This is a genomic window from Parabacteroides sp. An277, from assembly GCF_002159645.1.
Taxonomy (GTDB): Bacteria; Bacteroidota; Bacteroidia; order Bacteroidales; family Tannerellaceae; genus Parabacteroides.
In genome coordinates this window covers 1-207,266 of sequence record NZ_NFJB01000002.1, presented here as the reverse complement: position 1 = coordinate 207,266, position 207,266 = coordinate 1, and the positions used below count along the sequence as shown (strand labels likewise).

Genomic DNA, 207,266 nt, shown 5'->3' with positions numbered 1-207,266 from the left:
GAGTCTTGACAACACAATAGTTCACCTCTTTTTCTTGGTTAACCTTTATTGATATAAAGATAAACATTCTTCTTCATTTATTATTTTGCGCAAATCTAAAGGATGACACAGATTTTTATGGGGGTTACGCACTGTATGTAGGTCAGCACCTCGAAGAGGTCTAATGATGCTTAACCGAGGGTGGTACGAAGTGCCACCTTCGGCAAGAACGTTACCCTTCCTCTCGACCTTGACGAGGTCGAACAGGATGAACAATAGGCGGTTCGACCCCTTCGAGGTCGGTTAGTTCAGGGTATTCATACCGCAGGTGTCTCTGCCGAGACACGCAGGCGGTTAAGCATAGTTGGACGGCTTCACCGTCTGTGCAAAGAACAAAAGGGATAAAAACTCCACGCCTCCGCATCACCGTGTTTAAATAAATGCGTACATTTGCACGAATATAAACTGGTAAAATAGAGCAAGGATGAACGAGAAAGATAGATATATGGATCCGATGACCGAATTCGGTATCCAGCGCCTGTTTGGAACGGAGGCGAACAACGATTTGGCAATCGACTTGGTGAATAGCTTGTTGCGTGGCCAGGACGAAATACGCGAGATGCACCATTTGCCCACCGAGCGCGTCCGGGGCTTGTCGGCATACGACACATGGTGCCTCAACGCGAAAGGCGAACGGGTTATCGTACAGATACAACAAGCCTATCCGCATCCTGCCTTCAAAGACCGTACGCTCTATTACGGGGCCAAGGGGATTTCCGAACGTTGGCTTAACCAAGACGATGATTTTATCCAGGGAGTCTATCTGATCCATCTGTTAGATTTTACCACGGAAGACTTTGCAACAGACTCGTTCGTGCATGAAGTGGGTTTGGTAGACCAAAGCCTTCACACCTTATTTGATAACCGGCTGCGGTTCTATTTCGTAGAAGTACCGAAGTGTCACCAAGAGACCGGCGAGCTGAAGAGCCAAGCAGATAAGTGGATATATGCCCTCCGCCACCTGCCTGCGCTGGAAGCACGTCCGGAAGCGTTGCACGAACCCATCTTCGCCCGTCTGTTCGACGTGGCCGACCGGCAACGTTTCACTCCTGCCGAGCGCACGGCCTACGAAGCCAGCCTTTGGAAGAAAAAGAACGCATGAAACAACCTACGTTTTCCAATTCGATAGGGATATTCTGTGGCATAGCCATCCTGCTGCTTGCAGTCATGGCTATGCTTTTATTTCAAATAGAGGACCGTTATCAAATCGGCCTGCTGCTGATGGCCGGTGCCTTGTGTGTGGTAGGCTTACCCTCCCGTTGGCAAGCTATAGACGGTTGGCTTTGCCTGATAGCCCTCTATGAAGGCGTCTCGTGCAGCTGGGCAGCCTGTCCCTTGCCGGCGAGCCGGACCGCGTTTTATGCCCTCTATGGATTGATTTCTTATTTCTTGGTACGGAGGTTGTTGGACACAGGAGTGAAGTTACCTTGGAGTGCGAGTTACTTACCCATCGGAATCGCCCTGTTGCTTTCCCTCGGGAGTTTCTTTGTCTTTCGGAACTCCGTGTTGGGCGTAGGTTTTCCGGATACCTATTCGTTTCGTTTCCTGTTTCGGCCTTTGGGGTATATTACCAATGTATGGTCGGAAGTACTGTTGGTGCTGTTGGGATGGATTTGCCTGCTGCGTCGCCATGCGCTGCTTTTTCTCATCGGCGCTTTAGTAGCCATTTGGTTTTCGTTCTCGCGCGGCGCCTATATTGCCTTGGGTATTTATGGAATCATTGGAGTCCTTTGGTGGAAACCGAGAAGCGCGAAATGGAAACTCGGCCTCACGGTGATAGCGACTTTCCTCCTGACGTATGGACTTTGTCCTGCCGAAGTGCAGACCACCCTGCAAATGAACCGCACCGTTTCCCAACAACAGAGCACCGGGAGCCGCATCCACGCCACGCAAGCCGCCTGGGACGCCTTCTGTGAGCGTCCGCTCGTCGGGTATGGCAGCAACAACTTCACGTATGCTGTCGATGCGACCCTCAATCAAGACAGCACACGGCCTTATACTTCGTTTGCGCCGAATATCGTGGTACAACTTCTGGTGGAGAAGGGTCTGGTAGGGACTTTGCTCTATGCCGGTCTGGCGGTGAGCCTTATCGTTTGCATAGGGAGGCGGAGAAACGAAGCCGAGAGCCGCATCATCGCATGTACACTGTTAGCCGTAGGAATCAAAGACTTGACGCAAGCCACATGGCTCAGTACACCCTTTACACTTTGGATGAGTTATGTATTCTTCGCCTTCCTGCCTCGCGACGAAGAGAAGATGAGGACCGTCTCCTTGCCTTGGCTGCGCTATCTCCTTCCGGCGTGGGCGGGACTCTATCTCCTGGCTTGGAACATGCCTTCGTGGAAACAATACCTCGACCCGACGGCCCACCAACTCCGGCGAGCCCTTGAAGCGATGGAACAACCCGAGACGCGATCCGAAGCCGCCCGGCTCTTGACGGCTGTAGAGGCGCGTCATCCCGAAGATATTCAAATCCGCTATTTGCAGGCCCGTTTGCTGTTGTGGAACGGAGCGCCCGACTCGGCTGCAGCAGTATGGCAACCCTTGGCGGAGCGTTATCCCCGAAACTCCCTTTATACCTGGAGCCTGGCCGAGGCCTATTACCAGCAAGAGGCGAAAGAGAAGGCTCTCTCGTCGGCGGTGGAAGCCATCCGGTATACGCCTCGTCTGCTGACCAGCGAACGGGTGGCGCAATGGCAACAAAACGACACCGCTTTTTACCGGGCGTTGCGACACCGCCTGTATGCGTTGACTCCCGCTCCGGATGCGAGTCCGTCGGACTATGCACGTTATGGATATATAGCCCGGTGGTGCGGTCATCCGCAAGCCGAAACCTATTTGCGAACGGCGCTTCAGCGATTGCCCAACCTGGCTACACCGTGGCATTTGTTGGGCGACGACCGCAAATATCGCCTGCTTTTGTATGGTGCTTTCCAGCAGGATTTGTCGAAGGCGAAGCTGCCGGAAGAAGAACCTTTAAGCGATACCCGCCTCTTGGAGATGGCCTACGCCCCCAAATGCCAGCATTGGTATGGCTTGGATTGGACGGAAGGTAAAGAATAATTACCTTTGCAGTGAAAAATCCGGAGATAATGCGTGGAAACGGGCACGGCTCTGTTTTGCTTGCAAGCAAAAGCTTCGCGACACTGTCGGGAAAGATTATTTCACAAGCAAAAGCTTCCTGACATCGTCGGGAAGAATTATTTCGCGAGCAAAAGCTTCGCGACGCCGTCGGGAAGGATTATTTCACAAGCAAAAGCTTCGTGACATCGTCGGGAAGGATTATTTCGCGAGCAAAAGCTTCCTGACATCGTCGGTAAAGATTATTTCGCAAGCAAAAATCCCGCCGAAGCGGAAAAAGGCTTTTGTCTGCGAGCAAAAATAAACAAACAGGAAAGATGATTATTAATTCGGAGAATAAAAAGCATGGCCCTACGAAATGAAATAGGAAAAGAAGGCGAAGCAATAGCACGCGCTTATTTGGAGAAACGTGGATATCATATCCGGCACACCAATTGGCATTACCATCACTTCGAACTGGATATTGTGGCAGTGCAGGCGAACGAATTGGTCGTGGTAGAGGTGAAGACCCGCTCGGCGGATTTCTGGCTTGAACCGGAGATGGCCGTCAATCGGAAGAAAATCCAACGCCTTGTGACGGCGGCAGATGCGTATGTGCGCCTGTTCAATCTGGATGCGCCGGTTCGTTTCGATATTATTACATTGGTAAAGGATGCGGAAGGGTATCATATCCGCGAACACATAGAGGATGCATTTTATGCACCCGGATATTAAAATAGAAGGCATATGGAACATATCATTCATTTGAAGGAGACGCACTCGACGAACACCTATTTGCGGGATTATTTGCAAAAGGAGCGGTTGCCGGAAGGAAGCGTCGTATGGGCGGACTATCAAACGGCCGGGCGCGGACAAATCGGCCATGCGTGGGAATCGGAAGCGGGAAAGAACTTGACCTTTAGCGTAGTGCTGTACCCTACCTGTTTGCCCGCCCAGCGTCAATTCTTGATTTCCCAAGTGGCTTCGCTTAGTGTGAAGCAAACGTTGGATGCGTATGCGGAAGGAATAACTGTCAAGTGGCCGAACGATATTTATTGGCATGACCGGAAGATTTGCGGCATGTTGATTGAGAACGAGCTGATGGGAACCTTGCTGGATACGTCTATTATTGGAATCGGCATCAACGTTAACCAGGCCGCGTTCCGAAGCGATGCCCCCAACCCGGTTTCTTTGTTCCAGATAACAGGACACGAACAGGCACTTGATGCGTTGCTGGAGGAATTTTTGCGACATTTGTATGCCAATTACCTCATGTTGCTGCAAGAACGGGAGGCGGAAATCGAAGCGTTTTATCGTCAGTCGCTGTATCGGGGACAAGGGGTTTACCTGTATGCAGATGCCCATGGAGAATTCGAGGCAGAGATAGCCGGTATCGAACCGACGGGTCATTTGCTGTTGCGATTACCCCATGGGGAAATACGACGTTATGCGTTTAAGGAGGTGAAGGCCATTCTGTAAAGAGCAAGTGCGCCCCGTAAGGAAGCGCACCGCTTTTTAGGAAAGCAAAAAAATGGGAAAATCGCATGAAAGCCATTAATGGTTGTAGGCGGACTCACCGTGCTCGTAGATGTCGAGCCCCTCTTCTTCCACCCGTTTGTCGACCCGTAAACCTATGGTCGCGTCTACCAATTTGAATAGAAGGAAAGTAATCACGATACTGAAGAGAATCGATATCGCTGTGGCGAATAATTGTACTCCGAGTTGATGCCAATCCCCATACAAAGCTCCTTGCACGCCGCCAGACACGAAGCGGGTGGCAAACACACCGGTCAGGATCGAACCGACGATTCCTCCTACGCCATGCACGCCAAACGCATCCAGCGCATCGTCGTATTTGAACTTAGGTTTCACTACGGCGACCATGAAGAAACATACGATAGGCGTAATGATTCCGATGCTGAATGCTCCTATCAAATCGACGGTACCGGCTGCAGGTGTGATGGCGACTAATCCGGCTACGGCACCGGTACATGCGCCGATAGTTGTTGGTTTTTTATTGCAAATCCAATCCATTGCCATCCAAGTAATAGCTGCCATAGCCGTGGCTACATGTGTTACTAAGAACGCGTTGGCGGCTAATCCGTCGGCGGCAAGTCCGCTACCTGCATTGAATCCGAACCAACCAATCCATAAGAAAGAGGTGCCCATGAAGACAAGCGGTACGTTGTGGGGCGTAATTGGATGTCCTGCACGGTAATCTGATCGGTTACCCAATAGGATGGCCATCACCAATGCAGAAATACCGGCATTGATATGTACTACGGTTCCTCCGGCAAAATCAATCGCACCCATCTGTTGCAAAAAGCCTCCGCCCCATACCAAATGCGCCATGGGAAAATAGGCCAAAACAACCCATAATGAGATAAAAAGGATATAGCCTGAGAATTTGATGCGTTCGGCAAATGCGCCTAAAATCAAAGCTGGAGTGATGATAGCAAACATGCACTGGAACATCACGAAAAGCAATTCCGGAATGTTGCCTGTTGTGAGCGTATGGATGTCAATGCCTTGTAGGAATGCTTTCTGAAAACCTCCGATGAAAAAGGCACACGGATTGCCCGACTCCGCAAAACTGGTGTCGAATGCCCAACTATACCCGAACGCAATCCATAAAATGCTCACGATGCCTACGATAAAGAGCGTTTGCATCATAACACTTAGTACGTTCTTCCGCCGGACTAATCCGCCATAAAACAAGGCAATGCCGGGAATACTCATCAGCAAGACCAACAAAGAGGCCGTCAACAACCAAGCCGTATTGCCCGAATCCAATGTGCTCGGCTGGGTGATTTCTTGTGCAGATATGCAAGGGATAATCCCCCATAGCAACCCGAAGAGGAGGGCTTTTCTTATGCGCATGGAATTATTTTCGTTATATGTGCTCATATTTCTTTTGTTTTTTAGGTGAATGCTTATTGGGTTTCATTTTTCTTGTTCTGCGTTATAGAGGGCAATATCTCCCCGTTCGCCTGTACGGATTCGAATAGCATCTTCTACAGGTGTGATGAAAATGCGTCCATCTCCTATTTCTCCGGTATGTGCCGCCTTTAGGATAGCTTGGACGGTCTTTTCTACATTCTTGTCGCGAACAACGATAGAGAGGAGGATGCGTTCTATGGAACTGGTATCATAGACGATACCCCGGTAAATACGCCCTTCGCGCGTTTTCCCGATTCCACGTACGTCGTAATACGAAAACCATTCGATATCGGCCTCCAACAAGGCTTGTTTGACATCGTCAAATTTAGACCTTCGGATAATTGCTTCTATTTTCTTCATACGCTTACTTTATTTTGTTGTTACATAGGTTTATCTTATCATTTGTTTTTCGTTTGGTGCAAAGATATGACATATTGTATTTATATTCATCTGCAAAATGACTTTTTTCTTTTTATATCTGCATTGATATTTCAATTTGTTTTATTCTTATTTTGTTTAACGTCAAATTGAAATTGTAATTGCATAAAATCGAACAAAATGAAAGAGGTGTTTGAGGAAAGAAAGAGACGTAATTGTTTCCTTACTTTAGGCAAAAGATAAGTATCCTCTCTGTTTTCGTCTGTGTGGATGAAACGAGGAATGTCAATTTGTCAAAATGTCAAACAAACGGCTTGTAGCGCCTTTATTTCGAGGATTAGCGGGAAGTGCTGGTAAAAATGCCGGAATGAAGGCGTTTAGAAAGCTGGTTTGGAAGGGTAAGCAATTGTTTTCTATTGGTTTGTATCGGAAGAGAACCTTAAGGGATAGGTTTTGTTCTGGACGAAATGGCGTACGAAATCGCTGAAAAGAGCGACTTTTAGGTTCGGATTTCCCTCTCATTCTTTTCGTTTATGCCTATAAATGCTTCCGAAAGTAGTTATTTTCGCGTCGAAAAGTAACGAAAAACCTTTTCGATTATGCCTGGATTTCCCTCTCCGGAAGGTATAAATGGCATCGTTTTCGCTTAGGATGGGTGGAAAACAGAGCTGCTTTTGCGCTGTTTTCTGTTGTTTGGGCGAAAGGTATGTTAGGTAAAAGTGGAAATAGCTGGTTTTTTGCATGGAAAAGTAGATAAGATACGACAAATTGACATTTTATTTTCTACCTGTTGATAACTTTTTTTGCGTTTTTTCTGGCAGGAGAAAGGGTAAATATGTAATTTTACCCGCGAAATGAGCAGATGTTTACAAATCAAAGTAGTAAGTCGCATTTGTTAAAGTACTATTTTAACACGGAAAGGAAGAAAATGGAACTACAAGAGTACGCGTATCATGTGCCGGTTCTATTGCCCGAAAGTTTGGAGGGATTAGCTATTAGACCGCAAGGCATTTACGTGGATGTAACCTTCGGAGGAGGTGGACATTCGCGGGAAATCTTAAAACAATTGGGCGAAGGGGGGCATTTGTATGGCTTTGACCAAGATGCGGATGCAGAGCAGAATATCCCTGCGGACGCACGGTTTACGTTTGTGCGGAGTAACTTCCGTTATTTGTACAATTTCATGCGTTACTATGGCCGGGTCGGGCAGGTGGATGGTTTGTTGGCGGACTTAGGCGTTTCGTCTCACCATTTCGATGCGAAGGAACGGGGGTTCTCTTTCCGTTTCGAAGGAGCGTTGGATATGCGGATGAACACCCGTGCGGGGCAAACGGCGGCAGACATTCTGAATACCTACGGAGAAGAAGCGTTGGCGGATTTGTTTCGTCTGTATGGCGAAGTGAAGGTAGCACGCAAATTGGCGGCTATGATTGTGAAAGCGCGGGCAGAAAAGCCTTTTTCGGAGATTGCGGATTTATTGGATGTGTTGAAACCCTTCGTGGGAAAGGATAAGGAAAAGAAATTTCTGGCACAGGTCTTTCAAGCATTGCGCATCGAAGTGAACGACGAGATGCGGGCGTTGAAGGAGATGTTGCAATCCACGCTCCCTGTATTGAAACCGGGCGGACGTTTGGTTGTCATTACTTATCATTCGTTGGAAGATCGGTTGGTAAAGAATTTCTTGAAGGCGGGTAATTTCGAAGGCAAAGCAGAGCAGGACTTCTATGGGAATGTGCAATCGCCTTTCCGATTGGTAAATAGCAAAGTAATCGTTCCTTCCGACGAAGAAATCGAACGAAATCCCCGTTCGCGAAGTGCTAAATTACGGATTGCAGAACGAAAAGAATGAGGCAAAGCAATGGAAAAGAAGAAAAAACATTTCTCGTTTATTTATATATTGGGAGGTGGAATCCTGAATGGGGATTTCATCATGCGCCATACACGGATGATTGTGCTGATTGTCGTGTTAATCATTTTCTTTATTGGAAATCGGTATAGCTGCATGCAAAAGTTGAGCAGGATAGACCATTTGCAAAAGGAATTGCAAGATGTGCGTTTTGAAGCATTATCTATCTCTTCCGAACTGACAGGACATAGCCGGCAATCCCAAATCGAATCGCTGATAGAAGAACAAGGTATTGATTTGGAGGGGGCACAAACTCCTCCGTATGAATTGGAGAAATAAACGATGGCAGAAGAGGAAGCAAAAAAGAAAGAACAGAATCCGGACTTGGGAAAATGGATTCTGGTGCGCTATGCCATCATTGTCGTCTTCTTGTTGTGCTTGGCGGGTATGATTGTGTTCAAGGCTTGTAAGACGGCTTTTGTAGAAAAGGATAAATGGTTGGCATTGGCTAAGACGCAAGAACGTCCGGATCGTCGGATTTATCCCAGCCGGGGAAATATTTATTCGTATGATGGTAAGTTGATGGCGACCAGTGTACCTCGTTATTATACCTTTATGGACTTCAAAGCCGGCGGGTTTGATAAGAAAGTGTTCGACGCTAATTTGGATTCGCTCGCCATTTGCCTTTCACATGCATTTCAAGACCGGACGCCGGCAGGTTATAAAGCCCATCTGCGCAGAGGTTATGCCATAGGAAGCCGTTATTATCCGGTGGTTTCGAAGAAAATTTCTTATTATGAATTGAAGAATTTGAAGTCTTTCCCATTCTTCCGAATGAATAATTCGAACAAGACAGGATTGGTGGTCAAGGAGATGGTACAGCGTGAGAAGCCTTTCGGTTCGTTGGCGTCGCGTACGATAGGTGATACGTATGGTGAAATCGATACGTCGGGTGTGACAAAAGGTAAGAATGGACTGGAACTCCAGTATGATTCGCTTCTTCGGGGAAAGCCGGGCTGGAATGCCATTCGTCGTTTGAATGGACAATGGACGAATGTGACGGAAGAAGAGCCTATCGAAGGAATGGATGTCTATTCGACCATCGATATTGATATCCAGGACCTGACGGAGAAATCTCTCGTGGATATGCTAAAGAAAATTGATGCGGCTTCGGGTACGGCCGTTGTCATGGAGGTAGCGACGGGCGAAATAAAGGCCATTACGAATATGGGCCGTGTACGAGAAGGCGTATATGCCGAGACGATGAACCATGCCGTAGCCGATGAGACAGAACCGGGTTCTACTTTTAAGGTCGCTTCCATTATGGTGGCTTTAGAAGATGGGGTGTGTCAGCCAGGCGATACGGTGGACGTAGGTAATGGTATATATATGTATAAAGGCGCACGCATGACCGACCATAACATGCACCGGGGCGGTTATGGAAAGATTACGGTGGAGCAAGCCATTTGGTATTCTTCCAATATTGGCGTAGCGAAAACGATTTTAAAAGGATATGCGGACAACCCGACGAAGTTTGTGGAAGGCTTGTATCGCATTGGTATGAATGCTGATTTGAAGATCGATATTCCAGGTGCTGGGCGGGCTAAAATCCGTCGGCCTGACGACCCGAACCAGTATTGGTCGAAGACGACGTTGCCTTGGATGTCTTTCGGATATGAAACCCAAATCCCGCCGATATCGACCTTAGCTTTTTATAACGCGATTGCCAACGGAGGGAAAATGATGCGTCCCTATTTTGTCAAGGAAATTAAGCACCGAGGCAAAACGGTGCGTGCCTTCTCTCCCGAAGTATTGAAGCAATCCATTTGTTCGACCGAGACGTTGGCGAAGATTCAGCACATGTTGATAGGCGTGGTGGATAGCGGTACGGGAAAGGCGGTGCATTCTGATATCATCCCGATTGCAGGTAAGACGGGAACGGCGCAGATAGCTTCGGGCGGTGTTTATCGTCAGGCGGGGCATCAGGTAGCGTTCGCAGGGTATTTCCCAGCAAACGACCCGAAGTATAGCTGCATTGTGGTGATTCGCCAGCCACGCATTGGGTATCCTTCGGGTGGTACGATGTCGGGGGGTGTCGTGAAGGCGATTGCGGAGAAGATTTACGCCAGCCATATCCGTGTCAAAGTGGAGGATATGGAACGGGATTCGATGGCGGTATGGCTCCCGGCTACCAAGGCAGGCGAGAAGCAGGCTGTCGAGGAGGTATTGAACGAACTGGATGTGCAGTGGGCGGACAGCGCGTCGACCTATTGGGTACGTGCCGAGCGTGATTCGTCTCATATCCGTTTGCGCAATTTGAAAGTAATAGACGGATTGGTGCCGTCGGTCTATGGCATGGGGGCGAAAGATGCGGTTTACTTGTTGGAGAATGCGGGGCTGCAGGTGACGCTTTCGGGTGCCGGTCGGGTCACTTCCCAGAGTATTCCGCCGGGTCGTCGTGTAGTAAAAGGACAAACAATATGGATTACACTGAAATAAAATGATGAATTTGCAGGATTTGATTCAGATTTTGAGTACGGTTGAAGTCCAAGGAGATATCAATAGGGAAATCTCCGGTATTCAATCGGATTCGCGCCGCGTAGAGGCTGGCTATCTGTTTGTGGCCGTGCGCGGGACTGCCGTTGATGGTCATGCGTACATTCCGAATGCCATCGAGAAGGGGGCGGCGGCTATCGTATGCGAAGCGATGCCGGCGGAGGTGCGGCAGGATGTCGCGTATGTCGTCGTGAAGGACTCGGCGGAGGCGTTGGGCGAACTGCTTTCCGAATGGTATGGGAATCCTTCTCGCCGCTTGGTGTTGGTGGGCGTCACAGGTACGAATGGGAAAACGACTATCGCTACTTTATTATATACGATGTTTCGTCGTCTGGGGCATAAGGCGGGCTTAATCTCGACGGTTTGCAATTATATAGAGGATAAACCGATTCCGACCGAGCATACGACGCCGGACCCGCTGACGCTTCATGCGCTCATCGCCCAAATGGCAGAGGCGGGTTGTGAGTATGTTTTCATGGAGGTCAGCTCGCACGCCATCGACCAGAAACGCATCGCCGGGTTGGCGTTCGATGGGGGTATCTTCACGAACCTCACGCGCGACCATCTGGATTACCATAAAACGGTCGAGAATTACCTCCGTGCGAAAAAGAAGTTCTTCGACGACCTGCCCGCTTCGGCTTTTGCCCTGACGAATGTCGATGATAAGTCCGGACTGGTCATGCTTCAGAATACGAAGGCGCGGAAGGAAACCTATTCGCTCCGCACCGTGGCGGATTTCAAAGGGAAGATTTTGGAATCGCATTTCGACGGGACGGAATTGTTGATTAACAACCGCGAAGTCTCGGTGCAGTTCGTCGGACGGTTTAATGCATATAATCTCTTGGCTGTCTATGGCGCTGCCGTTACGTTGGGGCAAGACCCGGAGCAGGTGTTGGTGGTACTCAGTACGTTGCATTCCGTGGCCGGCCGTTTCGAGACGATTCGTTCGCCGAAAGGGTTTACCGCCATCGTGGATTATGCGCATACGCCGGACGCGCTGACGAACGTATTGAACGGTATCCACGAAGTGCTGGATGGCAACGGGCGTGTCTTGACGGTGGTCGGTTGCGGCGGAAACCGCGACAAGGGCAAACGCCCCATGATGGCGAAAGAGGCCGCCCGCTTGAGCGACCAGGTAATCCTGACTTCCGACAATCCCCGCTTCGAGGAGCCGGATGCAATTATCCAAGACATGGTGGCCGGGCTTTCGGCTGCCGACCTCGACCACACGCTTTGCATCACCGACCGTCGGCAAGCCATCAAAACGGCGCTGACGCTGGCGCAACGGGGCGATGTCGTCTTGGTAGCTGGAAAGGGACACGAAGATTACCAGGAGGTAAAAGGCGTGAAGCATCATTTCGACGACCGCGAAATCATCCGGGAATTGATCGGGGAAGGAAACGCCTGATGGTTTGCTTCGAAGGAATAACATACAAAGCGTCCGACAATGTCGGAAAGCTTCCCGGCCAAGCGGAGAAAGATTCCGACAATGTCGGAAAGCCTCCCGGCCAGTCGGAGAAGGATTCCGACAATGTCGGAAAGCCTCCCGGCCAGACGGAGAAGGATTCCGACAATGTCGGAAAGTCTCCCGGCCAAGCGGAGAAGGATTCCGACAATGTCGGAAAGTCTCCCGGCCAGTCGGAGAAGGATTCCGACATTGTCGGACGAATGGAAATAAAACAAATAAAGATGAATAAAAAGAAATGCTGTATTATTTATTTAACTATTTAGACCAACTGGACCTGCCGGGCGCGGGGATGTTCAAATACGTCTCGTTCCGCTCGGGGGTAGCGTTGATTTTGTCGCTGTTCATCTCGACGGCTATCGGGCGGCGCATCATCGACCGGTTGCAATACCTGCAAATCGGCGAGACAGTGCGCAACCTCGGTTTGGAGGGACAGATGAGCAAGAAAGGGACGCCGACGATGGGAGGTATCATCATTATCATTGCGATTTTGGTCCCGACGTTGCTCTGCGCCCGTCTCGACAATATCTACCTCCTTTTGATGCTCATTACGACCGTCTGGTTGGGCGCCTTGGGTTTTGCCGATGATTACATCAAGGTCTTTCGGAAAAACAAGGAGGGAATGCATGGGCGGTTCAAGATTGTCGGGCAGGTAGGGCTGGGGCTGATTGTCGGCCTGGTGCTGTTCCTGAGTCCGGACGTGGTGATAAAGGAGAACATGGAGGTACGCCGCGACAATGTGATTGAGACGGTGCAATTCCATGCCATCGAGAAGAAATCGACCAAGACCACCATACCGTTCGTCAAGAACAACAACTTCGATTATGCGAGCCTCGTCTCGTGGGCAGGTAAGTATAAGCAGGAGGCGGCATGGTGCGTGTTTGTGCTGATGGTGATATTTGTGGTGACGGCGGTCTCGAACGGGGCGAACCTGACGGACGGGCTGGACGGTCTGGCGGCAGGCTCGTCGGCGATTATCGGAGTCGCGCTGGGGATATTGGCCTATATGTCATCTCACTTCGAGTTTGCTTCGTTCCTGAACATCATGTTCATTCCCGGAGCCGAGGAGCTGGTGGTGTATGCGGCGGCGTTCATTGGGGCGACGGTCGGATTCTTGTGGTATAATGCCTATCCGGCACAAGTCTTCATGGGCGATACGGGGAGTTTGACGTTGGGCGGGATAATTGCGGTGTTTGCCATCATTATCCGCAAGGAGTTGCTGATACCGATTCTATGCGGCATCTTCCTGGTCGAGAACCTTTCGGTCATCATCCAGACATGCTATTTCAAATATACGAAGAAGAAATATGGCGTGGGGAAGCGCGTGTTCAAGATGGCTCCGCTTCACCACCATTTCCAGAAGCCGGGGAATGCAGGTATCGACGCGATTCTGCAAAAACCGCTGAACGTCGTGCCCGAATCAAAAATTGTGGTACGCTTTTGGCTGATAGGAATCATATTGGCCGTGATTACGATAGTTACGTTAAAGATGCGATAAACGAAAATGAGTAAAAGAATGGTTATCTTAGGAGCCGGCGAAAGCGGCACGGGTGCTGCTATCCTGGCCAAGAAAGAGGGATTCGACGTATTCGTCTCGGATTCTTCTGTGATTAAACCTAACTATAAGGCAATGTTGGATGCCCGTGGAATCCGTTGGGAAGAGGGGCATCATACGGAAGAGGCCATCCTGAATGCCGACGAGGTGGTGAAAAGCCCCGGCATCCCGGACAAAGCGCCTATCATCCGTAAACTGAAAGAGCAAGGGACGCCGATTATCTCGGAAATCGAATTCGCCGGACGTTATACCGACGCAACGATGATTTGCATAACCGGTAGCAACGGCAAGACGACCACCACCCTGCTGACGCATCACATCCTGACCGAGGCGGGCGTGGATGCCGGGTTGGCGGGAAACGTAGGGAACAGCCTCGCGCTCCAGGTGGCCGAGAGCCCGCATCCCGTTTATGTCATCGAGTTGAGCAGTTTCCAGCTGGATAATATGTACCAATTCAAGGCGGATATAGCCATTTTGCTGAATATTACGCCAGACCATCTGGACCGTTATAACTACGAGATGCAGAACTACGTGGATGCGAAATTCCGCATTCTCCAGAACCAGACGGCGCAAGACGCGTTTATCTTTTGGAACGATGACCCGATTATCGCGCGGGAAATCCGGAAAAGGAACCCGGCAGCGACTCTCTATCCTTTTGCCGAAACGCACGAAGCCGGCACAAAGGGCTATGTGGAAAATAATCAAATAATAGTAGAAACAACTAATGGGATTTTTAGCATGGAGGAAGAATTGTTGGCATTGACAGGCAAACATAATTTGTATAATTCGTTGGCAGCTACGATTACCGCCAAAATCATGGATTTGAAAAATGAAAAGATTCGGGAAGCGCTCCGGAGCTTCTCGGGTGTGGAACATCGGTTGGAAAAGGTAGCGCGCGTCCGGGGTGTGGATTACATCAACGACTCGAAGGCGACCAACGTGAATTCTTGTTGGTATGCCCTGCAATCGATGCGCACGCCAGTAGTACTTATCTTAGGAGGGACAGACAAAGGAAACGACTATTCGGAAATCGAAGAGTTGGTCAAAGAAAAGGTACATTCCCTCATCTTCTTAGGAGTTGACAATACGAAGCTGCATCAGTTCTTTGACGGGAAAGTAGCGGAGATTGAAGACGCCCGTTCCATGGAAGAGGCCGTCGCCAAGGCTTACCGCATGGCGCATAAGGGAGATACGGTGTTGCTCTCGCCTTGCTGTGCGAGCTTCGACCTATTCAAGTGTTACGAAGACCGCGGCGACCAGTTCAAAGCCTGCGTACGGAATCTTTAACGAAAGAAGGGGGAACAGAAGATGGGATTGGCAAGCCGTTTATTTAAGGGAGACCGCGTCATTTGGGGCGTGTTCATGTTTTTGTGTTTGGTCTCGATTGTGGAGGTGTTTAGCGCCTCCAGTACGTTGGCCTACAAGAGCGATAACTATTGGGACCCGATTTCGACCCATGCGACGTACCTGTTGATGGGTTTCATTTTTATCTTGCTGCTGCACAACGTCCCGTACAAGATGTTTGTGGCGGCAGGAATATTGGGCTTGCCGGTTTCGTTTGTTTTGTTGTTGCTGACGCCTTTCATCGGAATTGAAATCAATGGCGAGCCGCGCTGGATGAGTTTCTTCGGCGTGTTCAATTTCCAGCCCTCCGAAATCGCCAAGCTCTGTGCCGTTTGCTATATGGCTTTGATCCTGAGCTGGCGCGAGATGCTGACGGAAAAGCAGATGTTTTGGAGCATATTGATTGGCGTAGGGATCGTGTTTTTGCTTATTTTTTCGTTTAATGGCTCGACGGCTTTGCTGCTTTTCGGCGTGATGGTGATGATGATGTTCATCGGACAAATCGCCTTCAAACGGATTGCCCGCCTGCTGGGGGTTTGCATCGGTTCGGTCGCCCTCTTGTTCAGTTTGCTTTATTTTTCTCCACAAACGGTGGTCGAGCATCTGCCCGAACGCTTCGGCACGTGGAAGAACCGCATCGAACGCTTCGTGAACAAGAGCGACCGCCTCGACGTGTCGGATGGCAAGACGCTCAAGCTCGACGACGAGCATTATCAGGAAGACCTCGCCCGGATTGCCATCGCGCAGGGAGGTGTATATGGCAAACTCCCTGGCCACGGACAGCAACGCGACTTTCTTCCGCAGGCCTATTCCGATTTTATTTACGCCATTATTATTGAGGAGACGGGGCTCATTGGGGGCTTTTTCGTCCTGTTTTTGTATATCGTGCTAATGATTCGCGTGGCGATGATTGCCCGCAAGTGCGACCGTTTGTTCCCGAAATATTTGATATTGGGCTGTGGGCTGATGATTGTGACGCAGGCGTTGGTCAATATGGCTGTCGCTGTAGGGGTGTTCCCTGTCACGGGGCAACCGCTTCCGCTCATTAGCCGCGGAGGTACCTCTACCATTATCAGCTGTTTTTATATCGGAATTATTCTTAGTGTCAGTCGTTTTGGGGCGAATATCGGGAACGAGGCGGATGATTTCCCGGAAGAAGAGCAGCCCGAAGCTGAGACGGCCTTGGCGGGCGTTTCGCAGGAGGAGATTAACAACTGGGTGCCTGGTTTGGAGGCGAATTTACCGGAATCGCCGGCAAATCCCGCTAAGCCGCATGATTGAACGTCGGATTTTTGAAAAAGCGGGCTCTGCAAACTGCAGAATGCGATTTTTGAAAATTCTGGGGCTCTGCAAACTGCAGAATGCGATTTTTGAAAATTCTGGGGCTCTGCAAACTGCAGAACGTGATTTTTGAAAATTCTGGGGCTCTGCAAACTGCAGAACGTGATTTTTGAAAATTCTGAGGCTCTGCAAACTGCAGAACGTGATTTTTGAAAATTCTGGCATTTTGCAGCTTTTGAGAAGGATTGCTTTGGGAAAGCGTATAATTAGAAAATGAAAAGAATATAAAAATGAAAAAATACAAGGTAATTATCAGTGGAGGCGGGACGGGCGGCCACATATTTCCTGCCATTTCAATCGCCAATGCCCTAAAAGCGCGGATTCCGGAAGTGGACATCCTGTTCGTAGGGGCTAACGACCGTATGGAGATGGACAAGGTACCGGCGGCGGGCTATCCTATTGTAGGTTTGCCGGTCAAAGGGTTCGACCGGGCGCATCTATGGAAAAATGTACAGGTCGTAGGTTGCCTGCTTAAGAGCTTGCGATTGGCGAAGCGGACTGTGCGCGATTTTCATCCGGATATTGCCGTGGGCGTGGGTGGATATGCCAGTGGACCGACGCTTTGGATGGCCTCTTCACTGGGCATTCCGACATTGATACAGGAACAAAACTCCTATGCCGGCGTGACGAATAAATTGCTGGCTCGGCGGGCGGATTGTATCTGTGTGGCCTACGAAGGCATGGAGCGTTTCTTTCCGAAAGAAAAACTGGTGGTCACGGGCAATCCGGTGCGCAAAGACTTGGAATCGGCCATGGAAAAACGTGAGGAGGCCGCCCGTTTCTTTGGACTCGACCCGACGAAGCGAACGGTACTCGTGGTGGGCGGAAGTCTGGGGGCGCGGACGATAAATCAGAGCATACAGGACGGGTTGGACCAGTTCTTCCGTTCAGATGTGCAATTGATTTGGCAAACCGGACGTTATTACCATGAGGAGGCGACGCGCCACTTGAAGGCATATCGCGCCATGCCGGTGTGGTGCTCTGATTTTATTGCCCGGATGGATTATGCCTATGCTGCGGCCGATTTGGTTGTTTCGCGGGCCGGCGCCAGTTCGATATCCGAACTTTGTATGCTTCGGAAGCCGGTGATATTGGTCCCTTCGCCCAATGTGGCGGAAGACCATCAAACCAAGAACGCCCTGGCGTTGGTCGAGCAGGATGCGGCCGTGATGGTCTCCGACCGGGAAGCTCCGTCGCGTTTGGTGGATACAGCATTGGCGTTGGTACATCAAGACGACCGTCTGGCACTTCTTTCCAAACAGATAGGGAAAATGGCCCATCCGGATAGCGCGGAGCGCATCGTCGACGAGATTCTTCGGATTATTGACCCTTCGGAAGCATAAAAAGATTTTCAATTGGCAATTCATGTATCCTATTTCATAAATATTTTGTACTTTTGAACCGTTTGTTATGTTTCAAGGAAACAATGGAGATACAAAAGATAACATCGGTCTATTTTGTAGGCGCAGGAGGTATTGGAATGAGTGCGCTGATTCGCTATTTTCTGGCGAAAGGAAAGGCGGTGGCGGGTTATGACCGTACGCCCTCTGCATTGACGGAAGAATTAATCCGGGAAGGTGCCCGCATCCATTACGAAGAGGATGTCGCGCAGATTCCCGCTGATTGCCAGGATGCCGCGCATACGTTGGTGGTATATACGCCGGCGATTCCGGAGAACCATGCGGAATTGGGCTATTTCCGTGCGGGTGGTTTCGAAGTATTGAAACGTGCTGAGGTATTAGGGACGATTACACGCGGGGCACGCGGTTTGTGTGTGGCGGGGACGCATGGAAAGACGACCACGTCATCCATGGCGGCTCATCTGCTGAAGCAATCACACGTAGATTGCAATGCCTTCCTCGGCGGAATCCTTAAGAATTATGATAGTAATTTGATGCTTTCCTCGAAGAGCGATTTGACGGTTATAGAAGCCGACGAATACGACCGTTCTTTCCATCATTTACAACCGTACATGGCGGTGATTACAGCGGTGGATGCCGACCATCTGGATATCTATGGAACCGTCGAAGCTTATCGGGATAGTTTCGAACATTTTACCTCGCTGATTCGTCCGGATGGTTGTTTGATTATGAAAAAGGGATTACCTATTCATCCCCGTTTGCAAGCGGGCGTCAAACTATATACCTATTCGGCCACAGAAGAGGCTGATTTCTATGCGAAGCATATCCGCATTGGAAATGGAGATATTATTTTCGACTTTGTGGCGCCAGGCGTTTGCATTCCCGATGTGAAGCTGGGCGTGCCTGTCAAGGTGAATATTGAGAATGGCGTAGCAGCGATGGCGTTGGCTTGGCTCAATGGTGCGACGGATGAAGAAATCAAACGTGGGATGGAGACGTTTGCCGGTCCGGTTCGTCGTTTTGATTTCCATTTGAAGCGTGACGATATAGTTTTGATTGATGATTATGCGCATCATCCGGCTGAATTGAAAGCCAGCATCCTTTCGGTAAAGGATTTATATAAGGGAAAGAAGATAACAGGTATTTTCCAACCACATCTTTATACTCGCACACGCGATTTTGCGGCGGATTTTGCGGCCAGTCTTTCGTTGCTCGACGAACTGATTCTGTTGGATATTTATCCGGCGCGCGAAGAACCTATTCCGGGTGTAACTTCCCAGTTGATATTCGACCAGGTGACGATTCCTCACAAACAAATGGTACATCGGGAGGATTTGGTAGATAGGGTGCGCAGGGAGAAGGATTCGTTGGAGGTTATCTTGATGTTAGGAGCTGGAAATATCGACCGATTGGTTGAGCCTGTCAAAGAAATATGGGACGAGAAATAATTCGCATATTATCCATCGTAGTAGCCACGTTGCTTTCGTGTTATGTGGTAGTGGCTGGCATTTTCTTCCGGCATACGACTCGCGAGGCGGTTTGTCAAGGTTTGCAAATCGTAGTGCGTGATAGTTTGAACAAACATTTTGTAACCGAAGGGGATTTGGTGTATCTTTTGAAGAAAGCCAAAGTGTATCCGGTGAAGCAGCCCATGGATGAAATCAATACCGACAAGATAGAAGAAGTATTGCTCAAAAACAACATGATTGCGCAAATTGAAGTGTATAAAACACCTTCTTGTCTCATAAAGTTGGAGATTGAACAAAAAATGCCTATCTTGCGCGTGAATAGTCCAACGGGCAATTATTACATCGATAATGCGGGCAGTGTGATGCCTTTGAGTCGGCATTATGTGGCGCATGTATTGGTGGCCAGTGGGAATGTGGGAAAAGAGTTTGCCCAAAAAGATTTGTACGATTTTGCTTTGTTCTTGCAAGGTAATGACTTTTGGAATAATCAAATCGAACAAATATATGTAGATGCGGATGAGGAAGTTTCGTTGATTCCACGTGTGGGAAATCACCGGATTGTATTAGGGTCGATGGCGCATTACCGGGAAAAACTCGATAATTTGAAGCTCTTTTATGAGCAAGCAATCCCTAAAGTGGGCTGGGATAAATATAGTGTGATTAATTTGAAATATAGAAACCAGGTTGTTTGTACGAAAAGATAGGATACGATGATGACATATACGGACTTTATTGCAGTAATCGATTTGGGTACTTCCCATATCGTTGGAATGGTCGGGACGCGGAAAGAGAATAACGTCCTTTCCATTATGGGCTACGAGACAGAGAAATCGGAAGGATGCATCCGTCGGGGATGTATATATAATGTAGAAGAAACCGCCAATAAGATAAAACGGTTGGTGCGTAAGTTGGAAAACAAGCTGAACGGAAATCAGATTGGTAAACTCTATATGGGTGTGAGTTGTAAATCCATGCGGACAATAGATCACACGGTGTCGAAAGTATTGGGCATGGATGGTGAAGTAACAGAGGGGGTTCTTCGGCAATTAGACGAAGAATGCCGGAATTACCAATCGGCCATGGACGTGTTGGATATTTCTTCTCCTACCTATATTATAGATGGCAAAGAGGAAAAAGAGCCGTTGGGCATTGCTTGTTCGCGTATCGATGCACGTTATAAGTTGGTGATAGGGCAACCTTCCATCCGCATTTCTTTACAGAATGTGGTTGAACGGGTAAAGGTACAATTGGCAGGTATCATTGTTTCTCCTTTGGCTTTGGCCGATTTGATACTTTCACCTGAAGATAAGAAAGCGGCGATTGTAGTTGATTTTGGGGCTGGCGTAACATCGGTTTCTATTTTCCGGAACGGACGATTGTGGAATTTGTCGGTTGTTCCATTAGGTGCAGATTTGATTACGCGGGATATCATGTCGCTTAAAGTATCAGAAATGGAAGCGGAACGTTTGAAGCGAACTTATGGTCGTGCGTTGTCTTTGTCGCGGGATAAGAAGCAGGAGAAGATAGAAATCCGCAAGCTTGATGATTTTCGGATGCAAGAGATGTCGTTGTATGATTTGAATGAAATCGTAGAAGCTCGTTCGCGCGAGATTGTAGAGAATGCATTTGCCCGTTTGGCGGATGTGGGTATAACAAAGACTTCCGAATTTAAAACGTTTATTGCAGGGTGTGGTTCGAATTTAGGCGATCTGCGTGAAGCGGTCAAACAACGTTTTGGAACGGAGGTTTATTTCCCGCTTATCCGTAAAGGATTGATAGATAACGCGGCCGAAATGATTGCCAACAATCAGGAATATACGACAGCTACGGCACTGTTGTTGTGGGGGAAAGAAAATTGTGTCATGAAACCGAAAGTAGAACCAAAGCGTCCTACGCCTCCGACTCCGCCCGTAGAACCGGAAAAGCCGAAGGAAGAAGAAACGACAACAACAACGCAACAACCTGAACCGAATCCTCCGATTGGCAATGGCAAAAAGAAAAAAGGAAGTTTCTGGGGCGATTGGGGACGGAATTTGAGAGGTAAAGTAGATGATGCTGCAAAGGGTCTTTTCGATGGTGATTTCTAAATAAAGATGAAAGGGTAAAGTTATGGATGATAAATTATTAGATATTAATGTTTCGGCGAAGCCTGAAACGATTATCAAGGTAATAGGCGTTGGCGGAGGCGGTGGTAATGCTGTTTCCAATATGTATAAAGAAGGTATACACGATGTTTCGTTCGTATTGTGTAATACGGATATGCAAGCATTGAATGGTTCGGCGGTTCCGGCTAAATTGTTATTAGGACGGAATACGACACATGGTCGTGGTTCTGGAAATCGTCCTGAGAAAGGTCGTGAGGCAGCGGAAGAAAGTACGGAAGAAATCAGAGCTATGCTGAGCGACGGTACGCAAATGACTTTCATCACGGCCGGAATGGGCGGAGGAACCGGAACAGGTGCGGGACCTATTGTAGCGAAGATATCGAAGGAAATGGGTATCTTAACTGTGGGCATCGTGACAATTCCTTTCTTATTTGAAGGTCGTCCGAAAATCGTCAAGGCATTGAAAGGGGTGCGCGAAATGGCCAAGAATGTAGATGCCTTGTTGGTTATTAATAATGAACGATTACGTAAATTGTCGGCAGAAGAGCGTTTAAGTGTCCCAAAAGCCTATAAGAAAGCAGACGAAACATTAACCATTGCTGCCAAGAGTATCGCGGAAATCATTACCATCGAATTGGTACAGAATGTAGACTTTGCCGATGTGGATACAACGATGCGTAATAGCGGCGTGGCGTTAATGAGCATTGGGTATGGAGAAGGTGAGAAACGCTTGCAACATGCTATCGATAGGGCGTTGCACAATTCATTGCTGAATGATAATGATAATATCTTTAATGCCAAACGTCTGTTGTTTGTCATTTACTTTAGTGAAGAAGCCGAATTGGGCATGGACGAAATGCAAGACATCCACGACTTCATGGCGCGTTTCAAGACGGAATATGAAGTGAAATGGGGATTTGGTTATGACAATACGTTGGGTCAGCAGATAAAGATAACGATTTTGGCTACAGGCTTTGGTGTGGATGATATTTTGGCTGAAGAGCGAGGCATGGAAGCTGAAATGGATAAGAAAAACGCGGAAGAGGAAGAACGTAAGCGTAAACAACAAGAGGAGGAAGAAAACGAGTGGATTTTTCAGGCTTATGGTGAGGATATGGATATTCATCCACGAGCCGAAGTCACTATTCTTACGGCTGAACAATTGGACGATGACCAAATGATTGCGGTTCTGGAAGAAACTCCTACCTATCGTCGAGGACGCGTGGCGAATGGTGCTCAGTCTGCTAAAAACGTGTCGAAAGGAAAAGGTAATAATACGCCTTCTGATTTTGCAATTCAGTTTTAAATAACGAAATAACATCATGGATTTATTTGAAAAAGTCAGCGAAGACATTAAAAACGCAATGAAGGCGAAGGATAAAGTCGCCCTCGAAACTTTAAGAAACGTAAAGAAAGTATTTCTGGAAGCGAAGACAGCTCCGGGTGCAAATGATACATTGAGCGATGCCGATGCGTTGAAGCTTTTACAGAAATTGGTAAAGCAAGGCAAGGATTCGGCGGCTATTTATACAGAGCAAGGACGGGCCGATTTGGCGGAAGGTGAATTGGCTCAGGTGGCTGTGTTGGAGAAATATCTTCCCAAACAAATGACGGCTGAAGAATTGGAAGCCGAATTGAAAAAGATTATTGCCGAAGTGGGCGCTACAAGTGCAAAGGAAATGGGCAAAGTCATGGGCGTGGCTTCGAAGGCATTGGCTGGACGAGCTGAAGGTCGTGCCATTTCAGAAGCCGTAAAGCGTCTGTTGGCTTAAGTATCTGAACACAGAAGCCACGGAATCACGGGACAAATAAAAGCTCCTTGATTCCGTGGCTTTTTACTTTTCTCTCTATTCGGCTCTTAAGCGGCTCAATGTGGACAGTGTAATGCCTAAATAAGAAGCTATGTAACCTAAATTCACCCGTTGGCAAACTTCCGGAAATTGTTGTTTAAACGCCTCGTAGCGTTCTTTGCCCGGAAGTGTAAGCCGTTCTTTATGGCTTTGATGCAGGCGACGGTATTCATTTTGGTGGATAATCCTTCCCCAGTTGCACCATTCCAGGTCTGTTTCGAAAAGATGTCTCAAATTGGTTAGCGCGATTCGATAAGCTTCCACCTCTTCTAACGTTTCCACAAATTCTTCGCTTACTTTCCCGTAATACAACTCATCCATACTAAAGACAATACTTCCTTCCCAAGCAAACGAAGTAGTGATTTCCTGCCCGTCGACCAACCAGAAAGAGCGCGTCATTCCTTTCTCGATGAAGTAAGCATATTTGCAATAAATTCCCTCTTTGATAAGCAAATACCGTTTGGGAAAATCGCAACGCGACAAATGTTTCTTCAACATCTCTATAGCCCTGTCTGATATGGCACATATTGATTGCATCTTCGCCAGAATACGTTCCATATCTCTTATCTATTTTCGATTTGCAAAGTCGTCTAAATAAAGATAGATTAAGCGGATTTTATATAAAAGAGATTCGTGCCTTCAACAGTTTTATAAATTGCATATAGTATCATTTGGAAGGAAAACCATCCGTTTACTCTTACTCTGATTCTTTTTGTTTAATTTCATTTTCATTCTTGTTTCTGACAAGTGCAACAAAATTTACAGACGGCAGTATGATAGGATTAAAGCCTGACTGCAAAGTTAGATTGGATATATAAGAACGTACATAAGGGAACGCTATCGCCGGAGCGTTGATTTTAACAAAATCAGATTGCTTTAATTCTTCATCAACAACCTGGTCGACTTGGAAGAAAAACAGCATTTCCAGTGTGATCTTAAATTCTGCATCTCCAATATCTATAATAAAACCTATTCCGAACTCTGTATCATTATCTTCTGGAAAAGAATACCCTATAGACAAATTGAAAGAATTCTCTTTTGATACCCTTGACGGTTCATTATTTATTTCCAATGATAAATTTTTGACTTTCCAGCCCTTAAGTTGAATTTTCATATTATTATGAAGCTAATGGAATTGAACAAGATTTGTCACAAACAAATTCTTCTTTTTGAATATCAGATTTATTTCCCCAAAGATCCATTTGTACAACTTCAATTTCCAATTTAATATCAAGATTAGCGTAAGACATAGTGCCTTCCCAAAAAGCAGGCATCATGTCTTCTCTACATAAATACTTGCCATTATTGACAATAACCATATCATTATCCTTACTTTCAAAATGATATTTTTCAGTAAGGACAGAATACAATTCATCTGCCGATATTTCATCGAAATACCTGTCAATTCTTTCTTTATGCTCTTTATCCAATTTCATCGTCAATCCTCCCTGTACTTATAACACGTACATCCTTAATATTGTTTTTAGGGGAATACACAGAACAAATCGTACAATTAGGCGTTCTTCGTGATAAACGAAGCATTCGATCCTCTTTTCTTAATTTGATGTAAAAATTTCCTTTTACGACCTCAATATCGACTAATTTTTCACCTCTTGCAAAATTGATTAGATATCCGTCCAAAGGATCTACCTTTTTACCTATTGTAGCCAATTTGCTCGTATATTTTTCTTGGATATAATCCAGAACCTCAACCCCATCAGGCTCTGTCAAATCCAAATATTTATTCTCGTCTACTTCAATTACCCCATGTAGAACAGCATACTCATCGTAATCGTTCTTTTTCTCCTTATTGTTCCAAGCACTAATGATTGCCCATTTTCCTGCTTGTATTTCAGGTCTTTCGTTAATTCCTTTCACAAAAAAGTAGGTTCCGTCTCCGAGCCATTCTTTATCTCCTATTGAAGGAACGAAACCATTAGTCAATATACTATCTACACGTTTCATTTCAGTACCATGATACCCGTCAAGTTTGATATTCATGATTTAAATCTTCAGAATTCAAAGCAAAGTTACAAAATATCTAATATCTATGCCAAATGTTGAAGGAGAAAATCTCTATACGAATCTTTGAAAAACTTCCTTTCCCGCCTAAGAAAACTTCTTTTCCCTATTGTGATTTCTGTAAATATCGACGATATTTATATACGTATCGACGATATTTGTGTATCTTTAGGCTAAAGATAAAGAAATATCGTCGATGCGTGAAGAAATTGTCGTTAGGAAAGGAAGTTTTCATGCCGGATTAGGAAGTTTTTCTTCGGTTTGAAAAGAGAATTGCCGGGATGTGTGTCTATAGGCTCCCAGGAGGGTTTCATCCTCCAAACCTTGGGGTTTTGTCCTCAAATCTCCTGCTTTCGGATAAAAACCAAAAAGTTTTTGTCTAAAAGTCTTGCTATTTCATTTTTCCTCCTTACCTTTGCATCGATTCCGCAGCGGAGAGCGTTTCCGCCTTAGGGAATCAATGAAATATTGACAAGCATTTTACGAAGATTATTCCTAGTTAGAAATCTGGAAAATTTTTAAGCTTTACGGAATGATGGACAGTAAATGCTTGCGCTACATACGAAGCATATATAAGGTTTCCTATAATTTGTGCATATCAAAGTATATGTATCACTGCGGGGAGACTGAAAATATAATCGTATAAGCGCGGGCTGTTGTTCTATTATTGTAAAGCGGGCATTTCCAGAGCCTCTAACTAAATAATAGACAACGTAAGCCCGCGCTTTCTTTATGTCCGTAATCAAAGCCGGGAACGTTGTGCTAAACCTTCGTAAGATTTAATCAAGAGTTTATTAATCAAACATTTTGTATAATTAAAAATTTAAATCTTATGAACAAAAAAGTACTTACGCTTTGTGCGGCGATGCTTTTGACGGGGTCGCTGGCAACAATCGAAGCAGCTTCTAAACTTCCTGCGAATGTTCCTGGGATAGAGCTGACTGAGAACGGAGCCGTTATCACTATTAATGAAGATGTTGACTTAGGAAATGACTATTTATTAATCTCTACTCCTAATGTTAAAATCGTTGGTGAAAATGAGGCTACTTTAAAGGGACGTATTGTTATTAATGCAGAGAATGTAACTGTTGAAAACTTGAAAATTCTTTTGAAGAATGAAGCTTCAGAATTTTCTGCTTATAAGAATGCGATTACAGTTGTAGCTTCTTCTGTTACACTTCGTGGTAATGTAATTACTTGCGAAGCTTCAAAGAATGGGTATATGGCAAATGGTATTTCCATTTTCCCAACAGCAGAGACAACTAATTTTGTTGTAGATAGAAATACTTTCAATGGTTTTAAGGTGGTAGCTAAAACTGATGGTTCAACATCTGCTGCTCTTTTAGTATCTGAAGGGCTTAAAAAGTTTGATCTTGATGGTTCAGAAGATGGTATAGCTGCTGTTACCACAAAAGCATTGAAAGGATTTGACATCACTTCATTAGGAGTAAACACTTATAATGACTGTGGCGTTGATTACACTTATGCTTCTTTCGATAAGTCTTACAAACAAACTAATAAACAGATTCAGGTAGAACCTATTTACGATAATGGCAAACTTTTGAATGAGTCTGCAATTAAAGAAATGGTTACTAAGTCAGATAAGAACACAGTTGCTATCTTCAGAGGTACATCTGAAGAGTTCGTAAAGATTTTTGGTACTACTGTAAAAAATGCGAATGTAGCTATTCAATGTACAGAAGATAAGACTAATGTATTGTTTGGTACTGCAACAAATCCGGATAATGAATATGCTACTATTATCAACGGTGTAAAATTGTTGGATGAGAAAGTATTTAGTCTTCCTCTTGTTAAGAAAGTTGACGCTAATAAGGATAATTCTTATCTGTTGATTCAGAAGAGCGCTAGTGGCGATAATAATGTTATTTATTCAGACAAGGATGGTAATGTAACATATATAGAAGCCACTGCAGAAGTTTTGGAAGAAGCTGCTACAAATTCTAACTATTTGTGGGCTGCCTATGAAAATACTGACTTAGATGGTAATTATACCATTTATTTCAAGAATAAGGCAGGTGTAACTTTTTCAGCTACGGATAAGAAGACTGTAAATAATGTTTCTTATTTGAATGGTGTTCCATTAGCTATAAGTGGTGCAGATTTGTCGGGTACAGAAACTCGCTATTATGGCTTGTATCAAGTAGCTGACAAGTATTTCCAAGCTAACGATTTAATCGATCGTTACGGTGATTACTTTACCTTGGACATCACTTACAAGAACGACAAGGATAAAGATGTGGATGTAACAGGTGAGTTCGAAGGTCAGTTGTATCCGGTTACAGAAGTTACATACAGCAATGGTAAAGCTAAATATACGGATGCAAGCGATGAAATAAACTTCATGTTGGTAAATGAAAAGGGTAATATTATCGTAATCGATAAGAAGAATCCTCAGTACACAGCACCAAATGCACATGGTTATGTCTTTACTACTATCACTCCGAAGGAATGGGCTGAATGGCAGAATGCTTCTGCAACAGAAAAGGCTAAACATGATTATGTAACCGAATTCCAATTTGCTTACGATTATAACGATAAGATAACGACAGAAGCGGTTACTGGTATCGAAATCGGAGGCTATAAGGTTGGTCTTGAAAAGAAAGGTAGCGATATCATCTTGGTTGCCGATGTAGAAAGTAATTTGCTTACGACACCGGAAATCAGCTTCAAGTTGAATGCAGGTAACGGTATTACGGCAGATAAGTGGTTGACTACTCCTTCCTACTATAAAGTTGAATTTATCAATAAGGATAAGGAGCATTATAACTACGGCAAAGTATTAGGTTTGAATGAAAACGGTGCTGTTGCTTGGGTAGCTCCTGAAAACGTTGATTTGACTAAACCGGAAGGTCAGTTTGCTATTTCTTCAGACTACACGTTCACAAACCGTGAAAACGGAGCCTCTGCTCAGTGGATTTTGGATGGAGAAGTATATAAAGTAGCAGATAATGTATATGCAGTTGTTCATCCTGACTGGACGGAAGGTAACGATACATTGCGCATCACTCCGGTTACTACGTATAAGTCGAACGACGGTTTCAAACGCTTCACAGCTGCTGAACTGAATGCTAATACGTACACCATTGCAATGACGGAATTAAGCGGCGGATTGAACATCATCGAAAATCATAATGACAAACATCGTGTTGGTTTGGATGAAGAAAACGCTACGGAATGGCGTATCGAAATGCCGACCGTGAAGTTGGTAGATGCAACTGAAGACTTTACGCGCATGGCGGCTGATACGGTTAAGATTGAAACAGCTATTGAATATTATTCAACTGCCGAGAAGAAATGGGTAACAACAAGCCTTGATCCGGAAAGCGATTACTATGCACCAAATACGGAATTGCAAATCTGTACTTACGTTCTGAAGAATACCGATAATGGTGAATACCTGAACGGTAAAGATTATGACGAATCTGCTGGTAACGCATACTATGTATGTAACGATGACAAGAAGACAGGTACTCGTATCGCATTCAAGATAGAAGGCGATAGTACTGTAAACTTGGTTCCGGTCTATGCATATAATGACATCTATTATTATCATGAAGATTGGACTGTACCTACAGACGATAACGCAAAGTATGAAAGTGCTTATGACAGCTATGTTAAGAGCTTACGCCTGTCTAGCAATAAGATTATCGGTGCTACAACTACAGCAACAGGTGCATTGAAAGATACTTATCTGTATAGTGCTCCTTCTAACGATGTATTCACAATCAATGTAGCTGAAGCTCCTACTTACAAGAAGTTGGCTCAAGGCGACAAGATTATCCTTACGCTGAAGGAGAACTTGAAGGATGAAAATGTATTGTTCGAAGATGGCGAATTTGCAGGTATGGGCAACCGTTTGGCTCATACGGATATCAATCCGACACTGTATGTAGATACAGCTTATGTAAACCGTGTTGGTAACTTTGCTTATCAATATCTGTTGGGCGTAAGAATCAATCGCGTGGATACTACATACCAGTGCAATGTTCCGGCACATGGAACTCATCGTGCTGATACAACTTACGGCGACTTCTTGGTGAACATGGTAGATTCTGCTATGGCGAACAAAGATGTTCATAACAACAAGTACCAGTATAACGGTGAATACAAGTTGGCATTCGTACCAGGTTATCATACCAACGATACGTTGTTCTTCACGAACAAAGCTGGCGAAGTAGTTTCTAAGATGGAAGTAGGTAACGGTGATTTCAATATCGCTAAGTTTGCTTTCAAGATGATTGACGAAGAAGCTAACGAGTTCGTAGTTGAAACGGCTGCTGGTTATGCTAAGAAGTATAACTTAGTTATTGATAACAATAATCACTGGCATTGGACAGTTGCATCTGTTGAATCTAAACCGGGTTATTTACGTTGGGTAAACGACAACTTGGTTGTAACTGAAAACATCGACAACGCAGCCGTATTCACGATGGAAGACAGCGAGTTGAACGCTACTGCTAACGAAAGTATCACCGCTGAAGGTGCAGTTTCAGTAGTTGCTACCGACGGTGCTGTAGTTATCAAGGGTGCGGAAGGCAAGAACGTAGTTATCGCTACTATCTTGGGTAAGGTTGTCGCTAATGAAACTATCAACTCGGATAACGAGACGATCGCCGTTCCGGCAGGTATCGCAGTGGTATCGGTAGACGGCGAAAGCTTCAAGGTAGTCGTTAAATAATTGAACTAAAGTTCATAACATTATAAATTTAAGTTGTTAATAAATAGTTAATAAGCTGCACAGTGCCCCTCGCGAGAGTCGCCGCAGCCAAAGAAATACGTTAGTATTAATATTAGAAAATTCTATTCAAGGCGCTCCCTTCTGGGAAGACCGGGGCGCAAAACTCTTAAGAGCCTCTTTTCGGTTTCGGCCGAGAAGGGGCTTTTCCTTTGCCGCTCGGCAAGGGCATGGCTTGCGCCTCCTCAAAAGCAGCACTTGCGCCTTTGCAAGGGCATCGCTTGCCGAGGCGCAAGCGATACCCTTGCAAAGAGGGATGTCAATACGCCGTATTGGGCGAAGCGGTACTTTGAGCCATAATGAAAAGACAAAAATGAGTATGTGTCAAAATAAGAAATGGCACACAGATTTAATAGAAGACCACTGATTCATTTCATTATAAAGCAATAAAATAAAATCAGTGGTCTTCTATTAAATCTGTGTGCCATGTTTCCTTTCAGACACACCCTCATCGGATAAGATGAGGAGGCTTGAGTTATCCTTTGCGGAGGCTTCGCCAAGTCATGGAGCTGAGTGTGGCACCCAAGAAAGGAGCTACAATGAAGAGCCAAAGTTGTTCGAGAGCTACGCCACCTTCGAAGAGGGCCGGACCAATGCTTCGTGCCGGATTAACCGAAGTGCCTGTAATCGGGATGCAGACGATATGGATTAACACGAGGGTCAATCCGATGGCCAAACCTGCCAGATTACCTGCGCCTTTCTCTTCGTCGGTTGCTCCTAAGACCACCAAGACGAAGATGAACGTGAAAATCATTTCGGCCAGGAAGGCTTGTAGCATCATGCCGTCGGCAAAGCTATTCGAACCGGTCGACGTAGGTCCGCCATGCACACCTACCGTGACCATAATATATAAGATGGCCGACGCGATGACTGCCCCAATGACTTGGAACAGCATATACATGCCGGCATCTTTCCCGCTCATTCGTCCGGAGAGATAGACGCCCAGCGTAATGGCCGGATTGATATGGCATCCTGAAATGCCACCGATGGTGTATGCCATCGCCACTACGGAGAGGCCAAATGCCAACGCGACGCCCAACGTCCCGACTCCGGCTCCGACTGTATCGGCTGCATGGCCTGCGAATACCGCGCTACCGCAACCCATTAGGACAAGTACCATTGTCCCAATCATTTCTGCTATGTACTTTTTCATAGGCTTATTGCATTTAATTTATCATTGTAATTCGTTGTGTTTACCGTTATATTCAATCCGGAATATAATCTTCTTTGATAAAAGCATCGTAGACGCGCTTCGGATGGTCGTTGGTCGAGAACCCGATATCACCGAAAGTCTGTTGGCGGAAGTGCTTCAGCTTGAGGTTGTCCATGGCATATTCGCGCAAGGTCTTGGCGGTCGTATTGCCATACAAGGAGCTGGTTACTTCTTGGTCCAACAGGTTTTCTTTCGGTGTGATGGCGGGAAGCAACTTTTGCTCCAGCAATCCGCGGTATGCACCTGTGTATTCGCACCAATAAGAATGATCTTTCTGGAAGAGGCGATAGGTGTATTTCGACCATGCCGTTTGTATGCAGATGCCCTTGTCGGTAATCTCGGCCGTGGCCTCTTGCGGATAGGCGAAATCACGAATCGTTACAATTTTCTTGCCCTCTTCCGGACGTTCTTCTACTTCTGTAATCCAAAAATCGGAATGCAACAGCTGGTTTTCAATATCAGCCAAATTTTCTTTTATTTCAAATAGTATTTTCATGACATTTGCCCGTAGGACTTGTTATGAGGTTATTTTTATTTTATAAGCAGTCTCATTGAAGCAACAATCCAAAAGAGCAAAAGGTTCACACTTAAGTTTGCCAATGAAAGAAGAAAAATGGTAAGAAAGGTAAATAATCTTTTAAAGAGATACGTAATGCTTTCAGTGCTTTGGTAATATGGTATTCGACGGCTTTAGGGCTGAGACCTGTTTCGATGGCAATTTCTTTGACCGATTTGTTTTCATAGCGGCTCAGTTCGAAGATACGGCGTGTTTGCTGGGGTAGTTGAGCTAATGTTTGCCGCATGATTTGCCGGATTTCCGCTGAAAAGAGTTCAGACGGGTCGCATGATTCGAGCGAAGAGATACGAAGCTGAAGGTCTCGTACCGAGGTTTCGGATATTTGCTCCAACGTAGCTTCCTGTATCATTTCATGCCGGAGATGGTCGATTGCTTTATTTCGGAGAATAGTGACCAACAAAGCTTCCGTGTTTTGGGGCGTATCTTGGACGCGAATCAACTCCCAATATTTTAGAATTGCCTCCACGGCAATATCCTCTGCTACCAAATCGTTGTGTACGTATGATTTGGCAAATAAAAAGGAACGCCTATAGAATCGTTCGTAGATATGTTGAAACTCTTTTTCGTTCATGTTTGCAAAAATAGAAATATTTCCACTACCTTTGTTAAAAATAAATAGGAAAGATGAAACGTAAGATTGTATTATTCGTCATGAGTTGCCTTTTCTTCTCTTTTTCCCTACTTCATGCGGAAGAGAAAGGCGTAGTGGTAGGAGCCGAACGAATCGATGAATGGATGCGTTTGCTCGAGGGAAAGCAAGTGGGGTTGGTGGTTAATCAGACTTCCGTGTTGCATGGAGGTGAGGTTCATTTGCTGGATGCATTGGTGGAAAAAGGCATCCACGTAAAGCGTATACTCGCACCGGAACATGGTTTCCGCGGTCGGGTGGATGCGGGTGAAGTGGTGAAAGATAGCAAAGACCAGAAAACAGGCATCCCGATAGTTTCCATTTATGGGAAACAGAAGAAGCCGACGGCCAAGCAACTGGAAGGTATTGATGTGATTGTATTCGATATCCAAGATGTAGGGGCACGATTCTTTACTTATATTAGTACCATGCACTATGTGATGGAAGCGTGTGCCGAGCAAGGAAAAGAAATGATTGTGTTTGACCGTCCGAATCCCAATGACTTTGTGGATGGACCGATTCGCCAATCCGGTTTCCGTTCGTTTGTGGGTTTAGATCCGATTCCTCTTTTGCATGGTTTGACGATTGGCGAGCTGGCACAGATGATTAATGGAGAAGGTTGGTTGAAATCTGGAGTGAACTCTTGCCGTTTGACGGTGGTCAAACTTTTGAATTGGAAACATGGCGATTCTTATTGGCTTCCTATTAAGCCGTCACCCAATTTGCCGAACGACCAAGCAGTGCGTCTTTATCCTTCGCTTTGCTTCTTCGAGGCGACTCCTTTCAGTGTAGGGCGCGGGACATATCATCCTTTTCAGATGATTGGATATCCGGATCCGAAATTCGGAACTTATCAGTTTACGCCGGAATCCTTACCGGATTTCGATACCAATCCATTGCAAAAGGGAAAAACTTGTTATGGCGTAAATTTGCAAGAATATCCGTTTGAGGGCGGATTAACGCTTCGCTTCATTTTAGATTTTTACCACCAGTGTGGAAATCAAACAGATTTCTTCTTTTCTCGTCCGAAATGGTTTGATTTGTTGGCAGGAACTGACCAATTAAGAAAACAAATCATACAAGGACTTACTGAAGAGGAAATTCGTGCTTCGTGGCAAGACGATTTGATTCGTTATAAAGCTATGCGTCAAAAATATCTTTTGTATGAGGAATGAAGGTTTTAAACATAGAGACACGGAGCATTAATTGTTAATCAATAATTGCTCCGTGTCTTCGCGTTTAAGCTTCTTACGGCTTCACCAATACGAACAATACGTTGCCGGCTTCATCCACCAGGAGCATTTCGTTTTCTGAAGCACCGGCTTTGACAGCTCGAACGGCATCCATGGTTTGGAGTATTTTGGTCTCTAAATCCATGTCTGGGCACGCCATCATAGTTGTCATTCCTTGGGCAATTCGGATGGCAGAAGCGTCTTTGTCATCTAAAGTAACGGACGTGTTGAATATATTGCAACCCGCATTTCCGTGCAATTTGTTTTCGTTCATGTTGAATTCCATAAATGGAGTATTCTCTGCTACGACTTTTTCGCCTTTCACTTCCGTGATGTTCCACTTTCCTGCCAGTTGTTTGGCGTCTGTTTTAGAAACCGCACACGCGAACAACGTCCCGGCCAGAGCCGGAATCATAAATGCATACATTAAAAACTTTTTCATCTTCTTGTTCTTTTAAAATAGTATGTTTATCGTTTTTACAACAAATAAAAAGATAAAAGGTTGCCATCCGACAACCTTTTATCAACTTGTGAACTTAAATCTTAATGCTATTAAAGAAAAAACCACGTTGCAAATATAGGCATTTCTATTTGTCCCTTGCGTATGATTTCTGTGATTTATCTATTAATTTTCTCTAATCCTTATCTTTATAATGTGTAACGAAATAATTATAAACGATTTTCGATATATTGGCTATCAGTCGTGCGTTTGTTTTGTCTGACTCTTGCGAGTTCATAACGAATACGGCTATTGTATAATATTGTCCGTTCGGGAGAACTACAAACCCCATATCGTTGTCTGCTACTTTGATGCCATATTCATTCCGGTCCGAACTTCCTGTTTTGTGTCCTAAGAGTACGTCGTTGGGCAAACCAGCTTTTAGTTTGTCTTTTCCCGTGTTGGCATCTGCCATGGCACGTTCGAGAAAGAGTTTTTGACTTTTATCGAACATAGGATTCTGCAGAAAAGTTTCCAGAAGCAAGACGGCAGCCGAAGGTTTCGTCCAGTTCAACCACACGTTGTCTGTCGATTCGTGCATTTCCCGTTCTGTTTGCGTGATGGAAAAGTCTTCTATACCTAAACCGCGAACGTATTTGTCTGTGGTTTTCGGTCCTCCGATATGTTCAAAGAGAATATCGCAGGCATAGTTGTCGCTATCGATTAGGGAATATTTCAGCAGGTCTCCAATCGTGATGTAGAAGTTTCCTTTTCGGTTGGCATCGCGCATCGGACTATACATTTCGGTTTTCAAGTCCGATTGCTTGACCAATATTTCTGTGGCTAATGTCTTTTCTTTCCGATTAATATAATCTACCACCGAGAGTGCTTGGTGGAATTTAAAGGTACTCATCATAGGATAGCGGTACATGTCGTTCACGGTCACCAGTTCTGAGCCGTTAAATATCACCGCTACGCCTACTGTGGCTGCTTTGCCTTCAATCGCTTTTCTTAATTGCGTTCCTAAATCTTCCGCTTTGCCTATGGGAGGTAAGAACAGGAGCACAAGAAATAAACTCATCCAATACGTCTTTTTCATGCCTTCTTCTGATTTATGATTTACAATGATAATAAAAAAACTCCTGGCAAACTTGCCGTCCGCCAAGAGTTCGTCCTTTGTGCGGCTGAAGGGACTCGAACCCCCACGCCGTGAAGCATCAGATCCTAAGTCTGACGTGGCTACCAATTACACCACAGCCGCCTGAAATCGATGCAAAAGTACGTTATTCTTTTCAGATATGCAAGTGTTGGAACGGAAAAGTACGTATTAATACCACTGTTGTCCTTCCCGATAACTACTACTTTGATTGTATTTCAAATCTTTGAGCAGAGAAGAGCTTACAGCAATAGAAAAGGTGTAGGATTTATAAGGTCCTACAGGAATGAAGCTGGCAGACATCTGGAAACAATGGAGGTCTCGCGTGATGTTACATGTCAGGTAGGATATTTTATGTGTGTCAAAGTCGTATGTTGCATTGAAGTTGAAGCGCCAGTTTTTTGTTGGTTGGATGTTCCCATTGAAACTGAGCGCATGGGTGATACGGTAGTTGTACTCCATCTTATTCGGATTGAATGTACCATATCCTAAGCTCATACTATAATTGAAGGAAAGACTCCAAGGTATTTCTCCTTTCAGATAGCCATCCGCATCGTATTCGCCGGTCTCCTTCTTTTTCCCCAACAAACGTTCTCCTTTTTTCCCCTCTTCGTCTTGTGGTCCGGTCAGGTTATTGTTCTCCTCGGATGAGGCATCCGTATTCTCTTGTTGTCCTGATTCTTCATCTCCACCTCCAAACCATTTCCGGAATGTGTCGTTATTAAATGTATAAGAGAAGCTTGTACCGGTACTACGGAGGCGCGGAAACTTGCCGCTTCCCCAACGTAATTTATCGATTTGACGGGCGGTACGTGTTTCTTCGTCGTAGGTGTAGAGATAATTATCGAAGGTTCCATTCAGATTCAGTGTGTAATTCTTGGAGAGTTTCAAGCGTAATCCTATTGAGAGGTCGCTCCATTTGAAAGAATCGGCCGCCATGTTATAGGACTGAGAGAGCGAAAGCTTGTCAATCAAACTAATCTTCTTGAATCCAGTCGAGTCTTTATCAGACTTTACTTTCATTTCTAAATTGTTGTTCAACGAGAAATTGACCGATCCGGATTTTCCCCGAGAAGGAGGTGAAAAGAGCTGTCCGGAGAAAGGTGAATAGTAGGTCTCAACTTGTTCGCCACGGTCGTTCGTGTAGACATAGTTTTCCCAGAAGCCGAATTTTGAAGCTCCGAAGTCTGGACGGGCACTTAAACTAATTGATGGTTCGAAACGATGGCGAATCATCTCTATCTTCTTGCCACCAAAGAAGGGAAGCGGTTTGAAGAATCCGTACAAAGTGGTGGACGCCGAGATGGAAGCATCATATTCATACGTACGGTAGAAGCCATACGTGGTGTCGGTTGGTGCCATGCGTCCTAATTGGCGGTCGTATGCCTGTTCTATCTTGTGCGTGTACCAATTTTCGGTATAATTGAACGAAGGTGAGATGTTGAGGTATTTGAATGCCGTAAAAGTGGCACTTACCGGGATGCGATGTTGCATTCCGTTCGTCCAGTCCTTGATGAGGTTCGATTTGAAGAGGAGGTTCTCTTTGGTGCTAATGCTATTGCGGAAGTATCCGGTGTAGGACATGGATATTTTCTCATACCAACGCTCTTTTCCCACAGCCTGTTTGCGTTTGAAGGGGTATATACGGCTGAGCGTCACGGTCAAGTCTGGAAGTGTTACGGCGATGGACGAGTCTCGGGTCGTCTGGTTGATAGACATCGTACCGGAAATCGACAAGGGACTGTTGGGAAATCGTTTCGTGATGTTCACTGTCGAACCCTTGGTGTTGCTGGTCGATTCCGGATTATAGAGTCCGTTTAGCTGGTTGCGGTCGTAACTGCTGGTGGCAAAGTTGACGCTAGCCGAGAAAGAGAGGTAGGGATTTGCCTTCGAATCTTGCGTATGGGTCCAGTTTACTTTAAAGTCTTTCGAGACGCTGTAGTCGGGTAATCCTTTGTCGCCATATTTCGATACCAGATAGGAGACGAGGAAGTTTCCGGAATATTTGTATCGCTTCCGGTAACTGGATTTCGCCGAGAGTCCCCACGAGCCTTTGGTGTAGATTTCACCCGTTAAGGCCAGGTCGATGTAATCGTTGATGGCAAAGTAGTAACCTCCGTCGCGCAGGTAGAAGCCGCGGGCAGATTCATCGCCAAAGGTAGGCATCAAGATACCCGACGAATAGGTGTCTGAGAAAGGAAAGAAGCAAAAAGGTAATCCGAGCGGATAGATGGGCACGTCTTCAAATACCATATAGACTGGGCCGGTGACGATGTTTTTCTTCGGGCGCACCTTGGCTTTCGTCATTTGGATATAGAAGTGCGGATGCTCGTGGTCGTCGCACGTCGTATAGCGTCCGCCTACCATGTTGAGGGCATCTGTTTCGGTCTTTTTTGTCCGTCCGGCCGTCACGTAGCCTTCGCCTTGTTGGGTAATGACGTCGGTGATATATCCCTTCTTCGTCTTGAAGTTATAGCGCATGGTCTTCGACTCATATTGGTCTCCGCCATCGATGAAGAGCGGATAGCCGAATTCTTCGCCAATCGAATCCAGCCCAAACTTGGCAAACACGGTGCTGCTGTCCATGCTCATTTGGATTTCCTCGGCTTGGAGTTGGATTTGCTGGTACTTCACGTCGCCTTCGCCATAGAGGAAGGCCATGTTAGTGGAGGTCATCACAATCGAATCCGTCGCTTGGTAGGCCACGGGGGCTTCCAAAGCGCCTTTTCGCGTAGTGTCGGCGGCTAAGGTGTCGGTCGGCAAGGTATCCGGCGCAGCTATGGCAGGCGGTAGCGTCGTGTCGGTTACGGCTCCTGCGTCGGTATGCGTCGGCGGTGTCACCTCTTGGGCGCGCAACCACCAGCTTCCTATTACATAGACGAAAAGGGTTAATAGAATTCGATATTTCATTCACACAAAATTCTGCGCAAAGGCATTAACAAGGCGCAAAGGTATAACAAAATACGGAGCTCCACGCATTTATTCCCCTAAAAAGAGTTTATACCACGCATCAAATTGTGAAACGGTTTCTTCTCCATATTTCGAGAGGCTCTTGCGGATTTTCTCGGGTGTCTTTTCGCGTTCTAGGTGCGTCTTGCTGTAAAACTTGTCGGCAAAGCAGATGATTTGTTCTTCCCACGAGACGGGGCGCATGTCGCGGTGTGGAACGGGAAGCCCCTGTTCTTCAATCATCTTCAGCGACAGTCCCGTGCCGGTATGCCGTTCGCACACCAGCGCATGGCGCGGATAGCCTTCAGCCCGCATCAGTTCGGCACCCAGGTAGCCGTGACAGATGTAGGGCGCGTCGCCATGGCAATCGATATCGGGCGCGTCGCATCGGAAGATACCGATGTCGTGCAGCAGGGCCGCCTCTTCGATGAAGGTGAGGTCGAGGTTCAACTCCGGATGCCGACGGGCGATGGCTAATGCCTTGTCTGCCACGCTTCGGCTATGGGTCGTCAGGATGCGGTAAGCGTCCGAATCCTGCGCGTAATATTTCTGGATAATTGCAAATGGTTCCATTGTCTTTTCGATTTTTCGGGACAAATGTACGCTTTTTCGCGCGAACTTCCGCCTTTCCGGGATGGTAAAAAGCCCTATGTGTGCGAACATAGCCTTGGGGTGGGCCCGGATATGCATAATTCGTGTCCCATTCTCTGCCATTTGGAAAAAGATATGTACATTTGCATGCACTTTAAACTTACAAATAACATGGCAAACTTAATCAAATGTATCGGCCTCGCCGGGATATGCCTGGGCGCGGCCTTTTCCTTGGAGGCGCAGGTGACGGTGACGCAAGCGGGGCGACCGGTGGCCCGCATCGTCTTGGCCTCGGACGAGAAAGCGAACCGGGAAGCGGCGGAGTTGTTGCAAGACTTCGTCGGGCGTATCAGCGGCGCGGAACTTCCCATCATGGAGACAAAGCAAGTAAAAACGAACGACATCCTGATTGGTGAACCTACCGACCAAGCCGGTGAAGATGGGTTCCGCCTTCTGACCACGGATGGATGCTTGCATATCCAGACGGGTGGCGACAAGGGCGCAATCTATGGCGTGGTCGATTTGCTGGAGCAAGAGCTGGGTGTCTCTTGCTATACGGCTGATTATTTCCGTTTCGAACCGAACCCATCTATCACAATCCCTAAGTTGGACCGTTCCGAGACGCCCGCTTTCCGCTATCGGCAGACGCAGAGCTATAGCGCTTCAGATCCTATTTATAAAGCATGGTATCGTTTGGAAGAGCCGAGCGAGGAGTTCATCGGTAATCTGTGGGTACATACGTTCGACCGCATCCTGCCTGCAGCTCGTTTCGGGAAGGAGCATCCGGAGTATTATTCCTTTATTAACGGCGAACGGCGGCCGGGCAATCATAGCCAATGGTGCCTCACGAATCCGGATGTCTTCGATGCCGTGGTGCATCAGTTGGATTCTATCTTCAAAGCCAATCCCGGTTTGAAGATGATTTCCATCAGCCAGAACGACGGGAACAACACCTACTGTTCGTGCGAGGCGTGTCGGAAGGTGGACGAATACGAGGGTTCGCCGTCGGGCAATATCATTCGCTTCCTGAACAAACTGGCCGCGCATTATCCGGACAAGGAGTTCTCGACGCTGGCGTATCTTTATTCGATGCAACCGCCCAAGCATGTGAAGCCGCTCCCGAATGTGAACATCATGCTCTGCGACATCGATTGCAAGCGCGAAGTCCCGCTGACGGACAACGAGTCGGGCCGCTACTTCATGCAGGCGTTGGAGGGTTGGTCGCGCATCTCCAATAATATATATGTATGGGATTACGGTATCAACTTCGACAATATGGTAGCGCCTTTCCCCAATTTCCACATCATCCAAAAGAATATCCAGCTTTTCCACCAGCACCATGCCACGATGCACTTCTCGCAGATTGGCGGCGTGCGGGGCGGCGACTTCATGGAGATGCGCGCTTACCTCGTGAGCAAGCTGATGTGGAATCCGTATCAGGACATGGATTCGCTCATGAACCATTTCTTGGACGGCTACTACGGCGCGGCGGCTCCTTATATGCGGCAATACATCGATAGGCAGGAGGGCGCGCTCTTGGCCAGCCATCAGCCGCTGTGGATTTACGATTCGCCCATTTCGCATAAAGACGGCTTGCTCTGTCCCGCGTTGATGAAACGGTACAATGAGTTGTTCGACCGCGCGGAAGAGGTCGTGGCATCAGATAAGGACCGACTTGACCACGTCCGTCTGACGCGCTTGCCGCTTCAGTATGCAGAGTTGGAGATTGCCCGCACGCGAACTGACAACGATTTGGACGAGATTCGCACGAAGCTGGACCTTTTCCACGAACGGACGGCCCAATTCGGCGTGAAGACACTCAACGAACGCAACAATCCGCCCGAAGAGTATTATACTTTATATAAAGAGCGTTTCCTCCCGCAGGCGGAACCCAGCCTGGCGCTCGGCGCAAAGGTGGAATGGATTCTTCCACCCGCGAAAACGTACCAGCCGATAGCCGACCGTGCCCTGACGGACGGGCTTTATGGCGGCACGACCTACGTGGAGAGCTGGGTCGGTTGGGAAGGCAAAGATGCGGCCTTTATCCTCGACTTGGGCGAGGAGAAGGAATTCACCACCATCTCGGCCGACTTCCTCCACCAACTCGGTGCCTGGATTTTACTGCCGAAAGGGGGAACCTATTCCGTTTCGAGCGATAAGCAGACCTTCCGCCCCTTCGGTTCCTTCTCGTTCCCGGAAGACCGCGATGGGAAGGTGAAGTTCGTGAAAGGAACGGCCTCTTCCTCTACGCCTGTCAAGGCCCGCTATATTAAAGTCGAGATTGAAACGCTCGGCTTGTGTCCCTCGTGGCATTATGGCGTAGGTTATCCTGCTTGGTTCTTCCTCGACGAAGTGGAAGTGCATTGAAATAAGTTCTTTGGGCTCTTGTTTGGACGCCGGGATGCGGAATATGGAAATTCCGTGTCCCGGCGTTTGTTTTGGGGATAGCGGAAGAAAATAGGGGTTCCAATGGCGTTGCGGCTTCTCCGCGGGGATTGGGAGCTAGTAAAGTAAACATACATATTATTTTCCTATAGCTGGAGAATAAAAAAGAAATAGATTTATATTTATCCTATAGCTGGAGAAAATAGAATAAATAAATTTGATTTCTTCCAGTTATAGGATAAAGAAAAGTAAAATAATATTCATTACTCCAGCTACGGGAGGAATTCATGTAAAATAGCATAAGTTCCTCCCATAGCTGGAAAAAGCAAAGTAAAATGACTTTAATTTCTCTTGTATCTGGAGGTGATAAAATAAAATTACATGGATATTTCCAAGAACAGGAAGGGGTAGCTTAGGAGGAGGGGTGCAAATAGTATGCCGGGCAATCGTAGCACGTTCGAAAAAATATGCGTACCTTTGCCGGAAGAAAACAGAAGAAATTTGGTATGGAGAAAAAATTTAAGCGAACGTTAATCACGACGGCGTTGCCGTATGCGAACGGACCGGTACACATCGGCCACTTGGCGGGCGTCTATGTGCCTGCGGATATTTATGCGCGCTATTTGCGCCTGAAGGGGGAAGAGGTGATTATGATTGGCGGCTCCGACGAGCACGGTGTGCCTATCACCATCCGCGCGAAAAAGGAGGGCATTACGCCGCAAGACGTGGTGGACCGCTATCATAATATTATTAAGAAATCGTTCGAGGATTTTGGCATCTCGTTTGATATTTATTCGCGGACGACCTCGAAAATCCATTACGAAACCGCTTCCGAATTTTTCCGCACCCTTTACGACAAGGGTGAGTTTATCGAGAAAACCAGCGAACAATATTACGACGAAGAGGCGCAGCAGTTCCTGGCTGACCGGTACATCACCGGAACCTGCCCGCATTGCGGCAACGAACATGCGTATGGCGACCAATGCGAGGCGTGCGGGACGTCGCTCAGCCCGACCGACTTGATTAATCCGAAGTCGGCCATCAGCGGAAGCCAACCGGTCATGCGCCAGACGAAGCACTGGTACCTGCCGCTCGACAAGTGGGAACCTTTCCTCCGCGAATGGATTCTGGAGGGCCACAAGGAGTGGAAACCCAACGTGTACGGGCAGTGCAAGAGCTGGCTCGACATGGGCTTGCAACCTCGCGCCGTGAGCCGCGATTTGGACTGGGGTATCCCCGTGCCGGTAGAAGGTGCTGAGGGCAAAGTGTTGTATGTATGGTTCGACGCGCCCATCGGTTACATTTCGAACACGAAAGAATTGCTGCCAGACAGCTGGGAAAAATGGTGGAAAGACCCAGAAACGAAGATGATTCACTTCATCGGGAAAGACAATATCGTGTTCCACTGCATTGTGTTCCCTACGATGCTGAAAGCGGAAGGTACCTACAACCTGCCTGAGAACGTGCCGGCCAATGAGTTCCTGAACTTGGAGGGCGACAAGATTTCCACCTCGCGCAACTGGGCAGTCTGGTTGAATGAATACTTGGTGGATATGCCGGGCAAGCAGGATGTGCTCCGATACGTCCTGACCGCCAATGCCCCCGAGACGAAGGACAACGATTTCACCTGGAAAGATTTCCAAGCCCGCAACAATAACGAGTTGGTGGCTATCTTGGGTAATTTCGTGAACCGCGTGTTGGTGTTGACGGGTAAATACTTCGACGGGAAAGTACCGGCAGCCGGTGAACTGACGGATTACGACCGCCAAACGCTCGAAGACTTCAAGAACGTGAAAGCCGACGTGGAACGTTTGCTCGATACCTTCCATTTCCGCGATGCCCAGAAGGAGGCCATGAACCTCGCCCGCATCGGAAACAAATACTTGGCGGACACAGAGCCGTGGAAATTGGCCAAGACGGATATGAATCGGGTGGCGACGATCTTGCACATTGCCTTGCAAATTACGGCCAACTTGGCCATCGCCTTCGAGCCGTTCCTGCCCTTCAGCATGAAGAAGCTGAACACGATGCTGAACGTCGAGCCGTTGGGCTGGGATCGTTTGGGATCGACCGACCTGCTCGAAGCCGGACACGAGTTGGGCAAGGCGGAACTGCTCTTCGAGAAGATAGAAGACGACGTGATACAGGCGCAAATAGACAAATTGCTCGCGACGAAGAAGGCAAACGAAGAGGCGAACTACAAAGCCAAACCCATCCGCGAAAATATTGCCTTCGACGATTTCACGAAGTTGGATATCCGCGTAGGAACGGTGTTGGAATGCACCAAAGTACCGAAAGCCGACAAACTGTTGCAGTTCCGGATCGACGACGGACTGGAAAAACGCACCATTGTCTCCGGCATCGCCCAGCATTACAAACCGGAAGAGCTCGTGGGCAAACAAATTTGCTTCATCGCCAATTTGGCTCCGCGCAAGTTGAAAGGCATCGTGTCGGAAGGCATGATTCTCTCCGCCGAGGATTTCGATGGCAAGCTCTCTGTCATTATGCCCGAAAAGAGCGTGAAGCCGGGGAGCGAAGTGAAATAAATATAGCTTTTTAAAATGGAAAATGAACATATACAGATGGTCGACCTCCATCGCCAATACCTCCGGCTGAAACCGGAGGTGGATGCGGCGATGCAAGAGGTTATCGATACTTGTTCCTTTATCAATGGTCCGCAAGTGAAGGCGTTCGCGTCTCACTTAGCGGACTATTTGCAAGTACCACACGTGATTCCTTGTGGAAACGGGACGGATGCGTTGCAGATTGCGTTGATGGCGTTGAACTTGATGCCGGGCGATGAGGTGATCGTGCCATCGTTTACGTATGTGGCTGCCGCCGAGGTCGTCGCGTTGCTGGGTTTGATTCCGGTATGGGTCGATGTGGATGAACGGACGTTCAACCTCAATCCTTGGCAAATCGAATCGGCCATTTCGCCCAAGACGCGTGCTATCATCGTGGTGCATCTCTTTGGGCAGTGCGGCGACATGGAACGCATCATGCAGATTGCCGAACAGAATCATCTCTATGTGATTGAAGACAATGCCCAATCGCTGGGTGCGGAGGTAATATACCAAGACGGAAGCCGACGCAAAGCTGGGACTATCGGCCATATCGGCACCACCTCTTTCTTCCCGTCCAAGCCTTTGGCCTGCTACGGAGATGGCGGAGCGGTGATGACGTCCGACGACCGACTGGCCGAACGTGCCCGTATGATAGCCAACCATGGCCAGCAAACCAAGTATCACCATAAAATCATTGGTTGCAATTCTCGTTTGGATACGTTGCAGGCAGCGGTGCTGGAGGTCAAGTTGCCCCATATCGATGCATTTGCCGAAGCACGTCGGAAGGTAGCAGTTCGCTACGACGAAGCGCTGAGGGACGATGCCCGTTGGGCGATTCCTTTCCGGGCCGACTATTCGACGCATGTATTCCATCAATATACTTTGCAGATAGCGGGTGGCGAACGGGACGATTTGCAACAATACCTGAAAGAGCGGGGAATTCCTTCGATGGTCTATTATCCGGTGCCGATGCACAAACAGGACGCCTTCTATGGCTTGGCGCGCAACGGCTCTTCGCTTTACGTTTCCGAGCAATTGACACGCTCGGTCCTTTCCTTGCCGATTCATACCGAGATGACGGACAAGGAAATCGATTACGTCACCCAAACATTATTGGCTTATGGAAAATAAAGATAAAAAGATACGCTTTGCCGTCGTCGGGTGTGGCCATATCGGGAAACGGCATGCCGAGATGATTACGCGCGACGAAGGGGCGGAGCTGGTAGCCCTGTGCGATATCCGTCCGCGAGCGGAATTGGGTATCGAGGCATATCCCGCCCCCTTCTTCTCCGGCCTGGAGGAACTACTGGCAGCCGATTTGAAGATTGACGTCATTAATATATGCACGCCGAACGGGCTTCATGCGGAGATGGCGGTACGGGCGATTGAGACAGGACATCATGTGGTAATTGAGAAGCCCATGGCGCTTACCACACAGGATGCCGAGCGCGTGGTCTATGCCTGCCTGCGTTACCAACGGTTGGCTTTCTGCGTGATGCAAAACCGTTACTCGCCTCCTTCGGTCTGGATAAAGGAGATGGTCGAATCCGGACGCTTGGGGAAAATCTACATGGTGCAACTGAATTGCTATTGGAATCGCGACGAGCGTTACTACAAGCCGGGCGGATGGCATGGCGATGCACGGTTGGACGGCGGCACGCTCTTCACCCAGTTCTCCCATTTCATCGACATCATGTATTGGCTCTTCGGCGACATTTGCCACATCCAGGCCCGTTTTGCCGATTTCAACCACGCGGCGTTGACCGACTTTGAGGATTCCGGGCTCGTCACGTTCGATTTCGTGAATGGCGGCATGGGCTGCCTGAACTATTCCACCGCCGTGTGGGACAAGAACATGGAGAGCAGCCTCCTCGTCGTGGCGGAGAACGGCAGCGTGAAGATCGGCGGGCAATACATGAACGAGGTGGAATATTGCCACATCAAAGATTATGAGATGCCTGAACTCCCGCCCACGAATCCAGGCAACGACTACGGTCCCTACAAAGGCTCGGCGCAAAACCACAACTTCGTCATCCGCAACGTGGTGGAGGTGCTCAGCCAAAAGGCGGGCAAAAGCATCACTACGAACGTGCTGGAGGGGCTGAAGGTGGTCGACATCATCCAGCGCATCTATGCCTGCAAGGCTAAAAATGGGGAATGAGTAAGAAAAAAGCACTTACCCGGATACCCGGACGGTTTCATCGTAGGAAAAATGGTTCTGTCGGGGTGCCCGGATGGTTTCATCGTAGGGAAAATGATTCTGTCGGGGTGCCCGGACGGTTTCATCGTAGGAAAAATGGCGCTGTCGGGGTGCCCGGACGGTTTCATCGTAGGAAAAATGGCGCTGTCGGGGTACCCGGACGGTTTCATCATAGGAAAAATGATTTCGTCGGGGCACTCCGATAGCATTTAAAAGCAAATGGATGGTCTGTCCGTTTGGCAAAATTGGGGTTTTATCCTTATCTTTGTGCGGGTTTCGTCAGCTCCGCTTGGGACTGACGAGACGGTGTGTGCCTTGGGGTACCCTTTCTTTTGTATAATAACGTAATCATTTGCAGTAAAAAAGAACATGAAAATAGCGATAGTCGGGACGGGGTATGTTGGCTTGGTCAGCGGTACCTGTTTTGCCGAAATGGGAACGGAAGTATATTGCGTGGATGTCAACGCAAAGAAGATTGAGGATTTGAACAACGGCATTATGCCCATTTACGAGCCAGGCTTGGAGGAGATGGTGCTGCGCAACCAAAAAGCGGGACGTTTGCATTTCCTGACCGACCTCTCGGTCTGCCTGAACGACGTGGAGGTGGTGTTCAGTGCAGTTGGGACGCCGCCCGACGAGGACGGAAGCGCAGACCTGCATTACGTGCTGGAGGTGGCGCGGACGGTCGGGAAATACATGGACAAATACCTGACCATTGTGACGAAGAGCACCGTGCCGGTCGGGACGGCGCAGAAGGTCCGCCAAGCCATACAGGAAGAATTGGATAAACGCGGCTCAACGCTTACATTCGATGTGGCATCCAACCCGGAATTCCTAAAGGAGGGTGCAGCCATCAAGGATTTTATGAGTCCGGATCGCATTGTGGTGGGCGTCGAATCGGAACGTTCCAAAGAGTTGATGAGTCGTCTTTACCGCCCCTTCTTGTTGAATAATTTCCGGGTTATCTTCATGGATGTGCCCTCGGCCGAGATGACGAAATATGCCGCAAACGCGATGCTCGCCACGCGCATCAGCTTCATGAATGACATCGCCAACCTGTGCGAACGGGTGGGTGCCGATGTGAACATGGTGCGCAAAGGAATCGGGAGCGACGTCCGCATCGGCCATCGGTTCCTCTATCCGGGTTGCGGTTACGGCGGTTCTTGCTTCCCGAAAGATGTGAAAGCGTTGGTCAAGACGGCAGCAGACCATGGTTATCCGATGCGTATCTTGCAAGCCGTGGAAGAGGTGAACGAAGCGCAAAAATCCATCCTCTACCGGAAAACCTACGATTACTTCCAAGGAGATTTGAAAGGGAGACGGATAGCCATCTGGGGATTGGCATTCAAACCAGAAACTGACGATATGCGCGAGGCACCCTCGCTTGTCGTTATCCAGAAATTGCTCGACGCCGGATGCGAAGTATATGCTTACGACCCCGTAGCTATGCCTGAATCGAAACGACGTATCGGCGATGCCATCCATTATGCGAAGGATATATATGATGCGGTGATAGAGGCCGACGCCCTCCTGCTCTTTACGGAATGGAAAGAATTCCGGATGCCAAGCTGGGCCGCTATCAAGAAACTGATGAAGAATCCCTTGGTTATCGACGGACGAAATATCTACGAACCGAAGGAGATGGAAGAATACGGATTTGAATACCATTGTATTGGAAGGTAAATTCTCAGCATAGATAAAAAATGCCCGAAGAAACACTCAAGCAGAAAACCGCCCGTGGATTGTTTTGGGGATTCATCAACAACGGTTCGATGCAATTCCTGAACCTGCTGTTCGGTATCTTTTTGGGGCGTATATTAAGTCCGGAAGATTACGGGATGGTTGGTATGCTGACCATATTCTCGTTGATTGCCGGTTCGTTGCAAGAAAGTGGATTCATTGCGGCGTTAGCCAATAAAAAGGAGGTAAAACATGAGGAGTATAATGCGGTATTTTGGTTTTCTATTTCTATTAGTTTTTGCCTATATTGGATATTGTTTTTCTTAGCACCGTTGATAGCAGATTTCTATAACGAACCGAAATTGATACCATTAGCGCGCTATGCCTTTCTTGGCTTTTTCATTTCCAGTTTGGGAATCATACCGTCTGCTTACCTATTCCGTACTTTGCAGGTAAGGCAAAGGTCGATAGCTACGATTTTGGCATTAGGGCTTTCAGGAATTGTGGGTGTGACGTTGGCATTCAATGGTTTTTCCTATTGGAGTTTAGCGACACAGAGTTTAGTATACATCAGCATACTGACTCTTTGTGTGTGGAATGTATGTCCTTGGCGTCCCACGCTTCAGTGGAACTTCCGACCTATTCGCGAGATGTTAGGATTCAGTAGCAAATTATTATTAACCAATATTTTTACGCATATCAATAATAATTTGTTCTCTGTGATTTTGGGACGTTTTTATGGCGAAAAGGAAGTCGGACAATTTAACCAAGCAAATAACTGGAATTACCGGGGACATTCATTGATTTCCGGTATGGTAGGAGGTGTGGCGCAACCGTTGTTTGCACAAATAAACGATGAGCCGGAGCGTCAGGTACGTGCTTTTCGTAAAATGCTTCGTTTCACCGCTTTTATTTCTTTTCCAGCCATGTTGGGGTTGTCCTTGATTGCTCCTGAACTGATAACAATAGCCATTACCGATAAATGGCTGGAAAGCGCACATATCTTACAAATATTAGCCATTGGTGGTACTTTCATTCCTATTGCGGGATTATACACGAACTTGTTGATAAGTAAGGGTAAATCGAATGTCTATTTAGGAAATACTGTAGCACTTGGTATGTTGCAACTCATTCTCATGTTGTTGCTTCATCCGTATGGTATTTATACGATGTCTTGCGTATATGTTTGCGTGAACATGCTTTGGTTGTTTGTATGGCATTATTTCGTTTATAAAGAGATAAGGTTGAATTTATGGCATGTATTAAAAGACATTGTACCCTATGCTTGCATAGCCCTATTTGTTATCGGATTTACTTATTGGATTACATTAAAAATTGAAAATATATACCTATCCATAATCGTCAAAACATTATTAGCAGCCTCGCTCTACACGTTGATAACATGGTTATCGGGGTCTGCTACGTTCAAGGAGTGTTGGGGGTATTTGATAAAAAAGAAAAAATAGGATGGAGGTCGAAATAAAGAAAATATCAGTGGTGATGTGTACTTATAATGGTGCGCGTTTTATTCGTGAACAATTAGATTCGATATTAAATCAAACGTATCCGATTTATGAATTGATAGTACAAGATGATTGTTCGACGGATGAAACGGTGGAAATTGTGAAAGAGTATCAGGTAAGATTTCCTCAAGTTGATATCAAGATATATATCAATGAAAAAAATTTAGGCTTCAATCGTAATTTCTTAACAGCTATACAAAAGGCAAAAGGAGAATATATAGCTATTGCGGATCAGGATGATATATAGTATAAGTATAAGATAGAAAAGCAAATAGAAACTATTGGAAATAAGAATTTATGTTGTAGTGCATATTATGCAGGTGAGAACTATGCGGATTCTAATAAATATTTATTGACTCCATTGTTTAATTCTGAACGTTTGATATTTGTTAATACGATTCCAGGTCATACAATGTTGATTCGTCGTTCATTCTGCATGGAATTAAATAATTGGAGTGAATGTATTTATTATGATTGGTGGTTAGCTGTATTTGCATCCTTAAATAATAGCATCGTCAGGGTTGAATTTGCATTAAGTTGGCATAGGATACATGAAAAGTCTGCAATAAGAACGATGCGAGAGAAATATATCAGAAAAGAAGTTATAAAACCGACGTATCAACCTTACTTATGTGGAATAAGAAATTTGGCACAATTAAGAAAGAAAAAGGCTTGGACCATATTTTATTCGTCAATTGTACAAGCTAAATATGCAAATGATTTGGTTAGAAAAATTGCATCTCTTTTATTATGTTCTGATTATATATCTTTGTTAAGACTTTGTATCTTATGTTCGAAGAATAGTCATTTGATATATCCCAATTTGAGCAAGAGTAATAATCGTATCCGAGGTTTCTTTTATCCGTTCATTTTTAGTTATAATAATTGTAGCTTCAATCTGTAGTTGTTTTTATGTCTGATATAATTCTTTCCATCATAACTATTAATTTCAACGGTCTTTCTTACACAAAGAATTTTCTCAATTCTTTGTATCCATTCTTAACAAGCGAATGGGAAGTAATAGTTGTAGATAATGGTTCAAAAGAGGATGAAGCAATTCTACTGCAAAAAGAATATCCATGGATAAAAAGTATTCGTAGTGAAAAAAACTTAGGTTTTTCAGGAGGAAATAATTTAGGAGTGAAACAAGCAAAAGGAGAATACTTTCTATTCATCAATAATGATGTCCTTATAGAACAAGATTGTATATCCCTTCTACTAAATAAAATAATGAATGACCCTACTATTGCAGCAATATCACCTAAAATAAGGAACTTAGATGGTAGTTTGAATTATGCTGGTTGTGAACCGTTAGATCCTTATTTACATAAGATTCATTATCGGAACTCAGAGGTTGATTTCCATACAGTTGAGACACCTTTAATACATGGAGCTGCCGTTATGATTTCCAAACAAGCTCTAAAGTCAGTCAATGGTTGGCCTGAGGAGTATTTTTTATATTCGGAAGAAGTAGATTTATCTCTTCACCTTCAAAAGAAAGGTTTTCACCTTTTATACGAACCTCGTGTTGAATTGTTGCATATTGGTAGTTGTTCAACAGGAAAAAATTCCCCATTGGTTTGTTATTACAATGCAAGAAATCGTTTACTCTTATACAAAAGAAATTTAAAAGGGGAAAAACGTTTTTATGCGATTGCTTATCATTTATTATTTATTGTACCGCATAATATAATCAATTATTTAAGGCAGGGGAAATATGATATATTGAAAGCATATATATATGGGGTAATGGATTTTCTAATAGGACATTTTGGTTATAAACCTTTTCATTGATTCGATTTTTATTCATGCCTATAATCCTTTCCAATTATAACTATAAACGTTCCTATTTACGGCGTAATTTCCGGAAATGGCGGCGTGATTTTAGGAAAATGGATGGAGAAATATGACGATTGTTTTATTTTTGTAAGCATATGAAGTCATGACATATAATACACCGATTCTTTTTTTGGTTTTCAATCGTCCGGATACGACGCAGGTTGTATTTAACCGGATTCGGGAAGTACAACCTGCACGGTTGTATATTGCCGCCGATGCGCCTCGCGAAGGAAGAGATGATGAAAAGCTACGTTGCAAAGAGGTAAAAGAAATTGTCTCGAAAGTAGATTGGCCTTGTGAAGTAAGACATTTGTATCGAGATAAGAATTTGGGTTGTAAAATAGCGATTTCGTCGGCTATTTCATGGTTTTTTGAACAAGAGGAACAAGGGATAATTTTGGAAGACGATTGTTTACCGGATTTATCATTTTTCCCGTTTTGTGAGGAATTATTAGAACGATATAAAGATGACCAGCGAATTGGACATATTGGTGGAAATTGTTTTTTGCCCGGTATCGTAAAAAACGGATGGAGTTATGACTTTTGTAATATTACACATATTTGGGGATGGGCTACTTGGCGTCGTGTATGGAAAAACATGGATGTGAACTTTCCTTTTTGGGAAAAATATCCAGAGCGTAGGAAATCCCTTTTCTGTAATAAATGGGAAGAAATTTATTTCAATAGTTTTATTCCAGATGCGTTATATCATCGGCATGGTTTAAATCCATGGGGCGTATTTTATTATTATATGTTGCGAACACAACATCAGTTGTCCATTTATCCTTCGGTTAATTTAGTTACTAATATTGGATTGGGCGACCCCAATGCAACGCATACCACTAAAAATGCGCATAAATTGTTTGTTCCTTCCACACCTATCCATTTCCCTTTGAAACATCCGGAATATATTATGTGTAATCGGGAAATAGATAGAAAAGCGGTTCGGAATAATTTCTTTTCATATAAGAGATTAATGAGATATATTATAGAACAATTATAAATACGATATGAAAACCGTATCAGTAGTGATGTGCACTTATAATGGTGCAAAGTATTTACGTGAACAATTGGATTCAATTCTCAATCAGACATATCCAATTTATGAACTGATAGTGCAAGATGATTGTTCTACGGATGAGACGGTAGATATAGTAAAAGAATATTTTCTAAAATATGATTTTATAAAAATACATCAAAATACTCAACAAAAAGGCATAACCCAGAATTTCATATCTGCTATTCATTTAGCAAAAGGTGAATATATTGCTATTTCAGATCAAGATGATATCTGGGATTTAGAGAAAATAGAAAAACAAATAAAATGCATAGATAACAATCTTTTATGTTTTTCATTAAGCTCACCGTTCACCAATGAAAATATTCCACTAAATATAGACAGAAGAGTTCCAAACTATGGTTTGGAACGCCTAATTTTCTATCCGGTGATACCAGGACATGCCATGTTATTTAAAAAGGAATTAGTAAACTTGTTACCTGAAGAAAAGAACTGGTCTTATGATGCACAATTAGCAATTGCTGCAAATATATACGGAGGTAAATTATCTGTATGTAAGGAATTTATGACAAAACATAGGCGACATATAAAAGCTGCGTCTTATGTAAAACCAGATAATAACAGGCGAACAATAAATAACATTATCTCTTATATGTGGACTAGCATAATACAATATCGAAATAATTATCCGAATATGCAACGATATATGAATGCTGTTCATCAATATATGGAGAAATATCCCATTAGACCAGATAATTTGAAAACAGCATTACAATTATCTAAATTATTAGGAACAAATTCATTCTTTGCACAAGTAAAAGCCTCTCTACTTTGCATAAAACTTCGCAATAAAATATTTTATGCTTCAGAAAAATCTACATGTATTGCTATTATAAGAGCCGCTTTGTGGCCAATATTATGTTGTAAATACTATAAGAAATGAAAATCCTACTTCTAAACACTTCTGATAGAATCGGTGGAGCGGCCGTAGCTGCACATCGTTTGATGCAAGCTTTGCAAAAACAAGGTATACAAGCAGACATGTTGGTTCGTGATTTGGTAAGAGAAGAGGAACACGTTTATACCGTTAATCGTTCCGGATGGATGCGATGGTTGAATTGTTTCCGTTTTTATTGGGAACGATTTATCATATTTCTCTTCAATCATTTTAGCAGATCAGAATTGTTTCGAGTATCGATAGCAAACGTAGGTAATGATATTAGTAGGAATAAGTTAGTGCAAGACGCAGATATTATTCATTTGCATTGGATAAATCAAGGGTTTCTTTCTTTAAAGGATATTAAAGCATTAGTAGATTTAAGGAAACCCATTGTTTGGACAATGCATGACATGTGGCCTTGCACAGGGATTTGCCATCATGCTCGCGAATGTAATAAATATCAAGAACTTTGTGAATCTTGCTTTTATTTAAAGAGTCAATCTTTTGACTTATCAACAAATGTCTATCGCAAAAAGAAATTCATCTATCAAAATGCCAATATAACATTTGTTGGTTGTAGTGATTGGCTAAAACAGAAAGCTTTAGTCAGTGGGCTATTAAAAAGAAAACATGTACTAAATATTCCGAATGCAATAAACGCATCTGTCTTTTGTCAAAAAGAAAAAGTGGCTTGCCGAAAGGAATTAAATTTACCTTTAGATAAATATTTGATTCTGTTTGGTGCATTAAATGTAACAGATAGTCGAAAAGGGGTTGATTATCTCATTCGATCTTTATTTCTATTGAGGCGAAAAGATATAGAATTAGTAGTCTTCGGGCAGATAAAACAAGAAATAAAGAGTATGTTTCCCATTCCTATTCATTCGATGGGCTATTTATCCGATGAAGTAAAAATTTCTATACTATATAATGCCGTAGATTTGTTTGTAACCTCGTCCTTAGATGAAAATCTCCCCAACACCATCATGGAAGCAATGGCGTGCGGAACACCTTGTGTAGGTTTCCGTACAGGTGGTATTCCTGAGATGATAGATCACAAGCGTAACGGTTATGTTGCAGATTATAAAGATGCAGAAGATTTAGCTCGTGGCATTCGTTGGGTATTGGATTATCCGGATAAAGCTCGCTTATCGGAAGCCTGTGTGGAGAAAGTACAGCGAGAATATGCCGAAGAGGTGGTAGCTAAGCGCTATATAGATTTGTACAATGAATTAGTAAAATGAAATTCTCTATTATCACCATTACATACAATGCCGAGAAATGGTTAGAGCGGACTATTTTAAGCATTTTGAGTCAATCATATCCAAACATTGAATATATCATTATCGACGGAAGTTCAACAGACAGAACCGTAGATATGATTCGTGAGTATGCGCCAGGTATCGCTTTTTGGACGACGGAGCCAGACCATGGTTTGTATGATGCCATGAACAAAGGTTTGCGTCATGCGACGGGTGATTATGTTTGGTTCGTCAATGCTGGCGATACACTCCCGAGCGCAGATACAGTACAACGCGTAGCCCATAAGTTGAGTAAGTGTAAAACGCTTCCAGACGTAGTTTATGGCGAGACGGCTATTGTCGATGCGGATGGAAGAATGCTGGGTATGCGTCGTTTGAGAGCTCCGAAAAGATTAACATGGAAAAGCTTTCGGATGGGCATGTTGGTTTGTCATCAATCTTTCATTGCCAAACGTACGATTGCTCCGGAATATGATTTGCATTATCGTTTGAGTGCTGATTACGATTGGTGTATCCGTTGTCTGAAAATGGCGAAAATGACGTATAATACACATATGATTCTTTCTCATTTTTTGGAAGATGGAATGAGTACAACGCAACGCAAAGCGTCTTTGAAAGAAAGATATGCGATTATGTGCAAATATTATGGTAAATTTGCCACGACTTTGCTTCATGTCTGGTTTGCGGTTCGTTTTTATACGGCGAAATGGGTGGAAGGAAGGGTTTGATAAATCAAAGAAATAGATATATATGCAGGATTTATTGAAGAAATCGGTGAAACATATTGTAGCCATTCTGATATTGTTGGTGGCTACGATAGCGTATTTTGCACCGTCGGTGCTCGACGGGAAAGTGCTTCGGCAAGGTGATGATATCAAGGCTACCGGCATGGGGAACAGCCAAATGGAGCCATATGCGGAAACGGCAGCTCCGGGCGAGTTTAGTGCATGGTCGGATGCGATGTTTGGCGGAATGCCTTATGTGGCGGGGTATGGGAATCCGGCTCCGGATCTACCTCAATACAAAATGATAGAAAAAGTCTTCAAGTCGTTGAGTTACCGGGATGCGTCGATGATATTCGTCGGATTGGTATGCTTTTACCTTTTGATGTGCGTGATGGGTGCCAGTTGTTGGCTTGCCTTGGCTGGTGCATTTGCATTTGCATTAGCCTCTTACAATATTATTATTATTGAGGCGGGACATATCGTGAAGGGATACGTAATTGGCTATATGCCAGTCACGCTCGCGGGTATGGCGTTATTATTTAAACGAAAATATCTGTGGGGAGCGGTGTTATTCCTGTTAGGTGTCGCTTTGTCGATTAGTAATAATCATATCCAGATTACCTATTATCTGTTCCTTTTATGTCTTTTCATCTATTTGGGATATGTAGTCGACAAGGTTCGAAAGAAGGAACTTACGGAATTAGGGAAAGTTACGGGCATCCTATTGGTATGCGCCGTGCTCGCCATACTGCCTGGTGCGAAAGGATTATATAGCAGCTGGGAATTGGGGCAACATTCCATCCGTGGCGAATCCGAATTGACTCCGAAACCAAACGCCGAGGGTGTGGTTGAAAAGAAGTCGAGCGGTTTGGATCAGGATTATGCCTTCGCTTGGAGTTATGGCAAGGCGGAATTGCTGACTACCTTGATTCCGAATGCCTACGGTGGCGCGTCGGGCGGTATGTTAGGTTCTGATTCCGAATTCTACCACGAAGCCAAAATGGCGGGAATGAAAGTAGGTTCTGAAATCCAAGCTCCTACTTATTGGGGAGACAAGAGTTTTACATCCGGACCGGTTTATTTCGGTGCTTTGGTTTGCTTTCTGTTCATTTTAGGCATGTTTGTCATTCGGAATCCGATGAAGTGGTGGCTTTTCGCCGGGGCGGTGTTTATGACGTTGTTGGCGTTGGGTAGGAATCTGATGTGGTTCAACGATTTCATGTTCCATTACCTGCCAATGTACAACAAGTTCCGTACTGTCGAGATGGCGTTGGTCATCCCGAATATGGTCGCTCCCATCATTGGTATTTGGGGATTGAAAGAGATATTGAATCAGCAAGTAGATGAAAAGCGATTGAAGCGTGGGTTTATCGCTTCGTTGGCGATTACGGGTGGTTTATCTTTGATTATCTGGTTGATGCCGAGTCTGTTCTTGGATTTCCGTTCTACGTATGACGCACAATATCAATTACCAGAGAAGTTCTATAACGCTTTGCTTATCGACCGCGCGTCTTTGGCTTCGTCGGATGCCTTGCGTTCGCTGCTCTTTATCCTCTTGGGCGCGGCCTTAGTGGCGTGGTATGGGGTGGCTAAAAACAAGAAGCAAGTGGCTACGTGGGTCGGCATCGGCGTTACGTTCCTTATATTTATCGATTTATGGACAGTCGACAAGCGTTACTTGAACGAAAAGAATTTCGTCCCGAAGCAGGATATTCAAAATGTGTATACTGAAAGCGCGGCGGACAAGGAAATCTTGAAAGACAAGAGTTCGTATCGCGTGCTGAACCTGAACAATCCGTTCCTCGAAACGCAGACCTCCTATTACCATCACTCGATTGGAGGTTATCATGCCGCCAAGTTGCGCCGGTATCAAGACTTGATTGACCATCGCTTGCAGGAGGAAATCAATTCCATCATCGGCGTCTTCCAGCACGTGAAAAGCGCGGCGGATTTCTTGCCCGTCTTTGCGGCCTGTCCTTCGCTGAACATGCTGAATACGAAATACATCGTCTACAATCCTTCGCAACCTCCTTTGGTGAATCCTTACGCGAATGGGAACGCCTGGTTCGTCCGCGAAGTGCGCCAGGTGGAAAATCCGGATGCCGAGATTGAGGCGTTGAACGAGATAGACCCGAAGCAGACGGCGGTGGTAGACAAGCGTTTTGCTGCGCAACTGGAGGGCTTTGCGCCTCAACCGGACTCTACGGCGAGCATCCAATTGGATTCGTACCGCCCGAACAAGTTGGTTTACACGGCAAAGGCTTCGACCGAGCAGGTGGCGGTCTTCTCCGAAATCTATTACCAGCCGGGCTGGAAGGCTACGATTGACGGCAAACCCGCCGAGCATTTCCGCGCCGACTGGATTCTCCGTGCCATGCGCATCCCGGCGGGCGAGCATCAGGTGGTGTTCGAGTTCCGTCCGGAGGGTTATATCGTAGCAGCTAACGTCGAGGCATACAGCAGTTTCCTGATTTTGCTCCTGCTCCTCGGCGCGGTAGGTTATTCCATTTACAAAGCCGTGAAACGGCCCGAAGAGGCGAATGCCTGAGCGGCTGAGGACGGCCCGATGCGCCGCGACGTTTTGCAGAGTGCTCCGATTTCTCCGCGACGGCGTCGCGACGTTTACAGAGCACTCCGATTTCTCCGCGACGGCGTCGTGGCGTTTGCAGAGTGCTCCGATTTCTCCGCGACGACGTCGCGACGTTTACAGAGTACTCTGATTTCTTCGCGACGGCGTCGCGGCGTTTGCAGAGCACTCTTCTACCCAAACAAGGCAGTTTTAATCGAATAATAAATATGAGAACGAGCTTATTTCTAGTATTCATGATTCTAATTGGTGGAAACATGACATTGCACGCGGAGAATGAGAACCGCGTCATCCGGATTTCGACAGACGAAACCGATTTGATTTATTGTACGAACTCGAACGGGCGTTTGTATCAAGCCTATTTCGGAGAGAAACTCTTGCATGAGGCAGACATCACCGCCCTCTCGTCCGACGAAAAAGGGGGCGCGGATAGCGGTGCGGGGCAAAAGGGATGGGATATTTACCTCCCGGCCGGAAGCGGCGATTATTTCGAACCGGCGTTGGGCATCACGCATAGCGACGGCAACCGCAGCACGGTGCTGACCTTTGCCTCGGTAGATACGAAATCGCTGGACGGGAATGCGACCGAGACCATCATCCGCCTGCAAGACGGACAGTATCCGCTGGAGGTCGCGCTCCATTACGTGGCTTATAAAAAAGAGAATATCATCAAGACTTGGACTGAAATCAAGCATCAGGAGAAGAAACCTATCCACCTGACAGAATATGCCTCGTCGATTCTCTACTTGGAACATCCGGCTTATTACCTGACCGAGTTCAGCGGCGACTGGGCCAAGGAAATGCAAATGAGCACGCAACCGCTCCAACCCGGCAAGAAGGTGTTGGAGACGAAGTTAGGGACACGTGCCGCGATGTTTATGTATCCTTTCTTTGAATTGGGTTTAGGGCAACCGGCACATGAGCATCAGGGCGAAGTCCTGTTAGGCACGATTGGCTGGACGGGCAACTACCGCTTTACGTTCGAGGTGGACAATATGCACCACCTGCGCGTCATTTCAGGCATCAACCCCTATGCTTCCCGCTACGAACTTCCTGCAGGCGAAACTTTTGCCACGCCAGAGTTCATCTTTACCCGCAGCGACGAAGGGACCGGGAAAGCAAGCCGCCATTTCCATGCGTGGGCACGCCATTACCAACTGAAGGACGGGAAAGGCGACCGCATGACGCTCCTGAACAACTGGGAGAACACCGGTTTCCAATTCGACGAGCAGAAACTGAGCGGATTGATGCAAGAGGCCAAGCATCTGGGCGTGGATATGTTCCTGCTCGACGATGGTTGGTTCGGAAATAAATATCCCCGAAACAACGACCGCGCCGGATTGGGCGATTGGCAAGTGATGGAGAACAAGCTCCCCCACGGCATCCCGTTCTTGGTGAAGGAAGCGGAGAAAGCCGGCGTGAAGTTCGGTATCTGGATTGAACCGGAGATGGTGAACCCGAAGAGTGAGTTGGCTGAAAAGCATCCCGACTGGATTATTAAGCTCCCGAACCGCGAAACCTACTACTATCGCAACCAATTGGTGTTGGACCTCTCGAATCCGGAGGTACAGGATTTCGTGTTCGGTGTCGTAGATGGTTTATTGACCGACAATCCCGGCATCGCCTACTTCAAGTGGGATTGCAACAGCCCGATTACGAACGTCTATTCCCCCTACTTGAAAGACAAACAAGAGCAGCTCTACGTAGATTATGTGCGCGGATTATATAAGGTATTGGACCGCATCCAAGCGAAATACCCCCACATACCAATGATGCTCTGCTCCGGAGGCGGCGGCCGTTGCGATTACGAAGCCTTGAAATACTTCACCGAGTTCTGGGCGAGCGACAATACCGACCCCGTGGAGCGGCTCTACATCCAATGGGGCTTCTCGCAATTCTTCCCCTCGAAGGCGATGTGTGCGCACGTGACGAGTTGGAACCGTCGCACATCGGTGAAATTCCGCGTAGATGTCGCCATGATGTGTAAGTTAGGGTTCGACATCGGTCTGGATGGATTGTCTGCCGACGAGCGTACCTTCTGCCAAGAAGCCGTAACGACCTACAACCGCCTGAAGCCGGTTATCTTGGATGGAGACCTTTACCGTTTGGTATCTCCCTATGAGGGCGAACATACGGCCGTCATGCACGTAGATGAAGCCCAAAGTAAAGCACTCCTCTATACCTATAATATATATCCGCGTTTCGGAGAGGCACTTTATCCCATCCACTTCCAAGGATTGAATCCCAACAAACAATATAAGATAGAGGAAATAAACCTCATGCCCGGAACGAAGTCCGCATTCCAAGGAAACGGTCAAACCTATTCCGGAGACTACCTAATGAAAGTGGGGTTGCGCCTCTTTACCACCGAGACGACCTCCAGTCATTTATTTGAATTGACGGCTCTGTAATGGTTTTGTAATATATTTGTTGCTTGTTTGAAGCAGATATTACGTACCTTTGCCCCCGAAATATTTACATGCATTAATTATATGGAAACATTCTACTTGTTCTTAGTCCTATTTTTGGGCGTGTTGGCGATATTCGATCTCTCGGTAGGAGTGAGTAATGACGCCGTGAACTTTTTGAACGCTTCTATCGGTTCTAAGGCAGCTTCCTTTCGTGTCATCATGATTGTGGCAGCTGTAGGGATTTTGGTCGGGGCTTCTCTCTCGAACGGAATGATGGATATTGCCCGGCATGGCATCTATCAGCCTCAGTATTTTTACTTTTCGGAGATTATGTGCATCTTGGTGGCCGTTATGCTGACGGATGTCGTAATCTTGGATATTTTCAATTCGTTAGGAATGCCGACCTCTACCACGGTCTCGCTGGTATTTGAGTTGTTGGGCGGAACCGTGGCTTATTCGTTAATCAAGTTAGCCAATGATACGGAAGGTCTTCTTTCGTTAGGCAACCTGATGAATACCGATAAGGCACTGACTGTGATTCTGGCCATCTTCGTCTCTGTGGCGATTGCATTTGTCTTTGGAACCGTAGTGCAATATATTTCTCGTCTGCTATTTACATTCAATTACCGGAAAACAGCGAAATACTTTATCGGAGTATTTGGCGGATTGGCGGCTACGGCTATTATCTACTTCATGTTGATTAAAGGATTGAAGTCAAGCCCTTTCTTCGAGGGACCATTTGCTGATTTCATCTTTGCCCATACAGAGAAGGTCGTGCTTTGGTGTTTTGTCGGCTTGACGGTTCTGATGCAGATTTTACATTGGCTGAAAATAAACGTATTGAAAGTGGTGGTGCTGCTGGGTACGTTTGCTTTGGCGTTGGCTTTCGCCGGAAACGACTTGGTGAATTTTATTGGTGTGCCGCTTGCCGGTTATTCTGCCTACACCGATTTCATGGCACAAGGAGGAACCGTTACGCCGGATTCGTTCTTAATGACGTCCCTGCAAGGTTCAGCTCAAACGCCGTGGTATTTCCTTGTCGGAGCTGGCATTGTGATGGTAATCGCTTTGCTGACATCGAAGAAAGCGCACAATGTGGTGAAGACTTCGGTGGATTTGGCGCGTCAATCGGATGGGGATGAAAACTTTGGTACGTCTCCTGTAGCGCGTGTGTTGGTTCGCCTTTGTACGAATGCCGCTACGACGATTACGAACGTCATTCCGCTTCCGGTACAACGTTGGGTGGATAGCCGCTTCAATAATAAGGAGATTATATTGGCTGAAGGCGCCAGCTTCGACTTGGTGCGGGCTGCTGTCAATGTCGTTCTCTCCGGTTTGTTGATTGCCTTAGGTACATCTTATAAGCTTCCGTTGTCTACGACGTATGTGGCCTTCATGGTGGCCATGGGTTCTTCGCTTGCTGACCGGGCTTGGGGACGTGAAAGTGCTGTTTTCCGCATTACGGGCGTGCTTTCCGTCATTGGCGGATGGTTTATTACGGCAGGTGTGGCGTTTACGATTTGTTTCTTCGTGACCTTGATTATCTATTGGGGTGGTGCTCCAGCCATCGTGGCAATGGTAGCATTGGCTATTTATACGTTGATTCGTAGCCAAATTCTCTATAAGAAGAAAAAACATAAAGAGCAATTAAAGGCAGAAGTAAATAGCACGGTGGCTCAATTGCGTAAGGCTAAGAATCCGATAGAGGCATTGAACCTTTTCCGTCAGCATAGCCGCGAAGAGCTTCGCGATGACCTTTATTTTGCTGCCGAAACATTACAGGGTTCTGTCGAAGGCTTTATGAATGAAAATCTGAAAGAGCTTCGTCGCGTGATGGCGGCTTTGCGGGATCGGAAAACTCATCTGAAGCAGGTGAAACGTGTGGGTACATTGGGCGTCACGCAGCTCGACCGCGATATCGCCATCGAGAAGGGACTTTATTATTATCAAGGCAACGATTTTGCCAGTGAGATTGTATATAGCATTAACCGCTTGGCTGAACCGTGCAAACAACATATCGACAACAACTTCAGCCCGCTTGAAGCGGTGCAGAAGAGTGATTTCGGTGCTGTCGATGTACGGATTATCAATTACCTGAAGCGATGTGCAGATATGGTAGACCGTAATGATTATAATGAACTTCCCGAATTGGTGGAAGAATCTGTCCGCCTCAATAATTCGTTAACGCAACTCAAGAAAGAAGAGTTGAAACGTATTCAGGGAAAGACGGGCAGCACGAAAGTGAGCATGGTTTACCTCAATATGCTCCAAGAGGCATCGAATGTGGTGGTGTTTAGTTGCAACTTAATTAAGGTAAGTCGCAAGTTCCAAATGGAATAAGTCCGTTTGTAAACATAAAAAGGAATCAGGCATGGGCAGTTTGTCCATGCCTGATTTTTTTGTGTCTACGGCAAAAAAACAGATGTTCCGCGGGATAAACTTGGAAAATTACCGAGGAATTTTCTATCTTTATGCTAAAGATACATATCTGCAGGTTGAAGATATATATCTTTAGACTGAAGATACATATCTTTAGCGTAAAGATACACTTATTCCCGTAGTGAAATGATTTTTAGGTCAGGGTTTCGTGGGTTATTTCTCCTATTTTCGGTTTTATCCTCCAAAACCTGGGATTTCGTCCTCGAATCTCTCGCTTTCGGATAAAAACCTAAAAGTTTTTCGGTAAAATTCTTGCTATTTCATTTTTCCTCCTTACCTTTGCATCGATTCCGCAGCGGAGAGCGTTCCGCCTTAGGGAATCAGGTCAAAATATTGTAAGCATTTTACGAAGATTATTCCAAATTGAAAATCTGGTAAATTTTTAGTCTCACGGAATAATGGACAGTAAATGCTTGCGTGTAGTACAGATTATTTGTGAAGTTTCCTATATCATTTTATATGGTCTAAGGGAAATTAAGAATATAATCGTATAAAGCGCGGGCTTTGTTCTATTATTGCGAGACGGGCTTACCAGAGCCTTCAATTTAATAATAGTAACAAGCCCGCTTTTTTTATGCTTGTTCATAAACTTGTCGAGTTTGTGTCCTTCGTAAAATCAGAAGAACGAGATTTTTATTAACTATTTTATTTACAAACTTAAATTAAAGGTTTTATGAACAAGAAAGTACTTACTTTGTGCGCGGGCTTTTTGCTCGCAGGTTCATTTGCGGCAGAGGCAGGAGTCGTAAAGGTGGCTGTTCCTGTGAATGGTCACTCTTATGTAATTGCTGAACCGAGCTGGGGAACTACCGCAAAAATGTGGTTGGTATCTGATGGCGCAGATGTGGAAAGTCCAAGTTCTGCAGCTGTAAACAGTGCTACTATTGATAATAAAGCATTGTGGAAGTATGTGGAAAATGGAAATGGTTTTATCTTGCAACAAGGTGATTTCGCTATCGGAAACGAAGATGTTACAGGCGATCCGAGTATGCGTAGCCTTGAGAATGCTGTTGTATTTACTGTCGATGCGGCCGGTCATTTGGTATCAGGTAGCGAACAATTGAAGCTTACGTCTGGTGATGCTGCCGATTGGGCAACTGCAGGTACAGCTATTAACTTCTATGCTTACACTGAAGAGGCAGATGATAAGACAGGTGTTACATTGAAAGTTGGCAATCAATATTTAGTTGTGACTGATGCTGCAGGTACTGTAAAATTGGTAAACGAAGATGTTTATCAGGCTTATTTGAAAGTAGGTGAAAGCAAAAGAACTCTTTGGGATTTAGATGGTGGTAAATATAAATCTCAATATGATGGATTGGCAACTCCTGCTAACAATTACTTACAAATCACTGCAAGTAGTTCAAGTGTAGCTGCAAGTACAAATGCGTCATCTTTTGAATTAAATGAAACTGAAGGCCTCTTCGGTATCTGGAATTCAACAAGTGCGACTTTCTCTTACGTGAAAGTAAATGCAACTGGTGATGGCTTGATTTCTTCTACTACAGCAAGTGAAGATGACATTATGATTGAAACGGCTACTCCAGCAGTTTCTCCGAATCCGGCAAATCCTCAATTTGCAGGTCTTGATTTGGCGACATCTGTAGTAAGTGGCGAGTATTATTTGATTACAAGTAATGGCAATACAGCTAATGTATTGGTACAGGAAGATAATTCTAATCCTGCAACAATGAAGGCTTACGCTACCTTGTCAGATGAAGAGTTAGAAACAGCTTATTGGGCAGTTTCTGTATCTTATGATAGTACTCAGAAGATGTATAAATATTCATTTACGAACAAAGCTGGTGTAACATTAAAGGTCGGTGGTGTTTCTGAGTTCTACAGTGAAAATGCGTATGCAAGCGGTGTTACATTGGAGACTTTAGCAGCATCTAATAATATCTTGACATTATCTACAACTAGTGTTACTTTAGGTGGAACAAGTAATAATAATACTATTTTAGGCTTCTATAAAGTAGGTACAGCTGACTTCGCAGTTAAAGATCTCTGCAAGTACTATAATACTTACTTCGACCTGAACTTGATGGACAAGAAGGGTGGTACGAGCGACTTGAAGGGTGATTTGTTTGATGGCGGTTTGATTCCGATGGAAATCGGGTATGATGCAATAAGCCGTACTTATTATCTGACAGAAGCTAATGCAAATGCTACTACGTTCTTGTTGAAGCGTAAAGCTGATGACGCTTACATCGTATTGGATTGGGACGAACAGTGGTCTGATAGCGGTATCGATCATCATGTAACAGAAGGTGGTTATGTATTCGACAAATTGTCTGAAGATAACTTGTTAGCTTATATCAACGGAACGGCTATTAAGGCATTACAAGATCGTAACTTAGGTTTCGCCTTCGCGGTTGAATATGCAGGTTATGAACAAACAGCAAACAATAAGGCTGTGAAGTTCATCAAGGTAGTTGATTATGCTAAGTCTTATATACAATCTGGCATTGCTAGTGTACCGGCTGTTAGCGTTGACGACCGCGCTCGTGGTGAAGTTCAATACCCAGTTTACTTGACAACATTTGAAGCCGACGGTACAACTTATTTGACGGTAAATGCAGACAAGGATGATGTTATCCTCTACGCTGAATTGCAAGAAAAGACCTTAGTACACGGTAGCGACAAGAACAACAACCCGTTGAACTGGAAGTATGTGAACATCAAGTTCGTTAACCACGCTTCTGTGAAGTATACAACGGAAGATGGACGTGCTGCTACTTTGGATGGTAAAGTTTTAGGTATGGCTCGTGATAATGGTGCTAATACTTGGGAAGCTTATCCAGCTGAAGCTAACAAGTTCTTGGCAGACAAACCAGAAGGACAATGGGCTGTTTCAATGACAAACGCATCGGCTGCAACAAACAAGAATGGTGTTTCTTTGAGCGCAGATAAGAATGAAGATGTAGCATTCACGTTTACGAACCGTGAGAACCCGGCTGCTCAGTATACGGTAGCTCGTATGTATAACTTGGGTAACAATAAGTTTGCGGTAGAATATGATTACAGAGGTGCATTCAGTACAGCTTACAATGCTGGCGGTATCGGTCGCGACACTTTGGAAATCACTCCGGTGAACATCGAAAGCGAAGGTGCTCGTTTGATGGATGGTTACAAGAACTACACGGATGCTGAAATCCAAGATACAGAGTATCGTTTGATTATGAACTCTACAAGCAATGTAGATTACTATGTATCAGAGAACCATGCTGGCAAGCACTTGCTGGGCATCTCGACGAATGAAGCTGATGCCGTGAACTGGCGTTTGGTTCGCTTCGACCGCGAAGCTATCAAGGATGTAGATGGTTACGACAAGTATGCTACGGACTCTATCTATGTAGTAAATCATCCGCAGTATTTAGCTTCTGATGGTAAGTATTACGCTTACAACGATACATTGGCTATCGTAACGTATGCTTTGCAGAATACGGCTAACGGCGAATATTTGACTTACGAGGATTTGCAGTCGCAAGACATCCTTTCGATGATGTGCGATCCGGAAAGCGAAAACTTCGCAAATCATTATTATAATGAAGATACTGAAAAGGAAACTTGGAGTTATCTGAATGGTGAATACCGCTTTGTCATCAAAGAAAAGATGGACGGCTTGTTTAATATCTTAGGTGTAAATGGTGGCGATGCAGATCGTTACGGTTACTCTTTGAACTTGAACAACAAGCTCTACGGTGCTTCTACGAAGAATACGGTTGAAGTAGAAACAGCTTATACGCAAATCAACTCGAACGACTTGTTCCGTCTTGAGGCTGTGGATGCTCCGGTTTACCGCGAAGTAGCACAGGGCGATACGATTCGCTTGTTCCGCGAAGAGAACAATGCAGAAGTATTGTATGAAAACGGTCAGTTCTTGAACTTAGGTAATATCGACCAGTTGAAGGATGAAATGGCTCCGGCATTGTATGTAGATACGGCTTACATCAACCGTGGTACGAATACACGTTACCAATATCTGTTGGCTGTCAATGTTGACCGTGTAGAACCGGTTTATGACAATGCAGGTCACATGCTCGAACCGGATACGACTTATGGTCGCTTCTTGATTAACCATATCGACTCGGCTGTTTGGACGAACGAGAATGGTAATATCCACCAGAATAAGTTCATCAACGATGTAGAAGCTGACGAACCTTATGTGAAGGTAGGTTTCCACTGGGGTTATCGTACGAAAGACCAGTTGTTCTTGACGGATAAGTCTTACCAAAAGGTAGAAGAGGTTATCAACTTGAATAGCCGCGACTTCAATAAGGCTAAGTTCGCGTTCCGTTACACAACTCCGTCTGCAAACGATCCGGAAAGCGCATTCAAGATTCAGACTCGCTACATCAGCTACAATGATGCTATCGAAGGTCGTACGGAAGAGAACAACAACGGCTTCTTGCGCACAGTAAATGGTGTAGTAGTGGTAGTTCCGGGTTATGCAAAGGGCGAAGAGTTCAATCTTGCTGCTGAACATTCAACTCCGACCGCCAACGAATCCATTACCGCTGAAGGTGCAGTTAGCGTAACAACAACTGACGGTGCCGTTGTTATCAAGGGTGCTGAAGGCAAGAATGTAGTAATTGCTACAATCTTGGGTAAAGTCGTAGCTAACGAAACAGTTAACTCAGACAACGAAACAATCGCTGTACCGGCAGGCATCGCAGTGGTATCTGTGGATGGCGAAAGCTTCAAAGTTGTTGTAAAGTAAATGAGTAGAAATATTGTTCATAACAATAAATTTAGTTATTTATAAAGTAAATAGTAGCTGCACAGTGCCCCTCGCGAGAGTCGCTGCAGCGCATAAACGTTAGAAAAATTCTATTCAAACTACCGCCCTCGTCTGCGAAGACCGGGGCGTGAAACTGACAAGAGCCTCTTTCCATTTCGGTGGGAAGGGGCTCTTTTAGTTGCTGCTCGGCAAGGACATGGCTTGAGCCTCCTCAAAAGCATCGTTTGAGCCTCGGCAAGCGATGCCCTTGCAAGGGGATGTCAATACGAGGGTGTGTCGTAAGGGATATTCAGAAAAAGCGTGTGTTGCTGCAAATTTTTTCTCCTTTTGAAGCCCATTATATGAAATCTTATCGTATCTTTGCATCGGATTTAAGGAAAGATGCCGGAGTGGTCGATCGGGCCGCACTCGAAATGCGGTGAACGGGTAACTGTTCCCAGGGTTCGAATCCCTGTCTTTCCGCTGTTAGACCATAATACTTTAATTGGGGGGGCGGTTTTTTTAATCCGTTCCCCTTTTTTGTCTCAAGGAATAGACTTCATGAATCGTTTTCTACTTTTTTATACCTTGTTAGGGGGCACATTGGCCGGTATGACTGCCTGTTCCCAGGAACATGAGGATACGCTTGAAACGACAGACAACCGTACCATCTTGGTGTATATGGCGGCGCAAAACAGTTTGGATTGGGCTGCCGAAGACGACCTGGCCGAGATGCGTGAGGGGATGGAGTCGGTAGCAGCGGGGAATCATTTGTTGGTTTACTATGACGCTTATGAGGGTCTCCCTTCGATACTTCATTTTTATAAAGACCAGGCGGGGCATGTTTGCGAGGAGGTGATTTATGAATATGCCGAGCAGGATGCTTCGTCGGTGACGGTAGAACGGATGTCGGATGTGTTCGCACGTGCGTTCGAGGCTTGCCCGGCAGAGAGCTATGGGCTGGTGCTTTGGTCGCATGGCGATGGGTGGCTTCCGGCCTCATCCACGCGTTCGTTTGGGATGGATGGCGGCCTGTCGATGGATATCCCCGATTTGGAGGAGGCGGTCGCGTCGGTTGCGACTCACCTGGACTTCATTTACTTTGATGCCTGCTTCATGCAATCGGTCGAGGTGGCCTACCAGTTACGGGATTATGCCACCTATCTGGTAGGTTGCCCGCTTGAGACGCCTTCGCCGGGTTCTCCTTATGACGTCGTACTGTCGCCTCTTTTTGCGGAGGGCGAGGCGGATGTCGTCGGGATGGCGCGTACCTATTTCGAGACCTACGCAGACCTTTATAATGGCGGCGTCGGGGGAAGCAATAGTCATTGGACTTCCGGTGTCGCTATCTCGGTTGTGCAGACTGATGCTTTGGAGGCGCTTGCCTCGGAGACGCGCAATCTCTATGAACAATATGCCGAGCAGCTGGCTGAACTGGTGCCCGACGACCTCCAATCCGTGCAACGTTTTGATTACAACCGGCGTTACGAGGGTTCTTACCTCCACGCCTATTACGACTTGGGCGACTTCGTGCAGTACCTGGTTTCGGCAGATGAATACGCAGTTTGGAAGTCGTACTTGGATGACGCTGTGGTGTATGCCGAGTCTACGCCTACTTGCTATTCAGCTTATTATGGAGGGAATATCGACATCGATGCCTTCTCTGGCCTCTCCACCTACGTCCCGTTTCGTACCGATACGCGCTACGCCTCCTGGAATGCCTTTTATGAGACGTTGGACTGGTACCAGTCCGTCTACTAATAACCAGCCCGCAGACACGATGCTTGTCTGCTTGCAGACGCGCTACGCTTCCCTCATTTGCCTGCCGGATACGAAAACTCCCGACGGAGCACGTGGCTCTCGCCGGGAGAAAAATAAATAAATGGAAAGTCAGTATTTCGTTAAATCATGCCACCGCCTTCTTGTCCTCCGCCGTCATCGTCGCCCCGGATACCCCGGACTGCCTTCTTGACTGCGTTCTTGAGCGTACCGAATCGATAGGTAAGGCTGATGCGTACGTCTCTCGCCCGCATATAGTTGGTACTTAACATGTAGAAGGCGGGGTCTTCAGTCGTATTTTCCATCTTGATATCTTTCCAGAATGGATTGCGGGCCGTCAGCGAGACGGTCAGCTTCTTCTTAAGGAAGCTCTTGTTGATGGCAAAGTCGGTGAAGTACATCGGCGAACGGCTACCCTGGAGGGAGATGCGCGGGGAGAAATAACCACCGCGCAGGTCGAGGCGCCAGTCGTTCTTGAAGGTAAACTGGATGCCTGTAAACATGCGGCCGTTCCAGCCTTTATTCGCAATGTCGGTGTCCATGTTCTTCATGTAAGAGTAGTTCAGTCCCCCGTTGAAGATGAATCGTATAAGCTCTATCGGCGTGTAGCTTACATAGAGGGAGAGGCCCGCCTGGCGCGTGCTACCAATGTTGTCATACGTCGTTTCCGACACGTTGTTGTTCATAAGGACAATCTCCTCGATAGAGTTATTTTGGAAGCGGTAACTCAGATTCGCGTTCATGTTGAACTTGGTGTTGAAATAGCTGTAGTTCAAGTGTACGCGGTTACTTTTCTCTGGGTCGAGGTTCGGGTTACCATAGCTGATGTTCTCTGGGTCTGTCTCGTCTCGATACGGGTTCAAGTTCCAGATGCTGGGACGGCGGATACGCATGTTGTACCCGACGCGTATCTGCTGTGCCATGTCGAACTTATACGAAAGGGTGATGTTCGGGACCACGTTGAAATAGTGTGCCGTAAAGTCCATCTCCGGTGCATTCGCGAACTGAGCGTTCATCGAAGTCCCTTCTCCACGGACACCCGCCTTAATACCAAACTTATCGATATTGACTGTGTAGCCAAGGTAAGCGGAATAGGTGTGTTGGTCATGGCGGAAGTCATCGGTCGGTTCGACGTCGGCATACCACTCGTTCGTTACCGAGTCTCGATGTTGGCTAAGGGTCTCACTATCGCTCTTGCGGTAGACATACTTCAACCCTGTCTCGAGCGTGTGCCCTTTCCAGAGCGGAGTGGTGTAATCGAATTGGAGCGTATGTTCGTTTGATGCCGCGTCGTTGATATCCCACTGCGGGTAGAGGTCTTCTTGTGGATAATCGCCCAAGATGTCCGTCAAATCCGTATAGTTCTCGCTATTGTTGGGCGTATGGCTATAACGGTACGAGAGGGTTAGGAGTTCATCTTTCTTGTGAGTCGAGTGCTGGTAGTCGACGTTGAGGTCTGTTGATCCGAAGACCGAAGTCGCGCTACTGTTACGGTTGAAGCTATACATGCGCTGGTCGAGGTTTGCGCCGCCCATCATTTCCACGTCGTATTCCGTACGGTTCGTTCGTTCACCCCGGAAGAGGTTGACACCGACACTGAGGAGGTTGAGCGAGTCTATATCGTAACTTCCCTCAATGTAACCGAACTGAAAGGGACCTTTCCGTTTACTGCGGCCGTTCTGGGTCAGATAGGTCGGGTCGTTCGTCTCGGAAGCAAAGGTTTCGCGTTCCGAACGGGATTCGTTCCAGGGCGAATTCTCGTGGTTATACTTATAATTACCCGTGATGCCAAATTTACCTATCTTCGCCGAGACGTAAGCACCGGCACCCATGCGCCCTTGGATGCTGGCATCGGCATTGATAGAGGCTGTGTATCCTTCCAATACATTCTTCGTCGTGATGATGTTGATAATGCCCCCTACGCCTTCAGCGTCATACTTTGCACCGGGGTCGGTGATGACTTCAATGTCTTTGACGGAGTTGGCTGGCATACTTTTCAAAACATCCGCCGGGTTGTTGTTCATCATGTTGGAGGGTTTCCCGTTCACATAAATCTTGAAGTTGGTCGACCCCTGGAGTTGTATCTCATCGTTACCATCTACGGTGACCATCGGGACCTTTCGTAACATATCGAGCGTGTTGCTGGTTTGTGCCTCGGGGTCGTCGTCAAGGCTATAAGTCAGCTTATCCATCTCCACCTTCACGAGCTTCTTTTGGGCAGTGACAGTGACTTCATTCAGCACCTCCATATCACTCCGCATATAGACCGTACCCAGGTCGAGGGTACGTTGATTTTTGCCGATGGTAAAGGATTTCGTTGTGTTCTTCATCCCGATGGACTGAAGCGCCATGACATACTTACCAGGCTTGTCTAACTGCACCGTAAAATATCCGTCCAAATCGCAGGCCAAAAGTGCCACGGACTTCTGAGGAGAACTGGCCAAGGCAATGTTCAACGTGGCATACGGAACGGTCTCGTTACTTAGAGAATCAATTACTTGCCCCTTCACGGTAAAGCTACGGGAGCTACTAGTCTGTGCGCTCAAGGGTCCCCATAGAAAGAAGGCGCACAAAAAGGTCAATAAGTTACATTTCATGTTATTCACACGTTTAAGTCAAAAAGTTTGTATACTAAGTCTGCTGAAGCGCAAAAGTAATGGATTTGCCCCATTTGCCCCACTTAAAGAACGCTAAAAGATGTATCTTGGTGTTCTGGTGATACCTGTAGGGGCGAAACCATTGCCCTTATGACTTTCCCCTTTTCTTATCGTTTAAAGCGGATGGGAGGGAAATGGGTGGATTTGTGTTTTATTAACAAGATGTCATGCTTATCTGGCTTAAAAGACTTGCAACTTGAGACCGAACGAGAGGCTGAGATAATCTCGTGGACGGAGCGTGTGGTTGCCTATTTTATTAATAAGGTAGAGGTCGCACGTACTAAGCTCATAGAAAAAGGAGATAGATTTATGCCATCCTTTCCCTTCGGGGAGCTTGAACGTGATGCGTTCTCCGGCGAAGATATGAAAACGGAAGCGTGTAGAGAACCAATAATAACCTTCTGGATAACGGTCGGGTTGCCGTCCCCAAAACTCGCGGTCGAGCAGGATATTGACATATGCTCCGCACGCCAACGGCTCGAACGTGAAATGCCTGCCCAAAGGAATACGCCATGGATAATAGTTTTGCTTAGCTGTGAAAGTAAACTTGGCATTGTCGTCGGCATAAGCAGGGATAAAACCGAGGAGCACATCGGTCTCCCAATGTTTCCTGTAGTAATCCCAACCCAATCCGGCAGAGATCAATCCCATCGAACCGGCGAATTGGAGCTTCGTATAACGTGGGATAAACTTCTCCCATCGCTTCTTGTACTTTTCCAAGCGTTCTTGGTAGGGAGTAAGTTCTTGCCCCTCTGTCGGAAAGGCCAGGAGGCATAGGGCCAGAAGGCATTTAGAACGAAATGCTTTCATAGGTGTAACCATTGGGGGTGAGAGTGAATAAGAGGTAATTGCGTTGCCCCATGTTGGCACAGCCATAATAGAAGATGCCATCGCCAAAGAGGTCGCTTGCTTGTACCGAGTGATTGTGTGCGTGGAGACAAAAAAGGAGGCCGGGGAATTGGCGGATGTATTCATGGAACACTACCTTGACGTTGTTGTTGAACTGGTCGCTGCCGGGCGGCGCGTGCATAACGACGACGGTACGCGGGGCATCTTGCTTTTTTAGCTCGTCGAGGAGAAACTCAAAGTCCGGTACGGGATTCGAATAGTCGTATTCCAACGCATTCGTATTCAGGCAAACGAATTTGACATCGCCCGCCACAAACGCGAAGTTGTCATCGCCGAACAGGGCGTGGAAAACCGCATCGCCATTTCCCAATACGTCATGGTTCCCAATCAGGCCGACATACGGGAGCGTGAGTCCATCGAGGATGCGAACGGTCCACTCATACTCTGCCGTCGTGCCAAATTCCGTATAGTCTCCTCCGTGAATTAAGAAGTCGAGGCTGTCCCGTCGCGCATGGATGTGCCGCATGAAGTCCTCTGTTTCGTCGTAACTCCGTTGCGTGTCGCCAAAGAACGCGAAACGGAGCGTGTCTTTGTCTTTCGTGCTCGCTTCGATTTGGGTGATGTGCTGCGCGTTCAGTTGCTTTTCATCGGTAGAAAGTCGGCCGTCGTAGGGATGATAGTCGATTACTTCGCACGATACGAAGAGCGGCATACATAGCGCGATGCGTAGGATGGGATTTTTCATCAACGCCTTATTTGTTAAGAAAGTGAGGCAAAGATACCACCTTTCCCATAGATTCCCGTGCTCCGATTGGCTTGTATGATGGCCCATTCTGCGCCTCGGGCCTGCTTGGTTATGTTGAGCGTGGGGTATTTAAGAGGTAGTCGGTATTCGCCCCCTCTTCTTTATACATCCATTCGTTCCGCTTAATTAAAGCGGATGGATTCAGCTTAGTTAAGCGGAATGATTCCGCTTAGATAAGAGGAGTGTATCCGTTTATACTAAGTGGAACAACAAACCGTGGGCAATGGTTCCTTTAGAGGGTGATAAGGGAAGACAGACGTAACTAGGGTGTAGGTGGGATGGTGTGCACTGGGAGGTCACGCGACATAAGGATTTAAGGGGCAAGGGCAAGGAATCCGGTGAAAATATCTTGCGGGTTTGAAACGGATTCCGTATATTTGCTGCCGTACATCCATTTGCAGACATGAAACGAAAAAAACACTATATAATATATATGTATGAGAAATTAGTTGTGGGCGTGGTGGCTCTACTACTTATATGGAATTCGAATAGAGCTTATGGCCAGTCCGTTATTTCCACTTCTCAAGAGGATAGTTGGTTGGAAGATAGCTTGCTAACAGAGGATGCTGTTTACGAATACACCTTTACGGACTTTGACAAGGCGCGTCGTATCATGGCACGGTTGCGGAGCGAGCGGTTGCTTCCTGCGTTTGAGCTCGACAAGGTAGAAGGGGATCTTTATTTCAATACGGGTCATTATTACCAAGCGCTGATTTATTATCGGAATGCATTGGTGAACGACTCGGTACGCCTTGTGCCTGAACGCTATATGGACCAACTGCACCGGATGATTTCTTGCTACGATTGCCTCCACAACGACGAGCAGAAGGCGTATTATGTCCGCCTTTTACTCAAAGAGGCTGAAGCGGAGGGCAACCAGCCTATGCAGTCGGTCGCTCTTTTCAATATGGGTAAAATGATTTATTACCAAGGGCAAAAGGAGGATGGATATAAAATGATGCTCCAGGCTGTCAGCTTAATGGAACAGACCGATTACAAATACAAGTACGATAACTTGCGCTACAATTACAACACCTTGCTGGTATTTTACAATATGGATAATCGTCCACAGGAAGCACTGGAAATCTCGAACAGGTTGGAACGCATCCTCACGTCTCAAAAGGAGGGCGTGTCGGAGATGCAAGGTCTTGAAGCCCGTGAGGAGAAATCCCTTTGTGCCCATCGGGCTGTCATCTATAATGACTTAGGGCAGAAAGAGGAGGCGCGTAAGCAATACGAGCGTTTCCTTGAATTGCGTGAAAAGTATGGGCGCGATGATTATCTCATATGGCCTTACCTGTTCGCTATCAAGAAATACGATGAAATTATTCGCATGAATACGGAACGCGAGAAGCGGATGAAGTTGGAAGGAGATACCGTGAATTACCACATGACGACCATCAAGCAATCCCTCGGTAAAGCCTACCAGATGAAGGGCGATTACCGGCGCGCCGCTGCCTATTTTAAGCAGCTGGCCGTGCTTCGCGATAGTATCAAAGTACGCGAACAGCAGAGCGCCGCGCTCGAACTGGCTGCCATCTACGATAGCAACCAGAAAGATTTGCAACTCCATAAGCAAGAAGCAGAGATACAACGTCACTGGATATTTTTGATATTCCTGTTGAGCGTGAGCATATTGTTGGGCTTTTTCTTGTGGTGGACGGTGCGTTATAATCGTTTGGAAAGTTTTAAGAACCGGGCGATGGCGAATACCATCAACGATTTGCTGGTCTATAAAGAGGATTTGGAACAAAAGCGGAAAGAGAACTTCGCCCTGCGCGAAGAACTGGAAGCCTTGAGGCAGAACCAATCCATCCCGGAAGAGGTGTCTGAAGCAGAAAGTGCGAAGATTGCCGTCCCCGACGAAAAGGAAAACAAGTTGGATCGCCTTTTGTTCGACCGCTTGGTGCGTGCCATTACCGACCGCAAGCTTTTCCTCCAAGCTAATATCTCGCGCGAGGAGTTAATCAACCTGGTGCATATTCCGAAGAATAAATTCGCATCGTTGTTCCGCCAATATGCTGGGACGACTTTCTCTGTTTATATGAATAACTTACGCTTGATGCATGCCGCCGAGCTTTTAAAGAACCAACCCAATTACACCATTACCGCCGTAGCTGCTGAATGCGGCATGAAGGAAAGTACCTTCTACCGGTTGTTTGTGAATAAGTTCGGTATGACGCCGATGGATTATCGTTGCAAATGTAATACAGACGATAAGAAAGAGGAGTGATTCAAGCTTGGTAATATTCCGAGGACTCTTCTTTCCCCGTGCCCTCTATCCCTATAAATTAGGAAAGGAAACTTTTGTACCTTCCCTCCTAAATTCCCTCACACCCCAGGAAAAGTTTGAAACCTCCGAGGAAAGTTCTATCTTTAGGTTAAAGACACATATCTTTAGGTTGCAGATACGTATCTTTAGACTACAGATATATATCTTTAGCTTAAAGATAGAACTTTCTTCGGAGGCTTTGTATTTTTTGTTCGATATCTCGCCAAATTCTTCCGAATTTTCTCGTTTTATAGGGCTTGCTAAACGAGGAAATGGAGAAATATAAGTTGTGATTTATATAAAAAATGTTTATTGATTGGAAATAAATAGTTTATAGTAAAACCGAAGGATTGAAATGAATAAATGAGAGTCTAATTGAGATAACTCTAAGGAGCTTTTGGGAGAACTACGGAAAAAATTGTAGTCGAATAGCTCTATGCCTTTCCTACATTTGTGTTCAAAAAAGTTTGTTAAGGCTTAGCATGGTTCTTTTTTCAGACAGATTGAATATGTTTTATAATTTATAAATGTAGAAAATATGATGGTTATTGATCACAACAAGGTAGAAAAGGTGGATATGGGCAAAGGCGTCGTTCGCCAAGATTTTGCCGCAGGGAAAAACATGAATGTGTTGCATTGGAACATGGCCGATGGAAGCGAAGTGGGTATGCATACGCATCCGCAAGAGCAATTCGGTTACGTCATCAAAGGTGGTTTCCATTTGACGATAGGTGAACAGGTTTATGAACTGTCGGAAGGAGATGCCTATTTGGTACCCGCCAATATTCCGCATGCGTTTGTGGCTGTGGGCGAGACGGAGGCTATTGATGTGTTCGCTCCGGTAAAGACCGTTTTCCCGTGGGATAAGTAAGCATATCTAATGTGGCAGACAAATAGCATGATATATACTCGTAACTACACAGACGTATTGAAGGCCAGCCTGCTACGGCTGGCTCTGCCCGTTTTGCTTCTCTTTGCCGCCTGCGACAATGAAGATGATCTGATTGTTTTGCCCGAAGAACCGGCACAAGAAGAGCAAGTGCTGATTACCGACCAATCAAACGTGACGTTGGTCAACACCGGCGATGTGGTGGTGGGAGGTGAAGACTCTGACGACTATGCGTTTGCAATGACTTCTACGGTGATGACTGACGAGGGGCGTGTGCTCGAAACTACACTCAATTGTTGTGCCATGGCTGGTATTGCGTTTGATTATGAGGAAAATAAGACTGACTCTACTCGGGCACCTGAGGGTGTGACGCTGATCAACCGCGGCAATATCACCATCCATACCAAGGCTTTGGTGGAACGGTATAAAGACCAAATCCAGACGCCCGACGATACGCAACGTCCCTATACTTACTTCCGCATCTTGGCGATGTATGTAGGGAAGAATAGCACGGTAATTAACGAGGGTGCTATCAATGTATATTTTGATCACGACCCTGACATTACGAGTACCATTTATGTGATGGGATTGGTGGGTGGCGAAGGCTCCACGTTGATCAATAATGGCGAGATACATTTCTATGGAACCGGTTCTGTGGCTACTCGAATGCGAGGTATGGCTACTTTCGGCAGTAATATATCCGCTTTTAACAATAGCATCATGACGGCTGAGATAGATATGTGCGAAGACGCACGCATGATCACCACAGGCGGATCGAATAGTAATGTTATTAACGATGGAGAGATGCGCATGCGCCTGCCCGGCAAAGTACTTTGTATGACTCGTTATGGAGACAGCAATCTCATCAACAACAATCTGATAGATCTCACCTCGGTGGATATGCCCGAAGGCTACGAATCTATTGTGACGGATGAGGATCATATCATCTGTGGACTATATGAGCCTCTGCAAGCCTCGCGCACAGGCATGCCCTCGTTGTTGAATCGAGGTACCATCAATGTCCGTATAGAGGGCACGCAACGTTCCGAGCCCTTAATGCAAGGTTATGGTATGTTTTGCGACTTGATGGCGGCCGGGGGAGAAAAGCTAGAGGTCAATGTCGTGAACGACGGTACGATCAACATAAGTCAAAGCGGACCCATACATTTCAATATGGCTGAAGCCGGCTTTGTGGCTAGGCAAACGGCCGCAAAAGGAGCTTGTACCATCAAATTAGGACGTTGGTGTACTACCCTACGTGATTTTGCCACTACCCACGACCTCTTCTTGGCCAAGGGTATCAACATGAATTATAGCGGTGGCGAACTGCAATTAGTGTCAGCCGACGACTATGTACCCGGTACGGCCTACAGTGTGGCGCCTGAAGCTTTGGTCTATGATGCCGGTGGAGGTAACTTCCGCTATGAATATGTCGGTTATGATGCCTTGCGCATCACCTCGTCCGACGTTAGTTATGACGTGGCGTGGGACCGAACCAACCACACAGTATCTTTGAACAGCAAATAATCAAATCGATATGGATAGCAAGACAACATATGTAAATGAGCAGGTGTCGCACGAAGCCCTTGTGGTGGGACGTGGCGGATATGCCGTGAACTACGGACATCTCGACATCTCGCGTCCCGAAGGAATTAACTATTTCGAGTACAAGCACCAAAATATACCCAATCAACCCGGTGTAGTGGTGAAAAACATTGCCATTTGTGGCATGGCTGCTCTCGAAGATAATCCCGACCAACCCGGATCAAAGATGTTGGCCGACCATGCCACGCTCATTAACCGTGGTGTGATAGATATTCGCTTTAGCGAGATCTATGCTCTCTACAAGCAGAACAAGGACCGGAGCGATGACCCCACTAACTTCAATAACGACACGGTACGCTGTTATGCCATGGCTGCTGGGGCTGACTCGATGCTGATCAATGAGGGTACTATCAATGTCCATATGGACCAAGACATTGATGCCGAAGTGTCGCTCTACGGTTGTGCCATGTGGGCCAATGCCCGTTCGTTGATGATCAATCGCGGCATTATCCGCTTCCTGGGCAACGGTTCTTGGCAGAGTTATATCCGTGGAGTGGGTAGTATGGATAGTCACCTGCAAGTGATCAACGAAGGAGAAATCAGTGTAGACCTGAAACGAGCCTATCAGACCCGCATCTTGCACACTGCCGGACAATATGGCTCGCTGCTCAACGATGGTGTGATCAATGTCCGAACCGGTGGCCGCATCATGGTGTTGGGTTGCCTGGCCGGCACACGCATGACCAATAATGGAGAAATCAATATCACTTCGTTGGCTACCTACTTGGAGAACAAGGTGTCTTACCACTATCAATTCGATCCCTTGGCCACAGCTTTCTATGAGCATTTTTTGCCTAACGATCTGCCCACCTGCCCCGCATTGAACCGTGGTTGCATCAGGGTGCATCTTTTGGGGAGCGAGATTTCAGGCCCCAATGCGGTTGCATTCGGATTCTATTGTCACCAAGTGGGTGCTGCCCGAGGCGAGACACCTGTGCATGTGATGGAAAACGAAGGCAGCATCGAAGTGACTCAGGAAGGTCCTGTACACTACAACATCGCCGAGGTGGGTGTGAATATGCAGTCGGTGGGCGATGTACCCGTCATCGTCAAAATTGGGCGTTGGAAGACCAAAGCCCGCAATTTTGCCGAGACGCACGACCTCTTTGCCTGCCGTAGCGCCAAATTCGATTTGAGTGAAATGCAACTTAGCTTGGTAGGAGAAAACCTGCAGTCAATTGACCCCGCACAGTTGGTCTATCAGCTCGAAATCTCCCGTCAGGCTGGCGAAACCTGTATAATTAAAACACGAAACAATGAATAAACTCGACTACCAATTAATGAATCAGACAGATAAAAGTCTTCGCATCGGTGCCGGTGCTTACGGGGTGAACCGCGATCACATCATCATCGGACACCCGCAAGCTACTAACTTGGCTGACATCACCGAACAGGCCATTGCTGCTGGGCAAGTGCTGAACGGTCGTAACATTGCTTTATATGGCATGGCAGCTCTGACAGATGACCCCGCTAATGCTGGTCGTCACCATTTGGCACCCAATGCTACCCTCATCAACGAAGGTATCATCGAAATTCACCTTGCCGAGATGGAGAAGGCCTTTAAAGCACAGGTCAAGTCCTCTCCCAAAGATACGGAAGGTATTTACCGCTTCATCAAGTGTTTTGCCATGGCAGCCGGTAAGGATTCGTTGCTTATCAACGAAGGAATCATCTGCATCCACTTCGATCAGGATCCTGATTCAGATACGCCCATCTATGGCGAGACGCTCTTGGCCGGCGAAAACTCCACCCTCATCAATCGTGGTGAGATCCGACTCATCGGCAACGGTTCGTTCAACACGCAGGCTCGTGTCATAGCTGTGCCAGCTAACAATATGACTATTATCAACGAAGGTAACATCATGCTCGACATGGAACGTGCCTCTACTATTCGCATCTTGGCCACAACAGGTCTGGGCGGCAGCATCATCAATCAGGGTAACATCAGCGTGAAAAGCAGTGGCCGCATCATGACCATAGCCCGCTTTGCCGACACCCATTTGCTCAACGAAGGCGTGGTGGACATTGTGTCGCGGGCTCGTTATATAGAGAATAAGGTGTCTTTCCTCTATCAGTCTTTCCCGCTGGCTTGTGCTTTCTATGAACACTGTCTGCCCAACAGTGTCCCTATGCCGCCCATTGTGAACAATGGCACTGTGCGCGTTCATCTCGAGGGCAGCGATGCCTCCACGCCCCATGCCGTGGCTTTCGGCATCTATAGTGAGATGGTGGGCAAGGAAGAACAGACACATCGCATGGAGAATACCGGCTCGATTACGGTAACAAAGTCGGGACCATATGATTTTCTGGTAGCAGAAGTGGGGGTAAACGTTCAGTCGACTAAAGATTTTCCTTATCATGTAGAGATAGGCGAATGGCATACGGAAGCCCGTAACTTTATAGAAACGAAAGATTTGTTTGTTTGCAATAGTGGAATCTTTGATTTCGCACATACTCGCTTGACACTGATGGGAGTTAATGCTGCATTGGATGTAAAAGCTGAAAGCTTGGTTTATCAGCGTGGCGAGGCGATGCAACGTGGCGATACTTTCCAAGTTCTGAATGTAGATAAATTCAGGTTGTATTATAAAGAATGAAAATTGAAATGAAAACATGGAATACACATCTTTTTGTAGTACTGTTGATTGTTCTTATGTTTGTTAGTTGCTCGAACGATGAGAATCAACAGGAAGTTAAGCTTGCTTTTACGGTGGAAACCACTGTAGCAAGTACGGTGAATTATTATGCTGGACAGACTTTACAGATAGGAATTGCAGATAATGTGGAACCACTTGCCTCTGAAATAATAGAACAGGATGGAAGTGTTGTATTTCAGTTGGATAGGATTCTATGTGAGGGCGAATCTTTATGGTTCTGTGTGCCTGGTATAGTAAAGTTTTTCCATGTTTTGACATCATCAGAAGCGGGAGAGCAAAGATTGGTTTTGCCAGATAAAGATAAAGGCAGTACATTGCTGACAGAAGGTTCGGATACTCAAATAGGAGGAAAATATTATAAGAACGACTGGATAGTAGCTCTTTATATGGGAATAAATAAGGAAGGAGCCTCTGATGGTGTTCCTATTTATTGGGCAACAGGGAATCTGATTGCAACAAAGACCAATGCGGCAAATTCTGATTCTACAGAAGTCTCTTTTCATGTCGCTACTTTTGAAGAATCTTGTGAGGAAGCAAACTCAAGTACCATAAATTATGTAGGAATAGATGAAAGGTTGGTAGACAATTCGTCGGATGCATATATGGCGCTTGATCCGGGAGAACAATGGGACTTGTTTAGTTTTGGTGATGCTTCTGGCGTGATGCTCTATTTTAGAAACTTGAATGAATTTGTTGTTCAAGCTCATCAAATGGATGGATCCAATGTCCTTTATGATATCAGCGGCAATGAAAATTGTGATATAGCAACCGCTCAATTAGGTGGATTATGGAGGGTTCCGACATGCGGATATAGCGGATATAATGTTCAGAATGAATATGCCGCTTTTGAAGATGATAGTGAAGAATATTTGAATCTACAGCCGGACGCTACGGAATGGTATGATGAAGACGGTGAGAAATTAGGGTACAAATATGAATATGAGATTGAAATTGATGGGAAAGTTGTAACGATAAATACGCTTTATTGGCCAAGTACCGGTTATCGGCATAGTGCGACTTTTGTTTCGGGGCGAGGTTTGAGCGGTTGGTATTGGAGTGCTACGGCAGATCCTACTTGTACGTCTCCTTATGTTCCTAACGGAACTTATGAAGGGGAGGTTACAGAAAAAACAACTGCATTCAATTATGGTTTTTTACAAAATGAATTAAAATGGTTTCCACACCCTCGAACAAGTGCTCAGGCTATACGTCCTATTTGTGAATGAAAATCTAAGAATAATTTGAATAAAATAATAAGAGACAGGTTTTTACTCCTGTATGTTTAATTAAAAAACTATCAAAATTATGGCAAAGAAAGTTTTAATCATCGCAACAAACTACGGTTCATGGGGTGAGGAATTGCAAGCTCCGTGGGATGCATGTAAGAAAGCAGGTTTTGAAGTGACTTTGGCTACTCCGCAAGGAAAGAAGCCATTGCCTTTCGAAATTAGTGTAGATCCGGACTTCGTGGATGGTGTTCAAAATATCAAGACCAATCCGAAGGAAGTTTGCGACCGTTGCAAAGAATTGGTTAATGGTGAAGAATGGGCACATCCGTTGAAGTTCTCGGAAGTCAATATGGCAGATTACGATGCTATTGCTTTGACAGGTGGTCCGGGTGCAATGCTGGATATGTGCAATTGCTGGGAACTTCACAAACTGATTATGGATGCCTATAAGAGTGGTAAAATTGTAGCTGCGTTGTGCTACGCTGTTTCTACATTAGTATTTTTACGTGATCCTGAAAACGACTACAAGTCTATTATTTACGGTAAGAAGATTTGTGCTCATCCTCGCGCATGGGATTTCTATGGTCCAGGTATGGCTATGTCTTACGACCTCTATGGAGCAACGGAAGATAACAAAGGTACGAATGTAATCACTCCGGGATTTTTATGGCCAATCGAAGATTTGGTTCGTGACGCAGTAGGGCCTAATGGTGCTTGCATTGCACGTATTAATGCGAGCCGTGAAGATCCGCAAGTGTATTATGATCATCCGTTCATTACCGGTACGTCGGTAGAATCTTCTATCGCTTACGGTGATATGATCGTGAAAGTATTAAACTCTATTGACTAACAAAAAGTAAAATGAGCCAAAGTAGGGGAAAGATTTCCCGCTTTGGTTCATCCTTGAAAAATAGAAATACGATATGCCTGCAATTATTATTCACAGTATAGAAATGACTGACGAGCAGAAAAAACTGCTTGCGGACAAGTTTATTTCAGCCTTTTCGGAAGTTAGTAATGTGCCTAAGGATCGCATTTACTTGTTCTTTAATGGATATGAACTTAACGAGGCTGCTACGGGCGGGAAATTATTCTCGGAGAATCCTCCTAAAAGTGCCAAAGCAAAATTTAATGCTGAGGAATGGGAGAATAAATGAACAAACATCTGATTATCAGGAGAATTAAGTAGTCTTCTGTTTCAGAAATAAAAACGATGACGGTATAAGATATACGGCAACATAAGTAAAAATAAGATACAATGGATGTAAATCAAACGATAGTAAAAGCTCTGGAAGACATCGGTGTGAAGCATGTCTTCGGAGGAAGTGGGCAAGTCAATGCCTCAATGCTGCTGGCTCTGCGCGACTCAAAGAAGATAGAGACCATCATTATCCGTAATGAACAGGCGGCATCGTTCATGGCATGTGGCTATACGATGTTTAATCCGGGTAACTTGGGCGTATGTTTCGCAACGGGAGGTCCCGGTGCATTTAATTTGTTTTCGGGTATGGCAGTAGCGTTATCCGATTCACTTCCAGTACTGGCCATTACGGGATATACGTCGATGAATCAGCGTGGTAAAGGAGCGTTGAATGAATCAACAGGTCTGAGCCGTACACCCGACTCGCAGGTGATGTTTTCTGCGACTACCAAAAAATCGTATATTCTGGAGCGTCCTGAAGACACGTGCGATATATTAGAAGATGCTATTAATACGGCGTTCGAAGGACGTCCGGGACCGGTACATATTCATATTCCGAAAGATGTAACTACGGCAGAAGTGACTAATTTCCGTCCGATTAACATTCATGTGAAACCGGTTAAGGCAACAGATGATGCTTTACAAAAAGCAGCCGATGTATTGGCTGACGCTATTGCTAAAAACAAGAAAGTGTTGGCAATGATCGGGTATGGTTGTATCCGTAGTGAAGCAGCAGAGGAATTGTTACAATTAGTAGAACGGTATCAGATTCCATTTGTACAAACGATGGATGCCAAAGGATTGTTGCCCGAGAACCATTTGCTTTGCTTAGGTATGTATGGTACATCGGGCGATAAGGCAGCTAAGGACTATTTTGCCGAAGCCGAATTAGTGCTTGCCATGGGAAATTCGTTCGCTCAAAACGCAACATTTTCATTTCAACCGGATTTATATGTCAATAAACAATTGATTCATATTAATATTGATCCGGCTGAAATCAACAAAGTGTATAAGGCCGATGTAGCGGTAGTGAGTGACGTGAAAGGAGCACTTCAGGCAATTTTATCATTACTGGCGGCAAAGAATCTTCCGGCATTGCAGCTTGGAACTTTGCCGGGTGGGCATTATTACGAAGAATTGCCGCATGTAGATGCAAAACGGATATTTCCTGGAGACATTGTTCGTGTTTTATCGCAACACTTACCGGATGATGCCATTGTAATGGGAGATGCTGGTTCGCACATGTTGTGGTTAAGTTGTTATCTGCAACTGAACAAGAATCAACGCTATCAGAATCCGGGTAGTTTTGGTCCGATGGCAAGCCACACTAATGGTTGTTTGGGCGTGAAATGCGCTAATCCAAATAAAGTAGTGATTGCCGGTGTGGGCGATGGATGTTATCAAATGGCAGGTTTTGAATTGATGACCGCCGTACAATATAATATTCCTGTTATTTGGATTATATTCAATAACAGTGAATTCAATATCATCAAGAAGTTCCTGTTAAACATGTATGATGATGAAGCCTATATGCAGTTTGATAATCCAGATTTTGTAAAATATGCAGAAGCATGTGGCGCGAAAGGATATCGAGTAGAAAAACTAGATGAATTCTTGCCAGTTTTACAAGATGCTATTAAGTTGAATAAGCCATGTCTTATTGATGTTTGGGTAGATAGTGAGGTGTACCCTCCTTTTAGTCTGGGACGAGTATAATAATATTTATATAAATGTATAGGAAAGGATGGATAGGAATATTGCTGTTGCTTCTTGTCTTGCAAGTAAAGGCACAGAAGGTACAGTTTTCGTTGGGTAAGGATTCTACGTTCAATGCCGCGGAAGATTATGCTCGGACGAGCGAGGGATTTGATGTGGATATCAATCAGGTGAACGTCATTAATCTTGGTATGCAGATTGCGCAGGACGTGGCTGTCGCCAATGCCAATCGTGATGAAATACTTTCGGCTCTGCCCGCAAAATCTTATTATCGGCAGCGTGTAGACTTGATGCTCTCGTCCGCTTTGCCGGAACGTACCAATGTATATTCTACCGTTTCTTTCCTTAACGACAATTCCTCTAGTCCGTCGGCTATTGCAACCATTACAAATCTGGAGGTGGAACATTATTTTCGAAAGAACTTTAAAGTTCGTTTAGGACGTTTAGCTAACTCGGTTTCGGAATCGCAGTTTTTCGGGCGTATGGCTTTGGAAGAAAGTTCGGCTCATGTGTTCGGTAGGAAGCTATTCATTAACGATGCGTTGGAGTTTGACGGTAGCTTTAAGAAAAAAGGAGGACCATCTTTCTTTATCGGATTGAAGCCGCTATTCAAACCGTTTAATCTTAAAGCTGTTTATGCTGGTATCCATCAGCCGTTTAAGAATGGGATGCAGGCGCACCTTATCCTTTCGGTCAATCGTCAGTTCGAAGAAGATATGAAGGAATATATTCCGGCTTTTACGGGAAAAGATGCCTATTTCTCTTATGAAGTAGAAGCAGCCTATAAACGTTTAGGAGGAACTGTTTTTTTGAACATTGGAGGTAATGTGGGATATACGGGCATTCTACCTCATACATCAGGAAAGTTCGACTATATAGGTCAACTGCTTCCGGTGATTACCGACAAGGGCGAATCATTTAAAGAAACCTTTACTCCATCGTGTGGTTTCCGGATTTTCCCGGCCAAGATGCATCCATTTTGGAAATTCTTGCCGCAAGTTGGCGTAGAAACCGAAGTGCAGGGCGCATTGGCCAACCGCTTTACGGCGTTAAACATTTGTGCTTATTGTAAAATAAATATTACGCGCCGTATGGTGTTGACTTATTATTGCACGCCTCAGTTTGTATGGCAAAAATTCAATATTGAGCAACCGGATTATATAGGAGGCGTGGTAAATTATTTACGTTTGAGCGTGACAGTGGGAAAACCTGCCCGTATGTTCTTGTAGTTTGAGTATAGAGAAGGAAACAAAATATGGAAGAAAAAAGATATTCGAGAATGCTGATGCCGTCTATTTTGTCGGTATCGTTGCTTACTATCATGGCACCTACGGCTATTTCGCCTGCATTAGCTGCCATTCGGGAGGCTTTTCCGCAGATTTCAGCTACACAGGCTAAGCTCGTTCTGACTTTGCCTACACTCATTATGATGCCGTTGGGATTGTATTCAGCAAGGCTCACAGCACGGATAGACAAGAAGAAATTGTTACTCGTGGGCATGACATTGTTTTTGGTCTTCGGTGTGGCCGGCGGCTTTGTAAATGACTTTCGTTTGTTGTTGCTTATGCGAGTGTTGTTCGGTATTGGCTTGGGTATTATGACCCCGTTGTCTACGTCGTTGATATTCGATTTTGCTCCCGATCCTGGTCGGCGCAGCAAGTTATTGGGTATTCAAGGGGCATCTAACCAATTAGGTGGCTTAGTTTTTATGAGTCTGTCCGGTGTATTGGCGAACATCTCATGGCGATATTCTTTCCTGTGTTATGCTTTCGTCATTGTTTCGATTGTGCTGACAACCTTTTTTCTGCCTTCTATTCCTCCTTTACAACCGAAAGAGAGTGCAGCTGGAAGTGGAAAACAACGTCTTGACAAGAAATTGTTTATTCTGGCTTTTTTTGCCATGATGATATTTGCTTGCTATTTTGTCATCAATACCGATTTAGCCCTTTTTATGGATGTAGAAGGAATTGGGGATGCAGAGGAGTGTGGTTATGCACTTTCGCTCATGCGTATTCCGGCAATCTTAGCGGGCGTGATGTTAGCTTGGATTATGCGCAAACTGAAAGATTGGACCATGTCGTTTGCCTCCGTTATTATGGCGGCAGGCTATTTAATCATTGCTGCATCGCATAGCTATGGCATATTGATGGTTGGTTGTCTAATCGTTGGTTTGGGTGGTGGTTTTGCTTTGCCGCCTATTTCCTTATTTTTACCGCGCATCGTGACACCTCGCCAACGCACATTGGGTGTGGCTATTATCATGTCGGTAGCTCAGTTGGGGCAATTCATATCACCACTCTACACAGACTTGTTCGTGAATAGTGCTGACCCAGAATCCAGCCGGATGCGGTTCGTAGTATCAGCTATTACAACGATTGTCATCGGCTTGATGATATTGGCATTCGCCCGTACGCTTCCCAAGAAGCCAATAGCTGAGAATTAACAAATAAGAAAAGGATAAAATCTAATATGAATAAACAGATGAATACTTGGATAAAACTATTATCAGTAGCCTTCATTGCTTGTTGGTTTACCTCTTGCGACGATGATAACCCTGTCACTGGTGAAGATATACAAGAGGAAGAAGGCTATGCGTACGTTGATTTGGGCCTCCCTTCTGGTACGCTATGGGCTACGGAGGATGTTTCAGTAGATGGATCCACCTTCTTTGCATGGGGTGAGACAAAGCCGAAGTCAAGTTATACCTCGGTTACTTACGCCTATGCCGAAGGTTCCGACAAAACACTAACTAAATACTGCACAGCTGATACTTGTGGTGCAGATGGGTTTATTGACGGTTTGCTCTTCCTTCAACCTGAAGATGATGCCGCCCATGTAAATTGGGGTGGCGAATGGTGTGTACCTATCTGGGAGGAATGGCAAGAGCTCTATGATAACTGTACATGGGAAACCGTGCAAGCTGACGACGGAACGTTCACTTTTGTCGCTACCAGTAAGTTGAACGGCAATCAAATAACTTTCCCAGCAACGGGTGCTATGCAAGGCGAGAAAATGCTTTATGCTGGTAACGGTTCGTACTATTGGGCTTCTACACTTTTGACAAGTAACTGTATGTATGCTGCCGGTCTGTCGCTTTCGCCTCAGTCCATAAATCTGAAGGAAGGTAAACGTCCGATGGGGCATTGCATCCGTGCCGTAATACCAGGCGATCGCGTTTCTCTTCAAGCAATAGACTTGGGTCTTCCATCGGGTATTAAGTGGGCTGCAACCAACATCGGAGCTATCTCATCTGACGCCGCAGGACTCTTGTATGCCTGGGGGGAAAGCGTTCCCAAGCCTCGCTATGACTTCACCAACTATACGCACTGCGAAGGTTCTCCTAAGACGCTTACCAAATACTGTACAGATAGTGAGTTAGGCAACCAAGATAACCTAACGCGGTTAGAAGAAGCCGACGATGCCGCCGCCCAAGTTCTCGGTAATGGCTGGCGTATGCCTACTGCAGAGGAAATGGACGAGCTCATGACGCAATGCACATGGACTGTAGGCGAGATAGATGGGCAAAAGGTCTGGACTGTAACAGGTCCTAACGGGAATAGCATCACCTTGCCTCTCGTAGGGACTATGTGGGAAGAGACCTTAGAGTTTGATAATATGCGCGGCTTTTACTGGACTTCCGACCTCGATGAGGAAAGTTGCCAGTTCGGTCAGGGATTGTTCCTCAATCCGCAATCGTTCTCGTGGGGAAATGGTTTTCAGCGTGCCAGCGGAAGGAGTATACGTCCTGTGCATGAGTAATATAATGAATACAAGAAACGAAATACACGACAATGGCTGTAAAAATTTTAAGTGTTGACGATGAGTTGGACTTGGAAATCCTGTTCACTCAATATTTTCGTCGGAAAATTCGCAAAGGAGAATATGAATTCACTTTTGCCCATAATGGATTAGAAGCACTTCAATTAGTCCTCGAAAGAAAAGATTTTGATATCATATTGAGTGATATCAATATGCCGGAAATGGACGGATTGACATTGCTGACACGCGTGAACGAGATGCGGAATCCAGCTTTGAAATGTATCATGGTGTCTGCCTACGGAGACATGGATAATATACGTACGGCGATGAATAACGGTGCGTTTGATTTTGCTACGAAACCTATTGATATGGAAGATCTTTCGCGTACGATTGAGAAGGCCGTCGAGCAGATTAATTTCGTCCGCGAATCGCAAAACGAACATAACCAATTGGAGTCGCTTAAAAGCGATTTGGCGGTAGCAGGCGAGATTCAACAAGCGATTCTTCCGCGTCGTTTTCCTCCTTTCCCGGAGTTAGCGGACGTAGTAGATATTTATGCTTCGATGACACCTGCTAAGGATGTGGGTGGAGATTTCTATGATTTCTTCCAGATAGATGCCGAGCGGATTGGTTTTGTCATTGCAGATGTTTCGGGCAAAGGAGTACCTGCTTCTTTGTTTATGGCGGTAAGCCGGACGTTGATTCGCGCAACTGGCATCCGAGGGATTCCATCGCACGAATGCATCAATTATGTTAATAAGCTGTTGTGTAACGAAAGTCTTGATTCTATGTTCGTAACAGTCTTTTATGGCATTTATAATTGCAAGACGGGAGAAGTAGATTATACGAACGCAGGGCATAATCCTCCTTACCTTTTGCGGCATAACAATACGTTGGAAGCGTTACCTCTTTCGAAGAATTTCATTGTGGGTGTGTTCGACGACTTTGTATATACGAATTCCTCGCTTACGTTGGAGCCGGGAGATGCGCTTATCCTCTATACTGATGGGGTTACGGAAGCATTCAATGAAGAGCGGCAGATGTTTGCGGAAAGCGGCTTGGAGAAAACTCTGAAGAGCGTCCCGGGGGCGGGAAGTGAAGAGATTTCGGAAGCAATCTTGGAGGATTTGAGGGATTTTGTAGGTAATGAGCCGCAAAGTGATGATATCACCATGTTGGTATTTAAGCGGCTTAAATAAAAAGATTTATGGATATATGTTTTGGCCTTCGGAATACCTCTTCGGAAATATAGTTATATTCGATTTGAATTATAACGAGAATCCGTTTGGATTATAACGAAGATCTTTTGGGGTTACCACGGTATTTTGGGCAAAGCATATAAGGGAATTTAGACATGAATAATAATGATAAATAATTCGATTATGAACGACAATTTTAAGGTATTCAAACCCGCAGGGAAAATGCAGTTTGAATTTACAGATTTAATGGCGGGATATGTAAGTAATTTCGATGAAAAAGAAAGATGTTTTACATTGACTACGACGGATGGACGCGCGTTTTCGGTAGCTCTGACCGATACGACCTTTGCCCGTTTACTTCGTAATTTGGATGAACCCTATCAGGATGCAACGGGAAATATGTATTCTTTGTTGGCACAAGATGGGCGTATGGCTTTTGTGTTTGGTATTTTTTATCCGCAACAAAATGGGGAATATGCGTTTGAAGCTAAGCAGATTGATTTCCCGGAAAGGGAATTAGGTAAGTTCCGTTTCGAGGAATCCAATTGGTGGATTAACCAAGCTCGGAGCATTTGTAATTTCTTTGTGCGTGCGCAATTTGGGGATGGCGATATTGATTACGAGAAATATCGTACGTCGGTTAGCTTGAGCGGAAAACGGGAAGTGAACTCTTTCCGCCAAGAAACAGATACGATTTCGCGTATGATTTATGGTATGGCTTCTGCTTTCATGTTGACGGGCGAAGATATCTTCTTGGAAACAGCCGAAAAAGGTGTGGAATACTTGAAGAAACATATGCGTTTTTATGATGTAGACGAGAATGTGGTGTATTGGTATCATGGCATTGATATCGATGGAGATAAGGAAAAGAAAATCTTTACTTCTGAGTTTGGAGATGATTACGATGCCATCCCGATGTACGAACAGATTTACGCGTTGGCCGGTCCGATTCAAACCTATCGCGTGAATGGTGATCCTTCTATTTTGCGGGATGCGGAATTGACCATAGACCTCTTCGAACGTTTCTTCAAAGACAAGAAAGGTGAAGGTTATTATTCGCATATTGACCCGGTTTTGCTTAGCCCGGATAGTCCAAGCCTCGGCCCGAATCGGATGCGTAAGAATTGGAATTCGGTAGGAGACCATGCTCCGGCTTATTTGATTAACTTGTATTTGGCTACGGAAGAAAAGAAATACAAGGATTTCTTGGAATATACGGCCGATACCATTACGACACATTTCCCAGATTATGAGAATAGTCCGTTTGTGAATGAGCGTTTTATGGACGATTGGAGTCATGACCTGACATGGGGATGGCAACAAGACCGTGCCGTAGTAGGGCATAACTTGAAGATTGCATGGAACTTGATGCGTATCAATAGCATCTGCCCGAAGAAATCGTATGAGGAATTTGCCCAGCACATTGCAGAGGTCATGCCGAAAGTAGGAATGGATGTGCAACGGGGTGGATGGTATGATGTAATGGAACGTCGTTTGCATGGAAATCAGGAATATTATCGTTTCGCATGGCACGATCGTAAAGCTTGGTGGCAACAGGAACAAGCGATTTTGGCGTATGAAATCCTGTATGGTATTTATGGTAAAGAAGAGTATTTGAAGTATGCCCGCGAGTCGGCTGCGTTCTATAATACTTATTTCCTTGATCATGAAGACGGAGCTGTTTATTTCAATGTATTGGCTAATGGCTTGCCTTACTTGCTGGGTACGGAACGTAAGAAGGGAAGCCACTCAATGAGTGCTTACCATTCAGTAGAGTTAGCATATCTGGCCGCTACTTATACGAACTTGATGAATACGAAGAAGCCGCTTACTCTTTACTTTAAGCCGCAAGTAAATGGATTTAAGGATAACGTTTTGCGTGTTCAACCGGATATTTTGCCAATAGGAAGCGTGAAATTGGCGAATGTCTGGATAGATGATAAAGAATGGAAGAATTTCGATGCAGATAAGTTGACCATCCAGTTACCGGCGGTAGATTATCGTCCAAAAGTGAAAGTGGTAATTATTCCTAAAAACTAAATGAAGATGAATGCAGAAGTTCATAAAGTAGGTTCCGTCTTGGATGCTTCATCGAGCAAAGAAGAACAACAAGCTATTCTCTCTATCTTAGATCAGAATAAGAATGTGATCTTGGACTTATCTGAATGCACCTATGTTTCAAGTGCAGGTCTCCGTGTTATGCTATATACCTATAAAGTAGCGGCATCTAGTGGATTGAACTTGTATTTGGTAGGTGTGTCGAAAGAAGTGCGCGAAGTGATGAGTATTACGGGATTCGAACATTTCTTCAAATACTTTGATACGGTAGAAGCGTGTCAGAATCAAATATAAAGAAGTATGCAACGAGTTGATTTATTTCCGACACATGAGTATAAAGGGCTCAAGTTACGTACTGGACGGCCGTATCCTTTTGGAGCGACCGTCATGGGTAATGCGGTGAACTTTTCAGTTTATTCGCGCTATGCTACGGCTTGTACGTTAGTGCTTTTTCATAATCATGAGCCGGAACCGTTTGTGGAGATTCCTTTTCAAAAGGAATTTAAGATGGGAAATGTATTTTCCATGATGGTATTTGATCTTGATTTCGAAAATATTGAATATGGATATCGCATGGATGGACCTTGGAATCCTAAAGAGGGACATCGTTTCGATAAGACCAAGATATTGATGGATCCATACGCCAAGTTGATCGCTGGTCGAGATGCCTGGGGCGTTCAACCGGATTGGGATAATGTGTATCAATACCGGGCTCGTGTCGTATGTGATGATTTCGATTGGGAAGATGATTTACCATTGGAAACGCCTGTCAATGAATTGGTCATCTATGAAATGCACGTTCGTAATTTCACGTGTGGTGCTAATGCGAATGTAAAACATCCAGGAACCTTTGCAGGTATTGCCGAGAAGATCCCTTATTTGAAGGAACTGGGTGTGAATTGTGTGGAACTGATGCCTATCCATGAATTCGATGAGTTTGAGAATAGTAAACCTTCACCGGTTGACGGGCGCATGTTATATAATGTGTGGGGATATAGTAATGTTGGTTTTTTTGCTCCCAAAGCGGCTTATGCTTCGACGGGGCGTTTTGGCATGCAGGTCGACGAGTTGAAGAACCTCATTAAACAGCTTCATGCGAATGGGATTGAAGTTATACTGGATGTTGTATTTAATCATACGGCAGAGGGGAATGAAAAAGGTCCTTATATCTCTTATCGGGGTATTGATAATAAGACTTATTATATGCTGACACCGGATGGATATTATTTCAATTTCAGTGGTTGCGGAAATACGTTGAATTGCAATAACCCCAATGTGCGGGATATGATTGTAGAAAGCTTGCGTTATTGGGTAACCGATTATCACGTGGATGGATTCCGTTTCGATTTGGCGGCTATCTTGGGACGTGACCAGAATGGATGTCCGATGCCTAATCCGCCTTTGCTGGAGTCATTGGCTCATGACCCTATTTTGGGTAAAACAAAATTGATAGCTGAGGCATGGGACGCCGGAGGCTTGTATCAGGTAGGTGCATTTCCTTCATGGGGGCGCTGGGCGGAATGGAACGGGAAATACCGGGATAGCATCCGTAGGTTCCTGAAAGGTGATGAGCATGTATTGGGCGATGTGAAAGAACGTATCGCAGGTTCAGCCGACTTGTATGCCTCTCAAAACCGAGGCATTAAGGCAAGTGTGAACTTTATTACAGCCCATGACGGATTTACATTGATGGACCTTGTGTCATATAATGGCAAGCATAATGAAGCGAATGGCGAGGACAACCGGGATGGAGAAGACAATAACAATAGCTGGAATTGCGGCTGGGAAGGCGAATGTGAAGATGCGGGAATCAATTACCTGCGTCATAAACAGATAAAGAATGCAATATCCTTGTTGATGGTAAGCCAGGGTATTCCGATGATATTATCGGGTGACGAAATGGGGAATACCCAATATGGAAATAACAATGCTTATTGTCAGGATAATGAAATCGGATGGCTCGACTGGACGAATCTGCAGAAGAATGAGGACATTTATAATTACTTCCGTAAGATTATCCGCTTCCGTCAGGCTCATAAAGCATTGCGTTTCGAATATCATTTCGGGCATTGTGATTACCGTAATCTGGGATATCCCGATTTCTCATGGCACGGTGTAAAAGCATGGCGTCCTGATACCGGATATAACAATCTGACCGCAGCCTTTATGCTGAACGGGCGGTATGCGGAGACAGACGGGGTGCCTGATGATTTTATTTATGTAGCCATGAATATGCATTGGGACATGCATGGATTCGAACTTCCTCAGCTGCCTGAAGAGTTGGCATGGCATGTATTTGCCAATACGGAAATGGCTGCTCCGGACGATATTTGCGAACCGGGTGAGGAATGCTTGCTCGATAATCAGCATGAGATTCTGGTTGGTCCACGCTCTATCATGATATTGGTTGGAAAACGACCGAAGTAATAAAGGAATAATTGAATGATAAATAAATAGTATAAGTTATGGATAATCAATTTACAGTACAACAGGACGGTAATATGTTGAGCATCGTCCTGGGTGAACAACTCACCACCAACAATGCTCCGGCATTGATGGAAGAACTCAATCAGTATAAAGGAAAGGGTATCGAAAAGGTAGTTTTCGATGCGACAAAGCTGGCTTATATCGCAAGTAGCGGTATTCGTACCATTATTTTCGCGAAGCAGAAGCTGGGCGGGAATCCGGTCATCGAATTTGTGAATTGCGGAGCTGATATCCGTAGCGTGTTTGAGATGACAGGATTGCAGAACTATATTTCGTTCGTTAGCAAGTAGATTGTTATGAGACGGTTACGTTTTCAACCTATTGCAGGTCGAACGGAGGAAATCATCGATGCCATCCTCCAAACGGAGGAGGTGGCATCGTGTGGTAAAGCGCTTTATGCCGTCCATTTGGTATGTGAAGAGTGGGTCGTTAATGTCGTAAGCTATGCGTATCCGTCGGATGTCGAGGGGTATTTGGTAGTGGAAATAGAACGGACAGACATCGGCCTTACGATTCGCTTCCGGGATGGTGGCGTGGCGTTCAATCCGTTGGAGAAGGAGATGCCCGATGTCTCTCTTCCGTTGGAAGACCGTCCGATAGGCGGATTGGGTATCTTTTTGACACTTCAGATGATGGATGAGGTTTCGTATGAACGTATCCAGGATGAGAATGTTTTGACCATTAAAAAAAGAATCAATGCGGATGAAAAATAAAATAGGAATACTCATTGAGAGTGATTTTTACGAGAACGAGATATTTTACTATCAGTTCCGTTTCAAGGAGGCTGGGTATGAGGTACATTTCCTTTCCCGCTTGTGGGGAAACGAGAGCATCACCTTTAGTGGGCATGAATACCGGGCTCCTTTCTATTGTAATGAAAGTTTTGAATCGCTGAGCGATGAGGCGTTAGACGACTATGCTGCCGTGATTGTTCCGGCAGGTATGGTAGCTGATCGCCTCCGCTATACGGAAGACGTATCGAAACTTCCGCCTGCTTGTCTTTTCTTGCAGCGGGTTTTCGCGCGGAAGGATATCGTCAAGGGTGTGATTTGTCACGGTCTTTGGTTGCTTTCACCCGTGTCTGAGTTGGTAAAGGGGCGGCGGATGACCGTGCATAACAACCTCTTGGGCGATGCAAAGAACTATGGCGTGGACTACGTGGACGCCGATGTCGTGGTGGATGATGACCTGATTTCGGCGCGGACAGGCGGGCATTGTTATCTGCTGGCTTCCGAGATTCTCCGGGCAATAGACGGTAAGCAGGCGTAAGTGTGCGTGTCGATATATCCTATGGGGAGGGTCCTTGGAGCATATCAGGGGAAGGCATGTGTAAGAAGACGATAAGTTAGACCGGAAAGAACGAAACAGGAGGTTCATCGTGTGAAGATAGAAACGAAAGATTATATATGGGGAAGCGTGTGCGGCGTGCTGCTCTTGGCGTTGGGTTTTGCCTGGTATGAAAACGATACATTGTCTCGCGAATCGGAAGCAAGGCGGGTTGAGTTGGAAAGTTATCAGGAGAATGAAGGAAAATCATACGTGGTCGAACGCATCAGCCAGCAGATGGAAGACATTGCTTACCAGCAGAAGGATATTGCCGAGAAGCAACGCGAAGAGGCCGTGTTCCAGATGAGTGTGGCCGATAGCATGCGTCTTCGTGCCGAAGAAGAGCAGCGTAACGCGCAGGAGTTCGCCCGAAACATGGTAGAGGCCCGCAATATGGCGGAAGAACAACGCGAACGGGCTATTCAACAGCAGCGCAGGGCGGAGTATGCGCGTACCGTGGCGGATACGTTAAGTAACGTGGCTTTGGGGCGCGTGCTGGCTTCCCTTTCGGCGGTACAGTATCAGGCGGGCAACCGGGATGCGTCGGCTTTGTTGGCATATGCTTCGTGGTCTTTCACGACAGAGTACCGGGGAAATGTCTATTTACCGGTGATTTTCAATGCGCTTATCCTGAACAGCCGGAGCTTTCAGACGCAGAATGTCCACCGAGGAGGCGTGTCGCGTATCGTCTCTTGCCCGGATTCGGCGGGAGATTATGTCTCTGTAAGTCGGTATGGAGAGGTCAAACGTTGGCACGGCCTGCCGGGAGAGATACGCGATCAGCTCCTCTTTAGCGACTCGACCTGCAGCTTCCGGGATGTATATGTCGATACCAACCAAACGATTTATGCCCTGAGTTATGAGGGAAAGATGTGCCTATTTTCCCCCAATACCCCGGTGGAAACCCTCCTTTTGCCCGAGACAAGCGGATGGATGCGAGTGTGTCCTTTCGATGCGGAGCGTTTGCTTTTAGCATCCGAGCACCATCTTTATTTCTTTGATAAAGCCCAAAAGCAAATCGTCAGGACGATTCCTTTGCCTCAAAAGCTAACTGCATTGTCCGAAAAAGAGGGACAATGGTTTGCTTATGGGGAGGGAAGCACGTTGCATCGTGTCGGTCTGGACGGAGCATTAACGCCGTTAGAGCGTTGGAACAGCGAGACGGTCACCGCGTGTGCCTGGTCTCCGGAGCTGCAAAAGTTGGCAACAGGTACGGAAAATGGGAATATCTATCTGGTCGATTTGGCCGGAAATTCGATGCGGAAACTGACGGGACATCGCTCGAAAATCACCCAGTTGCTCTTTCATGGGCATCATCTTCTTTCGGGAAGTTACGATTGTACGGTAAACATGTGGGATGTGAATGCGACCAAACAGGAGCCTGTCCCGGTTCGGACATTGCCCTCTTGGGTCTATTGTCTGGCGCTCGGCCCCGACGAAACCCTTTGGATTGGCGACGAAAGTGGAGCCATATCGCATATCATGATTTCGCCGGACCGGATGGCGAAGCGCATCCAAAAGGGATTGAAACGGGACTTTACAGACGACGAGTGGAACTATTATATAGGTAATAACCTGCCTCGTCGGCTCATGAGACAATTAAATCAATAAAGAAATGAGACGGTTTTTAGGCATATTGATCGTATGCTTGCTGGGCATAGGGACGCTGAAAGGGGAAGGCGGATTGCCGTTTTTCACCAACTACCTGCCTGCTACCTACCAAGCGCACAATCGGAACTTCGATGTAGTAGGCGATGAAAAGGGCCGCATCTACGTGGCTAATTTCGAAGGTCTGCTCTATTATGACCAGGCGGACTGGCATATTCTCCATGCGCCCGGCATCTTCCGGATTACCCAACTCTACAAGGACCGGAACGGAAGAATATGGGTAGGTGGTTACAACCTGTTCGGGTTTCTCTCGTCGGACCGGCGTGGTTCTTTGGAATTGCAACTGATTTTTTCGGAGCGCAACAAGGGTTTTTTGGGCGAAGTGACCGATATCTACGAAGAAGAGGGACGGATTTGTGTGGAAACTTCCATCGGGGACATCACGCTCGAGGACGATTCCATGCAGGATTTCATCGTGCGAACCAGCCGGCAGCCCGCGCCTCTTTATTACCAAGGTCTGCCTGTAAACCAAAAATTAGCCCTGCCCGACGGCATCACCCTGCTGGCAACGGCCGGGAAAGGCCTGGTGGCTTTAGACCGGGAAGGCCGGGAACTGTATGTTTTGTCCGAACAGAATGGATTATGTAACAATAATGTAAACCAAATTTATGCGGATAGTTTGGGATACGTGTGGGGCGCAACGGACCAAGGTTTGTTCCTGGTGGATGTCCATTCCTCCTATACTCGCTTTGCCGAGACCGAGGGGTTGCTGGGCGAAGTGCAGTCTGTTTGCCACGTAGATGGACGCTTATTAGTGGGCACCTTGCAGGGGATTTATGAAAAAGTAGGGGCTAAATTTCAGCCGGTAGGGGATATTCATTACGCCTGTTGGCAACTGCAGCCAGACAAGGACGGGCAGGTGTATGCTGCTACGGCCGGAGGTTTATTCCGCATCCATGCGGGGAAGGTGGAACAACTCAGTTCGGCGCATACCCTTTCCTGCTTTATTAATCCGGACGGGAGCTGCTATGCCGGCGAGGTAGACGGTATATATTATATAGGTACGCGCGCGCGTACATTATGTAATAAGGTGGAGAAAGCCACCCATTTCTACCAGGATTCGGAAGGAACACTCCTGGTTCGGAACATCTACGGGCAGGTGTTTCGGCTGAGCGAGGACAAGAAAGAATACATTTTTGTAGTGCCTAAGAACGCGTCCGGCGCCGAGGCACGCTATAATAATACGCTGTATCAGCAGGGCGGACACCTGTATGTGCAGAGCCACGTCGGCCTGTTTGAGTGGGATGCCACCTCCCAATCGCTGGTAGAAAAGCCGGAAATGTCCGGGTGGCTGGCGGAGGCTTCCTATCCTCAGTTCGTCTATCCGGAGGGGGAACGCCTCTGGTTTACCAACAACGAAGGCAAGGCGTTGCGCGTTTACGACCCGGCTGCTTCGAGCGAAGGGCTTTCTCGCTGGAACGAACTCCTCTATCCGGTGCATCATTTACCGGTATTGGCGATGGACATCGAGGGCGAGAATATCTGGCTGGGGGGTAGTTTTGGTTTGCTACACAGCCGGTGGAACCAGCAGGAACCGGACTACCAGCGGACGAATCACACCTATATTCGCCGCATTATACTGGACCAAGATTCCATCCTTTGGGGCGGATTTAGTGGGGAAGACCGGCTGGAAACGGATTTACCCAGCAGCCGGTACGACTTCCAAAGCCACAGTCGCGATATCCGTATCAGCTTTTCTTCGGATGCGTTGTCCGCGCTGGGCGACGTGGAATACCGGTATCGTTTCCACAGCGGTGCGGCGTGGTCGGACTGGAGCACCACGACTTCGGCGCATTATGCCAATCCTCGTCCGGGCAGCTATACCTTCGAGGTGATGGCGCGAGACCGGTATGGCCGTGAGACGGCGCCTGTCTCTTTGGCGCTCTACGTGCACTATCCTTTCTTCCTGAAGTGGTATTGCGTCGTGGGATATGTGCTGCTTTTGGCGATATTTATCATGCTCATTATCCGGTTACGCATGCGTCGTTTGCTCCAGGAAAAGGTGCGTTTGGAGCAGATTGTGGCGCAGCGTACCTCCGAACTCCGCCAGCAGAAAGACAAAATCGAGGAGAAATCGAAGCAATTGGAGGTGGCTTTAGACGACCTGAGCAAGGCGCAATACGAACTAATCCGGCAGGAAAAGATGGCGACAGTGGGTACTTTGACGAAGGGACTCGTCGACCGCATCCTCAATCCTATGAACTATGTGAACAATTTCTCGCACTTAAGTCTGGGATTAATCAAGGACTTGGCCGAAAATCTGAAAGAGGACGAGGAACGCATGACGCCGGATATCTACGACGACTCAACCGATATCTTGGAAATGCTCCGCACGAATCTGCAAAAAATAGAGGCGCACGGCTTGAACACGACCCGCATCCTCAAGGCCATGGAGGAGATGCTGAAGGAATGGAAAGGGCAGGTTTCGGTGATGGACATCGCGGCGATTTGCCGGAAAAACATGGAAATGCTTCACACCTATTACGCGCAAGAGATTGCGGAATGCGGCATCCGGACGGAAGCGCCCGACCCGGATTTGGTCCAGATTGCCGAGGTAGACGCCGAGCAATTCAGTAAGACCATCATGAGCATACTGGCCAATAGCATCTACGCCCTGCAGAAGAAATGCCAGCGAGAGGACTATCAGCCGCTCATACGACTGACGGTTTCGCCCGACGAAACGCAGGAAAACGTAATCATCACCGTCTACGACAACGGGATTGGCATCGAGGAATCCATCATCGGGAAGGTGTTCGACCCCTTCTTCACCACCAAGACGACCTCCGAGGCCGTCGGTGTCGGGATGTACCTCAGCCGGGAAATTATCCTGAACCACGGCGGGGATATCACGGTAGCCTCCGAGAAAGATAAATATACACAATTTACTATAATTATCCCAATAAGTCAGAAAAAGCGTAATCGCGCCGAGGGGTCAAAAACAAGCCCGTTATCTCCCTAAAAAAAGACACCTGTGAATCCAAAAAAACACAGTCGTCTTTTTGAAAAAAGACAGTTGTCTTTTTGGAAAAACACAGTCGTCTTTTTTGAAAAAGACAGGCGTCTTTTTTGTTAAAGACAATAGCTTTTTTTAAGACACATGGGTGGGTATATTAAATATGCTGATTAATAATGAATTAAATAACAACTGAAAAATACAACGCATATGGATACGATAGAAGAACTAAAGGAGCAGATAGTCCGTTTGCAAGGACAGGTAAAGGAACAAGAGAAGATGGCAACGCTCGGATTACTCACCGCAGGGATTGTGCACGAGATACGGAATCCGTTAAATTTTGTCATTAACTTCAGTAAACTTTCGGGCGATTTGCTGCGCGAATTGAACGAAGATTTGGCTCCGTACGAGGCGGAGATTGGCGAAGAAGACTGGGAAGATATCCAAGATATACAAGGCAACCTGCAGGAAAACCTGCAGAAGATACGCGAACATGGCGACCGGGCCATCAGCATTATCCAGCATATCCTGCTCTATTCACGCGGGAAAGAGGACGAGTTCATACCGACGGACATCTGCCAGCTGGTGCATGAATATGTCTGGCTCTCCTACCATGCGATGCGGGCCAGCCTCCAGAATTTCAACATTTCCATTCAGGAACACTACGAAGAAGGACTGCCGCCTCAGCCCGTCGTGCCGCAAGACCTGAGCCGCGCCGTACTGAATGTCATGAACAATGCCTGCTATGCGGTATGGGAACGGGCGAAGCAGGTGGGCGTAGACTATCGTCCGACGGTCGAAATCCGCGTGTACCGGCAGGATAAAGAGCTCTGCATCTCCATCAAAGACAATGGTACCGGCATGACCGAAGAGGTGAAAAAGCGCCTGTTCGAGACCTTCTTCACCACCAAACCCACCGGACAAGGCACGGGATTGGGCATGTATATCACGCGAAACATCATCGAAGAGAAACACCATGGGCGCATCGAATTCGACTCGGAAGCCGGCTCCTTTACGATATTTACCCTCATAATCCCGATGAAAGCATGAGAACCTGGTTCGTATACCTACTCCTCCTCTTGCTCCCCTGTGCCGCTATCGGGCAAGAAAATAGCGACCTTCGGCAGCGATACCTGCAGGCCGAAGCGGAATATGGCATCGGACATTTCGACGCTTCGATAAGCTTATTGGAGGAACAGATAGGCAATTTCCGCGGCACACTCAAGGAGAGCGCGTACCGATTACTGGCCTTATGCTACCTGAATAAGGACAACATGCCGGAAGCCGAGCGCTATATTTCGCTCCTGTTGAAGGAGGACCCTTATTATAATGTGACGATTCACGACCCGCTCCGCTTCGCTGATATCGTAGAAAGATTCAAGAAAGGCGGGAACGCGACCATCACCACCGCCTCCCAACAGGCCGAGAGCATAGACGAAGCACCGGTGCCTGTGACGGTCATCACCGAACAGATGATACAGGATTCCGGCGCCAAAACATTGGCAGAACTACTGACATTGTACGTCCCCGGCATGAGCCTGATATCAGGAAGTGAGCTGAATGTAGCCCTGCATGGCGTCTATTCTTCCTCGCAAGAGAAGATATTGATCCTACTAGACGGGCATCGGCTGAACAGCCGCGCCACTAATTCGGAAGCGCCAGACTTCAGAACCAGCCTAAAGAAGGTGCAGCAGATAGAAGTTTTGCGCGGTCCGGCTTCGTCATTATACGGGAATGTGGCGCTGACTGCGGTTGTGAATATCATCACAAAGAAGGGGTTTCAGGTAGATGGTGCGCAGGTTTCGCTGGCAGGAGGGAACAATCAGACCTACCGGGCCGACTTCCTTTTGGGAAAAGGCAGCTTTGATTTTGACTTTATGGGCTGGGCTTCGGTCTATATTTCCCGCGGCGAGGAACGGTATCTGAACGCAGACGATGAAGGATTCTACGGGAAAGTATTACGCCCCGGAAGCATGTACATCGGAGGATACAACCACAAACCCGCCTACGACATCGGCTTTACCGCGCGATGGAAGGACATAAACGTGCTGTTTAACACGCAATATGCCAAGAAAATACCGTCGTATGTGACGGTGCGCTACCCGAGCCTTTATGATTATGACCGCTATCGGATAATTAATGGATCCAAACCCGGACATGCGCGACAGGCTACCCATGGAGAGGTAAACTACGAGAAGTCTGGCGAAAAATGGTCAGGAAAAGTCAGTGCCTTCATCGATATCGAAAGCTGTTCCTACTATGATGTAGCCGCCGACACGCTCTTGGCAGGAGACCGTTACCTGCCTGTTGGTCCCGGAGAAGTACTGGATAGTACGATAAAAGTGGGCATGGGCGAAAACGGAGTATACCAGGTCCAGGCATGGAACGACTATGTTTATGGCGGCTCAGCGCAGGCTATCTATCATTTCCAGACGGAGAAATGGAAAGGAAACCTGCTTTTTGGCACGCAAATAGAGAACTATACCATGAAGGACAATACCTTGATAATAGGCGACCACTACGACCGGATTATCATCACCTACTCGGATGCCAACCGCTCGCTCCTGTTAGGCAACGAACTGAATGCCTCTGTATTCACCCAATTAAAGGCGTCTCTTGGCAAAAAACTGATATTCAATGGCGGCCTTCGGTACGATTATAAACATCGATACAACGGTAAAAAGTTGAATGAATTCTCACCTCGTTTGTCATTCATCTACTATATTAACTCCAATTCCCACCTGAAGTTAGGCTATTCACACTCGTTTGTGGATGCGCCCTTCTTCTACCGCGCGACCACAATTGCCACTTATTCGGGAGGAAATAAGTTGGATGCCGAACAGATGAACGCTGTCCAGTTCAGCTTTGACCAGTCTTTTAAAGAAAAAGGACTGAAGTATGAAGTGAATTTCTATTACAATGCGCTGGAAGATATTGTCTGTTATGGCGTGCCTAATGACGCAGGCGATTTGTTATCCAACGCCGGTTCGTTGAAAGTATGTGGCCTGGAAGGTACCGTTTCCTACGAGAAAGCCAAGTGGTATGCAATGATGAACTTTTCCTATCAGCACTTGATTAATAGTACAAACTATACGGTAACAGGCTCGCATATCAACGCTGTTCCTGATTTTTTGATGAACTGTTTGTGCGCTTATCAGGTCCTGAAACGGAAAGAACATGAGCTGAAAGTAAGAGGAAACCTATCGTTCCAGACGAAACAATATGCGCCCTTGGTTTCCAATCAGATCTATTTAGGCGACCAAATAGTCTATGACCCGGAATACCAACTGGGCGCGCGGGCCATCGTGAATGCCGGTTTAGATTACCATTATAAACGAGCTACGGCCTCGGTGAGCATCTATAATTTATTCGATACAGACTATTATCAAGGAGGAAGTACGCTGGTACCCCAACCCCAACAAGGTCGGAATTTTATGTTTACGCTATCTTATTTATTTTAAAACCCAATTGAGAAGAAAGGAAAATAGTATGCTAAGTCAGCAAAAAATACCTCTAAATCCCATCCAACAAATGTACTGGATCGGAAATTTGTTGAAGTATCCTACAGCAGAATATAATGATACAAATTGTGCTTTTACGGTAAAAGGAAATATATCTATCCCTATATTTCGTGAAGCATGCCGTTTGATTTCTTTAGAGTATTTGCCTTTTTGTTCCACAATACAGGAGAAACAGGGTAATCCTTATTTTGTTCCCAATGCCAATAATTGCCTGAAACCTGAAGAGTTTACGGTAAGTAAGAAAAACGAAGTGGATGCACTGATTCTTGATTTAGCTGGACGAGCATTTGATTTACAAAAAGAAATTCCTTGCCGTTGTTATATTATCCATGCGGAAAACCAGTTATATCTCTACTTCGTGTTTCATCATATTATTATGGATGGTCATACTTTAACCTTATTTTTCAATCGTTTATCGATGATTTATAATCAGCTTTTGGATGAAAAATATGAGCTATTTGATCAAACCGAGATGTTGAATAGATTTAATCATCAGTTTGAGGAGAGGTATGGCCAATGTCAGAAGGAAGATGTAGAATATTGGAAGAAATATATGTCAAATATTCCTTTGGCAGTCCCTGTTCCACATGATGGAAAGGATGAAAAAGGTCCTCAGGATTATGTATACACTTTTTCTTTAGGAAGTGAAATGTTTAGAAAAGTGCAAGTTTTTTGCGAAGAGGAAAAAACCACTCCCTTTAGACTTTTTGCTTCTGTTTGGGCATTAACTTTATCTCGGACAATGCGAGTGGAAGAGTTGTTATTGGATCATACTTGGAATTTACGTACTAAAGCATATGCCTCGTTATATGGTATGTTAGTAAATGATCTCCCTATTCGGTTTGATTTTAGAAAAGACGAATTGACGATAGGTGACGTATTGGAATATGTTAATAAAAACAGACAGGAGGAAAAGAGACATCCTTATGCTTTTTATCCAGATATTTTGCGTAGCTTAAATGAAGGAAAACGGGAACGAGAGAAGGGAGTTAATGTGGCTATTAATTATCCACTTCCATTTTATACTTTGCCTTTACATTTTAGAGATTGTGAAACAAAGTTTTATAAGCATATTCATGTTCCGTTGGAAGCCGATTTGATATTAGGTATTGAGGATAATGAAAGCTTAACTTGTGAGCTCCGTTATCGTCCGCAAACGTCTTTGAATATTGTTTACATGTTGTCAAATGTGTTTACGGTGATTTTGAAGCAGGTTTTGGAGTCACCAGATATTAAATTGAAAGATATATCTTTGCTCTCGGTCTCCAAACAAAAAGAATTGATTGCAAAAGAGGAACGAGCATTACATCAAGCTGCTTTTCCACGAACCGTAGTCGAACGTTTCCAAGAAATAGTGCGGAACAATCCGGATAAAGAGGCTGTTGTGTTTGTAAATAGGCAAATCACTTATGCAGAATTGGATCGGTTAAGTGATGCCGTAGCGATTGCATTGAAGGAAAAAGGATATTATCAACATTGTATAGGATTATCGACTCCTAAGAATCTGGAAATGATTGTAGGTATCTGGGGTATTTTGAAGTCGGGTAATATTTATGTGCCGATTGACCCTGATTATCCTGTGGAACGGCTTGAGTTTATGCTACAAGATTGCGGGATTGCTCTGTTATTGACAACCTTGTCCACGCCGGTCTCGCGTTGTTCTGTTCCTATACTCCGAATAGAAGATTTAATGGGATCGGGGAGAAAAGGTGATTTGCCTGTTCTGTATCCTTCTGATATTGCTTATGTTATTTATACTTCTGGTACAACAGGCAGACCGAAAGGGATTCCAGTAAGTCATCTAGCTTTGAATCAAACGGCTCAGACAAATCTGGAAATGTTGAAACTGACAAATCAATCGCGGGTTTTACAATTTGCAAACATTTGTTTTGATGCTTCCATACCAGAAATATTTCCTGCATTTTTGGTAGGTGCGACTTTGGTTTTACCGCAAGAAGCCATGCGAAAGGATTGGTCGCTGTTGTTTCCTTTATTAGAAGAACAACGGATTACCTTCTTTAGCATTCCGCCAGCCTTACTTACGGTGCTTCCTCATGTTTCTTTACCCTTTCTTTCTACCATTATTATAGGTGGCGATTCGACTTCGCAAGAGGCTATTGACTATTGGAGCGAAGGGCGAAGATTCATTAATGCCTATGGACCCGCAGAAAATTGCGTAGATGCTACTTATGGATTACTTCATCCTGGAACGCACGTAAATGATATAGGAGAAACGATGCCTGGTGTAACTTGTTATGTAGTAGATAAGCAGATGCATTTAGTACCTAATTATATGGTAGGGGAATTGTATATTGGGGGAGTGAAGTTAACCAATGGCTATATCAATCGTCCTGATTTGAATGCGGAAAAGTTTGTGTTAAATCCTTTTGTGTCAGATGAAGATAAAGCAAAGGGATTAAACATGAGGCTTTATAAAAGTGGGGATTTAGTAATGCGTCGTGGAGATGGCCATTTGATCTTCATGGGGCGTACCGATCATCAAGTGAAGTTGAATGGGTATCGCATCGAATTAGGAGAGATAGAAACGAGGTTAATGGATTTTGGTTCAGAAATAAAAGATGCTGTTGCCTTGTTATATGAGTTCGATAATCGGAAAGAATTGATTGCTTACGTTTTGGTTGAAGATCCTGGTATATTTTCGGTGACCAAACTAATGGATTATTTGCAAACTCACTTGCCTAATTATATGATTCCGATGCAGATAATTCCATTGAAGTCTTTCCCTTATAATGCAAGTGGCAAGGTGGAGCGTAAATTATTGCCTGCTCCGGAATTGATGTCTACTACGAAAGGCTATGAGGCTCCTGTCTCGTTGACGGAAAAGCAGATTTCCAGGTTATGGGGGCAATTGTTGAATATCCATTTCATAGATAAGAATACTCCTTTTCAAGCACTGGGGGGCGATTCTATCGGCATCATTCAACTTGCCGTCAAACTCCATGAAACATTTGGCATAGCGGTTAAGGCTACGGATATTTATAAACATAATACCATTGGCAAGTTGGCTGCTTTTGTGGATGCGCATATGGATAACAGTGATAAGTTGATAGAGGAAAAGTTGGTTTCTATCGCTCGTCATGTCTTAGGTAAAGATTTGGATATCGAGAGCGACTTATTTGCTTTAGGGATGACAGACGAACAGTTGGTTCTGTTTGTCAATCGGGTGGCTACCGAACTGAATCTGTTTTTTACGACATTCGATGTAAAGGAATATCGAAACATCCGGACATTGCTCAATCGAATAGATCGTAATCTTTACTTTTGGACTGAAGGGCACTGCTCAGACAAGCCTGTCGTTGTGTTCATGTGTGGTTTTGTAGAATATTATCCTTACAATGAGCGTATCGCTACTTTTCTGGAAAAGGATTTCTCAGTTTTCATTATCGAATCATTTTATCAATATTTCACTGGGGGTAAAACGGTATCGCTCGAAAATCTGTTACAGGTTTACGAGGATTTGTTTACTGTTGCATTAAAAGGTCGGGAAATAGTTATGCTGACGGGGTATTGTAGCGGCGCGGAGATAGCCATTCTTTTCTCTCAGTATATGCGGAAGAAACATCCCGAATGGAATCCAATTCCGTTGCTTAATATGGAGGCTATTTACGACCGGCGTTTATATGCTAAATTGTATGCAGATGTAAAGGAAGAATCCGTCCAGCGGCGTATTGCCGTTTTTATGGATTTGTTTAAAGACTTCCCGCCATTGATTTACGACGGACCGATTGTGCACGTTATGGCAGGCGAACCGGCTCCTTTGATTATTCCTGAAGAAGGGGAATTCCGTACGCCGGAAGAGAAGGAGATTTATCTTCATGCTTTCCTGGCGAACCTTGAGGCTTGGCAAACGTATTATCCACAGGCTCCGTTTTATACGATGCCTTGTCATCATCTTAGTTTCCCGGAGGAACGCATCTTGCATAAATTAGGTGAAATCATTCATACGCATTGGAATTTATGATACATTCTGTTGATACATCGTTTACGTCGGCTGACGGCATTTCTTTCATTCTCTCCCGTACCTCCGTCCGCCGTTTCACGGAAGAAACGGTTGGGAACGACGACATCGAGTTGTTACTGCGGGCTGCCATGGCGGCTCCCAGTTCCATGAATCTTCAGCCGTGGCATTTCATCGTTGTCCGGGAGGAGGATTTGAAAGAGGAGTTGAGGCGTTGCTTGCCTTATGCCAAGATGCTTCAAGGGGGAAGTATCGGGGTGGTCGTTTGTGGCGATATCGCTTTGTATGAGCGGATAAATCGGTTGGATAAAGAAGACAACACGCTCTATTGGGTACAGGACTGTTCGGCTGCGTCAGAGAATCTCCTCCTGGCGGCTCATGCCATCGGGCTGGGGGCTGTTTGGACGGGCATTTATCCGTTGGAGAGCCGTATGGCGCAGTTGCGTCGTTTGTTGCATTTGCCTTCGCATATCCTGCCGCTCAATCTGATTGTCGTGGGGCATCCTTTTCACGTTTCTTCGCCGAAGGATAAATGGGATCCTCGCAAGGTGCATTACGAATGTTTTTAAGGTAAGGTATTTAACATTATTTGGGTTTTGGGATTCCTCGCTGCAGTCTGCGCGAAGCTTTCCCAAGTTGGGATTCCTTGCTGCAGTCTGCGCGAAGCTTTCCCAAGTTGGGATTCCTCGCTGCAGCCTGCGCGGAGCTTTCCCAAGTTGGGATTTCTTGCTGCAGTCTGCGCGGAGCTTTCCCAAATTGGGATTTCTTGCTGCAGCCTGCGCGGAGCTTTCCCAAATTGGGATTCCTTGCTGCAGCTTGCGCGGAGCTTTCCCGGTTTGGGAATCCTATTTTTGCCGGATTTCTATTACGCAATTGCCCGGCGCCTTTAGATTTTCGTCCAGCGTGACGGAGCCGATATGGTCTGCCGTGATGCGCCCGGAGATAGGGTTTTTGATGTTCGTAATGCTTCCGCGGATGTCGGCCGTGAGGGTCGAATACTCGAAGGCACGGTCGCAGGCCGGGTCGAAGGTGCAATTCTCCAGTACCAAATCTTTCGCATAGCACAAGGGTTGTTCGCCAGAGATATGGCAATTCACCAGCCGCAGGTTTTTCGAGTGCCATCCCAGGTACTCGCCGTTCAGTTCCGAGTCGTAGATAGTGACATTCTCTACTTCCCAAAAAGCGTCCTTCGTCGTAATTTTCGCGTGATGTATTTCCACATTCTTCACATATTGGAAAACATACTTGCTGTCGCTCTCCAGCCCGTCTACCTGGATATTTTGGCTAAACATAAAGGGATACGTACCGCCCCGCAGCCGCAGGTTTTTTATCCGTATGCCGTCACATCGCCAGAATATTTCGTCCGCATCGTTTATTTGTACATTATCGATGTCTATCTCTTGCATCTCGCGAAACATCTTCGGGGCGTCTATTACCGTATTTCGCATCGTTAAATGGTCTGAATACCAAAGGGCCGACCGTCCTCCTACGTCGAAATAGCAGCGGTCTATCACGAATCCATGCACATGCCAGAAGGGATAATTCCCCTCGAAGCGACAATCCGTAGCCACGATATTAGTACACTCTTTGATGGCCGATTCTCCAGCCCGTATGACGACATGGTCTAAGTGAAGGTCGTGTGAAGCAAACAGCGGCCGTTCTCCTCCAAATTCTTTGTCTTTTATCAGTTGCATAATCAAAGTATGTTAGGATGATTTATTTTTTCATGGTGCAAAAGTATCTCCTTTTCAATACATCTATTGTAGATAAATTACCGTTGAAGTAACCTCGATTACGGAAATCTCAGACCTCCGTTTTTTGCGCACGATAGGCTACGGGGGTCAACCCGGTGTGTTTCTTAAAATAACGGGCAAAGAACGATTGGTCGGGGAAGTCCAGCTCAAAAGCGATCTCTTGCATGGTCTTGTTTGTGGTGCGGAGTTGCATTTTTATCTCTTGGATACAACGGATGTCGATGAGTTCTTTCGGAGTATGTCCGGTGAGGTGTTGTATGACCGATGAAAGATAGCGTGTGGTAATGCAGAGCTGGTCGGCATAGAATTGGACTTCGCGCTGCGTACCACTATGTTGGAAGACGAAGGAAATGAATTTTTCTAATAGTTCCTCCTGCCGGCTTGTGTTGGCGGCATTACGATGGAGAAACAGCGCTTTGGTTTTGTCGTATATTTCCATCAGGAAGTTCTGCAAGAAGTTCTTGAATATAGGCAGGCGGAAAGTGTGTGTTCTTTCCATATAGATATCGTAGACGGCTTGCAGCAGGTGTCGATGGTTTTCGGCCTTGTCGGCGGTTAAGGGCGGAGAGAGCGGATATTGTTTGAGGAAAGCAAAAAACGAAGGGTCGAACCGTACGGTGATTTCATGCATGATGGCGGGCGTAAAGGTGATGTAAGAGACCCGAAAGTCCACGCTTACCTCCAGGCATTGGAAGAATTGGTTGGGCAACAGCTTCATCACCTGGCGAGGCTGCAGGTCGTATCTCTGGAAATCTACTTCCAACCGGGCGTTCCCTTGGCAGATGAAGAGGATGGTAAAGTTCTCCAGCTTCTGCAAGGCGAAGGATGGGGCGGATATGGGCACGTCGATGCCTGCCGCGAAAGACTCTTGGTCGGATAATTGGAATAGGTTCATATTTGTTTGCATTTAGTGATGGCAAAGATAAGGGTTACTTCCGATATTGACAAATACCTTTTACGAAAAGGCCGTTTCTCCTCGGTGGATTCCCGCTACCTTTGCCCCGGTTTAATAAATAGATATATAGATATGATAACAACAGACAATTGTAAAAAATGGTGGCAACTGATGGGGTTTGTCAGTTGCATGATGTGGTTGATGTCGTGTGGTAAGTCTACTGAATCACAAGTCTCTATGGGGAATTATGAGACCATGAAAGTGATTACATCCGATAAGGCATTGACTACGGCCTATTCGGCTACGATTCGTGGACGGCAGGATATCGATATTTATCCGCAAGTCTCTGGAACCATTCAGGAACTTTGTGTAGCAGAAGGTGAAAAAGTACAGAAAGGACAAACTTTGTTCATTATAGACCAAGTCCCTTACCAGGCTGCGTTGAATACGGCCGAAGCCAATGTGAAGTCGGCAAAGGCAAGCCTGGCAACCGCCAAACTGACCTACGAAAGCAACAAGGAACTGCGTGCGCAAAACGTGGTGTCGGATTATACGCTGCGTACCTCCGAGAACAGCTACCTCACCGCGCAAGCCGGGCTGGCTCAGGCCGAAGCGCAAGAGGTGAATGCGCGTAATAATCTTTCTTATACGGTCGTAAAGAGTCCAAGTGCGGGCGTGGTGGGTACGCTCCCTTATCGCGTCGGGGCGTTGGTGAGTGCCAGCATCCCGCAACCTCTGACTACGATTTCGGATAATTCCTCGATGTATGTGTACTTTTCGATGACCGAGAATCAGCTCCTATCCCTGGTGCGCCAATACGGGACGTTGGACAGCGCGCTCATGCAGATGCCCGACATCCAGTTGCAACTGAATGACCAGTCGCTCTATGAAGAGAAGGGGCGGATTGAGAGCATCAGTGGCGTCATCGACCGACAGACGGGGACGGTAAGCATCCGCGCCGTCTTTCCCAACCCTACTCGTCTTTTGCACAGCGGGGCTTCCGGGCATGTTATTCTACCCAGCACGTATGAGGATTGCATCGTCATCCCGCAAGAAGCGACCGTGAAGCAGCAAGACAAGGTGTTAGTATATAAGGTGGTAGATGGCAAGGCGGTGTCTACGTTGATTACGGTGGCCGATATAGATGATGGCCGTACTTATGTCGTGACCGGCGGATTGGCCGTGGGAGACGAGATTGTAGCCAAAGGTGCTGGTCTGGTGCGGGAGGGCCAACCGGTAAAGTGACGCTTGTCCGCTACCTCGTGGGATGCTTCCTATTCAACGTGAGATACGCGCGTATTCAATGTGGAATAAATAAATATTCAACGTGGAATAATTTTGTATTCAATGTTGAATACGATTCCTCTTACGACCTATCGGCCAAGTCTCGCACGATAAGATGTATCACCCTAAATAATGAATGATATGAAGGCTAATATATTTATTAAAAGACCGATGGCGGCTTTTGCCATCTCCATTCTGATTTTGATAGTCGGCATCATTTCGCTCCTCAGTTTGCCGGTGGAGCAATATCCGGACATTGCGCCGCCTACGGTGCAAGTATCTGCTACCTATACGGGTGCGGATGCGGATGCCGTCATGAACAGTGTCATCATGCCGCTGGAAGAGAGCATCAACGGCGTGGAGAACATGATGTATATCAGCTCTACGGCGACGAATACGGGTTCTGCCACCATTACCGTCTATTTTAATCAAGGCACCGATCCGGATATGGCGGCTGTCAATGTGCAGAACCGCGTCAGCATGGCGGAAGGATTATTGCCCTCTGAGGTGACCCAAATCGGCGTCACGACCATGAAGCGGCAGACCAGCTTCTTGCAAATCAACTCCTTGACCAGCCCGGACGGGCGGTACGACGAGAACTTCATTGCCAATTATCTGGACATTAATGTAATTCCTGAAATCAAACGTATTCAGGGGGTAGGCGATGTGCAGGAATTAGGCGATACGTATAGTATGCGTATCTGGCTTAACCCGGAACGGATGGCGCAGTATGGCTTGCAACCGTCGGATATTACGGCGGTATTGGCCGAACAGAACCTCGAAGCGCCGACCGGTTCGCTGGGTGAAAGTTCGCCCAACGTGTTTCAATATACGATGAAATATCACGGACGCCTGAAGGACATGACGGAGTTCAGTAACATGGTTGTACGTGCGAATGAAGATGGGTCCGTGCTTCGCCTGAAGGATATTGCTGAGGTGGAATTAGGCCGAGAGTCGTACGGTTTCCATGGCGAAGTAGACCAGAAGCCCGGTGTGACATTCATGGTCTTCCAAGTGGCGGGGAGTAACGCGACAGCGGTGAATGCCGCCATTACCGCCAAGCTGGAAGAAATGAGCGAAAACCTGCCCGAGGGATTGGAGTTTGTACAGATGATGAGCACGAACGACTTCCTGTTCGCCTCTATCCACAATGTGGTAGAGACCTTGGTGATTGCGGTTATCTTGGTGATTCTCGTGGTGTATTTCTTCCTGCACGACTTGAAGAGTACGGTGATACCTTCTATATCCATTATCGTGTCGTTGGTAGGTACGTTCTCTTGTTTGGTAGCCGCAGGATTTAGTTTGAATATCTTGACGTTGTTTGCCCTCGTGTTGGCTATCGGTATCGTGGTGGACGATGCGATTATCGTGGTGGAGGCCGTGCAGGCCAAATACGATATAGGTTATCAATCCCCCTATCAGGCCGCTAAAGATGGCATGGCGGATGTGTCGATGGCGGTTATCACTTGTTCGATTGTCTTTATGGCGGTGTTTATTCCGGTCTGCTTTATGGGCGGGACGTCGGGCGTATTTTACACGCAGTTCGGTATTACGATGGCGACGGCGGTAGGTATCTCGCTTATCTCGGCGATGACGTTGTGTCCGGCGTTATGCGCGATTATGATGAGGCCATCCGACGGGACAAAGAGCGAGAAAAGCTTCAACGGACGCGTACGTGCCGCCTACAATGCCTCTTTTAATGCGATATTAGGTAAATATAAGAAAGGCTTGATGTTCGTTTTCCATCACCGTTGGTTGGTTTGGGCCTCTTTGGCTATCGCTATTATCCTTTTGGTGGTACTCATGCGGACTACGAAAACAGGACTTGTACCGCAAGAGGATATGGGTACGATTATGGTGAATGTCGGTACTTCGCCGGGTAACACCTTGGTAGAAACGCAGAAGGTGGTGAAGCAAGTGAACCAGATTATTGAAGATACGCCGGAAGTAGACCATTTTAGTAGCGTAGCGGGTTATGGCTTGTTGTCCGGGCAAGGTACGTCTTATGGTACCATTATTATTAAATTGAAGGATTGGAAAGACCGTAAAGGGGATGAACACAACGCTGATGCTGTCATGGCACGTCTTAATGCCCGGTTCGCCCAAATCAAGGAGGCAAGTATCTTCTGTTTCCAACCTGCGATGATTCCGGGGTATGGTATGGGTAATAGTATTGAGTTGAATATGCAGGATAAAACGGGAGGTGATATGTCAACCTTTTATCAAAGTGTGATGCAGTTTGTCGGTGCGCTGAACCAGCGGCCGGAAGTAGCAATGGCTTACACCACGTATGCGATGAACTTCCCGCAGATAGCGGTTGAGGTCGATGCTGCCAAATGCAAGCGGGCCGGTGTTTCGCCTACCGATGTATTGAGTGCATTAGGGTCGTATTGCGGAGGTTCGTACGTGTCGAATTATAACCAGTTCGGTAAAGTGTACCGCGTGATGTTACAAGCTTCACCCGAATATCGTTTAGACCAACATGCCCTGGACAATATGTTTGTACGCAACGGCGAGGAGATGGCGCCTATCAGCCAATTCGTGACCTTGAAAGAGACGATGGGTGCAGAAATCGCCACCCGTTTCAACTTGTATAGTTCCATTACGGTCAACGTGAATCCGGCAGAAGGTTACTCATCTGGGCAAGCCCAACAAGCCATCCAAGAGGTAGCCGCACAGGTATTGCCATCCGGTTATGGTTATGAATATGGTGGCATGGCGCGTGAGGAGGCTTCGAGCGGCGGGGCACAAACGGTGTTTGTCTATGCCATCTGTATCGTATTGGTATTCTTGATTATGGTTTGCTTATATGAGAGTTTCCTGATTCCGCTGGCAGTCATCTTCTCTGTCCCGTTCGGCTTGATGGGGTCGTTCCTCTTTGCCCGTTTCTTCGGATTGGAGAACAACATCTACCTGCAAACAGGTATGATTATGTTGATCGGTTTGTTGGCCAAGACAGCCATCTTGATTACGGAATATGCTGTCGAGCGTCGACGTCGCGGAATGGGGATTGTGACATCCGCTTATACAGCAGCCCAAGCCCGCTTGCGTCCTATTCTGATGACCGTACTCTGTATGGTATTCGGTATGCTTCCTTTGATGTTCTCCAGCGGGGCAGGGGCTAATGGTAATGGTTCGTTGGCGACAGGTGTCATTGGCGGTATGGTTGTAGGGACGATTGCCTTGCTCTTTGTAACGCCTGTATTTTACATTATCTTCGAATATTTGCAAGAGAAGCTTCGTAAACCGATGTCGATTGAACCCAATCCGCAAGTGCAATTAGAAGCTCAACGCAATGACGAGGAAAAGAATGCACTTCAGCAAAATAAAAATTAAAGTATATACACAATGAAACGATATATTATAACAGCCGTTGCAACGGTTCTTTTGAGTAGTTGCGGCATCTATAATCGCTATACGTCCGTTACGGATGTTCCTGAGGATTTATATGGTAATCAGGTAGAGGTGACAGATACGATTCACAACTTAGGTAATATGGATTGGCGTAATCTTTTTACCGACCCTTATCTGCAATCGCTCATACAACAAGGGTTGGAACATAATACGGATTACCGTGCAGCTCAACTTCGAGTAAAGGAGGCGGAAGCCACACTCTTGTCTGCGAAATTGGCATTCCTTCCCTCTTTTGCCTTCTCCCCTCAGGGGGGTACGAGTAGCTTTGATGGAGCTAAGGCAACGTGGACTTATTCCGTACCGGTTACCGCCAGCTGGGAGTTGGATATCTTCGGTCGGATGCGCAATGCCAAGAAACAATCGCAAGCACTTTATGCACAAAGTGAAGACTATCGACAAGCCGTACGGACACAACTCATTGCCAGTATAGCGAATACATATTATACTTTATTGATGTTGGACGAACAATTGGCTTTATCCAAACAAACAGCCAAGAGTTGGGAAGAGACGGTTGTTTCGGCTCGTGCTCTCATGAATGCCGGACAATATGATGAGGCTGGCGTCTCGCAAATGGAGGCTACTTGTTATAGTGTGCAAGCTTCCGTGCTTGATTTGGAAGAACAAATCAACCAAGCGGAGAATAGTTTGGCGCTTCTTCTGGCTGAAACGCCTCGCCGGTATGAGCGAGGCAAACTCTCCGAGCAGGCGATGCCGGAGGATTTCTCCGTAGGTATTCCACTTCAGTTATTAGCCAATCGTCCGGATGTCCGCTCGGCCGAGCATGCGTTGGAGGCCGCTTTCTATGCCACAAACCAAGCACGTTCCAATTTTTATCCTTCAATTACGTTGAGCGGAAGTGCGGGTTGGACGAATGAAGCCGGTTCGATGATTGTCAATCCTGGAAAGTTCCTTGTTTCGGCTATCGGGGCGCTTACCCAACCTCTCTTTAATCGTGGGCAGAATATAGCTAATTTAAAGATTGCCAAAGCGCAACAGGAGGAAGCAGAACTTAGTTTCCAACAAGCGTTGCTGAATGCGGGAACAGAGGTGAATGATGCCCTCACGGCCTATCAAATCAGCCGGAATAAGGCGAACCTCTACGAGAAACAGGTGGAGGCATTACGTCGGGCCGAGCGAAGTACCTCGCTTCTCATGGAGCATGGTACCCATACTTATTTGGAAGTATTAACCGCCCGCCAGACGTTGCTCGGTGCAGAATTGGAGCAAGTAGCCAATCGTTTTGCCGAATTGCAAAGTCGTGTCAATCTTTACCAGGCTTTGGGCGGCGGAAGGGAAAGGTGACGTTGTAATTGTTATATAAGAGAGGGCCAGGCAGATTGGACAGTTTGTTATCATATTATCCCTACTTCTTCATATTTGACTAGAACCTAATCTTGCGTTGGCCGCTCTCTTTTTTCTTTTTTGTACCGAAGAAAACATTGGAAATTAACTTCCTTTTCTTCAAATATCGTCGATGTTTGTATAAATATCGACGATATTTGTATATCTTTAGGCTGAAGATACACAAATATCGGCGATACGTGAAAGAATGTTCGTTTACAATGAAATTTTTCTTCGGAGGAAAAGAGGTTTGCATAGGCGGTTTTTTTACATTCCTTGGCTTTCCAGGGTTTATCCACCGACTTTTCAACCGCTTTATCAACGTTCTTTTCCACCAAAAAGGAAATGTTTTCAAAAGGTTGTTGAAAAAAGAGGGAGGAATTGTGTTTTTGTTTCACCTATAATCCTTACCTTTGCCCCAACGAAATACAGGCGCCTATGAAAAGACTGTTTTATATATGTATGATGTGTGTGCTGGCAACCGTTTCAGCTTTCTCGCAAGTAGAATTCGGTGTGCGGGCAGGAGGTGCTTATTCTTCATTGGTGCAGAAGATTGAAAAAGATTATGAATCGGGTGGGCGCTTCGGATTTAGTGTAGCAGGGCTAATGGAAGTGCCTCTTTACAAAGGGTTGTCGCTTCGTCCGGAAATAGCTTTCGTCAACCAAGGTGGCGATTATTTTTCCTATCAGACGGAAGCGGGAATGAATGCCCACAACAAATATTCCTATTATTCCATACAAGTACCGGTGAACGTAGCTTATACGTTCTATTTGTCGGATATACGTCTATCTGTGTTCGTAGGACCGGCGTTCGATTTCTCTTTGTTTGGAAAGATGAAGACGGAAGAGACGAACGTGAGTACGGATATCGACTTCGGAAGTGAGAAAGAACCGAACCTTAGGACGTTTGATTTCGGTATCAGTGCGGGTATGAGCGTGGAATACAAACGCTTTTTCTTTACCATTCAGAACCTGACAGGTTTGTTGGATCGACGGACAGTGAAACGCGAAGGGGAATCTACCCTGTTCCAAAACAACGTTACCTTTTCGATCGGTTATTTCTTTCGCAAGAATTAAGGCGTGTAAGCATGTAGCCAATAGCCTAATCTGTAAATAGGGTATAGTTTCCCGTAATTTATATTATGGAGGGAATCGATTTATCGTTTACCTTTGTGTCGAAATACGGGTAAGCAATGGAGAAGATACTTGAACTGAATAGCGTACATACATACAACGAGCTCTATGGATTGGAGACGTTGCATCCGTTGGTAAGCGTGGTGAATCTGAACCAAGCGACGCGCGATGTGGATACGATTCGCCTGCGTTATGGGCTTTATGCCATCTTCCTCAAGTTGGAAAAGGCGTGCGACATTCAATATGGGCGACAGGCGTATGATTTTGAGGCGGGGACGATTGTCTGTTTTGCTCCTGGGCAAACCGCTACAACGACGCGAACTATGGGGCATCCTGCAACGAATGCTTATGGCATTCTTTTTCATCCGGATCTTTTGTTGGGAACGGAATTAGGGCGAAACATCAAACGGTACACGTTCTTTTCGTATAAAGTGAACGAAGCGTTACACCTTTCGGAGAAAGAACGGGAGACTTTCTTAGAATGCCTGGACATTGTCCGAGGTGAATTGGAGCATGGCGTAGATAAACATAGTAAAAAGCTTCTGACGATTCATATCGAACTCTTGCTGGGTTATTGCATGCGGTTCTATGAAAGGCAATTTGAAACACGCACGAAAGGAAATCATGATGTATTGACACGATTTGAAAGTCTCTTGGATAGTTATTTCGAGGAGGGTATCGCCGAGCGCGAAGGACTTCCTTCGGTTCGTTATATGGCAGATAAACTTTGTCTTTCTGCCAACTATTTTGGCGATATGTTTAAGAAAGAGACCGGGAAATCGCCTCAGGAGTATATCCAAGAAAAGGTAATCGAACGTGCGAAAGAGCGTATTGCGGATACAAACGAGACCATTAGCCAGATAGCTTACGAGTTGGGCTTTCAATATCCGCAACATTTCTGTCGCTTGTTTAAGAAGCGCATGGGATGTACGCCGAATGCCTATCGGATACAAATAGGATAAAGTTTCCCGGGCGGAAAAAGGAGGAAAGGGAAAATGGGAAATAAGCAGAAAACGTTGGACATTAAGACCGTATGTGAATGTAATCGGTGCTTGGGAAGCCAAACGCTTCATCCATTGGTGAGCTTGATTAATTTGGAAAGTCCGGAGGTGGAAGGCAATGCGGTGAGGTTTGAGTTTTATGCTATCTTGTTAATAGAGGATTGCCCGGATGGATGTGGTTGTTGCGGACGGAAGTATTACGACTTTTCGAATGCGACGATGGTATTCCTTCGTCCGGATGAAATCTTTCGGATGAGCGCAACCAATACGCTTCCTAACAAGGGGTGGTTGTTGGCATTTCATCCAGATTTATTGTATCGTACTACGCTAAAGAATCATATCCAAAACTATACGTTCTTTTCTTATCGAAAGGAAGAGGCATTACATCTTTCACAACGAGAGACCGGAACCATTACCTGTTGTCTGGAGAATATTGAGGAGGAATTGCATCATCCGATAGATGCTCATACGAGTACCATCCTTTCGCGCCATATTGAATTGATGCTTGATTATTGTACGCGTTTTTACGAAAGACAATTTATTACCCGTGAAGACCGAAACAAAACAGTACTGACCAAGATGGAACGTTTCCTCAATGAATATATTGCATCCGACAAATTACAAACAGGCGAGATGCCGACAATTGCCTGCATGGCACAGCAATTAAACCTTTCGTCTGCCTATTTTGCCGACCTTTTGAAATTCGAAACCGGACATACTTGGTATGAACATTTCCAGCTTAAAGTCTTGGAAGAAGCAAAACGTTTGTTGTTGAATCCTCAGAATAGCACGGCACAGGTGGCACATCGGCTCGGATTCTCGAACGTCCAACGTTTCAGCCTATTATTCAAGCGTATCACAGGTGTGGCTCCTAAAGACTATCGTTTTTCACAGAATTAATCTGCCCTTTTCGTATCCAACCAACCAAGAAATGTTATAACTTTGCGGGCGAACGACCACATATATTTATATGTAAAAGAAATGTAACCCGAAACACACAATGCCGTCATATCCAGGCGGTAATTTTGAGTGTTCAAAATAGAAAAACAAGTAAATGTATTTACGAAAACATTATCGCACCATTGTCCTGTCGGACATCCATTTGGGAACTTCGCATTCTAAAGTGAAGGAAGTGAGTAATTTTCTACGAGCTGTCAATTGCGACCGTCTGATTCTGAATGGAGACATTATTGATGGTTGGCATATGAAGCGTAACGGAACGCGAAAATGGCAATCGAACCATACGCAATTCTTTAAAATCCTTATGAAGATGATGGAGAAATGTGGAACGGAAGTAATCTATGTACGAGGAAACCACGACGATTTTCTGGATAACCTCGCACCTATTCGTTTTGCGAACATTCAAATCGTAAAAGATTATGTGCTCGAATCGAACGGGAAACGTTATTTCGTTACGCATGGCGATGTGTTTGACCGTGTCACTTCTCAAATGCGCTGGTTGGCTTATTTGGGTGATTTGGGGTATACTTTCTTGCTTTGGTTTAATAGTTGGTATAACCGTTATCGGGCTTGGCGCGGGAAGCCTTATTACTCGCTTTCGCAACGCATCAAGCAGAAAGTAAAGACGGCTGTTTCGTATATTTCAGATTTTGAACAGACGCTGTCTGAATTTGCGTCGGCTCGTAAATACGATGGTATCATTTGTGGGCACATTCATCATCCGGACAATACGTATTATGGTAAAATTCATTACCTTAATTCGGGCGATTGGGTAGAAACGCTTTCTGCCTTGGCCGAAGATGAAGAGGGGAATTGGAACGTTTTGTATTATACGGAAGTGGAAAGTGATAGCTTGCAAGCGTCTCAAACGCTTCCTAATGTATCGTCTGCCTCATGAAGTGTATTTTTATTGTACAAGGTGAAGGACGCGGGCATTTGACGCAATGCATCGCGTTGGAGAATATTTTGCGGAGCCATGGGCACGAAGTGGTAAAGGTATTAGTGGGGAAAAGCTTTTCGCGTCAGATTCCGGATTTCTTCCGGCGTAATATCCACGCGCCTATCGAACGCTTTGAAAGTCCGAACTTCTTGCCTACGCCGGCTAATAAACGAAATACGTTGACGCGCAGCGTAGCTTACAATATGTTCCGCATACCAGCTTATTTGCGTAGCATTCGTTTCCTGAAGAAAAGCATTACGGAAAGTGGGGCGGATGTGGTCATTAATTTCTACGAACTCCTGACGGGTATGGCCTATGCGCTTTATTCTATTAATACGCCGCAGATTTGTATCGGCCATCAATACCTGTTTCTACATAAAGATTTCCCGCTTCCGGAAAAGAACCGGTCGGAAATCCGGTTGCTCAACCTCTTTTCTCGCCTGACGTGCATCGGCGCTTGCCAGAAATTGGCGCTTTCGTTTAAGGCCATGGACGACGATACGGCCAGCAATATCCGTGTGGTGCCGCCGCTCTTGCGTAAAGAGGTCTTTGCCCTGCATCCGACAAAAGGAGACTACATCCACGGCTACATGCTCAATTCTGGTTTTGCCGAGAATGTAATGGCATGGCACAGACAGCGTCCCGACGTTCCGCTCTGTTTCTTTTGGGACCGGCGGGGCGAAAAGGAGGTAAAGCAGGTCGATGCGACGCTCAGTTTTCATCCGCTCGACGACAAGACGTTTCTCGAGAAGATGGCGGGATGTTTGGCGTATGCCAGCACCGCCGGTTTCGAATCTATTTGCGAAGCGATGTATTTGGGCAAGCCGATTCTCATGGTGCCGGCTCATATCGAACAGGATTGTAACGCTTTGGATGCCACGAGCAATGGCGCCGGCATCATTTCCGAGGATTTCAACCTGGATAAACTGTTGGCATTTGCCCGCACCTACGAACCGGATGCCCGCTTCCATGCGTGGGTCGACAGTGCGCCGCAAGCCATCTTGCATGCGCTTCGTCCGGATGTGCTCGAACGCTACGTTTCCAAGATGCGCGCCGCCGGGGAATTTTGAACCCTTTTCCATTCTTTGAACAGGTCTGCAAAGGGGTTTGCAAGGTTGCCGCAATTTGCAGGAGGTCTGCAAAGGGGATTGCAAGGTCGCTGCAATTTGCAGGAAGTCTGCAAAGGGGATTGTAAGGTCGCTGCAATTTGCAGGAGGTTTGCAAAGGGGATTGCAAGGTCGCTGCAATTTGCAGGAGGTTTGCAATCGGAATTGTAAAGTTGCCGCAACCTTGCGGAAGGTTTGCAAAGGGGATTGCAAGGTTGCTGCAGTTTGCAGGGGTTTGCAATCGGAATGGTAGGCTCATTTTCAGGCTGTAAAAGGGGCGGGGTTTCAGATTTCACACGAAATTCATATCTAAAAGGATAAAAGATTCAAAAATAATGTTTACCTTTAGCGAGGCTATTGAAAACAGTACATTTATCATGAAAATAAAGAACAATAAAACGTATTTACCCAGAGATATCAGCTGGATGTACTTTAACCGTCGTATTTTGCAAGAAGCATGCAAAGAAAACGTTCCGCTGCTGGAACGGATGAGTTTTTTGGGCATTTATTCCAACAATTTGGATGAATTTTTTCGGGTACGTGTAGCGTCGCAAAACCGTATTGCTGAGTGTGAAGACAAAGAGGCGCGGCAGAATCGCTTGGAAGCATTAGATATTTTGAAGGAAATTACCAAATTGAACTCTGAATATGCGAAGGATTTCGAACTGGCCGTACGTGAGATTACCCAGAAACTGAAAGAAAACAACATTTATTTGGTCAAAGAGGACGAACTGGACGAAGAACAGCTCCAATTTATCTATAATTTTTACCAACAGAACTTGAACGGGCGCGTGATACCGGTTTGGTATTCCGCTATTAAGCAGATGAATGTCGAGAACGACGAGAATATTTACTTGGCTGTCAAGATGCATCGCGAGGGGGCAGGCAAACGTCCGGCTTCGGAATATGCTTTTCTGGAATTGCCGGTATCCATTTGTGGACGTTTCGTACGCTTGCCGGATAAAGGAGAGAAGCGCTATTTGATGTATTTGGACGATGTCATCCGCTGTTGCCTTCCTTATATCTTTTGTGGACAGCATTATACGGATTTCGAAGCCTATTCGTTTAAGTTTACCCGCGATGCGGAAATGGAAATCGATAACGACCTGCGCAATGGCATGTTGCAAAAGATATCGAAAGGCGTGAAGAGTCGCAAACGGGGCGAACCGCTTCGAGTGCTCTACGACGCCATGATGCCGAAAGCACTCTTGAAGCAGGTCCTGAATGCGTTGTATCTGGATAAACTGGATACGGTGCTGGCAGGCGGACGTTATCATAACCACAAGGACTTTATGAAGTTTCCTGATTGCGGACGTTCGGATTTGAAATATCCGGCCTGGACGCCTATTTTGAAGAAAGAGCTTTCAGGGTCGGAAAGTATCTTGCAATTGATTCGGGAGAAAGACCGCTTTATCCATGTGCCTTACCATAGTTTCGATTCCTATATCCGCGTCTTGCAAGAAGCGGCTATCAGCAAAGAGGTGAAGAGCATTAAGACCACACTCTATCGCTTGGCGAAAGACTCGAAAGTGGTGAAGGCGCTTATTGGCGCGGCTCGCAACGGGAAGAAGGTGACGGTCGTTATCGAACTTCTGGCGCGTTTCGACGAAGCATCGAATATCAATTGGTCCAAGCGGATGCAAGATGCGGGTATTCATGTTATCTTTGGTGTCGAAGGATTGAAGGTGCATTCCAAGATTACACATATTGCGATGAAGAGTGGCGCGGATATTGCTTGTATCAGTACCGGGAACTTCCATGAAGGGAATGCCCGTACGTATACGGATTATATGTTGATGACGGCGTCGCGCCCTGTCGTGCGGGATGTGAATGCGGTGTTTGATTTTATCGAACGTCCCTATTCAATGACTCGTTTTAAGGAATTGTTGGTATCGCCCAACGAGATGAAGAACAAGTTCCTTCGTCTCATCAACGAGGAGATTAAGAACAAAGAAGCCGGGAAACCTGCCTATATCAGGATAAAAATCAATCATATTACCGATGTATATATGGTAAAGAAGCTCTACGAAGCGGCAGAACGGGGTGTGCCCGTCGATTTGCTGGTGCGTGGTAATTGTTCGCTTTATACGAAGTTGCCGGAATTGAATGGCAACTTGCGCATTACGGGTATTATTGACCGCTATCTGGAGCATTCGCGCATCTTTATCTTTGCCGCAGGAGGCGAAGAGAAGATTTTTATCGGTTCGGCAGATTGGATGCCTCGGAATTTGGACAATCGAATCGAGGTGGTGACGCCTGTTTACGACCCCGATGTCAAAGAGGACTTGAAGCGGGTGGTCGATTATGGTTTGCATGACACGTTGCAAGGTCGTATCGTGGACGGAAAGGGAACGAATGCTTTCCCGGAAGTCGCTGAGACAGGGTATTTCCGTTCGCAAGAAGCGCTCTACCAATATTATTTAGCGAAAGAAACAAACGTAGACAAACAAAATAACCATGAAGAGTAAAACTTATGCAGCTATAGACATCGGCTCGAATGCCGTTCGTCTGTTAATCAAGAAAGTGACGCGAATCGAAAGTACCGGAGAGGATAAATTCTCGAAGGTACTGTTGTTGCGTATTCCGTTGCGGTTGGGTTTTGATGTGTTCGAAAAGGGAGAGATTTCTCCGGTCAAAGAGGAGCGGATGCGCCGCCTCATGAAGGCGTATCGCCACCTGATGAAGATTTATGAAGTGGATTCGTTTCGGGCGTGTGCTACTTCGGCCATGCGTGATGCGAAGAATGGGAAGAGTATTATCAAGAAGATTGCCAAGAGTACGGGCATCCAGATTGAAATCATCGACGGCCAAGAAGAGGCACAGATGATTTATAACAATCACATTGAGTGTATGGAAGACCGGAATGGGAATTATATGTACGTCGATGTGGGCGGTGGTAGTACGGAAGTTAATCTGTTGGTAAATGGGGAGTTGGTTTACTCTCGTTCATTTAATATCGGAACGGTTCGTATCTTAACGGACGGCGTGACGGAAGCGGCTTGGCAACAAATGCGCGACGAGATTGCAGCGCATACGAAAGATTATCCTGTTATCAATATTATCGGTTCGGGTGGAAACATCAATAAATTGTATAAATTGATAGATAAGAAGGATAAACGCCGCAAGCGGATTCCTATTTCTTCCTTGCAAAGCATTTATGATAAGCTCAAAATACTTACGCCGGAGGCTCGTATGGATGCATTCAACCTGAAACCGGACCGTGCCGACGTGATTGTCCCTGCTTCCGAAATATTCCTTTGCATTGCGGAGGTCATTCATGCAGAATATATTTATGTCCCAGAGATAGGACTTTCCGATGGTATCATCGACGATCTTTTTGCTGCCGACCAAAAAGCGGAGCGCGAGGTATGATAAATTCCTAAAAGATTGGGCGGTATGTCATAATGAATGTATGGCACACTGAACACTGATTTAATAGATAACCACAGGTTTATTTAGTTATAAATCAATAAAAAAAGAATCTGCGGTCATCTGTTAAATCAGTGTTATCAGTGTGCCATTTTCTATTTAGGACACACGCCTCTAATCGCTCGCGATTCTCGTTATAAATGAAAAGGATTCTCGTTATAAACGAAAACGATTATAGGCATAAATGAATCTTGATATAAAGAGGTTCTATTTTTTTGTCGTTAAGTTCAAGTTTATCCTCCAAACCTTAGGGTTTCGTCCTCAAAAGTCTTGGTTTCGGATAAAAACCTAAAAGTTTTTGCTCAAATCTCTTGCTATTTCATTTTTCCTCCTTACCTTTGCATCGATTCCGCAGCGGAGAGCGTTTCCGCCTTTGGGAATCATTGAAATATTGACAAGTATTTACGGAGATTATTCCTGCTTTGAAAATCTGACAAATTTTTAAGAACAATTGGAATAGTGGACAGTAAATGCTTGCGCTTTCAACCGATTATTAAATGGAAGGTTTCCTATATTCGTGCATATCATAGTATATGTATCAGTGCAGGGAAACTGAATATATAATCGTATAAGCGCGGGCTGTTGTTCTATTATTAATTGTTCGGGTTTTGTCAGAGCCTCAAAGCAAATAATAGAAACGCCCGCGCTTTTTTTGTGTCCGGACCTTAAGAAGCTACGGCGTGCTCTATGACTCTCCACTATATTATTAATCTTTTAATTACAATTTAAAATGAACAAAAAAGTACTTACGCTTTGCACGGCGATGTTGCTTAGTGGTTCGTCATTGGTTTATGCCAGCGACTATGTCAACAAATGGACATGGGATTGGCAAACAGAACTGTCTGAATTTACCAGCGGCAAACCTGTAACATTGTCTGAAGATGGCTTGACAATGACCGTTAATGGTGATGTTGAGTATTCAGACCAAAGAAATTTCCTTTTGATTGATAAGGCTAATTTCGTATTGGATGGAAATCAACATATCTGGAAGGGTCGTATCGTTATTACTGGTGAAAATGTAACCATTAAAAATTTCAAGAACATTGATTACAAAAATGTAATGGTTTATGGAAATGCTGGTGAAGATGGAACAGTAATCGAAAACAAGAGTGCTATTACAGTATTTGCAGGAAGTGTTAACATTGAAAATAACACAATTACAGTAAGTAGTACTTCTGCAGATGACAATCATGTAGCAAATGGTATTACAATTTATCCTACATCTGCTGCTCCTAAGTATAACATCACTGATAATAAGATTTTAAATGCAAACGAGATTGCTGCTGGTGATGAAACATGGCCTGCATCTCCTGCATTTGGTATTGAAATTATTGGTAATATTTCTGGAGGAACGGATAATGGATACACTTATTTCGAAAGTGAAAGTGGTAAGTCATTTGTTACAATTACAGATTTCTCAGGAATTAACCTTGAAGGCACAACTGTAGAAAATTCTGCTACTGATTACGCTTATATTGAAGCTTCTGGAAAGATCCCGTCTGAAACTAAGGATGGTGATGTTTATAAAGTTGTTAAGATAGAACCTAACGATAGCAATGCTGAAGCTATTAAAAAAGCATTAACAAATGCTGCTGATAATGCGACTATCGAGTTTGACGGCACAAGCGAGCAATTGGTAGCTATCTTAGGTGATACGGATGTAAAAGCAAATGTAGCTGTTCAGTGTGCCGGTGATGAAACAAATGTGCTGTTTGGTACACCTGATAAGATAGAGAATGGTTGGCCTTCTCAGACACAAGGGATGGCAGATGCAGTATGGGGAGACTATGTTGGTATGAAAGGCGACGGAACAACAGATAAGGTTGTCTTGATTATCGATGGTTATGCCGTTAAAGCTACTCAGGACGAAAATGGTAATGTAACTTATAGTTTGGATGAGTATTTGCCAAGTAGCACAGATGAAGATAATTTACCGTCTCAGTATCACTACACATTGACTCCATACGAATATGCTCCGGGCAAGTATGTATTGCGTGTGAAAGATTCCTATGATAACTGGTTAAAGGTCGGTAATGAGTTTGTTACAGTTAATAATGTAGGTGTAACAAAAGATTCTAAAGGTGGATGGTTATTCAATAACAAAGCACTTGGAAATAACAACGTAGTATTCCCGACAGAATTGGAATTGATGTCAGGCAAAGATTATGTTGTTGAAGAAGGCAATGAATTGACGACATCTTCTGACATAACTAAAGCTCAGAAATTCGGAACAGCCAAGATCAGCCAAGCATTTATGTATGCTGAAGATTTGTTGAATCGCTTTGGTGAATACTTCACGTTAGGTGTTACTTATACAACTAAAGATGAGTATGGAAATGATGTTGAAGTAGATTTGACAAGCATCTTCAAAGGCGAGTTGACGCCGGTACAATGGGATGAGACTGGTTATTATGCAGGAAAAGCTTGGTATCGTAAAGCTTATGATAACGAAAACAAGTTCATGTTGATCAATGAAAACAACATGATTCTTGCCTTGAATACGAATCCTAAAACAGGTTGGTCCTCTGGAACAGATGTTCATGCATACAAATTGGAATTAATCACTCCAAAGCAATATGCAGAAGATACAAAGGGTTACTACAGAACAACATTTACTATTGAGTACAAAGCGGGTGATAATGCTGCGACTACAAAAGATATCACAAACGTATATGTACAGGATAATGGTCGTTTGATTCCGATTGGTTGCTATTTGGATGGTCAAACACCTGTATTAGCTGGTAAGGGTTCTGCTTCTATACAGGAAGTTGAGTTTACTTTGAACGCTTCTGCTGTAGTAGATGCTTCTAAGTGGTTGACTACTCCGTCTTATTACATGGTTGAAGTAGCTAATAAGAATACCAAATCAAGCCTTTATGGCAAGGTATTAGGTTTGAACGAAAGTGGCAATGTCACTTATGTAGCTCCGACGAAGACGAACATCAACTTGCCAGAAGGTCAGTTCGCTATCACTTACGATGCAGCAACCGGTAATTATACATTGACGAATCGTGAGAACAACCACAAGACTTATACGTTGAGAGGCTCCGATTTGTATAATACAGGTACAACTAACGTATTTGCTTATCGTGGCAGCAATTCAATGGATACGTTGAAGATTACTCCGGTAACGCTGTACACTTCTGCTGATGGTTTCCGTCGTATCTCTCCTGTGGATTTGAATGCAAATACTTATGAGATTGCATTGAACACAATTGCAGGTCCGCTCTATGTAATCGAAAACCATAACGACAAGCATCGCATTGGTTTGGATGCAGAAGAGGCTACGGCTTGGCGTATTGAACAGCCAACGGTTAAAGTAAATGACATCACAGGCGACTTCGACCATTATGCAGCTGATACGGTTTCTGTTTACACGCCGATTAACTACTATGTAGCTGGTACAGGTTGGGTAAATACACAAAACACGAATCCGAAGGGTAAATATTACGCTCCGAATACAGAGTTGTTGATTCCGACCTACATCTTGAAGAATACGGCTACGGATGAATACTTCAATGGCAAGAATGGTTCAGAAGAAGCAGGTAACGAATACTATGTATGCAATGAGGACGAAAAGACGGCTACACGCTTAGCTTTGAAATTGGCAGGTGATAGTACAGTTGTTTTAGTTCCGGTCTATAACGATAGTTATGCAGCTACTTATAAGGAAGGTGATTATACTTACACTATGGGTAGAGACTGGATTGCTGGTGCAGAAGTTTCTGAATCTGTTTATGATACTTATGCTTCTGCAAGCAATATGCATCTGTCTTCTAATAAGGTTATCGGCGGTACAACAGACATCGACGGTAAGGGTGTATTGAAAGACGTAGCTCTCTATTCAGCTACCTCAAACGACCTCTTCGTCATCGAAGAAACAGGTGCTCGTACTTACAAGCTCTTGAACCAGGATGACAAGATTGCGATCTCGTTGATGGAAAACAACGACGAAGTGATCTACGAAGATGGCGCGTTTGCAAACATCGACAATGCGCAGGCTTACGATATTAACCCGACATTGTATGTGGATACGGCTTACATCAACCGTCCGGGCAACTATCGTTACGAATACCTGTTGTCAGTTCGTCCGCTCCGCGTAGATAGCATTGAATCTTGCAACAATCCGAACCACGAACATCCGCGTACGACCTTCACAGAGGGCGACTTCTTGGTAGTAATGCGTGATTCGATGGATGTTGAAGACGACAAGAATGTACATAACAACAAGTATGCTTACAATGGTCAACCGAAATTGGCATTCGTTTCAGGTATCCACCAGAATGATACATTGTATTATACGAATGCTGCCGGTGAAATCATCGACAAGGAAGAAGTGGGCAACGCTAAGTACAGCTTCGCTAAGTTCGCCTTCAAGATGATCAACGAAGCCAACAACGAGTTCGTAATTGAAACAGCTTACGGCTATACTCCGGTTAAATGGGTGAACGGCGAACCAGTAGAATACGAAGTATCTAAGGGTTATCTCCGTTGGGACAACAGCTTCTTGGTTGTAACTCCGAACCTCGATGACGCTGAACACTTCACGATGGAAGCAAGCGAACTCAACGCTACTTCTAATGAAGAAATCTCTGCTGAGAACAGCGCAGTAAGCGTAACAGCTACCGACGGCGCCGTAACTATCAAGGGTGCGGAAGGCAAGAACGTAGTCATCGCTACTATCCTCGGTAAAGTCGTAGCTAACGAAGTTATCAATAGCGACAATGAGACGATTGCAGTTCCGGCTGGTATCGCAGTGGTATCGGTAGACGGCGAAAGCTTCAAAGTCGTAGTGAAATAAATGAAGAAGAATATTGTTCATAACATTTAAATTTTAGTTATTAATAAATAGTTAATAAGCTGCATCAGCCCCTCGCGAGAGTCGCCGCAGCGCATAAACGTTAGTATTAATATTAGTAGAAAATTCTATTCAAAGCGCTTCCCTCTGTGAAGATCGAAGCGTAAAACTTTTAAGAGCCTCTTTCCATTTCGGTGGGAAGGGGTTTTTTTATGGGAATATCTATATTAAAATAATCTAAATATAGGTACTATGTATTGCAAGATACAAAGGCTTTGCCTATTTTTGTGCCGTAATAAGGAAAAGAGCTATGAATGCAGAGAATGTAAAATCGCAGATGCGGAAGGGGACGCTTGAATACTGCATCCTTCTTCTATTGAAAAAAGAGCCGGCTTATACCTCGGATATTATCCAGAAGCTGCAGGAAGCTCGCTTAATTGTGGTGGAAGGGACGCTCTACCCGCTCTTGACGCGCTTGAAAAATAGCGGGTTGCTGAGTTATCGCTGGGTAGAATCTACGCAAGGCCCGCCTCGGAAGTATTATCAACTGACTGAGCAAGGCGAGTCTTTCTTGCAGGAGCTGGAGGCTTCATGGCAACAGCTGACGGATACAATTAATCATATCAAAAACAGTTAAAAACGAAAAAGCATGAAAAAGACACTGACTATCAATCTGGGTGGTTCGGTTTTCAATATCGATGAAGACGCGTACCAATTACTCGACAAATATTTGAATAATCTGCGGATACACTTCCGTAAAGAGGAGGGGTCAGACGAGATTATGAACGATTTTGAGTTGCGTATCTCGGAGCTGTTTAGCGAACGGATGCGCCTCGGCTACCAGGTGATTTCGATTGAACAGGTCGAAGAGGTGATTGCCCGTATGGGGAAGCCGGAAGAGCTCTTCGACGACGAGAAGCAGGAGGAAGATGCGGTAACTGAACCTTCTGTCGAAAAAACTACTTATCGCAAACGCCTGATGCGCGACCCGGATAATAAGATTATCGGCGGTGTAGCAGGGGGCTTGGCGGCCTATATGGGATGGGACGCGACGGCTATCCGTATCCTCTTTTTCCTTCTCATCTTTTTGCATGGCGTCATGATTCCTATTTATCTCTTGCTCTGGATTATCATGCCGATAGCACGTACGGCTACAGAGAAACTCGAGATGCGGGGCGAGAGTGTCACAATCGAAAACATCGGAAAGACCGTCACGGGCGGGTTCGAGAAGGTAGAGCACAATGCCCGCGAGTTTATCCAATCTGACAAGCCGCGTAATTTGTTCCAGAAGCTGGCCGATGCGTTAGTGCAAATCATTGGTTTTGTGCTGAAGTTCCTCGTGGTGCTGGTGGGAGTCATTTCGCTTCCGGTACTGGTTTTGGTGCTCTTTGTGCTGATGGCGTTGGTCTTCGCGCTGTTGGTGGGCGGTTCGAGTCTTCTCTATCAAATTTCTCCCTTCGGTTGGGACTTTTATGCAGGGGCTCCTTGGGGCTTGGTCATCATGGGTTGCATTAGTTTTATCCTCTTCTTGGGGATTCCGGTCTTCTATATTGGTTATGCGATTTGCCAGTCGTTCTTTCATGTCAAACCGTTGAATGCATCGGCTAAGTGGACGTTGGTTATCCTTTGGTGCCTCTCTATCATCTTAACCGGCATTTATTTCTATCAGACAGGGCTGAGCGGCTGGAACTCATTGCCTTGGCATTGGCAGGGACATGGCGTTCGTTTTACAATCTAATAATAGAATAATACAATGAAGATGAAAAAGATAGCATATTGGTTCATAGGATGCCTGGTCGGATTGACGGCTTGCCAATGGAATGTCCGGCAGGTGGAAGGAAACGGGACAATTATTCAGAAAGAAATTCCGATAGCGGATTATAAGTATGTGTCGGCCACGGGGAATAACCTCGAAATCCAATATACGCGTTCGGACGAAGCACCGGCTCTCTCGGTCTCGTGCGACGAGAACATCTGGCCGTTGGTCGAGATTCGGGTCTCGAACGACACCTTGACCATCGAACCGAAACCGGGCGAAATCTTGATGAGTCCTACTCATTTTGTGGTGCAAACTTGTTCGAAGGAACTGGCTACAGTGAATCTGGCGGGTGATGTCGACTTTGCCGTACAAGACTCTTTGAAATCTAATCGCTTGACGGTGAACATGGCTGGTAAATGCCTGATATCCGCCCAAGCCCTGGATATCCATCACCTCGAATTGAACTTGGCCGGTAAATGCGAAACAGACCTGCATGGTAAAGCCGAAAACGTGGAGCTGAACCTCGCCGGGAAATGCGATTACGAAGCGCTAAGCCTCGAAACCGGTAGTCTGAAGTGCAATACAGCGGGCAGTTGTTCGCTCCAGGTGTTCGTGAACGACCGTATCGAGCTTCATCCCGTCGGCATTTGTAACCTCTCCTATAAAGGCAATCCGCAGATCGTTCAAGAAGGGGTGAACGTAGGGAATATCAAGCAGATTACCGAATAACCTACCCCCCTGCACAGAATCTCCTTCTTATCCTTATAAGTCTCGTCACCGTAATGTGGATAGGAGATGCAGGCACACAGCCATACGGTTGTCTTTTCCGCTTATACTAAGCGAATTCGTTCCGCTTAATTAAGATGATTGTCTCCGCTTAGCTAAGCGGAATTCTTCATCTTACTTTAAGCGGAGGAGGTAATCCTGTATACGTGAGGGCGATGAGTGTTAGTATGTGTAGGTGCCACTTCTATATAGGGTAGGCAGCACATCGTAATCAGGTATTTTTAAACATAGAAAGACACAAAGACACGGTTTTCATTTATGCTCCGTGGCTCTGTGTCTCTGTATTTTAACTATGTAAGGGATGTTATTCGAATGCAGCGCTAATCTTGGCCGCTATGTCGGCCAATTCCGCTTGCGTCATTTCGAGTTTCTTTCCCCCGAAATACATGTCTGATTCCTTCGTGATGGGCACCAAGTGGATATGGGCATGGGGCACTTCCAGTCCCATGACGGCCAGTCCGACGCGTTTGCACGTGATAGCTCTTTCTTGCGCGCGAGCCACCCGTTTGGCGAATGCCATCATGCGGCCCAGCTTTGCGTCGTCGATATCAAAGATATAATCGATTTCTTGCTTGGGAATCACCAATGTATGTCCTATGGCTACCGGATTGATATCCAGAAAAGCAAAGAACTCGTCGTTCTCGGCTACTTTGTGGCTGGGGATTTCACCGGCCACGATCCGACTGAATATACTTGCCATCGTTTCTTTCCTCCTTATTAAATCGAAATATCCATAATCTCGAAGTTCATCACGCCCGACGGGACTTTAATTTCGACCACGTCGCCCACTTTCTTGCCCAACAGGCCTTGTGCGATAGGCGTACTAATGGCAATTTTACCCTCTTTCAGGTTGGCTTCCGAGTCGGAAACCAGCGTATACGTCATCACGGCATTGTTCTTCGTGTTCTTGATTTTCACTTTATTCAAGATTTGCACTTCGTCTGTTTGCACGCGTGATTCGTCAATCAAGCGGGCGTTGGCAATCAGGCCCTTCAATTGAGCCAATTTAGCTTCCATGATGCCCTGTGCTTCTTTAGCTGCATCATATTCTGCATTTTCCGACAAGTCACCTTTATCTCGTGCCTCTGCGATTTGGGCAGAGATTTCGGGACGTTTCACATTCTCCAAGTAATCAATTTCGGCCAATATCTTATTGTAGCCGTCTTTGGTCATGTAACTAACAGGCATAATAATCCTCCTATTTTTTGTTTATTATTATTTCTTCGTGCAACAAAAAAAGAATCCCGGTCAATCGGCGTTGACCGGAACTCCTTGTATCTTTCTTTCGTAAAGACTTCGCAAATATAGGCGAAGTTTTGCAGCGGTGCAAGTTTTTCTACCTGCTTTATAACATGTTTTTGGCGGAAGGGTTTGGCATGGTTTATGTTAGAGCACCGTCTTTAAAGCCTCTTCCAGCCGTTGCGTGTTATCCTCACGCTTGGCCACATTCCCTTTTCGGTCCAATACAAACACGGCAGGCAGTTGTTTGACATTATATAAAGCCGCCACTTCGGAATAGGCCGTCTTGGGGTCGCGCACGCAAGTCCAAGGCAGGTTCGAAGCTGCATTTTTCCAGAAGTGTTCGTCTGCGTCGAGCGAAATCTGATAGATCTTCAATCCCTTGTCTGCATATTTCGAATAGAGGCGGTTCAACTCCATATTCAATGCAGGCGACCATTCGGCTTGGTAAGCCGTAAAGTTTACGATGACGGGCGAATCGAGGGCTATCTCCGAGAGCTTGACCTCCTTCCCATAGATGTTCGGCAGAGAGACTTCGAGGAAACTAATCTCTTGCGTCTTTAGGCGGGATAAATCCAGCTTTCGTTGCCCACGTATCACTTTGATGGATTGTAAAGCCAAGTTGTGCAATTGCTTCGAGCGTGGACTTTCGGGATATAAATGGTCGTAGCTTGTGGCCACCGCCCCATAGGCCCGCGAGTCGTTCTTGTCATATAAATCAAAGAAGAGTAATCCGTTTACCTGCTGGAATAGGGCGTAATAGGCAACTGTCGACATCGGTGCCCCATAAATGTATTTCAAAGCAACCTCCTTATAAGCGGCCGCTGCTTCGTGTACTCGGTTTGCATAAGCCGTATCCACCAGGTGTTTGCGTTCGTATTCCTTGCGGTATTTTTGAATCAGCTGATTCGCATCCAGTTGTGCCAACGTAATCTCTTTCATCGCCTTTGCATTTTCCGAACCCTCTATTTTATAGGAGGTGGCAAACGTGCCGGCATCTGCCCAAATCTGGATATGTTCTGTCGAATCAATAGCAAAGTTGATTAATTGGTTTTTCAACTTCAAGCGATAAAAATCCGGATAGGCAGGACGTTCTTGTTCGAATTCGAATTTCCCGGCGGCATTCAGTTTAACAGAATCCAGGATTTGGACTTCCGCAATCCCTACATTCTCTAAATAGAGGGTTTGTCCATCGGCTCCTGACACAACACCTTCGACCGTAAAACAGGTTTTATCCGCACATGAAGCCAGCAGCCATACTGCCAACCATACGCCTATATGCTTTGTGATAAGTTTCATTTGCGTTGTTTTTATACTTTTTTACGGTGCAAAAATACATTTTTTTAGAATACCTTCCTAATCTTTTATATGAAAATTCTAAACACTTTGTTTAATAAGTCGCGCTACGAGTAAAAAAGCGATGAAGCAGACGAATGCCATGCCGACATAGGGCAAGATGTGTGCGTCTGTGATTTCCCCAGATACCCATTCCTCTTCCTGGAGGCTTTTATCTGAAGATAACAATACCGTAATGGCATTATTGAAGAAATGTGCCGCGACCGGAATCCAAATATTCCGACTCCAGATGAGCAAATAACCGAAATAGGCGCCTAGCAACATGCGGGGAATGAACCCGTAGAATTGCAAATGGATGGCACTAAAAAGGAAAGCAGTTAGCCAAATGGCGGGGTGCGTTTGATGGGTCCATTGCGTAAAAATACGAAGGAGTGCACCTCGGAAAAGGAATTCTTCTGTCACCGCTGCGGTTAGGGCTATGACAATTAGATTCGAGAGCAACGGGCAAAATCCTCCACCAAAGAGGAATACCTCCGTGAGGTGTCTCATCGTCTCTTCTTGTGCTTTCATCCAAGCCTCGATGGGGGCAGCCCATTCTGGGAGGTTCATGTTTTCATTCCAAAGCATGGTGAGGTTGATTGTCGGAATCAGTAAGACCATGCTTAAAAATACCCACGCCAATAGGCGGAGCGAAGGCAACGGGCGGATGTGCAGATACGCCCGCCAATTCATCCCAGACAACCAAGCTGTGGCAAGTGCGGGGACGAGGAATGTCCCTACTGCGGAAGTGAATTGAATTAAGCGCATCGCGTCAGGATGTGCTTCCAGTACAAATGTACCCTTATATATAAAGGTATAAAGCAACATCACAGGTGTAGAAAGGAGCACACTTCCTATACATGCGGATAATAATAAGATAAATAGTTGCCATATAGGCGATTTGTAGGGACGAGCAAACGAATCCATATACCTTCTTTTTTAGAAACGGTTCAAAATTACGAAAAATAGGGCAAACCGGCAAAGAAAAAGGGCCGACCCCTGTAAACAGAAGCCAACCCTTTCGCGCTTTTTTATGTCCGTTTCTTTATTTGCTTGTCTTAACGGTTCCGTCCGTTTCCATTACCGTTGCGTCCACTTCTCGAAGGACGTTCTTCGTATCCTTCGGGTTTCGGCATCAATACACGGTGTGAAAGTTTGAACTTACCTGTCTTAGGATCGATATCCATTAGTTTCACTTTAATTGTATCACCCTCTTTCAGGCCGGCTTGTTCTACGGTTTCGAGGCGACGCCAATCGATTTCAGAAATATGGAGCAATCCATCGCGTCCCGGCATGAATTCCACAAATGCACCATAAGGCATGATGGATGAAATCTTTCCTTCATAGACTTCGCCTACTTCCGGTACAGCCACAATCGCCTTGATAGCACGTAATGCGGCATCGATGCTCTCCTTATTGACAGCTGAAATTTCTACTTTACCTACGCCGTCTACCTCTTCAATCGAGATAGTGGCACCTGTCTTTTCTTGAATTCCTTGGATAATCTTACCGCCTGGGCCGATAATGGCACCAATGTATTCTTTGCCTACCGTAAGCGTTTCGATGCGCGGTGCATGCGGTTTCAAGTCTGGACGAGCTTCCGGTTGAACTTCCAATATCTTGTTTAAGATGTACATGCGTCCTTCGCGAGCCTGCGCTAAAGCCTTCTCCAAAATATCGTATGAAAGTCCATCTACTTTGATATCCATTTGAGTGGCGGTGATACCATCTTTCGTACCAGTTACCTTGAAGTCCATATCTCCCAAGTGGTCTTCATCACCTAAGATATCCGACAAAATAGCGTAGTTCGTACCTTTATTTTCTGAAATCAAACCCATCGCAATACCTGATACTGGTTTCTTCATAGGAACACCCGCATCACGCAAAGCCAAGGTACCGGCACAAACTGTTGCCATCGAAGAAGAACCGTTTGATTCCAAGATATCTGACATCACGCGTACGACGTAAGGGTAATCTTCCGGAATCATCCGCTTCAACGCACGCCAAGCCAAATGGCCGTGCCCTACTTCGCGCCGTCCTACGCCACGTTGTGCTTTGGCTTCTCCTGTCGAGAAGGGGGGGAAGTTATAATGCAGCAAGAATCGTTCTTTGCCTTGCGTTAATACATCGTCGATAATTTTCTCGTCGTCTTTGGTGCCTAATGTCACTGTCGACAAGGATTGTGTTTCGCCACGTGTGAAAATCGCAGCACCGTGAGGACCTGGCAAGCAGTCTGTTTCAATCCAGATGGGGCGGATTTCTGTGGTCTTACGTCCATCGAGGCGTTTGCCTTCGTCCAAAATAGCGCGACGCATAGCCTCTTTTTCTACATCGTGGTAGTAACGGTCGATCATTTCCACTTTTTCGTCCGTTAACTCTTCTTCCGTGAATTGCGATTTGAATTCCTCTACAATGGCATCAAACGCATCGGCGCGCTGGTGTTTGTCGGAACCTGATGTCGCAATGGCGTATACCTTGTCATAGCATTTGTCATGCACATCCTTCCGGAGGTCTTCATCGTTTACTTCGTGGCAATATTCACGTTTCACGGTCGTACCGCATGCTTCCATTAATTCCATCTGGGCTTGGCATTGCACTTTGATAGCCTCGTGAGCTGCCTTGATGGCATCTAGCATTTCAGACTCCTGTACCTCGTTCATTTCGCCTTCCACCATCATGATGTTGTCCAGTGTAGCACCAACCATAATGTCGATATCGGCTTTCTCCAGTTGAGAGAATGTCGGGTTTATCACAAACTTTCCATCGATTCGTGCCACACGGACTTCTGAAATCGGGCCATTAAACGGAATATCTGAAACCGCTAATGCCGCCGAAGCAGCTAATCCTGCCAATGCGTCCGGCATATCTTCGCCATCCGCCGAGAACAATATAATGTTAACGTAAACTTCAGCGTGGTAATTATCTGGGAAAAGCGGACGTAACGCGCGGTCCACCAAACGGGCCGTCAAAATTTCATAATCAGAAGCTTTCCCTTCTCGTTTCGTGAAGCCGCCCGGGAAACGTCCAAAAGCAGAAAACTTCTCTTTGTATTCTACTTGGAGCGGCATAAAATCAACTCCGGGATTGGCATCTTTCGCGGCACAAACAGTAGCCAGCAGTACTGTATTGCCCATACGGACTGTTACAGCACCGTCAGCTTGCTTGGCCAATTTCCCGGTTTCGATGGTGATGGTACGTCCATCGCCCAACTCGATCGTCTTGTTAATTGGATTAAGCATAACCTTGTTTATATTTTTCTCATCTGTCAAAAATCGCCGCAAAGGTAATAAAAGTTTGAATGCTATCCCATTGAAATGGCATTAATTTTTTGTTTTTCTCTGTGGGAGGCTTTCCATGCTCCGTCGTTCATCGACGGAAGAATGTGAAAAAATACAAATTGCGTCGACGGTCGACGGAAGTAAGCGGGAAAATCCGTTTTCCGTCGATTGTCGACGCAAATGTCTCGAACGGGATTCTCCGTCGACCATCGACGAGGGGGCTCGTTTGTCATCGACGAGGGGGCTCGTCGACCTTGCACGAAGGAGCACGTCGACTGTTGACGAGGAGGCTCGCTTGTTGTCAACGCCGCGTCAGACGGGAAAAGCCCCTTCTCGGCCGAAACCGAAAAGAGGCTCTTCAGCGTTTTGCGCCCCGGTCTTCCCAGAAGGGAGCGCCTTGAATAGAATTTTTTCTAACGTTTATGCGCTGCGGCGACTCTCGCGAGGGGCACTGAGTAGCTTATTAACTATTTATTAACAACTTAAATTTATAATGTTATGAACTTTAGTTCAATGGATAATTGTCAATTCTCAATTGTCAATTATTTAACGACTACCTTGAAGCTTTCGCCGTCCACTGAAACGACTGCGATACCAGCCGGTACAGCGATCGTCTCGTTATCCGAGTTGATTGTCTCGTTAGCGACAACCTTACCCAAGATAGTAGCGATTACTACGTTCTTGCCTTCTGCACCCTTGATGATGACAGCACCGTCGGTAGCAACGACTGAAACTGCACCTTCAGCGGTGATGGATTCGTTAGCTGTAGCTTCAAGTTCGCTATCTTCCATGGTGAAACGTTCAGCTTCATCTAAGTTCTGAGTTACAACCAAGTGGCCATTATCCCACTTCAGATAACCCTTAGATACTTCATACTCTACAGGTTCGCCATTAATCCATTTAACGGCATCGTAACCATAAGCTGTTTCAACTACAAATTCATTCTCATCTTCGTTGATCATCTTGAAGGCGAACTTAGCGAAGTTGTAGTCAGCATTGCCTACTTCAGACTTAGCAATGATTTCACCGGCAGCATTGGTGTAATATAATGTATCGTTTTGGTGGATACCTGAAACGAATGCCAATTTCGGTTGACCATTGTAAGCATACTTGTTGTTATGTACATTCTTGTCGTCTTCAACATCCATTGAATCGCGCATTACCACTAAGAAATCACCTTCCGTGAATGCTGTACGCGGATGTTCGTGGTTCGGATTGTTGCAATCGTCGATGCTATCCGTGCGGAGCGGACGAACAGACAATAGATATTCATAACGATAGTTGCCCGGACGGTTTACATATGCCGTATCTACATACAATGTCGGATTGATGTCGTATGCCAAACGGTTGTCAATGCCAGCAAACAAGCTATCCTCGTAGATAACTTCATCATTATTTTCTACACGAGAGATAATAATCTTGTTATCTTGAGCCAATGTCTTGTAAGTAGGAGCTTCAGACGGTTCGATAAGGAACAAATCATTTGAAGTAGCTTCGAAACGAGTTACATCTTTCAATACACCCGTATTGGCCGTTGTTCCACCGATAATCTTCTGGTTAGACAAATACAAACCAGCTGCATAGCTTTCATAATAACTTTCAGAAACTGCATGAGCTTTATTTGCTACAACCCAATTACCGTTATTATCTGCATCTGCGCTCCAAGACCATGCCCAGTTATAAACTGGAATCAAGTTTAACGTACTATCACCGACTATCTTCAATGCCATACGCGTAGCACTTGTCTTAGACGGGCAGTAATAATAAGAATTTGCAGCTTCTTCGCTATCAGAATCACCAGATATATATTCATCCGTAGCTGTATTCTTGAAGATGTATGTCGGAATCTTCAATGTAGCTTTCGGGTTGTAATATTTACCCTTGTAATCCTCTTTCATATCCGTAGAAACTTCCTCCATAGAGCCATTGATGCTTACCCAGTAATGGATAGGAACATCTACCGTTACCGTATCCGGAACATAACGGAGCAAATCGCCTGTAACGTCTTCCAAACGTACAGTCGGCATTTCAATGCGCCAATCAGTAGCTTCTTCACGGTCAAGACCAATACGGTGCTTGTCGTCATGATTTTCTACGATGTACAAGTAAGATTGATCTACCAAGTTCATCGAAACGTTGTACGTATTTGCATTCAGATCAGCAGCCGTGAAGCGTTTGAAACCATCCGACGGATCGTAATCGTTAATCGGAGTAATCTTCAACGTATCCATCAAATCATAACGGTTGTCACGGTAAGCGAACAGATGCTTAGCCATATCTACTTCATACAACTTAGATGCTTCGAATGAATAAGTTTCCTTGTTCTCACGATTCTTAAACTCGAAGTAAGCTGGAATTGTTCCTGTTGCTGCCACATAACGGATAGCAAACTCACCTTCCGGTTTCGTGATATCTGTCTTAGTCGGAGCAACGAAGCCAATAGTACCATCTTCTTTCTGACCCAATACCTTACCATAATATTGAGCCTTCTTGTTAGCATTGGCAACTTCTACCTTATAGTAAGACGGAGTAGTCAACCAAGACTTGTAATCTACCAACGTAGTTCCAGCCAATGTAACCTTAACGGGAGCCAAGCCTGTATCGCCTTCGCCTGCCAAGTAAGCAACTTTCTTCGTATCTGTATAGCAACCTAATTGAATGCCATCTACAAAGATGTAATCAATGCTTGTTACTATCGAAGCATCCGTACCCGGAGTATATTGGAAGCTAAACATGGTCTTGTAGTAAGGTTCACGGCCTTCAGCTTGAGCTTCCTTCAAATCAGTTACATATTCTTTTGCAGAAATCAGTTCCAAAGGATAAGCATGGGTAACTGCACCAGAAGACCAAATCTTATCAGGGTCTGTATTCAATGCCAAGATTTCCTGATTTTCATTTATCAACATGAATTTAGTTTTGCCTCCGTTGGCTAAAGTATACCAAGTAGCTCCACTATTGTACTTGTCGTATTCAAATTGAACCGGAATCAACTCGCCTTCGAAGATAGATGTCAAGTCAGTTTCATATTCTTGGTCTCCATCCTTATCATAAGCGATTTCGATAGTGAATGACTTCGCATTACGTTGCAATAACGTAGCTACATTTACAAATGCTTCTTTGATGTCGCCCAAACCAAATTCGGTAGCTTGGCCTTTTACAGAAGTAGTAACTAATTCACCACCTTGCAAAGAAACATAATCATTACCAGCTCTTAAAATGACACCACCTGTCGTAGGCAAAGAGAAACTGCCGTCTTCATCCACAGATATACCTTCGATTGTCACATACTGAACGTTTCCATTTGTATCTTCAATCGCCAAATAACCATCTGTTTCGGCTTCGCTATTTTGCAAACGAACTTCATAGTTACTTGCCCCTGTTTTAACGGCAGCAACCTTCCAAACAGTCTCAACTGCATCGTTTTCATTGTAAGTAACAAGTGTTCCATCTGCAGAAATCACAGTACCATCTATTGTCACCAACGTAACTTTCTCGGCATCCGATTCTGCTGCATCATAAGTAGTAATATCAATAGGCAGCGGCGTATTGGATTCCAAGATCATTCCTGCACCCACCAATGTTTCTCCAATCAACAAGCCATTACCATTATAAGAAACTTGGTTATTGGCCGTTGCTGTTTCAGAAAGAGTTAATTTGCCATCTTCTGTTACAGCCAAGTATTGACCCGATTTCAAGTTCTTATAAGCACCATTTGCTTCAACTACCCAAACAAAACCATCTTCGTTGGCCGGTTTTTCGTCTACCAAAGTCAAACCACTGTTATCTGCAACAGCGGCTCTTGTAGTTTCACTTGCTAATCCGACATACTGGTTGTCAATCATCAACAAGAAAGTCTGTTCCATCTCGTCAATGTTGGCAATAGTTTCGCCTTCTGGAGCTTCTGCCAATTTTGCATATAAGGCAAATTGCGATTGATTACCATTCGCCTTATCAAAGCCCTTTACCAATGAATCTTCTGTACGAGTTAGATATTTGTTTGCTTGTGCACCACTAATACTACTTGAATTAACACGGATATTAAACAATGAATCAACAGGGGTACCAAAAGAAACTGATGCGCTTCCCACTGCTGTATAAGCTTGATTATTTGTCCAAACATAGACAGGACGTCCTTCGTGAGCAAGAGTCCAATAATATTGTCCGGACTTTGCAATAGACACTATATCTGCATCTGTTACTTCTTTTGATGTAGCTTTCCGGACAACCACATTATCCCATGTACCCGAAGCATCTTCAGTAAACGATACAATAGAGTCACCTGCAGCATTCATCAATACGTATTCACCTTCTACTAAATTGTCCTTAGTAGGGTCAACTTTTACGTACTGTGCATTTGCATACACACCTCCCGCGAGTAAGAAACCCGCGCACAATGTAAGTACTTTTTTGTTCATTTTAAATTGTAATTAAAAGATTAATAATATAGTGGAGAGCATAGACAACGCCGTAGCTTCTTAAGGTCCGGACACAAAAAAAGCGCGGGCGTTTCTATTATCGAACTTGAGGTATCTGCAAAAACCCGAGAAACAATAACAGAACAAAGCCCGCGCTTATACGATTATATTTTGATTTCCCTACAGCGATACCATACAATTATGGCTCATGCTTAGGAAATCTCATATTCATCTGTACTTAGCGCAAGCATTTACTGTCCATTATTCCGTTTCTCTAAAATTTTGCAGATTTTCAAGTTCAGAATAATCTCCGTAGTAAATACTTGTCAAAATTTCAATGTGATTCCCAAAGACGGAACGCTCTCCGCTGCGGAATCGATGCAAAGGTAAGGAGGAAAAATGAAATAGCAAGAGTTTTAGCGAAAAACTTTTTAGTTTTTATCCGAAACCAAGGGATTCGAGGACGAAAGTCTGGGGTTTGGAGGATGAAAGCAGAAATAGGAGAGGCAAAAATAAAAAAACGGAGGTATCAAGTTTTTGCTTGATACCTCTGCATACATATATTATAATAATATCTTATAACTGCTCTATCTCTTCCTCTGTAAGACCCGAGCAGATGGCTATTGTCTGAATAGGCAAGCCTTGTTGTTTCATTTGTTTAGCCACACGCCGTTTCTCTTCTTGGATACCTTTATCCACACCTATTTGAATACCTTCCTCGAAACCTTTCTTTTCGCCTTTTTCGACGGCAAAATCGTATATGTTCTTGCTATCTCGGTAGATTTTCAGGGCATACCTGTATTGGTCCAACTCTTCCGGCGTATAATTTGCCAACCGACCCGCCTGAAGAAGCTTCGTGAATTTCGAATCCTTCGTGAAAGGAAAGTATATTGCATTTACGTCCATGTACTCCATATTTTTAATTAAATATATCCATAACTCACTGTCGTCCACGCATTCCATGGCGGATTTGTTGAACTTCGGAAGTTCGATGAAGATGTCTCGCATCTTCGGGTTGTAGATTTCGCCGGAATCCAAATCCGTTATCCCTACGTCCGTCCGGTACTTGTCCATCGGCTTGTCTTTGTGCAAAACGAAATTCAACAAGTAGATGCTTATCACCGGCAAAATATCAAACTTCCATGCTTCGCCCTGCTCGCCTTGTTGCGCAATGCACATGCAATCGTAGAACAGCGCCCTGTCTTTAAAGTATTTCTGTTCCGCATATTGCATCTCGACAATGAAATGCGTCCCGTCTTCGTCCGTGCAATATACATCCACCAACACCTTCCGGTTCCGTGGACTGGACGGCAACCATTCCGGATTGCGGGGTTCCACCTTCTTCACGACACGTTCGCCGCGAAGCATATCATTCAAGAAAGCGCGCAACTGTTCCCTGTCTGAAAACGCCTTCTTAAAGCTGTAATCCAGCTTCATATCTACATATCCTGCCATAGCTAAGGATGCTTTTAAATGGTTCCGCCAATAGTAGCGTAGGGCAAAGATACGAACTTCTTTTCGGAATGCAAGCAGTTAGGAGCTTGTTTTTGAATACAAAGGCACGGAGAGATTCCTTTTTCTTTCCGTGCCTCCTTTTTTTGTGTTAGGGTTTCAATGCACTATCAGCAGGGACGTTGATACCATTCCAGGCTTTGAGGTTCGTCCATTCAACCGACGGGCTGTTCCAGAAAGCATCGTCGGGCGGCAGACCGAGTGCCAAGAAGCCCGTGGCACATAGATAGGCGCTTCCGGTGTTGATATAAGTCTCGGCCATATCAATTTGTGCGCCGGTAAAACCAACTCGGAGCCACCCCTCCGTATCGAAGTTCGCTTCCGATTGAAATTGCCGATAAATGACCGCTGTCAAAGCGCAACGGACTTGCGCCGGAACAAGTTGGGTCGGCAACTGGTGCAAGAGCGAAGCCTGTGCCAACGCATGGAAAACGCCGGTGCGGTAGACAATCGATCGGCCGACTACCGGGAAAGTTCCTTCCGGAGAGATGAAACGTTCCAACTGGGCCGCATAGCGCGTCAAGCGTTTCATCTGCTCGGGAAGGAAGTCGCGGCCTTCCATTCCGTGTTTTTGCAAGACAAGCAAGACGTCCGTCAGCATGGGGTGAATCACGAAACTATTATAATAATCTTGATGGAAAGCAGGACCGTCGCCATAGAGCGCATCGCCTTTGTACCAATCGTCACGGAAACGTCGGACGCCATATAGCAATCGTTCGGTATCGCATTCGCCGGTTAATTCCAAAAGTGTAGCTTCAATCATCGACGCAAACAGGAGCCAGTTGTTTTCCCAAGGTTTGATTTGCCGGCTACTCTTTAAGGCGGCTATCAGATTTGCCTGCGCTTCAGGACTTAAATTAGCCCACAATTGCGTTGGGGCACGTAGTAGTCCTTGCGCCAGGAAGGCGGCATCTACCAAAGGCTGGTATGGCTCTTGAAACTCTAAGAAGTCGGGCGATGCAGGGTCTACAGCATGGGTCAGTCCCTTTACGGCGAGGTCGATGTATTTTGCCCGAAGTTTTCCTTCCGGCGTATCGTCCGGACCCAATTCTAACCAAGGAGCTATGCCGCAAATCAACCGGCCGACTGCCTCCAAGTGGGAGAATTTCCGTCGACTTGAATCTTTGGATTCGTAAGGCATTTCCGCCTTTAAGGTTTGCTGGCTTAGGTTTGTCAGTACTGGGTCGGCAATCTTTACCAATTGTTCAACCCATATTTCCCGTTGCATTTCACCCGAGGCTTGGGCTATGGCTGGTTGGGCTTGTACCTTACTCACAAACCATAAACAGAGGCAAAGAAGCCATCCTTTTATTATCCATCTTTGCTTTCTCATATCTTACTCTTTTACCTCATGTTTCAAACGCATCAATGCTTCTACATAATAGTAGTCTGCATAACTGAGGGGCACGTCCACTTCGCTGTTGCCCGGTAGGTTTCCAGTACTATGCATCAGGATAAAGTCGCAATTTGTACCCGGTTCGGCCAAATAGGCAGGCGAGGAGAGCGAACGAATCTGTGCTTCCGCATAGTCAAGGCATTGCTTCCCGAACGCATCCGGGCATTGCTTGCTTAATTCAATCAGGGCAGAAGCCATAATTGCAGCGGCGGAAGCATCGCGCGGAACGTTCGGAATCTTCGGGTCGTCTAAATCCCAATACGGTACTTTGTCTTCCGGCATTCGCGGATGATTCATTAAATATGTGGCAATATGTTTAGCCTGTTCGAGATAGGTCGGTTTCTGAGCTTCGCGGAACATCATGGTATAGCCATACAAAGCCCAAGCCTGTCCGCGAGCCCAAGCTGATTCGTCGGCATAACCTTGGTGGGTTTGTTTGATGTGCGGCTTAGCGGTCAAGGTATCATACGAAACAACGTGATAGCAACTATAATCGGGGCGGAAATGATTCTCCATCGTCTTGTCGGCGTGAGAAATAGACATCTGCGTATAAGTACTATCGCCCGTCATCTTCCCCATTTCCATAAGGAATTCCAAATTCATCATATTGTCGATGATAACCGGATATTGCCATTTGTCTTTGCTGAAGTCCCATGAGCGAATCAACCCGACATTCGGATTGAAACGGGTAGCCAACGAACGGGCACCCTCTTCCATAACCTCTTTGTAATGTGGATTCTTTGTGAGGCGATACCCATTTCCAAAGCTGCAATTCAGCATAAAGCCCAAATCGTGGCTATAGGTAATCTTCTTGGCCGGTTCTACGCGGGCCGTGTATAGTTCGGCGTATTGCTTTAATTCCTCCGAAGGGTTGTTTTCATACAAATACCACAATACACCGGGGAAAAAACCGCTACACCACCAGGAGTAGTTGCTCGTCGTTAGCGTGTCATTTTTAATAGATGTCGGGAGTTGCCCCTCTTTCGATTCCAGCGTCTTGGCCATGAGGAGAGATTGTTCCGTAGCGCGGTTCAATCCACGTTCAATTACTTCTTGAATCGGCTCTTCTTTCGGCCCGTTTTGACAAGCAAATAAAGTTACTCCAGCCAACAAACAGGCGGCATAATACGATACTTTCTTCATGATATAAAACTATTATTTATCCGTTATTTAAATATTCTGTTCGATTTATAACTAATATCCCTTCCGATTATAACGAGAATCGTTTTTGTTTATCACTATAATCAAAACGGATGATACCTATGTTTTCCATACATTAATATATATAAGCATCAGAGGTCTTTCTTTCGGAGGATAAAGTCTTTTCCCAAATACTTTTCGCGCACGATGGCATTCTCGGCCAATTGTTCGGCTGTACCTTGGAAGAGTACTTTGCCTTCGAAAAGAAGATAGGCACGGTCACAAATACTAAGCGTTTCGTACACGTTGTGGTCCGTTATCAAAATGCCGATGTTCTTATGGCGAAGTCGGGCGACGATGGTTTGGATGTCTTGCACGGCAATCGGGTCGACACCGGCAAAGGGCTCATCCAGCATGATGAATTTCGGATTAATGGCTAAGCATCGAGCAATCTCTGCACGACGGCGCTCGCCACCAGAGAGCCTGTCTCCTAAGTTTTTCCGCACCTTTTGTAGTCCGAATTCCGTAATCAGGCTTTCCAGCTTCTCGTGTTGCTCGTCGGGTGTTGTGTCGGTCATCTCCAATACGGAACGGATATTATCTTCTACTGTCATTTTCCGGAAGATAGAAGCTTCTTGCGCCAAATAACCAATTCCGCAACGTGCCCGTTTATAGACCGGGAATTTAGTAATCTCCATCTCGTTAAGGAAAATCTTTCCCTCGTTGGGCGTCACCAATCCTACGGTCATGTAAAAGGTTGTCGTTTTGCCAGCTCCATTAGGTCCCAGCAAACCTACAATCTCGCCCTGCTTCACGTTAATAGAAACATGGTTTACCACCGTGCGGGCTCGATATTTCTTTACCAAGTCCTCCGTTCGAAGGACCATTTGTTGTTCTTCCGCCATAATCTTTATCTTTTGCGTGCAAAGAAACGAAATAATTTGCAAATACCATGTACTTCCGAGGCGGGAAGCTGCCTTAGGACGTTAAATAACTCAAAAAGCATCGTTATATCGCGAAATATTTGTTCTTTTGCAAGAAAATTAGGAGAAATGTGTCCGAAGCATTTCTCTTTTTTGTCTGATGCATCTAATTATAAGGATTAAATGGCTCGTACGAGGAGAATTAATACTGTTTCTTTTTTTCATTCCCGCCTTACTGCTGTAGTAAGTATAGCATTGGTATTGTTTCTATTAGGGCTTATATTCCTGATGGGGATGTTGGGCAACAAACTTTCGGTGTATGTGAAAGAGAATATGTCTTTCTCTATCGTATTGAAAGATAACGTGAAAGAGGTCGATATCCAACGGATGCAAAAGAAATTGGAAGCGCAACCCTATATTAAATCGACCGAATATATCTCGAAGGAGATGGCCGCCCGAGAGTTGGAAGAAGAATTGGGCGAGAATCCAGAAACCTTCTTAGGATTCAATCCTTTGCAAGCCTCTATCGAAGTCAAGCTTCGCTCGCAATATGCCAATCCGGATAGCTTGCGGCTCATCGAAGACCAAATCAAGCAATATACATCCGTTTCCGAACTGCTTTACCGCAAGGACATGCTTGAATTGGTACAACATAATATGCATAAAATCGGGTTCATCCTGTTAGGTTTGGCGGCGGTGTTGATGGCTATTTCGTTTGTGTTGATTAGCAATACCATCCGGTTGTTAATCTATTCCAAGCGTTTCCTTATCCATACGATGCAATTGGTAGGGGCTACGGCCGGGTTTATCCGTTGGCCATTTGTGCGTTATAACTTGATAAGCGGATTTATTGCTGCTATTTTGGCAATATGTATGCTGACAGGTGCGTTATATTATTTGCAATCAGAATTGGCGGGCTTTATACAATTATTGGATATTCCGACGTTGTTAATCGTATATGGTGTGGTGCTGGTATTGGGGCTTCTCATATCTGCTATAGCTACCATTTTGTCCGTCAATAAATATTTGCGGATGAGTTTTGATAGATTATATTACATATAAATAATAAAGTAAGGAGAAATGGCAAGAAAGGATTTTGCTTTTGGAAAAGAGAATTTTATCTTAGTATCGGCCTCCATTGTGTTGATTATTATCGGCTTTATGTTGATGAGCGGGGGTGGTTCGGGCGACAATACGTTTAATCCGGAAATATTCGACACGCGGCGTATTGTAGTAGCACCGGTTGTTGTTATGCTTGGATTTATCGGTGTGGCGATAGGAATAGTTAAGAATAGCAAAGAGAAACAGACGGAAGAATGAATATTCTTGAAGCGATTATCATAGCGATAGTAGAGGGACTGACTGAGTTTCTGCCCGTTTCTTCTACCGGGCACATGATTATTACTCAAAACTTGCTGGGCGTAGAAAGTACCGACTTTGTAAAGGCCTTTACCGTGATTATCCAGTTTGGCGCCATCCTGTCTGTCGTCTGCTTATATTGGAAGCGGTTCTTCCGCTTGAATAAGGGTAAAGTGACAGACCTGAAGAGTTTCTTATATAAATTTGATTTCTATTGGAAGCTTTTGGTCGCCTTCCTTCCAGCTGCAGTCATCGGTTTTTTGTTCAGTGATTTAATCGACTCGATGTTGGAGAATGTATGGGTAGTGGCCATTATGCTGGTAGTCGGAGGTATTTTCATGCTCTTTGTGGATAAGATATTCAATCATCCGGATGCATCTGATGAAATGACCGAAAAGAAGGCATTGACGATTGGATTCTTTCAATGCATAGCCATGATTCCGGGTGTTTCGCGTTCGATGGCGACTATCGTAGGCGGTATGGCACAGCGTTTGTCGCGGAAAGCAGCGGCCGAGTTTTCTTTCTTTTTGGCCGTCCCGACTATGTTTGCCGCTACGGCTTATAAGATGTTGAAGCTTTTCTTAGAACCGAACGGGGCAGAGATACTAAGCGAAAATATAGGTGTGTTGCTTGTGGGTAATGTAGTGGCCTTTATCGTGGCGTTGTTGGCGATAAAATTCTTTATAGGCTTTGTCACGAAATATGGATTCAAGGCTTTTGGATATTACCGCATCATTGTGGGGGGTGTTATTTTGGTGATGATGTTAATGGGATATAATTTGCAACTTGTCTGATGGATTTCTTAGCTGGAGAGGTTTTGTATTTTAATAAACCGTTAAAGTGGACTTCGTTTGATTTGGTGAACAAGTTCCGCTATAAGCTTTCGCGGAAATTGGGTGTCAAGAAAATAAAGGTTGGACATGCCGGCACGCTCGATCCGTTGGCTACCGGTGTGATGATTCTCTGTACGGGAAAGGCGACCAAGCGCATCGACGAATTCCAATACCAGACGAAAGAATACGTGGCGACGCTCAAGCTGGGCGAGACGACGCCGTCGTTCGATTTGGAAAAGGAGGTAGATGCAGTGTATCCGACGGAACACATCACGCGCGAGCTGGTAGAGGAAACGTTAAAACATTTCATAGGCAAGATTGAACAGGTGCCCCCTGTTTTTTCCGCTTGCAAGATTGAGGGCAAACGGGCGTACGAATTGGCACGGAAAGGGGAAGAGGTCCCGCTCAAAGCCAAGACGCTGGTGATCGATGAAATCGAACTGCTCGAATGTGCGCTTCCGGTGGTGAAGATTCGTGTCGTATGTAGTAAAGGAACTTATATCCGGGCGTTGGCGCGCGACATTGGCGAGGCGCTTCATTCTGGAGCCCATTTGATTGCGTTGGAACGGACGCGCATCGGCGATATTACCTTGGATTGCTGTTTGAATCCGGAAGAAATAGATGATTTTTTAAATGAAAAGATAGAAAAGACAAATACAATATGAAGCTCTCTCAATTTAAATTCAAATTGCCGGAAGAACTGATTGCGTTGTATCCGGCGAAAAACAGGGATGAATCCCGCTTGATGGTAGTGCATAAGAAAACGGGCGAAATCGAACACCGTATTTTTAAGGACATTCTCGATTATTTTGGAAACGGGGATGTGTTTATTTTCAACAATACGCGCGTTTTCCCCGCTCGTTTGTATGGAAATAAGGAGAAAACGGGGGCGCGTATCGAGGTGTTTCTCCTTCGCGAATTGAATCCGGATTTGCGCTTGTGGGATGTGCTGGTCGACCCGGCCCGCAAAATCCGCATCGGAAACAAGCTTTATTTCGGGGATGACGACTCGATGGTGGCAGAGGTAATCGATAATACCACGTCGCGCGGTCGCACGTTGCGTTTCTTGTATGATGGAGACCATGATAAATTTAAACGGGATTTGTATAATCTGGGCGAAACGCCGCTTCCGAAATACATCAATCGCCCGGTCGAACCGGACGACGAGGCGCGTTATCAGAATATCTTTGCGACGGAAGAGGGTGCCGTAGTGGCTCCTGCCGCCGGATTCCATTTCAGTCGCGAACTGATGAAACGCCTTGAAATCAAGGATTGCCGGTTTGCGTTCTTAACGATGCACAGCGGATTGGGTAATTTCCGCGAAATCGATGTCGAGGATTTAACGAAACATAAGATGGACTCGGAGCAGATGATTATCAACGCAGACGTGGTGGAGACTGTCAACCGGGGAAAGGACGAAGGCCATCAAATTTGCGTGGTCGGCACGTCGGTGATGCGGGCGGTCGAAACAGCCGTTTGCACGGACGGCCATCTGAAAGAGTATGAAGGCTGGACGAACAAGTTTATCTTCCCGCCCTACGAGTTTGGCGTGGCCAGCAGCATGGTGACGAATTTCCACATGCCGCTCTCTACGCTCCTGATGATGACCGCGGCGTTTGGCGGTTATGAACTCATCATGGAGGCATACGATGTGGCCGTCAAGGAGAAATATCATTTCGGCGCGTATGGCGACGCGATGTTAATTATCGATTGATGAAGGCTTACCTCGGGTTGGGTTCGAATCTCGGCAACCGGCGACGGAACCTCATCACCGCCGCTGCGTTGCTGGCCGAACGGGCGGGCGACGTGCTGGCCCTCTCTTCGTTTTACGAGACGGAACCGTGGGGGTTCGTGTCGGAAAACAGATTCTTGAATGCGGCGTTGGCGTTGGAAACATCGCTCTCGCCGTTTGATTTGTTGCGTCTTACGCAAACAATCGAGCGCGAGATGGGGCGAGCGGCAAAGAGCGCACAGGGGATTTACCACGACCGCCTCATCGACATCGACCTCCTCCTTTACGGCGACGAGGTCGTCCGTTCCGCCGAGTTGGAAATTCCGCATCCGCACTTGCACGAACGCCGTTTCGTCTTGGAGCCTTTGCGGGAGATTGCGCCCTTTCTCCGCCATCCGCTTTTAGGGAAAAATATAGAAGAATTGTTCCGAGATTTTACTAAATCTACGCAGGAGTAAAATCTCTGTTGTAGATTTTACTAAATAGAAGCGGAAGTAAAAGCCAGATGCTGGATTTTACTAAATCTGCGTGGAAGTAAAAGCCAGATGCGAGATTTTACTCAATAGAAGATAGCGTAAAATCTCGATGAAAATATTTACGCATTCTTAGCGTAAGTAAAATAGCAGGTAAAGCATAAACGAAAACAAAGAAAGGATAAAAAATGAACGAAATCGAACGCGCCATGACGGGCCATGGCCAAGTATTTAAAAAAGCAGCGGAAGAAAAAGACGGGAAGCCCCGCCTGAAGGATTTCCTGCGCGGGACGCACGGCTCCGGAGCCGCCAAGATGCGTGCCGGCTTCAAACTGAAAAAAGCCCTGCGCAACACAAAAAAGAAAAAATAATCGGCACAAAGCGTTGCCGATTTGTTTTTGATTCGTATCTTTGTCGCGAATTTGACGTGTGGATAGATTTGTATTGCTTGCAACCACTGGAAAAAATGCTAAAAAACATCTCTCTTTTCAAGCGTGCCGGCCGGCAAAACCGATTTTCCTAAAGCGTCTGTTTGTTTTATTAACCGGATTGGAAATGTCAATTTTCAATTCTCAATTTTCAATTTAAAAGCAATGAGTTATTTATTTACCTCCGAATCGGTGTCGGAAGGACACCCCGATAAAGTAGCCGACCAAATATCGGATGCTTTGCTGGACGAGTTTTTGGCATACGACAAAGACTCGAAAGTAGCTTGCGAAACCCTTGTTACGACCGGGCAGGTCGTCTTGGCGGGAGAAGTTAAATCAAAAGCGTATGTGGATGTGCAAGACGTGGCGCGGCGCGTCATCGAACACATCGGATACACCAAGAGCGAGTACCAATTCGAAGCCAAATCATGCGGCGTCTTCTCGGCCATCCACGAACAGAGTGGCGACATCAACCGAGGCGTCGAACGCGAGAACCCTTACGACCAAGGCGCGGGCGACCAAGGCATGATGTTCGGATATGCCACCAACGAGACAGCCAATTACATGCCTCTTGCCCTGGATTTGGCGCACAGCCTCCTCTGGGAACTGGCTACCATCCGCAAACAGAACTCCGTCCTGATGCCTTACCTGCGTCCGGACGCCAAGAGCCAAGTCACCATCGAATACGACGACAACGGGAAACCGCTGCATATCGATACCATCGTCATCTCGACGCAACACGACGAGTTCATCGAAGCCAAAGGCATCACGCAAGAGGAAGCCGACAACGCGATGCAGAAACGCATCGAGCAGGACGTGAAGACGCTCCTCGTACCGCGCGTCAAGGCGCAATATCCGGCAGAAGTGCAAGCCCTCTTCGACGAGCAGACGAAATATTACGTCAATCCGACGGGTAAATTCGTCATCGGCGGACCGCACGGAGATACGGGCTTGACCGGACGTAAAATCATCGTGGATACTTACGGCGGAAAAGGAGCGCACGGTGGAGGTGCCTTCTCAGGCAAAGACCCCTCGAAGGTGGACCGCTCGGCAGCCTACGCCGCTCGCCATATCGCGAAGAATCTCGTAGCAGCAGGCGTGGCAGATGAAATCCTCGTGCAGGTATCCTACGCGATTGGCGTGGCAAAACCGATGAACATCTACATCAATACCTTCGGCCGCTCGCATGTGAACCTGACCGATGGAGAAATCGCCGCACGCGTCGAGAAGCTCTTCGACATGCGTCCGAAAGCCATCGAGGAACGGCTGAAGCTCCGCAACCCGATCTACTTCGAGACCGCCTCCTACGGACACATGGGACGGAAGCCGCGCGTAGTCCAGAAGATTTTCAATTCGCGTTACAATCCGGCACCCGTAATCTGTGATGTGGAACTTTTTACTTGGGAAAAGTTGGATTACGTAGACAAAGTGAAAGAAGTTTTTGCTTTGTAATGACAAAATGGTTACCTTTGCCGCACATTTATTATAAAGAACGAAAACAAGCAAAAGAACGAATATGAGTTATCTGATTAAACCCGCTGGGTATAAGTCTCTGTTAAACTTATCCCAGACGGAATTAGGCATTAAGGCCATCAAGGACTTTTTTCAGCAGAACCTCTCGTCGGAACTGCGGTTGCGGCGTGTAACGGCTCCTTTGTTCGTGCTAAAGGGCATGGGTATCAACGATGATTTGAATGGCGTGGAACGGGCTGTGACGTTCCCGATTAAAGATTTGGGCGATGCGAAAGCGGAAATCGTGCATTCGTTGGCAAAATGGAAACGCCTGACGTTGGCAGATTATCAGATAGAAGAGGGGTATGGCATTTATACGGATATGAATGCCATCCGCTCGGATGAAGAGTTGGATAACCTTCACTCGCTGTATGTCGACCAGTGGGATTGGGAGCGGGCCATGAAACCGGAAGAGCGCACCATCGACTTCTTGAAAGAGATTGTGGAGCGTATCTATGCGGCGATGGTACGTACGGAGTACCTCGTATATGAAATGTTCCCTGCCATCAAACCCCAGCTTCCGCAAAAGATTTATTTCATCCATTCGGAAGAGCTCTTGCAACGTTATCCTAGTCTGACGCCGAAAGAACGCGAGGATGCTATTACCCGCGAATACGGGGCCGTGTTCATTATGGGTATTGGCGCGAAGCTGAGCAACGGAGAGAAACACGACGGGCGCGCTCCGGATTATGACGATTGGTCGACTCCGACTCCCGACGGGCATGTAGGCTTGAATGGAGACCTCTTGGTGTGGAACTCTGTGTTGGGGCATGCGCTTGAGCTCTCCTCGATGGGAATCCGCGTAGACCGTGAGGCGTTGCTTCGTCAGTTGGCGCTTACGGGTACGGAAGAGCGCAAAACGCTTTATTTCCACCAGCGTCTTTTGAACGACGAATTGCCTCAGAGTATCGGGGGTGGTATCGGACAGAGCCGTTTGTGTATGTTCTATCTCCGGAAAGCGCATATTGGCGAGATTCAATCCAGCATCTGGCCGGACGAGATGCGGAAAGAGGCGCGTGAAGCCGGTATTTATCTCATTTGAAAATAGCAAGCAATCTTATGGACGTAAAAATAGAATCCAGCTGGAAAAAGCAATTGGCCGACGAGTTTGAAAAGCCCTATTTCAAGGAGCTGACCGACTTTGTTCGGCAAGAGTACCGGACGAACACGGTTTATCCGCCGGGCGCTTATATCTTCAACGCTTTTGCCCATTGCCCGTTCGACCGCGTGAAGGTCGTTATCCTGGGACAAGACCCTTACCATGAGCCGGGCCAGGCGCACGGCCTCTGTTTTTCCGTCCAGGATGGAACTGCTTATCCTCCTTCGCTTCAGAATATATTCAAGGAATTGGAGGCGGATTTGGGCAAACCGGTTCCTCCGAGCGGTAACCTCCTTCGCTGGGCGGACCAGGGCGTATTGCTGTTGAATGCGACGCTCACCGTGCGTGCGCACCAGGCCGGTTCGCATCAAGGACGCGGGTGGGAGACGTTTACCGATGCAGTCATCCATCGCTTGGCTGAAGCGCGTCAGCACTTGGTGTACATTTTGTGGGGTTCGTATGCACAAAAGAAAGGGGCGTTTATCGACGGAAATTGCAACCTCGTGCTCCGTTCGGCGCATCCGTCGCCACTTTCTGCCTATCGCGGTTTCTTCGGAAGCAAACCTTTCAGCAAAACAAACGATTACCTGCTGGCTACGGGGCAGGAGCCGATTGATTGGTAACGAATGCCGCCAGAGGTAAATAACCGGTCAGGCTATTCCCAAAACACAACAAAGGCCAAAGGGGTACGATTTGTACCTGCTTTGGCCTTTGTCGTATAAAGCCTTGTTTAGAAAGGTAGGTCGTCGATGGGATTGGCCGGACCGAAATCGGGGGCTGCCGGGGCAGAAGGCATCACTTGCTCGGGCGTAATGCCTGCCGCAGAAGCAGGATTGGCCGATACGACAGCTCGTTCTACTTTCCATGCATTGATACTTGTAAACCAACGTCCTTGCCATTCGCGACTATCGATATCAAACGATACGGTCAACTCTTCGCCCGGCTGGATAGCAGCTTGGGCAATGCGGTCGGCACCAAAGATTTGGAAACATATCTTCTTCGGGTATTGGTCATGCGTTTCAAGTACATACTCTTGTTTTTTCCATGCGTTTCCGGCTTTGCTGACGCCCTCTTGTGCGGGAAGGACTGCGATAATTTTTCCTGTAATTTCCATGATTCTATCTATTATATGTTCATAAATTCAAAAGAATGGGCGAAGATACGGTTTTTTCGCCGAATCGTGTGCCTGTTTACCTCTCTTTTTTATGTGTTGGGAGTTGGATTGCGCGAATCGATTAGTTCGAATGCCTCTTTGAGTTGCAGCAATTCGGCTTTGATGTGTTTCAACCGATTCACGATTTCCACTTGGCGAATCACGCCCTCTTTGTTTTCACGAAGTTTTTTGCGGGCACCCGCCAAGGTTAATCCTTGTTCCTTGAGTAGATAATGCACGATGCGGACCGCCTCGATATCCTCCTCCTTATAAAAACGGGTTCCTTTTTCATTCTTGCGCGGATTGATGATGGGAAATTCCTTTTCCCAGTAGCGAAGGGTCGAATCGTTCAGGTTAAACATCTGGGAAACTTCCCGTATAGAATAATAAAGTTTTTTTTCGTCCATTGGTGTCCAATCTCCCTTTAATTCATTTAATCCATTACTTGGCCGTGGTTTTCGGCGATTTGAATCATGCGGTCGTACTCTTCGGGTGTGAGGTCCATGTAGTAGTATTTGGCCGGATTATCATATCGTCCGCGTACGATGACTTCATAATGCAGGTGCGGGCCGGTTGATTTGCCGGTATTACCCACTTCGCCGATGACTTGGCCGCGCGTGACGCGTTGTCCCACCCGGACTTTATATTTGCTCATGTGCCCATAGAGTGTCTGAAAGTCATACCCATGGTCGATGATGACGCAATTACCGTATCCCTGTTTCCAAGCAGAATAAATCACTTTTCCGTCGCCTGTCGCATAAATCTCCGTTCCTATTTTGGCCGAGAAATCCATGCCGCTATGGAAATGGGGGGTGCGGTAAACCGGGTCGATACGCATTCCGTAACCCGAGGCGGTCTGTTTCAGGTCTTTGTTGGAAATAGGCTGGATGGCCGGGATGCATTTCATCCGTTCTTCTTGATTTTTCCCCATTTCGATAAGTTCTTCCAGCGAATTGGATTGCACGTAAAGTTGTTTGCGGAGCATATCCATTTTACGGGTTGTCGAAACAACCAGCTCGGAGTTGGAAGCTTCCATTAATTGTTTGTAGCGGTTTGTCCCGCCAAAGCCCGATTTGCGAATGGATTCCGGAATCGACTCTGCTTGGAAGATGGCGCGATATAGGTTTTCATCCCGTTGTTGGATGTCGTCCAAGATTTCCATGGCGTTGTTCAACCGCAAATCGAGTACCTCATATTGCGTTTGAAGAAGGCGGTTCTCTTTTTGGAGGCGTGATTCGCGAGGTGAATCAATGACGTACATCATGACGAAAAAGGTGGCAATTCCGAACGCGATGCCTGTACTTAAATGACGTAATACCGAGAATATCCGGTCTTTAGCCGATGGATAGACCCGTTCGTAGTCGAGGGTGTTCGGATTGTACCGATAATATGTTTTTCTACTTTTAAAGAGTTTCATCGAATATTTTATTGCTTTGAATAGCTGCAAAAATAATAATTTGCTGTACTTTTGCAAATTGTTTTTCAGAATATTAACGAGAACTATAATAAGACAATGATGACAGCAAACGAAATTCGTGAATCTTTCAAAGCTTTTTTTGCTTCGAAAGGACACACTATCGTGCCTTCTGCACCTATGGTGATTAAAGGCGACCCGACGTTGATGTTTACCAATGCCGGTATGAACCAGTGGAAAGACGTGATTCTGGGAATTCGGGAACCGGAACCGCGCCGCCGTGCCGATTCGCAAAAATGCTTGCGTGTGAGCGGAAAACATAACGACTTGGAGGAAGTGGGACATGATACGTATCACCACACTATGTTTGAGATGCTTGGCAACTGGAGCTTTGGCGATTATTTCAAAGAGGGCGCCATTGATATGGCGTGGGAATATTTGGTGGATGTATTGCACCTCGACCCGGCGGATCTTTATGTGACGGTGTTCGAAGGCTCGAAGGAGGAGAATCTCGAACGGGACGACGAGGCTGCCGGTTATTGGGCAAAGCATGTTCCTGCCGACCATATTATCAATGGCAATAAGCATGATAACTTCTGGGAGATGGGCGATACGGGGCCTTGTGGTCCTTGTTCGGAAATCCATCTGGATTCGCGTACACCGGAAGAGAAGGCACAAGTGCCCGGACGTGAATTGGTCAATAAGGATAATCCGCAGGTGATTGAAATTTGGAACCTTGTCTTTATGCAATACAACCGTAAGGCGGATGGTTCGCTGGAGAAACTCTCGATGAACGTGATTGATACAGGTATGGGTTTCGAACGCTTGGTGCGGGCTTTGCAGGGGAAACATTCGAACTACGATACGGATATTTTCCAGCCCATTATCCGGGAGATTTCGCATCTGACGGGAAAAGAATATGGCCAAGAGGAGGATGTAGATGTTGCCATGCGCGTCGTAGCCGACCATTTGCGGGCCGTGTCGTTCTCGATTGCGGATGGGCAGTTGCCTTCGAATGCGAAGGCGGGGTATGTGATTCGCCGTATTTTGCGTCGTGCCGTTCGGTATGCGTATACGTTCTTGGGGCAGAAAGGGGCGTTCATGTATCGCTTGCTTCCGGTCTTGACGGAACAGATGGGGGCTGCTTATCCGGAATTGGTGGCGCAGAAGTCGCTTATCGAGCGTGTAATTAAGGAAGAAGAAGAGGCTTTCCTCCGTACGTTGGAAACGGGTATTCATCTTTTGGATAAGAAGATGGAAGAGACCAAGGCGGCGGGTAGCCAGACATTGAGCGGCTGCGATGCCTTTACGTTGTATGATACCTACGGTTTCCCGCTCGATTTGACCGAATTGATTCTGCGCGAACATGGCATGGAGGTCAATATCGATGAGTTCAACGTTGAGATGCAAAAACAAAAGGAACGGGCTCGTCATGCGGCTGCGGTCGAGACGGGTGATTGGGTGACGCTGAAAGAGGGCGAAACGGAGTTCGTGGGCTATGATGTCTTCGAATGTGATGCCGAAATCCTCCGTTATCGTCAAATCAAGCAAAAGAACAAGACGTTGTACCAGATTGTCCTCGACAAGACGCCGTTCTATGCCGAGATGGGTGGTCAGGTAGGCGATACGGGTTGGTTGTTGAATGGCGCGGAAAAGATAGCTGTGGTCGATACCAAACGCGAGAACAACTTGCCGATTCATTTCGTCGAGAAGTTGCCCAGCGATGTGACGGCGGTCTTTACGGCAAAGATAGATGAAAAGAAGCGTATCCAAACCGAATGCAACCACTCGGCTACGCACTTGCTCCACGAAGCGTTGCGCGAAGTCTTGGGTAAGCATGTGGAGCAGAAAGGTTCGTATGTGTCACCCGAAGCGTTGCGTTTCGACTTCTCCCATTTCCAAAAGGTCACGGACGAAGAACTTCGCCGCGTAGAGCGTTTGGTGGGCCAAAAGATACGTGCCGATTATAAGTTGGAAGAGCATCGCCACATGCCGATTGCCCAAGCCCGGGAGATGGGTGCCATGGCGTTGTTTGGCGAGAAGTATGGCGACGACGTGCGTGTCGTGAAGTATGGTACGTCCATCGAGTTGTGTGGTGGTACGCATATCCCGTCGACCGGCATGATTGGTTCTTTGCGTATCGTATCGGAGAGTTCGGTAGCGGCTGGCGTGCGTCGTATCGAGGCGGTGACGGCGGAAGGGGCTGAGGCATTCAATTACCGCCAGCAGGATGTCTTGCACGAGTTGAGCGCGATGTTCAACAATGTCCCGAACTTGACGCAAACTATCCGCAAGTCTATTGAAGAGAATGCGGGATTGAAGAAAGAGGTAGAAGGGTATATCAAAGAACGGCTCCAGCGCATGAAGCAGCATATCTTGGAGGGGGCTATCGAGCGTAATGGCGTGAAATACCTTATCCTCAAAGGTATCAACGGACGTATGGAGAATATCAAGGATATGGCTTTCCAACTCAAAGGTGAGCTTCCGGCTGATGAAAAGGTTTGTTTCGTAGCTGGTTTCCAAGAGGGCGAGAAGGCATCGCTCGTCGTCTTCCTGACCGAACCGCTCATTGCGGAGGGCCTGAACGCGGCGAAGCTGGTCCGCGAGGCAGCGAAACATATCCAAGGCGGCGGTGGCGGTCAACCGCATTTCGCAACAGCCGGAGGTAAGAATCCGGAAGGCATCCTGGCGGCTGTCGATGAAATCATCAAGCTGGTGGGAGAGAAGTAAAACGCTCGGAATAAATAGAGAAAACGCAGGGTCTCGCACAGAGGCTCTGCGTTTTTTAATTTTGGCCTGGATGGGAACGAATCGTGTAGTGGCCACGCGCAAAAAATACTAGCAGAAAAGGAGGTGTATCTAAATGCTATCTGAAAAGCTCCCCTGCTTTTAGGGGAGCTGGCTCGCGTAGCGAGACTGAGGGGTTAAACTCTCATAATAAGAAACAACCCCTCACCCCTACGGGGAGCTCCCCTAAGGGCGGGGAGCTTTTCAGTTACTTTTTGATCACATTTTCTTATTTATGATACATCCTCTCCCCGCAGGGGGTGAGGGGTTATTATTTATTGAGAGTGTATGAACCCCTCAGTCTCAGCTATCGCTTCGCCGGGGGTGTATCTAAATGCTATCTGAAAAGCTCCCCTGCTCGTAGGGGAGCTGGCTCGCGTAGCGAGACTGAGGGGTTAAACTCTCATAATAAGCAATAACCCCTCACCCCTACGGGGAGCTCCCCTAAGGGCAGGGGAACTTTTCAGTTACTTTCTGATCACATTTTCTTATTTATGATACACCCTCGTCTTTTCAGATAGCATTTCGGTACACCCCCTTTTCAAATAGCTTCAAATATGCTATACAATTCTCAAATTGTATTCTTGGATTGTGCAAATTCGCGTATGGACTCCAATATGCCTTCGGGATTATCAAAAACGACGCAATTTTCAAAATGTAACACATGTATGCCGTTCCTTTTTAAATACATAGAACGTGCTTCATCATACGATTCCATCTCTTCAGAAAAATGATATTCGCCATCCAATTCAATGGCCAACCGTAAAACGGGGCAATAAAAATCCAAAACAAACGGCCCGACTCCAAACTGCCGACGGAATTTAAAACCACCTACCTGTTTACCTTTCAACATTTGCCACAGCGTTACTTCCGCCGAGGTCATGTTCCTCCTTAGCTCTCTACGAAACAGTTTTTGTTCCGGCAAGTTAAATTTTTGTTCTTTTTCCATGCGTAAAGATATTGATTTATTAATACAAGGTGTATATCAAAAGAGAGTGTATCATAAATAAGAAAATGTGATTAGAAAGTAACTGAAAAGGGGATGTGTCGAAATGCTATCTGAAAGCTATCTGAAAAGCTCCCCTGCCCTTAGGGGAGCTGGCGAAGCGATAGCTGAGACTGAGGGGTTTATACACACAAAGAAAACAACCCCTCACCCCTGCGGGGAGCTCCCCTACGGGCAGGGGAGCTTTTCAGTTACTTTCTAATCACATTTTCTTATTTATGATACACTTTTTAGATAGCATTTCAGTACACCCCCCTTTTCAATGACTTCTTAATCCTATTTCCCTATTCCGGCACGCCCTATTGGGATGAGGGACCCTATGTATAGGTTCATACGTTTGCCTCTTCTCCTGTTTCCGGAGCAGGAGTTTCCTCCTTTTCGTTGGCCAAGCGGGTGCGGCGGGCTTTCACGATGGCCTTCGCGCGGTCGATATGGTCATTCACCGCTTCGATGAAGTCCACATATTCCGCTTCGCCTACATATACGACGGCGGCATTGATTACATTTGCCAAATTGCGGTATGCCTCTTCGGCTTTTCGGCGTACGGCTTTCGTTTGGCCTAACGTCTTAGCGCCGCGTGTTGCGGCCCGGTTGTGCAACGCCTCTTCGTATGCCTCCTCGGCATCATTCAGTTCATCAATCCAAGGACCCAAGTTGAACGTTTCGCGGATGATAGATTCCGAATACGAATTTACGTCATTCAACAGGTTATGTAACAAAGAGGTCTCTGCTTCTTGTCCGAGTGAGAGCGGACTGCCATAGCGTTCGAAGTCTTTCATCACCAACTGTGCATATTCCCGTATAGTCTCGTCGGGATGTTCGCACATCACTTCCGTAAAACGGAAGGCATTATACCATGCGCGGTCGCGCCTGTCGTCGCAGGCCGTTATCTCCGCGGTTGCGTCCTTGGTATCGGTCGGAGCCAATGCCCGGTCGTATTCCTCGAAAGATTCCGTGAATGCCGTACGGGGTACCGTGAGGGGCGATGTCCCCTCTTCTGGGTCGGCCGGTAATTTGGATAACTCCGTATGTACGAATTTCATGAATGCAAAAGATTCATCCTGACGCAAAGCTGTCAATTCTATGTTCTTCAATGAAATCATAAGAAATAAAGTTTAATAATTACGTTGTCAAAGATAGGCATTCTTCTTTGATTTTTCCTAAAAAAGAGGGGGAAAAGTGCCCCGACGGCTTCATTTTTCTCACGACGGAGCTTTCCGGGTGCCCCGACGGCTTCATTTTTCCCACGACGGAGTTTTCCGGGTGCCCCGACGGCTTCATTTTTCTCACGATGGAGCTTTCCGGGCTCCCCGACGGCTTTATTTTTCTCACGACGGAGCTTTCCGGGTGCCCCGACGATTCCATTTTTCTCACGATGGGACTGTCCGGGCACTCCGGATAGGATAGTTCATCAAAAAGTAATTGAAAGAGGGTGTCCATACATCCATTATGACACACCCTCTTTCAGATTGTATTTCGGAACACTTGTAGCTGCAGGCCTCGCTTCGCTTCGACCAACAGCTAAGCACAGCAGCCCTCTACGAGGACTTTTTTTATTTCTATAACGGGCCTCGAAGAGGTCCCATCTTCAGGTAGCCGTGGGTCGAAGCGGAGCGAGGCCTGCGGTGGTATCCAATTTCATTCCCTTCAAATAGCTTTATTTTTCTACTTGCAGGGATTTTGTAGCCAGCGAGTAGGTGACGGTGTAAATCGTACCGTCATTAATGCTTTCTTCTGTACCTTCTCCATAACTACCACTCGTCTCCACATCTTCGTTATCCTCATTCTTCGCACTTAACGTATAAGAGAGGGGTGTTGCCTTATCTGAAATATCAAAATATGCGGTTTCTCCTGTCCCAATATTACGAGTTGTGCTATTATAGGTAACAGAGAAGGAATAATCTGTAAAATAAGCGATGTTGGCTGTGAAGGTAACACCGAAGTTTATCATCGGGACTTGGATAGGTTGTTCTTGGTCTTGTTCTTGTTCTTCAATTGTTGTCGTTTTACCTTCCTCAATCACGACCTGTTTCGTGTGCTTATAATAATGTTGGGCGGCATCGGCTTTATCCTTATAAGCCTTGTTGTAGATTTCGAGCGTATACGTGCCCGGCGGACAAGAGATGGTTTCCGCATACTTGTATTCCTTTGTCGTTCCATCTTCTGGAGTCAGAGCTACAATCAAATCGTCCGTCTCGCCTGCCCGCGTGGAGATAAGTTGCACATCGCTGGCCTCGACCTCGACCGCCGAGAGGGATAAATAACCCAGTGCTTGCGCGCCCAGAGGAAGCTCTTCCTGTTGGCAGGCTGCCAACAGGAATAATGTTGCTATATATAATATTGTATGTTTCATATTTTCTTATTTGTCGTAGATTAATTGGATGTCGTCGATGGTTAGGATGCTGCCGATGTATGCTTGATCGTAAGTTTTTGCTGATAACGCCCCATTCTCTAATACATAGAATGTTTGTGTAATTTCACGATAGGGCATATTAGTTCCTTCGTTTATTGTTGATTTGAATATAACATAGATGTATTTACACTTTGCATAAGTCGTTTCGTCAGCATAATCCAATGATACAGATGCTTGTGTCCAATCACTCTTTGCTTCAGATGATGTTTTGTCATTTTGAATAATCACATTCTTATTCTCATCCAGTAATTCGATATGGACGCTCCATGTATCGGAATTATAAGGAACATATTTATAATAGAATGTTAATGCTGTGGGGCGGCTATTGAAAGAAGCATTCTTTTCTTCTGTGTAAGTATCTTTACTTCCGTCAGCATCATCTCCAATTGTTCCACTTGGTTTATTTACATATACATTGGCAGAACCTGTAAATAACTTACCTGCAACTTTATTATAATCTTGCTCTTTGTGTGTATGTACAATAAAATCTACTCTTGTATTAGCTCGTCCATTAGCTGTACTTCTTAATTCTGCTGCAAAGCCATTATGTCCAGTAACACATGAAACAGCATGAAATCCATTATAATTAGCAATAGATACATCGCTCGCTCCATTTTTATGTCTCGTTGTAAAATCGTTATTTGTATCCCAAAAAGAAGTTCCTTCGGAATTCCATGGATTAAATGAATATCTATCGCCTTTATAAGTTTCATAACTCCATTCCTCCATATCCGAATTAGGCAATTGAGCCGGAGTTTCCAATGCAATCTCTGTAGGCTCTGCATACACGCCCTCGCGATATACGGCGCGTACTTGCATCTTCGGCTCATCAGGCAGATTGGTCAATTCGGCCAAGCCGTTTGTACAATCTTTCCATTCCGCTCCATCTAAATATTGATAACCTGTTACTACTATCTTCGTAGGATTATCCGATTCTACTTCATATTCGCTTACCGTAAGTGACTTTGCCCAAATATCCTCTTCATTTGCCGTCACCATTATCTTTGGAGCCACCGTCTTAATCGTATAAACGGAAGGATTATCCTCTTCACTACTCCAACGGTTATTCGCCTTCACGCGCACCTTTATTTTATTTTCTGTAACAGAGCCTGAAGCGACTTGAAGGTTGGTTGTTAAGTTTGTAAAGTCAATGCTTCCTGTTGTGCTTTCCTCTAATTCAGGCAACACAATTCCGGCTTGCGTCAATGCACTCTTATCCTCATCTGAAATAGATGCTAAGTTATAAGTCTTATTATTCCAATCAGCATATTGTATATCGCCAAACTCAAACCCCAGCTCAATATCTTCAATCGCCATCGAACCTGAGAAGTTTAACTTAGCAGGTGTAGCATTATTGGATTCTGTATATTCTATAGAGGTCAAGCCTTCCTCATCATTAAAATATCCAATCTTTGGAGCGGGTAACCATTCGAGAGGGATGGTTTCGGAGATAGGTATTGTTTTTAATTCTGCTTTTGATACGTTTAACTCAACTGTTCCATTCTTTTTTGCTAACGAAAGTGTGAATATGAGCTGGTCGCCAGCACTAAACGTAGAAGGCACTTTATCTCCTGCAGTTTCTAAAAGGTTTACACCATCGGTTGTTTCATCACCTGCTTTACTTCGATAAATTGTCAATGTTTCCAACGAAGAACCGGCACGGAAATAAGCACTTTGTGCAAGGTTATTCCATTGTATCTGAATACCTCCAGACAATTTGATATCGATATAGGCATCCGGACACAACTTTTCAAACTCTGCCTCCGCTTCTTCGTCTGCAAAAGCAATAGATACAAGCGCATTGCCCACCGTACAATCAATAGTAATATTTGACTCTTTTCCGGCTGTTACATTTACACTTTTATCATTCTTGTTTTTATAATAAGGTGCATCAAATCCTACTTCACCAACTGCCTGTTCTGTGCCGCAAGTGGCCGTAATATCGTAAACCCCGGCAGCCAGCGGAATCACATCTTCCGTCCATTCGTGCGTCTGGTCGTAATTGTCGCCTTTGATTTGAAACTTAAACTTTTGCTTGAAGCCATCGAAGAGTTCGGAAGGCGTGCTGCGGGTTGTTACGTCCACACCCGCCGTTCCATCGGTCAGCGCGATGCGGATACCGCCTTGTTCCGTGCCTCTCAAGCTATCGTCTTGACAAGCTGCAAAAGCAAAACCCATCAAGAGCACATAAATAAATGTCTGTATCTTTTTCATTCGATTCTATTATTCTTATTCATAAACTAATTCCATTTCGTCGAGCCATAGCGTACTACCTTCACCCGCCAAATAATAATCACCATATTTACTTGACGAGCATACAATAATAATATATCGCGGCGTGCGGTAAGCCCGATAAACCAACGGAATCTCTATTTGTTGGTAACTGGTTACATTTTCTGCACTGATATACTCGCCGTAGGCAATAATATTCGCATCATTCTTGTCGAACAACTGACGATTATTGGCTTTCGTCCGGATTTCATACGGTTCCGATTTATCGGATAGTGCAATATAAATATGGCAAGAATCGGGACGCCCTACCAAAGATTCCAAGTTAGACGGAAGGCTGGTCAGCGAACCGACTGTTTGCATGGGCGCGGTGGTATATTTATAATACAGACGCAATGCCGTCGGGAAAGAACTAAAGGAACGTCCGAATTGCAATATACCATCCAAACCATCCCGTTCAAAATCGCCGGTAAATAAATTTCCTGCTGCCATTTTTACACCCAACGCACTTTGCGACTTTAATTCTGCCGCTTTTCCTGAATAACTGTCATCTGTTGGTGTAGTAACATTCGAGTTATAAATAGCAGTAGCTGAATTTCCGGTTCCCCAAAAAGTTTCCCCTTCCGCATTCGGAATATAATAAGTATTGCTAGTAAGAGTACCTTCGCTCCAGTTTTCAAGCGAACCATTTTCCAAGGCTACGGCAGCTACTGTCGTAAAAGATTGTTCTTCACTTGTTGTTCCATTCGCTGTAACACGATATTGATAAGTTTGTCCCGGAGTCAATCCGGAGAATGTTGCCGTATAACTTGTGCCGCTGACAACAATAGAAGAGGTAGACAACGTTTGCCATGAAGAGCTGCCTTGTTCCCGATACTCAATTACAGGAGTTTGCCCGCTCTGTATAGTACCGCTTAAGGTCGCAGTAGCAGACATTGGGAAAAGAGTAGTCTCGGTAGACACTTCTGTATCCGAGTGAAGAACATAAACAGTCCACCGCGTGTATTGATTCTCTGGTTCCCAATTCAAGCGTACATAGAATTCTTGTGGAGAAGTATAATCGCGTATATCACTTACACTTCCACCATTTACTGGAATTACTTCTCCATAATATCCTCCTAAATTCAATGTGGTAAATTGAATATTAGACAAATCTTTTGTTGGGTCAACATATACCACTGCACGACGATTAGTTACATCAATTGTATAGTCACGCAAACCGTCTATTTCAATATCTCGTTGAATTATTTGATTTACCGTTACTGTCCATTCATAATCTTGGTAGGTGCGTAAGGTGAATTTAACTGGATTAGTAAAGTCAATCCGTGTATTAGCTGTACGAGCTACACTATCCAACGAAGCAAACCCAGTATCCGGAAAACGGCTATAATCTGTACAAACGGCCGAATCTACCAGCAGTTCTGCATTATTGGATATTTGCAATTGCGTAATTCGCAAATTTGTTATGTCAACCGAATCATTCACATAAATCTGTACGCTCCGTGTTGAATTGTCTATGGATGCCGCAGCAAAACTCATACTTGATTCGCTCCGCTGCCCTTCGACTGTCATCCCCGTGATTGCCGATTCAACTATCGGATACGGGATGTCGTTCTCGATGGCGCAAGAGGCAAAAAAGCCTATGCCGCACAAACCTAACGCAATCCTTTTTATAAATTCTTTATGCTTCATCCTTTATTCTTCCTTTAAATGTAGAACGTCATGCCAATATTAATCGAAAACAGATTGATTTTGAAGTTTCCGGAAGTAGTTCGCATAGACCCCTCTTCCACTTGGTTTGTCTGTTGGTCTATCCATTTAAAATCAAATCCCATCACACCAACCGAAACTTCTACAGCGGACCAGTCTGTGATAAATGCCGTCAAACCTGGAGCTACGCCAATCTGAAATCCCTGCACAGTCTGGTAAGTCCCTGTATAATCCACACCTGAACGTGTTGAATTTTTACCTTGGCCATAACTATATGTCAAACGAGCTTCATTGAAAAGACCAAATATCTTACTACGGCCTATCGGAATATAAGTTCGAATAAATCCCGAAGCCTCATATTTATGTTCCAAATAATAGAGATCACGGAAAGAGAGCGTGATATCACCTAAATCAACATCCGCACTACCCAAATCCAAATAATCACGCGAATAAGTAAAACGTCCGCCCACTGCGATGTTATTGCGGATGAAATAACCGAAATAAGGACTAATACTAAAATCATATCCTTTCCCTTCAAGATCTTGCAAGATGAGGAAATTCAGATTGCTCTCATCGTGCTCCGAATAAGAGACCGTTCCGCCAAACATCCATGTGCCTTTCGGAATAAATACGGTTTCTTGTACCTCACGGTCGATCCGCTTGATAGCTCGTTTCCCACGTTGCGCTTCCGCGCTTCCGACTATTACTGCCAAAAGTAATAGGATTGTAATTAATTTCTTGCCCATTTATAATCCTTTGTTCTAACTATTTCCTTCTTTAGTTTTTAACCAAGCGTAGAGACGGCACGCTGGGTGACGTCTCTACTTTATGGAATACTTTAATTATATTATTCTTCTGTTTTTGGTTCTCCATCATATACTAACTCAAAATCGTCGATATACATCACACTACTTGTACTTCCAGTGAAGAAATCTCCATATTTACTTGCAGAAGCAACTACGATGATGTATTTCGGCTTACGAGTCAAATCGCGATATTCCAAGTCTATGGTAAACTCTTGCCACTGACCTGTACCTTTCGCCTCATCTTCACTAAGTTCTCCATATGCTATGATATGAGGGTTATTCTCAGAGAAATCAATTGTGTTTTTATACTTGAAACTTTCAGGCTGATCTGCACTCAATCTATTATCTATTTCAAACGCTGCTGCTGGATAACTTCCATCTGCTGCCAAACCTTCATTATCCACCAACGCAATATAAACAGAACATAAGTCCCCTCCAGCATCCTTCAATGTATTTGCTAAAGTAGCATCATTGTCTTCATCAATATTAGTACCTCGACTATATTTGTACCAACCTTTCAATTGAGTAGGACGTGAAGTGAACTCTTGTCCAAAACGAATACGTGCTCCCATAGGACTCGCAAATGTTTCGCAATAATTACCTGTATAAATATTACCCGCAGCAAACTTTCCCGCGCCCATAAATCCAACGAATTGAGATGCCAATTTTGCCGCCTTTCCATTAGATGTATGTACGTCAATTTCTTCTGGAGAAGTCGGATTATGTACGCCTACTAAAGAAGTCAAATAAGTGGATGTCCCGATATTTCCTGAATCCCAAAAAGACGTACCTAAACCCGCCTTGCTTGCCTCTTCCGCGAACCAAGTCTTGTCATAGTCCCCCGTTCCATATGACCAGTTATCAAAACCTCCATTATACAAAGCCGTCGCCTCTTCAGTCGTGAAGGTTTGCGCTGGAGTATTAGTTGTCTCATTGATGTAAAGACAATACTCGTAAGTTGTACCGGGAGTGAGCCCGGTTGGACGAGCGGTATAGGTTCCGTTGTCGTACGTCGTCTTGACTTCTGTCCAATCAGCAGCATCTTTGACGCGGTAGAGGAACTTGATAGCCTCAGGGTCGATTTCTATTACATTTGATGTTATATTGGACGCTTCTAAATCAGCGAAAGTTGCCCAAGCATTAGCAGGCTCTACATAAGCAGATACATCTACCGGTTCCATACACACATAGAAGGTATAAGAATAGGAGTTTGTTGTTGGATCGACGGTAACTGTAAACTCACCATTGCTTTCTTCAGACAACTTATAGTTCAAAATAAAGTGATCATTACTTTTAGGAGCTTTCAAATCATCTACTTCATCCAACGTATAAGTCGTATCCGCATTACTGACTGTAAGTGTTGCCATCAAATCGCCACAATCAGCAGGGAAATAACCAGAGCGCGTTTCATTAACTTTAAAAGTAATAGGCTTAGGCGTAACTTCACTATTTGCCGAACGAACACGTACACTGACGTTTCTATCAGCAAAAGCCTGCTTCAACTCCTCATCGAAATTAACAGTTACTTTTACGTTTGTTACCTTGCATACTACAGCTGCTTCTGAATCTTTTCCAGCAACAACATCTACTGTATCAGCTCCATAATAGCATGGCAAATCAAAACCCGACGCGCCATCATAATTTTGAGACTGAGCAGCAACAATATAACGTCCTGCTGGTAAAGAAATGGCTTCTCCTTCCCATTCAGTCCAATCATCTGTTTCCTTTACAACTTTGTTATTAGAGTCTATAATCTCGACACCCAAAATTGTCGGATCATACGTAGCCCTTGTCTCAGATGAACGCGTATTCCCTTCAGTGTTTTCTATAACTGATAAGCGAATGTAGCCAACATCTCTTAACGAAATTTCATCATTCACTTGACAACTAAAAAGAAACACTAAAACAAATAAAACCAATATTTCACTACATATTTTCATATAATATTCATTTAGAAGAAACTATATTAACGACTAAAGTCCCATTAGCCTTTTCATCATTATTGTCTGTTACAGTAAACGTAAATGTATGTTGCCCTATATAAATAGCTAACATTCTTCCTAAAGTTTTAGTTAATTTAAATGTATAATCTTTGTCATCCTCGCCAGGAGGCGGGAAAAGTGCAGCGAAATCATCCCCTTTTGACACCAAATCTATGCCAGAAACTAGCCCCATATCTCCAACAGTGTTCTTAAAATCTTCATTATCACTATCTATTTTCACTTCAAAGCTTTTTAACCCTGCTGGTGCTTTCATTTCGATTTCAACTTCTGGAAACTCATCAGTACCATTAAGTGTATACGTTATTGTTTTCGAATATACCTTATTACCTGACAAAGTCGGACCTTCAGTCATTTCTTCTCCACCGTTTTCGTTACCAGTATTCCCATTATCTTCTTCCTCTTCATTCTCATCACCCGTTTCCGGAGTCTCTTCCCCCGGAGTAGTGGGAACAGAGATTGTTTCTTTATCAGCAGCATCACCAAAGATACCATCTACTTCGATTTCAATGCCATTAATAACATTGTTATCGTTATCCGGATTTTCCGGTTCTTCTGGATCTGGGTCAGTTGGTTCTTCTGGATCAGGATCGGTTGGTTCTTCTGGATCATCAGGAGTCACTGGTTCATTCGGATTACTGGGACGCTCGTTGCTACCCGGCGTAAGTTTGATGTTCAGTGCATCATTTCCAATCCAATATTTTGAATCGCAATCTTCCGGCTTATATAGATTCCGATAGTCGCTAATTTGGTCCCCCTCTTTTGTAGTACCAGTTACAACCACTTTAATAACTTCTACGTTATCTGCAATCTTGACATAAATGGGATCAGGAGTTTCTCCATGCTCTTTAGTGAATACAATACTATTTCCATCACCACTCCCCGCAGTGATACTTACTGTCCATGATTGAAACGTTTTAAGAAAATCTTCCGAATATGTAAGTTGTATCAAGGTATTCTCCATCGTACAAGTTACAGATGCTTCCGTAGTTAGACCTTTGCGAATAGTAACATCTTTCTTGCCGCCATAGAAAGGAGAACTTCCTTGTGCCGGACAAGTTCCTTCTTCATGTGCATAAAGTGTATAGCTTCCGGCTGCTATTTCTTGTGGCTCCATGCCTTCCTCTTTGTAGGTAAAACTTTTCACCTCTGTGCCGTCACTATTTAACACTTGTATAATATATCCATCTGCTGAAATATCCGCTGTACCATCTGCAGCCGCACGTGTTTGCACTTCGTTCACAAGTGTATTGATACCTACTCCCAATGAAAGTAATCCTGTCTCTCCCGAATCTGTCGAGTTCCCGCCTAACAGTTCTTCTTTCATTTCACAAGAGGCAAGCCCTATCATGGCCATTATGCTGAAAAGGATTGTATTTCGTAATTTCATATCTTGTTCTTTTATTTGTTATCTATTTTGATTATTTCCAATCTGAAGGAATTTTTATTGGAATAGTTATATCGTTTGTTTTATCGGTGAATGAGATAGAAATCTTAAGCGAACCATCACCATCTTCTGTTGCGCCATCTTTGGGAGCTACCGTATATTCTTTGAAATCACCTGGGCTCAGTGTTACAGTCTGAGTATAAGTAAAATCTTCATTTGCATCTTTGGGTGTAAGTGAGAAAACAACTTTCACTTTTTCATTTTCATTAACCTTGAGATAAACCGTTTTATCGCCATCATCCTTAGTCCATACTTGTTCCCCGTCATTAAGTGCTTCCGTTTGGAAAGAGACTGTATATTTATCAAATGATTCATCCATTTTTTCATCGAAGGCCACTGTCACTTTAGCGTCAGTTGTGGAGCAAGATATTACTACATTTTGATCATTACTATTTATCGTTTGCTCAACGACTCCTTCTACATAAGGATTTTCTGTGTTAACGGCATTATCTTTACCATAGAATGCTTTGAAAGTATAAGTGCCATTTGGTAGTTCGATTTCATCTGGCAATTTACTGTATTCCCACTCGCAGGAATCACCTACTATTTTATCTCCTTGTAGAATCTGCACTGTATAATTGTTTACATCCTCGTAATCTTCGCTGGCCGCCCTCGTTGTTTGAAACCCGGCATCCGCTTGTACTGAGAGTGACACATAGCCTTTACCGGCCTCGCTGATTACGTCGTCCGCATCCGAGGAACAAGCCGAGATGAGGGTCGTTCCCATGAGGGCGTAGACGAGTGTTTTTAGTTTTTTAATCCGTCTCATAGATTATTCTTTTTTTATTACGATTGTTATTTTTTCGCCTGCAAAGATAGAAAATAACTACTTTATGTTCCAAGGTCCGATAATTGATAATAGTGTCCGATTTTTTAGATTCTGAAAAGATGTGATTTCCGGAAACCCTTATTTTATGCGGGTTTCGCAAAATAGGCATTAAAGGCTTGTGTCCGATTTTTTAGATTTTGGCTATTGTCCTTTCCTGAAATCAGGCTGTGAAAGGAGGAATTCACGGCGTGAAAAGTTAACGTGTAAGTTGTAAAATGAAATGAATAAAGGCATGCCGCGCGGTTCTTTCATTTAACCGGTAGGCAGGTGCGCCGTAATGGGTATGTAGCACGCTTTAGTCAGCGTTTCTGCGTGCCATTTCCTATTTCGGCACACCCTTGTCGTGGTACTCGGGGTTAATGTACGAACTTATTACTTCGCTTGGGAGCGTCTTGCACTTTCTTTTTACGAACCGTATAGATGTCGTCTTTGTTTTGCGGGCGAAGGTAATCATACCAGAAGAAATCCTTCAGCTCCTTTTGGTCGGGCTTGAGGTCGGGAATCGGCGTGAGCGTCCCTTGCGGATTCGGCCAAATCTTGAGGCGGTCCAGCTTGTTTTCCTTCAGCCAGATAGAAAGGTAACCGCTCTTGGTGGCATTCAGCCCGACCATGCTCCCGTCGTCTTCAAGCGGGTAGAAGATAGATTCGGCATTGCCCGAAACATCAATCTGACGAACACCCCTTCCTTCAAAGTAGGCTTTCAGGTCTGTCCCCTTCAGTTGATTGTAATAACCCGTATCGACCTGCTGGACAGCAAAAGCAAATTGTTGCACATGGGCATAGTCAATACCGCTATCTTTCATGAAAATCAGAATCGTATCGCCATAGAGCTGGTATTGCTCGTTCCAAAGGATAGGGTCGTTGTACATATATAATATAGAGTCGCGCGTGTTAAACTGCATCGAATCGCACACGCCTTGGATATCGGTACGGAAGAAGCGGACGCCGTAATAGGCCTTTATCTCGCGGTACGTCGAATCGACGGTTATCATTTGGAGTGTATCGGCATGGAGATAAAGCGTGTCTCCTTCAGAATATTCGAGGCAGCGCGCGCTATCGGTTGCAAAGGCAAAGCCTGTCTTTTCGTTGTAATAGCCGTAATTGCCGAGGAGCATTGTCTGTTGCAATGTATCGCGGAGGCACATATTCCCGAAGACTTCGCCGAAACCCCGCTCACGGTCGTAGGCAATGGAGTCTCCCGAAAGGATACGGTTACCCGATACGACTTCGGAACGGTCGAGCAACATCGAAGTATTGTTTGCCGTATCATACCAGCCGCGTGAGGAGTGGATGGTGCCACTGTCTGAGACAATGACAGACGGCCCGAGAATAGTGGAAATCTTCGATTCCGTGTTATAATGGAGCGTATCGGAATAGAGCGTGAAGTTCGGGTTCTCCAGTTTCACGCTGTCGTTGAAGATGGCCAGTTTGGTAGTAGGGGAATATTGCCCGTAAAAGGAAGAAAGCTGGTTGAGGGAATCGACAATCATGCCGCCCTCGAAGTAATAACCTATATCTGGGATGCGTTCGTAGTTCAAGCTATCGGTAAAGAGCGTGACCTGGCGGTTTTCCATCCGAACATTGTCGCGCAGGTAGGCTATTTGTGCGTTCCCGTCGTAGAAAAGATATTCGCCATAGACAAAGAGCGTGTCACCCTGTTCCATCCGGACGTTGCTGAAGGCTTCGAGCGAATTCGTCTGTTCGTAGAAATAGGCACTGTCGCAATACATGTATGAGCTGTCGTGACGGAAACAGACATCGCCCACAAGGATTTGCGCGTCGGCCTTCACCTCTTTATCAAACGAAAGCGTGTTGGCATGTTCCAGAAAGACTTTCGTCTTCCGGACGGCCGGCACGCTATCGGTCTCTTGTGCCGCTCCTGCGAGCGGCACGCACCATCCCAGTAAAAAGAGGAACAGGATTAGTCTCATGTTATTCTTTTACCCAACCCGGAAAACGGAAATCACAATTGCGCCATCCTTCGCTGATGCGGACATAGGTCGATTTCTGCTGTTTCCGAATCCAATCGTTCAGCAATTCGTCGCGTTTCTTGGCTTCGACAATCGATTTTAATGCTTGGTAGTCGTCTGCCAAGTTCGCTTTGTGCGCCTCAGTGCGGGCACGCAGTTTAACAATGGCGATCACCTCCTTTTGCGTCTTCGATACCATGTGGAACGGTTCCGAGATGTCGCCCACTTTCATGTTGTAGACAATTTTACCAATCTCGGACGGGAGCTCGTGCAGCTCGAAGCGTGGTGTACCGGAGTTCGTGCTGTTGTAGTCGCTGTTCACCATCAAACCTTTATTGTTTCGTGTATCTTTATCGTAGGAAAGGAACGATGCGGCCTCTTCAAACGAGAATTTACCAGCCACAATATCCGCGTGAATCGAATCCATGCGTGCCATCGCCGCGTTCAGTTCCGTTTCTGAAACTTCCGGTTTCAGCAAGATGTGACGGCAATTGATGCGGTCGCCTCGTTTCTCTATCAATTGGATGATGTGGAAGCCGTATTCTGTTTCCACAATCTGTGAGATATGCTTCGTGTCCTTCAGGTTGAAAGCTACGTTGGCAAATTCGGGCAGCAATTCGCTTTTGCTCATGAATCCCAACTCACCGCCTCGTGCTGCCGAACCTGGGTCTTCGGAATACATGCGGGCCAGCGTCGAGAACTCATATTTCCCAGCGTTGATGTCTTCCGTGAATTGGCGGAGCCGCGCCTTGATGGCGTCAGTCTCTTCGAACGGGATTTTCGGTTCGAGTGTAATGATTTGCACCTCGACCGTCAACGGAATGTTTGGCAAACTGTCTTCCGGCAATTCGTTGTAATATTTGCGCACTTCGGCCGGCGTCAGTTTGATTTCGCCTACCAATTTGCGTTGCATCTCCTGTACGATTTGTTGCTCGCGCACAATCTCGATGCGCTCCTCGCGGATTTGGGAAAGCTTCTTGTTGAAATACTCTTCTACTTTTTCCTTCGAACCGATTTGCCCGATAACCATATTAATCCATTGGTCGACGCTCTGTATCACTTGCGATTCCGGCACCTCGACACTGTCTATCTTCGCTTGGTTCAAATACAGCTTCTGAATCGCCATCTGCTCCGGAATGAAGCAATACGGATCGCCTTCCAGACGTTCACCGGCATTCAGCAAATAGAGACGCTGCGCCTCTACGTCGGAACGCAAAATCGCATCGTCGCCCACAACCCACACAATTTCATCAATCACATTATCCTGCGCTTTTGCCAGCCAACCTATACTGACCAGAAACAAAGCAAGTAAAACCTTTTTCATCCTATCTAATTAATCTTTATTTCCTTTTAATCTGCGTGCTTCGACCGTCTGTGAGCGCACAGACGCCGGGAAAAGCCTTTTCCTGGCAGACGTTCGAACGCGGTTGCAAATATATCATTAATTTCTGAAAACACCACGCATTCTTTTTCCTTATCTGCTTAAAATTCATTCGGGAATGAAAACTACGTCGCCCGCACGAAGGGCATCGTCGTACAATTCCTCCTCGAAATTTTTCAGGAAGGCCACTTTGCGCTGGTTGACCAACATTTCGAATACCTGCGGCTTGACGTACTCGTAAGGCGCGATTTCGCCCTTCGGAATGAACTCGTCAATGTTGAGCAGGTAGCAAAACGAGCTGTCAGCAGCTTCCAAATAGGTATGAGTGCGGAGGAAAGCCGCTTCGTCAGCAATGGTTTGCGGAATGTTGAGCATGATTTCGTCGAAATCGACCCACTTGTCGTAGAAGTATTCATATACGACGGCGTTCTGTACGCTGTACTTTTCAATCTTTTCGACCGCCTCCTCGTGTTTCGAACGATACCAGCGTTTTACGTCGGAAAGGTTCGGAGCACCAAGCGGAACTTTCAAGAACAACCCTTTGATAATACTATGGTCCAAAACGAATTCCTCGCGGTTCGCAGTATAAAATGCCTCCTTTTCCGTTTCTGAAATCTGCGCGGAGAGCCGTTCCTTCACCAATTGTTCCTGATACCGGTAGCGAACGAGTGAACGGCGGTATGAGTCGACTAAACGGTCGATTTCCGCCTTTGTTTCGTCGTCCATGTTTCGAAGCGCGACGTCGTAGACCAGCCCGTCCTTTATCCATTGCTTGATGTAACTTTCCGTCCAAATCAAGCTGTCGGTCGACGAGAGCCGCTTGGGTAACGCCTGCTGCAGCGCCTCGCGCGAAAGGCTGCGGTTGTGCATCTTCACGACCAGTCCTTGCGTATCCGATACGGACACAGGACGACTGCATCCACCTATCAACAAGACTCCGCACAGGAAAAGTCCGACCGCTTTCATCGCTGTATCCTCCCGATGTTATTTGACCGCTTTTTCCAGTGCCTTCCAATTCACCTTGACCGGATATTTCGCCCGCAGTTCTTGAATCCAAGCTTCTTCCAATGCTTTTTGCTCGGCCATCGGTTTGTTCCAGATTTTATCGTTGCTGATGTTGAACAGCAGGATGCCGTCGCGGTATTCGTTCAAAAGCAGCTCATATTCGGGATGTTTCTTAGGGAGATTTTTTCGTTCCATGTTCGTCAGGATTTCGCGCACGAACAAATCGTACACCTCCTGCATGAAATCGCCGGAATAGGTTTTGACCGAAAAGGGACAACGCACGATATAGGCCGCAAACTCGTTTTGCTTGAAATCAACCGTGTCGATGCGTGCCAATGTCTTGTTTAGCGGCTCAGCTTTTTCCCAAAATGCTTTGTCGGTCGGGAAATAATCGTCGCACAAGGCTTGCAGTTCGGCGTATGCTTCCGGGTAGAATGTATAGTGGTATTCTTGTTTCAGCCGGTCGTCGAAACCTTTATAAAGGGCAAAATTCCATTCGCCCTGTGCCATTTGGCGGTGCCAACGTTTCTGTACGTCGCTGAGTGCCGGTACGTCCAGTTTTTGAAGCAGTTTGACGATGTGGTAGCCGAACGGCGTCCGAAAAGGAGCCGAAACTTCGCCCGTGTCTTGCAACGCAAAAGCGACACGTTCGAAATCCTGTACCATTTCGCCCAAGCCGAAGACAGGCAACCGTCCGTCTTTTTGGGCCGAAGCTTTATCGGCCGAATATTGTCTTGCCAGCTTTCCGAAATCGGCTCCTTGCTGGATTTGTTGGTAAAGGGATTCAGCTAATTGATGTGTCTCCTCGTCTGAGCGAACAACCGAATCTTGTTTAAACGGGATGAGGATATGTGCCACCTCACGCCGTCCTGGATTGGGTATCCGGCGATGCAGCTTGACGATATGAAAACCTAACTTCGTGCGGAAAGGCATCGACAATGCTCCATCAGCCATACCATAGACTTTATCTTCGAAAGCTTTGACAGTCTTCATCGGACCAAATGCGCGGACATGTTCGTACCCTACATGCTTTGGGTCTTCTTTCATAAGTTCTTTCCCCACGCTTTCCAAATCTTCTCCCCTTTGAATCCGGTTATACACTTCGAGTGCCCGTTGATAAACGGCAACTGTATCTTTTGAAACCGTTTGTTCCGGAAGGAAGAAAAGAATATGGCTTAAATCCAATAATTCGCCCATGCGTGTATATTCTTGAGCGACTACAGCCTCTTCCGCTTCTTTGTCAGAAAGATAGCTGGAAAGAAGTTCGGCTTTGTATTTATCTAATTCATCCTTGAAAGCCTGCGTTTGGTCTAAGCCTTGGGCTTCCGCATCGGCGACCTTCAATTTGAAATTTCCAAAGAGTTGTACAAACGACTCCAGATTTTTCTTATCTGTCAAGTTCGTTTCTCCATTTTTCTCAGCGGAAAATAAAAACTCGGCTACAGATACTTTTTTATCTCCCACTATCATGGCGATAGAATCCGGTAAAGATTCTGCATGTCCGGCCCAAATTGCCAAAAGTAACGTGGATATCAAGAACTTTTTCATTCAAGTTTCTTTTAGTTGCTATTGTTCACAAAGAATAAAACGGATTGAATACGCAAATCGTATATCAATCCGTTAAATTAGCGTTTTTTATCAACTATACTTATTAATTCCCCATTTCGGAAAGGAATTTAATGCGAACCAAACGAATTTCTTCTTCGGTGTAATCGCCGCCCAGTTCCTCGATGGCTTCCTCCAAGTCGTCTGTCTCGGAGTCTTTGAAATACTCATAAATATCTTCGATATGGTCTTCGTCCATTACGTCGTTTAGGAAATAATCGATATTAATCCGCGTCCCCGAATACACGATAGCTTCGATTTCATCCAACAATTCTGGAAATTCAAGTCCTTTGGATACTGCAATATCATCTAATGCCACTTTCCGGTCGATACTTTGTACAATCCATACTTTCAATTTTGATTTGTTTGCTACCGTACGGACGCGCAAATCTTCCGGACGTTCGATTTCATTTTCTTCGACATGCCGCTTGATTAATTCGACAAATTCCTTTCCATAGCGTTTAGCTTTTCCAGACCCGACACCCGGAATGTTTTGTAATTCTTCCAGCGTAATCGGATAAGTTGTAGCCATTGCTTCCAACGAAGGATCTTGGAAAATGACATAAGGCGGTACTTGTAATCGTTTGGATAATTTCTTCCGCAAATCTTTCATCATAGAGTAGAGCACCGGATCAACTGCACACGAAGCGCCTCCGCGAACAGGTACTTCCTCTTCTTCCTCCTCAAATTCGTTGTCTTTAGTAATTTTGAACGACACCGGCTTTTTCATGAATTCTTTTCCCTTTGGAGAGATTTTCAATAACCCATAATTTTCGATGTCTTTCGTTAGATAACCTGCAATCAATGCTTGACGAATGACCGCATTCCAAGTCTTTTCGTCTTCGTCTTGCCCAGAACCGAACACCTCCAATTCATTATGTTTGTATGATTGGATTTCAGATGTCTCGTTTCCGGTCAACATATTGACAATATATTCAGCTTTAAACTTTTCTTTCAACGTACTGATAGTTTCCAGTACAGCACACAATAATTCCTTAGCTTCCACTTTTTTCTTTGGATTCAAACAGTTATCACAATTCCCACAATTTTCTTCCGGATATTCTTCTCCGAAATAGTGTAGCAGTACTTTCCGACGGCAAACGGATGTTTCCGCATACGCCGCTGTCTCTAATAAAAGTTGTTTCCCTATTTCTTGTTCCGCTACGGGTTTCCCTTGCATGAACTTCTCTAACTTCTGCAAGTCTTTATATGAATAAAAGGCGATACATTTCCCTTCTCCGCCGTCACGCCCTGCACGTCCCGTTTCCTGATAATAGCCTTCCAAACTTTTGGGTATGTCATAATGGATTACATACCGTACGTCTGGTTTGTCTATGCCCATACCAAAAGCAATTGTCGCCACGATTACATCGACCTGTTCCAATAAGAAAGCATCTTGATTGGCTGAACGTACCGACGAATCCATACCTGCATGATAAGGCAACGCCTTGATTCCATTTGCTTTTAGGATATCAGCAAATTCTTCTACTTTCTTGCGGCTCAGGCAATAAATAATGCCAGATTTTCCTTCGTTGGCTTTGATATATTTGATGATATCGCGGTCGATATTGTTTGTTTTAGGACGTACTTCGTAATACAAATTCTCTCGGTTGAAAGAAGACTTGAACACGGTGGCATCCAACATGCCTAAGTTCTTTTGGATATCATGTTGAACTTTAGGTGTGGCTGTTGCCGTGAGGGCAATCAACGGACGTTTCCCAATTTCATTGATAATAGGACGGATTCGCCGATACTCCGGACGGAAATCATGTCCCCATTCTGAAATGCAATGTGCTTCATCTACCGCATAAAATGAAATTTTCACCTGGCGGAGGAATTCTACATTATCCTCTTTCGTCAGCGATTCCGGAGCGACGTAAAGCAATTTGGTTTTTCCCGATAGAATATCGTCTTTTACCTGTTCAATCGCTGTTTTACTCAAAGAAGAATTGATGAAATGCGCAACTCCATCATCTTCACTGAAATTCCGCATGGCATCTACCTGATTTTTCATCAGAGCGATAAGGGGAGAAACGACGATGGCCGTTCCTTCCATCAACAATGAAGGCAATTGGTAACACAACGATTTACCACCGCCAGTAGGCATTAAGACAAATGTATCCTTGCCTGCCAATACATTTTCGATAATTGCTTTCTGATTCCCTTTAAAGGTGTCAAAACCAAAATGTCTCTTTAACGCTTCTGTCAAATAATCTTTTTTTGCCATACTAAAAACATGATTAGAAATAGGTTTTTCGTCTTATCATCCTGCTACTTGCAATCGATTTACATCCGTTTTATTGAATTCCTCTTTTGCATATTCGAGAGTTACGCGGAGTTCTTTTTTATCTTCTGAAGGCATCTTAAACATTGCGTCCATCATGATAGCTTCTACAATCGAACGCAAACCACGTGCCCCTAACTTGAACTCCAATGCCTTATCTACGATAAATTCATATACATCCTCATCAAAACTTAACTGAATGCCGTCCATGGCAAACAACTTGATATATTGTTTGATGATTGAATTTTTCGGTTCTGTCAAAATATTCCGCAATGCTTCTCGGTCTAACGGATTTAAATAGGTCAAAAGCGGTAATCGTCCAATAATCTCTGGAATCAATCCGAACGATTTTAAATCCGTTGGCGTAATATATTTCAACATATTGCTTCGGTCGACTTGTGCGGTATCTTTGCTGGCGGCATAGCCCACTACGCGCGTATTCAAACGTTGCGCGATTTTCTTTTCTATACCATCAAAAGCCCCTCCGCAAATAAACAGAATATTCTTTGTATTGACTGGTATCATTTTCTGCTCCGGATGTTTGCGTCCTCCCTGGGGCGGTACGTTCACTACGGAACCTTCCAGTAATTTTAATAAGCCTTGTTGGACACCTTCTCCACTTACATCGCGTGTGATGGAAGGGTTGTCGCCTTTACGTGCTATCTTATCGATTTCGTCGATAAACACAATGCCACGTTCAGCGGAGTCTACATCATAATCGGCCGCTTGCAATAAACGTGTCAAGATACTTTCTATATCTTCTCCTACATATCCTGCTTGTGTAAGCACCGTGGCATCCACAATGGCAAAAGGGACATGCAAAAGTTTGGCTATCGTACGGGCCAACAGCGTTTTCCCTGTACCTGTCGACCCGACCATGATGATGTTTGACTTCTCGATTTCTACATCATCATCCGTTTCCTCTTGGAGCAAACGTTTATAGTGGTTGTAGACGGAAACCGATAAATAGCGTTTGGCATCGTCCTGCCCAATGACATATTGGTCTAAAAACGCTTTAATCTCTTCCGGTTTGGGTAATTCATTTCGGTCAAGGTCTAATGTCGACTTTTTCTTCCCGAATTGTTCTTTTACTATTTCGTACGCTTGTGCGGCGCAATCGTCGCAGATGGCTCCGTTGATTCCGTTTATCAACAGTTTGACATCCCGACTACTACGTCCACAAAACGAACACGTATCGCCTGCTTTGGCCATATATTCCTTTCTTTTTAAGTTATTTTCGAGTCAAGATTTCATCTATCATACCATACGCTTTCGCCTCTTCAGCGGTCATCCAGAAGTCGCGGTCGCTATCTCGTTCTACCTCTTCGAATGGTTTCCCGGAGTGTTCGGAAATGATGGTATATAATTCTTTCTTTATTTTTAAAATCTCCCGCGCGGTAATTTCGATATCGGAAGCTTGTCCTTGTGCGCCACCCAACGGTTGGTGGATCATGACGCGTGAATGTTTTAAGGCATATCGTTTTCCTTTTGTCCCAGCCACCAACAAAACAGAGGCCATCGAGGCGGCCATGCCGGTACAAATCGTCGATACGTCTGACCCGATGAATTGCATCGTATCGTAAATGCCATAACCTGCATAGACAGAGCCTCCCGGCGAATTGATATAAATTGAAATATCTTTTCCAGGATCGCTCGAATCCAAGTACAGTAATTGGGCTTGGATTACATTGGCCGTGTAGTCGTCAATCTGCGTGCCCAAGAAGATGATGCGGTCCATCATCAAGCGGGAGAACACATCCATCTGTGCTACGTTCAGCTGCCGTTCTTCGATAATGGTCGGCGAAATGTAGCTGCTGGTAATGTTCATGTGATTCATATAACTATCCAGTGCTGTCCCGCTCATCCCTAAATGCCGGGTTGCATATTTTCTGAAATCATCCATATTATAATATATGTATTAATGTAGTTGTCCGTCGTTAAGACATAAGAAAGGGATTTTCTCCTTCTTCGCCCAACGGATAACAAAGTTATAAATAAATTTTCGAATGGAACAATTTATTTTGTCCGTTAAGCTACTTTTCTCAGGAGGAAATCCCTTTTTTGCTATTTTTTGTCTTTTTTATCAGTGTGTTTGACGCACTTTAAGCAAATAATTTAGCGAATTCTTCTGCGGAAAGCAGTTTGAGGTCCAATGAAACTTGTTCCTTCATCCAAGTAGCCAACTTCTCATCTTTCGCACGTTCTTTGATGTTTTCCATCGTTTGTCTGTTCTTCAACATTTCCTTGGCATAGTTGTCTAAGACGTCTTCCGGAACAGACAGCATGCCGTATTGTGCGAATTGAGCTTTAGCTACGCGCTTAGCATATTCGTCGATATCCTCATCGTTTACTTGAATATTGGCTTGGCTCACCAAGCTGTTTCGGAGGATGTCGTAAAGCAAGGCGTCGCGGCTGGATTCGTAATAGTCTCTTTCCAACGCTTCTTCAGTTGCCTTTTCGTTCGTCAGCTTCAACCAACGCAATAGGAGGTTGTCTGCCAACTTGATGTCGCCTGCTTTTTGCATTAACAAGGGGCGTGCGTCATTCAAGAACTTGTAGTCGCTCTGCGGAGTGAATTGCTCTTCCAGGGCTTCGCGGATGTTGTTTTTAAACTCTTCTTCGCTGGTAACGACGTTTTCGCCGAATACCTTGTCGAACAGTTCCTGGTTCAGTTCCGCATTCTTATGGCGCGTGATTTCTTTGATTTCGAAGCTAAAGTCGCCTGTCAATTCAGCCACCTGTTCCTTCTTTACGCGCAAGAAGCTGGCGATTTCCGGTTCAGAACCGTTGAACGCCTTGTGCGGATTGAAGACAATCACCGAGTTTGTCTTTGCCCCGATGAATTTGGCTTTCTCTTCGTCGTTTTTGATATATTGAGGCATCAACACGGCGTTTTCTACCACGATGCCGCCCTCTTTCGGAGTGCCGTTTTCCAATTCGGCGATAGTACCCTTCACCAAGTCCTTTTCTTCCGCTTCGTCTACCTTCTCATACGAACCGAAGTTGGCTGCATAAGCTTCTACTTGCTTATTCAGCATATCGTCGTCGATATTCACTTTGTAATACGTCAGCGTGTCTTCTTTGCCCAATGCAATATTGAGTCTGGGGTAAAGAATGACGTCGAAGTTGAAGGTGAAATCTTCTTGCGTGTCCAAATCCACGTTAGAAGGTTCAGCTTCGCTTGGCATCGGTTCGCCAAGGATAGGAAGATTCGTATCTTTTACATACTTGAACAAGTTTTCGGATACCAAACGGTTAATCTCTTCCAATAAAAGGCTTTTGCCGTACATTTTCTTAATCATCCCCATCGGAACCATCCCGACGCGGAAACCCGGTACATTTGCCCGACGGCGAGCCGTGCGTAATTTTGCCTCTACGGCTGCCGCATAGTCGTTCTTTACAATGTCCAATCTAATAAGACCCCACGTAGGGTCTTTTTCTACAAAAGAAACGTTCATTCTGAATGATGTATTTAATTAATTATTCAATTCTCAATTGAGGCTGCAAAAATAGGTTTATTCTTTTAATATCGCAAATTGTTTGCCTAAATTGTTGTGAAACGCAGCTTAAACGGCTCTTTGCGGTGCCTTGCTTTTCCCCTTGTGCCACCTGGAACGGAGTCGAAAGGTCTCTCCCAACGCCTGATGGGGATGCCTTCCCTTCGGCCGCCCTGTCCTTAGTTCATATTTCAGGGGCTGTGTCAAAATAGGAAATGGCACACAGAGGACGCAGATTTAACAGATGACCGCAGATTCTTTTTTATTGATTATAACTAAATAAATCTGTGGTTATCTGTTTAATCGGTGTTCAGTGTGCCATATACCCATTATGACACACCTTATTTTTACTTTGCATCAGAAGCCCTCCAAACAAACCTTAATATTTGCGTCGATACCAGACGTAGTACTACGTTCGATGCAGACGTAACGCTACGTTGGGTCACCACATAGTACTACGTCACCTCCGAACGTAGGCCTACGTTCGATACCTCCGGAAAATGTTCCGAGGCTAACCGTGTGGCAGTGCTGAGGCTAACCGTGTGGCAGTGCTGAGGCTAACCATGCGACGGTGCTGAGGCTAACCGTGTGGCGGTGCTGAGGCTAACCGTGTGGCGGTGCTGAGGCTAACCGTCCTATGGTTCTAATAGGCAACTAAAAAGCCCCTTCTCGGCCGAAACCGAAAAGAGGCTCTTAAGAGTTTTACGCTCCGGTCTTCCCAGAAGGGAGCGCCTTGAATAGAATTTTCTACTAATATTAATACTAACGTATTTCTTTGGCTGCGGCGACTCTCGCGAGGGGCTGATGCAGCTTATTAACTATTTATTAACAACTTAAATTTATAATGTTATGAACTTTGTTCAATGGATAATTGTCAATTGTCACCTGTCAATTGTCAATTATTTAACGACTACCTTGAACGATTCGCCGTCTACCGATACCACTGCGATACCAGCCGGAACTGCGATCGTCTCATTATCCGAGTTGATTGTCTCGTTAGCGACAACCTTACCCAAGATAGTAGCAATCACTACGTTCTTGCCTTCCGCACCCTTGATGGTTACGGCACCGTCAGTAGCAACTACTGAAACTGCACCTTCAGCGGTGATTGTCTCGTTAGCTGTCGGGTCAGAAGCCTCAGCTGTCAAGTTGAATTCTTCACCCTTCGTGTAACCTTTAGCAACTACTACTACACCATTGACAGTCTTCAAATAACCATCTTCTGCGACGCTCGGACGCTTGTCGTTTGCAATGTAACTATTGTAGTCATAGTAACCTGTCTGGATCTTGAATGCGCTTTCTTCGCCTTCGTTGATCGAATTCACATAACGGAATGCGAACTTAGCTACGTTGAAGTCGCGTGTGCTGAGGTCGATTACATCGGCCGGGTTGTTTGACTTCTGGTAGTTTTCGTCTGTGATATAGAGCTTGTCGCCCGTATGGAAACCATAAACGAATGATAACTTAGCATACGGTTCGTCAACCTCTTCTTCGTTGATGTACTTGTTCGTATGGATAGCACCCTTTGTATAAGCTACATAAGCCGTATCGATCATGTTCACCAAGAAGCGTCCGTAAGTAGTATCCGGATGAACAGCCGGGTGTCCAGGAATGTCGCAAGGCAATTCAGGCACATACTTCGGATTGACAACCAACAAATACTGGTAGCGGTTGTTGTGACCACGGTTCACGTAAGCCGTATCCACGTAGAGGGCCGGAGCCATATCCGTAATCTGTGCAATGTTGCCCAAGTTCAAGAACTGGCCGTTTTCGTACATCACTTCGTAATCGTTTTCTTCGCGGAACAGACGGATCGTATCGCCACGGTCTAACAACTTGTATTCCGGAGCATCCACAATCTGAAGGTCGAACAAGTCGTTCGAATTTACTTGGTCGTAAGCCAATTCAACTTCTACAGCACCCTGCTTAGTAGTCGTTGCGCCATACAACTTGTTATCCAAGTTCAATGTGTAGCAATGATTCTTTTCATTGTATTTGATACCTAACACATTGTACAGACCATTTTGCTTTTCCTTCAATACAAAGCGATAAGCCTCTTTCAAATCCTTCGTAGACGAAGTAGTTGAGTTCGGGTCGCAAATCATCGACAAGATATCCAATGTCTGCGGATTTTCGTAAGTCAGGTATTCACCGTTCTTCGTATTCTGCAGTACATAGCTTACCATTGCCAATGTATCCGTTGCTTCCTGATACTTGTCCTTCGAATCGTAGTAACCTACTGTATTGAATACATATACAGAGTCTGTCGGAGTTTTCACGCCACCGAATGTATTGTAAGTTCTGGCAGCCGTCATCGGAACCAAGCTCCAAGTAGCAGCGTCACCGACTTCCTTCGTCAAGCCCAGTAAGTGCTTGCCTGAATGGTTTTCAGTTACGTAGAAGTCCGTTTCTTCCGTAGAAGCTACTGCCAAACGATATTGCGTATCCAATACATCTTCAGCCTTGAAGTTTGCATAACCGTCCATCTGAACGCGGTCGTTCTTCAATTCAGAAGCGGCAGAAGGAGCGATGATCAATGTATCACGCGTAGCTGCGCTTCCATAACCGCTGAACTTCGCACTACCGTTATAATATACAGCATACTGGTTGTCGCCTAAGTAGTACATATTTTCTACTTGGAACGATTTGCCCGATTCGCGGTTCGTGAAAGTAAATGCATAGCTATCTTCAGCTTCCGTCTCTTCATCAACTGTAGCCTCTGTAGCCGTTACAGCCCATTGTCCTTCCGGTTTGCTGAACAAGAACTTGCTTGCCTGAACAGCAGCAACATTGCCATCTTCATTCATGGCAATCACTTTGTTGTTATTGCGAGCATTCGAAGTCTTCAAGGTGATGTTGACATACTTATTCAGCAACGGGTTGTTCTCTGCGTCTGTAGTCTGAACCATAGCTGGGCTTCCGAATACAGCGTATACAGGATTACCAACGCCCATTAAACCAGCAGACAAGAAGTAGCCAGAAGCATTATTGTAAGAGATAACACGATATTCATTCCGATTATTGGCAGGAGAAACTCCCTTCACTTTAATCAAATCGATATCCTGCTTATGAGAATCCTTATAAGTAATTGTAAATGTATAAGCTACATTTTGTTTCGTCTCATAAGCATCATCGCCACTCTTCGCATTCAAGATAGCAACCATATCGGCATTCGAGAAAGTCTTGAACTTGAATCCGCCGCCAGCACCATTGAATTCATTAATACCTTCTACAGACCACTTATGATCTTCATCCAAATCCAATACGATGATGCCACTTTCGTTAGCCAACAGATATTCTTCGTAATTAGCCGCATTGTTATCATCTGCAGAATAAGCCTTAAAGCCAGCCACACTACCAGAATTCGCAGCAACCTTTTTACCATCCTTATCTACAGGATAAACCGGACGCAACTTGCCTACAAACGGATTACCTTGCAAGTTTGTAGTAGCCTTATCTGTATCATTGTTCTTCAATGTCATATAGAAGCCGTCGCCCGTCTTATCTGCCAACTCTTGTGCATTGTAAGCTGAAGAAGCTACGATGGCTACGCCGAAGGCTGAAGCACCACCTTCTGAGATAGAAACCCAAGAGAATGTTTGAGTTGTAGCGTCATACTTAACAGCTCTGCCTTCATCTTTAGCATCTATCAAATAGAAAGCATTATAAGCGTTTCCTACGCTTTCAATCTTAAATTCATAAACATCATCGATAGACAACTCTACATTCTCATTGTTCGTGAATTTGTAAACACCCGGATTCTTCTTGTCTTCCGAAATCGTCCAGTAAGCATTGTCAGCAGCTTCGCCTAATGTAGCATTAGAGCTCTTGTCTTGTGCAACCACATCAGTCTCATTGCCTACCTTCAATAAGAAAGTACCGCCAACTTCAAACGAAACAATTCCTGTTGGAGCTACCACGCCTGTTTCTGCTACACCTGACGTTGCAGATGCCGCATCAGTTGCTGCCTGACCTACATACAATTTATTATTGTATACAGAAACAACTTCGCCTGTTTCGCCTAAAGTGAATACACCTTCCTCAAAACCAGCAATGTTCTTGGCTGTTAATTCAGGCATAGCTGATGTTACAATACCATCTTTAACCGTCCATTGAGCAGACTCAATAGGATTAGTAGCCAGATGTATTTCCAATTCTGTTGCATTCATCAATACAACTTCAGCTTCACCTGCTGCATTTGTAGAGATTACCAAGAATTCATCGCCTACCTTAAAGAAAGCAGGTTCTTCTACATCAGCAACGTTTGCAGAAATGGCATATAAAGAAAGAGGTGTAGCACTTCCCGAATATCCACTTTCTTCTGCAGGAGCAATATACCTAGTTGTTCCACTTGCACTATAGCCCAAACCATTCTTCGCATTCCAAGTCAAATCAGCTTGACTACTGTTGGCTCCTAATGCAAAATTTGTGTTTGTCCATCTGATGTAGCTCTCTCCTTGAGTCACATACCATTTTGAACTTGTTTTTGTAAATTCAAAGAGATAATCTGCAGAATTTTCAGCATTTGCTGTAGCAAAATCAGCTAATGTCTTATCTACAGCTTTCAATGTACCATCTTCCGATACCAATACTTTTGCATTCTCTGTACCCAGTTCTGCAGAAGCAATAATGAAAGATTGGTTTGTTACCGGACCTGTCACCTTAATTACTCCTGCCTCTGCCGTCAGAGAATAACCGGCTGCCACGAAAGCAGCCAGCATCAGAGATAATTTTTTGTTCATAAAACTTAAACTTTTAAATATTAATAATAAAGTGATTGTCATTCTTCGATTTTACGAATGCTAACAAACTCGATAAGTTTATGAACAGGCATAAAAAAGCGGGCTTGTTACTATTGTCAACTTTGAGGCTCTGGTAAGCCCACACAACAACAATAGAACAAAGCCCGCGCTTTATACGATTATATTTTTAATCTCCATCTGACCATATCATATAATATGGTATAGGAAACCCCACAAATAATCTGTACTACACGCAAGCATTTATTGTCCATTATTCCGTTGTGTTAGAAATTTACCAGATTTCAAAGTTGGAATAATCTTCGTAAAATGCTTGTCAATATTTCATCGATTCCCTAAGGCGAAACCCCATTCGCTGCGGAATCGATGCAAAGGTAAGGAGGAAAAATGAAATAGCAAGAGATTTAAAGAAAAAAATTCGAGTTCTTATCCGAAAGCAGGGGATTCGAGGACGAAACCCCAGGGTTTGGAGGATAAAAACCGGTTTTAAACGCAAAAGATACCGTAGTTTCCAACGATTAAAACTATGTTTTTGTATACAAGCGCAATATGGAAGAATGTTGCAGAGGGACGGAATATTTACTAAATTTGTGGCGGAAGAAAGGTCGGCTTATGGTGATACCCCAATTATATAGTATAAAGGAAATAGAAAAGCAGTATGACACTGGCGAATTACCCGTATTGGTTACATGCTCAGATATGAATGCCTATATCTGCAAGTATATGCGTTCCTCCTCGGCGGCGTACAAATTGGTAAGCGAGTTGGTGGGGGCTTTGTTTGTCAAAGCATGGAAGATTGCTTCTCCTCCTTGTGCTTTTGTGCAAATAAAGACGGAGCATTGGGCGGCAATACAAACACCGCGAAACTTGTCCGCACCTTGTTGGGGATATTTAGAATTACAAGGGGTCATGGATGTTACTTCGTCTACGTATATTGAGATAGAAAACAATTTGAATACGTGGTTGCAGTTATTGAAAATCGCATTGTTCGACTTTTGGATAGCGAATGAAGATAGAACGTATAATAATGCTAATTTGTTGTACGATATGCAGAATCGTACATTAATATCCATCGATTATGGAGGTATATTCAATACTTCGACTTTCGAGTATCCACTTTCGCAATTGATGCCTACAGATACAATCCTATATGCGGATATTTTCCATCATTTGAAAAGGAATGCTAATGATGTGCAATTAGGAAAAATGATAAATGAAATGGAGGCATATTATAGAGTTAATATCAAAGAAAGTTATGAATGCGTTGATTTTATCTTACACTCTATACCTGCTGAGTGGAATGTGCGTATATCGTTAGTTGAACATAAATTACACGAACTATTTGACTCTATTTGGTTAGATGAAGTATGGTCGAATTTTAAAGATTGTTTAATACAGAATTTTCAAGCATGAAGAAAGATAAGTTTTCATACAGCATTATTTATGGTGTAATTCGCCCGGAAATATCGGAACGTTTGAGCGTTGGGTTAATCATTGTAGATGGTGACAATGTGAAGGTGCGTTACTCTCCAGAGAAATTGGATGTTTTCAAATTATTGCTTTCGCCTGAGGTATATAAATCCATGGGTAATTTGCTGAGATTGTGGACTGAGAAGAATATAATAAACATGGGCAACATTGATTATTTGTCGCGCTACATGAATAATTTGATAACCTTTTCGCCTCTCCAGACCATTGATTTAGAACCTTCGCAGGAAAATGAGGATTGGTTGTATCGGAATTATGTGGCTATTACGCGGGAGAGATGAAAGCCAGAAGCAGGGAGCTTTCTCCCTAAAAAGAAAGTTCCGTGCCTCTAAGTCTTTGTGTATAGCATTATTTCTTCGTCACATGGACCCGTTGTGTCGGTGCCAGATGAGCATTTCGATAATCGATTTGCTCCACCAGGTTGGCTGCCAGGTCTCGGAAAGCGGCGCCGGTCAGGCTGTCCGGGTTCAACGCGACAGGTTGGCCATTATCGCCTCCTTCGCAAATGCTTTGCACAATCGGAATTTGGCCCAGGAGCGGGACGTGCAGCTCTTCCGCTAACCGTTTGCAACCCTCTTTACCGAAGATATAATACCGGTTGTGAGGTAATTCTGCCGGCGTGAACCAAGCCATATTTTCAATTAAACCCAACACCGGGACGTTTACCTTTTCGCCTGTAAACATGCTAATACCTTTGCGGGCGTCGGCTAAGGCCACTTCTTGCGGTGTGCTGACGACAATGGTGCCGGTAATGGCGAGCGTCTGCACCATCGTGAGATGAATGTCGCTTGTGCCAGGAGGAAGGTCGATGAGGAAATAATCCAAATCTCCCCAATTCGCATCGCCAATTAATTGCTTCAAGGCATTGCTGGCCATTGCCCCACGCCAAAGAACGGCATCCTCCTTATTGACAAAGAAGCCGATGGAAAGCATTTTCACGCCATAGTTTTCAGCTGGTTCAATCAGTTCGCGGCCATCCACTTCTACCATGTAAGGACGTGCGTCTTCGAGGTGAAACATCTTGGGCTGAGAAGGACCGAAGATATCGGCATCCAGCAATCCGACTTTATACCCCAGTTGAGCCAATGCAACCGCGAGGTTGGCCGCTACGGTACTTTTGCCCACACCACCTTTACCCGACGATACAGCGATGATATTCTTCACTTCGGGTAAGAGTTTGTCTGGTTCGGGGCGAGCCAACTGGCGTGCTTTGACGGTGATGTTGTTTCGGATATTAACATCCGGACTGACATACGTAAGGATAGCCGTTTCGGCAGCTTTTACCACCGAGCGGATAAAAGGATCGTTCGGTTTGTCGAAGAGCAAAGAAAAGGTGACGTTCATGCCGTCAATACGGATGTTGTCTTCTACCATGCCCATCTCGACCAAATCTTTGCCTGTACCCGGATAACGCACGGTCTTGAGCGCATCCAGAATTAATTGAGGATAAAGAGTCATAATTTTATAGGTGTTAATTATTTTCATTTTCCTGCCGCCAACGCGCTTCGTTTGCTTCGATTGAAGCTGCGGTAGCTATCATATTCGATTTCTACATCCGGTTCGACGAGCGTTTCGCGTGGCTCGCATACGAACTGGATGTATTTAATGTTCAAGCCACGGTCCAACCATTGCTGCTCGTAATAGGTACGGATGGAAAGGATATCATTTGCCATGCCGCTATGATATAAGTCGTCTGTACAGACTCGGATCGGATAATGATTGACTTTCGCCATCTCGCACGTGTAGGTAAACATAAAGTTACTGTCAGTCTTGAGATGGATAAGTCCGTCACCTGACAGGATTTCGCGGTAAAGACGCATAAAACGTGTCGACGTGAGTCGTTTGTTTACTTTCTTCATTTGTGGATCGGGGAAAGTAATCCAAATTTCGGACACTTCGCCCGGCGCAAAGAAATGGGCAATCAGTTCGATGCTGGTACGGAGGAACGCTACGTTCGTCATGCCTGCTTCGAGCGATTCCTTTGCGCCGCTCCACATACGCGCCCCTTTGATATCTACACCAATGAAATTTTTTTCTGGAAACAATCGCCCCAAACCCACGGTATATTCTCCCTTGCCGCATCCCAATTCGAGTACAATCGGGTGGTCGTTGTGGAAGAATTGCTCGTTCCAATGTCCGCGCATCGGAAAACCTTCTGCCTGCAACACACTAAAAGGATACTGAAATACATGCGGATAACCCGCCATGTCGTCAAATTTCGCTAATTTATTCTTTCCCATGTCGCAAAGATAATACCTTTTTTCTACCTTTGCCAACCTAAAAGCATAAACAGAAAGGAAAAAATATGACAAGAAAGAAACCCTTAATATTGATAACAAACGACGACGGATTTCAAGCGAAAGGAATCCATGAGTTGATAAAAGCTTTAAAAGGATTAGGCGATTTGGTGGTTATGGCACCAGACGGGCCTCGTTCGGGTATGTCGAGTGCTATTACCTCGCTGGTACCTATTAAATATAAGGTAGAGCAGAAAGAAGAAGACTTGACAATATATAGTTGTACAGGGACGCCGGTCGATTGCGTGAAGCTGGCTATTAACGAAGTGCTCGAACGCGAACCGGATTTGCTGGTCTCGGGTATTAATCATGGAGGGAATATGGCTATATGCGTAAATTATTCCGGAACGATGGGCGCTACGGCCGAAGGGTGTATTTTTGGCGTGCCATCAATGGGCGTATCGCTTTTAGATCACCATCCAGATGCCGACTTTACAGAATGTGCTCGCCTTGGACGAGTTTTAGCGGAGAAAGTATTGGCTGAAGGATTACCGCACGGCACCTATCTTAACTTGAATGTCCCTCGACTTATTCCCGTGAAAGGTCTGAAGGTATGCCATCAAGCGGATGGTCGCTGGATTAAAGAATTCAAACACGGAGAAGATGGAGGTGGACATCCCGTTTACTGGCTTACCGGCGAGTTTCGAAATGATGATATGAAAGAGGATAACGATATGCGTTGCCTCGACGAAGGTTATGCGACGTTGGTGCCTTGCAAGATAGACGTCACGGATTATACGTTCCTGTCTACCTTGAAAGATTGGCATCTTTAATCTGATCCTGTCGATGAAATACTATCTTATAGCCGGGGAAGCTTCCGGCGATTTGCACGCCTCCAATTTGATGCGGGCACTTCAAGCGGAGGATGCAGAGGCTGATTTTCGTTTCTTAGGTGGCGATTTGATGCAATCCGTAGGAGGAACGCTTGTCAAGCATTATCGCGAGATGGCGTTTATGGGTTTCATTCCGGTATTGATGAATCTCCGTACCATCTTGCGTAATATGAAACTCTGTCAAGAAGACATTCGTCAATATGCTCCGGATGTAGTGATTCTGGTAGATTATCCCGGTTTCAATCTGAAGATGGCTAAGTTTGTTAAGACGGTATTGCATCTGCCGGTTCATTATTATATCTCTCCGAAGATTTGGGCCTGGAAGCAATACCGTATCAAAGCTTTTCGGAAGTATGTGGATTATATTTATTCCATTTTGCCTTTCGAACCCGCTTTCTTCCGGAAGTTAAATTATGAGGTGGATTACGTAGGCAATCCTTCGCTTGATTCCGTAGCGGGCTATCAGGCGAGAGCCGTTGACCGCGTCCATTTCCTTCGCACGAACCAACTGGAAGATAAACCTATCCTGGCACTTGTGGCCGGAAGTCGGCGCCAAGAAATTCGGGATAATCTGCCTACCATGCTCCGTGTGGCAGCCCGTTTCCCGCAATTTCAAGCCGTTATTGCTGGAGCTCCAGGCATACATCCGGACGAATATAAGCCATTCTTGGGCGGAAATCAAGCGAAAGTCCTGTTTGGGCAAACCTATCCGTTGCTTCAACATAGTGCGGTAGCGTTGGTTACGTCCGGTACGGCTACACTTGAGACGGCACTATTCCGTGTTCCGCAAGTCGTATGTTATTATGTGAAGGGCGGGCGGTTGGTTAATTTCGTCTTCCGTCATTTCTTTCATACGCCTTATATCTCATTGGTCAATCTCATCGCCGGACGCGAAGTGGTGCAAGAACTCTTCGGAGCTCGTTTTTCGGAAAAGAACATCACCGAAGAATTGGAACGTATCCTTACGGATAAGGCTTATTGCATGCGCCTCTTGGAGGGATACGAGACGATGCTTCAGCAATTGGGCAAGCCGGGAGCTTCGGCACGGGCCGCCTCGCTTATCGTGCATCGTCTGCGTTCTTAACTTCTTTTTAAGAAATGGAATGCAGCATAGTATTTGACAAATACGTCTTTTTAAGCGTAACCTGATAAATAAAAGCAGTATGAAACTAACAAGATGGATTATCCTGATGGGGTTGATGGCGTGGAGCTTGCTGGCATTCACGTCTTGTTCGGATGAGGATGGATACGATTTAGGAAACTTTACAGTGGAAGTGTTGACTGTTGTTCCGGAAGGAAATACTTATTATTTATTGCGTGATAATGGCGAGACACTTTGGCCTTTCGCTTCTAATGAAATGGATTATGTCCCGTCGCATACGCGTGCTTCGGTCAATTATACGTTGCTTTCTGATTCGATTCCGGGCTTCAGCCATGGTATCAAGGTGAATTGGATTGAGAATATCTTGACGAAAAACATCGCGCGTTATGAAGGTGCTGCCAATGATTCTATTTATGGTACCGACCCGGTGCAGATTGAAGCGATAGGAATTGGAGGCGGTTATTTGAATGTTTGCTTTGGGGCTAATTTTGGCAATCGGGGCATTGCGCATTACATTAATTTAGTTCCCGTGGCCGAAAAGGATAGTTTACCTTATGTATTGGAATTCCGCCATAATGCTTACGACGACGATGCGCTTTATAGCGCCCGTGGTTTGGTAGCTTTCGATTTGGCTTCGCTTCCCGATACAGGCGGTGAAGATGTAACGCTTACGGTTCGGGTGCATACGTTTGAGGGCGAAAAGGAGTACACGTTGCCTTATAATTCGCGCCCGGCAAGCCAAGGTGATTTCTCGATAGACAATTACGAGCCTGGAATTAATAATTCATGGAAGTAAAGAACAAACCTTCCCACATAACTTTTATTTTGTATTTAGTTCAAGCGCAAGGTATCGTGAGGCACCTTGCGTTTCTTGTGTAAAGTCTTTGGTAATTGGCAAAAATTTCTTTGCCAGGCGAGAAAACTTGTATTTGTACCTATCTTTTCTTTACGTATCGTCGATATTTCTTTATCTTTAGCCTAAAGATATATAAATATCGACGATATTTGTGTAAACATCGTCGATACGTGAAGAATAGGTAATAGGCAAAAGAAGTTTTCATAGGCAGGGACGGAAGTTTCCAAGCAGGCTTTTGTATTTTTTGCGGGAGAATAAGCGCGGGAGGTAGGTAATCTATGGGTTTATTTGCGTATCTTTGCCGGGTATGCTTTTAGGAAAAGATGCAGAAAAGAAGCGATGGCTACAATTGGAGACATAAGGTTTTATATCCGGACGAAACTGGCGGAACGGTATACGCCGACGGAGATTCGCGAACTAACACGCTGGCTTTTGGAAAAGTTGGGTCAGGTGACGGCTCATCGGCTCTTATGGTCGGACGAACCGGTGCCCGACGAGGCGGAAGCGCGGGTGCATGAAGCGGTCGGACGGCTGTTGGCTTATGAACCTATACAATATATAATAGGCGAGGCGGAGTTTGGAGGACGGACGTTTCAAGTGGCGCCTGGCGTCTTGATTCCGCGTCCGGAGACGTGGGAGTTGGTGTGTCTTGTGATAGAAACGCAAGCGCATCGTCCGACGAAGTTGTTGGACATTGGGACGGGAAGCGGTTGCATTGCTATCTCATTAGCGGCTGAATTGCCTGAAGCGCAGGTGTCGGGGGTGGATATTTCCGAGGAGGCGTTGCGCATCGCCCGGTTGAATGCGGAGCGAAACCAAGTTTCCGTGAAATGGATTCACCAAGATATCTTGTCTGAGGAAGCCGACCATCTGTTGGGCGTATATGATGCCCTGGTGAGCAATCCGCCTTATGTGATGGAAAAGGAGAAGGCCACGATGGCGCGCAACGTGTTGGATTATGAACCGGCAAAGGCACTTTTTGTCCCAGACGATGACCCTTTGCTTTTCTATCGCCGCATGGCCCGGTTGGGGCGGGAGCACCTTTCGGAAGGCGGCATGCTCTACTTCGAGATCAATGAGCAATGTGGCCTGCAGGTGAAAAGGCTTCTGGAGGAAACAGGCTATAGGGAAATTGAATTGATACAGGATTTTTACGGCAAAGACCGAATTATAAAAGCAGGCAGATGAAAGAGGTAAACGAACCAGAAATGTTACGCCGGATGGCCGCTTATTGCTCGTCGGCCGAACGATGCGTGCAGGAAGTACGAAAGAAACTGGAGGCCACGACGCTCCAACCCGAGGAAGCTGATCGGATTGTGGCGCGTTTGCTTCACGAGGGTTTCCTTGACGAGCAGCGTTTTGCCCGTGCGTTTGTCAACGATAAGTTCCGTTTCAACCATTGGGGCAAAGTGAAGATTGATTATGAACTTCGTAAAAAGGCAATCCCTCCGGCTTATATCGAAGATGCCTTGGAGAGCCTTTCGGAAGAATCCTATATGTCCGATTTGGTTGCTTTGTTGAAAACCAAGTTGAAGACATTGAAGGCAAAAGACGACCGCGAGCGGTATTATAAACTTCTTCGCTTTGCAGCCGGGCGAGGCTTTTCGGTGCAAGAAGCGAATGTTTGTATCCGCAAACTCTTAAATAATACCGAAGACTATGAAACAACTATGGAATGACATCGTAAATCTATTTTATCCGCGTTTATGTATACTTTGTAGTCGGCCCTTGATTAAAGGGGAAGAACAGATTTGTCTGCATTGCCTCGCTCGTTTGCCCTACATTCGTTATGAAAGCCAACAAAGAGTTGATTCGTGGTTTGCTGGAAAGTCGGAGATACAATATGCCCGTGCTTATCTGCACTACGAAAAAGGTTCGTCTGTCCAACGGTTGATACACGATTTGAAGTATCATGGCAACAAAGAGTTGGCTTATTTGTTGGGACGATGGGCCTTTCTTCGCTTGCAAGCTGAACAAAGTCCGCTTTGCCAGGCTGAAATTTTACTTCCGATACCGCTCCATCCCAAGAAAAAACGCCAACGAGGTTACAATCAAGCCGAATGGATAGCAAAAGGCATCGCCTCGGTGCTGTCTATTCCTATTGATACGACATCGGTCGTTCGTCAAGTGAAGACAGATACGCAGACGCGACGGCATATATACGAACGTTGGACAAACATGGAGGAGGTTTTTACCTTAATTTCAGACGAAGCCTTGAAAGGTAAGCGTGTATTGCTGGTCGACGATGTGCTGACGACAGGTGCTACTTTTAATTCGTGTGCCTCTGTGGTAGACGGAATAGCTGAAATCCGGTTGATGGCATTTGCTTTAGCTCAAGTATAATATGTTTTTCGGCAGGTTTTTCAAATAAAAGCGAAAAATAGGCACGTTTTGTCCGCGAGTTTCGTTACTTTTGCACAACAATATAAATGATAGAGGATTGTATGAAAACACTGGAAAGATTAGTAGCAGAGAAATTATTGAAGATTAAGGCTGTTAAATTACAGCCAGCTAATCCTTTTACTTGGGCTTCAGGTTGGAAATCTCCGATTTATAACGACAATCGAAAAACCCTTTCTTATCCGGAGGTTCGTAGTTTCATCAAATTGGAATTAGCCCGTATGGTTAGCGAAAAGTATGAAAATGTAGATGCTATTGCGGGTGTGGCAACCGGCGCTATTGCGCAAGGTGCTTTGGTGGCGGATTTATTAGGATTGCCTTTTGTGTACATTCGTTCGACTCCAAAAGATCATGGTTTGGAAAATCTAATAGAAGGAGAGTTGAAGCCGGGTTCGAAGGTCGTAATTATTGAAGATTTGGTTTCGACGGGTGGAAGCAGTCTCAAAGCGGTGCAGGCCGTTCGTAATTTTGGATGTGATGTGATTGGTATGGTCGCTATTTTTACCTATGGTTTCCCGGTAGCACAACAAGCTTTTAAGGAAGCGAAGGTAACATTAAATACATTGAGTAACTACGATGCAGTATTGGAAGAAGCGGTTCGCACAGATTATATTGATGAATCGGAAATCGCCGTATTGCAAGAGTGGAGAAAAGATCCGGGAGCTTGGGATCCAGATAAATAATCGAGTAGCAAACAAAGTATCATATTATTGAATGACGGAATTTGTAAGCGGGATCAAGTCGATCCCGCAAAATGATGAACGTATCTTCGGCATGTTGTCTGATCTTTCTAATCTGGAGAAAATAAAAGACCGCATTCCGCAAGATAAGATAAAGGATTTTGAATTCGACCGCGATTCGTGTAGCTTTTCTGTAAGCCCAGTAGGAAAGATTACTTTCCAGATTGTAGATCGCGAACCGAACAAAACCATTAAATTTGCAACAACCAACTCGCCTTTGCCCTTATATTTATGGATTCAGTTGAAACAGGTAGCCGAAATGGATACGCGAATGCGATTGACTGTTCGTGCTGAACTGAATTCTTTTATTCAACCGATGGTTTCCAAACCTTTGCAAGAGGCGGTGGATAAGATTTCGGATGTATTGGCTTCGTTGCCTTATTAAATATATGTATAGTAAAAAAACACAGAGGTACGGCACGATAAATAATTAGCAAGTAACAATTAAAAATGCAGTGCCTCTGTGTTTTCTTTTTCTGAAAATAGAAAGTATGGCTCAGAAACTTTGGGAAAAAAATGTACAGGTGGATCATGAAGTCGACCTGTTTACGGTTGGGAAAGACCGCGAAATGGATTTATATTTGGCCAAGTACGACGTATTAGGTTCAATGGCACATATCACTATGTTGGAAAGTATAGGCTTATTAACTTCGGAAGAACTGGATGTTTTGTTGGCGGAACTGAAGCGTGTCTATGCAGTGGCAGAAACGGGTGAGTTTGTCATTGAAGAAGGTGTGGAAGATGTGCATTCGCAAGTAGAATTGATGCTGACGCGTCAATTGGGTGACGTGGGAAAGAAAATCCATAGCGGACGTTCGCGTAATGATCAGATTTTATTGGATTTGAAATTGTTTACCCGTGCTGAAATCCAGCGGACTGTTTCGTTGGTGCAAGATTTGTTCGATGTATTGCAAGCGCAGAGCGAACGTTATCGGGACGTGTTATTGCCTGGTTATACGCATTTGCAAATCGCGATGCCTTCGTCGTTCGGACTTTGGTTTGGTGCGTATGCTGAGAGTTTGGTGGATGATTTACAACTTCTTCAAGCGGCTTATCGGGTGTGCAATCGGAATCCATTGGGCTCAGCGGCAGGTTATGGTTCCTCTTTTCCTTTGAATCGTCGGATGACTACCGAGTTGCTGGGTTTCGACTCCTTAGATTATAATGTGGTTTATGCGCAAATGGGGCGTGGAAAGATGGAACGTACGGTAGCATTTGCGTTGGCGGGTATTGCAGGAACCTTGTCGAAATTGGCATTTGATGCCTGTATGTTTAATAGTCAAAACTTTGGTTTTATAAAACTCCCGGATCAATTTACAACAGGTTCGAGCATTATGCCTCATAAAAAGAATCCGGATGTATTCGAGCTTACTCGAGCGAAATGCAATAAGATACAAGGTTTGCCTAATCAAATTACGTTGATATGCAATAACCTGCCTTCGGGTTATTTCCGCGATTTGCAAATTATCAAAGAGGTTTTCCTCCCTTCGTTTGGAGAATTGGATGATTGTTTGCGGATGGTGACACACATGATGCGGGAAGTGAAAGTAAACGATCATATATTAAATGATGAACGCTATGCGCCTATTTTCAGTGTAGAAGAGGTGAACCGTTTGGTTCTTTCTGGCGTTCCTTTTCGCGACGCTTACAAGCAAGTCGGTTTGGAAATCGAAGCGGGTCGGTTCGTAGCAGACAAGCAGATTCATCATACGCACGAAGGAAGTATAGGTAACTTGTGTACGACTGAAATCGCTGCGCTGATGCAACAAGTGGTGGATGGATTTTGTTTCGAACGGGTGAATAGGGCAGAACAAGCTTTATTAGGGAGGTAATGAAGATGCGCAAGGTTCTTTTTCTTATTAGTTTATTGATTTCGTTCTCTTGCACTCAAACGGAAGATAATTATTTCCCTTCATACCGTGTCAATTTGGAATTAGATTTGACGTTTGAAGATAAGGCTTTAAACGAACAGATGGCTTATAAGACTTATATTGCAGGGCAAACCTCAGGTTTGGCGGCGAGTGAGCTGACCGGTTTTGGAGGTGTATTGGTGTATCATGGGCTAACGGGCATTGCGGCATACGATTTGGCTTGCCCTTATGAACAAAAACGATCTATTCGGATAGAAGTAGATAGCACGAAATTGTATGCTATTTGTCCAGAATGTGGATCTACATTTAATATTTGGGAAGGGACTGGAACTCATATATCTGGTCCTGCAACACGAGGTTTAAAAATATATTCAACTATCCAGACGGGAAACAAAATTATAGTGACAAACTAAATTTCTTTCTCGAAAAGTTTGGTAGTATAGAAAAAATATCTACCTTTGCACTCGCAACCGAGAACGAGAGCGTTCGGCGAAAGAAATCAGTTGCGAAGCACTGCGGAAGTAGCTCAGTTGGTAGAGCATAACCTTGCCAAGGTTAGGGTCGCGGGTTCGAGTCCCGTCTTCCGCTCATCGCGAAAAGCGGATGGATGCTCGAATGGTGGAATCGGTAGACACGAAGGACTTAAAATCCTTTGGCTATTGCAGCTGTGCGGGTTCAAGTCCCGCTTCGAGTACAAAAATTGCGGAAGTAGCTCAGTTGGTAGAGCATAACCTTGCCAAGGTTAGGGTCGCGGGTTCGAGTCCCGTCTTCCGCTCTTGCTTCCATAGGAGTCTCATGGTTCTTTGATGAATCGTGGGACTCTTTTAGTTTTATGACAAATAGATGGGATTATGAAGAATATATGCCGTTTGATTTTAGTGGGACTTTTGGAATTGGTTTCACTTTTTAGTATTCAGGCAGCTATGCCAGAAGAGGATACGTATCCGACGCCGGAAAGACTTTTTTATATTGCCCGTAGTCTGAATCGTAATCTGGTTTGTTATGATGTGAATGTGCAAGGAGGAAAGCTTGATTTGGACGAGCCGATTGAAGTTTACTGGTTGAATCGTACTGACCGTCCAGGTTATACGAACGGGTTGAATTTCATCCAACGTAAGTTGGCGTATGGATATAAGGTAAAGCAAAAGGGAAACGACGCATGCCGAGTAACGCTTAGTGCTTACCCGCGCGACATTACGATTCGCAAAGAGGGTGATTCCTATCAGGCTTTTGTAGATATCAACGGTTCTCCTGCCCGTCTCGTGTCGCTTTTTGTCCAATTGAAACCCAATAGTTCAATCAACGTGGATTATGTCGAACTTCAAGGATACGCTGTTGAAACGGGAAAACGTGTGACGGAAAGAATACATCAATAATTCCTTACTTTTAATTATAACGAGAATCGCCGACGTTTATAACGAAAAACGCCGGCGATTCTCGTTATAAACGGAAACAATGATAGGCATAAACCCAACGAAAGAATTCTTATCGTGGTTTATCCATGGCGGACATGTAATCGCTCTTGCCTGAATTTGATTTCATCCTCCAAACCGTGGGGTTTCGTCCCTGAATCCCCGCCTTTCGGATAAGAACCTGAAAATTTTCTCGCTTTTTTCTTGCTATTTCATTTTTCCTCCTTACCTTTGCAACGATTCCGCAGCGGAGAGCGTTCCGCCTTTGGGAATCGATGAAATATTGACAAGCATTTTACGAAGATTATTCCGATCTAAAAATCTGGTAAATTTTTAAACACTCTGGAATGATGGACAGTAAATGCTTGCGCTAAATACAGATTATTTGTAGAGATTTCCCAACATTATGTCGAATCGTGTTGAGGAGATTTGAAAATATAATCGTATATAGGCGCGGGCTGTTGTTCTGTTGTTAGAGTGTAGGTTTACCAGAACCTTTAGATCAACGACAAACAACGTAAGCCCGCGCTTTTTTATGTCTATTCATAACCAAAGCCGGGAACGTTGTACTAAGCCTTCGTAAAATTTGAGATTGAGTTTTTTATTTAACTATTTATTAATAAATTAAAAATCAAGTTTTATGAACAAAAAGTTTTCTACGCTTGTAGCGGCGATGCTTGTTAGCAGTTCGTTCGCTTTTGCAGAAACGGTATCCCAAACACCTGCACAATTGGCAGAGCAAGGGATAGAAGTTAGTTCAAATCGGATCATTTTTACAGAAAATGTAGATTTGGGTGACAACTATCTGTTGATTAGCGATAGCCATATGCAGGTTATTGGTAATGGATACACGTTGAAAGGTCGTATCGTCGTAACTGGAGAAGATGTTACTATTAACAATTTGAACATCGTACTTGAGAACAAGGCCGGTAACGCGACTTATCAAAAGACAGCGATTGTTGTTTACGCTTCCTCTGCAACTATTACAAACAATAAAATAGAATGTATAGCTGTGGATGGAAATTTGGCAAATGGCATCTCCATTTTTCCAAAGACAGAGGATGCTGCGTTTACAGTAAGTGGAAATACTATTGAGAATGCCAATGCTGCTGTTGATACGTGGTTGTCTACGGGTATTATGGTATGCGAAGGTCTCTCTTTGAATGGTAGAGTGCCTGGTGTTACAGAAGGTAATTCCGCCAAGTTATCTGATCCGGAAAAGACTTCTATTAGTAATAACACATATGAAGATTGCGCTTGCGATTATTTACTTGTAGAGTATAGCAGCAATGATGCAGATTCGGATTATAAACTTGTACAAGTAACTCCTTTGAAGAATGAAGATGGCACATATGCGAATCAGACGTACATTAACTCATTGGTAAATAATACAGCTGAAGGCGCAGAAGTTATCTTCAACGGTACAAGCGAAACATTGCTGGATGCTTTGAGCAATAAGGAGGAAGGATTTGAAGGTGAAAGTGCTGCCGTTCAGTGCTCCGACAAGAACTTGTTGTTTGGTACAGCGACAGATCCAGACAATGGAAAAGCATCGAACGTGGTAATGCTTGGCGAGGGCGGTAAAGTAACAGCAAACACTCAGTCTTCTGCTCCTGAAACGATCCAAGGCTATGAATTGCAAGCTAAAAATTCTGACAATTATTTCTTATTAGGATTTAAGAATGCAACTTCAGGTAAATTCTATGTAGCTACTGCAGATGAAAATGGTACAGGTAAAGTAATTGAAATTACATCGACAAATGCCGCTTCTTTAGCTGCTAATCCTGCTTATTTGTGGAAAATGTCGGAAAACAAGGTTGGTGATACTTACCAATATACTTTCACGAATAAGCTTGGTGTAGAATTACACACTTCGGCTGCATCTTCAGGTTCTGCTAATCCAACAGGAATGGATAAGATCTTTACAACAGAAGGAAATGCAGCTTATGCAAATGGTTTTGTATTGAGTTTGGATGCTAATGGAACTGCCGATAGTAATGGTTTCTGGACTTTGAACTTAGGCAATAATCAATATTGGGGCCTCTACGAATCAGGTGAAAAGGCTTTCACGGCCGGTTATCTGAATGATTTGGAAGGTGCAAGCTTTGCATTGACTATCAAAGATAACACAGGTAAGAAGGATGCTTTGGAAGGCGAAGATATGTTCGGCTCTTCCATCGTAGCTGAAGCTTCTTATGACGGAGCAACTTCTTACAAGTTCAAAGTTGGCGAAAAGTATATCGTATTGGATACAGAAGACTCTTGGTCTGACAATGGCATTGAACCGGATGGTTTAGGCTATAAGTTCAAGACGATTAGCAAAGAGACTTTGGATAAAGATACGAAAGGTCGTTACAAATCAGACTTTACTATCTATTATCGTGCCGGTGAAGAAACAACTGTTGATGCAAATGGCAATATAATTCCGACAGCAAAAACTGCTATTGAACGTATCGTTGTAGGTGGTTATACATTATCTACTTTCAATACTGAAGAGAAGGATTATTTGACAGTTTCTACAAATGAAAAATTGTTTGCTGTTATCTCCTTCGGTGGTGGTAACCGTGCAGATATCACTAAATTGTTGACGGGTAAGTTCGTGAACATCGAGTTTGTAAACAAGGAATATAAGACATATTCTGACGGCAAAACCATCGACAAAGACCAGCAGTACAAGATGGGCAAGATGTTGGCTATGCAGGCTACCAAAGAGGGTTACAATTTGGAAGCTGAATACATCGGAACTACGAAAGGTGAATATCCAGAAGCTCAGTGGGCTGTTGAGTACAATCAAGACAACAACACGGCTACATTCATCAACCGTGAAAATCCGGATGTGAAGGTAGAAAACGTAGTACTGTACAATACGGATGAAGCTAATGTATATGCAATTACCTCTGTAAATGGTAACGGATACGCGAATGCTATGGATTGGGGCTACGGTAATGTAATGCCGCAAGATACAGTGAAATTGACATTCGTAACTACAGGTATGTTCGACGGCTTCAAGCACGACATCACAAACTTGCAGGATACAATCTACAACATCGCTGCTTTCAAGGCCGTTAATAATGTGAACGATGCATACTGGGTAGAAAAGAACCATAGCACAACACACCAGATTGGTTTGGATGGCGACATCGAAAACGCTGGCGAATGGAACTTGCACGTAGCTATGAAACCGCAGCGTGATGCCGACGGTGAAATCGTGAAGAACGAAAAGGACGAACCGGTAATGGTTCCGGATACCGTATTCGTAAAGAGCACGTTGTATACTTGGGATGCTACGAAGGGCGCTGTACCGAGTGAAAGCGTATTGGCTATCTTCCCGTATGCTATTCAGAACAACGACAACAACGAGTTCGTGAAGTATGATGGTACGCATGGTGTAGAATACTATGTAGCTGATAAGGATAACAAGACAAGTGCTGAAACTGCAGATAACTTCGCATTGAAGATTCAGCCGGATGGTTATCATATCGTTACTTTGAATACGCGTGATTATGACGATGCGATTAACTCAGAAGATGAGGATTTGAAAGCTTATGCTGAATCTCAGATTAAGTTGTATGGTAACTACGATAATGAGTTGGAAGTTAACTACAACGTGACTACTATGGGCGACAAAGTCTTCGCTGGTAATGCCGCAACACGTGGTACATTGGATAGGGTAGCTAATTACTCTTCTGTTTACAACGACGTGATGACAATCACTCCGGTCGGAATGCCTGAATATCGTCCGGTTGTGAAGGCGAACGAAGCTGCATTTGATACAGTTCGTATCTACCGCGACGAGAACCACTCGCAATTGTTGTATGAAAAGAAGGACAACCGGGCTGTCGTAGCAAACGATACGTTGAGCTTCTTGAACATCGACAACGAGAACCAGTTCAAATTGGCTGACGCTATCTTCGTGGATACAGCGTATGTAAATCGTGGCAACAATACTTGCTGGCAGTATCTCTTGGTAGTTGATCCGAACAACGTGAGCGAATGGTATTGCCCAGTAAATGAGGAACACAATACAGAGGCTTGGCGTGAAGCTAACGGCGTAGAACACTGCCACGACGCTATCCGCAAGAACTATGTAGAAGGTCGTTTCTTGGTGAACTTGATGGATACGGCAAATGTATACGAGACAGTTACACAACACAACAACCCGTATGTGAACGAAGTAGAAGCTGGTGTATTCCAAGCTAAGTTGGCGTTCGTACCGGGCAAGCACTTCGGTGATACGTTGGTACTCTATAAGGATGAGGCTATGACTCAGGTGAAGGATAGCTTGTTCTTAGGCGACAAAGACTTCAACATCGCGAAGTTCGCATTCCGTTACCATGACAATGCTGCTGGTTCATTCAAGATTCAGACCCTGTGGAAAGAATTCAATGAAGATGGTGCTTTGAGATTTGATGCAGCAACTCATAACAACGGTTACTTGCGTTGGGAAAATGGTACGGTAGTAGTAGCCGACAGCTACGATAAGGGCGATGTCTTCAACATGACAGAGAACTATATCGAAGGTAACCCGACCGCCAACGAATCCATCACGGCTGAAGGTGCAGTTTCAGTAGTTGCTACTGACGGTGCCGTAGTTATCAAGGGTGCGGAAGGCAAGAACGTAGTGATTGCTACTATCTTGGGTAAGGTTGTCGCTAACGAGACAATCAACTCGGATAACGAAACAATCGCTGTACCGGCTGGTATCGCAGTCGTTTCAGTTGACGGCGAATCGTTCAAGGTAGTCGTTAAATGATTGAACTAAAGTTCATAACACAATAAATTTAAGTTGTTAATAAAATGGGCTGCATCAGCCCCTCGCGAGAGTCGCCGCAGCCAAGAAATACGTTAGTATTAATATTAGTAGAAAATTCTATTCAAAACGCGCTCCCTTCTGGGAAGACCGGAGCGTAAAACTTTTA

At 45.4% G+C, this 207,266-nt stretch carries 152 protein-coding genes and 5 tRNA genes; 105 read left to right on the top strand and 52 right to left on the bottom strand.

The window, feature by feature from the left end; genetic code table 11:
- Positions 1 to 463: 463 nt before the first annotated feature.
- The 4 genes from B5F77_RS01755 (at position 464) to B5F77_RS01735 (ending at position 4,578) form a co-directional block, all read left to right on the top strand.
- Positions 464 to 1,141, top strand: a complete 678-nt coding sequence (locus tag B5F77_RS01755; RefSeq protein WP_087326725.1) for a PD-(D/E)XK nuclease family transposase — start codon at positions 464 to 466, stop codon at positions 1,139 to 1,141.
- Entirely contained in the window at positions 1,138 to 3,102 is a 1,965-nt protein-coding gene (locus B5F77_RS01750) for an O-antigen ligase family protein (RefSeq protein WP_239445701.1), read from the top strand. Before B5F77_RS01755 ends, B5F77_RS01750 begins: the two co-directional genes overlap by 4 nt.
- Positions 3,103 to 3,465: 363 nt before the next feature.
- Positions 3,466 to 3,834, top strand: a complete 369-nt coding sequence (locus B5F77_RS01740; RefSeq protein ID WP_087326721.1) for a YraN family protein — start codon at positions 3,466 to 3,468, stop codon at positions 3,832 to 3,834.
- Positions 3,835 to 3,846: 12 nt separating this feature from the next.
- Positions 3,847 to 4,578, top strand: a complete 732-nt coding sequence (locus B5F77_RS01735; RefSeq protein WP_087326719.1) for a biotin--[acetyl-CoA-carboxylase] ligase — start codon at positions 3,847 to 3,849, stop codon at positions 4,576 to 4,578.
- A 75-nt stretch (positions 4,579 to 4,653) separates the two neighbouring features.
- Here B5F77_RS01735 and B5F77_RS01730 read toward each other — a convergent pair whose 3' ends face one another.
- Both B5F77_RS01730 and B5F77_RS01725 read right to left on the bottom strand, forming a co-directional pair.
- Entirely contained in the window at positions 4,654 to 6,006 is a 1,353-nt protein-coding gene (locus tag B5F77_RS01730; protein ID WP_204244938.1) for an ammonium transporter, read from the bottom strand.
- A gap of 36 nt (positions 6,007 to 6,042) precedes the next feature.
- On the bottom strand, positions 6,043 to 6,399 hold the full coding sequence (locus tag B5F77_RS01725; protein ID WP_087326716.1) for a P-II family nitrogen regulator: 357 nt from the start codon (positions 6,397 to 6,399) through the stop codon (positions 6,043 to 6,045).
- Positions 6,400 to 7,345: 946 nt separating this feature from the next.
- On the opposite strand from B5F77_RS01725, the gene rsmH reads away from it, so the two are divergent.
- The 14 genes from rsmH to B5F77_RS01650 all read left to right on the top strand — a co-directional run bounded on the left by rsmH (position 7,346) and on the right by B5F77_RS01650 (position 23,231).
- Entirely contained in the window at positions 7,346 to 8,266 is a 921-nt protein-coding gene (gene rsmH / locus B5F77_RS01715; protein ID WP_087326711.1) for a 16S rRNA (cytosine(1402)-N(4))-methyltransferase RsmH, read from the top strand.
- Between the two features lie 9 nt (positions 8,267 to 8,275).
- A complete protein-coding gene (locus B5F77_RS01710; RefSeq protein WP_087326708.1) occupies positions 8,276 to 8,602 on the top strand; it encodes an FtsL-like putative cell division protein in 327 nt (108 codons plus the stop codon).
- A 3-nt stretch (positions 8,603 to 8,605) separates the two neighbouring features.
- Positions 8,606 to 10,762: a penicillin-binding protein gene (locus tag B5F77_RS01705; protein WP_087326705.1), complete on the top strand. Its 2,157-nt coding sequence runs from the start codon at positions 8,606 to 8,608 to the stop codon at positions 10,760 to 10,762.
- 4 nt (positions 10,763 to 10,766) lie between these two features.
- A complete protein-coding gene (locus tag B5F77_RS01700) occupies positions 10,767 to 12,227 on the top strand; it encodes a UDP-N-acetylmuramoyl-L-alanyl-D-glutamate--2,6-diaminopimelate ligase (RefSeq protein WP_087326760.1) in 1,461 nt (486 codons plus the stop codon).
- Positions 12,227 to 12,550, top strand: coding sequence for a hypothetical protein (locus B5F77_RS01695; protein WP_087326702.1), 324 nt, complete (start codon positions 12,227 to 12,229; stop codon positions 12,548 to 12,550). The genes B5F77_RS01700 and B5F77_RS01695 overlap by 1 nt, the downstream gene beginning before the upstream one ends.
- Positions 12,523 to 13,782: a phospho-N-acetylmuramoyl-pentapeptide-transferase gene (gene mraY / locus B5F77_RS01690; RefSeq protein ID WP_087326699.1), complete on the top strand. Its 1,260-nt coding sequence runs from the start codon at positions 12,523 to 12,525 to the stop codon at positions 13,780 to 13,782. The genes B5F77_RS01695 and mraY overlap by 28 nt, the downstream gene beginning before the upstream one ends.
- A gap of 6 nt (positions 13,783 to 13,788) precedes the next feature.
- The gene (murD, locus tag B5F77_RS01685) at positions 13,789 to 15,126 is read left to right on the top strand and encodes a UDP-N-acetylmuramoyl-L-alanine--D-glutamate ligase (RefSeq protein WP_087326696.1); all 1,338 of its coding nucleotides are present in this window, start codon (positions 13,789 to 13,791) and stop codon (positions 15,124 to 15,126) included.
- A gap of 21 nt (positions 15,127 to 15,147) precedes the next feature.
- Positions 15,148 to 16,464: an FtsW/RodA/SpoVE family cell cycle protein gene (locus tag B5F77_RS01680; protein WP_087326694.1), complete on the top strand. Its 1,317-nt coding sequence runs from the start codon at positions 15,148 to 15,150 to the stop codon at positions 16,462 to 16,464.
- 290 nt (positions 16,465 to 16,754) lie between these two features.
- Complete coding sequence (murG, locus tag B5F77_RS01675; RefSeq protein ID WP_087326690.1) at positions 16,755 to 17,867, top strand: undecaprenyldiphospho-muramoylpentapeptide beta-N-acetylglucosaminyltransferase; 1,113 nt, start codon at positions 16,755 to 16,757, stop codon at positions 17,865 to 17,867.
- 83 nt (positions 17,868 to 17,950) lie between these two features.
- A complete protein-coding gene (murC, locus tag B5F77_RS01670) occupies positions 17,951 to 19,333 on the top strand; it encodes a UDP-N-acetylmuramate--L-alanine ligase (RefSeq protein WP_087326687.1) in 1,383 nt (460 codons plus the stop codon).
- On the top strand, positions 19,330 to 20,058 hold the full coding sequence (locus B5F77_RS01665) for a cell division protein FtsQ (RefSeq protein ID WP_087326757.1): 729 nt from the start codon (positions 19,330 to 19,332) through the stop codon (positions 20,056 to 20,058). The genes murC and B5F77_RS01665 overlap by 4 nt, the downstream gene beginning before the upstream one ends.
- 6 nt (positions 20,059 to 20,064) lie before the next feature.
- Complete coding sequence (ftsA, locus tag B5F77_RS01660; RefSeq protein ID WP_239445700.1) at positions 20,065 to 21,441, top strand: cell division protein FtsA; 1,377 nt, start codon at positions 20,065 to 20,067, stop codon at positions 21,439 to 21,441.
- Between the two features lie 22 nt (positions 21,442 to 21,463).
- Positions 21,464 to 22,765 (top strand): cell division protein FtsZ, encoded by a 1,302-nt coding sequence (gene ftsZ, locus B5F77_RS01655; RefSeq protein ID WP_087326685.1) that lies wholly within the window; start codon positions 21,464 to 21,466, stop codon positions 22,763 to 22,765.
- 16 nt (positions 22,766 to 22,781) lie between these two features.
- Positions 22,782 to 23,231, top strand: coding sequence for a GatB/YqeY domain-containing protein (locus B5F77_RS01650; RefSeq protein WP_087326682.1), 450 nt, complete (start codon positions 22,782 to 22,784; stop codon positions 23,229 to 23,231).
- A 75-nt stretch (positions 23,232 to 23,306) separates the two neighbouring features.
- Here the strand turns inward: B5F77_RS01650 and B5F77_RS01645 are convergent, their stop codons facing one another.
- The 4 genes from B5F77_RS01645 to B5F77_RS01630 form a co-directional block, all read right to left on the bottom strand.
- Positions 23,307 to 23,867: a Crp/Fnr family transcriptional regulator gene (locus tag B5F77_RS01645; RefSeq protein ID WP_087326680.1), complete on the bottom strand. Its 561-nt coding sequence runs from the start codon at positions 23,865 to 23,867 to the stop codon at positions 23,307 to 23,309.
- A gap of 139 nt (positions 23,868 to 24,006) precedes the next feature.
- Positions 24,007 to 24,423, bottom strand: coding sequence for a protein-export chaperone SecB (locus tag B5F77_RS01640; RefSeq protein WP_087326677.1), 417 nt, complete (start codon positions 24,421 to 24,423; stop codon positions 24,007 to 24,009).
- Between the two features lie 4 nt (positions 24,424 to 24,427).
- Positions 24,428 to 24,745, bottom strand: a complete 318-nt coding sequence (locus B5F77_RS01635) for a hypothetical protein (RefSeq protein WP_087326674.1) — start codon at positions 24,743 to 24,745, stop codon at positions 24,428 to 24,430.
- The gene (locus B5F77_RS01630) at positions 24,732 to 25,310 is read right to left on the bottom strand and encodes a hypothetical protein (RefSeq protein WP_087326671.1); all 579 of its coding nucleotides are present in this window, start codon (positions 25,308 to 25,310) and stop codon (positions 24,732 to 24,734) included. Before B5F77_RS01630 ends, B5F77_RS01635 begins: the two co-directional genes overlap by 14 nt.
- A gap of 1,129 nt (positions 25,311 to 26,439) precedes the next feature.
- Here B5F77_RS01630 and B5F77_RS01625 point away from each other — a divergent pair.
- The gene (locus tag B5F77_RS01625) at positions 26,440 to 30,030 is read left to right on the top strand and encodes a DUF6383 domain-containing protein (RefSeq protein WP_140392791.1); all 3,591 of its coding nucleotides are present in this window, start codon (positions 26,440 to 26,442) and stop codon (positions 30,028 to 30,030) included.
- Between the two features lie 532 nt (positions 30,031 to 30,562).
- On the opposite strand, the gene B5F77_RS01620 is transcribed toward B5F77_RS01625, so the two are convergent.
- The 3 genes from B5F77_RS01620 to B5F77_RS01610 form a co-directional block, all read right to left on the bottom strand.
- Complete coding sequence (locus B5F77_RS01620; RefSeq protein ID WP_087326665.1) at positions 30,563 to 31,240, bottom strand: MIP family channel protein; 678 nt, start codon at positions 31,238 to 31,240, stop codon at positions 30,563 to 30,565.
- Between the two features lie 52 nt (positions 31,241 to 31,292).
- Entirely contained in the window at positions 31,293 to 31,796 is a 504-nt protein-coding gene (locus B5F77_RS01615; RefSeq protein WP_087326662.1) for a hypothetical protein, read from the bottom strand.
- A 91-nt stretch (positions 31,797 to 31,887) separates the two neighbouring features.
- Complete coding sequence (locus B5F77_RS01610; RefSeq protein ID WP_087326659.1) at positions 31,888 to 32,448, bottom strand: RNA polymerase sigma-70 factor; 561 nt, start codon at positions 32,446 to 32,448, stop codon at positions 31,888 to 31,890.
- Between the two features lie 53 nt (positions 32,449 to 32,501).
- Between B5F77_RS01610 and B5F77_RS01605 the strand changes: the two genes are divergently transcribed.
- Positions 32,502 to 33,680 (top strand): DUF1343 domain-containing protein, encoded by a 1,179-nt coding sequence (locus B5F77_RS01605; protein WP_087326657.1) that lies wholly within the window; start codon positions 32,502 to 32,504, stop codon positions 33,678 to 33,680.
- A 73-nt stretch (positions 33,681 to 33,753) separates the two neighbouring features.
- Here B5F77_RS01605 and B5F77_RS01600 read toward each other — a convergent pair whose 3' ends face one another.
- From B5F77_RS01600 to B5F77_RS01580, 5 genes are all read right to left on the bottom strand, one after another.
- Entirely contained in the window at positions 33,754 to 34,179 is a 426-nt protein-coding gene (locus B5F77_RS01600; protein ID WP_087326654.1) for an META domain-containing protein, read from the bottom strand.
- Positions 34,180 to 34,372: 193 nt separating this feature from the next.
- Positions 34,373 to 35,257: a class A beta-lactamase, subclass A2 gene (gene bla, locus B5F77_RS01595; protein WP_162607937.1), complete on the bottom strand. Its 885-nt coding sequence runs from the start codon at positions 35,255 to 35,257 to the stop codon at positions 34,373 to 34,375.
- A gap of 98 nt (positions 35,258 to 35,355) precedes the next feature.
- Positions 35,356 to 35,437, bottom strand: a tRNA-Leu gene (locus B5F77_RS01590).
- 66 nt (positions 35,438 to 35,503) lie between these two features.
- Entirely contained in the window at positions 35,504 to 38,242 is a 2,739-nt protein-coding gene (locus B5F77_RS01585) for a putative LPS assembly protein LptD (RefSeq protein ID WP_087326647.1), read from the bottom strand.
- A 69-nt stretch (positions 38,243 to 38,311) separates the two neighbouring features.
- Positions 38,312 to 38,854, bottom strand: a complete 543-nt coding sequence (locus tag B5F77_RS01580) for an HDIG domain-containing metalloprotein (protein WP_087326644.1) — start codon at positions 38,852 to 38,854, stop codon at positions 38,312 to 38,314.
- A gap of 189 nt (positions 38,855 to 39,043) precedes the next feature.
- Here B5F77_RS01580 and B5F77_RS01575 point away from each other — a divergent pair, with 189 nt between their 5' ends.
- From B5F77_RS01575 to B5F77_RS01485, 18 genes are all read left to right on the top strand, one after another.
- Positions 39,044 to 41,239, top strand: coding sequence for a DUF4838 domain-containing protein (locus B5F77_RS01575; RefSeq protein ID WP_087326751.1), 2,196 nt, complete (start codon positions 39,044 to 39,046; stop codon positions 41,237 to 41,239).
- A 524-nt stretch (positions 41,240 to 41,763) separates the two neighbouring features.
- Entirely contained in the window at positions 41,764 to 43,803 is a 2,040-nt protein-coding gene (metG, locus tag B5F77_RS01570) for a methionine--tRNA ligase (protein WP_087326641.1), read from the top strand.
- 15 nt (positions 43,804 to 43,818) lie between these two features.
- Positions 43,819 to 44,952 carry a DegT/DnrJ/EryC1/StrS family aminotransferase gene (locus tag B5F77_RS01565; protein ID WP_087326638.1) on the top strand — a complete coding sequence of 378 codons (1,134 nt, stop codon included), beginning with the start codon at positions 43,819 to 43,821 and terminating at the stop codon, positions 44,950 to 44,952.
- Positions 44,942 to 45,982, top strand: coding sequence for a Gfo/Idh/MocA family oxidoreductase (locus B5F77_RS01560; RefSeq protein ID WP_087326635.1), 1,041 nt, complete (start codon positions 44,942 to 44,944; stop codon positions 45,980 to 45,982). Before B5F77_RS01565 ends, B5F77_RS01560 begins: the two co-directional genes overlap by 11 nt.
- A gap of 408 nt (positions 45,983 to 46,390) precedes the next feature.
- Entirely contained in the window at positions 46,391 to 47,704 is a 1,314-nt protein-coding gene (locus B5F77_RS01550; RefSeq protein ID WP_087326630.1) for a UDP-glucose/GDP-mannose dehydrogenase family protein, read from the top strand.
- 20 nt (positions 47,705 to 47,724) lie between these two features.
- Positions 47,725 to 49,167, top strand: a complete 1,443-nt coding sequence (locus B5F77_RS01545) for a lipopolysaccharide biosynthesis protein (protein ID WP_087326629.1) — start codon at positions 47,725 to 47,727, stop codon at positions 49,165 to 49,167.
- A gap of 1 nt (position 49,168) precedes the next feature.
- Positions 49,169 to 49,471, top strand: a complete 303-nt coding sequence (locus B5F77_RS01540) for a glycosyltransferase (RefSeq protein WP_087326626.1) — start codon at positions 49,169 to 49,171, stop codon at positions 49,469 to 49,471.
- A 665-nt stretch (positions 49,472 to 50,136) separates the two neighbouring features.
- Positions 50,137 to 51,018, top strand: a complete 882-nt coding sequence (locus B5F77_RS01535) for a glycosyltransferase family 2 protein (RefSeq protein WP_087326623.1) — start codon at positions 50,137 to 50,139, stop codon at positions 51,016 to 51,018.
- A 148-nt stretch (positions 51,019 to 51,166) separates the two neighbouring features.
- Entirely contained in the window at positions 51,167 to 52,066 is a 900-nt protein-coding gene (locus B5F77_RS01530; RefSeq protein ID WP_087326620.1) for a hypothetical protein, read from the top strand.
- Positions 52,067 to 52,073: 7 nt separating this feature from the next.
- Positions 52,074 to 53,024, top strand: coding sequence for a glycosyltransferase (locus B5F77_RS01525; protein ID WP_087326617.1), 951 nt, complete (start codon positions 52,074 to 52,076; stop codon positions 53,022 to 53,024).
- Entirely contained in the window at positions 53,021 to 54,265 is a 1,245-nt protein-coding gene (locus B5F77_RS01520; RefSeq protein WP_087326614.1) for a glycosyltransferase family 4 protein, read from the top strand. Before B5F77_RS01525 ends, B5F77_RS01520 begins: the two co-directional genes overlap by 4 nt.
- Complete coding sequence (locus B5F77_RS01515; RefSeq protein WP_087326611.1) at positions 54,262 to 55,011, top strand: glycosyltransferase family 2 protein; 750 nt, start codon at positions 54,262 to 54,264, stop codon at positions 55,009 to 55,011. Before B5F77_RS01520 ends, B5F77_RS01515 begins: the two co-directional genes overlap by 4 nt.
- Before the next feature lie 22 nt (positions 55,012 to 55,033).
- The gene (locus tag B5F77_RS01510; protein ID WP_087326608.1) at positions 55,034 to 57,556 is read left to right on the top strand and encodes a YfhO family protein; all 2,523 of its coding nucleotides are present in this window, start codon (positions 55,034 to 55,036) and stop codon (positions 57,554 to 57,556) included.
- 275 nt (positions 57,557 to 57,831) lie between these two features.
- Entirely contained in the window at positions 57,832 to 60,006 is a 2,175-nt protein-coding gene (locus B5F77_RS01505; RefSeq protein WP_239445702.1) for an alpha-galactosidase, read from the top strand.
- Positions 60,007 to 60,087: 81 nt separating this feature from the next.
- On the top strand, positions 60,088 to 62,346 hold the full coding sequence (locus tag B5F77_RS01500) for an inorganic phosphate transporter (protein ID WP_087326602.1): 2,259 nt from the start codon (positions 60,088 to 60,090) through the stop codon (positions 62,344 to 62,346).
- A gap of 772 nt (positions 62,347 to 63,118) precedes the next feature.
- Positions 63,119 to 67,168 (top strand): DUF6383 domain-containing protein, encoded by a 4,050-nt coding sequence (locus B5F77_RS01495; RefSeq protein WP_087326599.1) that lies wholly within the window; start codon positions 63,119 to 63,121, stop codon positions 67,166 to 67,168.
- A gap of 396 nt (positions 67,169 to 67,564) precedes the next feature.
- Positions 67,565 to 67,651: transfer RNA gene (locus tag B5F77_RS01490), tRNA-Ser, on the top strand.
- Between the two features lie 78 nt (positions 67,652 to 67,729).
- Positions 67,730 to 68,929, top strand: a complete 1,200-nt coding sequence (locus B5F77_RS01485; protein ID WP_087326596.1) for a clostripain-related cysteine peptidase — start codon at positions 67,730 to 67,732, stop codon at positions 68,927 to 68,929.
- A 140-nt stretch (positions 68,930 to 69,069) separates the two neighbouring features.
- Here the strand turns inward: B5F77_RS01485 and B5F77_RS01480 are convergent, their stop codons facing one another.
- From B5F77_RS01480 to B5F77_RS01470, 3 genes are all read right to left on the bottom strand, one after another.
- Complete coding sequence (locus B5F77_RS01480) at positions 69,070 to 71,544, bottom strand: TonB-dependent receptor (RefSeq protein ID WP_087326593.1); 2,475 nt, start codon at positions 71,542 to 71,544, stop codon at positions 69,070 to 69,072.
- A gap of 240 nt (positions 71,545 to 71,784) precedes the next feature.
- Positions 71,785 to 72,414 (bottom strand): hypothetical protein, encoded by a 630-nt coding sequence (locus B5F77_RS01475; protein WP_239445699.1) that lies wholly within the window; start codon positions 72,412 to 72,414, stop codon positions 71,785 to 71,787.
- On the bottom strand, positions 72,395 to 73,198 hold the full coding sequence (locus tag B5F77_RS01470) for a metallophosphoesterase (protein WP_087326591.1): 804 nt from the start codon (positions 73,196 to 73,198) through the stop codon (positions 72,395 to 72,397). Before B5F77_RS01470 ends, B5F77_RS01475 begins: the two co-directional genes overlap by 20 nt.
- A gap of 493 nt (positions 73,199 to 73,691) precedes the next feature.
- On the opposite strand from B5F77_RS01470, the gene B5F77_RS01465 reads away from it, so the two are divergent.
- The 25 genes from B5F77_RS01465 to B5F77_RS01345 all read left to right on the top strand — a co-directional run bounded on the left by B5F77_RS01465 (position 73,692) and on the right by B5F77_RS01345 (position 108,346).
- Positions 73,692 to 75,491: a helix-turn-helix transcriptional regulator gene (locus B5F77_RS01465; RefSeq protein WP_162607936.1), complete on the top strand. Its 1,800-nt coding sequence runs from the start codon at positions 73,692 to 73,694 to the stop codon at positions 75,489 to 75,491.
- A 577-nt stretch (positions 75,492 to 76,068) separates the two neighbouring features.
- Positions 76,069 to 76,401, top strand: a complete 333-nt coding sequence (locus B5F77_RS01460; protein WP_087326585.1) for a cupin domain-containing protein — start codon at positions 76,069 to 76,071, stop codon at positions 76,399 to 76,401.
- A gap of 27 nt (positions 76,402 to 76,428) precedes the next feature.
- Positions 76,429 to 77,946, top strand: coding sequence for a hypothetical protein (locus B5F77_RS01455; RefSeq protein ID WP_140392790.1), 1,518 nt, complete (start codon positions 76,429 to 76,431; stop codon positions 77,944 to 77,946).
- Between the two features lie 10 nt (positions 77,947 to 77,956).
- Positions 77,957 to 79,288 (top strand): hypothetical protein, encoded by a 1,332-nt coding sequence (locus B5F77_RS01450; protein ID WP_087326579.1) that lies wholly within the window; start codon positions 77,957 to 77,959, stop codon positions 79,286 to 79,288.
- Complete coding sequence (locus tag B5F77_RS01445; RefSeq protein WP_087326576.1) at positions 79,281 to 80,621, top strand: hypothetical protein; 1,341 nt, start codon at positions 79,281 to 79,283, stop codon at positions 80,619 to 80,621. Before B5F77_RS01450 ends, B5F77_RS01445 begins: the two co-directional genes overlap by 8 nt.
- A gap of 8 nt (positions 80,622 to 80,629) precedes the next feature.
- On the top strand, positions 80,630 to 81,907 hold the full coding sequence (locus B5F77_RS01440) for a hypothetical protein (protein WP_162607935.1): 1,278 nt from the start codon (positions 80,630 to 80,632) through the stop codon (positions 81,905 to 81,907).
- A gap of 79 nt (positions 81,908 to 81,986) precedes the next feature.
- Positions 81,987 to 82,760 (top strand): type 1 glutamine amidotransferase domain-containing protein, encoded by a 774-nt coding sequence (locus B5F77_RS01435; protein ID WP_087326570.1) that lies wholly within the window; start codon positions 81,987 to 81,989, stop codon positions 82,758 to 82,760.
- 73 nt (positions 82,761 to 82,833) lie between these two features.
- On the top strand, positions 82,834 to 83,067 hold the full coding sequence (locus B5F77_RS01430) for a tautomerase family protein (RefSeq protein WP_087326569.1): 234 nt from the start codon (positions 82,834 to 82,836) through the stop codon (positions 83,065 to 83,067).
- Positions 83,068 to 83,168: 101 nt separating this feature from the next.
- Positions 83,169 to 84,827: a thiamine pyrophosphate-binding protein gene (locus B5F77_RS01425; RefSeq protein ID WP_087326566.1), complete on the top strand. Its 1,659-nt coding sequence runs from the start codon at positions 83,169 to 83,171 to the stop codon at positions 84,825 to 84,827.
- A 14-nt stretch (positions 84,828 to 84,841) separates the two neighbouring features.
- Positions 84,842 to 86,056 carry a hypothetical protein gene (locus B5F77_RS01420; RefSeq protein WP_087326563.1) on the top strand — a complete coding sequence of 405 codons (1,215 nt, stop codon included), beginning with the start codon at positions 84,842 to 84,844 and terminating at the stop codon, positions 86,054 to 86,056.
- Positions 86,057 to 86,082: 26 nt separating this feature from the next.
- A complete protein-coding gene (locus B5F77_RS01415; RefSeq protein WP_087326560.1) occupies positions 86,083 to 87,270 on the top strand; it encodes an MFS transporter in 1,188 nt (395 codons plus the stop codon).
- Between the two features lie 38 nt (positions 87,271 to 87,308).
- A complete protein-coding gene (locus tag B5F77_RS01410; RefSeq protein WP_140392788.1) occupies positions 87,309 to 88,586 on the top strand; it encodes a hypothetical protein in 1,278 nt (425 codons plus the stop codon).
- 32 nt (positions 88,587 to 88,618) lie between these two features.
- Positions 88,619 to 89,785: a SpoIIE family protein phosphatase gene (locus B5F77_RS01405; RefSeq protein WP_087326554.1), complete on the top strand. Its 1,167-nt coding sequence runs from the start codon at positions 88,619 to 88,621 to the stop codon at positions 89,783 to 89,785.
- A gap of 183 nt (positions 89,786 to 89,968) precedes the next feature.
- Complete coding sequence (locus B5F77_RS01400; RefSeq protein ID WP_087326552.1) at positions 89,969 to 91,825, top strand: AGE family epimerase/isomerase; 1,857 nt, start codon at positions 89,969 to 89,971, stop codon at positions 91,823 to 91,825.
- Positions 91,826 to 91,831: 6 nt separating this feature from the next.
- Positions 91,832 to 92,137, top strand: a complete 306-nt coding sequence (locus B5F77_RS01395) for an STAS domain-containing protein (RefSeq protein ID WP_087326745.1) — start codon at positions 91,832 to 91,834, stop codon at positions 92,135 to 92,137.
- Positions 92,138 to 92,143: 6 nt separating this feature from the next.
- The gene (gene glgX, locus B5F77_RS01390; RefSeq protein WP_087326549.1) at positions 92,144 to 94,270 is read left to right on the top strand and encodes a glycogen debranching protein GlgX; all 2,127 of its coding nucleotides are present in this window, start codon (positions 92,144 to 92,146) and stop codon (positions 94,268 to 94,270) included.
- Positions 94,271 to 94,308: 38 nt separating this feature from the next.
- The gene (locus tag B5F77_RS01385; RefSeq protein ID WP_087326546.1) at positions 94,309 to 94,620 is read left to right on the top strand and encodes an STAS domain-containing protein; all 312 of its coding nucleotides are present in this window, start codon (positions 94,309 to 94,311) and stop codon (positions 94,618 to 94,620) included.
- A 6-nt stretch (positions 94,621 to 94,626) separates the two neighbouring features.
- The gene (locus B5F77_RS01380; RefSeq protein ID WP_087326541.1) at positions 94,627 to 95,043 is read left to right on the top strand and encodes an ATP-binding protein; all 417 of its coding nucleotides are present in this window, start codon (positions 94,627 to 94,629) and stop codon (positions 95,041 to 95,043) included.
- Positions 95,033 to 95,599, top strand: coding sequence for a DJ-1/PfpI family protein (locus tag B5F77_RS01375; protein WP_204244937.1), 567 nt, complete (start codon positions 95,033 to 95,035; stop codon positions 95,597 to 95,599). Before B5F77_RS01380 ends, B5F77_RS01375 begins: the two co-directional genes overlap by 11 nt.
- 111 nt (positions 95,600 to 95,710) lie before the next feature.
- The gene (locus tag B5F77_RS01370) at positions 95,711 to 97,267 is read left to right on the top strand and encodes a hypothetical protein (RefSeq protein WP_087326535.1); all 1,557 of its coding nucleotides are present in this window, start codon (positions 95,711 to 95,713) and stop codon (positions 97,265 to 97,267) included.
- 4 nt (positions 97,268 to 97,271) lie between these two features.
- Positions 97,272 to 100,283 carry a sensor histidine kinase gene (locus B5F77_RS01365; RefSeq protein ID WP_087326533.1) on the top strand — a complete coding sequence of 1,004 codons (3,012 nt, stop codon included), beginning with the start codon at positions 97,272 to 97,274 and terminating at the stop codon, positions 100,281 to 100,283.
- 204 nt (positions 100,284 to 100,487) lie between these two features.
- Positions 100,488 to 101,327: an ATP-binding protein gene (locus tag B5F77_RS01360; protein WP_087326530.1), complete on the top strand. Its 840-nt coding sequence runs from the start codon at positions 100,488 to 100,490 to the stop codon at positions 101,325 to 101,327.
- Positions 101,324 to 103,738, top strand: a complete 2,415-nt coding sequence (locus tag B5F77_RS01355; RefSeq protein WP_087326527.1) for a TonB-dependent receptor — start codon at positions 101,324 to 101,326, stop codon at positions 103,736 to 103,738. Before B5F77_RS01360 ends, B5F77_RS01355 begins: the two co-directional genes overlap by 4 nt.
- A 28-nt stretch (positions 103,739 to 103,766) precedes the next feature.
- Entirely contained in the window at positions 103,767 to 107,780 is a 4,014-nt protein-coding gene (locus tag B5F77_RS01350; protein WP_087326521.1) for an amino acid adenylation domain-containing protein, read from the top strand.
- Positions 107,777 to 108,346 carry a nitroreductase family protein gene (locus tag B5F77_RS01345; RefSeq protein WP_087326518.1) on the top strand — a complete coding sequence of 190 codons (570 nt, stop codon included), beginning with the start codon at positions 107,777 to 107,779 and terminating at the stop codon, positions 108,344 to 108,346. Before B5F77_RS01350 ends, B5F77_RS01345 begins: the two co-directional genes overlap by 4 nt.
- A gap of 276 nt (positions 108,347 to 108,622) precedes the next feature.
- Here B5F77_RS01345 and B5F77_RS01340 read toward each other — a convergent pair whose 3' ends face one another.
- On the bottom strand, positions 108,623 to 109,471 hold the full coding sequence (locus B5F77_RS01340; RefSeq protein ID WP_087326515.1) for a DUF3737 family protein: 849 nt from the start codon (positions 109,469 to 109,471) through the stop codon (positions 108,623 to 108,625).
- A 109-nt stretch (positions 109,472 to 109,580) separates the two neighbouring features.
- Positions 109,581 to 110,426, bottom strand: a complete 846-nt coding sequence (locus B5F77_RS01335; protein WP_162607934.1) for a helix-turn-helix domain-containing protein — start codon at positions 110,424 to 110,426, stop codon at positions 109,581 to 109,583.
- Between the two features lie 132 nt (positions 110,427 to 110,558).
- Between B5F77_RS01335 and B5F77_RS01330 the strand changes: the two genes are divergently transcribed.
- The 14 genes from B5F77_RS01330 (at position 110,559) to B5F77_RS01260 (ending at position 132,321) form a co-directional block, all read left to right on the top strand.
- Positions 110,559 to 111,671 carry an efflux RND transporter periplasmic adaptor subunit gene (locus B5F77_RS01330; protein WP_087326509.1) on the top strand — a complete coding sequence of 371 codons (1,113 nt, stop codon included), beginning with the start codon at positions 110,559 to 110,561 and terminating at the stop codon, positions 111,669 to 111,671.
- Positions 111,672 to 111,851: 180 nt separating this feature from the next.
- Positions 111,852 to 115,046: an efflux RND transporter permease subunit gene (locus B5F77_RS01325; RefSeq protein ID WP_087326742.1), complete on the top strand. Its 3,195-nt coding sequence runs from the start codon at positions 111,852 to 111,854 to the stop codon at positions 115,044 to 115,046.
- Positions 115,047 to 115,058: 12 nt separating this feature from the next.
- Positions 115,059 to 116,426, top strand: coding sequence for a TolC family protein (locus B5F77_RS01320; protein ID WP_087326506.1), 1,368 nt, complete (start codon positions 115,059 to 115,061; stop codon positions 116,424 to 116,426).
- Between the two features lie 477 nt (positions 116,427 to 116,903).
- Positions 116,904 to 117,542 (top strand): porin family protein, encoded by a 639-nt coding sequence (locus B5F77_RS01310; RefSeq protein ID WP_087326500.1) that lies wholly within the window; start codon positions 116,904 to 116,906, stop codon positions 117,540 to 117,542.
- Positions 117,543 to 117,658: 116 nt separating this feature from the next.
- On the top strand, positions 117,659 to 118,561 hold the full coding sequence (locus B5F77_RS01305) for a helix-turn-helix transcriptional regulator (RefSeq protein ID WP_087326497.1): 903 nt from the start codon (positions 117,659 to 117,661) through the stop codon (positions 118,559 to 118,561).
- Between the two features lie 33 nt (positions 118,562 to 118,594).
- Positions 118,595 to 119,500, top strand: a complete 906-nt coding sequence (locus B5F77_RS01300) for a helix-turn-helix transcriptional regulator (protein WP_087326492.1) — start codon at positions 118,595 to 118,597, stop codon at positions 119,498 to 119,500.
- A gap of 154 nt (positions 119,501 to 119,654) precedes the next feature.
- Positions 119,655 to 120,458 carry a UDP-2,3-diacylglucosamine diphosphatase gene (locus B5F77_RS01295; protein WP_087326488.1) on the top strand — a complete coding sequence of 268 codons (804 nt, stop codon included), beginning with the start codon at positions 119,655 to 119,657 and terminating at the stop codon, positions 120,456 to 120,458.
- Positions 120,455 to 121,570: a glycosyltransferase family protein gene (locus B5F77_RS01290; RefSeq protein WP_087326485.1), complete on the top strand. Its 1,116-nt coding sequence runs from the start codon at positions 120,455 to 120,457 to the stop codon at positions 121,568 to 121,570. Before B5F77_RS01295 ends, B5F77_RS01290 begins: the two co-directional genes overlap by 4 nt.
- A gap of 413 nt (positions 121,571 to 121,983) precedes the next feature.
- Complete coding sequence (locus tag B5F77_RS01285; protein WP_087326739.1) at positions 121,984 to 124,074, top strand: RNA degradosome polyphosphate kinase; 2,091 nt, start codon at positions 121,984 to 121,986, stop codon at positions 124,072 to 124,074.
- A complete protein-coding gene (locus B5F77_RS01280; protein ID WP_087326481.1) occupies positions 124,064 to 124,978 on the top strand; it encodes an exopolyphosphatase in 915 nt (304 codons plus the stop codon). Before B5F77_RS01285 ends, B5F77_RS01280 begins: the two co-directional genes overlap by 11 nt.
- Positions 124,979 to 125,765: 787 nt before the next feature.
- Positions 125,766 to 129,836: a DUF6383 domain-containing protein gene (locus tag B5F77_RS01275; RefSeq protein ID WP_140392787.1), complete on the top strand. Its 4,071-nt coding sequence runs from the start codon at positions 125,766 to 125,768 to the stop codon at positions 129,834 to 129,836.
- Positions 129,837 to 130,143: 307 nt separating this feature from the next.
- Positions 130,144 to 130,470 carry a PadR family transcriptional regulator gene (locus B5F77_RS01270; RefSeq protein ID WP_087326475.1) on the top strand — a complete coding sequence of 109 codons (327 nt, stop codon included), beginning with the start codon at positions 130,144 to 130,146 and terminating at the stop codon, positions 130,468 to 130,470.
- A gap of 12 nt (positions 130,471 to 130,482) precedes the next feature.
- Positions 130,483 to 131,571 (top strand): PspC domain-containing protein, encoded by a 1,089-nt coding sequence (locus B5F77_RS01265; protein ID WP_087326473.1) that lies wholly within the window; start codon positions 130,483 to 130,485, stop codon positions 131,569 to 131,571.
- Positions 131,572 to 131,592: 21 nt separating this feature from the next.
- The gene (locus B5F77_RS01260) at positions 131,593 to 132,321 is read left to right on the top strand and encodes a DUF2807 domain-containing protein (RefSeq protein WP_162607933.1); all 729 of its coding nucleotides are present in this window, start codon (positions 131,593 to 131,595) and stop codon (positions 132,319 to 132,321) included.
- Positions 132,322 to 132,682: 361 nt separating this feature from the next.
- Here B5F77_RS01260 and B5F77_RS01255 read toward each other — a convergent pair whose 3' ends face one another.
- The 10 genes from B5F77_RS01255 to lptB all read right to left on the bottom strand — a co-directional run bounded on the left by B5F77_RS01255 (position 132,683) and on the right by lptB (position 147,598).
- The gene (locus B5F77_RS01255) at positions 132,683 to 133,078 is read right to left on the bottom strand and encodes an HIT family protein (RefSeq protein ID WP_087326467.1); all 396 of its coding nucleotides are present in this window, start codon (positions 133,076 to 133,078) and stop codon (positions 132,683 to 132,685) included.
- A 17-nt stretch (positions 133,079 to 133,095) separates the two neighbouring features.
- Positions 133,096 to 133,566, bottom strand: a complete 471-nt coding sequence (greA, locus tag B5F77_RS01250; protein ID WP_087326464.1) for a transcription elongation factor GreA — start codon at positions 133,564 to 133,566, stop codon at positions 133,096 to 133,098.
- 198 nt (positions 133,567 to 133,764) lie between these two features.
- The gene (locus tag B5F77_RS01245) at positions 133,765 to 134,916 is read right to left on the bottom strand and encodes a redoxin domain-containing protein (protein ID WP_087326463.1); all 1,152 of its coding nucleotides are present in this window, start codon (positions 134,914 to 134,916) and stop codon (positions 133,765 to 133,767) included.
- A 78-nt stretch (positions 134,917 to 134,994) separates the two neighbouring features.
- Positions 134,995 to 135,879 carry a CPBP family intramembrane glutamic endopeptidase gene (locus B5F77_RS01240; RefSeq protein ID WP_087326460.1) on the bottom strand — a complete coding sequence of 295 codons (885 nt, stop codon included), beginning with the start codon at positions 135,877 to 135,879 and terminating at the stop codon, positions 134,995 to 134,997.
- A gap of 131 nt (positions 135,880 to 136,010) precedes the next feature.
- Positions 136,011 to 138,191 carry a polyribonucleotide nucleotidyltransferase gene (gene pnp, locus B5F77_RS01235; RefSeq protein WP_087326737.1) on the bottom strand — a complete coding sequence of 727 codons (2,181 nt, stop codon included), beginning with the start codon at positions 138,189 to 138,191 and terminating at the stop codon, positions 136,011 to 136,013.
- A gap of 581 nt (positions 138,192 to 138,772) precedes the next feature.
- The gene (locus B5F77_RS01230) at positions 138,773 to 142,645 is read right to left on the bottom strand and encodes a DUF6383 domain-containing protein (protein ID WP_087326457.1); all 3,873 of its coding nucleotides are present in this window, start codon (positions 142,643 to 142,645) and stop codon (positions 138,773 to 138,775) included.
- A gap of 576 nt (positions 142,646 to 143,221) precedes the next feature.
- Positions 143,222 to 144,100, bottom strand: a complete 879-nt coding sequence (locus tag B5F77_RS01225; RefSeq protein WP_087326453.1) for an Rpn family recombination-promoting nuclease/putative transposase — start codon at positions 144,098 to 144,100, stop codon at positions 143,222 to 143,224.
- A 148-nt stretch (positions 144,101 to 144,248) separates the two neighbouring features.
- Positions 144,249 to 145,490, bottom strand: a complete 1,242-nt coding sequence (locus B5F77_RS01220; protein WP_162607932.1) for a DUF2264 domain-containing protein — start codon at positions 145,488 to 145,490, stop codon at positions 144,249 to 144,251.
- 3 nt (positions 145,491 to 145,493) lie between these two features.
- Positions 145,494 to 146,696 carry a glycoside hydrolase family 88 protein gene (locus B5F77_RS01215; protein WP_087326450.1) on the bottom strand — a complete coding sequence of 401 codons (1,203 nt, stop codon included), beginning with the start codon at positions 146,694 to 146,696 and terminating at the stop codon, positions 145,494 to 145,496.
- A gap of 149 nt (positions 146,697 to 146,845) precedes the next feature.
- Positions 146,846 to 147,598, bottom strand: a complete 753-nt coding sequence (lptB, locus tag B5F77_RS01210) for an LPS export ABC transporter ATP-binding protein (protein WP_087326447.1) — start codon at positions 147,596 to 147,598, stop codon at positions 146,846 to 146,848.
- 201 nt (positions 147,599 to 147,799) lie between these two features.
- Between lptB and B5F77_RS01205 the strand changes: the two genes are divergently transcribed.
- The 10 genes from B5F77_RS01205 to B5F77_RS01160 all read left to right on the top strand — a co-directional run bounded on the left by B5F77_RS01205 (position 147,800) and on the right by B5F77_RS01160 (position 155,675).
- Positions 147,800 to 148,678, top strand: a complete 879-nt coding sequence (locus B5F77_RS01205) for a permease-like cell division protein FtsX (protein WP_087326444.1) — start codon at positions 147,800 to 147,802, stop codon at positions 148,676 to 148,678.
- An 18-nt stretch (positions 148,679 to 148,696) separates the two neighbouring features.
- Entirely contained in the window at positions 148,697 to 148,936 is a 240-nt protein-coding gene (locus B5F77_RS01200) for a DUF3098 domain-containing protein (protein ID WP_087326441.1), read from the top strand.
- The gene (locus B5F77_RS01195) at positions 148,933 to 149,769 is read left to right on the top strand and encodes an undecaprenyl-diphosphate phosphatase (RefSeq protein ID WP_087326438.1); all 837 of its coding nucleotides are present in this window, start codon (positions 148,933 to 148,935) and stop codon (positions 149,767 to 149,769) included. The genes B5F77_RS01200 and B5F77_RS01195 overlap by 4 nt, the downstream gene beginning before the upstream one ends.
- Positions 149,769 to 150,473 (top strand): tRNA pseudouridine(55) synthase TruB, encoded by a 705-nt coding sequence (gene truB, locus B5F77_RS01190; protein WP_087326435.1) that lies wholly within the window; start codon positions 149,769 to 149,771, stop codon positions 150,471 to 150,473. The genes B5F77_RS01195 and truB overlap by 1 nt, the downstream gene beginning before the upstream one ends.
- Positions 150,470 to 151,522, top strand: a complete 1,053-nt coding sequence (gene queA / locus B5F77_RS01185) for a tRNA preQ1(34) S-adenosylmethionine ribosyltransferase-isomerase QueA (protein ID WP_087326432.1) — start codon at positions 150,470 to 150,472, stop codon at positions 151,520 to 151,522. The genes truB and queA overlap by 4 nt, the downstream gene beginning before the upstream one ends.
- Positions 151,522 to 151,998 (top strand): 2-amino-4-hydroxy-6-hydroxymethyldihydropteridine diphosphokinase, encoded by a 477-nt coding sequence (gene folK / locus B5F77_RS01180; RefSeq protein WP_204244936.1) that lies wholly within the window; start codon positions 151,522 to 151,524, stop codon positions 151,996 to 151,998. The genes queA and folK overlap by 1 nt, the downstream gene beginning before the upstream one ends.
- 203 nt (positions 151,999 to 152,201) lie before the next feature.
- Positions 152,202 to 152,384, top strand: coding sequence for a hypothetical protein (locus B5F77_RS01175; RefSeq protein WP_087326426.1), 183 nt, complete (start codon positions 152,202 to 152,204; stop codon positions 152,382 to 152,384).
- A 222-nt stretch (positions 152,385 to 152,606) separates the two neighbouring features.
- Positions 152,607 to 153,893, top strand: coding sequence for a methionine adenosyltransferase (metK, locus tag B5F77_RS01170; RefSeq protein WP_087326423.1), 1,287 nt, complete (start codon positions 152,607 to 152,609; stop codon positions 153,891 to 153,893).
- Positions 153,894 to 153,957: 64 nt separating this feature from the next.
- Complete coding sequence (gene asnA / locus B5F77_RS01165) at positions 153,958 to 154,995, top strand: aspartate--ammonia ligase (RefSeq protein WP_087326420.1); 1,038 nt, start codon at positions 153,958 to 153,960, stop codon at positions 154,993 to 154,995.
- Between the two features lie 17 nt (positions 154,996 to 155,012).
- Positions 155,013 to 155,675 (top strand): uracil-DNA glycosylase, encoded by a 663-nt coding sequence (locus B5F77_RS01160; RefSeq protein ID WP_087326417.1) that lies wholly within the window; start codon positions 155,013 to 155,015, stop codon positions 155,673 to 155,675.
- Between the two features lie 107 nt (positions 155,676 to 155,782).
- Here the strand turns inward: B5F77_RS01160 and B5F77_RS01155 are convergent, their stop codons facing one another.
- The 3 genes from B5F77_RS01155 to B5F77_RS01145 form a co-directional block, all read right to left on the bottom strand.
- Positions 155,783 to 156,166 carry a DUF3127 domain-containing protein gene (locus B5F77_RS01155; protein ID WP_087326414.1) on the bottom strand — a complete coding sequence of 128 codons (384 nt, stop codon included), beginning with the start codon at positions 156,164 to 156,166 and terminating at the stop codon, positions 155,783 to 155,785.
- Positions 156,167 to 156,255: 89 nt separating this feature from the next.
- A complete protein-coding gene (locus B5F77_RS01150) occupies positions 156,256 to 156,612 on the bottom strand; it encodes a MerR family transcriptional regulator (protein WP_087326411.1) in 357 nt (118 codons plus the stop codon).
- Positions 156,613 to 156,638: 26 nt separating this feature from the next.
- Complete coding sequence (locus tag B5F77_RS01145) at positions 156,639 to 157,622, bottom strand: M23 family metallopeptidase (protein ID WP_087326408.1); 984 nt, start codon at positions 157,620 to 157,622, stop codon at positions 156,639 to 156,641.
- 96 nt (positions 157,623 to 157,718) lie between these two features.
- Between B5F77_RS01145 and alaS the strand changes: the two genes are divergently transcribed.
- Complete coding sequence (alaS, locus tag B5F77_RS01140) at positions 157,719 to 160,349, top strand: alanine--tRNA ligase (RefSeq protein ID WP_087326731.1); 2,631 nt, start codon at positions 157,719 to 157,721, stop codon at positions 160,347 to 160,349.
- 628 nt (positions 160,350 to 160,977) lie between these two features.
- Here the strand turns inward: alaS and B5F77_RS01135 are convergent.
- From B5F77_RS01135 to B5F77_RS01045, 18 genes are all read right to left on the bottom strand, one after another.
- Positions 160,978 to 161,355: an endonuclease domain-containing protein gene (locus B5F77_RS01135; RefSeq protein ID WP_087326405.1), complete on the bottom strand. Its 378-nt coding sequence runs from the start codon at positions 161,353 to 161,355 to the stop codon at positions 160,978 to 160,980.
- 386 nt (positions 161,356 to 161,741) lie between these two features.
- Positions 161,742 to 162,515, bottom strand: coding sequence for a DUF6261 family protein (locus B5F77_RS01130; RefSeq protein ID WP_087326402.1), 774 nt, complete (start codon positions 162,513 to 162,515; stop codon positions 161,742 to 161,744).
- 554 nt (positions 162,516 to 163,069) lie between these two features.
- Complete coding sequence (locus B5F77_RS01120) at positions 163,070 to 163,765, bottom strand: DUF4493 domain-containing protein (protein WP_087326396.1); 696 nt, start codon at positions 163,763 to 163,765, stop codon at positions 163,070 to 163,072.
- Between the two features lie 6 nt (positions 163,766 to 163,771).
- Positions 163,772 to 166,039, bottom strand: a complete 2,268-nt coding sequence (locus tag B5F77_RS01115; RefSeq protein WP_087326393.1) for a DUF4493 domain-containing protein — start codon at positions 166,037 to 166,039, stop codon at positions 163,772 to 163,774.
- Positions 166,040 to 166,054: 15 nt separating this feature from the next.
- Positions 166,055 to 167,746 carry a PCMD domain-containing protein gene (locus tag B5F77_RS01110; protein ID WP_087326390.1) on the bottom strand — a complete coding sequence of 564 codons (1,692 nt, stop codon included), beginning with the start codon at positions 167,744 to 167,746 and terminating at the stop codon, positions 166,055 to 166,057.
- A gap of 14 nt (positions 167,747 to 167,760) precedes the next feature.
- Positions 167,761 to 168,510 carry a hypothetical protein gene (locus B5F77_RS01105; RefSeq protein WP_087326388.1) on the bottom strand — a complete coding sequence of 250 codons (750 nt, stop codon included), beginning with the start codon at positions 168,508 to 168,510 and terminating at the stop codon, positions 167,761 to 167,763.
- A gap of 101 nt (positions 168,511 to 168,611) precedes the next feature.
- Positions 168,612 to 170,510, bottom strand: coding sequence for a PCMD domain-containing protein (locus B5F77_RS01100; RefSeq protein WP_087326385.1), 1,899 nt, complete (start codon positions 170,508 to 170,510; stop codon positions 168,612 to 168,614).
- A gap of 7 nt (positions 170,511 to 170,517) precedes the next feature.
- Entirely contained in the window at positions 170,518 to 171,960 is a 1,443-nt protein-coding gene (locus B5F77_RS01095) for a DUF4493 domain-containing protein (RefSeq protein WP_087326382.1), read from the bottom strand.
- Between the two features lie 31 nt (positions 171,961 to 171,991).
- Positions 171,992 to 172,786 carry a DUF4493 domain-containing protein gene (locus B5F77_RS01090; RefSeq protein ID WP_087326379.1) on the bottom strand — a complete coding sequence of 265 codons (795 nt, stop codon included), beginning with the start codon at positions 172,784 to 172,786 and terminating at the stop codon, positions 171,992 to 171,994.
- A 416-nt stretch (positions 172,787 to 173,202) separates the two neighbouring features.
- Complete coding sequence (locus B5F77_RS01085; protein WP_087326376.1) at positions 173,203 to 174,777, bottom strand: OstA-like protein; 1,575 nt, start codon at positions 174,775 to 174,777, stop codon at positions 173,203 to 173,205.
- Between the two features lies 1 nt (position 174,778).
- On the bottom strand, positions 174,779 to 176,140 hold the full coding sequence (locus tag B5F77_RS01080; RefSeq protein WP_087326373.1) for a peptidylprolyl isomerase: 1,362 nt from the start codon (positions 176,138 to 176,140) through the stop codon (positions 174,779 to 174,781).
- 165 nt (positions 176,141 to 176,305) lie between these two features.
- Positions 176,306 to 177,163, bottom strand: coding sequence for a peptidylprolyl isomerase (locus tag B5F77_RS01075; protein ID WP_087326370.1), 858 nt, complete (start codon positions 177,161 to 177,163; stop codon positions 176,306 to 176,308).
- Between the two features lie 18 nt (positions 177,164 to 177,181).
- Complete coding sequence (locus tag B5F77_RS01070; protein WP_087326367.1) at positions 177,182 to 178,750, bottom strand: peptidylprolyl isomerase; 1,569 nt, start codon at positions 178,748 to 178,750, stop codon at positions 177,182 to 177,184.
- 103 nt (positions 178,751 to 178,853) lie between these two features.
- Entirely contained in the window at positions 178,854 to 181,034 is a 2,181-nt protein-coding gene (recQ, locus tag B5F77_RS01065; RefSeq protein WP_087326364.1) for a DNA helicase RecQ, read from the bottom strand.
- 36 nt (positions 181,035 to 181,070) lie between these two features.
- On the bottom strand, positions 181,071 to 182,303 hold the full coding sequence (gene clpX, locus B5F77_RS01060; protein ID WP_087326359.1) for an ATP-dependent Clp protease ATP-binding subunit ClpX: 1,233 nt from the start codon (positions 182,301 to 182,303) through the stop codon (positions 181,071 to 181,073).
- Between the two features lie 19 nt (positions 182,304 to 182,322).
- Positions 182,323 to 182,994 carry an ATP-dependent Clp endopeptidase proteolytic subunit ClpP gene (gene clpP, locus B5F77_RS01055; protein WP_087326356.1) on the bottom strand — a complete coding sequence of 224 codons (672 nt, stop codon included), beginning with the start codon at positions 182,992 to 182,994 and terminating at the stop codon, positions 182,323 to 182,325.
- 199 nt (positions 182,995 to 183,193) lie between these two features.
- The gene (gene tig / locus B5F77_RS01050) at positions 183,194 to 184,549 is read right to left on the bottom strand and encodes a trigger factor (protein ID WP_087326353.1); all 1,356 of its coding nucleotides are present in this window, start codon (positions 184,547 to 184,549) and stop codon (positions 183,194 to 183,196) included.
- A gap of 938 nt (positions 184,550 to 185,487) precedes the next feature.
- Complete coding sequence (locus tag B5F77_RS01045) at positions 185,488 to 189,330, bottom strand: DUF6383 domain-containing protein (protein ID WP_087326350.1); 3,843 nt, start codon at positions 189,328 to 189,330, stop codon at positions 185,488 to 185,490.
- Positions 189,331 to 189,960: 630 nt separating this feature from the next.
- On the opposite strand from B5F77_RS01045, the gene B5F77_RS01040 reads away from it, so the two are divergent.
- Complete coding sequence (locus B5F77_RS01040; RefSeq protein ID WP_140392786.1) at positions 189,961 to 190,761, top strand: HipA family kinase; 801 nt, start codon at positions 189,961 to 189,963, stop codon at positions 190,759 to 190,761.
- On the top strand, positions 190,758 to 191,117 hold the full coding sequence (locus B5F77_RS01035; protein ID WP_087326344.1) for a hypothetical protein: 360 nt from the start codon (positions 190,758 to 190,760) through the stop codon (positions 191,115 to 191,117). The genes B5F77_RS01040 and B5F77_RS01035 overlap by 4 nt, the downstream gene beginning before the upstream one ends.
- A 67-nt stretch (positions 191,118 to 191,184) precedes the next feature.
- Here the strand turns inward: B5F77_RS01035 and B5F77_RS01030 are convergent, their stop codons facing one another.
- Together B5F77_RS01030 and trmB are read right to left on the bottom strand one after the other, a co-directional pair.
- Entirely contained in the window at positions 191,185 to 192,294 is a 1,110-nt protein-coding gene (locus tag B5F77_RS01030) for an Mrp/NBP35 family ATP-binding protein (protein ID WP_087326728.1), read from the bottom strand.
- 23 nt (positions 192,295 to 192,317) lie between these two features.
- Positions 192,318 to 193,076, bottom strand: a complete 759-nt coding sequence (gene trmB / locus B5F77_RS01025) for a tRNA (guanosine(46)-N7)-methyltransferase TrmB (RefSeq protein WP_087326341.1) — start codon at positions 193,074 to 193,076, stop codon at positions 192,318 to 192,320.
- 65 nt (positions 193,077 to 193,141) lie between these two features.
- On the opposite strand from trmB, the gene surE reads away from it, so the two are divergent.
- The 15 genes from surE (at position 193,142) to B5F77_RS15510 (ending at position 207,100) form a co-directional block, all read left to right on the top strand.
- The gene (gene surE / locus B5F77_RS01020; protein WP_087326338.1) at positions 193,142 to 193,906 is read left to right on the top strand and encodes a 5'/3'-nucleotidase SurE; all 765 of its coding nucleotides are present in this window, start codon (positions 193,142 to 193,144) and stop codon (positions 193,904 to 193,906) included.
- A gap of 13 nt (positions 193,907 to 193,919) precedes the next feature.
- On the top strand, positions 193,920 to 195,050 hold the full coding sequence (lpxB, locus tag B5F77_RS01015; protein WP_087326335.1) for a lipid-A-disaccharide synthase: 1,131 nt from the start codon (positions 193,920 to 193,922) through the stop codon (positions 195,048 to 195,050).
- Between the two features lie 79 nt (positions 195,051 to 195,129).
- Positions 195,130 to 195,864, top strand: a complete 735-nt coding sequence (locus B5F77_RS01010) for a NigD-like protein (RefSeq protein ID WP_087326332.1) — start codon at positions 195,130 to 195,132, stop codon at positions 195,862 to 195,864.
- Between the two features lie 399 nt (positions 195,865 to 196,263).
- Positions 196,264 to 197,112: a peptide chain release factor N(5)-glutamine methyltransferase gene (gene prmC / locus B5F77_RS01005; protein WP_087326329.1), complete on the top strand. Its 849-nt coding sequence runs from the start codon at positions 196,264 to 196,266 to the stop codon at positions 197,110 to 197,112.
- A complete protein-coding gene (locus B5F77_RS01000; protein ID WP_087326326.1) occupies positions 197,109 to 197,603 on the top strand; it encodes a regulatory protein RecX in 495 nt (164 codons plus the stop codon). The genes prmC and B5F77_RS01000 overlap by 4 nt, the downstream gene beginning before the upstream one ends.
- Complete coding sequence (locus tag B5F77_RS00995; protein WP_087326323.1) at positions 197,584 to 198,267, top strand: ComF family protein; 684 nt, start codon at positions 197,584 to 197,586, stop codon at positions 198,265 to 198,267. Before B5F77_RS01000 ends, B5F77_RS00995 begins: the two co-directional genes overlap by 20 nt.
- Before the next feature lie 101 nt (positions 198,268 to 198,368).
- Entirely contained in the window at positions 198,369 to 199,007 is a 639-nt protein-coding gene (pyrE, locus tag B5F77_RS00990; RefSeq protein ID WP_087326320.1) for an orotate phosphoribosyltransferase, read from the top strand.
- Between the two features lie 31 nt (positions 199,008 to 199,038).
- Positions 199,039 to 199,449, top strand: coding sequence for a polyketide cyclase (locus tag B5F77_RS00985; RefSeq protein ID WP_087326317.1), 411 nt, complete (start codon positions 199,039 to 199,041; stop codon positions 199,447 to 199,449).
- Positions 199,450 to 199,555: 106 nt separating this feature from the next.
- On the top strand, positions 199,556 to 200,896 hold the full coding sequence (gene argH / locus B5F77_RS00980) for an argininosuccinate lyase (protein ID WP_087326314.1): 1,341 nt from the start codon (positions 199,556 to 199,558) through the stop codon (positions 200,894 to 200,896).
- Positions 200,896 to 201,348, top strand: a complete 453-nt coding sequence (locus tag B5F77_RS00975) for a hypothetical protein (RefSeq protein WP_087326311.1) — start codon at positions 200,896 to 200,898, stop codon at positions 201,346 to 201,348. Before argH ends, B5F77_RS00975 begins: the two co-directional genes overlap by 1 nt.
- Positions 201,349 to 201,450: 102 nt before the next feature.
- Positions 201,451 to 201,523: transfer RNA gene (locus B5F77_RS00970), tRNA-Gly, on the top strand.
- A gap of 21 nt (positions 201,524 to 201,544) precedes the next feature.
- Positions 201,545 to 201,629 (top strand) — tRNA-Leu (locus tag B5F77_RS00965).
- A gap of 8 nt (positions 201,630 to 201,637) precedes the next feature.
- Positions 201,638 to 201,710: transfer RNA gene (locus B5F77_RS00960), tRNA-Gly, on the top strand.
- A 76-nt stretch (positions 201,711 to 201,786) separates the two neighbouring features.
- Positions 201,787 to 202,311 carry a DUF4833 domain-containing protein gene (locus tag B5F77_RS00955; protein ID WP_087326308.1) on the top strand — a complete coding sequence of 175 codons (525 nt, stop codon included), beginning with the start codon at positions 201,787 to 201,789 and terminating at the stop codon, positions 202,309 to 202,311.
- A gap of 676 nt (positions 202,312 to 202,987) precedes the next feature.
- On the top strand, positions 202,988 to 207,100 hold the full coding sequence (locus B5F77_RS15510) for a DUF6383 domain-containing protein (RefSeq protein WP_140392785.1): 4,113 nt from the start codon (positions 202,988 to 202,990) through the stop codon (positions 207,098 to 207,100).
- The last annotated feature ends 166 nt before the right edge of the window (positions 207,101 to 207,266 follow it).

What these genes read in the sequence shown, in the direction of transcription:
- B5F77_RS01755 (WP_087326725.1), top strand. Translation starts at nt 464, where the DNA reads ATGAACGAGAAAGATAGATATATGGATCCGATGACCGAATTCGGTATC.
- B5F77_RS01750 (WP_239445701.1), top strand. Translation starts at nt 1,138, where the DNA reads ATGAAACAACCTACGTTTTCCAATTCGATAGGGATATTCTGTGGCATA.
- B5F77_RS01740 (WP_087326721.1), top strand. Translation starts at nt 3,466, where the DNA reads ATGGCCCTACGAAATGAAATAGGAAAAGAAGGCGAAGCAATAGCACGC.
- B5F77_RS01735 (WP_087326719.1), top strand. Translation starts at nt 3,847, where the DNA reads ATGGAACATATCATTCATTTGAAGGAGACGCACTCGACGAACACCTAT.
- B5F77_RS01730 (WP_204244938.1), bottom strand. Translation starts at nt 6,006, where the DNA reads ATGAGCACATATAACGAAAATAATTCCATGCGCATAAGAAAAGCCCTC.
- B5F77_RS01725 (WP_087326716.1), bottom strand. Translation starts at nt 6,399, where the DNA reads ATGAAGAAAATAGAAGCAATTATCCGAAGGTCTAAATTTGACGATGTC.
- rsmH (WP_087326711.1), top strand. Translation starts at nt 7,346, where the DNA reads ATGGAACTACAAGAGTACGCGTATCATGTGCCGGTTCTATTGCCCGAA.
- B5F77_RS01710 (WP_087326708.1), top strand. Translation starts at nt 8,276, where the DNA reads ATGGAAAAGAAGAAAAAACATTTCTCGTTTATTTATATATTGGGAGGT.
- B5F77_RS01705 (WP_087326705.1), top strand. Translation starts at nt 8,606, where the DNA reads ATGGCAGAAGAGGAAGCAAAAAAGAAAGAACAGAATCCGGACTTGGGA.
- B5F77_RS01700 (WP_087326760.1), top strand. Translation starts at nt 10,767, where the DNA reads ATGAATTTGCAGGATTTGATTCAGATTTTGAGTACGGTTGAAGTCCAA.
- B5F77_RS01695 (WP_087326702.1), top strand. Translation starts at nt 12,227, where the DNA reads ATGGTTTGCTTCGAAGGAATAACATACAAAGCGTCCGACAATGTCGGA.
- mraY (WP_087326699.1), top strand. Translation starts at nt 12,523, where the DNA reads ATGCTGTATTATTTATTTAACTATTTAGACCAACTGGACCTGCCGGGC.
- murD (WP_087326696.1), top strand. Translation starts at nt 13,789, where the DNA reads ATGAGTAAAAGAATGGTTATCTTAGGAGCCGGCGAAAGCGGCACGGGT.
- B5F77_RS01680 (WP_087326694.1), top strand. Translation starts at nt 15,148, where the DNA reads ATGGGATTGGCAAGCCGTTTATTTAAGGGAGACCGCGTCATTTGGGGC.
- murG (WP_087326690.1), top strand. Translation starts at nt 16,755, where the DNA reads ATGAAAAAATACAAGGTAATTATCAGTGGAGGCGGGACGGGCGGCCAC.
- murC (WP_087326687.1), top strand. Translation starts at nt 17,951, where the DNA reads ATGGAGATACAAAAGATAACATCGGTCTATTTTGTAGGCGCAGGAGGT.
- ftsA (WP_239445700.1), top strand. Translation starts at nt 20,065, where the DNA reads ATGATGACATATACGGACTTTATTGCAGTAATCGATTTGGGTACTTCC.
- ftsZ (WP_087326685.1), top strand. Translation starts at nt 21,464, where the DNA reads ATGGATGATAAATTATTAGATATTAATGTTTCGGCGAAGCCTGAAACG.
- B5F77_RS01650 (WP_087326682.1), top strand. Translation starts at nt 22,782, where the DNA reads ATGGATTTATTTGAAAAAGTCAGCGAAGACATTAAAAACGCAATGAAG.
- B5F77_RS01645 (WP_087326680.1), bottom strand. Translation starts at nt 23,867, where the DNA reads ATGGAACGTATTCTGGCGAAGATGCAATCAATATGTGCCATATCAGAC.
- B5F77_RS01640 (WP_087326677.1), bottom strand. Translation starts at nt 24,423, where the DNA reads ATGAAAATTCAACTTAAGGGCTGGAAAGTCAAAAATTTATCATTGGAA.
- B5F77_RS01635 (WP_087326674.1), bottom strand. Translation starts at nt 24,745, where the DNA reads ATGAAATTGGATAAAGAGCATAAAGAAAGAATTGACAGGTATTTCGAT.
- B5F77_RS01630 (WP_087326671.1), bottom strand. Translation starts at nt 25,310, where the DNA reads ATGAATATCAAACTTGACGGGTATCATGGTACTGAAATGAAACGTGTA.
- B5F77_RS01620 (WP_087326665.1), bottom strand. Translation starts at nt 31,240, where the DNA reads ATGAAAAAGTACATAGCAGAAATGATTGGGACAATGGTACTTGTCCTA.
- B5F77_RS01615 (WP_087326662.1), bottom strand. Translation starts at nt 31,796, where the DNA reads ATGAAAATACTATTTGAAATAAAAGAAAATTTGGCTGATATTGAAAAC.
- B5F77_RS01610 (WP_087326659.1), bottom strand. Translation starts at nt 32,448, where the DNA reads ATGAACGAAAAAGAGTTTCAACATATCTACGAACGATTCTATAGGCGT.
- B5F77_RS01605 (WP_087326657.1), top strand. Translation starts at nt 32,502, where the DNA reads ATGAAACGTAAGATTGTATTATTCGTCATGAGTTGCCTTTTCTTCTCT.
- B5F77_RS01600 (WP_087326654.1), bottom strand. Translation starts at nt 34,179, where the DNA reads ATGAAAAAGTTTTTAATGTATGCATTTATGATTCCGGCTCTGGCCGGG.
- bla (WP_162607937.1), bottom strand. Translation starts at nt 35,257, where the DNA reads ATGAGTTTATTTCTTGTGCTCCTGTTCTTACCTCCCATAGGCAAAGCG.
- B5F77_RS01585 (WP_087326647.1), bottom strand. Translation starts at nt 38,242, where the DNA reads ATGAAATATCGAATTCTATTAACCCTTTTCGTCTATGTAATAGGAAGC.
- B5F77_RS01580 (WP_087326644.1), bottom strand. Translation starts at nt 38,854, where the DNA reads ATGGAACCATTTGCAATTATCCAGAAATATTACGCGCAGGATTCGGAC.
- B5F77_RS01575 (WP_087326751.1), top strand. Translation starts at nt 39,044, where the DNA reads ATGGCAAACTTAATCAAATGTATCGGCCTCGCCGGGATATGCCTGGGC.
- metG (WP_087326641.1), top strand. Translation starts at nt 41,764, where the DNA reads ATGGAGAAAAAATTTAAGCGAACGTTAATCACGACGGCGTTGCCGTAT.
- B5F77_RS01565 (WP_087326638.1), top strand. Translation starts at nt 43,819, where the DNA reads ATGGAAAATGAACATATACAGATGGTCGACCTCCATCGCCAATACCTC.
- B5F77_RS01560 (WP_087326635.1), top strand. Translation starts at nt 44,942, where the DNA reads ATGGAAAATAAAGATAAAAAGATACGCTTTGCCGTCGTCGGGTGTGGC.
- B5F77_RS01550 (WP_087326630.1), top strand. Translation starts at nt 46,391, where the DNA reads ATGAAAATAGCGATAGTCGGGACGGGGTATGTTGGCTTGGTCAGCGGT.
- B5F77_RS01545 (WP_087326629.1), top strand. Translation starts at nt 47,725, where the DNA reads ATGCCCGAAGAAACACTCAAGCAGAAAACCGCCCGTGGATTGTTTTGG.
- B5F77_RS01540 (WP_087326626.1), top strand. Translation starts at nt 49,169, where the DNA reads ATGGAGGTCGAAATAAAGAAAATATCAGTGGTGATGTGTACTTATAAT.
- B5F77_RS01535 (WP_087326623.1), top strand. Translation starts at nt 50,137, where the DNA reads ATGTCTGATATAATTCTTTCCATCATAACTATTAATTTCAACGGTCTT.
- B5F77_RS01530 (WP_087326620.1), top strand. Translation starts at nt 51,167, where the DNA reads ATGACATATAATACACCGATTCTTTTTTTGGTTTTCAATCGTCCGGAT.
- B5F77_RS01525 (WP_087326617.1), top strand. Translation starts at nt 52,074, where the DNA reads ATGAAAACCGTATCAGTAGTGATGTGCACTTATAATGGTGCAAAGTAT.
- B5F77_RS01520 (WP_087326614.1), top strand. Translation starts at nt 53,021, where the DNA reads ATGAAAATCCTACTTCTAAACACTTCTGATAGAATCGGTGGAGCGGCC.
- B5F77_RS01515 (WP_087326611.1), top strand. Translation starts at nt 54,262, where the DNA reads ATGAAATTCTCTATTATCACCATTACATACAATGCCGAGAAATGGTTA.
- B5F77_RS01510 (WP_087326608.1), top strand. Translation starts at nt 55,034, where the DNA reads ATGCAGGATTTATTGAAGAAATCGGTGAAACATATTGTAGCCATTCTG.
- B5F77_RS01505 (WP_239445702.1), top strand. Translation starts at nt 57,832, where the DNA reads ATGATTCTAATTGGTGGAAACATGACATTGCACGCGGAGAATGAGAAC.
- B5F77_RS01500 (WP_087326602.1), top strand. Translation starts at nt 60,088, where the DNA reads ATGGAAACATTCTACTTGTTCTTAGTCCTATTTTTGGGCGTGTTGGCG.
- B5F77_RS01495 (WP_087326599.1), top strand. Translation starts at nt 63,119, where the DNA reads ATGAACAAGAAAGTACTTACTTTGTGCGCGGGCTTTTTGCTCGCAGGT.
- B5F77_RS01485 (WP_087326596.1), top strand. Translation starts at nt 67,730, where the DNA reads ATGAATCGTTTTCTACTTTTTTATACCTTGTTAGGGGGCACATTGGCC.
- B5F77_RS01480 (WP_087326593.1), bottom strand. Translation starts at nt 71,544, where the DNA reads ATGAAATGTAACTTATTGACCTTTTTGTGCGCCTTCTTTCTATGGGGA.
- B5F77_RS01475 (WP_239445699.1), bottom strand. Translation starts at nt 72,414, where the DNA reads ATGAAAGCATTTCGTTCTAAATGCCTTCTGGCCCTATGCCTCCTGGCC.
- B5F77_RS01470 (WP_087326591.1), bottom strand. Translation starts at nt 73,198, where the DNA reads ATGAAAAATCCCATCCTACGCATCGCGCTATGTATGCCGCTCTTCGTA.
- B5F77_RS01465 (WP_162607936.1), top strand. Translation starts at nt 73,692, where the DNA reads ATGTATGAGAAATTAGTTGTGGGCGTGGTGGCTCTACTACTTATATGG.
- B5F77_RS01460 (WP_087326585.1), top strand. Translation starts at nt 76,069, where the DNA reads ATGATGGTTATTGATCACAACAAGGTAGAAAAGGTGGATATGGGCAAA.
- B5F77_RS01455 (WP_140392790.1), top strand. Translation starts at nt 76,429, where the DNA reads ATGATATATACTCGTAACTACACAGACGTATTGAAGGCCAGCCTGCTA.
- B5F77_RS01450 (WP_087326579.1), top strand. Translation starts at nt 77,957, where the DNA reads ATGGATAGCAAGACAACATATGTAAATGAGCAGGTGTCGCACGAAGCC.
- B5F77_RS01445 (WP_087326576.1), top strand. Translation starts at nt 79,281, where the DNA reads ATGAATAAACTCGACTACCAATTAATGAATCAGACAGATAAAAGTCTT.
- B5F77_RS01440 (WP_162607935.1), top strand. Translation starts at nt 80,630, where the DNA reads ATGAAAACATGGAATACACATCTTTTTGTAGTACTGTTGATTGTTCTT.
- B5F77_RS01435 (WP_087326570.1), top strand. Translation starts at nt 81,987, where the DNA reads ATGGCAAAGAAAGTTTTAATCATCGCAACAAACTACGGTTCATGGGGT.
- B5F77_RS01430 (WP_087326569.1), top strand. Translation starts at nt 82,834, where the DNA reads ATGCCTGCAATTATTATTCACAGTATAGAAATGACTGACGAGCAGAAA.
- B5F77_RS01425 (WP_087326566.1), top strand. Translation starts at nt 83,169, where the DNA reads ATGGATGTAAATCAAACGATAGTAAAAGCTCTGGAAGACATCGGTGTG.
- B5F77_RS01420 (WP_087326563.1), top strand. Translation starts at nt 84,842, where the DNA reads ATGTATAGGAAAGGATGGATAGGAATATTGCTGTTGCTTCTTGTCTTG.
- B5F77_RS01415 (WP_087326560.1), top strand. Translation starts at nt 86,083, where the DNA reads ATGGAAGAAAAAAGATATTCGAGAATGCTGATGCCGTCTATTTTGTCG.
- B5F77_RS01410 (WP_140392788.1), top strand. Translation starts at nt 87,309, where the DNA reads ATGAATACTTGGATAAAACTATTATCAGTAGCCTTCATTGCTTGTTGG.
- B5F77_RS01405 (WP_087326554.1), top strand. Translation starts at nt 88,619, where the DNA reads ATGGCTGTAAAAATTTTAAGTGTTGACGATGAGTTGGACTTGGAAATC.
- B5F77_RS01400 (WP_087326552.1), top strand. Translation starts at nt 89,969, where the DNA reads ATGAACGACAATTTTAAGGTATTCAAACCCGCAGGGAAAATGCAGTTT.
- B5F77_RS01395 (WP_087326745.1), top strand. Translation starts at nt 91,832, where the DNA reads ATGAATGCAGAAGTTCATAAAGTAGGTTCCGTCTTGGATGCTTCATCG.
- glgX (WP_087326549.1), top strand. Translation starts at nt 92,144, where the DNA reads ATGCAACGAGTTGATTTATTTCCGACACATGAGTATAAAGGGCTCAAG.
- B5F77_RS01385 (WP_087326546.1), top strand. Translation starts at nt 94,309, where the DNA reads ATGGATAATCAATTTACAGTACAACAGGACGGTAATATGTTGAGCATC.
- B5F77_RS01380 (WP_087326541.1), top strand. Translation starts at nt 94,627, where the DNA reads ATGAGACGGTTACGTTTTCAACCTATTGCAGGTCGAACGGAGGAAATC.
- B5F77_RS01375 (WP_204244937.1), top strand. Translation starts at nt 95,033, where the DNA reads ATGAAAAATAAAATAGGAATACTCATTGAGAGTGATTTTTACGAGAAC.
- B5F77_RS01365 (WP_087326533.1), top strand. Translation starts at nt 97,272, where the DNA reads ATGAGACGGTTTTTAGGCATATTGATCGTATGCTTGCTGGGCATAGGG.
- B5F77_RS01360 (WP_087326530.1), top strand. Translation starts at nt 100,488, where the DNA reads ATGGATACGATAGAAGAACTAAAGGAGCAGATAGTCCGTTTGCAAGGA.
- B5F77_RS01355 (WP_087326527.1), top strand. Translation starts at nt 101,324, where the DNA reads ATGAGAACCTGGTTCGTATACCTACTCCTCCTCTTGCTCCCCTGTGCC.
- B5F77_RS01350 (WP_087326521.1), top strand. Translation starts at nt 103,767, where the DNA reads ATGCTAAGTCAGCAAAAAATACCTCTAAATCCCATCCAACAAATGTAC.
- B5F77_RS01345 (WP_087326518.1), top strand. Translation starts at nt 107,777, where the DNA reads ATGATACATTCTGTTGATACATCGTTTACGTCGGCTGACGGCATTTCT.
- B5F77_RS01340 (WP_087326515.1), bottom strand. Translation starts at nt 109,471, where the DNA reads ATGCAACTGATAAAAGACAAAGAATTTGGAGGAGAACGGCCGCTGTTT.
- B5F77_RS01335 (WP_162607934.1), bottom strand. Translation starts at nt 110,426, where the DNA reads ATGAACCTATTCCAATTATCCGACCAAGAGTCTTTCGCGGCAGGCATC.
- B5F77_RS01330 (WP_087326509.1), top strand. Translation starts at nt 110,559, where the DNA reads ATGATAACAACAGACAATTGTAAAAAATGGTGGCAACTGATGGGGTTT.
- B5F77_RS01325 (WP_087326742.1), top strand. Translation starts at nt 111,852, where the DNA reads ATGAAGGCTAATATATTTATTAAAAGACCGATGGCGGCTTTTGCCATC.
- B5F77_RS01320 (WP_087326506.1), top strand. Translation starts at nt 115,059, where the DNA reads ATGAAACGATATATTATAACAGCCGTTGCAACGGTTCTTTTGAGTAGT.
- B5F77_RS01310 (WP_087326500.1), top strand. Translation starts at nt 116,904, where the DNA reads ATGAAAAGACTGTTTTATATATGTATGATGTGTGTGCTGGCAACCGTT.
- B5F77_RS01305 (WP_087326497.1), top strand. Translation starts at nt 117,659, where the DNA reads ATGGAGAAGATACTTGAACTGAATAGCGTACATACATACAACGAGCTC.
- B5F77_RS01300 (WP_087326492.1), top strand. Translation starts at nt 118,595, where the DNA reads ATGGGAAATAAGCAGAAAACGTTGGACATTAAGACCGTATGTGAATGT.
- B5F77_RS01295 (WP_087326488.1), top strand. Translation starts at nt 119,655, where the DNA reads ATGTATTTACGAAAACATTATCGCACCATTGTCCTGTCGGACATCCAT.
- B5F77_RS01290 (WP_087326485.1), top strand. Translation starts at nt 120,455, where the DNA reads ATGAAGTGTATTTTTATTGTACAAGGTGAAGGACGCGGGCATTTGACG.
- B5F77_RS01285 (WP_087326739.1), top strand. Translation starts at nt 121,984, where the DNA reads ATGAAAATAAAGAACAATAAAACGTATTTACCCAGAGATATCAGCTGG.
- B5F77_RS01280 (WP_087326481.1), top strand. Translation starts at nt 124,064, where the DNA reads ATGAAGAGTAAAACTTATGCAGCTATAGACATCGGCTCGAATGCCGTT.
- B5F77_RS01275 (WP_140392787.1), top strand. Translation starts at nt 125,766, where the DNA reads ATGAACAAAAAAGTACTTACGCTTTGCACGGCGATGTTGCTTAGTGGT.
- B5F77_RS01270 (WP_087326475.1), top strand. Translation starts at nt 130,144, where the DNA reads ATGAATGCAGAGAATGTAAAATCGCAGATGCGGAAGGGGACGCTTGAA.
- B5F77_RS01265 (WP_087326473.1), top strand. Translation starts at nt 130,483, where the DNA reads ATGAAAAAGACACTGACTATCAATCTGGGTGGTTCGGTTTTCAATATC.
- B5F77_RS01260 (WP_162607933.1), top strand. Translation starts at nt 131,593, where the DNA reads ATGAAAAAGATAGCATATTGGTTCATAGGATGCCTGGTCGGATTGACG.
- B5F77_RS01255 (WP_087326467.1), bottom strand. Translation starts at nt 133,078, where the DNA reads ATGGCAAGTATATTCAGTCGGATCGTGGCCGGTGAAATCCCCAGCCAC.
- greA (WP_087326464.1), bottom strand. Translation starts at nt 133,566, where the DNA reads ATGCCTGTTAGTTACATGACCAAAGACGGCTACAATAAGATATTGGCC.
- B5F77_RS01245 (WP_087326463.1), bottom strand. Translation starts at nt 134,916, where the DNA reads ATGAAACTTATCACAAAGCATATAGGCGTATGGTTGGCAGTATGGCTG.
- B5F77_RS01240 (WP_087326460.1), bottom strand. Translation starts at nt 135,879, where the DNA reads ATGGATTCGTTTGCTCGTCCCTACAAATCGCCTATATGGCAACTATTT.
- pnp (WP_087326737.1), bottom strand. Translation starts at nt 138,191, where the DNA reads ATGCTTAATCCAATTAACAAGACGATCGAGTTGGGCGATGGACGTACC.
- B5F77_RS01230 (WP_087326457.1), bottom strand. Translation starts at nt 142,645, where the DNA reads ATGAACAAAAAAGTACTTACATTGTGCGCGGGTTTCTTACTCGCGGGA.
- B5F77_RS01225 (WP_087326453.1), bottom strand. Translation starts at nt 144,100, where the DNA reads ATGGCAGGATATGTAGATATGAAGCTGGATTACAGCTTTAAGAAGGCG.
- B5F77_RS01220 (WP_162607932.1), bottom strand. Translation starts at nt 145,490, where the DNA reads ATGAGAAAGCAAAGATGGATAATAAAAGGATGGCTTCTTTGCCTCTGT.
- B5F77_RS01215 (WP_087326450.1), bottom strand. Translation starts at nt 146,696, where the DNA reads ATGAAGAAAGTATCGTATTATGCCGCCTGTTTGTTGGCTGGAGTAACT.
- lptB (WP_087326447.1), bottom strand. Translation starts at nt 147,598, where the DNA reads ATGGCGGAAGAACAACAAATGGTCCTTCGAACGGAGGACTTGGTAAAG.
- B5F77_RS01205 (WP_087326444.1), top strand. Translation starts at nt 147,800, where the DNA reads ATGGCTCGTACGAGGAGAATTAATACTGTTTCTTTTTTTCATTCCCGC.
- B5F77_RS01200 (WP_087326441.1), top strand. Translation starts at nt 148,697, where the DNA reads ATGGCAAGAAAGGATTTTGCTTTTGGAAAAGAGAATTTTATCTTAGTA.
- B5F77_RS01195 (WP_087326438.1), top strand. Translation starts at nt 148,933, where the DNA reads ATGAATATTCTTGAAGCGATTATCATAGCGATAGTAGAGGGACTGACT.
- truB (WP_087326435.1), top strand. Translation starts at nt 149,769, where the DNA reads ATGGATTTCTTAGCTGGAGAGGTTTTGTATTTTAATAAACCGTTAAAG.
- queA (WP_087326432.1), top strand. Translation starts at nt 150,470, where the DNA reads ATGAAGCTCTCTCAATTTAAATTCAAATTGCCGGAAGAACTGATTGCG.
- folK (WP_204244936.1), top strand. Translation starts at nt 151,522, where the DNA reads ATGAAGGCTTACCTCGGGTTGGGTTCGAATCTCGGCAACCGGCGACGG.
- B5F77_RS01175 (WP_087326426.1), top strand. Translation starts at nt 152,202, where the DNA reads ATGAACGAAATCGAACGCGCCATGACGGGCCATGGCCAAGTATTTAAA.
- metK (WP_087326423.1), top strand. Translation starts at nt 152,607, where the DNA reads ATGAGTTATTTATTTACCTCCGAATCGGTGTCGGAAGGACACCCCGAT.
- asnA (WP_087326420.1), top strand. Translation starts at nt 153,958, where the DNA reads ATGAGTTATCTGATTAAACCCGCTGGGTATAAGTCTCTGTTAAACTTA.
- B5F77_RS01160 (WP_087326417.1), top strand. Translation starts at nt 155,013, where the DNA reads ATGGACGTAAAAATAGAATCCAGCTGGAAAAAGCAATTGGCCGACGAG.
- B5F77_RS01155 (WP_087326414.1), bottom strand. Translation starts at nt 156,166, where the DNA reads ATGGAAATTACAGGAAAAATTATCGCAGTCCTTCCCGCACAAGAGGGC.
- B5F77_RS01150 (WP_087326411.1), bottom strand. Translation starts at nt 156,612, where the DNA reads ATGGACGAAAAAAAACTTTATTATTCTATACGGGAAGTTTCCCAGATG.
- B5F77_RS01145 (WP_087326408.1), bottom strand. Translation starts at nt 157,622, where the DNA reads ATGAAACTCTTTAAAAGTAGAAAAACATATTATCGGTACAATCCGAAC.
- alaS (WP_087326731.1), top strand. Translation starts at nt 157,719, where the DNA reads ATGATGACAGCAAACGAAATTCGTGAATCTTTCAAAGCTTTTTTTGCT.
- B5F77_RS01135 (WP_087326405.1), bottom strand. Translation starts at nt 161,355, where the DNA reads ATGGAAAAAGAACAAAAATTTAACTTGCCGGAACAAAAACTGTTTCGT.
- B5F77_RS01130 (WP_087326402.1), bottom strand. Translation starts at nt 162,515, where the DNA reads ATGATTTCATTGAAGAACATAGAATTGACAGCTTTGCGTCAGGATGAA.
- B5F77_RS01120 (WP_087326396.1), bottom strand. Translation starts at nt 163,765, where the DNA reads ATGAAACATACAATATTATATATAGCAACATTATTCCTGTTGGCAGCC.
- B5F77_RS01115 (WP_087326393.1), bottom strand. Translation starts at nt 166,039, where the DNA reads ATGAAAAAGATACAGACATTTATTTATGTGCTCTTGATGGGTTTTGCT.
- B5F77_RS01110 (WP_087326390.1), bottom strand. Translation starts at nt 167,746, where the DNA reads ATGAAGCATAAAGAATTTATAAAAAGGATTGCGTTAGGTTTGTGCGGC.
- B5F77_RS01105 (WP_087326388.1), bottom strand. Translation starts at nt 168,510, where the DNA reads ATGGGCAAGAAATTAATTACAATCCTATTACTTTTGGCAGTAATAGTC.
- B5F77_RS01100 (WP_087326385.1), bottom strand. Translation starts at nt 170,510, where the DNA reads ATGAAAATATGTAGTGAAATATTGGTTTTATTTGTTTTAGTGTTTCTT.
- B5F77_RS01095 (WP_087326382.1), bottom strand. Translation starts at nt 171,960, where the DNA reads ATGAAATTACGAAATACAATCCTTTTCAGCATAATGGCCATGATAGGG.
- B5F77_RS01090 (WP_087326379.1), bottom strand. Translation starts at nt 172,786, where the DNA reads ATGAGACGGATTAAAAAACTAAAAACACTCGTCTACGCCCTCATGGGA.
- B5F77_RS01085 (WP_087326376.1), bottom strand. Translation starts at nt 174,777, where the DNA reads ATGAGACTAATCCTGTTCCTCTTTTTACTGGGATGGTGCGTGCCGCTC.
- B5F77_RS01080 (WP_087326373.1), bottom strand. Translation starts at nt 176,140, where the DNA reads ATGAAAAAGGTTTTACTTGCTTTGTTTCTGGTCAGTATAGGTTGGCTG.
- B5F77_RS01075 (WP_087326370.1), bottom strand. Translation starts at nt 177,163, where the DNA reads ATGAAAGCGGTCGGACTTTTCCTGTGCGGAGTCTTGTTGATAGGTGGA.
- B5F77_RS01070 (WP_087326367.1), bottom strand. Translation starts at nt 178,750, where the DNA reads ATGAAAAAGTTCTTGATATCCACGTTACTTTTGGCAATTTGGGCCGGA.
- recQ (WP_087326364.1), bottom strand. Translation starts at nt 181,034, where the DNA reads ATGGCAAAAAAAGATTATTTGACAGAAGCGTTAAAGAGACATTTTGGT.
- clpX (WP_087326359.1), bottom strand. Translation starts at nt 182,303, where the DNA reads ATGGCCAAAGCAGGCGATACGTGTTCGTTTTGTGGACGTAGTAGTCGG.
- clpP (WP_087326356.1), bottom strand. Translation starts at nt 182,994, where the DNA reads ATGGATGATTTCAGAAAATATGCAACCCGGCATTTAGGGATGAGCGGG.
- tig (WP_087326353.1), bottom strand. Translation starts at nt 184,549, where the DNA reads ATGAACGTTTCTTTTGTAGAAAAAGACCCTACGTGGGGTCTTATTAGA.
- B5F77_RS01045 (WP_087326350.1), bottom strand. Translation starts at nt 189,330, where the DNA reads ATGAACAAAAAATTATCTCTGATGCTGGCTGCTTTCGTGGCAGCCGGT.
- B5F77_RS01040 (WP_140392786.1), top strand. Translation starts at nt 189,961, where the DNA reads ATGGTGATACCCCAATTATATAGTATAAAGGAAATAGAAAAGCAGTAT.
- B5F77_RS01035 (WP_087326344.1), top strand. Translation starts at nt 190,758, where the DNA reads ATGAAGAAAGATAAGTTTTCATACAGCATTATTTATGGTGTAATTCGC.
- B5F77_RS01030 (WP_087326728.1), bottom strand. Translation starts at nt 192,294, where the DNA reads ATGACTCTTTATCCTCAATTAATTCTGGATGCGCTCAAGACCGTGCGT.
- trmB (WP_087326341.1), bottom strand. Translation starts at nt 193,076, where the DNA reads ATGGGAAAGAATAAATTAGCGAAATTTGACGACATGGCGGGTTATCCG.
- surE (WP_087326338.1), top strand. Translation starts at nt 193,142, where the DNA reads ATGACAAGAAAGAAACCCTTAATATTGATAACAAACGACGACGGATTT.
- lpxB (WP_087326335.1), top strand. Translation starts at nt 193,920, where the DNA reads ATGAAATACTATCTTATAGCCGGGGAAGCTTCCGGCGATTTGCACGCC.
- B5F77_RS01010 (WP_087326332.1), top strand. Translation starts at nt 195,130, where the DNA reads ATGAAACTAACAAGATGGATTATCCTGATGGGGTTGATGGCGTGGAGC.
- prmC (WP_087326329.1), top strand. Translation starts at nt 196,264, where the DNA reads ATGGCTACAATTGGAGACATAAGGTTTTATATCCGGACGAAACTGGCG.
- B5F77_RS01000 (WP_087326326.1), top strand. Translation starts at nt 197,109, where the DNA reads ATGAAAGAGGTAAACGAACCAGAAATGTTACGCCGGATGGCCGCTTAT.
- B5F77_RS00995 (WP_087326323.1), top strand. Translation starts at nt 197,584, where the DNA reads ATGAAACAACTATGGAATGACATCGTAAATCTATTTTATCCGCGTTTA.
- pyrE (WP_087326320.1), top strand. Translation starts at nt 198,369, where the DNA reads ATGAAAACACTGGAAAGATTAGTAGCAGAGAAATTATTGAAGATTAAG.
- B5F77_RS00985 (WP_087326317.1), top strand. Translation starts at nt 199,039, where the DNA reads ATGACGGAATTTGTAAGCGGGATCAAGTCGATCCCGCAAAATGATGAA.
- argH (WP_087326314.1), top strand. Translation starts at nt 199,556, where the DNA reads ATGGCTCAGAAACTTTGGGAAAAAAATGTACAGGTGGATCATGAAGTC.
- B5F77_RS00975 (WP_087326311.1), top strand. Translation starts at nt 200,896, where the DNA reads ATGAAGATGCGCAAGGTTCTTTTTCTTATTAGTTTATTGATTTCGTTC.
- B5F77_RS00955 (WP_087326308.1), top strand. Translation starts at nt 201,787, where the DNA reads ATGAAGAATATATGCCGTTTGATTTTAGTGGGACTTTTGGAATTGGTT.
- B5F77_RS15510 (WP_140392785.1), top strand. Translation starts at nt 202,988, where the DNA reads ATGAACAAAAAGTTTTCTACGCTTGTAGCGGCGATGCTTGTTAGCAGT.